This is a genomic window from Pseudomonas sp. AE27, assembly GCF_037113495.1.
In the GTDB taxonomy this organism is placed as follows: domain Bacteria; phylum Pseudomonadota; class Gammaproteobacteria; order Pseudomonadales; family Pseudomonadaceae; genus Aquipseudomonas; species Aquipseudomonas palmensis.
This window is the reverse complement of record NZ_CP146966.1, coordinates 2,545,001-2,764,415: the sequence shown is the minus strand read 5'-3', so window position 1 is coordinate 2,764,415 and position 219,415 is coordinate 2,545,001. Positions and strand designations below refer to the sequence as shown.

The following is a 219,415-nucleotide window of genomic DNA, read 5'->3' as shown; positions in this document are numbered from 1 at the left end:
CGGTCGTGGCTTGGCATAGTCAGTCCAGGCGTTAGGAAGCTGGGCTGCACTGTGCTGGCAGTCCTGCACTCCTGGCCTACCTTGCAGGATTGGTATGGTCACCAGTCTTTCCCAGGTCTTGGTCCTGGCAGCAGGCATGGTCCATGCCCGCCATCATTTCCATGCCCATGGTCTGCATTGGGCAAGGTTCAGTCGCCGAATCGATGCCCGCCATCCCGTTAAGCGGAAGCGCCACGATAAGAATCAGGATGGGCGAGTATAGGTTACCGGGATGAACTCACCATTAAGGGGTTGGGGCTGCACCAACCAACCGCATGGAGGCTGGGAGACTGATGAAGAAGGTTGTGACACCCTCCGCTGAAGTACACCAAATTCGTCCGCTGTGAGCCTCGATGATGGAGCGTGTTATCGACAGGCCTAGGCCTGCATTGCTTGGCCCGCCTTCGCGTCTGGCTGGATCGGCCCGATAGAACCGGTGGAAGATCTTGCCAATGTGCTGAGGATCGATGGTTACTCCGCTGTTACGTACGGATAGCGTCACGGTTTCACGTGTTTGCTCGATCTGCACTGATATCTCGTTGCCTTCCGGGGTGTAGCGCAACGCGTTCGATAAAATGTTGGAAAGCGCTCGGTCAATCATCAGGCGATCGCCACGAACCTTGCCACGACCTTGGAGGGTCAGCTGAATGCCCCGGTCCTCAGCCAGGAACTGGTAGTACTCGAACAGCTTGTATACGAGTTCGGAGAGGTCCACATCGATCTGCTCGGGCACGATCAGACCGTTGTCCGCCTTGGCGAGGAAAAGCATGTCGTCAATCATGCGCGACATGCGCTTGAGGTCTTCCAGGTTCGAATAGAGGTTTTCCTCATATGCATCCAGGTCACGCTTCTTGGTGAGCACCACTTCAGTATGGGTCAGTAGGTTGCTGACCGGCGTTCTCAACTCGTGAGCGATATCGGCAGAAAAGTTGGACAACCGAACGAATGCATCCTCCAATCGTCCCAGCATCCCGTTGAAAGACAGGATGAGCTCCTGAAGCTCAATCGGTACGGGCTTCAGGGGAATGCGCTCGCGGAGCGATCTTGCTGACATCGCGGTCGCCACTTTGGTGATTTGCCCGACAGGCCGAAGCCCGCTTTTGGCCACGACCCAGCCCAAGCCTGCACTCACCACTGCACTGATCACCAAGCCGATCCCGAACCACCACTGCAAGGTGTGGAAGAAATGGGCATGAGTGGTGACATCGAGCATCAGCACCGCCGTCACAGGTTCCGGCTCGCCCGCGATGGCCAACTGGGCGGTGATACCGCGGAAGTTCTGCGATTCATCCTGCCACTCCCAGACCGCACCCTGGCGCGCCTGCTCGAACCGCTGAGGAATTTGGGAGGCTTTGGAGTCTGAAAAAAGGGTCGTTCCGTCAGCCTTGGTGATTTTCGCCGAAAGATCCTGATGTGCGCCGAGCAATGCCCGCAGCTGCTGCTCCTGATCGCCGAGCTCGCCTCGCGCTGCTGAAATGGACAGAATATGACGCGTTGACTCCAGCTTTTCGGAGAGCGCCTGCTCATCCAGCATCCGGAAATGGTGCTGGCTGAGCCCGTAGAAAGCCACGCCGGCAACGACCAAGACAGCAGTCACCGCGAACATGAACATCAGGGTCAGTCGCTTGACGAGCGATGATTGCGGGCGCATCACTCTGCCACATCCATCATGTAGCCCATGCCTCGGGCGGTATGGATGAGCTTTGGCGCGAAGTCGTCATCAATCTTGGCCCGCAGTCGGCGAATCGCGACCTCGATCACGTTGGTGTCACTGTCGAAGTTCATGTCCCAGACCTGAGAAGCGATCAGCGACTTGGGGAGCACCTCCCCGCGTCGGCGCATGAGCAGCTCCAAAAGGGCAAACTCCTTGGCAGTAAGGTCGATCCGCTTGCCGTTTCGCGTAGCCCGGCGCTTGAGCAGGTCAACCTCAAGGTCCGCCATCTTCATGGTGGTTTGAGCAGAACCACCGTTGCCTCTGCGCAGCAGTGTGCGGACCCGAGCCAACAGCTCAGAGAACGCAAAGGGCTTCACAAGGTAGTCATCAGCACCCAGCTCCAAGCCTTTAACGCGATCATCTACGCCATCACGGGCCGTGAGAAAGAGGACCGGCACGTCTTTCCCCGCTGCCCGGATCTTGCGCAGGACCTCCCAGCCATCGAGCCCCGGCATCATTACGTCCAAGATCAGCAAGTCATACGCTTCGCTCTGCGCCTGTTGCAGGGCGTCAGTGCCTGTCATCACCCGGTCTACAGTGAAGCCAGCCTCTGTTAGGCCTTGCTGGAGGTAGACACCGGTTTTCGGCTCATCTTCGGCTACGAGTAATTTCATCTGCTCTCATCCACGCGGAGTGCATCTCCAGTTTGCAGGAAAAAAGACGCCCAACCAGAAGCTGACGGAAAAGTAATGTCGCGATCAGTTTTCTGACAGCACCGCGAGGCTAATTTGACCCTGTACCTGACGCCATGAGGCGCAGAACCCACTGAGGATCTCCAGATGAACATGGTCAAAGCAATTGTGGTGGTCGTTACCTTCGGCATGGCAGGCATCGCCCTGGCAGAGGGCGGCGCGGACCGGACCTTTGCGCGGATGGAAGCGGCTCGCCAAAACTCCATGCAGGCCTATCAGGTTGCGCAGCAGGAGAAAGAGCAGCCGCCGGTCGCCGCACAGTCCAGCAAGCATGTCGGCCACGAGAGCTGCTGATCCGAGCTTACAGAAATGTAATCACTCCGGAATCTGAACTATGGCAGTTTCAGACTACGGCCTCTCATCAGCCTCGCGCAGTAGCGAAAGTCTACGAGACTGGTGAGAGCTCCAACGAACCCAAGGGCTGCGCCATCGAGCAGCCTGGATATCAGCGATCTACCTGACTGGACGCAACGGCATGCAAAGCAAAACCACGAGACGATCATTCGTCAAAGGCCTGGCCGCTACCGGACTTCTGGGTGGGCTCGGCATGTGGCGCGCGCCGGTCTGGGCTGTGACCAGCCCTGGCCAACCGAACGTGCTCAGCGGCAATGAATTCGACCTGTATATCGGTGAACTGCCCGTCAACATTACGGGGGCAGCTCGTACGGCCATGGCCATCAACGGCTCCGTGCCTGGGCCGATCCTGCGATGGCGCGAAGGCGACACCGTGACGCTGCGTGTACGCAACCGGTTGAAACAGGACACCTCCATTCACTGGCACGGCATAATCCTGCCCGCCAATATGGACGGTGTGCCGGGCTTGAGCTTTCACGGCATCGCTCCCGATGGCATGTACGAATACAAGTTCAAGGTCCACCAGAACGGCACTTACTGGTATCACAGCCACTCAGGCCTCCAAGAGCAGTCTGGGGTCTATGGCGCACTGGTGATCGATGCTAAGGATCCCGAGCCGTTTGTATATGACCGCGATTACGTCGTCATGCTCAGCGATTGGACGGATGAGGACCCGGCGCGGGTGCTCTCCAAACTCAAGAAGCAGTCCGACTATTACAACTTCCACAAGCGCACGGTCAGCGACTTCGTTGACGACGTGAGCGAGAAAGGCTGGTCGGCCGCTGTAGCGGATCGGAAGATGTGGGCTGAAATGAAGATGAGCCCCACCGACCTCGCAGATGTGAGCGGGTATACCTACACCTACCTCATGAACGGCCAAGCTCCGAACGGCAACTGGACGGGTATCTTCAAGCCCGGCGAGAAGATCCGCCTGCGATTCATCAACGGCTCGGCCATGACCTATTTCGATGTCCGGATTCCTGGGCTCAAGATGACGGTTGTGGCTGCCGACGGCCAGTACGTCAAACCCGTATCGGTCGATGAGTTCCGGATCGCCGTTGCTGAAACCTACGATGTCATCGTCGAGCCTGAAAACGAACAGGCCTATACGATTTTCGCGCAATCCATGGACCGTACCGGGTATTCCCGAGGCACCCTGGCAGTTCGCGAAGGCTTGCAAGCGCCCGTACCGGCGGTAGATCCACGCCCGATCATCGCCATGAGCGATATGGGCATGGACCACGGCAGCATGGGCGGAATGGATCATGGCAGCATGGCTGGCATGGACCAGGGCAGCATGGCCGGCATGGATCACAGCAAGATGGCTGGAATGGACCACGGCAGCATGGCCGGTATGGACCACAGCAAGATGACTGGGATGGGCAATGAAGGCATGGCCGGCATGAGCGGCGCAATGCAAAGCCATCCGGCTTCCGAGACCAACAACCCACTGGTCGATATGCAGACTATGTCGCCAACGCCAAAGCTGAACGATCCGGGAATTGGCCTACGCAACAACGGGCGTCGAGTGCTGACGTACGCCGATCTGCGGAGCACCTTCATCGATCCCGATGGTCGAGAGCCTGGACGGACAATCGAACTGCACCTTACCGGCCACATGGAGAAGTTCGCGTGGTCGTTCGACGGTATCAAATTCTCCGACGCTGAACCGCTGCGGTTGAAATATGGCGAGCGTCTTCGCATCACCTTGGTCAACGACACCATGATGACTCACCCCATCCACCTCCACGGTATGTGGAGTGATCTGGAGGACGAGAACGGCAACTTCATGGTTCGCAAGCACACCATCGACATGCCACCTGGCTCAAAACGAAGCTATCGCGTCACCGCAGATGCCTTGGGACGTTGGGCCTATCACTGTCACCTACTGTTCCACATGGAAATGGGCATGTTCCGAGAAGTACGTGTGGACGAATGAACTGGAGATTTGAGATGAGCAAACCAATGAAACGAAGCGCCTTTTTCCTTTCTGCTGCGATGGTAGGCATTCTGGCTGTTTATGCCCCGTCGTCGTGGTCCAGCGACAATCATGATCAGCATTCCCAGAAAACCACAGAGGCCGGCAAAGCCAAAGGCTCGCAGGACAAGCAGGGCCAGGGGATGAACCATGAAGGCATGGACCATGGTTCCATGGAAGGTATGGACCACGGCTCGATGAAGGGAATGGACCATGGCTCGATGGAAGGCATGGACCACGACAAAATGATGAAATCGCATGGCAGCGACAAAGCTAAGGCAGGGAAAGATGGCCAATAGCCTCGGGCGGCCTTCGCTGCTGGCTCTGACCGTTTCGATCAGCATGCTGGGCGTAACGCCCAGCTTCGCTGCTGAAGAAATGGATCACTCGGGCATGGATCATTCGAAAATGGGGCACGGCTCCATGCAAATGGATGCTGCTCCATCCGAATCGATGCCGGCGATGGATCACAGCAAGATGGGGATGGGCAAACAGCAGAAAAAGCCTGCCCCTGTTGATCACAGCCAGATGGGGCATGCTCAAAGCAAGAGTAAATCCAGCCCGGTGGACCACAACAAGATGGACCACAGCAAAATGAACCATGGAAACATGCAGGGCATGGATCACGGCTCTATGAAGGGCATGGACCATTCCCAGATGAACCATAGCTCAGCGACTTCTCCGACCACGACGAGCCGCACGCCGATTCCAGTGCTCACTGATGCGGATCGCGAGTCGGCCTTTCCGCCCCTGGGTGGCCACCAAGTGCACGACAGCGGAATCAACAGCTTCTTCCTGTTGGACCAGCTCGAATACCAGGACGCCGATGAGGGCAGCACCCTGGCCTGGGACGCATCAGGCTGGATAGGCGGCGACATTAATCGCCTCTGGGTTCGTTCGGAAGGCGAGCGCACCAATGGGGTAACCGAAGATGCTGAGCTGCAACTCCTGTACGGGCGCTCGGTCAGCCCTTGGTGGGATGTGGTCGCCGGGGTCCGCCAGGATTTCAAACCGGAATCCCCACAGACCTGGGCAGCCTTTGGTATTCAGGGCATGGCTCTGTATGACTTCGAGGCCGAAGCCACGGCGTTTATAGGCGAGAACGGTCAGACTGCTGCGCGTCTTGAGGGCGAATACGACATCCTGCTGACCAATCGCTTGATTTTGCAGCCCACGGCCGAGGTCAATTTCTATGGCAAGAACGATCCTGAGCGCGGCGTTGGCTCGGGCCTTGCCAATACCGAAGTCGGGCTGCGCCTACGGTATGAAATTGTCCGCCAGTTTGCTCCATACATAGGCGTTACCTGGAGCCGCTCCTACGGCAACACCGCTGACTTCATCCGAGACGAGGGTGGAGATGTTGATGAGGCACGCTTCGTTGCCGGTATCCGGATGTGGTTCTGAGAATTCCAACATGAAAAAAACAATTACAACGCTGCTTGGGGCCGGTGCTGTCGGAAGTGCTGCGGTATTGGGCACAGCCTATTTCGGTCTGGTGAATGTCGGCGCTGATGATCCTCACTTCCCGGCAGTCCATTCCTTTCTCGCCATGGCTCGTGATCGGTCTATTGAGGTTCGAGCGCGAGACATCGAAGTCCCTGATCTGAAGGAAGCCGCGTTGATCAAAGCGGGGGCGGGCAACTACAACGCCATGTGTATAGGCTGTCACCTTGCCCCTGGCGTTGGGAAGACTGAGCTAAGCCAAGCGCTATACCCGTCGCCACCCGACCTCACCAAGGTGGGTGTCGGAGGCGATCCAGCCGCCGCATTCTGGACAATCAAGCACGGTATCAAAGCCACGGGCATGCCCGCCTGGGGCAAGAGCATGGGCGATGAGTACATCTGGGGAATCGTCGCGTTCCTGGATCAACTGCCCCAGATGAATGCCGAGCAGTACAAGGCCTTGGTGGCCACGAGCGGCGGCCACCAGCACGGCGGCGGTGAAAGCGATATGCACAACCATGAGGGCCAGCACGGCGGGAGCGGTCGTGCCGAGCATGGTGATCACGATGAAGCGGCAGACGACGATCATGCCCAGGCAGCTCACGACCATGGAGCTGCACCCGCAGGCTCCGCTCAAGCGGCAGATCATCACGGTGACCACAATGCGGCCGAGGCCCATTCGGATGCCCACCCGACATCGTCGCCAAAGACGCATGTTCACAAAGACGGTAAGGAGCACACTCATGCCAACTAACCGGATATTCGTTCGGCTAGCCGCTATCGCTGGGCTTCTGGTGACCTCGGCGGCCTATGCTGCCGAGCCATTGTCCATCGACGTTCACCGAGACGCGAACTGCGGTTGCTGCAAGAAGTGGATCGCGCACCTGGAAGCCAATGGTTTCAAAGTGACCGACCATGTTGAGACGGACATGAGCGCAGTGAAACAGAAGCTGGGCGTATCGCCACGGTTAGCGTCCTGCCACACAGCTGTGATCGACGGAAAGTTTGTTGAAGGTCACGTGCCAGCTGAGCAGATTCGAGAACTCAGGGGGCGGAACGATCTAGTCGGGATCGCCGTACCAGGAATGCCAGCTGGGTCCCCAGGCATGGAGGTTGATGGCGTAAGCCATGCCTACCAAGTCATTGGTTTAATCAAAAGCGGCGAGGACCAAGTAGTCGCCAACTATCCAGCCAAATAACGCACCTACCAGGAGGACGGCGGTAGGCTGACTGCCGTCCCTTATTCCCCCGCTAGAAAGCTTCATCAGCTCAACAGGACGACAGAGAGGGGCTACAAAGGGTAGCTAGTCAGATTCACGGCGCTCGCGGACTGGCTTGAGTACGATATCGCCGTTGATGAGCTCGATGGAGAGTCTGTCGCCCGTCGTGACCCCGAGCTCGCGCAAAATGTCATCGGGTAATTCCACAATCACATCGCCGGAGCCGTCGCCGGGATCTAGGCACTTTACCGTGGTGCGCGCTGATTGAGTCATTGGACTCTCCTGCCTGAGCTACCAGTCCTCATCGTACTCCACCAGTCATGAAAGCCGGTAACCAGGCGATCTATTGCCGGAATTGACGCTTCAACCCGGCGTTTTATCAGAGTAAGTCCTGTCCACTCGCTCAGTGCTCAGTTCTGGCCCCGGCAACCGACTCCAGCGGTCCGGTATTCAAGGATTTTCACGTCTCCGTTGGAATCCTCGTAATTCATCTGTGCCGGCATCACGTCACAGCTCGCCTTGGTCGACGTCATGCTGATCACCTTCGCCACGTCGAGCCGCATCCCGTAGCGATAGTGGATCACCTCCGGTGGGTTCTTTCCCTTGGCAGCGGCATAAGCTCGCATAGCTTGCTCATTGGCCTGAATCATCTTTCCATGCAGACGGTCGGATCCTCCTTCGGCGAGTACGGCTGACGAAGCCACTAGGGCCAGGATAGCGGTGATACTTTTGATGACTTTCATTTCAATCACTCCAATAAACGTGACTGAAGATTAGGGGTTGATCGCTGTCAATTGAGTGATACGGGAATTACAAGGTTGTAAGTCCCGCATGTAAAAAGAGGTAGCGTTGCCTCCTCGCCGCATACCAACCTCGCCCTCAGGCAAGCTACTGGTAGACACCCAAGCGTATACGCTCAAGATAGTCCGCTACGACGCTGAACCCGAGCGACGTGTCGAGCATCTCGAAGGGTACAAACCCCAACAAACGGCCGCACGGCCGACAAAGCCACTGCTCCGCGAGCATCTGAGAGCCAAATACCTTCGATGCAAGCTCCAGTCCTTTCGCATACTGGAACGCCACCGCGCTCTGCTGGGCATCCAGACGATGGGCCTGAGCGGGATGGCTCAGACGGTGAATGCTTCTGGTCGATCTTCCTGTGATTCGCCCGACGAGGTTACGAGCCTTGAACAGGCTCGATGACTCGACCATGCACTTCACGTCGCTGAAAAAGAATCCTGTTTGGACTAGACTCAGGAGCTCCAGCTGGCTCAACCCGTCGGGGTGGTTCCGCCCTGCTCAGATTCTCGCGCGAGATCTGCGTATCCTTCTTCACCACTGAGATGGTCGTAGAGTTCTTCCAGGGTTAAAGCCAAACCAACTTTATAACCCGACAGGTCAGCAAGGTATTCGTTAAGGTCGCCAGCTCCGAAGCTCATATGCATAAAAGGGTCCTAGGCGTGAAAGTAATGCGACGATAGTATCGGTTTGCTAAACACTCCACAAAAGGGCCCTGTGGACAGCGAAATACAGGCAGATCCTGTCAGTTGCCCGGACCCACTCACGGCCTGGTTTTGGCTTTTTGGCCGAAAAGGCTGTTGCTTAAATTGCAGAGCGATTATTAGCCTTTTAGACGCCAATGGTCCAACCAAAGCACTCTCGGTTGATCGGAAAACCAAGCGTAGAAAACTAGTGCCGCATGCTGCTAGCTGCCTCTCGCCAGCGTCTTCTACCGGCCCAGGCTGTGTAAAACCTTGACCAGTGCTAATGTTATTCTGCCGTCGGCAGTCATAGCGGAGTAGTCCATGAGGCCATTCCTCCAAGGCAAGCATCGAGATTAATGCACGTTGCGGCCTGAGAGCCTGGATGATTATGTCGCAGATACTAACTAGGTTCGAGTAATCGATGTGCTCGACGATGAGCTTGATCTCACCCGTTGGGCTTCAGTGGTGTGGTTCTCACCGAAACTGGACGCCCTGCGTACCCTGCTGCACTGCTGAAGATCAACATCTATGGCTATCTCAACCATCTTTCCGTCAGCATTGGGATGAGCTTGGTTCCGACCAGCTCCGGAAAATAGCTTTGGGGACTCCTTGGAAAATGAGGTCATAAATGGCCTGGGCTAGCGAACGGGAGCTTTGCTTCTCGCAGGTTTGGGGGCATGCTGTGAGCGAAACGTGGCAGGAGGAATGCGCCATGAACCAGGGGACACTCCAGACAGCGGTACTGTCGGCCGCCGAACTGATCGACTACCTGTGTCCTACGAGCGGGGCGCCTTATTCGGTCGAGCGCTATGCCGAGATCTTTGGCCTCAGCCCTACCGAGTTTGCCGGTCAGATCGCTGCCTATCGTCACAGCAAACCAGATGCTACCAGCGCATCCGACGCCGAAGCGACGCAACGCTTTATCGCGGATGTCTTGCGGGTGATCTTGGCCCTAGACGAGAGCGGAGTCGCCGTCGAACGGGCGATCACTTGGTTTCGACTCGAGCCGTTACCGACCTTCGAACAGCAGACCGCGGAGCAACTGGTCAGTCAGGTTCAAGTTGAACGAGTGCTGCAGTTCCTAGCCTCCTGGCAGGCGGGGAGCCAGGGATGAATCGGGATACCCAATGGCAGGTCGATCATCAATCGGCATACCAGTCCTGTTATTGCACTGTCCTGCACACCGTAGATGCGCGTTACGACGTTCGCGGTTCTGTGCTGGCAGAAATGGTGAAGGCCTGTCTGATTCACCGCGCCACACTGCCCGCAGCGCAGCGGGCCTATTTCGTACAGCACGCATCAGAGGAAGCGGTGACCTACTTGGAAAAGTTCACAGCCAGGCTGTTTTTTGGCCCCCAGGGACGCTTTTCGCCGCAAGAGTATCGCTACCGGCCTGCTATAGATTTGCTGGAACCGGCTCCTCATGGTCAGCCTCAATGAGGCTCACTGGTCAATTGAAGGCAATTTGCCATCTGGAAAAATGCTAGAGGTCCCAAGCATTCTCGGCGAGTAAAAAATCTTTGACGTAGTCGCGCTGCTTTGAAAGAGTGGAGCGGTTTAGAGCCCAGCCGAGATGAGCGCTGACAAACTCGCCCTGAGTCTCGTCGAAGTAATAAGCCGTGCGCGCCTTCGCCAAGGAATACAGATTGATCAGCCGAGCACGTACGTGCGGCTTGAGATGATCATAGACGACAACGTTGGGGTTATTGGAGAATACTAAAGCTTTACCTGGCGAGATGGCGATGATGAACAACAGGTCCCTCAAATAGTCTCCCCAGCGAGATGCGGGGTAATCAGATGCGAGCAAGCCCGGTTGTTCCCAATTGTACTCCCGCATGGTTGCCTTCAAGAGTCCATCTGAAAATGCCTCGTCAATAAACGGCGAAATCTCGTTCTGGGCGAATAGGACTAACGACATCGCACCGAGGGACTTGCTTGATTTAAAATAGTCAACCACTTCATTGATCGAAGTATGTGATGAGATCTGCTCATCCTTCATATTTTGCCTAATAAGATCGAGTTCCGAGCGGATATCCATGGCTTTTAGAATGTCGGGATGGCGAGCCTCCAGAAACGTCAGGGTGTTCGCCAGTTGTCGGCGGTCCAGATGGTTCCAACCCTGAACTCTACTGCTACGTGCCTTTTCGATGATCTTATGGCCCGCTTCATCAATCATCGGGGTAATATGGCTGGATTCGACCTCAAATCCCCCATCGGGAAAGTCGATACGGTACAAGTCCTCAATCGAAGCAGTATGTTTTATAGCAACCGGCTTGATTTCCAGCGCACCATTCGAAGGCAGTCGGCGGTAGCGGAAGACTCTCCCAGGAGCGTATTGCCAAGCCTTGAGAAAGTGTTGTGGAACGAAATGGTGATTGCGAGGGGGATTCGGCATGCAGTGGTTCTCTCCAAAAATGAGGATGCTATAGCAATGAAGATTTTCACACCATTACCTGGAGAATATGTGGCGTCGGCACTGCAGCGGGGAAACGAGATGCTCGGTATCCGAACCCTGCCACATGAGGATTTCCGGATAAGACCGATACCAAGAACAGGTTACGGACGCAAAGGAATTGGGGGAAAAGCGGAAATTAGGGGGTACGCAATTTTTAAATTTCCCTCCTTATTTACTGAACGAAAAATCACGGAAGAGGTTTTGCACAACCACACCCTGTACCCTCTCACCGCAGCGCTAGGCCGACCTACAAACCAAACAATAGTAACCCCCGCTTATTGGAAAAAAATTTGCCCCGAATGCGCATTCGAGGACTTTGAGAATCACGGCACAGCGTACGTACATCGAAGCCATGTACAGTCTTATGTTAAGGTTTGTAGCATCCATGGTTCTGACCTCATAACTATCTGCCCCGCATGTTCAACCCCCATTAATAAGCATAAAATAACCCAACTAGGAATATGCAGTCAAAAATACAAAAACCCGACACGTCAATGGAAATCACCGAACCATCTGTATTCAATATTTATCGCAGAACTTCTGAACTACAAAGGCCCTCCAGCTAAAACGCACAACGCTGAATGGATAGTGACCAAAAGCTTATACAAAAATTATTTCGATGAAATATACGGCAATTATGGATACGTGTCTGAAATTATAGTGCGTGAGCTCGGCACAAAAACTATAAATCCCTATTCAAAGGGGGCGACTGATTACAACTTCGTAATTCAAGCCTTCCTAGGCTGTCGCACCGCTGCCAGATACCTAGACTTGCTAACAAACAGTGCCGCGTGCACTCAGTTGCAAAACGAAGTTAATGAACTTATTCGGTCTGACTTCATCAAACGCAAATATCATACAGTAGATAGAATACCTAGTACCTCCTCATCAGTTACATGAGACAGCCGAATCCCAGCAAGCCGGTACACAACACTTATAGCACTTCGCTCAGATAGAAGATAATGTCTCACCGCCCATCTGATTTTACGAACTTGATGGTCATGATCAGATTCGAGAATATCTTTCATCAACAAAGTACTTATTGGGAACTTATCAGGTACCCTCAAAAAATCATGGCTACGAGCGACCTTCCTGCTTAACGCGGCGCGGGTCACCTTTTTCGGTTTGCCCTGCGTAGACAGAATCTGGTCCCTGGCGATTAGCAGATCTTGAGCAAGCGCTGCGTCTCTCGCATGCCAATCGACCAACCCCCTCCTTACCCTTATGAAAGGATGGGCAGACACATACTGCGCTAACCACTCCTTATCATGGCGGTAAAGCCACTGATAGCCCGGCTTATCATGGCATTTCGCGTTCTTGCTGCTCGAGAAAGCTTCGCGGCGTGCCTCAATTTCGCCGTCCTCTATGAGGGGCCTAGTATCGTTGCCCCTAGCCGCTTCACCGCTGCGAGCATCAGCTCGCGGGTGAAAGGATTTGAGGTGCTCAAGGTCTGCCTCAAGGAGCCAGCAAAGAAAGTAGAATTTTAATGGCTGTACGACCGCCCCGCGTGGACGCACGACGCCCAACACCCAGTCCCAAGAGCAACTGAGCTCCTGGAACTCATTAGCGCGAGGGCTACAGAGAAGACGCGGCGTCAGGAAGCTCCTTAATACCTGTTCCCTCACCCGACCAGCCTTAAGAAACCCCATCTCATCCAGACGATGCTGAAGGAAGTTTCCGGTCAGCAGATTTTGTACATCCGCTGGGTGCTCAAGTCCCCAAAACTGCATTTCACCTATCACAGCAGCTGAAGAGTCAGGAGCCCGCATCACTGGCGACCCCGCTGCCTCCGCCGGAAACAGCATGCAACGCCAGTCAGTTCCATCCGGAAACATCGTCCCGCAGAGCACCTCTCCATGGAGCGGGCAGATGCAAGTACCCATTGCTTGGTGAATACGACGCCAGTAGGCCGAGCCGCAGTTTTGAATATCTTCTTCAACACACCTCTCGCAGTACCTGAACGACGCGTGCTTGAGGAAGCCTGAGGCTGTGAGACCCAGGCTCATTTTCAGGCCCGTGCCGTCGGTACCAGTCATGGCGATACGCGCGGCTTTGCTCTTCGTGTCATTCAAAAAAGGTTCGTACAGAGGCAAAAGGGTAAAGCGATCGATCAAATGCTCTACCGAATAAGCTGATGCTAACCGTTGCGACAGAGCACCCAAGCAGCACGGCAGGATAGAGCCACAGGTTCTGGAATACGCGCCGAACAACTCCTGGCTTGTCCGGCGATAGCTGTCGTTCGACGACAGCCTATGATAACGGACCGCCAGGCTGTAGAGAGACTCATCAGGGAACGGCTGAGGAAACCAATGCAAGCGATCCATTGACCTGATCTCCCGCGGTTCATGTCACCAAGCAGAGTCCTTATCTACCCAGCCTCTCTGCTCGAGCTGGGTCTGCACATCATCGCCTTCGGAGAAATGGGCAGTTGGTGCTGACTCGTTGGCAACCGGAACCACCGGTTTACTAATAGGCTTTGCGGCTGCCCTTTCACTGTGCTCGACAGGTGTCACTATCGCGGCCTGGGTAATTAAAGAGAGATTCGCCCTGTCTGCACGCCGCGCCAAATCGTAATTCATCATCTTGGCGACCTGGTCCTTCGTGGGCATCATGTCTTCGAAGTCAGCAATTTGCAGCGGATCCCCGCTTCGTAGAGCCTCGATGGCCTTATGAAGGAGCCTCATCTGACTGTCGTACACCTGCTGCAGAACCGCCGGTGTAATCGAGTCGATGCCCTCCCAGATTGCGTGCCGCTGAGCCAGCATTAGAAGTTTGGCCAGGAAATCCGTGTTTCCTTGAGTGAGGTCATATATTTTGGAAAGGATCTCACCCGTCAACGGAGTGGGGGTTTTGGTCCAGTCGTATGCCCAGAGCAGTGAAACCAGATGCGCCCAAAACGGATCATCTTCGGTAAACCTGTCAAAAGTGATAGGCCCCATTCCTGCCGCACGCCGAGCATTTCGCAAAACACCAGAAAACAGCGGAAGCATGGCATTTGTGCCAACGTAGATCAGCGGGATGCCGGCGTCATTCGACAGCTGCACAAAAAAGTTGAGAAGCTTTTCGCGGTCTTGCCCGCCTCGGGATGAGCAGAGGTGCTGCATCTCATCAATTATGAGAGCTCCGATGAAATAGGTTTTGCACAACTGACTGATATTTTGAAGCATCACGCTGATGCTGCGGCCAGTAGCAGCTCTGCCTGAGTACTTTTTTATGCCTAATGCTTCATCCAATGAAGAGAAGAATGCGGTACAAAAACCTCGCAACGAGCCATCGTGCGGACAATCGATCTTGAGCCAGACCACCTGCGTCTCAATGAAGATCTGCTCTTTATACTTACTGTGACTGATCACCTGTGGATAAAGCTTGGCAATGGAGTTCAGCGCAGTCGTTTTACCCATGCCGCTCAACCCGATCAGTGTCAACGTTTCAGCGGTGGACATAAACCCGTGCCCCTTGATCTCCGCAGAAGAGGGCAAGCGATGCCTAACGGATGACGCATGCAATGGATTGCGCCCGGTGTATCCGTACCGAATCAATTGACTGAACAGGTCCTCAAGCCTGAGGTGGATTTCAAAAGGTACAACGACATCCTTCAGCCTGTTGATGCCATGACCACGTAATTTCGGGTCCAAGGCCCGCTCCACGTTGTCAGGCCGGGGCGGGGCGCTCCCAATGCGCCTGACTACATCAACATCCGAAAGAATCTTCGGGAGACACTCAATCAGTGGGTTACCGTCGTATTGAGGCATGCCAGTCGGGTTGTAATCTGCTGGCGCAAAACTGGAATCACTCATGACTAGCCTCGTTACCCGCGTTGATCACCAATTTCAGGAAGGCGGCGCTCCGACCCGAGACAGGTTTCACGGTTACAGGTGTATAAGTCTCCTCCGCGGCTGGCGAGTTATCCACAAGGCGAAGCTGATTTAGGTCAGCGGTATGCAAGTCGCGCTCAGTCTGGGTTTCAACGGCACGTTTCGAACGCTTGTCCCGCTTGAACTCAGCGTCAGATTTCGGATCTCCCTGCCCCTGGCGTTTGGCTTGCGCTCGATGAAGAATCTCCTCCTGGCGGCCTTGAAGAAGCGCTCCAGTATTGGCATCCTCGTACCGGGCATCTGGGGCGACCTGATTCAAAATCTTGATAATATCGAGGACCTCCTCCATACGAAGCCCACCGTACTTAACCCGCTGCTGCGGTACAATGGTCAACGGCTCGAAACCCGCCTCAGATTTCATCCAGCAGTTCTCAATAGAGTTTGGATCGTAGAAAACCCTAACGTACCTCGTTTTAAAGTTGTGAGAGCGCTCCAACCATTCCGAACGAATGGCGGTTTCACAGGTGTACTGCACACCTTGGAAATTTATACCTCCTCGACCAATTCGACACACCTGCGAGGGTAACAATGCAATCTTCAGCTCCGCTGGTGATACGAATTTCGAATTCAGGAGATTGTTTGCCATAGACCACTTCCACATGGCCATAGGCGTGGGCTCCACTTCTGCCGCGATCATCTCACGGTTCAGAAGATGAGGAACTCGAAGGCTCTTGTTGTGAGCCAAAACACCGAGGATTACCATCTCAGTAAACTCATCGATATCGAAAATTGCGTCGAGCTGGTAGTCACGATCACCACGCTCCATTTTCCGAGCATCTACGCCGCCAGGGACAAATTTCAAATCCAGCTTTTCGTTGAGCAGTCGGAAACGGCTTTCAATGATACTTTTCCAGTCAGGCCGAAACGGTGGCAAAATCTTCAAGGCTGTACCAAGAGTCTTTGTCATCGTCTCCCCAGCTTCACTGAGAAGTTCAGCGCGATCTGCGACGATTTCAACCGGTAGATGAGAACATGGCCAGTCAACCTCATCGATCTCAATATTATAACGCTTGCAAAACTCCTTCTTCGGCGTGCAAGCATTATAAATGGCATGTCGAGCACCATTCCAACTGGGCCCTTCAAGCCCGACATGAATACCTACGATCATTCTGGTGAACGTATCAACCAACACATACAGCACTGGCCTGCCGATCAACCATAACCGATTGACTCGATGTACCAAATAAACATCAGCAATCGTCGAATCGATTTCGTACCGATGACTTGCACCGACTAACCCTTGAGAGGCAGATCCAACTAGCGCACGATGGTCTTTATTATAGCGGATTGCGCCGCCGCTCTTCTTCAACCTATAGAGTTCATCAAAGAAAAGTTTTCCATGGTACTCCAGTTGATTGATGGACGGGTAGCTACCTCGAACCAGGTTACCTTTTGAACCGTCGGACTTGATCGACCGATAAAACTTATTGAGCATCCAATCATAGGCTTTCTTTAGCTTGCCACACCTGCCACTGGCAAAGCGCCCATAGGCCAAGCGAATATGCGAGATGTGCCGTGACTCGAGCAGAATTGCGCCACCGTCATCCACAACTACGCCACGATATTTAAGCGGTCGGCCAGGAACAATGCCTGAGGCCCGACTTTTTTTCTTTCCACGGCCTCCACACGTGCTGGTATTCCACAAAAATGCGTTTCGTGTCTGCCCCATGCTCCAATACCGATAGAGAAGTCGATAAATTTGCTTCCGGTCAACTCCCACTACCATTGCGTGATTAGCAACAAGGGAACCAAAGTTAGACGTCAAGATATCGAGGGGGCCATGATTCTCCACCAAACCACGTACCAGCTCCCAGTTCCTATCTCGGCTGTCTTTTTCATTCTCACTGATCTCGTCGTCACTTCGAAGCAAGTGCATAGGTACCATTTCAGGGTTGATCACCGCCGCTCCGTTATTGATCTCTTCGATCAATAGTGAGCTTCCAACCCGCCATGGCTTCGTCGGACTTGTACCGAGTTCAATGACTAAGACAAACTCATCCTTTATAGCTAAAACTCTGACCGGTTTCTTCAGCAGCTCAGATCCCTCACCCGGAGAAACGATGCAGTTAACTCCCAGACTAAGCATGACGAGGCACCTCGATTTCTGATGTGCTGGAAAAGGATGGCTCAGCAATCCAAACATGCAAAGGTTCAGATAAGCTTATTACCTTAGCGCTTAGACTCGCCCCCAGTCTGCCCGTCCAAAGAAGATGGTGGAAGAGGCGTTTAACACCAATATATTCTATAAAAATTACCCTCGAGGCTTTTTGCAGCAGTGCCTTTAGTGGCAATTCACTAGTCTTACATCCCGCTATAAATTCGAGCAGATTATTTATATTATTCTCCGTCGGCAACGAAGGATGGATGACCGCGTAAGTTCTAAGTATGACAAGATTTGCTATTTTAACTTGCGAGAGATTTTCATGGAGAACCAGTTTCCATTCTACCTTTCTCATAGCCCAATATTTAGCTTCGATCTCAAGCTTTTCCGCCATCCGATTCTGCTCCTTGAGGCTGGCATCCTCGAACTCCTTACGGTATTTCACAGAGCGCGCGGCCAAGGTTGCTTCGCCCTTCGAATCTATGAAAGTTATGAGGAAGTCAGTGGTCATAACCACTGGGACTTGAGTACCTGGATACACAGGATGACGGTAATTCAGGCTTGACGCGATCGCTTGAGTCTCAGCTTGCGTTAGGAGCGGGAACTGCTCACGAATGTCGATGATGGAAGGATCATGCTCAAGGATCAGGTGATAGTCGCGCTCAGCGTTGGATAGCAAATGATGACTGCGATGAAATTTCACACCCGGTACAAGATGCGACACCCCGCTCGACTGGATATCCCAAATCTTGATCCAAGGCTCATAGGACTCTCTAACGCCAGATCCGCGACCCGATTGTATTCTTCTATCAATTTTCCGCTGAGTCATTAGCTTCGAGCTAGCTGGATTCACCGGTTCAGTGGGTACAGATGTCATTTCACGAGTCGCTCATCGTTGAGTGACCCGCTCGATCGGATCGGAACGACACAGGTCGTGGCGCGGAGAAATTCAAGAGCGGGCTCAGCCAGGACAGCAGTCACTGTGGTGCAGAAGGGATTGTGATCCTATATCCATGGACAAGGCTCTGCCCCGACAAACGGGCCGTGACAGAGCCTTGTGACAACCTTTCTTAACTTGTGACAACCTTTATTTTTTTGTGACAACCTTTATTCTTTAAAAACAGGTGGCGGCGCACCAGAACAGTTTCGAAGCATTCATGTTGTTCGCCGTAGGTGTATTGATGGCGCACACCACCCAGACCCAGGGTTTTCTGATCGATACCCTGGCGATCATCTTCGTGATCGCGCGGATCATCTACCTGCCGCTGTATTGGTATGACTTTGCGTGGCAGCGCAGCCTGGTCTGGTCGATCGGGCTGATCTGTTCATTGTTGCTGATGCTCAGCCCGACCTTTCGCCAACTTCTGGCCTGACATGAAAAAACCCGACCTGAGTCGGGTTTTTTCATTAAAGCGCAGTTGCTTACTTGGCAGGTTCTGCCGGGGCGGCTTCTGGTGCTGGCGTCACAGGAGCGGCCTGGTTGTTTTCTTCTGCACGCTTTTGTTCGGCTTCAGCACTGTCTTTGGCGGCTTCGGCGTTTTCTTTGGCGGCGTCGTTCATCTTATCCTGAGCGTCGTCCATTTTCTTCTGGGCTTGCTCGGCATGTTCTTGAGCGTCCTGGGCTTTGTTTTCGCTGGCTTTATCGCAAGCAGCGAGGCCCAGGGCGGCGGCCAGCATAACGGCAAAGGCAATGGGTTTACGCATGGGGTGTTTCTCCTTGTGGAATAGAGTTGCTTGAATTATCTGAGTTCAAGTAAGCGACATAAGTTCCGCGTCGTTTGCACATATATAAGTGCCGGATCCATATAGACTTTCCCTCAGGCTTATGCAGCACCTGAGTTATTGCACAAGGAGCTGACCGTGAATGAACCGTCACCGTTGATGGCCCAGGCCGAACGTTTTCTTTCGGCGCTGCGCCATTGCCAGTTGTTGAAGATGCGCGTAGAGCGCGCCGATGCCGACGGCATCACGCTGTGCCTGCCGTACTCGCCGCAAATCGTGGGCAACCCGCAGAGCGGCGCGATCCATGGCGGTGCAATCACCACGCTGATGGACACTGCGCTGGGCATGGCCACCCTGTGCGCCCTGGCCGAGTTCGAGGTGTGCCCGACCCTGGACCTGCGCATCGACTACATGCACCCGGGGCAGGCCGACAAGGCGGTGTATGGCCAGGCGCAGTGCTACCGGGTCACCCGGGATGTGATCTTCATCCGCGGCTGCGCCTACCAGGACGACCCCGGCGAGCCGATTGCCCAGGTGGTGGGCACCTACATGCGCCTGGGCAAGGACATCAAGGGCGGCCTGGGTTTCGGCCGGCAGCTCAAGGCGGTGGCGCAATGATTCCCGCGGACGTGCATGCACAGCTGCGCCTGGCGCATGCCCAGGGCAACTACGCGCCATTGCTGCAACTGATCCCCTACGCCAGCCTGATCGGTATCCAGTGCAGCCGTGACGGCGACGACCTGCTGTTCTGCCTGCCGGCCAGTGCCGACAATATCGGCAACCCGTTGCTGCCGGCGATCCATGGGGGGGTGATCGCCGGGTTCATGGAACTGTCGGCGGCGCTGTACCTGCTGATTTTCAGCGAAAGCGCGAGCATTCCCAGGATCATCGACTTTTCCATCGATTACCTGCGCGCCGGCCTGTACCGCGATACCTATGCGCGGTGCCAGCTGTGGCGCCAGGGGCGGCGGGTGACCAACGTCGCGATCACCGCCTGGCAGGGCGACCCGGACCAGCCCATCGCCACGGCCCGTGCGCATTTCAAGATCAAAGAACTGCCCGTGCCCTTGAAATAGATATGCCAGCCCCCATCTGCTGTTCATCCCGCCACGAAAGGCCGGACGCTGCCCCGCGGGGGCCGTCGGCCCGAGTGACTACTGCCATCAGATCGGAGTGTTGAAGACCATGAGTGTGGAAACTCAAAAAGAAACCCTGGGCTTCCAGACCGAGGTGAAGCAGCTGCTGCACCTCATGATCCATTCGCTGTACTCGAACAAGGAAATCTTCCTTCGCGAATTGATTTCCAACGCCTCCGACGCCGTCGACAAACTGCGCTTCGAAGCCCTGGCCAAGCCCGAGCTGCTCGAGGGCGGCAGCGACCTGAAGATTCGCGTGAGCTTCGACAAGGCGGCCAACACCGTCACCCTGGAAGACAACGGCATCGGCATGAACCGCGATGACGTGATCACCCACCTGGGCACCATCGCCAAGTCCGGCACTGCCGACTTCATGAAGAACCTCACCGGTGACCAGAAGAAAGACTCGCACCTGATCGGCCAGTTCGGTGTGGGCTTCTACTCGGCGTTCATCGTCGCCGACCAGGTCGATGTTTACAGCCGCCGCGCCGGTACTCCGGCGAGCGAGGGCGTGCACTGGTCGTCCAAGGGCGAGGGCGAGTTCGAAGTCGCCACCGTGGACAAGGCCGAGCGCGGTACGCGCATCGTGCTGCACCTGAAAAAAGGTGAAGACGAATTCGCCGATGGCTGGCGCCTGCGCAACATCATCAAGAAGTACTCCGACCATATCGCCCTGCCGATCGAACTGCCCAAGGAAGCGGCTGCCGCCGAAGGCGAAGAGCAGCCGGCCGTGGAGTGGGAAACCGTCAACCGTGCCAGCGCGCTGTGGACCCGTCCGCGTACCGAGATCAAGGACGAGGAATACCAGGAGTTCTACAAGCACATCGGCCACGATTTCGAAAACCCGCTGGCCTGGAGCCACAACAAGGTCGAAGGCAAGCTGGAGTACACCTCGCTGCTGTACGTGCCGGCCCGTGCGCCGTTCGACCTGTACCAGCGTGAAGCGCCACGCGGCCTGAAGCTGTACGTGCAGCGCGTGTTCGTGATGGACCAGGCCGAATCGTTCCTGCCTTTGTACCTGCGCTTCATCAAGGGTGTGGTCGACTCCAACGACCTGTCGCTGAACGTGTCGCGCGAGATTCTGCAGAAAGACCCGATCATCGATTCGATGAAGTCGGCGCTGACCAAGCGCGTGCTGGACATGCTCGAGAAGCTGGCCAAGAACGAGCCCGAGCAGTACAAGGGCTTCTGGAAGAACTTTGGCCAGGTGCTCAAGGAAGGCCCGGCGGAAGACTTCGCCAACAAGGAGAAGATCGCCGGCCTGCTGCGCTTTGCCTCCACCCATGACGACAGCGGCGAGCAGAGCGTGTCCCTGGCCGACTACCTGGCACGTGCCAAGGAAGGTCAGGACAAGATCTATTTCCTCACCGGCGAGTCCTACGCGCAGGTACGCAACAGCCCGCACCTGGAAGTCTTCCGCAAGAAAGGCATCGAAGTGCTGCTGCTGACCGACCGCATCGACGAGTGGCTGATGAGCTACCTGAGCGAGTTCGACGGCAAGGGCTTCGTCGACGTGGCCCGTGGCGACCTGGACCTGGGCAAGCTGGACTCCGAGGAGGACAAGAAGGCTCAGGAAGAAGTGGCCAAGGACAAGGAAGGCCTGGTCGAGCGTCTGAAAGCTGCGCTGGGCGATACCGTCAGCGAAGTGCGCGTGTCGCACCGCCTGACCGATTCGCCGGCGATCCTGGCCATCGGTGAGCAGGACATGGGCCTGCAGATGCGCCAGATCCTCGAAGCCAGCGGGCAGAAGGTGCCGGACTCCAAGCCGATCTTCGAATTCAACCCGGGTCACCCGCTGATCGAGAAGCTGGACAACGAGCAGAGCGAAGACCGTTTCGCCGACTTCTCGCATATCCTCTTCGATCAGGCCGCCCTGGCGGCGGGCGACAGCCTCAAGGATCCGGCGGCGTATGTGCGTCGACTGAACAAGCTGCTGGTCGAACTGTCGGCGTAAGCAGTTGCAGGAAAGCCCGCTTCGGCGGGCTTTTTTCATTGTGCAAGGAGGGGTTCATGAGCAACGTGACGATCGAGTCGCTGGTGTACAAGCTTGACGGCAAGGTGTACGAAAGCCGCCTGGTGTACACCCACGGCGCCAAGGAACAGCCGGGCCTGGTGATGGCGCCGAACTGGATGGGCATCGGCGAGGGCGCCGAGCGCATTGCCAGGGAGGTGGCGGCCCAGGGCTATGTGGTGCTGCTGGCTGACCTGTATGGGCAGACGCTGCGCCCATCCAACATGGATGAAGCGGGGGCGGCGATGATGCCGCTGAAAAATGATCGGGTCGAGCTGCGCAAACGCATGAAGGCGGCGCTGGATCAGTTGCTGGGGCAATCGAAGGCAGTGCTTGCGCCGGGCAAGCTGGCCACCTTCGGCTTCTGCTTCGGCGGTTGCTGCGCACTGGAGCTGGCCCGTGAAGACCAGCGTCTGCGCGCTGCGGTGTCGTTCCACGGTACGCTGGACACGCCGCTGCCGGCCCAGGAGGGCAAGGTGTCGGCAGCGTTGCTGGTGTTGCACGGTGCAGCCGACCCGCTCGTGCCGCGCGAGCAACTGCCTGCCTTCGAGGCCGAGATGGATGCGGCCAAGGCTGACTGGCAGCTGGTGAGCTACGGAGGCGCGGTGCATTCGTTCACCGACCCCGCAGCGAACGTGCCAGGCAAGATGAAGTACGACGCCAGGACGTCCAAGCGCGCGTTCCAGGCGATGCACACCCTGCTGCGGGAAGTGTTCCAGGCCTGATGGCCTCTTCGCTGGCAAGCCCGCTCCTGCCTCTGTAGGAGCCGGCCTTGCCGGCGAATCTCAAGGCAACTCGATTCGCCCGATCTCGCCCGGTACCACCGGCCAATCCCCGGCCGCCCAGCGTGCCCGTGCCTGCTCGATCAGCGCCGGGTCACTGGCGACGAAGTTCCAGTTCATCCGCCGCGGCCCGTCCAGTTCGTCGCCGCCAATGATCACCAGGTGGCATTCGCTGTCGGCGTACAGGCTCATCGCTTCGCCTTCGGGCAGCACCACCAGGCTGCACGGCTCCAGTGGCTGATCGTCAAGGCTCGCCTCACCGTCGAGTACATAAACCGCCCGTTCAGCGTGTTCGGCGGGAATCAGCAGCGTGCTCGCCGCCTGCATGCGCACCTCGGCATACAGGGTCGCTGACAACACCGGCACTGGCGAGGTCAGGCAAAACCCCGTGCCCGCGATCATGCGGATACTCACCCCCAGCGCATCGCTGCTCGGCAAGCTGGCCGCCGGGTGATGGCTGTAGTGTCCCGGCCCCTGTTCGTGATCCTTCGGCGAGGCCAGCCACACCTGCAGCCCGTGCAGGCGCTTGGGCTGACCCAGCAGCTCCGGCGGGGTGCGCTCGATATGCGCCACGGCGCTGCCGGCGGTCATCCAGCTCACCTCGCCGGCACTCACGCGCTGATCCGAGCCCAGGCTGTCCTTGTGCTGCAACTGGCCTTCGAACAGGTAGGTGAGGGTGGACAGGCCGATGTGCGGGTGCTGGCGAATGTCCATGCCACGCCCGGGCGGGTAGTCGGTCGCCAGCATGTGATCGAAGAACACGAACGGCCCGACGCTGCGCCGCCGTGCCGAAGGCAGCGGGCGCAGGATGGGTTGGCCTTCGACGGATTCGGCGCGCGGGCGGATTACCAGGGGAGGGTTCATCAGGGGCACCAGGGCGATGGAAATAATTGGAAGCATAACCTGCCCGGTGCCCGGGCTGAACCGTTGCGCCCGGCGGCAGGTCTACCCTGGGTCAATTGCACAAGGGGATTGCGATGTGGGCCAGGACGCTGGGGTGCCTGTTGCTGTCGGTGACGCTGTCGGGCATAGCCCAGGCGCGGGAGTACCGCTACAGCGACGCGCACCTGCATTATGTCGATTTCTTTCAGGAAAGCGCCGGCATGGACGAGTTGCTCAAGGCCATGGATGCGGCGCGTATCGATCAGTCGATGATCTCGGGTGTGGCGGTGGCCAAGAAATGGCATGAAGACGAGCCCAAGCGCCCGCGCTACTACGCCGGCGATGATGCCGCAGCCTACTGGTACAGCGCCACCGACATCTATGTGGCAGCGGCGCTGCAACAGTTGCCCGAGCAGCAGCGCCAGCGCTTTCACCCGTTTCTGACCGGCTTCAACCCGGTGGACAAGAACGCGGCCACCCATATCGAGCGCATGCTCGAGCTGTTTCCCGGCCTGTGGCAGGGCATCGGCGAAGTCTTCACCCGCCACGACGACCTGACGGCGTTGACCAGCGGCGACACGCCACGGGCCAACAACGAAGCGCTGGGCCTCATCTACCAGCTAGCGGCCAGGCACGACATGCCGGTGCTGATCCACTCCAACATCACCTCCAAGCGCGAACGCAACCCACTGTACCTGGAAGAGATCGAGCAGCCCCTGCGCGAGCACCCCGATACCCGTTTCATCTGGGCCCACGCCGGCACCAGCATGGAGATTCACCGCCACCAGACCCAGCTGGACTTTCTGCTGCCGACCCTGACGCGCATGCTCGAGCGTTATTCGAACCTGTACATCGACCTGTCGTGGAGCGTGCTCGAACCCTACCTGCTGGACGACAAGGGCGTGCCACGGCCCGAATGGGTTGCGCTGGTGGAGCGCTTCCCCGAACGTTTCATGCTCGGTTCCGATGTGGTCGGCCGCTTCGCCAGCCTGGGCGAGCAACTGCACGGGTTCGACCGGTTCCTGGATGCCTTGCCCGAGGCCGTGGCGCACAAGGTGGCCAAGGACAACTTTCTCGCGGTACTGCCCAGGTCACGCTGATGTCATCAGCCTGTCATGCAAGCCCCATAGCCTGCCGCCATCAACCTGATGGAGAGCAGTATGTCGAAGAGTCGTTTGGGCGCCATGGCCGCGCTGATGCTGGTGAGTGCGGTGGCCGGTGCAGAGGTGCGGGTGCAGGGGCCGGTGGAGTACGGCGTGTTCCAGACCCGCCACCAGGACTTCCAGCCCGGTGAACGGGTATTGACCCAGACCAGCCAGACCCTGGAGCACACCGACCGGGTGCCGGCCCGTCTTGGCAGCAAGTTCGGCCTGCGCTATCGCCTTGAAGGCAAGGTGGCCGAAGACACGCCCCTGACGCTGCTGTACCTGACCCCCGGGGTGATCACCCCCGACGGCCAACGCCATGACAAGTTCGAGGTGGTGCAGAAGCTGGTACCGGGGGCCGCGCAGGATGTCATGGCCTATGAATTTACCGAGCACCACGAAGTGGTACCGGGCCAGTGGCACTTCATGGTGTTCCAGGGGGACCACCTGCTGGCCGAGCAGCGCTTCATCGTGCAATGAGGCATGCGCCGCCTGCGCTCGCAATGACAAGGCGTTTTGATATCACTTTTTCGTCTTACGCAAAAATCTCAAGGGCCGATACCTTCTAATAAGCACGTCAGCTGCATGACCGATGCAGCGCTTTTGGAGGGAACCGGAAGATGAGCTTGAGACGTTTGAACATTGCGCCGCGGGCAGGTCTGGGGTTTGGTCTGGTAGCGTTGCTGGTGTTTGCATTGGGGGCCTTCTCGCTCCTGCAGATGAGCAGCATGCGCCAGCAGTCCGAACAGGTCGACAGCAACTGGCTACCCAGTGTGATCTCGGTGGGGCAGATCAGCCAGGACATGTTCCGGATACGGGCACTGACCCTGCGCCTGCTGCTCAACAGCGACAACGCCGCGCAGCAGCAGACCCATTCACGCATCGAGCAGATCAAGGGCGAGCTGGGCAAGGAACAGCAACGCTACCAGGCCCTGATTGCATTGCCCGAGGAGCAGGCGCTGTTCGACCGCTACCTCAATCTCGAGCAGCAGTACCTGAGCTATCAGGCACGGGTAGTGCAGATGGCCCTGCAGGGCCAGACAACGGAGGCGGTGGCGCTGGTCAACGGTGAGATGAACCAGCTGGCCGATCAGCTCACCACCACCCTCAACGAGCTGATCGCCCTCAACAACCATCACGCCAACATGGCCACCGAGCTTGCCGGCACGGTGTATGAGCGTGCCCGCGTGTGGGTGGTCGGCCTGCTGGTGGCCGCACTGGTGCTCACCGTTGTGCTGGCGCTGACCTTGACCCGCAGTATCGTGCGCCCGCTGGCGCAATCGCTGCAGGTGGCCGAGGTGGTCGCCACCGGCGACCTGACCCCGCAGATCAACGTGGAGGGCAGTGACGAGCCGGCGCGCTTGCAGGCGGCCCTCAAGCAGATGCAGCAGAGCCTGCGCGACACCATCGGGCGTATTTCCGATTCGTCCAACCAGCTGGCCTCGGCGTCCGAAGAGCTCAGCGCAGTGACCGAGGACGCCACCCGCGGCCTGCACCAGCAGACCCAGGAAATCGAGCAGGCCGCCACCGCCGTGAACCAGATGACCGCCGCGGTGGAAGAGGTGGCGAGCAATGCGGTGGCCACCTCCCAGGCCTCGACCGAGTCCGATCGCATTGCCCGTCAGGGGCGCGAGCAGGTGCGCCTGACGGTGGCGTCGATCGAGGCGCTGGCCGATGGCGTTACCGCCAATGCCGCGGAAGTCGGGCAGTTGGCCGAGCAGGTGCACGGCATCACCAAGGTGCTGGATGTGATCGGTTCGATCGCCGAGCAGACCAACCTGCTGGCCCTGAACGCGGCCATCGAGGCGGCGCGGGCGGGGGATGCCGGGCGCGGTTTTGCAGTGGTGGCCGACGAGGTACGGGCACTGGCCCATCGTACCCAGCAGTCGACACGGGAAATCGAACAGATGATCGGTGGCATCCAGGAGGGTACCGACCGGGCGGTGGAGGGCATGCAGCAGACCAACCAGCGTGCCCAGGGCACCCTGGATGGCGCGCATGCGGCGGGTACGGCGCTGGAAGAAATTGCCACGGCCATCAGCCTGATCAACGAGCGCAACCTGGTGATCGCCAGTGCGTCCGAGCAGCAGGCACAGGTGGCGCGGGAGGTGGACCGCAACCTGACCAACATCCGCGACCTGGCGCTGCAGAGCTCGGCAGGGGCCAACCAGACCAGCGCGGCGAGCCAGGCGTTGTCGCAGCTGGCCATCGAGCTTAATACGCTGGTGGGCAGGTTTTCGGTGTAACGCCTTTGGCCGGCAAGGCCGGCCCCTACAGGCATTGCGTGCCCTGCAGGAGCCGGCCTTGCCGGCCAATTGTCCAGAAAGCGGCAAACAAAAACGCCCCGAACCAGTCGGGGCGTTTCTACAGCAGGGGCGAGCCCTTGCTTACTTGCCAGCCCAGCGCTTGAGCACCAGGGTGGCATTGGTGCCGCCGAAACCGAAGCTGTTGCTCATCACGGTGTCGATCTTGGCATTTTCGCGGGTTTCGCGCAGAACTGGCAGGTCGGCCACTTCCGGGTCCAGCTCGTCGATGTTGGCGGAGCCGGCAATGAAGTTGCCTTCCATCATCAGCATGCAGTAGATCGCCTCGTGAACGCCGGCAGCGCCCAGCGAGTGGCCCGACAGGCTCTTGGTGGAGCTGATGGCCGGGGCCTTGTCGCCGAACACTTCACGCACACCCTTCATTTCGGCAACGTCACCGACCGGGGTCGAGGTGCCGTGGGTGTTCAGGTAGTCGATCGGGGTGTCGACGGTGGACAGCGCCTGCTGCATGCAGCGGATCGCGCCTTCGCCACTTGGAGCAACCATGTCGTAACCGTCGGACGTCGCGCCGTAGCCGACGATTTCGGCGTAGATCTTCGCGCCACGGGCCAGAGCGTGCTCCAGCTCCTCGACCACTACCATGCCGCCACCGCCGGCGATGACGAAACCGTCACGGTCGGCATCGTAGGCGCGCGAGGCTTTTTCCGGGGTGTCGTTGCGCTTGCTAGACAGTGCGCCCATGGCGTCGAACAGGAACGACTGGCTCCAGTGCTCTTCTTCACCGCCACCGGCGAACACCACGTCCTGCTTGCCCATCTGGATCTGTTCCATCGCGGTACCAATGCAGTGCGCGCTGGTGGCACACGCCGAGGCGATGGAGTAGTTCAGGCCCTTGATCTTGAACGGGGTGGCCAGGCACGCCGACACGGTGCTGCTCATGGTGCGGGTAACGCGGTATGGGCCGACGCGCTTGACGCCTTTTTCGCGCAGGATGTCCAGCGCTTCCATCTGGTTCAGGGTCGAGGCGCCGCCGGAACCGGCGATCAGACCGGTGCGCGGGTTGGACACCTGCTCTTCGCTCAGGCCCGAGTCCTTGATCGCGTCCTGCATCGCCAGGTAGGCGTAGGCGGCTGCGTGACCGACGAAGCGATAGACCTTGCGGTCGATCAGCTCTTCGAGGTTGAGGTCGATGGAACCGGAAACCTGGCTGCGCAGCCCCATTTCCTTGTATTCCGGGTTGAAACGGATGCCCGGACGGCTTTTACGCAGGTTTTCGGAGACGGTCTCTTTGTCATTGCCCAGGCACGATACGATGCCCAGACCTGTGATTACGACGCGGCGCATGCGAATAACCCTTAGAAATTTTCAGTGGAGGTAAATACACCGACCCGAAGGCCTTCGGCGGTGTAGATCTCGCGGCCGTCGACGCTGACCGAGCCATCGGCGATGGCCATGTTCAGCTTGCCTTTCAGGACGCGCTTGATGTGGATGTTATAGGTGACTTTCTTGGCGGTCGGCAGTACCTGACCGAAGAACTTCACTTCGCCCGAACCCAGGGCCCGGCCACGGCCTGGCAGGCCTTGCCAGCCCAGGAAGAATCCGACCAGCTGCCACATGGCATCCAGGCCCAGGCAGCCTGGCATCACCGGGTCGCCTTCGAAATGGCAGGCGAAGAACCACAGGTCTGGACTGATATCCAGCTCGGCGACCAACTCACCTTTGCCGTACTTGCCACCCTCTTGGCTGATGTGCGTGATGCGATCCACCATCAGCATGTTAGGGGCGGGCAGTTGCGCGTTACCTGGGCCGAACAGCTCACCGCGACTGCAGCGCAGCAGGTCTTCCCGGGTAAAGGCGTTTTGTTTGGTCATGCGAGCTCCTCAATAGTCACCGTGCGGCACGGGGTAGATCTTCCCGACCGACCCAAAAGCCTCAGGCTTGGGGCGGCAGCCTACACATAGACTATTGCGTTGTAGTGAAAGTCACAGCACAGGGGACGAAGATGTACACTTGTGCACTGAAATTTTTATGACAAGCCCGGCAAGGGCCCGGTTCAGTCTGTAAGACTGCCGCACTTTAGCATTTATCGCCAGTCACAGATGCCTGTGCGGGCAGCCAGCGTTGCAGAATCTGCTGCAGATCAATGCGTTTGAACGGCTTGGTCAGGTAGTCGTTCATGCCGGCGGCCAGGCAGCGTTCGCGATCGCCCTGCAGCGCGTTGGCAGTCAGGGCGATGATCGGCATGGCTGCGGCATGGGGGATCTGGCGGATGCGCCGGGTGGCCTCGTAGCCGTCGATGACCGGCAGGCGGCAATCCATCAGCGTGGCGGCAAAGCGCTGGCGGCTGGCCAGCGCCACCGCCTGGGCGCCATCGGCGGCCACGCACACCTCGAACCCCAGGCTGCGCAGCATGGCCTGGGTCACGGCCTGGTTCACCGGGTTGTCCTCCACCAGCAGGATGCGCCGGCCCTGGCCAGGGTCACTGTTGTCGGCCCTGGGCGCAGGCAGCGTGGGGTTCTGCTGCATGCATAGCGCCAGCGGCATTTCCAGGGTAAAGGTCGAGCCCCTGCCTTCACGGCTTTCGGCACGCAGCGTGCCGCCCATGCGCTCGGTCAGGGTGCGGGCGATAGACAGCCCCAGGCCGGTACCGCCGTAACGTCGTGAAATAGAACTGTCGGCCTGCTGGAAGGCCACGAACATGGTTTCCAGGCGCTCGCTGTCGATACCGATGCCGGTATCGCGCACCGCACAGGTGAACCAGATCAGTTGTCGGTCCAGTACCTGCCAGCGCGGTTCGATCTGCACGCTGCCGTGTTCGGTGAACTTCAGCGCATTGCCGATCAGGTTCACCAGCACCTGGCGGATGCGGGTCGGGTCGCCGGCCACGCGCAACTGTTCCATGCCTGGCGGCAGTGGCGCCAGCAGCAGCAATCCGCGCTGCTGGGCGACATGCTGGAACGACTGCGTGCAACTGCCCAGCAGCTCGGCCAGGTTGAACTCGATGTGCTCCAACTCCAGTGTCGTGCGCTCGATCCGCGAGAAGTCGAGGATGTCGTTGATCACCTTGAGCAGATGGCCGGTGGACTCGCTGGCCACGGCCGCGTACTCGCTCTGTTCTTCGCTCAGCGCGGTGGTCTGCAGCAGTTGCAGCATGCCCAGCACCCCGTTCATGGGGGTGCGCAGCTCGTGGCTCATCATCGCCAGGAAGTCCGACTTGGCCTTGTTCGCCTGTTCCGCTTCCTCGCGGGCCTGGATCAGCTGGGCGATAGCCTGTTGCTGCTCGTGGCTGGCCTGTGCCAGGCCGCTGGCCAGGTTGTTGATGTGGCGGGCCAGGTGGCCCAGCTCGCTGTCGTCGACCACCGGCAGCGGCGCATTGAAGTCGCCTTTCTGGATGGCCTTGACCGCGTGCCCCATGTCGCTGATCGGACGCGACAGGCTGCGCGCCAGGCGCCGTGCGAGGATGAAGGTGAACAGCAGGGCGAACAGGGCCAGGATCGCGGCCTTGATCACGATTTCCTGCTGGCGCTGGTTGAAGGCGTCATCGGACATGCCCACGATCACCCGGCCCAGGTAATCGTCCTTGCGGGTCGAGGCCGAGCCGCCGTTGTGCAGGAAATCGCTGTCCAGGAAGATTCGCTGCAGGCGGATAGGCGCCTGGAACACCTCGACCTGCTGGGGGCGGTTCTCGTGCTCGCCGGCCTGCTCGACATACACCAGGATGTGGTTTTCGCTGTCCTGCACTTCGAGAAAGCGCACATGCGGGATGGTCAGGGTGGCGCGCATCAGGCTCTCGAGCACTTCGTCATTGCCCGAAATGACCCCGTATTCCGAGGCCGGTGCCAGCTGGTTGGCGATCAGTTGGCCGGTATGGTTGAGCTCCTGGCGCAAGTCCTGGATGCGTACGAAGGTGAAGAAGCTGATCAGCAGCAACGTCAGCAGCAGGGCCGGCCCCAGGCTGATGATCTGGGTGCGGGTACTGATATCCCAGGTCAGTTTTTTCATCGGTGCTTCTCTCCTGCGGCCACGGCCTGCTGTGCGGCCACCGGGTCTATCGCCTCGATGCCCAGGGCTCGGGCCACCTGCTGGTTGCCGGCCACGCGAAATCGCTCGGGGTACAACGTCCGCGGCCAGGCCGCCGGCGGCTGGTCGAGCAGGCGGTCGAGCACCGCCAGCCAGTCATGCTGGTCGCTCAGGGTACTGGCCAGCCCGCCGGCGCGCACGAACCCGGCATTCGGACCGATCAGCGGGACCTGGCGTGCATAGCTGCTCAGCAGCAGGTGCTTGGCCGTGGTGGCGTTGTACAGCAGTGGGTCGTCCAGGCCCAGTAGCACATCGCTGTTTTTGAGCACGGCCTGCAGCGGCCGATTGTCACGCGGGTCGGGCCAGGCCTGGGCGATGATCTCAAGGCGCAGCGCCTTGGCCGCCTGGCGCAGCTCGTCGAGCAGGAACCGGCTGTTCTCGGTATATAGCACACCAATACGCCTGGCCTGGGGCAGCAGGTAGTGGGCCAGGCGCAACTGGCGCGCGGGCGGCGGGTCGCTCCACAGCAGGCTCAGGTAGGACGGGCGTCGGTCGCCCAGGTGCCGGCTGGCCTGTACCCGGCTGACCCGCAAGGCCAGCGTCGGCGGGCCTTCGGCCTGTTTCAGGCGCCAGTCCAGTGCGGCCAGGTCGAGCAGAATCAGGCGCGTGCCCGGCTTGAGCCTGTGCCCGGCAGGCAGTTCTGACACGGCGGTGAAGCGCACGTGATCGGTGGGGCGCTGCGCGCGTAGGGCGGTGACGAAGTCGCGCACGCCTGCATTGCCCTGGGCGGCGGTAACCAGAATGTCTGCGGCCGCCAGTGCGCTCAGCGGCCACGCCAGCATCAGCACCAGGCAAGCGTGCAGCAGGCGCATCAGAATTCCAGCTCCGCGCTCAGGTACAGCACCTGCCGGCTGTCGTAGCGGTTCTGCCAGTTGCTGGTGGGCTCGTCATCCAGGCGTTGCTGAAGCATCCCGGCCAGCTCCAGGCTGGCGTTGCGGATGGGGATGCGCCTGGCCACGCGCAGGTCGATACGCTCGAAGCGGTACTGGTTGAGGGCGTCGTCGCCGTAGTAGAACACTGCGCTCGACCAGCCTCGGCCCCAGTCGCGCAGCCAGCCGGCCGATCCGCTGTTGCGTGCGCTGAGGTGGCGGTCATCGGGGTTGCTGGCCCAGGCATCGACATAGGCGTAGGTCAGGCGCAGGCGGTCGGCACTGCGCAGTTGCCAGTCCAGTTGCGCCTCGCTGCCGCTGAAACGCGCCTTGTTGGCGTTGCTGGCGATGGGCCGGTTGTTGCGCAGCGGTTCGCTGACCATGCCGGTGAGCTGGTCATGGAACAGCTTGATGTCCAGGCTCAGGCCGATTTCGCTGAAAAAGCCGTTGTAGCCCAGCTCCTGCGAGCGCATGCGTTCCTGGTCGAGGTCGCCCGGGCCGCGGGTGGTGACGAAGTACTCGGCGTGGCGCTGGCCGAAGGCGGCCGGGCGCAGGTTGTCGACGCGGTAGCTCCAGTTGACGTTGTTCTCGAACATGTCCGGCGAGCGTACCGCCTCCGAGTACACCGCACGCAGGCCGTGGCGCGGGGTGATCAGGTAGTTCACGGCCAGGCGTGGGGCAAGCGAGCTGCCCGCCAGCCGGGTATCCTCGAACATCGCGCCGCCCTGCACGATCCAGTGCTCGTCGGCGCGCCACTCGAGCTGGCCGAACAGGCGCCAGGTGGTGTCGTCGAGGCTGCCATCGTAGTAGGTCTGCGAGTCGGCCCGGTCGTAGCGGTAGGCGACGCCGCTGACCAGGCGCAGGCTGTCGCTCAGGCTCAGGGTGTCCTGCAGCTCCAGGTCCAGGCGGCTTTCGCGGGTACTCTGGTCGATGTCGCCGCACACCGGGTTGGCACCGCCGTTGTGCCACTGCTGGCGGACCTCGCGGGCCAGCGCCTGCTCCTGGTCGCTGCCGGGAGGAATCGGTGCGTCGATGTTGCGGGCCAGGCGTTCGGTATAGCCCGGGTTGAGCCGCCACAGCTGCGCCAGTTGCGGGCTGAAGGCGATGGCCGCATCGCACGCGCGCCACACCTGCTGGCGATCCCAGTGCAGCGCCGAACCCTGCAGGTACAGGCTGTGCCGCGGGTCCAGGTCGATGTTCCAGCGTACCGAGGCGGCGTAGTCCTTGGCATTCACGTCGGCGTTCGCCCCTGCGCCGCTAACGCCGGGGAACACCGGGGTATAGGCATAGGGGCGCTGCTCGCTGCCTTCCTTGGCGGAAAACTGCCAGTCCAGGCTCTGCTCGGCGTTCAGCGCATGGCTGGCGCTCAGGCTCAGGCGGGTCAGGCGGCGGCCATCGCGGTAGTGCTGGCCCTGCGCGTTGTGGTCAAAGCCGTCGTCCTGCTGGCCCGACAGCGACAGGCGCAGGTCGCCGCCGTCCCAGCCCAGGCCCTGGCTGGCGTACCAGTCGTCGATGCCGCGCTGGCCGCGGATCACCTTGAGCCGCGTGCCATGGCTGTCGGCCGGGCTGCGGGTGAGGATGTTGACCACCGCCATCAGTGCATTGGCGCCATAGCTGACGGTGTTGGGCCCGCGGAACACCTCGATGCGCTCGATATCCTCCAGTGCCAGCGGGATATCGCCCCAGTCCACCGTCGCCAGCCCCGCGCGGTACACCGAACGGCCATCGACCAGCACCTGCATGCGCCGCGCATCGTTGACGCTGCTGCCGTGGTAGTTGGCCGCCGGCTGGTTGCCCGCGCCGTAGCCGACCATCATGCCGGGCACCAGGCGCAGCAGTTCGGGTACGTTGCGCGCGCCGCTGGCGCGGATCAGCTCACTGTCGAGCACGCTCATGCTGCCGGGCACCGCCGCCGGCGACTGCCTGAGGCGGGTGGCGGTCAGGATCTGCGGCAGCGCCTGGCTGTCGACGAACAGGTCGTCCGCCACCGCCGGACCGCCCAGCAGGGCAGTCAGCAGAACCAGCGGGCGCGAGGGGGGTGGGCCAAGATGCACGGCGCGGCCTTGATGGCGGGTATCGAGCGGGCATGTTAACCGAGTAGCCGGCTTTTTCCAGCGATCAAACCCGCATTGCTGCGGTCCAATCGCACATCTGGCGCTGGCCGTGGCCTTAACGCTCCGTATAATGCGGGGGTCGCCACTTTATTGGTTTTAACGGATTGGATATGACTGAACAGCAGCCTGTTGCAGTTCTTGGAGGCGGGAGCTTTGGTACCGCCGTGGCGAACCTGCTGGCCGAGAATGGTGTCGAGGTACGGCAGTGGATGCGCGACCCCGAGCAAGCCGAGGCCATGCGCAACAACCGCGAAAACCCGCGCTACCTCAAGGGCGTGAAGATCCACCCGGGCGTCGAGCCGGTCAACGACCTGCTGGCCACCCTGCAGGCCTGCGAGCTGATCTTCGTCGCCTTGCCGTCCAGCGCCCTGCGCAGCGTACTGGCGCCCCATGCCGAGCTGCTGAGCAACAAGCTGCTGGTGAGCCTGACCAAGGGCATCGAGGCGCATACCTTCAAGCTGATGAGCCAGATTCTCGAAGAGATCGCCCCACAGGCGCGCATCGGCGTGCTCTCCGGGCCCAACCTGGCCCGCGAGGTGGCCGAGCACGCGCTGACCGCCACCGTGGTCGCCAGCGAGGACGAGCAGCTGTGCCAGCGGGTCCAGGCCGTGCTGCACGGGCGTACTTTCCGTGTCTATGCCAGCAACGACCGCTTTGGCGTCGAGCTGGGCGGCGCCCTGAAGAACGTCTATGCCATCATCGCCGGCATGGCGGTGGCGCTGGGCATGGGCGAGAACACCAAGAGCATGCTGATCACCCGCGCGCTGGCCGAGATGACCCGCTTCGCCGTCAGCCAGGGCGCCAACCCGATGACGTTCCTGGGCCTGGCCGGTGTCGGCGACCTGATCGTCACCTGCTCCTCGCCCAAGAGCCGCAACTACCAGGTCGGCCATGCCCTGGGCCAGGGGCTGAGCCTGGACGAGGCGGTCAACCGCCTGGGCGAGGTGGCCGAAGGGGTCAACACCCTCAAGGTGCTCAAGGCCAAGGCCGAGCAAGTGCAGGTGTACATGCCGCTGGTAGCCGGCCTGCATGCCATCCTGTTCGAAGGCCGGACCCTGAGCCAGGTGATCGAGCTGCTGATGCGCGGCGAGCCGAAAACCGACGTCGACTTCATTTCCACCAGCGGTTTCAACTGAATTACAGGAGCAGGGCATGAACGAGTCCCCAAAACAGGCGCAGCGCGAATCGATCATCTTGCGTGTGCTGTGGATGCTGGTGTTCCTACTGGTATGGCAACTGGCCGAGCTGCTGCTGGGTGGCCTGGTGGTGGTGCAACTGGTGTACCGGCTGATCTACGGCGCACCCAGTGCCAGCCTGATGAACTTCGGCGACAGCCTGAGCCAGTTTCTGGCCCAGATCGGTCGCTTCGGCAGTTTCCACACCGACCAGAAGCCCTGGCCGTTCGCCGACTGGCCCACCCCGCGCGCGCCGGAAGGCGAAGCCGCCCACAGCGTGCCGCCTGCACCACACCCGGCGCGTGACGAAGAGCCCAAGCTGTGAAGCTGTGGGTACTGCGCCACGGTGAAGCCGAGCCCCGCGCCAACAGCGACGCCGAACGCCGGCTGACCGCCCACGGTCGCGAGCAGGTGCTGCGCAGTGCCGCCCAGTTGCTCGGCTGCGCGCCGCAGGTGATCCTGGCCAGCCCCTATGTACGCGCGCAGCAGACCGCTGCGCTGGTCCACGAGGCGCTGGGTTTGGACAAGCCGGTGCAGACCGTGCCCTGGCTCACCCCCGAAAGCGACCCGCAGCAGGTCATCGCCGAGCTGGACAGGCTGGGGGTGGAGCAGGTGCTGCTGGTCAGCCATCAACCGCTGGTGGGCACGCTGGTGTGCCTGCTCGAGCATGGCCACCGCAAGGACCCCGCACCCATGGGCACCGCCAGCCTGGCCGAACTCGACGGCGACCACCCCCTGGCCGGGCTGATGACACTGCGCAGTCTCACTCCCACCTGATCGCCAACCACGACAAGGAATGCTGCATGAGCCTCTGGAAAACCCAACCCGATATCGACCAGCTCAACGCCCGCCAGAAAGGCACCATCGGCGAAGTGCTGGATATTCGCTTCGAAGGCTTCACCGACGACTCCCTGAGCGCCAGCATGGTCGTCGACCAGCGCACCCACCAGCCATTCGGCCTGTTGCACGGCGGCGCCTCGGTGGTGCTGGCCGAGAGCGTCGGCTCCATGGCCAGCTACCTGTGCATCGACACCACGCGCTTCTATTGCGTGGGCCTGGAGATCAACGCCAACCACCTGCGCGGTGTGCGCAGCGGGCGCGTCACGGCCACTGCCCGGCCCGTGCACATTGGCCGTAGCACCCATGTGTGGGACATCCGCCTGAGCACCGAAGACGGCAAGCTCAACTGCATCTCGCGCCTGACCATCGCCGTCATCGCGCTGGGCGACAACCCACCGGCGACCTGATATTTCTACCAGTTGTTGCCCATGCCCTGCCTTGCTAGCGTGCCCCCAGGACCCATCGGGGGCGCGAACAGGAGTTTGGCGATGAACACACCGGATCCGGAAATGGCAGGCTCGGCCTACTTCTACGACATCGTGCGCCAGGTCGAGCGTGCCCAGGCGCTGGATTTTGCCGAGTACAACGTGCTCAAAGACAGCGCCGAGGCCAAGCTCGACGAGTTGATGCGACGCCTGGAGGGGCTGCGCGAGCTCAGGCAATTGCGCGAGACGGGCCGCCTGATGGGGCATCAGTTGCAGGCCACCTGCCTGGCACTGCGCCGGGCCGAACTGAGCCGCGAGCACAAGCGCAAGGCACGTGATGCGCTCGAGTACCAGTTGCTGTACTTGCAGGCCTGCCTGCGCCGTTCGATCGCCAGCTTCGACGCGAATTGACCTGATCGTCGTGCTCCCTGGCCTGTACGGATGTTGCCGGGTGTTGCCGCGGCGGGGAAAATGGCCCGATTCCCCTTCGCGGACAGGCGACCATGACGCAGCAGATCTTCTTCGCCCATGCCAATGGCTTCCCCTCGGCCACCTACGGCAAGCTGTTCGCTGCGCTGGCCCCCGATTATCACGTCACCCACCTGCCGCAGCACGCGCACGACCCGCGCTTTCCGGTCAACGACAACTGGCAGAACCTGGTCGATGAACTGATCCATCACCTGGAGCAGCAGCCCGAGCCGGTGTGGGGGGTAGGGCACTCGCTGGGCGGGGTGCTGCACCTGCACGCGGCGATGCGCTGCCCGCAGTACTACCGTGGGGTGGTGATGCTCGATTCGCCGGTGCTGACCCGGGCTGACGAGTGGCTGATCCAGCTGGCCAAGCGCTTTGGCTTCATTGACCGCATCACCCCGGCCGGTCGCACCCTGGGACGCCGCGAGGCGTTCGCCGACCGCGAGAGCGCCCGGGCCTACTTCACCGGCAAGGCACTGTTTCGACAGTTCGACCCCGACTGCTTCGAGGCTTATCTGGAACATGGCCTGCAGGACGAGGGCGAGCAGTTGCGCCTGCGCTTCGACCCGGCCACCGAGATCAGCATCTATCGCAGCCTGCCCCACGTAAGCCCCGGCCCGGCCCGCCAGCTGACGCTGCCGCTGGCGATGGTGCGTGGCAGCCAGAGCCGCGTGGTACGCCGCCACCACGCGTATGCCGTGCGCAGCATGCCCAGGGGCGAGTTCCACAGCCTGCCGGGTGGGCACATGTTTCCGCTGGAGCGCCCGCATGACACCGCGAGCCTGATCAAGGGCCTGTTCGATCGCTGGCAGGAAGCGGTGCAATGAGTGGCGTGGAGGAAGTGCGCCTGAACCTGGGGCACATCGAACTGGCGGCTCACCTGTTCGGCCCGCAGCAGGGCATCCCGGTGATCGCCCTGCATGGCTGGCTCGACAACGCCAACACCTTCGCGCGCCTGGCGCCCCGGCTGCATGGGCTGCGCATCGTGGCGCTGGACCTGGCCGGGCATGGCTATTCAGACCATCGGCCGGTGGGCGCCGGCTACGCGCTGTGGGACTACGCCCACGACGTGCTGCGGGTAGCCGAGCAACTGGGCTGGCAACGGTTTGCCCTGCTCGGGCACTCGCTGGGGGCGATCATCTCGGTGATCCTGGCCGGTGCCTTGCCCGAGCGGGTCACCCGCCTGGCGCTGATCGACGGGGTGATCCCGCCCGGCGCCGGCCCCCAGGACACGGCCGAGCGCATGGGCATGGCCTTGCAGGCGCAGTTGCGCCAGGGCGGCAAGGGCAAGACCGTCTACCCGACCCTGGAGCTGGCGGTGCAGGCGCGCATGCAGGGCATGGTCGCGGTCACCCGCGAGGCCGCCGAGCTGCTGGCCCAGCGCGGCCTGATGCCGGTGCCGGGCGGCTACACCTGGCGCAGCGACAGCCGCCTGACCCTGCCGTCGCCGCTGCGCATGAGCGAAGAACAGGCGCTGACCTTCGTGCGCCGCATCGCCTGTCCGACCCAACTGGTGGTGGCCGCCGACGGCATGCTGGCGCGCAACACCACCCTGCTCGAGCAGCTACCCTTCAAGCTGGAACAGCTGCCGGGCGGGCATCACCTGCACCTGAACGACGAGTCGGGCGCCAGCCTTGTTGCAGACTGTTTCAATCGCTTCTTTGCCATTTCTTGACTTGCGGCGGGCAACTGTCGAGGCTTGGCGGGTTGAACAGGGAGACAACCATGACCAAGCGCGACACCGTTGCACCTTTTTTCGCCATCGAGGCCCTTAGCGCCATGGCCCGCCAATGAGTATTTCGCGTCTGATTCGAACAGGCCTTGCCGGCCTGGCCGTGCTTGCCAGCACGCCACTGATGGCCGATCAACTGCCGATTCCGGTGGATGCCAAGGTAGTGGGCCAGACCAGTGCGCAGGAACTGGAGCAGGAACAGGAGCGGGTGTACCCCCTCGGTTCGCTGCGCAAGATCAGCAATGTGGTACGCATGGAGGGCAAGGTCGAGGGCCGCGGCAAGGTCAGCTATGCCACCTACCAGCTGCCGGCCGAGCGCAGTGCCAACGAAGCCTTTACCGCCGCTCGCGAAGCCTTGCAGACCGCAGGTGGCTATCCGCTGTTCTGGTGCCAGGGGCAGGACTGCGGTGAAAGCAGCCTGTGGTCGGCGCAGCTGGCCGGGCGATTCAACCTGACCGGTGCCGACAATCAGCAGGCGTTCATTCTGTTGCGCCGCTCCGGCGCCTCCAGCGACACCCTGGTTGCGCTGTACAGCATCACCAAGGGCAATCGGCGCGCGTACCTGCATGTCGAGGAGTTCGTGGCCAACGCACCGCTGGGCGAGGTGTTGCCCACGCCGGCCACCGTGCAGCGCGAACTGCTGAGCACCGGCAAGCTCGACTATGCCGACCTCAAGGGCGAACCGCAGCCGGCCTGGGTCAACCTGCTGTCGCGCAGCCTCAACCTGAACAGTACCTTGCGCGTGACCCTGACCGGCGCCCAGGCCGAGGCCTGGCGCGAGCAACTGGTCAAGGCCGGGGTGCGCGCAGCACGGCTTGAAGTGGGTACGCAGCCGGCTGCCGGGCTGCATGTCGAACTGATCCGCTGACCGGGGCCGCTATGCTCAACAACGATCGCCTGCTGGTGCAGATCATCCTTATCGGCCTGCTGGGGGCCGGTCTGTGGGTCATGGCCCCGTTCATTTCCGCGCTGCTTTGGGGGGCGATCCTGGCCTATGCCAGCTGGCCGCTGATGCGCCTGCTCACGCGCGTGCTCGGCGGGCGCGAAACCCTCGCGGCGAGTGTACTGACGGGCGTGTGGATGCTGCTGGTGGCATTGCCGCTGGTGTGGCTGGGCTTCAACCTGGCCGACCATATTCGTGATGCCACCGCATTCGTGCGCGACGTGCAGGTCGACGGCCTGCCCGATGCGCCTGCCTGGCTGGGCGGCATACCCTTCGTGGGGGAGCGCCTGGTCGGCTTCTGGGACACCCTCGACCAGCAGGGCGCGGCCATGCTGGCGGCGATCAAGCCACACCTGGGGCAGGTGGGCAACTGGTTGCTGGCCCGCAGTGCGCAGATCGGCGGCGGGATTCTCGAACTGACCCTGAGCCTGGTGTTCGTGTTCTTCTTCTACCGTGACGGGCCGCGGCTGTCGGCCTTCGTGCTGCGCCTGCTGAACCGCCTGATCGGCGAGCGCGCCGAATACTACCTGGACCTGGTGGCTGGCACCGTGCAACGGGTGGTCAACGGCGTGATCGGCACCGCAGCGGCGCAAGCCCTGCTGGCGCTGATCGGCTTCCTGATCGCCGGGGTGCCGGGCGCGCTGGTGCTGGGCCTGGTGACCTTCCTGCTCAGCCTGATCCCAATGGGGCCGCCGCTGGCCTGGGTGCCGGCCACCGCATGGCTGGCGTGGCAGGGCCAGTACGGCATGGCGGTGTTCCTGGGGATCTGGGGCACGTTCATCATCAGTGGCGTGGACAACGTGCTCAAGCCCTACCTGATCAGCCGGGGCGGCAACCTGCCGCTGGTGATCGTGCTGCTGGGGGTGTTTGGCGGGTTGCTGGCGTTCGGCTTCATCGGCCTGTTCATCGGCCCCACGCTGCTGGCAGTGGCCTACAGCCTGCTGCTGGACTGGACCCGCAGCGAGCCGCAGCACCCGCCGCGGGCCTGATCGCACCGGCCTGGCTGGCCGGGCCGCCCTTGCCAGGCGCCGGCCCTGCCGGCCAACGGGGCGTCCCAGCCATGCCGACTCGCTCTCTTTACGCATTCTTTATACCCAACCCTCGCTAGCCCTCTCGCCCCTTTACGCCCCCCCTCCCGACAATCACCGTCAGCGGCACCGTGCCGCGGGACGGAGATTCTTCATGAGCATTCTGGACGGGGTGTCACTGCTGCTGGCAGTGGCGTTGTTTGTGTACCTGATGGCCGCGCTGCTGCGCGCCGATCGCGGTTAGGAGCAGCCATGCACAGTTACGATTACGCATTGCTGCTGGCCTTTTTCGCCCTGGTGCTGCTGCCGGCGCCCTGGCTGGGCCGCTTCTACTACAAGGTGATGGAAGGCCAGCGCACCTGGCTGAGCCCGCTGCTGGGGCCGGTGGAGCGGGGCTGCTACCGGCTGGCCGGGGTCGACCCCGCCACCGAGCAGAGCTGGAAGACGTACGCCCTGGCGCTGCTTGCCTTCAACCTTGCAGGCTTCGGGCTGCTGTTTGCCGTATTGCTGCTGCAAGGGCACCTGCCGCTGAACCCGCAGCACCTGCCCGGCCAGGAGTGGTCGCTGGCGTTCAACACCGCCGTCAGCTTCATGACCAACACCAACTGGCAGTCCTACAGCGGCGAAGCCTCGCTCAGCTACCTGAGCCAGATGCTCGGCCTCACCGTGCAGAACTTCGTCAGCGCCGCCACCGGCCTTGCCGTGCTGGTCGCGCTGTGTCGTGGCATTGCCCGACGCTCGGCCAGCACCCTGGGCAACTTCTGGGTCGACATGACCCGCGCCACCCTCTACGGGCTGCTGCCGCTGTGCCTGCTGCTGGCGCTGCTGCTGGTATGGCAGGGCGTGCCGCAGACCTTCACCGATTATGTGCATGCACTGACCCTGCAGGGCGCCGACCAGGTGATCCCGCTGGGCCCGGCTGCCAGCCAGATCGCGATCAAGCAGCTGGGCACCAACGGCGGCGGCTTTTTCGGGGTGAACTCGGCGCACCCGTTCGAGAACCCCAGCGCCTGGAGCAACCTGTTCGAGGTGGCCTCGATCATCCTGATTCCGGTGGCCCTGGTGTTCACCTTCGGCCACTACGTCAAGGACCTGCGCCAGAGCCGGGCGATCATCGCCTGCATGCTTGCGCTGTTCGTGATCGGCGGCGCCACCGCGCTGTGGTCGGAGTACCAGCCCAACCCCACCCTGAACAGCCCGCTGGTGGAGCAGACCGCGCCGCTGGAAGGCAAGGAGAGCCGCTTCGGCACCACCGCCAGCGTGCTCTGGAGCGTGACCACCACCGCGGCCTCCAACGGCTCGGTGAACAACATGCACGACAGCCTCAACCCGCTCAGCGGCATGGTCGCGCTGGTCAACATGATGGTCGGCGAGGTGATTTTCGGCGGCGTCGGCGCCGGGCTCTACGGCATGCTGCTCAACGTGCTGATCGCGGTGTTCCTGGCCGGGTTGATGATTGGTCGTACCCCTGAATACCTGGGCAAGAAGCTGCAGGCCCGCGAGGTGCAACTACTGGTCGCCACATTGCTGGTGATGCCGGTGGGCGTGTTGGTGCTCGGCGCGCTGGCCACCAGCCTGCCGGGGCCTGCCGCCGCGGTCAGCAACCCGGGCCCGCACGGCTTCAGCCAGTTGCTGTACGCCTACACCTCGGCCAGTGCCAATAACGGCTCGGCGTTTGCCGGGCTGGGCGCCAACACCACTTTCCACAACCTGATGATCGGCCTGGGCATGTTGATCGGGCGCTTCGGCTACATCCTGCCGGTGCTGGCCCTGGCCGGCAGCCTGGCGCTGAAGAAGAGCGCGCCGGTGGGCCAGAACAGCTTCCCGACCCATGGCCCGCTGTTCGTCACGCTGCTGCTGGTGACCATCCTGCTGATCGGTGGCCTGACCTTCCTGCCGGCCCTGGCCCTGGGCCCGGTTGCTGAATACCTGAGCCTGGGCTTGTGAGGAGCCGACCATGAACCTGCCTGTTTCCGAAGTGAAGGCGGTCCCGTCCGCCACTGCCCGCACCACCTTCGCCGCGCTCTGGCGCCCGGCCCTGGTGCAGGCATTCGTCAAGCTCGACCCGCGCCAGCTCAAGCGCGCCCCGGTGATGCTGGTGGTGGAACTGACCGCTATCTTCACCACCCTGTTGTGCCTGCTGCCCAGCGACGTACCCACCGGCGTATCGGTGCAGATCGCCGTGTGGCTGTGGTTCACCGTGCTGTTCGCCAACTTCGCCGAGGCCCTGGCCGAAGGCCGTGGCAAGGCCCGCGCCGACAGCCTCAAGGCCGGCAGCCAGGGCCTGAACGCGCGGCGGCGCATGGCCTCGGGCGAGTTCGAGGTGGTGCCGGCCAGTGACCTGCGCAAAGGCGATGTGGTGCGTGTGGATGCCGGGGAGATGATCCCCGGTGACGGCGAGGTGATCGAAGGGATCGCCGCGGTCAACGAGGCGGCGATCACCGGCGAGTCCGCACCGGTGATCCGCGAGTCTGGCGGCGACCGCTCTGCGGTCACCGGCAACACCCGGCTGGTGTCCGACTGGCTGCTGGTGCAGATCACCAGCAACCCGGGCGAGTCGACCCTGGACCGCATGATCGCCCTGGTCGAGGGCGCCAAACGCCAGAAGACGCCCAACGAGGTGGCCCTGGACATCCTGCTGATCGGCCTGACGCTGATCTTCCTGGTGGTAGTGGTCACGCTGCAGCCCTTCGCGCACTTTGCCGGCGGCAGCATCCCGATGGTGTTTCTGGTGGCCTTGCTGGTGACCCTGATCCCCACCACCATCGGCGGTCTGCTGTCGGCTATCGGCATCGCCGGCATGGACCGCCTGGTGCGGCTCAACGTGATTGCCCGTTCGGGGCGTGCAGTGGAAGCGGCCGGCGACGTGCACGTGCTGCTGCTGGACAAGACCGGCACCATCACCTTCGGCAATCGCCGTTGCAGTGCGGTGCACGCCGCCCCCGGCATCACTGCCCGCGAGCTGGGCGAGGGCGCCTTGCTGGCCTCGCTGGCCGACGACACCGCCGAAGGCAAGTCGATCGTCGACTACCTGCGCCAGTTGCATGACTTCACCCCACCCGACGCTGCACACCTGGTGCCGGTGGCCTTCAGCGCCGAAACCCGCCTGTCGGGCGTCGACTTCGGCGCCCAGCGCTACCGCAAGGGCGCGGTGGATTCGGTACTGGCGTTCGTCGGCATGCAGCGCCTGGACCTGCCGGCCGCCCTGGCCCGTGAAGTCGACCGCATTGCCCAGAGTGGCGGTACACCGTTGCTGGTGTGCGTGGACAAGCGCCTGCTGGGCGTTATCCATCTCAAGGACGTGGTCAAGCCCGGCATTCGCGAGCGCTTCGCCGAGCTGCGCAAACTGGGCATTCGCACCGTGATGGTGACCGGAGACAACCCGCTGACCGCCGCGGCGATTGCCGCCGAGGCCGGGGTCGACGACGTGCTGGCCGAGGCCACGCCGGAAAAGAAGCTGGCACGCATTCGCCAGGAACAGAACGACGGGCGCCTGGTAGCCATGTGCGGCGACGGCGCCAACGACGCCCCGGCGCTGGCCCAGGCGGATGTCGGCATGGCCATGAATGACGGCACCCAGGCGGCCCGCGAGGCGGCCAACATGGTCGACCTGGACAGCGACCCGACCAAGTTGCTGGATGTGGTACAGGTGGGCAAGGAACTGCTGGTGACCCGTGGCGCGCTCACCACCTTTTCCATTGCCAACGACGTGGCCAAGTACTTCGCCATCCTGCCGGCGCTGTTCGCTGCGATCTACCCGCAACTGGGCGTGCTCAACCTGATGCAACTGGCCAGCCCGCAGAGCGCCATCGTCTCGGCGATCGTGTTCAACGCGCTGATCATCGTGGTGCTGATCCCGCTGGCGCTGCGCGGGGTACGGGTGCAGGCCGCCAGCGCTGCCCACCTGCTGCGGCGCAACCTGCTGATCTACGGTCTGGGCGGGCTGCTGGTGCCGTTCGTGGGGATCAAGCTGATCGATCTGGCGCTCAATGCGCTGCACCTTGTGTGAACTGGGAGATGAACATGACGACGCTAGTACGCCCGGCCCTGAGCCTGATTGTGTTGATGACCCTGATCACCGGCGCGGTGTACCCGCTGGTGGTCACCGGGGTCGCCCAGGTGGCGTTCCCCGAGCAGGCCAACGGCAGCCTGCTGCGCGACGACAGTGGCCAGGTGCGCGGCTCGCGCCTGCTGGCCCAGCCGTTCAGTGGCGCGGGCTGGTTTCAGCCGCGGCCCTCGGCGGCCGACTATGCCACGGTGTCCAGCGGTGCCAGCAACCTGGCGCCGAGCAACCCGGCGTTGGCCAAACGCGTGGGCGAGCAGGCCCAGGCGCTGTATGTGCCGGCACAAGGCCCGGTGCCGCTGGCGCTGCTGACCACCTCCGGCAGCGGCCTGGACCCGCACCTGCCGCCAGCAGCCGTGGCCTATCAGCTGGCGCGGGTGGCCGCGGCGCGGCAATTGCCGCTGCCCACCTTGCAAGCCCTGGTGGAGCAGTCCACCCTGCACCCACTGGTGGGGCCGCCGGTGGTCAATATCCTGGCCCTGAATGCGGCCCTCGACCAGCTCGCACCTGCTTCGAAATAAGGACGTGTGTCGACCATGAGTGATTCTGAACGCGCCGATGCGTTGTTGGCCGAGTTGCCGCGCGAGGGGCGCGGCCGGCTCAAGGTGTTCCTGGGCGCAGCGCCCGGCGTAGGCAAGACCTACGCCATGCTGCAGGCCGCCCATGCGCAGTTGCGCCAGGGGGTGAGGGTGCTGGCGGGCATCGTCGAAACCCATGGGCGCAGCGAAACCGAGGCGCTGCTGGGCGGCTTGCCGCAACAGCCGCTGGTGCGCTCCGAGTACCGTGGCGTGCAGTTGGAGGAAATGGACCTGGACGGCCTGCTCAAGGCCGCCCCGCAACTGGCGCTGGTGGACGAGCTGGCCCACAGCAACGCCCCCGGCAGCCGCCACGCCAAGCGTTGGCAGGACGTGCAGGAGCTGCTGTCGGCCGGTATCGACGTGTACACCACGGTCAACGTGCAGCACCTGGAAAGCCTCAATGACCATGTGCGCGGCATCACCGGCGTGCAGGTGCGCGAAACGCTACCCGACTGGGTGCTGCAGGAAGCCTTCGAACTGGTGCTGATCGACCTGCCGCCGCGCGAGCTGCTAGAACGCCTGCGCGACGGCAAGGTGTACGTGCCGGAGCAGGCGCGGGCGGCGATCGATGCGTTCTTCACCCAGACCAACCTGACGGCCCTGCGCGAGCTGGCGATGCAGACCGCCGCCGCCCAGGTCGATGCCGACCTCGCCCACGGCTACCGCAGCCTGGGCCAGGATGCGCCGGCGCTGCGTGGGCGCCTGCTGGTGGGGGTGGATGGCGATGCCCAGGCCGAGCGCCTGGTACGTCATGCCAGCCGCGTGGCACAGCGCCGCCACCTGCCCTGGAGCCTGGTGCACGTGGACAACGGCCGCCTGCGCGACGAAACCGCACGCCAGCGCCTGCAGGCCGCCCAGCAGCTGGCCGAGCGGCTGGGCGGCGAAGTGGTGGTGCTGCGCGCCGGCGAGGTGGCCAACACCTTGATCCAGCATGCGCTGGAGCGGCGTGCGAGCCTGGTGCTGGTGGGCCAGTCGCGTGATCGGCTGCGTCGGCGCTGGTTCGGTGCCGGTGTGGCGGCGCGCCTGTTGCGCGAGGCCCACGGGCTGGAAATCAACGTGCTCGACCGCGACGCACAGCCAGAACCGGTCAGCGCTCCGGTGGCGCGAGCCTGGGCCTGGCGCCACTACCTGCTGGCGCTGCTTGCCACCGTGCTGGCCAGTGCACTGGCCTGGGGCGTGGCCGGGGTGCTGGCGCTGCCCAACATCTCGCTGGTGTTTCTGGCAGCAGTGCTGCTGGTGGCGGTGCGCAGCAGCTTGGGCCCGGCGCTGGTGTGCGCCGCGCTGTCGTTTCTGGCCTACGACTTTCTGTTCATACCGCCGAATTTCTCGCTGAGCATCCAGCGCGAGGAGGACGTGCTGACCCTGGTGTTCTTTCTGCTGATGGCCGCCCTGACCGGCAACCTGGCGGCGCGCCAGCGGCGTCAGTTGCAGGCGCTGCGCGAAACCCAGGAGCAGACCGGCCAATTGCTGGACCTGACCCGCCGGCTGACCGCAGCCACCGACCGCCAGGCGGTGTTCAATGCCGCCAGCCACCACCTGGAGGGCTGGACGGACGTGCAGATGTGCCTGCTCGAACGCGATGCCGAAGGTCGCCTGCAGGTGGCCAGCGGCGGTGCCCTGCAGTTCAATGACACCGAGCGGGCGGCCGCCGACTGGGCCTGGCAGCATGACCAGGCCGCCGGCCTTGGCAGCGACACCTTGCCCAACGGGCGCTGGTGGTGGTGGCCGCTGTCGGTGGAGGAAGGCCCGCTGGCCCTGCTGGGGGTACGCCCGCGCGAGGGCCAGGTGCTGACGGCCCAGCGCCGGCGCCTGCTCAAAGCCCTCAGCCAGCCATTGGCCCAGGCCCTGGCCCGGGCGCGGTTGGCCGATCAGCTGGAGGCGGCGCGCCTGCACGGCGAAACCGAACAGTTGCGCAGTGCCTTGCTGGCCTCGGTGTCCCACGACCTGCGCACCCCGTTGACTGCCATGCGCGGCAGCATCGACAGCCTGCTGGCACTGGGTGAGGCAATCAGTCAGCACGACCGTCGCGAGCTGCTCGAAGGTACCCGCGACGAGGCCGAGCGCCTGGACCGTTACATCCAGAACCTGCTCGACATGACCCGCCTGGGGCATGGCGGGCTCAAGCTCGCGCGCGACTGGGTGGCGCCGACCGACATCGTCGGCAGCGCCCTTAGCCGCCTGCGCGTGGTGCTGGCCCCGTTGCAGTTGCGCACCGAGGTGCCGGCAGAGCTGCCGCTGCTGTTCGTGCATGCCGCACTGATCGAGCAGGCCCTGATCAATGTGCTGGAGAACGCGGCGCGCTTCTCGCCGGCCCACGGGCGCCTCGAACTGCGGGTGAGTGTGGAAGGCGAGCAGCTGTGCCTGGCCGTCGCCGACGAGGGCCCGGGGATTGCGCCGCAGGACCGGGCGCGCATCTTCGACATGTTCTACACCGCTGCGCGCGGGGACCGGGGCGGGCAGGGCACGGGGCTGGGGCTGGCGATCTGCCAGGGCATGATCGGCGCCCATGGCGGGCAGATCCGTGTAGAGGACGGCATCGATGGCCGTGGCACCTGCATCACACTATGCTTGCCGCTTCCGGCCCAACCTGAACTGGACAGCGAGACCCCATGAGCCAGACCGCGACCGTGCTGGTCATCGACGACGAACCGCAGATCCGCAAGTTCCTGCGCATCAGCCTTGGCTCGCAGGGCTACAAGGTGCTGGAGGCGGGCACCGGTGCCGAGGGCCTGAGCCAGGCGGCGCTGGGTCGGCCGGAGCTGGTGGTGCTCGACCTGGGGTTGCCCGACATGGACGGGCAGCAGGTGCTGCGCGAACTGCGCGAATGGAGCCAGGTGCCGGTGCTGGTGTTGTCGGTGCGGGCCAGCGAAGTGCAGAAGGTCGAGGCGCTGGACGGCGGGGCCAATGACTACGTGACCAAGCCGTTCGGCATCCAGGAGTTTCTGGCGCGGGTGCGCGCATTGCTGCGCCAGGTGCCCCAGGCGGTGGCCGAAGAGTCGGCGCCGCGCTTCGGCCCGTTGACCGTGGACCTTGCCTACCGGCGCGTGACCCTGGCGGGCGAGGAGGTGGCGCTGACCCGCAAGGAGTATGCGTTGCTGGCGCAACTGGCGCGTCACCCGGGGCGGGTGATCACCCAGCAGCAGTTGCTCAAGGATATCTGGGGCCCCACCCATGTGGAGGACAGCCACTACCTGCGCATCGTGGTGGCGCATGTGCGGCAGAAACTGGGGGACGACCCGACGGCGCCGCGGTTCATCGTGACCGAGCCGGGGGTGGGGTATCGGTTGATCGGGCCGGAGCAGGCTTGAGGGCCTCTTCGCCGGCCTAGCGCCTCTCGGCCTCATAGTTGTCCAGCGTATCGCGTGCAATCTCGCGTCCCAGCGCGATCAGCTCCGGCGCCTTGTAGAACTCGAAGAACCGGCACACCCGCTTGGGCACGTTGATCAGTACATCCGGCGGGTAGCCGGCGATCTTGTACTGCGCCAGCGACGTCTGCATCACCTCGAAGCTCTGGTTGATCAGGTCCAGCAGCGAAGCCGGGCCCACGTTGTCGACAATGAACGAGCCGGCCGCCGATTTCGGCGCGCCGTCAGTCTCGGGCGCCGCCGAGGGCTGCTGCGCCTCGGGCTCGGCCGCATCGCTGAGCCACGGGTTGGGCGCCGCCTGCTCGATGCGGATCAGCCCTTCGGCGGCCTTGCGCCGGAACGGCAGGTGCGAGCCCAGCGAGTTGATCAGGTTGTCGAAGCGCAACTTGAACGCCGCCGGCCGCTCGATCACCGGCAACTGGTAATGCTTCTGGTTGGTGGAGTTGAGGTTCACCGCCACGATCAGGTCGCAGTGGCTGGACACCACCGGGATGATCGGCAACGGGTTGAGGATGCCGCCATCGACCAGCATGCGGTTGCCCTGCACCACGGGGGTGAACAGGCTGGGGATCGCCGCCGAGGCGCGCATGGCCTGGTGCAGGCAGCCTTCCTGGAACCAGATCTCCTGCTGGTTGGTGAGGTCGGCCGCCACTGCGGTGTAGGGGATGCGCAGGTTCTCGATGTTGACCTCGCCGACGATCTTGCGGATCTGCCCGAACACCTTCTCGCCGCGAATCGCGCCCAGCCTGAAACTCACGTCCACCAGGCGCAGCACATCCAGGTAATCCAGGCTCTCGATCCAGCGTCGGTAGTCGTCGAGCTTGCCGGCGGCGTAGATGCCGCCGATCACCGCGCCCATCGAACACCCGGCAATGCAGGCGATGTCGTAGCCGCGCCGCTCCAGCTCCTCGATCACGCCGATGTGTGCATACCCTCGGGCGCCCCCCGACCCCAGCACCAGTGCTACGCGTTTGCTCATGGTCGTTCCTTGCGGCTGTTCTGCTCGTGGGCCTAACAATGCACCCATTCAGGGCTGTGCTTCAATCGTGACAAGCGCTGGGCTACGCTGAGCAGGGCACTTTTCAGCGTGCGTGCCGTCGAAGTGCCACCCCGAACATTTTCCTTTTGAGGTAACACCGATGAAAGCCTGGATCTGCCTGCCCCTGATTGCCCTGGTACTGAGCGGCTGCGCCGGCAAGACGGCGTACCGGGACAGCTGCGCCAATCAGCTGGATTCGGCCTGGAAGGAGCTGGACCTGGCCAAGGCCGAGGGCTTCGCCGGCACGGTCAGCTATTCCAAGGCCCTGTCGCTGCTGACCGGCGCCAAGACCCAGCAGCAGTTCGAAGCTTTCGAAGGCTGCAGCAACAAGGCCGAGAAGGCACGCTTCTACATCCGTGAATCGCGCGCCGGGCGCTGAGGGAGGACCAGGCCATGTCGGCAATGCTCGACCATGTGATCGCCCAGGTGCTGACCCTGCACGTGCGCCTGCTGGCCTGCCAGGCGCGCCTGGCGGCCAATACCGACAGTGAGGCGCTGCATGACCTGCGTACCAGCGTGCGTCGCCTGCGCAGCCTGCTGCGGCCCCTGCGCGGGCTGCCGGGGGTGGACAAGCTGGAGGATGCTGCCGCCGAGCTGGGGCGCCTGACCACGCCGCTGCGCGATCGCGAGGTGCTGGCCGCGCAGTTGCTCGAACGCGGGCTGCCCGAGGTGGCCCGCCAGCAGCTTGGCGACCCGGCCCGCACCTTTGCCCGGGTGGCGGCCAGCGCCGAGCTTGCGCGGCTGCTGGCGATCATCGATGCCTTCCCGATGTTCCTGCGCGCGGCCCAGCGCCAGGGCCTGGTACGCCGCCTGGAGGCGCGGGTGGGCAAGCGCCTGCACAAGCAGTGGCGCAACCTGCAGGCGGCCATGAACGACCCGGCGCACGACCGCCACCGCCTGCGCCTGCTGATCAAGCGGGTGCGTTATGGCGCCGAGGCCTATCCACAGCTCGAACGCCTGCGCCCGGCCCTGCGCCGCGGGCTCAAGCGCGCCCAGGGCGATCTGGGCGACTGGCACGACCTGTTGCAGTGGCTGTTGCAGGCCGAGCAGCAGCCTGGCCTGGCGCCCTGCGTGGCGCACTGGCAGGCGCAACAGGCGGCGGCCGAGCAACGTGCCGACCGCACGCTGGAGACACTGCTGAGCGAAATCCAACGTCGATAAGTCGCGTGTTTGGCGCAAATGCGGCCTGTGCGCGGCGCGGCGGCTGGTTAACATCGCCACATTTGCCCACTGGTCGAGGTCCCGATGAATTTTTCCCAACTGCTCACCGCCGTGCGCCTGCAGCCCCAGGCGGTGACCATCCCGGCCGAATGGGCCCAGGGGCGTGCCTGTTTCGGCGGGCTGATGGCGGCGCTGGTGTACGAGGCCATGCACGCCAAGGTCGCCCCGGACCGTCCGGTGCGCTCGCTGGCCATCACCTTCGTAGGGCCGGCCGAGCCTGGGGTGCCGATCAGTTTCGAGGTGGAGCTGTTGCGTGACGGCAAGGCGGTCAGCTCGCTGCTGGGGCGCGCGGTACAGAATGGCCAGGTGGTGACCCTGGTGCAGGGCAGTTTCGGTGCCGGGCGCGATTCGGTGGTGCAGGTGTCAGGGCTGGCGCCGGTGCCGATGAGAAGCCTTGCCGAGTCCAGCCCCGAGTTGCCCTTCATCAAGGGCGTGACCCCCGAGTTCATTCGCCACCTGGCCATGCGCTGGGGCATTGGCGGCTTGCCGTTCAGCGGTAGCCGGTCACGCGAGATGGGCGGCTGGGTGCGCCTGCGCGGTGAGGATGTGGTCGAGGAGCCGGTGACCGAAGCCCACCTGCTGGCGCTGGTCGATGCCTGGCCACCGGCGTTGATGCCGCACCTGAGCAAGCCCGCTGCCGGCAGCACCCTGACCTGGACCATCGAGTTCGTGCAGCCGGTGGCCAGCCTGACCACCCTGGACTGGTGCCAGTACTGCGCCCAGATCGACTACGCGCGTGACGGCTACGGCCATGTGGCGGCCGCCTTGTGGAACGGAGCCGGTGATTTGCTTGCCATCAGCCGCCAGACGGTGACCGTGTTCGCCTGAATCACTGGCGCTGGCGCTCCACCGCCACACCGGCCAGCAGGCCGATGACGCCGACGGCCAGGGTGCCCAGGTCGGCGTCGAGCGCGCCGCTCAAGACCAGCAGCGCGCCGATGGCCAGCAGCGGCAGCGCAATCAGCTGCAGCGCGATGTTGGTGGGGGTACGAGGGGCGTGATGCCAGTGGGGCAGGTGAAACAGGTGCTTGTTCATCACGGTTCTCCTCAAGGTGCAAAACGAATAACCCAAGCGTAGTTTGGCCCCCGCCAGGGGGCCAATTGCGCGCGGCTATCGCGTTTATAGCTTGAGTTGACCGATGGCCTTGTTCAGCTCGCCGGCCAGGGTGGCCAGTTCGCTGCTGGTGGTGGCCGAGTCGACGGTCTGCTGCACGGTCTCTTCGGTCACGTCGCGGATGCTCACCACTGCGCGGTTCATCTCTTCGGCCACCTGGCTCTGCTGTTCGGCCGCCACGGCGATCTGGGTATTGCTCTCGCGCATCTGCGCCACCGCGCCGGTGATCTCCGCCAGGGCCTCGCCGGCTTCCTGGGCCTGCTTGACGCAGTCGTCGGCCTTGAACGAGCTCTCGGTCATGAACTCCACCGCATCGCGGGTGCCGGCCTGCAGGGCAGAGACCATGGTGGTGATTTCATCGGTGGAGCTCTGCACGCGCTTGGCCAGGTTGCGCACCTCGTCCGCCACCACCGCGAAACCGCGGCCCAGGTCGCCGGCACGGGCCGCCTCGATCGCCGCGTTGAGGGCCAGCAGGTTGGTCTGTTCGGCGATGCTGTGAATCACCCCGACCACGCTGTTGATCTTCTGGCTGTCCTCGGCCAGTTGACGGATCATCTCGGCCGTCTGCTGCACGCCGGTGGAGAGCCCCGAGATCGACGACTGCACGCGGCTGACCACGTCCTTGCCGCTGCCGGCCAGGGTGTCGGCGCTTTGCGACAGGTCGCGTGTGGCGCCGGCATGCTGGGCGATGTGGTAGACGGTGGCGGTCATTTCGTTGATGGCGGTGGCGGCCTGGTCGGTTTCGCTCTGCTGGCCGAGCATGCCGTGGCGCACCTCGTTCATGCTGGCGGCCAGGCGCGCGGCGCCGGCATCCAGCTGCGCGGCGGTTCGCGCCACGGTGTTGACCACGCGGTGGTAGGTGGTCTGCATGGCGTTGAAGGCGCTGGCCATCTGGCCGATCTCGTCGCCGCAGGACAGCGGCACCCGTGCCGACAGGTCACCGGTCTTCTCGACGTGCAGCATCACGTCCTTGAGGATGTTGAGCTGGCTGAGCAGGAAGCGGATCAGCAACTGCGAGGCGCACAGCATGGCCAGCATCAGGATCAGTACGCACACCGCATAGTTGACGAAGCGGTCGGTGAACACCTGCGCCATGCTCGGGGCCTGGGCCAGTACCGCGATCTGCTGGCCATCGCGCTGGATGACCTGCGCGCCGATCAGCGGGTCGCTGCCCAGCAGCGGCATGCCGTTCAGCTCGACCCAGCCCTGGGCAGTGGCCAGGGCCGGCAACGCCTGGCCATCGAAGGTGGGCGCCTGCCCGGGTGTGAAGCTGACCCAGGTGGCGTTCTGCGGCAAGGCCTGGCCGGCGGGCCAGGCGGCCAGCAGGCGGGCTTCGGATTGCACCCGGGCCTGGGCCGTCTCGGCCCTGGCGCGGGTTTCCAGGTGCACCGCATACAGCACCACGAACAGGGTTGTGACGAAGGCGACTGCGTTCACCGCCCAGAACTTGTACTTCAGTGAGATATTGCTGAGCCAGGCACCCATGGATAGGTCTTCTCTGATTGAGCGGAAACAATTTGGCAAGGTGCCATCAGTGTGCCAGCCAATTCAAAGACAAATCTTGATATGCGTCAAACTATGTCGGGGAGCCCGAAGAAGCGCCGGGCGCAGTCGCTGGTGTGCGCAGCCACTTGCTCGGGTGTCTCGCCCCGGTGCAGGGCCACTTCGCGCAGCACTTCGGGCAGGTAGGCCGGTTCGTTGCGACCGCTTTTGGGTTTGGGGCGCAGGGTCCGGGGCAGCAGGTAGGGGGCGTCGCTCTCCAGCATCAGGCGGCCAGTGGGGATGCTGGCAACCAGCGGGTGCAGGTGGGTACCGCGACGTTCGTCGCAGATCCAGCCGGTGATGCCGATGTGCAGGTCCAGGTCCAGGTAGCTGAACAGGGCGCTGCGCTCGCCGGTAAAGCAGTGCACCACGGCGGCGGGCAGGCGGTCGCGGTAGTCCTTGAGAATCTGCAACAGGCGTTCGTTGGCATCACGCTCGTGCAGAAACACCGGCATCTGCAGCTGCACCGCCAGTGCCAGTTGTTCTTCCAGGGCCTTTTCCTGTTGCGGGCGCGGCGAGAAGTCGCGGTTGAAGTCCAGCCCGCATTCACCCACCGCGTGCACCCGTGGCTGTTCGAGCAGCGCGCGCAGATGGCGCGCGGTGTCGCTGTTCCAGCTGCTGGCATCGTGGGGGTGTACACCGGCCGTGCTGAACAGGCGCCGGGCCTGCGGGTCGAGTTGCTCGCACAGGTGTAGCGCGGCTTCGCTGCCGGCCAGGCTGGTACCGGTCACCAGCATCTGATGCACCCCGGCGGCCTCGGCACGCTGCAAGATGGCCTCGTGCTTGCCGTCGAAACTTGGGTTGGTCAGATTGACGCCGATGTCGATGAGTTGCATGGTGCTACCTCAGGTTGTGCGGCAAAAGCGCTTGGCAGCGCCGAAAAATACCAATAACGCCAAGAACTTCAAGAAGTTGTCGCGGTCTTTTGCGGTCAATTGTCACGGACCGACCGCTCATTATGGCGTCAAATACTCAATCGCGGCCCTTTGCCGGAGACCGGATGACGCGATCACTTTGGCTTTTTTTGCTGTGTGTGGGCCTGCTGTGCGCCGGCCCGGCCCACGCACGCCTGCCTGGCCCGCAGCAGGCGGTGCCTGCGGCCAAGGTGCGCGACCTGGCGCAGATCCGTGAAAGCCGGGTGTTGCGCGTGCTGGTCAACCAGAGCCGCAACAGCTCCGGCGAGGTCAAGGGCCAGCCGGTGGGCATCGAATACCATCGGCTGATCGCCTTCGAGCATTATCTCAACGGGCGTGCCCGTGACGGTCAGCAGATCCGCCTGAAGATCATCCCCAAGGCCAAGGACCAGTTGATCGGCGCATTGCAGCGTGGCGAGGGCGATCTGGTGGCGCCCGGCGAGCTGATCGATTTGAGTTCCACCCGCGGGGTGATGGCCAGCGACCCGGTGCTGGAGAATGTGCCGCTGGTGCTGGTGGGGCGCAAGGGCGAACGGACCTACCAGCGCGTCGAGCAGCTTGCCGGCCGCACCGTGACCCTGACCAGTTCGAGTGCGGCAGGCGATACCCTCCACGAAATCAACCAGCGCCTGGCCCTGCGCAAGCTGGCGCCGCTCAAGGTGGAATGGGCGGACCCCAGCCTTGCGGTGGAGGATGTGCTGGAAATGGTGCAGGCCGGCATCTTCCACCTGACCGTGGTCGAACAGCCGATTGCCCGGCGCTGGGCGCAGGTGATGCCCAAGCTGCTGGTGCAGCGCAAGGTGCAGCTGGCCCAGCCCGAGGCGATGCATTGGTACGTGCGCCGCGACGCGGCGATGCTGCACGCCAATGTCGATCGCTTCCTCAAGGGGTATCACGCCCCGGCCGATCAGGATGTGGCGTTCGAGCGTATCTACCGGCGCCTGTACAAGGTGCATTACCCGCTGGCCCAGGCCAACCGCCAGCGCCTGGAAAAACTGCGGCCGGTGCTGCAGCGTCACGCCCAGGCCCAGAACCTGGATTGGCTGAACCTGGCGGCACTGGCGTTCAAGGAGTCGGCCCTCGACCCGGCGGCCAGGGGCGCAGGTGGCGCCCATGGGCTGATGCAGATCACCCCCGGTGCGGCGCAGCGGGTGGGAATCAGCGATATCGCCAATGTCGATGGCAATGTACAGGCCAGCGCGCGCTACCTGGCACTGATCCGGCGCAAGTTCTTTTCCAGCAACCAGCTCAACGAACGCGAGCGCATGGCGTTCGTGCTGGCCGGCTACAACCTGGGGCCGGAGCGGGTTCAGGCCATGCGGGCCGAGGCGCGGCGACGCGGCCTGAACCCCAACCAGTGGTTCTTTCAGGTAGAGCGTGTGGCGCTCGAGCAGGTGGGAATGGGGCCGGTCAGCTATGTTAATAGCGTCAACAAGTACTTTCTGGCATTCGACCGCGAACGCGACGCGCTGGAAGCCCGGGGACGAAAAGTGGCCTCACGCAAGTAATCGAAAATTACGATTTGTATGTGCAGATAATCGCGATTTTAACATTTGAAAATATGATTAAGATGGCGACCTCTACCACACACCTGCATCGCTTAAGGAAGACAGCATGAACGCCATCAACTCCGTATTGTTCACCCGCGCCGGCTGGGGCATTACCGTACTGCGCATCTTCATCGGCATCATCTTCATGGCCCATGGCTCGCAGAAGCTGTTCGGCCTGTTTGGTGGCGGCGGGCTGGCAGGCACCGCGCAGTACATGGAAAGCCTGGGGCTGACCCCGCCGACACTGATGGCGGCGCTGTCCGGTGGTGCCGAGTTCTTCGGCGGGCTGGCACTGGTCATCGGCCTGCTGGCACGCCCGGCGGCCCTGGCGCTGGTGGGGTTGCTGCTGGTGGCGATTTTCTCGGTGCACATCGGCAACGGTCTGTTCATGGCCAACAACGGCTATGAGTTCGCCCTGGCGCTGCTGGGTGGCGCGATTGCGGTACTGGTGGAAGGGGCGGGCAGGGCGTCGGTGGACCGCATGATCGCCAAGTGAGCCTTGGCGTTGTGGCACAAAAAGGGCCTGCATTGCAGGCCCTTTTTTGTGCCCGACCCGGCTGCTTGCTTCTGCGGCAACGCAGGCGCCTTCAGGGGCGCCGGCAAGTGCAGGAACCGGCGTCGCCGTCGAATGCGAGAAACTCGCTTGTTTTTCCGGCGTCCGGGTCGTTTATCAGACGATGGCATTGTTGACAGCCGGGCCGGCGCTTCTCTAGGATGCTGGCTTGCGCCGATTTAAACAGCTACTTGCGGGGCGCAGGAAGACCACCAGCAGGTCGTCCGAATACCGCTAAAGCGCTGGTTCGGTGACGCCTCGCACCGCAGCCCAGCGGGATCTGCGAGGCACAGAGAAGTACACCATGAGTTGCCCACGTACCAGCGTTTGCCTCACCCCTCTCCCTACCAGCCAGGCGGCTCGCACGCCGCGCATTCTGCTGAGCGGCAAACACCAGCCGACCCTGCTGCGCTACCTCGATGGCTGGCCCCGCCCCAAAGGCCGTGCCACGGCGTTCCTGATCCAGTTCGCCGACTCCTGCGAAACCCTCGCCCGGTTCGGCAACGACCGTTTCGACCTGGCCGTGGTGCAGGCGCCCTCGAGGGCCGATGCCGCCGAAGTGATCCACCACCTGACCCGCGTCGCCCGCCAGGGCTTGATCACCCGCGCCTGATCGCTCAGGGGTACTCGATCTCGACGATGTACACCGTCTGTTCGCCAGTCGGTGTCTGCACCCGCACTTCAGCGTCCAGCGCCTTGCCGATCAGGGCGCGGGCCAGGGGCGAATCGATGCTGATCAGGCCCAGTTTCAAGTCCAGCTCGTCGGGCCCGACGATGCGGTAGCGCGATTGTTCGCCGTCTTCGTTCTCGACCGTGACCCAGGCCCCGAAGTACACCTTGTTCGGGTCGCTGGGCCGTTCGCTCACCACTTTCAGGTTTTCCAGGCGCTTGGTCAGGAAGCGCACGCGGCTGTCGATTTCGCGCAGCATCTTCTTGCCGTAGGTGTACTCGGCGTTTTCCGAACGGTCACCTTGCGCTGCTGCCTCACTGACCGACTGGGTCACCTGGGGCCTGCGCACATGCCACAGTTCATGCAGCTCGGCGCGCATGCGCGCCTCGCCCTGTGGGGTGATCAGTGCGGTGCCGGCAGTGCGGGGCGGGCGGTATCGGCTCATGGGCTTCCAGGCTCGGGTAGGTAGCCGCCGAGTCTATCAGCCCTCGCGAAGCACTGTCAGCGGGCTGGCATTGAGCGCCCGGCGCGTGCCGAATACCCCCGCCCCCCCCACCAGCAACGCACCGATCACCGGCAACAGCAGCAGCCACGGGTGCGGGCTCCAGTGCAGGTCGAATGCGTAGCGGTACAGCAGCAGGCTGATCAGTTCGGTGCCCAGCGCCGCGAGCAGGCCGCTGGCGGCGCCCAGCAGGCCGAACTCGATGCGCCGGGCCTTGACCAGCAGGCTGCGGCTGGCACCCAGTGCCCGCAGCAGCGCACCCTGGTGGATGCGCTCGTCCAGGGTGGCTTGCAGCCCGGCGAACAACACGGCCAGGCCCGCCGCCAGCACGAACAGCAGCACGTACTGTACCGCCAGGGTCACCTGGGCCAGGATGCTGCGCAACTGCTCCAGCAGCGCATCGACCTGCAGGATGGTGGCTGCCGGGAACGCCCGCGACAGGGCCACCACCTGCTGGTCGTGGCCTGGGGCCAGGTAGAAGCTGGTGAGATAGGTGGTCGGCAGGTCCTGCAGGGTGCCGGGCTGGAAGATCATGTAGAAGTTGGGCTGGAAGCTGTCCCAGTTGACCGTGCGCAGGCTGCTGACCTGTACCTGGCGCTCCAGGCCACCGATGCTGAAGGTCAGGGTATCGCCCAGCTTGAGTTTGAGGCTCTCGGCCAGCTGCGCCTCCACCGACACGCCGGGCAAGGCATCGGCCGTTGGCTGTGCCTGCCACCACTGGCCGGCGCTCAAGGTGTTGCCCTGGGGCAGGTCGGCGGCCCAGGTCAGGCTCAGGTCGCGCTGGACGGCGCGGTCACCGGTGGATTCCTTGCTGACGATCTCGCGCACCGGTTCGCCATTGATGAGCGTCAGGCGCCCGGGAATCACCGGGAACAACGGCGCGGCATGGACCGAGAATTCGTTCAGGCGCTGGGCGAAGGTATCCTTGTCGTCCGGCAGGATGTTGAGCACGAAATAGTTGGGAGCATCCTTGGGCAGCTGGTTCTGCCAGGTGTCGAGCAGCTCGGTGCGCAGCAGGGCGATCAGGGCCATGGCCAGCAGGATCATGCCGAAGGCCAGCGACTGGCCTGCCGCCGCCAGCGGATGCTTGAGAAGTTGCCCCAGGCCCAGGCGCCAGGCCAGCGGGGCGCCGGCCAGCAGCCGGCGCAGGCTGCGCAGGCCGAGCAGCAGCATACCGCCCAGCACCAGCGCGGCCACCAGACCGCCGCCGAGCAGGGCGAAGGTCAGCAGCAGGTCCAGGCTCAGGCGCCACATGATGAGGCCCAGGGCCAACAGCGCTGCGCCATACACCAGCCAGCTGCTTGCCGGCACCGGCAGCAGGTCGCGGCGCAGTACACGCAGCGGCGGCACCCGGCCCAGCGCTGCCAATGGCGGCAGGGCGAAGCCGGCCAGCGCCACCAGCCCGGTGGCGATCCCGGCCAGGGCCGGGGCGATGCCGCCTGGCGGCACCTGCGAAGGCAGCAGGCCCTGCAGCAGGGCGAACAGACCCAGTTGCGCCAGCCAGCCGAGCAATGCGCCCCCCAGGGCTGCCACGCTGCCCAAAATCGCCAGTTGCAGGCAGAACAGGCTCAGCGCCTGGCGCCGGGACAGGCCCAGGCAGCGCAGCAGGGCGCTGGCATCGAAGCGGCGCATGGCAAAACGGCTGGCCGACAGCGCCACGGCCACGCCGGCCAGCAGCACCGCCACCAGGCTGGCCATGTTCAGGTAGCGTTCGGCCTTGCCCAGTGCACCGCCGATCTGCTGGTTGCCGTCACGCGAGTCGCGCAGTTGCTGGTGGGCGGCAAGCCCCGCCTTGGTAGCCTGGGTGTAGCTTGCCAGGGCCTGGGGCTCGCCGCGCCACAGGTCGCGGTAGGTGACCCGGCTGCCGGGCTGCACCACGCCGGTGGCATCCAGGTCGGCCAGGTTCATCAGCACCCGCGGAGTGAGGCTGTAGAAGTTGCCGGCGCGGTCCGGCTCATAGGTCAGCACGCGGCTCAGGCGCAGGGTCTTCATGCCCACGTCGACGCTGTCACCGATCTTGAGGTTCAGCGCCGCCAGCAGGCGCGACTCGACCCAGGCTTCGCCCGGCGCCGGACCACCGCCGGCCACCTCCGGCCCGTAGGCCTCGGCGGCACTGCGCAGCTCCCCGCGCAGCGGGTAACCCGTGCCGGCAGCCTTGACACTGGAGAGCTGGATGCCGTTGTCGGTGGCGATCACGCTGGAGAACTCGACCACTTTCGCATGGGCCAGGCCCAGCTGTTCGCCGTTGCGGATCTGTTCCGGGGTGGCCGGGGCGCTGCCCTGCAGCACCAGGTCGGCGCCAAGGAACTCGGTGGCACGCAGCAGCATGGCGCCGTTCAGGCGGGCGCCGAAGTAGCCGATGGCGGTGCTGGCGGCCACGGCCACCAGCAGGGCGAAGAACAGCACGCGCAGTTCGCCGGCGCGTGCATCGCGCATCAGTTGACGCAACGCCAGGCTCGGCAGGCGCAGAAACGACAGGTGTGCCATCTAGGGCTCCAGCGGGGTGACCAGGTGGCCGGCTTCCAGGCGAATCAGCCGGCCGCAGCGGTGCGCCAGGCGTTCATCGTGGGTGACCAGGACGAGGGTGGTGCCGCGTTCCTTGTTCAGTTCGAACAGCAGGTCGCTGATGCGTTCACCGGTGTGGCTGTCGAGGTTGCCGGTGGGCTCGTCCGCGAACAGCACCGCAGGCTCGGCGGCAAAGGCGCGGGCAATTGCCACCCGCTGCTGCTCGCCGCCGGACAACTGGCGTGGCGAATGGCTCAGGCGCTGGCCCAGGCCGACCCGTTCGAGCAGGCTGCGGGCGTGTTCGCGGGCATCGCGGCGTCCGTCCAGCTCCAGCGGCAGCATCACGTTCTCAAGGGCATTGAGGCTGTCGAGCAGCTGGAACGACTGGAACACGAAGCCGACATGCTCGGCGCGGACCTGGGCGCGCTGGTCTTCGTCGAGCGGGCCCAGGTCGTGCCCGGCCAGTGTCACCGAGCCTGCACTGGGCAGGTCGAGGCCGGCCAGCAGGCCGAGCAGGGTGGACTTGCCCGAGCCGGAGGCGCCGACAATGGCCAGGCTGTCGCCCTGTTTCAATTCCAGGCTCAGTTCGTGCAGGATGGTCAGGTCGCCTTCCGCGCTGGGGACCACTTTGCTAAGGTTGCGCGCAGTCAAGATGCTGGGGCCCATGGAGAATCCAATGCGAGTGTGGTTATTGAGTGCAGGCCTGGCCTTGCTGTGCATGGCCCAGGGCGCATCGGCAGGAACGGTGTTGATCGTTGGGGATAGTATCAGTGCCGCTTTTGGCCTGGATACCCGTCAGGGGTGGGTTGCCCTGCTCGAACAGCGGCTCAAGGCCGAGGGTTTCGATGACAAGGTGGTCAATGCCTCGATCAGTGGCGACACCAGTGCCGGGGGCCAGGCGCGGCTGCCTGCGCTGCTTGCAGAGCACAAGCCCAGCCTGGTGGTGGTGGAGCTGGGCGGCAATGACGGGCTGCGCGGGCAGGCACCGGCGCAATTGCAACAAAATCTTGCCTCGATGATCGATCGCTCCCGTGATGCCGGTGCCAGGGTGCTGCTGCTGGGCATGCGCCTGCCACCCAACTATGGCAAGCGCTACACCGATGCGTTCGCACAGGTGTATGCCGATCTTGGCAAGGAAAAGGACGTGCCGCTGGTGCCGTTCTTTCTCGAAGGGGTAGGTGGCGTGCCCGAGCTGATGCAGGCCGATGGCATCCATCCGGGGCAGGGCGCCCAGGCGCAGTTGCTGGAAAATGCCTGGCCATCAATAAAACCGCTGCTTTGACGCTTTTATACTGATCGGCTTTCGGCTAATGTTGCGCCCCCGATTTGGAGCCCCCGATGCCGCGTCCCGCCTGGTCCCTGTATGCCTATCAATTGATCGAGCCTGACGAACAGCTTGACCTGTTCGCCTGCCAGGAGAGTCGCGTCCACCTGATCGCCCGCCAACTCGAACTGGGCGGCTCCGTCGACCGTACCCTGTGTGGCACCCTGTTGCCGGCGCAACCGCGCTGGTCGGGTGTGGAACGCAGCATCTACCGTGACCAGCGCCTGTGCCGCCTGTGCCGGGCGATCCTCGAGGCGCAGCGGCGCGGTACGCGTCCGGTATGGCCCGAGCTGCAGGCCTGACGTCGGATCTTTTACGTTTGGCAAGGGTTCTGTGCCCGGATGCCTCCCGATCCCGCAGGGGGCGGTGTACAATTGCCCGCTTGACCCACCTGAATTAGCGAAGGATTCCCCGGATGTTGCCGCGCTTTCCCGCCGTCACCCGTTGCCTGTCCCTGGCCGCCCTGCTGGCGGCGGGCCCTGTTGCCGCTCTGGAGTTCCCCCTGCCGCCGCCGGGCGAGGATGTCATCGGCCAGGTCCAGGTGATCAAGGCCAAGTATGAGGACACCTTCGCCGACATCGGTACCGCCAACGACCTGGGCTACCTGGAAATGGTCGCGGCCAACCCGGGCGTGGACCCCTGGCTGCCAGGCGCCGGCACCGAGATCGTGCTGCCGACCCGTTTCATCCTGCCGCCGGGCCCGCGCGAAGGCATCGTGATCAACCTTGCCGAGTACCGCCTGTACTACTACCCCAAAGGCGAGAACGTGGTGCACACCTTCCCGCTGGGCATCGGCCGCGAAGGCTGGGGTTCGCCTATTGCCAACACCAAGGTCACGGCCAAGACGCCGAACCCGACCTGGACCCCGCCGGCCTCGATCAAGGCCGAGCACGCCGCCGACGGTGATCCGTTGCCCAACGTGGTGCCGGCCGGTCCGGACAACCCGCTGGGCCCGTTCAAGTTCACCCTGGGCGTACCGGGCTACCTGATCCACGGTTCCAACAAGAAGTTCGGCATCGGCATGCGTACCAGCCATGGCTGTTTCCGCATGCTCAACAACAACGTGCTGCAACTGGCGAGCATGGCCCCGGTGGGGACTTCGGTGCGCATCATCAACGAGCCGTACAAGTTCGGCCTCAGTGGTGGCAAGGTCTACCTCGAGGCGCATACTCCGCTGGATGACAAGGGCGACCCGTCGGTGGTCGACAAGCACACGGCAGTGATCAATGCCCTGCTCAAGCGCGAAGACCTGGCCAACAACCTGCGCATGAACTGGGACATGGTGCGTGACGTGGTGGCGGCCGAAGACGGTATCCCGGTTGAGATCGCGGTGCCGGGTGACGCCAGTGCGCCGATGGTATCGAGCGTTCCGCTCGAAATGCAGTAACCCGCTGCTGTTTGAACGAGGCCCGCTTCATGCGGGCCTCGTCGTTTGCGCAGGACGGTTCTGCAGGCAATAAAAAAGCCGACCCACAGGTGGGTCGGCTTTTTAACAATCCCGAGGGATTATTACTTGCGGCTGGCTTTTTCCAGCATACGCAGAGCGCGCTCGTTAGCTTCGTCAGCAGTTTGCTGAGCTTTCTGAGCGGCGGCCAGAGCGTCATCAGCCTTGCGGTAGGCTTCATCGGCACGAGCTTGTGCACGGGCTGCTGCGTCTTCGGTTGCAGTCAGACGGGCTTCGGTTTCTTTGGAGACGCTGCTGCAACCGGTGGCCAGTACTGCGGCCAGAGCCAGAGCAGAGAATTTCAGAACGTTGTTCATCGTGTTCCCCTTCAAGGACTTTCTATTAAAGAGCCATCTCTCAACAAAGAGAAACTGGCCGGCGTACATAGTACCCATTACTTGTAGTAAGTAAACTGACCGAGCGCAAGAACCGGAAAAAAATTGCGCGGTTGCGCAGGCCGTCCCGGCGGGGGTGTGAAAAGAATGCAGGCGCTTTTGTAGCGGCGCTGAAACACCGCTGTAAATGCGTCTTTGTAGTGAACTAAAAGTGACTCCAAGTGTCATTGTTCGTCTTACCACTACATCATCCGGCTACTGTTGGCAGTGTGGCTCGCTGCCGTGTTCGCATGCTGCAAGTGCAGGTTTTTTACGATCAAGTACCTTGAGCATCTGTGCACTGGGCGCCTACTATTTGTAGGTGCTCAGTTGCCAGAGAACAACCAGGCTGTTCTCGCTGTCCAAACGGGCACGGGGTGGCGTAGAGGTTCCTTCGCCGGACAAACATCGGTAAGGTAAGGGTCTGACGAGAAGACCCGCGAGGAGTAGTGATGAGCGAGGCGTTGTCCATCCACCATGACCAGGCTGGTCATCAGTTCGAGACCAATGTGGACGGTCATCGTGCCTACCTGACCTACATGGACCTGGGTAAGCAGACATTGGATATCTACCGCACGTTCGTGCCCAATGCGCTGCGTGGGCGAGGCATCGCTGCGGCGCTGACCGAAAAGGCCCTCGCCTATGCCGAGGACATGGGCTACACCGTGATCCCCTCGTGCTCCTATGTCGAGCGCTACATGGAACGTCATCAAAAGCATTCCAACAAGGCCTGAGCCTGCTGACACCCTGTTGAAAACGAAAACGCCGGGCATTGCCCGGCGTTTTCGTTGATGGCTTTCAGCCGCGGTTGCGCTTGGGCAACACGTCCTTGAGCTTGGCGCGCATGCTGCGCACGGACTTCTCGGTGGCTTCCCAGTCGATGCAGGCATCGGTGATCGACACGCCGTACTGCAGTTCGGCAAGGTCCTTGGGGATGGCCTGGCAGCCCCAGTTGAGGTGGCTTTCGACCATCAGGCCGATGATCGACTCGTTGCCTTCGAGGATCTGGTTGGCCACGTTGTCCATCACCAGCGGTTGCAGGGCCGGGTCCTTGTTGGAATTGGCGTGGCTGCAGTCGACCATGATGTTCGGCTTGATCCTGGCCTTGGCCAGGGCCTGCTCGCACAGGGCGACGCTGACCGAATCATAGTTGGGCTTGCCGTTGCCGCCGCGCAGCACCACGTGACCGTACGCGTTGCCCTTGGTGGTGACGATGGATACGCCACCTTCCTGGTTGATGCCCAGGAAGCGGTGCGGGCTGGAAACCGATTGCAGTGCGTTGATCGCCACGGTCAGGCCGCCGTCCGTACCGTTCTTGAAGCCGACGGCCGACGACAGGCCCGAGGCCATCTCGCGGTGGGTCTGGGATTCGGTGGTGCGCGCGCCGATCGCCGACCAGCTGATCAGGTCCTGCAGGTACTGCGGGGAGATCGGGTCGAGGGCTTCGGTGGCGGTGGGCAGGCCCATTTCCGCCAGATCCAGCAGCAGCTGGCGACCGATGTGCAGGCCGTCCTGGATCTTGAACGAGTCATCCAGGTACGGGTCGTTGATCAGGCCCTTCCAGCCCACCGTGGTGCGCGGCTTCTCGAAATACACGCGCATCACCAGGTACAGGGTGTCGGCGACTTCGGCCGCCAGCACCTTCAGGCGCTCGGCGTATTCATGTGCGGCCTTGAGGTCATGGATCGAGCAGGGGCCGATCACCACGAACAGGCGGTGGTCCTTGCCGTCGAGGATATTGCGTACCACTTCGCGGCCCGCGGTCACGGTCTGCAGGGCGGTGGCGCTGAGTGGAATGTCCTTCTTGAGCTGATCGGGGGTGATCAAGGTCTCGTTGGAGGCAACGTTAAGGTCGTCGATCGGTAAATCAGCCATCGTGTTACTCGTCAGGTCACGGGTGCCGGCCGCCAGCTACCCGCGCGGCGGAGCAGCATGATTGAACGCGGCGGGGTGCCGAACCTTAGCGCGTTACACCGTGATTCGACAATGGGCAGGGCCCGCTTTCCTGCCGCTTTGGCCCATTGGTATGGGGTTTTCTGATCAAAAGTGCCGTCACCCGACACGCTCGCAGGTTGCGGGCGGCAGCGCCCGGCCTGATAGTGTGTCGATTGTTTGACTTTATGGCGCCCGATGCAGGGCAGTGCGGAGCAGAGCGGCGATGAGCAAAGGCCTTGGCGACAAACTGGTGGTAGCCATTTCATCACGGGCACTGTTCGACCTCAGCGAGAGCCATCGACTGTTCCTGGCCGAGGGTGTCGAAGCCTACCGCCAGTACCAGATCGAGCACGAAGACGAATACCTGCAACCGGGTGATGCGTTCCCGTTGGTGGAAAAGCTGCTGGGCCTCAACGCCAGCCTCGGCCAGGCCCGGGTCGAGGTGGTGCTGGTGTCACGCAACAGCGCCGACACCGGGCTGCGGGTGTTCAATTCCATCGAGCATTATGGCCTGGGTATCTCGCGGGCAGCCTTCGTTGGCGGGCGCAGTCCGTATCCGTACCTGGCCGCCTTTGGTTGCCACCTGTTTCTGTCCACCGATGCAGAAGATGTGCGTCGCGCACTGGACGCCGGCTTTGCCGCTGCCACCATCCTTTCCGGCGGGGCGCGACGTGCGGCCAGCGCGGAGCTGCGTATCGCCTTCGATGGCGATGCAGTGGTGTTTTCCGACGAGTCCGAACGCGTCTATCAGCTCGGCGGCCTGGAGGCGTTCCAGGCCAGCGAGCGCGAGTCGGCCCGCGAGCCGCTGCGCGGCGGGCCGTTCAAGGCCTTCCTGGCGGCGCTCAACGTGCTGCAGAAAGAGTTCCCCAGTGGCGCCTGTCCGATTCGCACCGCACTGGTGACGGCGCGCTCGGCGCCGGCCCACGAGCGGGTCATCCGCACCTTGCGCGAATGGGACATTCGCCTGGACGAGTCGCTGTTTCTCGGTGGCCTGGACAAGTCGGCGTTTCTCGAGGCGTTCGCGGCCGATGTGTTCTTCGACGACCAGGCAGGGCACTGCGAACGCGCCAGCGCAGTGGTCGCGACCGGCCATGTGCCCCACGGCATCAGCAACGAACGTACCCCCGGCTAGGCCGCCTGGCAGGGCGCCGGACGGCTCTGCGCGTCGTTTTGGCGCTGCTAAGCTGAACCTTGCCCTGCCGTATCGGCAGCTAGGAGGTCAAATGATCCGTTCGATGCTGTGTGCCACCGACCTCGGTTGTTACTCTCCTTATGTCATGCAACACGCGCTGGCGCTGGCACGCAGCTTCAGCGCCGAACTGTACGTGGTCCATGCCGTGGAACCGATGGGCCAGTTCGCCGAATCGCTGCTGGAAAGCTACCTTGATGAACATACCCTGTCCCATATGCGCGGCCGGGCGCTCAATACCGTGATGGCGAACATCGAACAACGGGTGCTGGAGAACTTTCAGGATGAACTGGGCGAGAAGGAAGACCTGGCGCTGATCCGCGCGGTGCGGGTACGCCAGGGCGACCCGGCCGACGTGATCCTGGAGCAGGCCCAGCGCCTGAGCGTCGACCTGCTGATCGTCGGCAGCCACAGTCAGGGCGCCGGTAGCGAGATCCCCTTGGGGCGCACGGCGGTACGCGTCCTGCAGCTGTCGCCGGTGCCTGTGTACATGGTGCCCCTGGCGCAGTACCTGGGGCGGCGCAAGTCATAGGGGAGGCGGTGTAGGACGTTGTAAGAAAGCTGAAGAAATAGTTCTAGATTTATTCTTCAAACCACTAATATAGTTATAACTCGTCGCTGCTGCCGGTGACGCCCAGTTGATTTGAGGGATACCTATGAAGCTTCAACAATTGCGCTACATCTGGGAAGTGGCGCACCACGACCTCAACGTCTCCGCGACAGCGCAGAGCCTGTATACCTCCCAGCCGGGGATCAGCAAGCAGATTCGCCTGTTGGAAGACGAGCTGGGTGTGGAAGTGTTCGCCCGCAGCGGCAAGCACCTGACCCGCGTGACCCCGGCAGGTGAGCGCATCATCACCACCGCCGGCGAGATTCTGCGCAAGGTCGAGAGCATCAAGCAGATCGCCCAGGAATTCTCCAACGAGAAAAAGGGCACCCTGTCGATCGCCACCACCCACACCCAGGCACGCTACGCCCTGCCGCCGGTGATCAGTTCGTTCATCAAGCAATACCCTGAAGTGGCGCTGCACATGCACCAGGGCTCGCCGATGCAGATCGCCGAGATGGCGGCTGACGGTACCGTCGACTTCGCCATCGCCACCGAGGCCCTGGAGCTGTTCGGTGATCTGGTGATGATGCCGTGCTACCGCTGGAATCGTTGCGTGGTGGTGCCGCAGGGTCACCCCCTGACCAAGCTGCCCAAGCTCACCCTGGAGGCGTTGGCCGAATACCCGATCGTGACCTATGTGTTCGGCTTCACTGGCCGCTCCAAGCTCGACGAAGCCTTCAGCCATCGCGGCCTGACCCCCAAGGTGGTGTTCACCGCGGCCGATGCCGACGTGATCAAGACTTACGTGCGCCTGGGCCTGGGCGTGGGCATCGTGGCCAAGATGGCGGTGGACACCAAGCTCGACAACGACCTGGTGGTGCTCGATGCCAGTGAGCTGTTCGAGTCCAGCATCACCAAGATCGGTTTCCGTCGTGGCACCTTCCTGCGTGGTTTCATGTGCGACTTCATCGAGAAGTTCGCGCCCCACCTGACCCGTGAAGTGATGGCCAAGGCCATCCAGTGCCACAACAAGCAGGAACTCGAAGAGCTGTTCGCTGGCGTCGAACTGCCAGTGCACTAAGCCCTTGCAGTGCCTTCAGGCCGCCAGCACGGTGGCCTGAAGGCGCTCCTGCAGATAGCCCCGCGAGCAGGTAGCCCAGCCACTGGCCACGATGCCCTTACTGCTGACGCAATGTCTGGCAGGTGGGGCCAGGTGCTGCGCTCAGGGTGTGCATGTTCAGCCCTTGGTAATCAGGTTGCCGGCGTGCAGCCCGCATTCCTTCTGAGTCGACTCTTCCCACCACCAGCGGCCTTCGCGTTCGTGCTGGTTGGGCAGTACCGGGCGCGTGCAGGGTTCGCAGCCGATGCTGATGAAGCCGCGTTCATGCAGGCTGTTGTAGGGCAGCTCGAGCATGCGGATGTAGCCCCAGACTTCCTCACTGCTCATCTGCGCCAACGGGTTGAACTTGTACAGGGTGCGCTCGGGGGTGGAGAAGGCGCTGTCGATTTCCAGCGCGGCCACCTGGCTGCGGGTGCCGGGGCTCTGGTCGCGGCGCTGGCCGGTGGCCCAGGCGCTGACGGTGCTCAGTTTGCGGCGCAGCGGCTCGATCTTGCGGATGCCGCAGCATTCGCCGTGGCCGTCCTTGTAGAAGCTGAACAGGCCCTTTTCCTTCACGAAGGGGTCGAGTGCACTGCGATCGGGGGAAAGGATCTCGATCGGCAGCTTGTACTGCTCGCGCACCTGGTCGATGAACCGGTAGGTTTCCGGATGCAGGCGGCCGGTGTCGAGGCTGAACACCTTGACGTTCTTGTTCAGCTTCCAAGCCATGTCCACCAGCACCACGTCTTCGGCGCCACTGAAGGAGATCCACAGATCGTCGCCGAAGTGTTCGAAGGCGAGCTTGAGGATGTCCTGCGGGGACTTGTTGGCATAGGTCGCGGCGAGGGCGGCGACGTCGAAGGGTTGGCTCATCAGGCGGCTTCCGGTCATTGAATGGCGCTTGGCGCTCGTAATGGGCGAATGTTAACAAAAATTGCCGGGTTAGACGGCGCGCCTGTAGAGTGCGCCTTCCATTTTTAGCGTTGTTCGAGGAGTGAGCTGTGGAAATTGCCTGTCTCGACCTGGAAGGTGTACTGGTCCCGGAGATCTGGATCGCCTTTGCGGAAAAAACCGGAATCGAATCGTTGCGGGCCACCACCCGCGACATTCCCGATTACGACGTGCTGATGAGGCAGCGCCTGCGCATCCTGGATGAGCATGGCCTGAAGCTTTCCGACATCCAGGCGGTGATTGCCACGCTCAAGCCGCTGGACGGCGCCATCGAGTTCGTGGACTGGTTGCGCGAGCGTTTCCAGGTGGTGATCCTGTCCGACACCTTCTACGAATTCTCGCAGCCGCTGATGCGCCAGCTGGGTTTCCCGACCTTGCTGTGCCACCGCCTGATCACCGACCAGAGCGATCGTGTGACCGGCTACCAACTGCGCCAGAAAGACCCCAAGCGCCAGTCGGTGCTGGCATTCAAGAGCCTGTACTACCGGGTGATCGCGGCGGGTGACTCGTACAACGACACCACCATGCTGGGCGAGGCGGATGCAGGCATTCTGTTCCATGCGCCGGAAAACGTGATTCGCGAGTTCCCGCAGTTCCCGGCGGTGCATGATTTCGAGGCGCTGAAGAAAGAGTTCATCAAGGCCTCGAACAGGTCGTTGAGCCTGTAATACCGCCTTCGCCGGCAAGGCCGGCTCCTGCACGCTGTAGGAGCCGGCCTTGCCGGCGAAGCGTTCTAGAGGCCCTGCAGGGTCTGGAGCAACACCCTGACCTTGGTGATCGACTCCTCGTACTCCGCCTCCCACTGCGAGTCCGCCACCACCGCACCGCCCCCCCAGCAGCACACCTGGCCGTCCTTCACCAGCAGGCTGCGGATGGCGATCGAGCTGTCCATCTCCCCGCGCACGTCCACATACAGCAGCGAGCCGCAATACAGCGCGCGCCGGCTCGGCTCCAGTTCGTCGATGATCTGCATCGCCCGAATCTTCGGCGCCCCGGTGATCGAGCCGCCGGGGAAGCTGCCGGCTATCAGGTCCAGCGCATCCTTGCCCGGTGCCAGGCGTCCGGTCACGCTGCTGACCATGTGGTGCACGTTGGGGTAGCTCTCCAGGCTGAACAGCTCCGGCACCTGCACCGAGCCGGTAGCGCAGCTGCGCCCCAGGTCGTTGCGCAGCAGGTCCACGATCATCAGGTTCTCGGCGCGGTCCTTGGTGCTGGCCAGCAGCTCGGCAGCATTGGCGGCATCCTGCACGGGGTCGCTGCTGCGCGCACGGGTGCCCTTGATCGGGCGGGTTTCGACCTCGCCCTGGCTGACCCTGATGAAGCGCTCGGGCGAGAAGCTCAGCAGCGCGCTGCCATCGGCCAGTACCTGATAGCCGGAGAAGGGCGTAGGGCAGGCAGCCCGCAGCGCCTGGTAGGCCGCCCACGGGTCGCCCTGGCAGGGTGCGCGAAAGCGTTGGGTAAGGTTGATCTGGTAGCAGTCGCCGGCATGGATGTACTGCTGCACCCGCTCGAACGCCTGACGGTAATCCTCGGCTGCGAGGTCGCCGCGCATTGGCGCCGCAAGCCTGAATGCGCCGGCTACCGTCGGGGCGTCGTGCTCGAACAGTGCCACCAGGCGCTCGCGTTCGGTGGCGGGCAGCGCCGGATGAAACACCAGCTGGCTGCGTTGCCGCTGATGGTCGCTGATCAGTGCCCAGGCATACAGCCCCAGGCTTGCGTCACCCAGCCCCAGGTCGTCGCAGGCAATGGCGGGCAGGCGCTCCAGGCGCCGGCCGAAGTCGTAGCTCAGGTAGCCGATCAGGCCGCCGGCGAACGGCAGCTCGACACCTGCCGGCAAGTGCGCGCGCCCAAGCCCGGCCAGTTGCTCGCGCAGGCGCTGCAGGTAGTGCTGGCCGTCTTCTTCGGCGTCCGGGGTCAGCGTGCACAGTGGCCAGGCGCTGAGCAGGTCGAAGCGCCCACGCACGGCGCCAGGCCGCGCGCTGTCGAGCAGCACGGCGCCAGGTGCCTGGCGGATACGGGCAAAGTAGACGGCCGGGTCGGCCTGGTAGGGCAGGGGGTGAAGTGTGCAGGTCGGCATTCGGGTGAACAGCTGTCGAGGCGGGGCGAGCATTGTAGCCCTGTGCAGGCAATGCTCCTAGCGGATCGGCGACCGCCCTGTGCGCTGCTGCGCCAGGGCGGTGGCAGATTACTGCGCCGGGATGTGGCCGAACAGTTCCTGGGCGAAGCGCACGCGCTCTTCGACGCTTTCCTTGATGCCATTGCTGGCCAGTTCCTCAAGGTGCGCCTCGACGGCGTGGGTGCGCAGGGTCAGGCCGCAATCGTTGGCGATCTGGATGTTCAGGCCGGGGCGGGCGTTGAGTTCCAGGATCAGCGGGCCCTTGTCCTGGTCCAGCACCATGTCCACGCCGATGTAGCCCAGGCCGCACAGTTCATAGCAGCCGGCGGCCAGCTTCATGAAGCCGTCCCAGTTGGGCAGTTGCACGCCGTCCACCGCATTGGTGGTGTCGGGGTGCTTGCTGATGATGTTGTTCAGCCAGGTACCGCGCAGGGTCAGGCCGGTCGCCAGGTCCACACCCACGCCGATGGCGCCCTGGTGCAGGTTGGCCTTGCCGCCGGACTGGCGCGTGGGCAGGCGCAGCATGGCCATGACCGGGTAGCCCATGAGCACGATGATGCGGATGTCCGGCACGCCTTCGTAGCTGATGCTCTTGAAGATCTGGTCCGGGGTTACCCGGTACTCGATCAGCGCGCGGTCGCGATGGCCACCCAGCGAATACAGCCCGGTGAGGATGCTCGACACCTGGTGCTCGATTTCCTCGTGAGTGATGATCTTGCCGGACACCGTGCGGTAGCGGTTCTCGAAGCGGTCGGCGATCACCAGGATACCGTCACCACCGGCGCCCTGCGCCGGCTTGATGACGAAATCGCTGCGCCCGCCGATGATCTCGTCGAGCTTGTCGATGTCCTTTTCGGTGGAGATCACCCCGTACATTTCCGGCACGTGGATGCCGGCCTTGATCGCCCGCTCCTTGGTGATGATCTTGTCGTCGACGATCGGGTACAGGTTGCGCTTGTTGTACTTGAGCACGTAGTCCGCGTTGCGCCGGTTGATACCCATGATGCCCCGGGCTTCCAGGGCCTTCCAGGTTTTCCATAGGCCGAACATCAGGCGTCAGCCTTCACGAAGGCCTTGAAGCGCACCAGCTCCGTCAGGCGGTAGCCGCGGTAGCGACCCATCGCCAGCATGAAGCCCACCAGAATCAGCAGCACCGCCGGGAAGGTGAACACGAAGTACACCAGTTCGGGCACGCTCATCAGCAGGTGCGCGACCGAGGCGGCGAACAGGGTGCCGATGGCGACTTTCATGGCATGGCCGCCGCCGCGCTCCTCCCAGGTGATCGACAGGCGCTCGATGGTCATGGTCAGAATCACCATCGGGAACAGTGCCACCGACAGCCCGCGCTCCAGGCCCAGCTTGTGGCTGAACAGGCTGATGGCCGCGATCAGCACCACCACGAAGGTCAGTACCACCGACAGGCGCGGCAGCATCTGCAGCTTCAGGTGTTCGAGGTAGGAGCGCAGGGTCAGGCCCAGCGCGGTGATCACCGTGAACAGGGCGATACCGAAGCCCAGCTGGGTCTCACGGAAGGCCAGGGCGATCAGCACCGGGGTGAAGGTACCCAGGGTCTGCAGGCCGATCAGGTTGCGCAGCACCAGGATCACCAGCACGCCGATCGGGATCATCACCATGATCATGAAGGTCTGCTGGGTCTGCAGCGGCAGGCCGTACAGCGAGTATTCGAGGAAGTCGGCGTCGGTGTTCTCGTCGGTCAGCTTGGCCAGGCGGATGGCGTTCATCTCGCTGTTGTTCAGGCTGAAGCTGACGTTGACCTTCTTGCCGCCATCGACGGTGATCAGCGGATCATCGCCGGTCCACCACAGCAGGCGGTCGGCCGGCAGGCCCTGCTCGCCGGTGTCCGGGTTGAAGTACAGCCAGTCGTTGCCGTTGAAGCTGCGCAGCCACAGTTCCGGGCTCTGCGGCTGGTCGGCCAGCAGGCGGATGGTGTGCACCTTCTCCACCGGTACGTGGGCGATCGACAGCAGCAGGTCGATGACCTTGGCCTTGTTCAGCGAAGAGGCATCGCCGGCCAGCAGCAGCTTGACGTTGTCGTCGTTGGGGTTGTTGACCCGCTTGATGGTCTCGCTGACGAAGGTCTCGACGTCGGCCGAGTGCTGGCGGATAGGTGCCATCAACGCTTCGGCGGCGATCTTCTCCGGCCCTTCGACCGGCTGGCTGTCACGGAAGGTCGGGCCCTTGATCTTGACCTTTTCGCTGCTGTAGCGCTTGGTCAGTACCAGGCGGTAGTAGAGGGTCTGGTTGCCCTTGGCGCGCCGCGCCGACCAGGTCACCTTGCGGTTGCCATCGACACGGTTGACGCTTACGCCGTAGTTGTTGGAGATGAAGCTCTCATTGAGGCTGACGTAGTCGTTGCTCAATGGCGGCACGAACATCTGGATCTTGATCGGGTCCTTGGGGCTGGCGACGAACTCGACCTTGGCATCGATGTTCCACAGGTCGTCGGTTTCGTCTTCGGTCACCGGGATGCCGAGCATGAAGATCTGGTACGCCGTGATCGACACACCCAGCAACACCAGGAGGGTGATCAGGACTTTCAGATGAAGGGTAAGAGAGCGCATCGAAATTACTCTGCGGTATGAGCGTCAGTGGCGCAGGCAGGTTTGCCGGCAGCGTATTTAAGGCTTGGGTCGACCAGCGCGTCGAAGTGCTTGAGCGCCTCGGAGCCGATCAGTAGCGGGTACTGGAAGGCACTGCGGTCGGTCAGGTTCACTTCGATGCTGCGCAGGGCCGTACCCATGCAGATATTCAGCGCGATCACCGGGCGGGAGGTATAGGCCTTGCCTTCGTCCGGGTTGTAGTCACCGGCGCGTCGCTTGATCTTGCTGACACGAGCCAGTGGTCGTTCTATCGGATGCGAATGGGCTGCGTCAATTGCCAGATAGAAGCGCACCCACGATTCGCCGTTGCGCTTGAAGCGCTTGATATCGCGCGCGCTCAGCGAGGCGGTCTTGGCCCCGGTGTCGAGCTTGGCCGCAACCTCGAGGTCGATATCGACAAGGCGGGCATATTCATTGAGGCCATAGACAGTCTTGTCTGCCGCCTGGCTCAGGGCAGGCAGCCCACAGAGGCTGAGTAACAGTAGAAAGGGTGTGAGTCTCATAAATCCTGACGCGATGCTGTGGGGTTTGCCCCCTCAGAGGCGGCGGCATTCTACCACGCTGGTGTGTCGATGCCAGCGGCTGGAGTCAGACAACACCGACAGACACGAAGTTCGTTCTTAGACGATTGTCGACAATATTGAATTTGTCTTTGACTGGTGTGGCTTAATTAGCTAGTTTTGGCCCTACAGATTCTCAAGGTGTCGACAATATGCTGGATGCAGCCCAAGCCTCCGCCCCCCTTCAGGAAGATTCGGAGACGCTTTCCGAAAACGTCTTCCGGCGCATCCAGGCCGCGATCGTCAAGGGCGAGATCGCCCCCGGCAGCAAGATCTCCGAGCCGGAGCTGGCGCGTACCTACGGCATCAGCCGCGGCCCGCTGCGCGAGGCCATCCACCGCCTGGAAGGCCAGCGCCTGCTGGTACGGGTGCCGCACGTAGGGGCGCGGGTGGTGTCGCTGAGCCATGCCGAGCTGATCGAGCTGTACGAGATTCGCGAGTCCCTCGAGGGCATGGCCTGCCGCCTGGCTGCTCAACGCATGAGCGTAGCCGAGATCGACGAGTTGCGCCGGGTGCTCGACACCCATGAGCGTGATGCCGCGTTCCAGGCCGGGGTGGGCTACTACCAGCAGGAGGGCGACTTCGACTTCCACTACCGCATCATCCAGGGCAGCGGCAACCGCACCCTGGTGCAGATGCTGTGCGGCGAGCTGTACCAGCTGGTGCGCATGTACCGCATCCAGTTCTCCGCCACGCCCAACCGCCCGCACCAGGCGTTCGCCGAACACCACCGGATTCTCGATGCCATCGCCGACCGTGACGGCGAGCTGGCCGAATTACTGATGCGCCGCCACATCGGCGCATCCAAGCGCAATATCGAGCGTCATTACAAAGACGCCACCGCCCCTAGCCCACGAGGTGAGTCATGAGTCAGAAAAGCAGTCCCGGCCAGCGTTTTCGCGATGCAGTCGCCGCCGAGCACCCGCTGCAGGTTGTCGGCGCCATCAATGCCAACCATGCGCTGCTGGCCAAGCGCGCCGGGTTCAAGGCCATCTACCTCTCCGGTGGCGGTGTGGCGGCAGGCTCGCTGGGCCTGCCCGACCTGGGCATCACCGGCCTGGATGACGTGCTGACCGACGTGCGCCGCATCACCGACGTGTGCGACCTGCCGCTGCTGGTGGACGTGGACACCGGGTTCGGTTCGTCGGCGTTCAACGTGGCGCGCACGGTCCGCTCGATGATCAAGTTCGGCGCCGCCGCCATTCATATCGAGGACCAGGTGGGCGCCAAGCGCTGCGGCCATCGTCCGAACAAGGAAATCGTCTCGCAACAGGAGATGGTCGACCGCATCAAGGCGGCCGTGGACGCGCGTACCGACGACAGCTTCGTGATCATGGCGCGTACCGACGCCCTGGCGGTCGAAGGCCTGGAGGCCGCGCTGGATCGCGCTGCGGCGTGCATCGAGGCCGGTGCCGACATGATCTTCCCCGAGGCCATCACCGAGCTGTCGATGTACAAGACCTTCGCCAACCGCGTGAAGGCGCCGATCCTGGCCAACATCACCGAATTCGGCGCCACGCCGCTGTACACCACCGAAGAGCTGGCCTCGGCCGACGTGTCGCTGGCGCTGTATCCGCTGTCGGCGTTCCGCGCCATGAACAAGGCGGCCGAGAATGTCTACACCGCGCTGCGCCGCGACGGCACGCAGAAAAACGTCATCGACACCATGCAGACTCGTATGGAGCTTTACGATGCCATCGACTACCACGTGTTCGAGCAGAAGCTCGACGCACTGTTCGCTCAGAAGAAGAGCTGAACCGCAGCACACCGCAATTAGCCGATTCCCATAACAAATTCAAAAGTGGAGAAAACCAATGGCCGAAGCAAAAGTACTCAGTGGTGCCGGCCTGCGTGGTCAGGTGGCCGGGCAAACCGCACTGTCGACCGTGGGCCAGGCCGGCGCCGGCCTGACCTACCGTGGCTATGACGTTCGCGACCTGGCCGAGCACGCGCTGTTCGAAGAGGTCGCCTACCTGCTGCTGTACGGCGAGCTGCCGACCCAGGCCGAGCTGAGCGAGTACCAGCACCAGCTCAAGGCGCTGCGCGACCTGCCCCAGGCGCTCAAGGAAGTGCTCGAGCGCATTCCGGTCACCGCCCACCCGATGGACGTGATGCGTACCGCCTCCTCGGTGCTCGGCACCCTGGAGCCGGAGCTCAACTTCGGCCTGCAGCACGAGAAGACCGACCGCCTGCTGGCGCTGTTCCCGGCGGCCATGTGCTACTGGTACCGCTTCAGCCACCATGGCGTGCGCATCGACTGCACCAGCGACGAAGACACTCTGGGCGGGCACTTCCTGCACCTGCTGCACGGCAAGAAGCCGAGCGAGCTGCACGTCAAGGTGATGAACGTTTCGCTGATCCTGTACGCCGAGCACGAATTCAACGCCTCGACCTTCACTGCCCGGGTGTGTGCCTCGACCCTGTCGGACCTGTACTCGTGCGTGACGGCGGCCATCGGCTCGCTGCGCGGGCCGCTGCACGGTGGTGCCAACGAGGCCGCGATGGAAATGATCGAGCGCTTCAAGACCCCGCAGGAAGCCGTTGCCGGCACCCTCGGCATGCTCGAGCGCAAGGACAAGATCATGGGCTTCGGGCATGCCATCTACAAGGAGTCCGACCCGCGCAACGAAGTGATCAAGGGCTGGGCGAAGAAGCTCGCCGACGAGGTGGGCGACACCGTGCTGTACCCGGTGTCCGAAGCCATCGACAAGACCATGTGGGAACAGAAGAAACTGTTCCCCAATGCCGACTTCTACCATGCCTCGGCCTACCACTTCATGGGTATCCCGACCAAGCTGTTCACCCCGATCTTCGTCTGCTCGCGCCTGACCGGCTGGGCGGCGCATGTGTTCGAACAGCGTGCCAACAACCGCATCATCCGCCCGAGCGCCGAATACACCGGCGTCGAACAGCGCAAGTTCGTGCCAATCGAACAACGCTGAGACTGGCGTGCAGTACCGATGAAGGCGCTGGCCTTGCCTTTGGAGAGGCCGGCGTTGCTGTTGTAGGAGCCGGCCTTGCCGGCGAAGGAAGCACCGCGGTGTCAGTTCTACCGTTTCGCCGGCAAGGCCGGCTCCTACAGGTTTCCCATCGTTGCTGCGCACCACCGACTTATCCGTGATTGAGTCCCGCGTCCATGAATACTGAATTTCGCAAGCACCTGCCGGGCACCACGCTCGACTACTTCGACGCCCGCGCCGCCATCGACGCCATCAGCCCCGGCGCCTACGACAAGCTGCCCTATACCTCCCGCGTACTGGCCGAAAACCTGGTGCGCCGCTGCGACCCGGCAACCCTCGATGCCTCGCTCAGCCAGTTGATCGAACGCAAGCGCGACCTCGACTTCCCCTGGTACCCGGCCCGCGTGGTGTGCCATGACATCCTTGGCCAGACCGCACTGGTTGACCTTGCCGGCCTGCGTGACGCCATCGCCGACAAGGGCGGCGACCCGGCCCAGGTCAACCCGGTGGTGCCGGTGCAACTGATCGTCGACCACTCGCTGGCCGTGGAGTGCGGCGGCTTCGACCCGCAGGCGTTCGAGAAGAACCGCGCCATCGAAGACCGTCGCAACGAAGACCGCTTTCACTTCATCAACTGGACCAAGAAGGCGTTCAAGAACGTCGATGTGATCCAGCCCGGCAACGGCATCATGCACCAGATCAACCTGGAGAAGATGTCGCCGGTGATCCACGCCGAGCAGGGCGTGGCCTATCCCGATACCTGCGTCGGTACCGACAGCCACACCCCCCACGTGGATGCCCTGGGCGTGATCGCCATCGGCGTCGGCGGCCTGGAGGCCGAGAACGTGATGCTGGGTCGTGCGTCCTGGATGCGCCTGCCGGAAATCGTCGGCGTGCAGCTCACCGGCAAGCCGCAACCAGGCATCACCGCCACCGACGTGGTGCTGGCGCTCACCGAGTTCCTGCGCAAGGCCAAGGTGGTCGGCGCCTACCTCGAGTTCTACGGCGAGGGCGCCCGTGCGCTGACCCTGGGCGATCGCGCGACCATCTCCAACATGGCCCCCGAATACGGCGCGACGGCGGCGATGTTCTCCATCGACCAGCAGACCATCGATTACCTCAAGCTCACCGGTCGTGAAGACGCCCAGGTCAAGCTGGTGGAAACCTACGCCAAGGTCGCCGGCCTGTGGTCCGACAGCCTGGTCAATGCCGAATACGAGCGTGGCCTGCAGTTCGACCTGTCGAGCGTGGTACGCAACATGGCCGGCCCGTCCAACCCGCATGCGCGGGTGGCCACCAGCGAGCTGGCTGCCAGGGGCATTGCCGGGCAATGGGAAGAGGTGCCGGGGCAGATGCCTGACGGCGCGGTGATCATCGCTGCCATCACCAGCTGCACCAACACCAGCAACCCGCGCAACGTGATCGCTGCCGGGCTGCTGGCGCGCAATGCCAACAGGCTGGGGCTGACGCGCAAGCCGTGGGTCAAGTCGTCGCTGGCGCCAGGCTCCAAGACCGTGGCCCTGTACCTCAAAGAGGCGGGCCTGGAGGATGAACTGGAGCAGCTGGGCTTCGGCATCGTGGCGTTTGCCTGCACCACCTGCAACGGCATGTCCGGCGCTCTGGACCCGGTGATCCAGCAGGAAATCATCGATCGCGACCTGTACGCCACCGCCGTGCTTTCGGGCAACCGCAACTTCGACGGGCGTATCCATCCGTATGCCAAGCAGGCCTTCCTGGCCTCGCCGCCGCTGGTGGTGGCCTACGCCATTGCCGGTACCATCCGTTTCGATATCGAGAAGGACGTGCTGGCCGTGGTGGGCGGCAAGGAAATCCGCCTCAAGGACATCTGGCCCAGCGACGAAGAGATCGATGCAGTGGTCAAGGCTGCGGTCAAGCCGGAGCAGTTCCGCCAGGTGTACATCCCGATGTTCGCCGTGCACGAAGACACCGGACCCAAGGTCGACCCGCTGTACGACTGGCGCGCCACGAGCACCTACATCCGTCGCCCGCCGTACTGGGAAGGCGCGCTGGCAGGCGAGCGCTCGCTCAAGGGCATGCGCCCGCTGGCGGTGCTGCCGGACAACATCACCACCGACCACCTGTCGCCGTCCAACGCGATCATGCTCGACAGCGCCGCAGGCGAGTACCTGGCGAAGATGGGCCTGCCCGAAGAGGACTTCAACTCCTACGCCACCCACCGTGGCGACCACCTGACCGCGCAGCGCGCAACCTTCGCCAACCCCAAGCTGTTCAACGAGATGGTGCAGGAGAACGGCAAGGTCAAGCAGGGTTCGCTGGCGCGTATCGAGCCGGAGGGCAAGGTGACGCGCATGTGGGAGGCCATCGAGACCTACATGCAGCGCAAGCAGCCGCTGATCATCGTGGCCGGTGCCGACTATGGCCAGGGCTCGTCACGCGACTGGGCGGCCAAGGGCGTGCGCCTGGCCGGTGTCGAGGCCATCGTGGCCGAGGGCTTCGAGCGTATCCACCGTACCAACCTGGTGGGCATGGGCGTGTTGCCTCTGGAGTTCAAGCCGGGCACCGACCGCAAGACCCTGGGTATCGATGGCAGCGAGACCTATGACGTGGTGGGGCAGCGGACACCGCGGGCCACCTTGACCCTGGTGATCACGCGGCGTGACGGCGAGCGCCTGGAGGTGCCGGTGACCTGCCGTCTGGACACGGCGGAAGAGGTGTCGATCTACGAGGCGGGCGGTGTACTGCAGCGCTTCGCCCAGGACTTCCTCGAGTCGTCGGTGGCTTGACGTACACCTGACCTGTAGGAGCCGGCCTTGCCGGCGAAGGGAGCGACGCAGGGTGCATTGATGTACCAGCCCCTTCGCCGGCAAGGCCGGCTCCTACACAGGATTGTGTTGTATTCCAGAGGACACATGTTTCCATGCCACACGTACCCCAGATCAGAATCCCCGCCACCTACATCCGTGGCGGCACCAGCAAAGGCGTGTTCTTCAACCTCGAAGACCTGCCCGAAGCCGCACAGCTCCCCGGCGCCGCGCGCGATGCGCTGCTGCTGCGGGTTATCGGCAGCCCCGACCCCTACGGCAAGCAGATCGACGGCATGGGCGGGGCCACCTCCAGCACCAGCAAGACGGTCATCCTGTCGCGCAGCATCAAGCCCGGGCACGACGTCGACTACCTGTTCGGCCAGGTCGCCATCGACAAGGCCTTCGTCGACTGGAGCGGCAACTGCGGCAACCTCTCGGCGGCAGTCGGCTCGTTCGCCATCAGCGCCGGCCTGGTCGACGCCAGTCGCATCCCGCGCAATGGTGTGGCTGTGGTGCGCATCTGGCAGGCCAACATCGGCAAAACCATCATCGCCCACGTACCGATCACCGAAAGCGAAGTGCAGGAAACCGGCGACTTCGAACTCGACGGCGTGACCTTTCCGGCCGCCGAGGTGCAGCTCGAATTCCTCGACCCGGCCGCCGACGAAGACGGCGCGGGCGGCTCGATGTTCCCCACCGGCAACCTGGTCGACGACCTGGTGGTGCCCGGTGTCGGCACCTTCAAGGCAACCCTGATCAACGCCGGCATCCCGACCATCTTCATCGACGCCCAGGCCCTGGGCTACACCGGCACCGAGCTGCAGGACGCAATCAACGGCGACCCCGAGGCCCTGGCGCGTTTCGAAACCATCCGTGCCCACGGCGCCGTGCACATGGGCCTGATCGAGCACGTCGAGCAGGCCGCGCAGCGCCAGCACACGCCCAAGGTGGCGTTCGTGGCACCGCCGGCCGACTACCAGTCCTCCAGCGGCAAGACCGTGGCAGCGAGCGATATCGACCTGCTGGTGCGTGCGTTGTCGATGGGCAAGCTGCACCACGCCATGATGGGTACGGCAGCGGTGGCCATCGGCACCGCGGCGGCCATCCCCGGCACCCTGGTCAACCTTGCTGCCGGTGGCGGCGAGCGCAGCGCCGTGCGCTTCGGTCACCCCTCGGGCACCTTGCGCGTGGGCGCCGAGGCGCGCCAGGTGAATGGCGACTGGACCGTTACCAAAGCAATCATGAGCCGCAGCGCTCGCGTGCTGATGGAGGGTTGGGTACGCGTACCTGGCGATACCTTCTAGAGGCAGCGGTGCTCGGCTCTCCTTTCACCCCATGTGAACAGAGAGACGACAATGAGTGCCAATGTTGACCTGAACGACCGCCCCGACTACGACCGGGTCCTGCAGGACATTGCCGACTATGTCCTGCACTTCAGGGCCGAGCCGGGGGAGGCGCTGGACACGGCGCGCAACTGCCTGATGGACACCCTGGGTTGCGGCCTGCTGGCGCTGCGCTTTCCCGAGTGCACCAAGCACCTGGGGCCGCTGGTGGAGGGTACCGTGGTGCCCCATGGCGCGCGGGTGCCCGGCACCGCGTACCGCCTCGACCCGGTCAAGGCGGCCTGGGACATCGGCTGCATCGTGCGCTGGCTGGACTACAACGATACCTGGCTGGCCGCAGAATGGGGTCATCCCTCCGACAACCTCGGCGGCATCCTCGCGGTGGCCGACCACCTCTCGCAAAAGCGCGTGGCCAACGGCGACGCGCCGCTGACCCTGCACACGGTGCTCGAGGCCATGATCATGGCCCACGAGATCCAGGGCGTGCTCGCGCTGGAAAACGCTTTCAACCGGGTGGGCCTGGACCACGTGCTGCTGGTCAAGGTCGCATCCACGGCGGTGTGCGCCCGGCTCATGGGCGCCAATCGCGAGCAGTTGCTGGCGGCCCTGTCCCAGGCCTTTGTCGATGGCCAGGCGCTGCGCACCTACCGCCATGCCCCCAATGCCGGCTCGCGCAAGTCGTGGGCGGCCGGTGATGCGTCGAGTCGCGGGGTGCGCCTGGCGGACATCGCCCTGCGCGGCGAGATGGGCATCCCCGGCGTGCTCACCGCGCCGCAGTGGGGCTTCTATGACGTGCTGTTCAGCCATACCAACAAGGACCTGGCGCTCAAGCCCGAGGGCAGGCGCGAGTTCAGCCTGTCGCAGCCGTTCGGCAGCTACGTGATGGAGAACATACTGTTCAAGATCAGCTTCCCGGCCGAGTTCCATGCGCAGACCGCCTGCGAGGCGGCGGTGACCCTGCATCCACAGGTGCGCAATCGCCTGCATGAAATCGAGCGCATCGTGATCACCACCCATGAGTCGGCGATTCGCATCATTTCCAAGGTCGGCACGCTGGCCAACGCGGCGGACCGGGACCACTGCCTGCAGTACATGACGGCGGTGCCGCTGATCTTCGGCAACCTGGTGGCCGAGCATTACGAAGATGATTTTCATGCGGCGCACCCGACCATCGACCGCTTGCGCGAGAAGATGGTGATCGTCGAAGACCCGCGTTTCAGTCGCGAGTACCTGGAGGCCGACAAGCGCTCGATCGCCAACGCGGTGCAGGTGTTCTTCACCGACGGCTCGAGCACCGAACAGGTGGTGGTGGAGTACCCCATCGGGCACCGGCGCCGGCGCGCCCAGGGCATCCCGCTGCTGGAGGACAAGTTCAAGGCCAACCTGGCGACGCGGTTTACTGCGCAGCGTTCGGCCGAGATCCTTGCGTTGTGCAAGGATCAGGCGAAGCTTGAGGCGACGGCGGTGCATCGGTTCATGGATCTGTTCGTGATCTGAGGGGCGAAGCTTTTCAGAAGACAACAAAAAGCCCCGCCAATTGGCGGGGCTTCTTTTCACGCTAAGTCAGCTTACGCTTGAACGACCGGGATATTGGCGTTCGCAGCGGCTTCACGGAACTCGGCGATCTGGTCGAAGCTCAGGTAGCGGTAGATGTCGGCAGCCATGCTGTCGATATTCGCCGCGTACTCCATGTACTCCTCGACGGTTGGCAGCTTGCCCAGGATCGAGGCAACGGCAGCCAGTTCGGCGGAGGCCAGGAACACGTTGGCACCATCGCCCAGACGGTTAGGGAAGTTACGGGTCGACGTCGATACAACGGTCGAGTTCGGCTCTACACGTGCCTGGTTACCCATGCACAGCGAGCAGCCCGGCATTTCCATGCGCGCGCCAGCCTTGCCGTAGATGCCGTAGTAGCCTTCCTCGGTCAGCTGGTGAGCGTCCATCTTGGTCGGCGGCGACAGCCACAGACGGGTTGGCAGCTGACCCTTGACCTTGTCCAGCAGCTTGCCGGCAGCGCGGAAGTGACCGATGTTGGTCATGCACGAACCGATGAACACTTCGTCGATCTTCTGGCCCTGGACGCTGGACAGCAGGCGAGCGTCGTCCGGGTCGTTAGGAGCGCAGAGAACCGGCTCCTTGATATCGGCCAGGTCGATCTCGATGACTTCGGCGTACTCGGCATCGGCGTCGGCCGACAGCAGCTCGGGCTTGGCCAGCCAGGCTTCCATCGCCTGTGCACGGCGCTCCATGGTGCGCGCATCGCCGTAGCCTTCGCTGATCATCCAGCGCAGCAGGGTGATGTTCGACTTCAGGTACTCGGCAATGGCTTTTTCAGGCAGCTTGATGGTGCAACCGGCAGCCGAACGTTCGGCCGAGGCGTCGGACAGTTCGAATGCCTGTTCCACGGTCAGGTCGTCCAGGCCTTCGATTTCCAGGATGCGGCCGGAGAAGGCGTTGATCTTGCCTTTCTTCTCGACGGTCAGCAGGCCTTTCTGGATGCCGTAGTAAGGGATGGCGTGAACCAGGTCACGCAGGGTGATGCCTGGGTTCAGCTTGCCCTTGAAGCGCACCAGTACCGACTCCGGCATGTCCAGTGGCATCACGCCAGTGGCAGCGGCGAAGGCGACCAGGCCGGAACCGGCCGGGAACGAGATGCCGATCGGGAAGCGGGTGTGCGAGTCACCACCGGTACCGACGGTGTCCGGCAGCAGCATGCGGTTCAGCCAGCTGTGGATGATGCCGTCGCCTGGACGCAGGGACACGCCGCCACGGGTGCGGATGAAATCCGGCAGGGTGTGGTGGGTGGTCACGTCGATCGGCTTCGGATAGGCCGCGGTGTGGCAGAACGACTGCATGACCAGGTCGGCCGAGAAGCCCAGGCACGCCAGGTCTTTCAGTTCGTCACGGGTCATCGGACCGGTGGTGTCCTGGGAGCCGACGGTGGTCATCTTCGGTTCGCAGTAGGTGCCAGGACGAACGCCCTTGCCCACTGGCAGGCCGCAGGCCTTGCCGACCATCTTCTGGGCCAGGGTGTAGCCCTTGCCGGTGTCGACAGGTGCTTCAGGCAGCTTGAACAGGTCGGTCGGGCCCAGGCCCAGCTCGGCGCGCGCCTTCTCGGTCAGGCCACGGCCGACGATCAGCGGGATACGACCACCGGCGCGGACTTCGTCCAGCAGCACGGGGGTTTTCATCTCGAAGGTGGTGATGACTTCGTCGGTACCGTGCTTGCACACCTTGCCGGCGTGCGGGTACAGGTCGATCACGTCGCCCATGTGGATGTTCGACACGTCGAATTCGATCGGCAGGGCGCCGGCGTCTTCCATGGTGTTGTAGAAGATCGGGGCGATCTTGGAGCCGAAGCAGAAACCGCCAGCGCGCTTGTTCGGCACGTAAGGGATGTCGTCGCCGAAGAACCACAGCACCGAGTTGGTCGCCGATTTACGCGAGGAACCGGTACCGACCACGTCACCGACGTAGGCGATCGGGAAGCCTTCGTTGCGCATCTGCTCGATCTGCTTCATCGGGCCGATGGCGCCTTGCACGTCCGGCACGATGCCGTCGCGGGCCATTTTCAGCATGGCCAGGGCGTGCAGCGGGATGTCAGGGCGCGACCAGGCGTCCGGGGCAGGGGACAGGTCGTCGGTGTTGGTTTCGCCGGTGACCTTGAAGACGCGCAGGCTGATCTTGTCGGCCAGGGTCGGACGCTTCTTGAACCACTCGCCGTCAGCCCAGGACTGCAGTACCGCCTTGGCGTGAACGTTGCCGTTCTTGGCTTTTTCGGCCACGTCGTGGAAGGCGTCGAACATCAGCAGGGTGTGCTTGAGCTGTTCGGCGGCAACGGCGGCCAGTTCGGCGTCGTCCAGCAGCTCGACCAGGGTGGCGATGTTGTAGCCGCCCTGCATGGTGCCCAGCAGTTCAACGGCGCGCTGCTTGCTGATCAGCGGGGAGGTGGCTTCGCCCTTGGCGACCGCCGACAGGAAACCGGCCTTGACGTAGGCGGCTTCGTCCACTCCTGGTGGTACGCGGTTGGTGATCAGGTCGACGAGGACGGCTTCTTCGCCAGCGGGGGGATTCTTCAGCAGCTCGACCAGGCCTGCGGTTTGTTCGGCGTTAAGCGGCTGGGGCACGATACCCTGGGCGGCACGCTCTTCGATGTGTTTGCGGTAGGCTTCAAGCACAGTTATTACCCTCATCAGTGGTCCCAAATGGGTGTCCGGGACGCTCATCCAGAATGGCCGGCACCCATGCGCAATACGGCTTTTTGAGCCGCGTAGCCAGGGTTGCAGGACATCCTTACAGAAGCTGCTTTCAAAGTTTTACGCCTGTAGAACGGAGGCTGATGAGGGCTGGCGCGGTGCATTCGATGTTCGAATACCCCGAGCCAACGCCGTTCTACCGGATCAACTGTGCTCGTGACGCTTTGAAAACAGCTTCTAACGGACATTGCTGCCTTAAAAAGGCCGGGTGATTCTACGGTAAAAACGCGCCAAAGGTAAGGCGATTGCAACGACTTTACGGCGTGACCCCCGTTAGACAAAGGGCTAACATGGCCGTCTGTTCCATCGCCATGCCGTTGAATCTTTCATGTCCAATCAGTCAATAAAAACGCCTTGTGTCGGCCTGTGTTCCACGGTTTACGGGGACCTGGTGTGTCGCGGGTGCAAGCGTTTTCACCATGAGGTGATCCACTGGAACGGCTACAACGACGATGAAAAGCGTGCGGTGTGGCTGCGCCTGGAACACCTGCTGGTGCAGGTGATGGCGGCCAAGCTGGAGGTGTTCGACGCCGACAAGCTGCGCGGCCAGCTGGAGCTGCGCAAGATTCGATTCGTGCCGCATCAGTCCGAGTATTGCTGGGCTTATCAGCTGATTGCGCGGGGCGCGCGGGTGATCCGCGAGCTGGAAGCGTACGGGATGGTGCTGCTGCCGGAGTTTCGCGACTGGGAGCTGCCCGAGCTGCGCGATGCCATCGATCGGGAATTCTTTCTGTTGTCCGAGGCGCACTATCAGCGCTACATCGCGCCGGGCTTTCTCAAGGATGCGCTGGGTTAAGCGGTGTTCCCATCGCGGGTCAAGCCCGCTCCCACTGGATCACCGCTTACGCTGTGGGAGCGGGCGTGACCCGCGATGGGGTCTTCAGCCTCTGGCCAGCTCGTCCAGGTGCTTCACCTGGTCCTCGGTCTTGAGCACCAGCACATCGCATTCCAGCGAATCGAGCACCACCTCGGCGGTGTTGCCGATCAGTGCACCGGTAATCCCGCTACGCCCCACCGTACCCATCACCGTCACCACGGCTTCGTACTTTTTAGCCGTGTGCGGAATCAGCACGTCCGCCGGGCCTTCGGCCACATGCAGGCGATCGTCGGCGATATCGAATTCGGCCTGGAACGCAGCGCATTCGTCGCGGTACTTCTTCTCGATGGTGTCCTTGAGCTGGTACACCGGGTCCGCCGCCGAGAGCATGGGCGAGGGGTGGGCGCTGATCACGTGCAGGTTGCCCTTGGCCACGCTGGCAATGGCATAGCCGTGGTCGATGATGCTGGCGTGCAGCTTGCGATGCTCCTGATCGTTGTTGCCCACGTCCACCGCCGCCAGAATCACGCCACCGGTCCAGGGGCGCTCGGTCTTGACCATCAGCACCGCGCACGGGCACTGGCGCAGCAGTTTCCAGTCCGAAGGCGTCAGCAGGAACTTCTTCAGCGCGTTTTCCGGTCGGTGTTCCTTGATCACCAGCTCACAGCCTTCGGCTTTCTGCACGTCGATGATCGACTCGTGCAGGGTGTCGTGCCAGGCCTGCTCATAGGTGACATTGTCGTAGCCATCGTCGTGCAACTGGCTGGCGAGCAGGCTGAGCAGGGCACTGTGGTCCTGCTTCTTGTCGCACATCAGCAGGTGCAGGCGTGCCTTGGTGACGCCGGCGATCAGCTTGGCGCGGGTCAGGGCCTTGCTGTGGGCGTGGTCGGGGTCGAGCACCACCAGGATGCTGCGAACTTCTAAAAGCATGAGGGAGAACTCCTTCGACAATGGCATGCGATGCCTGACTATAGTCGGCGCCCCGGATGCGGTGGATGTTGATATGCATCAAGCATAGTCACTGGTGATCGCCACTGCCGCCGGTATAATCGCCGGTCTTGTCGACACCCCATGCCCGTTTGTGAGCCTATGTCCCTTATTCCCGAAATCGAAGCCTTCCTCGCCTGCCGCACCCCGGATGCCTGGGTCGATGCCGCCCTGGCCGACCAGGAGACGATGCTGATCGACCACAAGAACTGCGAGTTCAAGGCCGCCAGCACGGCGCTGAGCCTGATTGCCAAGTACAACACGCATGTCGACCTGATCAACATGATGTCGCGCCTGGCCCGCGAGGAGCTGGTGCATCACGAGCAGGTGCTGCGCCTGATGAAGAAGCGCAAGGTGGCCTTGCGCCCATTGTCGGCAGGGCGCTATGCCTCGGGGCTGCGCAAGGTGGTGCGCGCGCACGAGCCGGTGAAGCTGGTGGACACGCTGGTGGTCGGCGCGTTCATCGAGGCGCGCAGCTGCGAGCGCTTTGCTGCGGTGGTGCCGCACCTGGACGAGGAACTGGGCAAGTTCTACCACGGGCTGCTCAAGAGCGAGGCGCGCCATTACCAGGGGTACCTGAAGCTGGCGTACCAGTATGGCGAAGCGGCGGATGTGGAGCGCACCGTGGAGCGGGTGCGCGAGGTGGAAGCCGAACTGATCACCACGCCGGACGTGGAGTTTCGCTTCCATAGCGGCGTGCCGGCCTGAAGCATCGCGGGCCAAGCCCGCTCCCACAGGCTGATGGACCCATCCTGTGGGAGCGGGCTCGACCCGCGATACGGGCGCCGCAATACCTCCTTTTGTCGACCAAATAGAAAGCAAGCTAATTAATGCTTGGCCATTCGCTGCCTGAGCAGTAATATCTGCGGCATCCACTGCCTAAGCAGGTATCTCCCTTCATGCAGCACTTCACCCCCGAAAACTTCCAGTCCTGCACCATCGGCATGCTCCTGGGGCGCGCCGCACTGGTGAAGGACCGCATTCTGGACAGCCACCTGCAGGACTTCGGCGTCACCGCCGCGCAGTTCAAGGTGCTGATCATCGTGTCCCAGTACGGGGTCGATACCCCCGCCGAACTGTGCCGTTTCCTCAGCCTGGACAGCGGGTCGATGACGCGCATGCTCGATCGCCTGGAGCAGAAGGGCCTGATCGCCCGCAGCCGCTGCCCGCAGGACCGCCGCCAGGTACGCCTGGAGCTCACCGCCGATGGCGATGTGCTGGCCGGCCAGTTGCCCCAGATCGGTGCCTCGGCGATGAACGAGCTGGTTGGCGTGCTGGCCCCGGACGAGCTCAAGACCCTGGAAAAGATCCTGACCAAGGTGCTGCTGGCGGCCGGCGATGCCGTCACCGCTCTGCGCGTGGAGGCCCAATGAAACCACGAGCCCTGCGTGCCGGTGCAAGCCTGCTGGTGCTTGCCCTGAGCCTGGCCGGTTGCGCCAACTACAGTGGCCTCGATACCCAGGGCCGGCGCCTCGGCGCCGCCGACCTGCAGGCTGGCAAGACCCTCGGCGGCGTTGCCCTGTCGCCTGCGGCCTGGCCCAAGGGCGACTGGTGGACCCGCCTTGGCGACCCGCAACTGGACAGCCTGATCGGCGAGGCCTTGCGCGACAGCCCCGACATGCAGGTTGCCAGCGCCCGTGCCCATCAGGCCAGCGCCGCAGCCTACGCTGCCGACGCCGAGCGCATGCCCACGCTGGATGCCAGCGCCGGGGTCAGCCGCTCGCGCCTGGCCCGTGACCAGGACCCGACGGGGCAGGGCGGCAGCTACTCCACCCTGCGCAGCCTGAGCGCGACCTTCAACTACACCTTCGATCTCTGGGGTGGGCAACGCGATGCCTGGGAAGCCGCCCTGGGCCAGGCCCGTGCCGCCGAGGTGGACCGCCAGGCCGCACAACTGACCCTGGCCGCCGACGTTGCCCGTGCCTACAGCCAGCTGGGCCAGGCGCACATCGTCAACGACCTGACCCAGGAAGACCTCAAGCGTACCCGCCAGATGCTCGAACTCAGCCAGCGCCGGCTGGCCTCGGGTATCGACAGCCAGTACCAGCTGCAGCAGACCGAAAGCCTGGAAGCCAGCTCCCAGGAGCAGGCCATCAATGCCCAGAAGCAGCTGCGCAGCGCGCAGATCGCGCTGGCGGTGCTGCTGGGCAAGGGCCCCGACCGTGGCCAGCAGATCGCCCGCCCCAATGTGCTCAAGCCTGCTGCGGTGGCGCTGCCCTCGGTGCTGCCGGCCGAGTTGCTGGGCCGGCGTCCGGACCTGGTGGCCGCGCGCTGGCGGGTCGAGGCGGCGAGCAAGTCGATCGATGCGAGCAAGACACGCTTCTACCCCAACCTCAACCTGAGCGCCGCCGCCGGCACCCAGGCACTGCTGGGTGATGCGATCTTCGGCGCGCCGAGCCGCTTCTTCAACATCGCCCCGACCGTGTCGCTGCCGATTTTCGACGGCGGGCGCCTGCGCGCTGACCTCGATGCCCGTGATGCCGACTACGACCTGGCCGTGGCGCAATACAACAAGAGCCTGGTGCGTGCACTGGGCGAGGTCAGCGACAGCATCGACCAGCTGCATGCACTGGGCCAGCAGATTGCAGCCAAGCAACGTGCCACCGACATCGCCCAGCAGTCCTACGACACCGTGATGCAGCGCTATGGCTCCGGCATCGGCAACTACCTGGATGTGCTGAGCATCGAACAGCAGCTGCTGCAGTCGCAGCGTCAGCTGGCCGAACTGAACGCCGAACAGATCGACCTGTCGATCCAGTTGATGCAGGCGCTGGGGGGCGGCTACCAGGCCGACACCCAGGCCGCCGCATTGCCCTCGACTTCCCGCAATCAATAAAACGCCAAGGTATTTCTCATGGCCACTGCATCCTCCCCGGACACTGCCCCTACCGAGCAGGACCTCAACAATCAGCGCAAGCGCAAGACGCTGCTGCTCGGGCTGCTGGTGCTCGTACTCGTGCTTGGCGCCGGTGTGTGGGCCTGGCACGAGCTCTACGGGCGCTGGAGCGAAAACACCGACGACGCCTATGTGAACGGCAACGTGGTGGAAATCACCCCGCTGGTCACCGGCACCGTCACCAGCATCGGCGCCGACGATGGCGACCTGGTGCACGCCGGCCAGGTGCTGATCCAGTTCGACCCGAGCGACACCGAGGTCGGCCTGCAGAGCGCCGAGGCCAAGCTAGCGCGCGCCGTGCGCCAGGTGCGTGGGCTTTACAGCAACGTCGACGGGCAGAAGGCCCAGGTGGCGGCGCGCAAGGCCGAGCTGCAGAAGGCCCAGGAAAACTACAACCGACGCAAGACCCTGGCCGCCGGCGGGGCGATCTCGCAGGAGGAGCTGTCCCACGCCCGTGACGACCTGGCATCGGCACAAAGCGCGCTGAGCAATGCCCAGCAGCAGCTCAACACCACCACCGCGCTGGTCGACGACACCGTGGTCTCCTCGCACCCCGAAGTGCAGGCTGCCGCCGCCGACCTGCGCCAGGCCTACCTGGACAATGCCCGCACCACCCTGGTGGCGCCGGTCACCGGCTATGTGGCCAAGCGCACGGTGCAACTGGGCCAGCGCCTGCAGCCGGGCACCGCGACCATGGCGGTGATTCCGCTGGATCAGCTGTGGATCGACGCCAACTTCAAGGAAACCCAGCTGCGCAACATGCGTATCGGTCAGCCGGTGGACATCGTTGCCGACCTGTACGGCAGCGACGTGAAGTACAGCGGCACCATCGACAGCCTGGGCGCCGGTACCGGCAGCGCCTTCGCCCTGCTGCCGGCGCAGAACGCCACCGGCAACTGGATCAAGATCGTCCAGCGCGTGCCAGTGCGGATCCACATCAACCCCGAGCAACTGGCCGAACACCCGCTGCGGATCGGCCTGTCGACCCAGGTCGACGTCGACCTGCACGACCAGAGCGGCCCGGTGCTGGCGCAACAGCCGCCGCAGAAAGCCTCGTTCGCCACCCAGGTGTACGACCGCCAGCTGGTGGAGGCCGATACCCTGATCGCGCGCCTGATCCATGACAACAGCGCCGCCAGCGGCAAGACTGCGCAGCGATGAGCGGGCAGGCTTCGTTCACCCCGCCAAGCCTGCTGCTGACCACCATCGGCCTGTCGCTGGCGACGTTCATGCAGGTGCTCGACACCACCATCGCCAACGTCGCCCTGCCTACCATCTCCGGCAACCTGGGGGTGAGTTCGGAGCAGGGCACCTGGGTCATCACCTCGTTCGCGGTGAGCAACGCGATAGCCTTGCCGCTGACCGGCTGGCTGAGCCGGCGCTTCGGCGAGGTGAAGCTGTTCATCTGGGCCACGCTGCTGTTCGTGCTGGCGTCGTTTCTGTGCGGTATCTCGCAATCGATGCCCGAGCTGGTCGGCTTTCGCGTGTTGCAGGGCGTGGTGGCCGGGCCGTTGTACCCCATGACCCAGACCCTGCTGATTGCGGTGTACCCCCCGGCCAAGCGGGGTATGGCCCTGGCGCTGCTGGCGATGGTCACGGTGGTGGCGCCGATTGCCGGGCCGATACTCGGTGGCTGGATCACCGACAGCTACAGCTGGCCGTGGATCTTCTTCATCAACGTGCCGATCGGCCTGTTCGCTGCCGCCGTGGTGCGTCAGCAGATGCGTACCCGGCCGGTGAGCACCAGCCGCCAGCCGATGGACTACATCGGGCTGTTGAGCCTGATCGTCGGGGTGGGGGCATTGCAGATCGTGCTCGACAAGGGCAATGACCTGGACTGGTTCGAGTCCAGTTTCATCGTCATCGGCAGCCTGATTTCGGTGGTGTTCCTGGCGGTGTTCATCATCTGGGAACTGACCGACAAGCACCCGGTGGTGAACCTGCGTCTGTTTGCCCACCGCAACTTTCGCATCGGCACCATCGTGCTGGTGGGCGGGTATGCGGGGTTCTTCGGCATCAACCTGATCCTGCCGCAATGGCTGCAGACCCAGATGGGCTACACCGCCACCTGGGCGGGGCTGGCGGTGGCGCCGATCGGCCTGCTGCCGGTGCTGATGTCGCCGTTCGTGGGCAAGTACGCGCACAAGTTCGACCTGCGCGTGCTGGCGGGGCTGGCGTTCGTGGCAATCGGTGCCAGCTGCTTCATGCGGGCCGGCTTCACCAACGAGGTGGACTTCCAGCACATCGCCCTGGTGCAGCTGTTCATGGGTATCGGCGTGGCGTTGTTCTTCATGCCCACCTTGAGCATCCTGCTTTCGGACCTGCCGCCGCAGCAGATCGCCGACGGCTCGGGGCTGGCGACCTTCCTGCGGACCCTGGGCGGCAGCTTTGCCGCGTCGCTGACCACCTGGATCTGGATTCGCCGGGCCGACCAGCACCATGCGTACCTGAGCGAAAGCATCAGTACCTATGAGCCGGCCACCCGTGACATGCTCGGCCACCTGGGCGGGGCGAACGGGCAGTCGTATGCGCAGCTGGAGCAGATGCTCAACAGCCAGGCGTACATGATGTCGACGGTGGATTACTTCACGTTGATGGGCTGGGTGTTCGTCGGGCTGGTGCTGCTGGTGTGGCTGGCCAAGCCGCCGTTCGCGGCCAAGGCCGGGCCGGCATCGGCGGGGCACTGAAAAAGGCTTCGCCGGCAAGGCCGGCTCCTACAGGGTTACGCAAAACCTGTAGGAGCCGGCCTTGCCGGCGAAGGGGTCAGGCAAAGTCGAAGGGTGCCAGCTGGAACCCTTGTTCATCCACCTGCAGCGCCCACCCCTGGCGATCCCAGTCGCCCAGCACGATACGCCGCGCCGGCGCATCGCCCACCACCAGCTTGTGGATCGCCGGGCGATGGGTGTGCCCATGCACCAGGGTGCGCACGCCATGCTGCTGCATCACCCGCGGTACCTCCTCGGGCGTCACATCGACAATGTCATTGGCCTTCATGCGCGTCTGCGCGCGGCTTTCGCTGCGCAGCTTGCGCGCAAGCTTGTGCCGCGTGCGCAACGGCAGGTGGCGCAGCACCCACAGGCTCACGGGGTTGCGCAGGTAACGGCGCAGCTTCATGTAGCCTTCGTCACGGGTGCACAGGCTGTCGCCATGCATCAGCAGCACCGGCTCGCCGCCCAGTTCGACCACGCTGGGGTCGGGTAGCAGGGTGGCGCCTGCGGCCTTGCAGAACGCCTGGCCGATGAGGAAGTCGCGGTTGCCGTGCATCAGGAACACCTGGGTGCCCGTGTCGCTCAGCGCACGCAAGGCCTGGCAGATCGACGCCTGGTAGGGCGTCATGGCATCGTCGCCTATCCAGGCCTCGAAAAAGTCCCCGAGAATGTACAGCGCTTGCGCGCTGCGGGCACGGGTGGCCAGCAGATCAAGAAACGCCCGGGTAATGTCCGGGCGTTCTTCTTGCAGGTGCAGATCGGAGATCAGCAGTATCACCCAATGATCTCGGCTTTCTCGATGATCACGTCTTCGGCTGGCACGTCCTGGTGGCCGGCTTTGGAACCGGTGGCAACGGCCTTGATCTTGTCGACCACGTCGGTGCCTTCGGTGACTTTGCCGAACACTGCATAACCCCAGCCCTGCACGTTCTTGCCGCTGTGGTTGAGGAAGCTGTTGTCGGCGACGTTGATGAAGAACTGCGCCGAGGCCGAATGCGGCTCCATGGTACGGGCCATGGCGATGGTGTACTTGTCGTTGCTCAGGCCGTTGTCGGCTTCGTTCTGGATGCTCGGGCGCTTGTCTTTCTTCTCTTTCATGCCCGGCTCGAAACCGCCGCCCTGGATCATGAAGTTGCCGATGACGCGGTGGAACACGGTGTTCTCGTAGTGACCGGCTTTGACGTACTCGATGAAGTTGGCCACGGTGATCGGGGCTTTCTCGGCGTTCAGCTCGATGACGATGTCACCGTGATTGGTGGTCAGTTTGACTTGGGTCATGCTCAAATTCTCGCTTTTCAGGCATTCAAGAAATGGGTGCGCAGGATCGCGTAGTAACCCTGACGCACAGTTTACAGGCCACGATACGCACGTCACGGCAGTTTTTTTGCCCGGCCAGCCGAATATAGCGCCAGTTTGTCGGCGCTGCCCTGTCGGCAGCTCGGGCGCTTGGGCTATGATAAGCGCTTTGATTCAGTCGGCCTACCCGGGCCGTGTACCGGTATTTCAAGGATCCTATGAGCAAGCCCACCGCTGACAACGCTCCCAACGCCGCTGCCAAAGGCGCGCCCGCCGTCCCTGTGAACTTCCTGCGTCCGATCGTGCAGGCCGACCTGGATTCGGGCAAGCACACCAGCATCGTCACCCGTTTCCCGCCGGAGCCCAACGGCTACCTGCACATTGGTCACGCCAAGTCGATCTGCGTGAACTTCGGCCTGGCCCAGGAATTCGGCGGTGCCTGTCACCTGCGCTTCGATGACACCAACCCGGCCAAAGAGGACCAGGAGTACATCGACGCCATCCAGCGTGACGTCAAGTGGCTGGGCTTCGAGTGGACCGGCCGGGTGCGCTATGCCTCGCAGTACTTCGAGCAGTTGCATGCGTGGGCGGTCGACCTGATCAAGTCGGGCAATGCCTATGTGTGCGACCTGACCCCGGAGCAGGCCCGCGAGTACCGCGGCAACCTGACCGAGCCGGGCAAGAACAGCCCGTTCCGCGAGCGCAGCGTCGAGGAAAACCTCGACCTGTTCGCGCGCATGAAGGCCGGCGAGTTCCAGGATGGCGAGCGCGTGCTGCGCGCCAAGATCGACATGGCCTCGCCGAACATGAACCTGCGCGACCCGATCCTGTACCGCATCCGCCATGCCCATCATCACCAGACCGGTGACACCTGGTGCATCTACCCGATCTACGACTTCACCCATGGCCAGTCGGACGCCATCGAGGGCATCACCCACTCGATCTGCACCCTGGAGTTCGAAAGCCATCGTCCGTTGTACGAGTGGTTCCTCGACCACCTGCCGGTGCCGTGCAAGCCGCGCCAGTACGAGTTCAGCCGCCTGAACCTGAACTACACCATCACCAGCAAGCGCAAGCTCAAGCAACTGGTGGACGAGCGGCACGTACAGGGCTGGGACGACCCGCGCATGTCCACGCTGTCGGGCTTTCGCCGTCGTGGCTACACCCCGGCGTCTATCCGCAATTTCTGCGAGATGGTCGGCACCAACCGTTCCGACGGCGTGGTCGACATGTCGATGCTCGAATTCAGCATCCGTGACGACCTGGACCGCACCGCGCCACGGGCCATGTGCGTACTGCGCCCGCTGAAGGTAGTCATCACCAACTACCCCGAAGGCCAGGTCGAGCAGCTCGAACTGCCGCGTCACCCCAAGGAAGACATGGGCGTGCGTGCACTGCCGTTCGCCCGCGAGATCTACATCGACCGCGACGACTTCATGGAAGAGCCGCCCAAGGGCTACAAGCGCCTGGAGCCGGCCGGTGAAGTGCGCCTGCGTGGCAGCTACGTGATCCGCGCCGACGAGGCGATCAAGGATGCCGAGGGCAACATCGTCGAGCTGCGCTGCTCGTACGACCCCGACACCCTGGGCAAGAACCCCGAAGGCCGCAAGGTCAAGGGTGTGATCCACTGGGTGCCGGCCGCGGCCAGCGTCGAGTGCGAAGTACGTCTGTATGACCGCCTGTTCCGTTCGGCCAACCCCGAGAAGACCGACGACGGCGGCAGCTTCCTTGACAACATCAATCCCGATTCGCTGCAGGTGCTGAGCGGTTGTCGTGCGGAACCTTCGCTGGGCCAGGCCCAGCCCGAAGACCGCTTCCAGTTCGAGCGCGAAGGCTACTTCTGCGTCGACCTGAAAGACTCCACGCCGGGTAAGCCGGTGTTCAACCGCACCGTGACCCTGCGCGATTCGTGGGGCAGCTAAGGAACTCTACGTGCTAAGCATCTACAACACCCTGAGCAAGACCAAGGAAGTTTTCGTTCCGCTCGATGGCAACAAGGTTCGCATGTACGTGTGCGGCATGACCGTGTACGACTTCTGCCACCTGGGCCATGGGCGCAGCATGGTCGCGTTCGACCTGGTCACGCGCTGGCTGCGCTACAGCGGCTACGACCTGACCTATGTGCGCAACATCACCGACATCGACGACAAGATCATCAACCGCGCCAACCAGAACGGCGAATCGTTCGAAGCGCTGACCGCGCGCATGATCGACGCGATGCACGAGGACGAGCGCCGTCTGAACATCCTGCCGCCGGACCAGGAGCCGCGTGCCACCGACCACATCGCCGGCATGCACGCGATGATCCAGACCCTGATCGACAAGGGTTATGCCTACGCGCCGGGCAACGGCGACGTGTACTACCGCGTCGGCAAGTTCGTCGGCTACGGCAAGCTGTCGCGCAAGAAGATCGAAGACCTGCGCATCGGTGCCCGCATCGAGGTCGACGAGGCCAAGCAGGACCCGCTCGACTTCGTGCTGTGGAAGGGCGTCAAGCCCGGCGAGCCGAGCTGGGAATCGCCGTGGGGCCCGGGCCGTCCGGGCTGGCACATCGAGTGCTCGGTGATGTCGACCTGCTGCCTGGGCGAGAGCTTCGACATTCATGGTGGCGGCAACGACCTGGAGTTCCCGCACCACGAGAACGAGATTGCCCAGAGCGAGGCGGCCACCGGCAAGCAGTACGCCAAGGCGTGGATGCATTGCGGCATGATCCGTATCAATGGCGAGAAGATGTCCAAGTCGTTGAACAACTTCTTCACCATTCGCGACGTGCTCGACAAGTATCACCCGGAGGTGGTGCGCTACCTGCTGGTGTCGAGCCACTACCGCAGCTCGATCAACTACTCCGAGGACAGCCTGCGCGAAGCCAAGGGCGCGCTGGAACGCTTCTACCATGCGCTGCGCGGCTTGCCGCGCGTGGCCGCGCAAGGTGGCGAGGCGTATGTCGAGCGTTTTGCCGCGGCCATGAACGACGACTTCGGCACGCCTGAAGCCTGTGCGGTGCTGTTCGACCTGGTGCGCGAGATCAACCGCGTGCGCGAGGCCGAGCCTGAGGTGGCCGCTGGCCTGGCGGGCCGTTTGCGCGAGCTGGCCGAGCTGCTGGGCGTGTTGCAGCTGGAGGCCGACGACTTCCTGCAGGCGGGCGCCGAAGGCAAGGTCGATGCGGCTGAAGTGGAGGCGTTGATCCAGGCGCGTCTGCAGGCACGTACCGACAAGAACTGGGCCGAATCGGATCGCATCCGCGACCAGCTGACTGCCATGGGCGTGGTGCTGGAAGACGGCAAGGGCACGACGACCTGGCGCCTGGCTGACTGATCGGCGCTGAACTTTTCGCCGGCGAGGCCGGCTCCTGCACAGGTTGCTGTAGGAGCCGGCCTTGCCGGCGAAAGGGCCCTAACTGGCCGCCTGCGGCCTGCACTGCAACACCAGCCGCGCCCCACCCAGCTCACTTGCGCCCACCTCCAGTCCGAACCCATGCAGGTCGACGATCGCTGCAACGATCGAAAGCCCCAGCCCGAACCCGTTGTGCCGATGACCTTCCTCGCTGCGGTAGAACCGCTTGAGCACGGCCTCGCGCTCGTCCGCCGGAATCCCCGGCCCGCTGTCCTCCACCTCGATCAGCACGCCCTGGGCGTCTTCACGGGCTCGCATCCGCACCTGACCACCGACCGGGGTGAACTTGATGGCATTGCCCAGCAGGTTGGCCAGGGCCTCGAACAGCAGCTCGCGGTCGCCCTTGAGCGCCGGCAACTGGTCGGGCAGCACCAGGACCAGGCGAATTTCGCCGTCCTCGGCCAGCGGCAGGTAGAAGTCATGCAGCTCTACCAGCAGGGCACGCGGGTCCAGCTCGACGAAGCCGGCACGGCGCTGGCGGTCTTCCAGTTCGCTGATGCGCAGCAACCCGCGAAAACGCGCCATCAGGGTGTCGGTTTCGCTGATGGCCTGGTCCATCTGGTCGGCCTGGATCGAGTCGTCGCCGACCTGCTGGCGGATCCGGTACAGCTGGGCCCGCAGGCGCGTCAGCGGGGTGCGCAGGTCGTGGGCAATGTTGTCGCACACGCCTTTGACCTCGTGCATCAGCCGCTCGATGCGGTCGAGCATGGCGTTGACGATGGCTGCCAGCATGTCCAGTTCGTCACGGCGCGACGACAGCGGCAGACGGTGGGTGAGGTCGCCGGCCACGATCAGCTCGGCACTGGCCTGGATCGCCCTTATGCGCTTGAGCGGGCGGCGCCGCAGCAGGTACCAGCCGGCGATGCCGGGAATGATGGTCAGCGACAGCCCCCACAGCAAGGCATGCAGAATGATCCGCGTGACCACGAACAGCGAACCGTTGTCGCGTACCAGCACCAGCCAGCGGCCATCGCGCACCTTGAGCGCCACGGCATCACAGCTGTCTTTTGGCATGCGCGGGTCATCGGCATCCAGGCAGCGGCTGAGCTCGTGGATCCTGCCATCCAGGCCCAGCTCGGGCGGGATCTGGCGGATCTGCCCGCCCAGTGGGTTGAACTGCGCGTCGAACAGCCCGTAGGCATCGAAGCTGCGTTCGTCGAAGGCCTGGCTGGCGATCAGGGCGTCGTCGAGCTGCTTGCCGCTCATGTGTGCGAACAGATGCTGGCGCTGCAACAGGGAATGGCGGGTGAGCTTGTTCAGGTAGCCGGACACCTCGAAGTACAGCACCCCCATGAGGATGCTGCTCCAGGCCACGAACAGAAAGCTGTACAGCGCCAGCAGGCGGCTGGTGGACGAACTCCAGCCCTTAGACGGGTTCGGCAATGGCATAGCCGGAGCCCCGCACGGTGCGAATCAGCGGGGTTTGCCCGGCGGCGTCGATCTTCTTGCGCAGACGCCCGATGTGCACGTCGATCAGGTTGGTGCCGGGGTCGAAGTGATACCCCCAGACTTCCTCGAAGATCATCATGCGGGTGATGACCTGGCCGGCGTGGCGCATCAGGAATTCCAGCAGCTTGTACTCGGTGGGCAGCAGGTTGAGTGTCTGCTCACCGCGCCGGGCCTCGTGGCTTATCAGGTCCAGCTCCAGGTCGGCGACCTGCAGGCGGGTCTGGGCCATCGGCACGCTGTTGCGGCGCAGCAGCACTTCCACGCGCGCCGCCATCTCGTCGGAGGCAAACGGCTTGGTCAGGTAGTCGTCACCACCGGCGCGCAGGCCGCGCACGCGTTCATCGACATCGGAGAGGGCGCTGATCATCAGGATCGGCGTGGCGATCTTGAGGTTGCGCAGGGTGGTGACGATTGTCAGGCCGTCGACTTCGGGCAGCATGCGGTCGAGGGTGATCAGGTCGTAGCCGCCGGCGATTGCCTTGGCCAGGCCTTCACGACCGTTGTCGGCCCAGTCGACCTCAAGGCCGTGGCTGGAGAGTTCGGCGACGATTTCCTGGCCGGTGACGGCATCGTCTTCGATAGTCAGTACGCGGGGCATGCTCTTACCTGGGCGGCGTGTGGAGACTCGATTGTGCCAAAGAATAGGCGGTGCCCGGGTTAAAGAAAAATTCATCTTGAAAAAGGGCTGCTGTGCAGCCAGTCACGGGTCGAGCCCGCTCCCACAAGGTTGCGATGAACCTGTGGGAGCGGGCTTGACCCGCGATGCATTCAGGCGACCTTGACGATCCAGCCCGCCGGCGCTTCGACGTCACCGCTCTGGATACCGGTCAGCTCGGCGTAGAGCTTCTGGGTCACCGGACCGACTTCGGTTTCGCTGTGGAACACGTGCAGCTTGCCGTTGTACTGGATGCCGCCGATCGGGGTGATCACCGCAGCGGTGCCGCAGGCACCGGCTTCGATGAAGCGGTCCAGTTGGTTGATCAGCACGTCGCCCTCGATCACCTTCAGGCCCAGGCGCGATTCGGCCAGTTGCATCAGCGACAGGCGGGTGATGCCCGGCAGCACCGAGGCGGATTTCGGGGTCACGAACTCGTTGTTGGCGGTGATGCCGAAGAAGTTGGCCGAACCCACTTCCTCGATCTTGCTGTGGGTCAGCGGGTCGAGGTAGATGCAGTCGGCAAAGCCGGCCTTCTTGGCCTCATAGCCTGGTTGCAGGCTGGCTGCGTAGTTGCCACCGACCTTGGCGGCGCCGGTGCCCTGGGGCGCGGCACGGTCGAAATCGGAGATCAGGAACTTGTGCGGGGTCATGCCGCCCTTGAAGTACGAGCCAACCGGGATGGCGAAGATCGAGAAGATGAACTCCGGCGCGGTGCGTACGCCGATGTTGTCACCCACGCCGATCACGAACGGACGCAGGTACAGGGCGCCCTTGCCGTGCGGCGGTACGAAGCGTTCGTTGGCCTGGACCACCTGCTTGCAGGCCTCGATGAACTGTTCGGTCGGCACCCGCGGCATCAGCAGGCGATCGCAGCTGCGCTGCATGCGCAGGGCGTTCTGGTCGGGGCGGAACAGGTTGATCGAGCCATCCTTGCAGCGGTAGGCCTTCATGCCTTCGAAGCATTGCTGGCCATAGTGCAGCGCGGTGGAGCCTTCGCTGATGTGCAGTACGTTGTCTTCGGTCAGGGTGCCCTTGTCCCACTCGCCATCACGGAAGTAGGAAAGGTAGCGCTTGTCGGTCTTGATGTAGTCAAAGCCCAGCTTGTCCCAGTTAATGCTCTCGTTACTCATGGCACCCTCGATCGGTTGGCAAATGCCTGTATGGTCAGGCCACGCATATTGCGCAAGCAGCCACGATAATACATCCCGTGCAGATCGGAAACGGGCAGATGCCGATTGCGCCGGTGCCCGGCCGCCAGCGCTTCAGGTCCGGCGTGACCGAGCGTGAGTGGTCGCGCCGCCATGGGCTTGACCGACGCAGGGCTCGTGGAGCATTGTGCGTGACATGAATATCGACCTGTTGACCTCGACCCGCACCACCACGACCGCCATCGGCGGGCGATGGGTGGCTGTGTAAAGCGAACGCAGCAGGTCACCCAAGGCCCCGCCAGCAATGGACGGGGCCTTTTGGTTGGCGCGTCCGGCTGGCATCTTAAGGAGAGACACCATGCCCGTACGGCGCGCGTTACTGATTCTGGATATGCAGGTCGGCCTGTTCCATGGCCCCGAACAGCCCTGGCAGGGCGAGCGGATACTGGCCAACATCAACCGCCTGATCAGCACCGCACGGGCGGCCCGGGCGCCGATATTCGTCGCGCGCCACACCGGCCCGCAGGGTTCGCCGATCGAGGCCGGCAGCACACCCTGGCAACTGCTCCCGGCGCTGGAGGTAGACGAGCAATACGACCGCGTGTTCGACAAGTTCCGGCCCAGTGCCTTCTGGAACACGCCGCTGCGTGAGTGGCTGCAGCAGGCGGGCGTTGAAGAGCTGGTGGTGGTCGGCATGAAAACCCAGTACTGCGTCGATACCAATTGCCGCGTTGCTGCCGAGCTGGGCGTGCGCCCGGTACTGGTCAGCGACGCGCACACCTGCATGGATACCCCCAGCCTAGGCGCCGAGGCCATCGTCGCCCATCATAACCTCACCCTGGGCAGTGGCTTTGCCACCTTGTGCGTCACCGAAGCCGTGCAGTTCTGATTGCGGCATGCACAGCTGCCCCTGCAACTGCAGGTGTTGCAGGAACACCAGGTCATGGGACGCCACCAGCAGGGTCCCCTGATACTGGCAGAGCATCTGTTCCAGGGCCTGCAACGATGGCAGGTCGAGGTGGTTGCTGGGTTCGTCGAGCAACAGCAATTGCGCTGGCTGGTCGCTGTAGAGTACCGCGGCCAGCGCTGCCTTGAGCCGTTCGCCGCCACTGAGCAGGCCGCTGGGCAGGGTGATGCGGTCTGCATCCAGGCCCAGTTGCGCCAATCGGGTGCGCACGCTGCTCTGGTCGAGTTCACGGCACGCCTCGCGCACATGCTCCAGCACGCATACGCTCGGGTCGAGCAGGCTGCACTGCTGGTCCAGGTACGCCACGCTGGCGCGGGTCTCGCATTCACCCTTGCGGGGCGGCAGTTGCCCGGCCAGCACCTTGAGCAACGTGGATTTGCCGCTGCCGTTGGCGCCGGTGAGGGCAAGGCGCTGGCCGACGCACAGCACCAGGTCGAGCGCGTGCGGATGCTGGATGTGGGGTAGCTCAAGGTCACGCAGCCAGGCGATCTGGCTGCCTGGCGGCAACTGACGTGCCGGCGCGTGCAGTACCACCGGCTGCTGCGGGTCCAGGCGTTGAGCGGCTTCACGCACCTGGGCGTCCATGGCCTGGCGCGTGGCCAGGTGGTTGCGCTGCTGCCTGCCTGCGGTGGCCTCGCTGCGTTGCTGTTGACGGTCGAGCAGGATCTTCGCCTGGTTGCTGTGCCTGGCCTCGTGGCCGGCCCTGGCCTGGTGGCGTTCGAGGCGCTCGTGTTGACGCTGCAGGTCGCGGGCCTGGCGCTGGCGTTCGAGCTTCAGACGTTCGAGATTGCGCTCGGCCAGTTCGGTGTCGCGGGCCTTGCAAGCGGTGAATGCGCTGTAGTCGCCCCCGTAGCTGTGCAGGCCCGAGGGCGACAGCTCGACGATGCGCTGCATGCTGGCGAGCAGCGTGCGGTCGTGGCTGATGACCAGCAGCCCCTTGTTCCAGCGTTCGAGCATGATCATCAGCGCGGCGCGGCTGGGGGCGTCCAGGTGGTTGGTGGGCTCGTCGAGAATCAGGTAGTCGGCGTCGCCGAGAAACGCACCCAGCAGTGCCACGCGCATGGCCTGGCCGCCGCTCAGCGTTTCGGCGGGGCGATCCCAGCGCAGCATGCCGAGCTGCTCGCGGGCCAGGTGGCTGTGCAGTTGCTCGCGTATGTTCCAGCGTTCGCCGACAGTCTCGAAGTCGCTCGCGGCGGTACTGCCAGCCTCGATGCGTTGGAGCGCTTCGATCACCTGGCGTACCTGGGCCAGGTCGGCGACCGTGGTGCGGGAGGTGATCGGCTGTTGAGCGAGGTAATGCACGCGCCCCTGGCGCAGGCAGCGGCCATCGCTGGGCTCGAGCTGACCGGCCATCAGGCGTGCGAGTATGGATTTGCCCACGCCGTTGCGCCCCACCAGGCCGGTGCGGCGCTGGTCGAAACGTTCGGTGAGGTTGGAAAACAGCAGCCTGCCGTCGGGCAGTGCATAGGTGACGCTGTCCAGCGTCAGGGATGACGTGTTCGTCATGCGAACCTCCAAGGATGCCTGGTGCTTCCCCCGGTGACGGGGCTGAAGACGGGCCGTCTGAAACGACGGTGGCATCAATGGCGCATTGGACGAATACCTCGGGATGCGGGAAAAGGCCTGTAGTCTAAGGGGGGATCTGGCGCAGGTAAAGAGGGCCATCTTTTCAGCACCGCTCGTGGCTGCGCAATCAGCGATGAACATGGACACTGCCGATGGTCCGTTTGTCTGGCTGCTGCAGGTTTAACGCGGCTTGCCATACGCCTGGGTGATGCGGTCGATCACGATCGCCAGCGCAACGATGGCCAGCCCGGCCTCGACCCCCTTGCCCACGTTCAGTGTCTGGATGCCGGCCAGCACGTCCTCACCCAGGCCGCGCGCGCCGATCATCGAGGCCACCACCACCATCGACAGCGCCATCATCACCGACTGGTTCAGGCCGGCCAGGATGCTCGGCAGCGCCAACGGCAACGCCACCCGGCGCAAGCGCTGCCAGCGGTTGGCGCCCAGCCCCTGGGCGGCCTGGGTCAGCGACGGGTCCACCTGCGACAGGCCCAGTTCGGTGAGGCGTACCAGCGGCGGCAGGGCATACACCAGGGTGGCGAAGATCGCCGGCACCTTGCCCAGCCCGAACAGCATCAGCACCGGGATCAGGTACACGAAACTGGGCAGGGTCTGCATCACGTCCAGCACCGGCATCAGCAACCGGCGCGCCAGTGGCCGGCTGGCCAGCAAGATGCCGAACGGAATGCCGATCAGGAGGCACAGGCCGGTACTCACCAGCACCAGCGCGCAGGTCTGCAGCAGCTTGTCCCACAGGCCGACCACCCCGATCAGAAACAGCAGGCCGCTCAGCAGCAGCGCCCGCCGCACACTGCGCGTGGCGTGCCAGGTCAGCAGTGCCACCAGCGCCAGCAGCAACCACCACGGCGTGGCGCGCAGCAGGTTTTCCAACCCTACCAGCAGTTGCAGCAGCCCGTCCGAGACCGCCCGAAGCTGGTCGCCGTAGGCCAGCACCAGCCAGTCGACGAAGCGGTTGACGCTGTCTGCGAACGAAACGTGCAGCGCCTCGGGAAAGCCCGTACTCACAGGGCCGACTCGACCCTGGTCGCCACCTCGGCGGGCAGCCAGGCCTTCCAGATGCTCGGGTTCGCCTTGAGAAAGGCCTGCGCTGCAGCGTCCGGCGCCTGGCGCTGCTCGCTCATCGTTGCCAGGGCGCTGTTGAGGGTGGCGATCGGCAGATCGACCTTGGCGAAGAATGCCACCAGCTCCGGGTACTGCTGGCGAAACGGCGCCGATACGCCGATCGACAGCCTGGCCGGCAGCGAGCGGGTGCCTTTGGGCTCGGGGTTGCCCGGGTCGGTGAGGGTGGCCCAGGCCTGGGCGTCGAATGGCGGCTCTTCGAGGCGCACCAGCTCGTAGCGGCCCATCAGCGGGGTGGGCGACCAGTAGTAGAACAGCACCGGCTTGCCACGGCGGATGGCGGAGGTGATTTCGGCGTCCAGCGCCGCGCCCGAGCCGCTGCGAAAGTTCACGTACTGCCCGTCCAGCCCGTAGGCCTTGAGCTTCTGGCTGTTGACGGTCTCGGAGGTCCAGCCGCTGGGGCTGTTGAGAAAGCGGCCCTTGTCGGGTGACTCGGGGTCCTTGAACAGTGGGGCATGGCGCTTGAGGTCCTGGACGGAACGCAAGTCCGGGGCCAGTGCCTTGAGGCCGCGCTGTTCATCGCCCTTGATCACGTAGGCGGGCACGTACCAGCCTTCGTCGGCGCCCTTGACCGTGTCCCCGATGCTGAACACCTGGCCGGCCTGCTCGGCCCTGGTCCAGGCCGGGCTGCGGCCAGCCCACTCCTCGGCGATCACCTGGATGTCGTTGCGCGCCAGCGCCACCTCCATGCTCACGGTGCTGCCGGGCAGGGTGTCGGTGGGGTAGCCGTAGCCTTTCTCGACGATAAAGCGCAGCAGTTGCGTGGTCAGGCTGCCGCTTTCCCAGGTGATGTCGCCAAAGTGGATGGGGGCCGCAGCGGGCGCCGCCAGGCTCTGGGAGGCTACGCCCAGTGCCAGCAGGGCGCCGCCGATCAATTGTGTCAGTCGCTTCATGTCGTCTCACTTGCCGCGCCGCTTCAAGGTCAGGCAAGTGTAGTAGACCCGCGCCAGGGGTTTAGCGCAGTACCGCCAACTTGATGCTGAAGCCCACCAGGCACATGCCGGCCAGGCGTTCGAGCAGGTTCGAGACCTTGGGGTTGGCGCGCAGGCGGGCGGCCAGGTTGTGGGTCAGCAGCACGGCCACCAGGCCATACAGGAAGGTCAGCACGGCAATGGTCACCGCCATGAAGCCGAACGTCACGAAGCCCTGATGCCGGACCGGGTCGACGAACAGCGGAAAGAACGCCATGTAGAACATGATCGCCTTGGGGTTGAGCAGGGTGATCATCATGGTCTGGCGCAGGTAGTGCTTGGACTTCATCGGCCGTACCGGCGTGCTGCCGGGTTTGGCCAGGGCCATGCGCAGGCCCAGGTAGGCCAGGTACGCTGCACCCAGCCATTGCACGGTATGGAACGCTGCCGGGTAGGTGGTGAGCAGCGCTGCCACACCAGCCACAGCCAGCCACAACAGCACCTGGTCACCCAGGATGACGCCGAAGGTGGCGCCCAGGCCGCCTTTGATGCCGCCCTTGCCGGTGGCGGTGATCAGCGCGAAATTGCCCGGCCCCGGGATCGCCAGCAGCACCAGGAAGGCAATCACGAAGGCACCGTAGTCCGTTACGCCAAGCATGGGGAAACTCCGTGTTACCTATCAGGATTCGAGTGCATACGATACGCCTGCGCTGCGCCGGTGCGAACCCCGTGTTGTGCATCTGGCCCGAACAATCGCACAGCGATGTGCGCCTGCTGCCAGCCCGGCAGGTCACGCCCGGGCCCGTGCAACTTCCGGTTTCTCACGTACACGCTGGGCTTTGCCCGGCTGATCCGGCCGGGCTGCGCTGTTCTACTGGGGGCTCTTTGTACCTCTGGAGCAGGCGATGCAGCTTTGTTACGCAGCCAACATGCACGGCATCTTCAACCGTGCTTTCCCTACCGAGGCGCAGCCTGTGGCTGGCGGTTGCCGGGTAGTCGTACACCGGGGCGTGCTCTATTGCGCCTACAACGCCGGCGGCAACGTGGCCGAATTCGTCGCGAAGGTGAGCGGCATCGACGTATGGACGACGCCGACGGTGCTGCCACTGATGGTGACCCCGAGCAGGTCACTGGCGCTTTTTGTGTTCAAGGACAAGGTCCATGCGTTTCGTAGCGATAATCAGGGTGTATTTACCCTGGCCGCCTACAACGACACGCTCATGGGGTTCGAGCCCTTGACGTTGAGTCAGCCCATGCACGGCTCGCCGTCGCTGGTGGAGTTTCAAGGGCAGCTTTACGCCTTCTATCGGCACGGTTACACGAAGCAGATCGAGTGCCTGAACAGCGAAGACCTGGAGAACTGGGGCAACGGCCCGGTGTTCAGGGCCAGGGGGGTAGCGGTGACCACCCCCGACGACCCGATCGCCATTGTCTACCAAGGCCTGATCCACCTGTTCTACAAGGATGGCGATGGTCGGACCCTGTTGTTGAAGTACGACGGCCAGCAGGCCTGGACCGAGCCACGGGTGTTCATCGAGCAGGCCTACCCGTTCATGCCGGGGGTGACGGTTCACGCGGGGCTGCTCAAACTCGCCTTCACCCGCAGCATTGCCAATGCCGACGGTCGTGCGCTCTATCAATACGCCTATGACGGCAACACCCTCAGCCCGGCAACGGTCACCAGCAACCTGACCGCTACCGAGCGGGTGGGGCTGGGCGTACTCAATGGCGAGCTGTTTGCGCTGTTCCAGAAGGCCTGACCCGGTGGAGGTGTTCCCATGCCCGTTGATCGTGTGATTGGCCTGTATATCGATAACAATCTGGTGCCCGACATGCCTGCCGTTGCGTTCGAAGAGCAGGTCGACGTGGTGTTCATGGACGCGGTGGCACTGCTCGCCACCGCCAGGCCCCAGGACTGCGTGCATACCCTGGTCTACCTGAACTACATCGTTTCGGCACGCCTGATACGCACCAGCAACCATGAGGCACAGGCGGGCTATGGGGCATGCATGACCACGTTGCTGCGCCGCTGGTACAGCGACACCACGGTGCTGCAGCATCTTCAGGCCTCGCTGGGGCTTTACCGTTATGGCGTGATGATCGGGCTCTACCGTGTGCACCATGCCCTGATCATGAATGGCCTCAGGAGCGTACAGGGGCCATATCTGCTGGATTCTGGCGACCCCTTGCGCATGCTCCAGCATGGGGTCATGGCCATCTTCGGCCCGTGGCATGCGCACATTCGCCTGCATGGGCGCATTCGTGATTACTACCACAGCCGAGTGAACACTGCAGGGCCCTCGGTACAGATCGAACTAGGTCGCAGCGCGCGCACTGAGGTGCCGATACGGGTGGCCACCTGGAACCTGCAGGGCGCATCGGTCAGCACCGAGAGCAAATGGTTGACCGGGGTCTTGCCGCTGCTGCGCAGCAACGATGTGGTGGTTCTGCAGGAGGTCGGCGTTGCCCCGCATTCTGCGGTGTTCAGCCTCACCGAACGGGTGGCCGACCAGTTCGGCAGTCACCACGACATCCATGTCTACAGCTGGCAGGCCGGCACCCGCAGCCGGCCCGAGCGCTACCTGATCTACTTCCTCGATGTGCAGCGGTTGCGGGTGAACCTGGCGATCGTGATGCCTGACCCCGGCGAATTCATGGTCAGCCAACTGGCCATCATCTCGGACGGGCAATTGCCGGTGGCAGGCCCGCCCCTTTACCGCCCGGCCATGGGGGTGCGTGTGAGGCGACGTGCTCTGGCGGGCAACACGCCGGAGCTGGCGATCTTCAACCTGCATGCCATTTCCGGCGGGGGCGTCAACGCCGCGCGCATGTTGAGGGAGATCAGCTGGCACACCGATACACCATTCGCGCTGCTGGGGGATTTCAACCGCGATCCGCGACCGACCACTCCCCCGGTACCGACGCGTGGCAACTGGGTGTCGCCCGAAGACATCGCCCGTATCGAGCTGGCGGGCGGCAGCACCCACCCCAGCGTGGCGCCGAGCAACATGCTGGACTATGCGGTGACCAATGGCACCTCGCAGGTGCCGGCGCCGGGGAATGTCTCTGCGCCGGGGGCATCGGACCACCGCTCGGTGCATTACAACCTGACCTTCAACTGCTAGCGCCGGCACGTGCCGCGGGATTTTCCCAGCGTCGCTAATTTATCCGCACGCCGCTTCGTCTCCTCCAGTAGCGCCCGTACGCCTCCCGCGCCACGAGCCTCATTCAACCAAGGAGACAGGCAATGACTTCCGTATTCGATCGCGACGATATCGTGTTCCAGGTTGTGGTCAACCACGAGGAACAGTACTCCATCTGGCCGGACTACAAGGCTATCCCCAACGGCTGGCGCACCGTCGGCAAGAGCGGTTTGAAGGCTGAGTGCCTGGCGTACATCGATGAGGTATGGACTGACATGCGCCCGCTGAGCCTGCGCCAGAAGATGGCCGAAACCGCTGCGGCGCAGTGAGGGGCGGCACGTGTCGTCACTGACCCTGTTGTGCCTGCCGTACTCGGGTGCCAGCGCCATGGTCTTCAGCCGCTGGCGGCGCAAGGTGCCCGCCTGGTTGAACGTGCGCCCGGTGGAGCTGCCAGGGCGGGGTGCACGCCTTGGCGAGCCGTTGTACACCGACATGCAGGCCCTGGCCCGGCAACTGGCCGCCGAACAGAGCCTTGTCGCCCACCAGCCCTACGCGGTGCTGGGGCACAGCCTGGGGGCGCTGCTGGCGTTCGAGCTGGTGCACGAGCTGCAGGCGCTGGGCTGCCCGCCACCGGTGGCGTTGTTTGCCAGCGGCACGGCGGCGCCGACCCGTCGTGAAGGCTACGACGATGAAAGCTGGCGCGAACCCAAGAGCGACCCGCAACTGATCGAAGAGTTGCGCACCCTGGGCGGTACTTCGGAGGAAGTGCTGGGCAACGAGGAACTGATGAGCCTGACCCTGCCGGTGTTGCGCGCAGACTTTCTGTTGTGCGGACGCTACGCCTATCGGCAGCGCCCGGCACTGCGTTGTCCGCTGCATGTGCTGGGGGGCGAGGAGGATCGCGCAACCCAGGAACAGTTGCTGGCCTGGCGTCAGGAGAGCCAGGGTGATTTCTCGCTGGCGCTCTTCCCTGGCGGGCACTTCTTCATCCATGAGCATGAAGAGCAGGTGCTGGGCGTGCTCAGCCAGGCCCTGGAGCCACACCGCCTGACCGCATGAGCCTCGCGTGGTAGCATCCGACCGGGCCCGGGCAGCCATCGCGCTGCCCGGGTTTCTGTCCGCAAGCCGCCTGGCGGTGACACCCATCGCCCCGGCGCCCGCCATGGAGCGCACGCAATGCTGATCGACCCTACCCAGGCCACGCTGCTGGTCATCGACGTTCAGGAAAAACTCATCGGCGCGGTCAGCGACCCGGCCGGCACGCTGGCCCGCACCCGCTGGTTGCTGGCGGCGACGGCCGAACTGGGGTTGCCCACGGTGATTTCCGAACAGTATCCCAAGGGCCTCGGGCACACCGTCGGTGCGCTGCTCGAGGCGGCGCCCGCTGCCGAGGTGGTGGAAAAGGTGCACTTTTCCTGCGTGGCTGCCGACTGCCTGCCCGCCAGCCTGCTGGCCCGCCACCAGGTGATTGTGTGCGGCATGGAAACCCACGTGTGCGTGCTGCAGACAGTGCTCGGCCTGCTGGCGCTGGGCAGGCAGGTGTTCGTGGTGGAGGACGCCTGCGACAGCCGCAGCCTGCTCAGCAAGAGCGCCGGCCTGCAGCGCATGCGTGATGCCGGCGCGCAGATCGTGACCCGCGAGATGGTGGTGTTCGAGCTGCTGGGCAGCGCCGGCCACGAGAAATTTCGCCACATCAGCAAGACCTTCCTGGTCGGCGAGCAACCTTGAGGGTGGGCGGATCATGTTGTTCGTGGTGATGCTGGGGGGCAAACACCCCCGGGCCCGCATCGAAGTGCACGATGTGGTGTTCGTGGTGGCCCCGACCCTCGAAGCGGCCTACCCGCAATTGCGCGAGCAATGGTTCGGCAGCGCCAGGGGCGTGCATATCGATTCCTGGCTGGAGGTCGACGGGGTCGACGGCTACAAGCTGCACTGGTCGGACATGCAGCCGGCTGCCGGCGAGCCACGCCTGTATTTCATCAACCTGGGCGGCTATGAGCCCGGTGCGTTCGGCGAGGCGCACCAGTACCTGTTGGTGGTGGCCACCAGCAAGGCCCAGGCCAAGGCCATCGGCAAGCAACGCATGGCACGTCACTGGAGCCAGGCGCACACCGATGCAGTGATGGACGTGGATGACTGTATCGCCATCGACCAGCTCGGTGGCCGATACGTGCGCTTGATTGCAGGCGAGCATGCCCCGCTGGTGCAGCGCAGCGACTACATCGTGCTGGGCTGATGGGCGAGCTTGATGGCTATTTGCCGTTAGCCTGGATTACAGTACGCGCTTCATTTTCTGCCCTTACAGGATGTTCCGATGCGTTCACGTGCACTGTCTGGCTTCTGCTGCGCACTCACCCTCAGCGCTCTGCCGAATCTGGCCCTGGCCCAGGCCACGGTGGCCCAGGTGTTCAATGGCGAGATGCTGGGCACCAACCTGCGTTTCTTCGAGTCGGTAGCCGGTGTTGCGCGTACCTCGTTCGGCGACACCCATACTTACAAGGTGCAAGGCTGCGAAATCACCGCCACGGCCGGCGGCGGCACGGTCAGCGAGCTGCGCATGGAGCTCTCGCCCACCTGCAAGGCAGACCTGAGCACGTTCATCGGCGACTTTGCGCCGCCGGCCGCGCAGCCCCTGACGTTCGGTGCAATGGCCAGGTCTTCGGGAGGCGGGCTGGAGTTCTACGCCAGTTGCCTGAGCATGTGCGGCAATGCCGCCGACCCGTCGGTGTACGCGCTCTGGCAAGGACCGCGGGCAGTGGGGTTTACCGAAGTGCTGCTGGAGGTGGTGCTGGTGGACGATGAGGCCAGCGCGGCGGCCGGTCACTGGCGCGAGGCCATGCAGAAGGCCAAGGGTGAGGACTTTGTGGTGGACACCCGCTTCAACTGCGAGCGCACCTTCGATGAAGTGGCGCAGGCCAGCTTCGACAAGGTCAAGGTCAATGCGGTGACCATCGGCACCGAGTTGACCAAGCCGGGCTGCTGACGGTTTGCACGGGCCGGCCCCGGCTGTGTACTGTGGGGCCCTCGACCGATAGCCGGGGGCTGTATGCCTTTACGCGGATGGATGGTGCTGGCCACGCTGGCGCTGCTGTTGCAGGGGTGCGCCGGCCAGCGTGGGGCGCAACAGGCCACGCCGGCCCAGGTGCGCGCCACGGTGGTTGCACTGATGCCAGCCGCCACTGGTGACCGTGAAGGGTGGGCGGCGGACATTCAAACGGCGTTTGCCGCACAGAAGCTCGACCCCAGCCGCAGCAACCTGTGCGCGGTGCTGGCGGTGACCGAGCAGGAGTCGACCTACCAGGCCGACCCGCAAGTGCCCGGCCTGGGGCGCATTGCCCGCGCCGAGATCGACCGGCGTGCGGCGCGTCTGCATGTACCGCAGCGGCTGGTGGAGGCCGCGCTGCAAACCCACTCGCCCGATGGCAGAACCTACAGCCAGCGACTGGCGGCGGTGCGCAGCGAGAAGCAACTGAGTGCACTGTTCGACGACCTGATCGGTTCGCTGCCGCTTGGGCGTACCTTGCTCGGCGACCTGAACCCGGTGCGCACCGGGGGGGCGATGCAGGTCAGCATCGCGTTCGCCGAACGCCACGCCCAGGACTACCCCTATGCCTACAGCGGCACCCTGCGCCAGGAAGTGTTCACCCGGCGCGGCGGGCTGTATTTCGGCATCGCCCATCTGCTGGGTTACCCAGCCAGCTACGAGCAGCCGCTGTATCGGTTTGCCGACTTCAATGCAGGCTGGTACGCAAGCCGCAACGCGGCGTTCCAGCATGCGGTCAGCCAGGCGTCGGGCGTGGAACTGGCGCTGGACGGCGACCTGATCGCGCCAGGGGCGATTTTTCCGGGGGCCACCGAACAGGCGGTACGGCGCCTGGGTGACAGGCTCGGCCTGCGCAACCCGACCATTCGCAGTCAGCTGGAGGAGGGGGGCAGCCTGGCATTCGAGCGCACGCGGCTGTATCAGCGGGTGTATGCACTGGCCGAGGCGGCTGCGGGCAAGCCGTTGCCGCGGGCGCAGTTGCCAGGCATCGAACTCAAGAGCCCCAAGATCACCCGAAAGCTGACCACGGCATGGTTTGCCAAACGGGTGGATGAGCGCTATCGGCGCTGCATGCAGCGCTGATAGCACGGGGCAGGTTCAGGCGCTGGCCAGGGTCGCGCTGGCGCGGGCGTTGCTGGCGCGCTGGCCCAGGCTCTGGTATAGCGACTGGCCGATCTCGGCTGCGCGCACCGGCAGTACCGACAGCAGGGTATCGCTCAGGCCGTGTGACGCTTCGCAGAAGCCCTGCAGGTAGACCGCCGCGTTGAGCTCCGGGCTGGCCAGCACGCGATAGTCGCGGTCCACTTCGAAGTCCTTGAGGTGCTGTTGCAGCGGCGCCAGCAGCTCGCGATGGGAGCGGCGCTCATAGCCGGTGGCAAGAATCACCGCGTCGTACACGTGGGTCTGCTGGATGCCGGTGGCCAGGTCGCGCAGGGTCAGCTCGATACCCTTGTCGGTGCTGACGGCGGCCTCGATGTTGCGTCGGCACAGAACGGCGTGACGGTACTGATGGGCGACTTTCTGACGGTAGAGCATGCCGTAGATGCGTTCGATCAGGTCGATGTCCACTACCGAGTAGTTGGTGTTGTGGTACTCGGAGATCAGCTTGGCACGTTCGGCCTGGGGCTGGTTGAACACCAGGTCGGTGTAGTCGGGGGTGAAGACCTCGTTGACGAACGGGCTGTCATCGGCCGGCTTGAGTGCCGAGCCGCGCAGGATCATGTCGGCCTTGACCGACGGGTAGCTGTCGTTCAGGTCGATCAGGGCCTCGGCGGCGCTTTGCCCCGAGCCGATGATCGCGATGCGCATGGGCTTGCCCTGGGTGCACGGCAGTTGTTCCAGGCTGTTCAGGTACTGGGAGTGGTGGAACACGCGCGGATCGTCCTTGAAGGGCGCGAATACCGGCGGGATCTTCGGCGTGCCGCCGCTGCCCACCACCACAGAGCGTGCCCGGCGCAGGCGTTCATGGCCCTGGGCGCTGCGGGAGATCACGCGCAGGTGGTCGATACGCCCGTCCAGCAGTTCAGGTTCCACGCGCAGGATCTCCTCGCCATACACCGCCTGGGTGGCGAAGTGCTCGGCGGCCCAGCGCAGGTAGTCGTTGTACTCCAGGCGGCAGGGGTAGAAGGTGCCCAGGTTGATGAAGTCGGCCAGGCGCTTCTTCTGGTGCAGGTAGTTGACGAAGCTGTAGGGGCTGGTGGGGTTGCGCAGGGACACCAGGTCCTTGAGGAAGGAAATCTGCAGTTCACTCTGGGTGGCCAGGGTGTTGCCGTGCCAGCGGTAGTCGCTCTGCTTGTCGATGAACAGCGCATCGAGGGCATGGCCGTTGGTCTGGGCGAGTTCTTCCAGGGCGATGGCCAGGGCCAGGTTGGAGGGGCCGAAGCCGACGCCGATCAGGTCGTGGATTGTTTCGGATGATGCAGTCTGGCTCATGGGTGCGATTCCTTGGAGGGTCGAGTGGGGGGCGTGTGTGGCGCGCGCCCCGAATCCTGCGCAAATACACCGATAGAACGAGCTGTCAGAGCCAGAATTTACTCGACCTCTTCGGCATGCACAGGCGGTCGGCCAGTTGAAGTTCTCGCACATTGAAGCGCAGCAGGGGAGTGGGGCTTAGCAGTAAAGCCCGAAGGCTGCCGCGCAAGGCGCGGCAGCCTCGGCGGGTCAGTCGACCGCAGGGCGGTTCTGGCTGCGTTCGGCCTTGTAGCGGATCGCGACGGCCGGGGCGGGTTTGGCGTCGCCGGTTTCCAGCCATTGGCGCATGCGGCTGGCATCGGCGAAATGGGTGTACTTGCCGAAGGCATCGAGTATCACCATGGCCACCGGGCGATTGTCCATCCGCGTCAGCAGCACCAGGCAATGACCGGCCTCGTTGGTGAAGCCGGTCTTGGTCAGCTTGATGTCCCAGTTGCTCTTGTTGACCAGGTGGTCGGTGTTGCGAAAGCCCAGGGTGTAGTTGGGTTTCTTGAAGGCCACGGTCTTTTCGCGGGTGGTGCTCAGCTCGCTCAGCAGCGGGTAGCTGCGCGCGGCCAGCAGCAGCTTGCTCAGGTCGCGGGCGGTGGACACGTTGCTGGTCGACAGGCCGGTGGGTTCCACATAGCGGGTATGGCTCATGCCCAGGGCCTTGGCCTTGGCGTTCATGGCCTTGATGAAGGCGGCGTAGCCACCGGGGTAGTGGTGCGCAAGGGTCGCGGCGGCCCGGTTTTCCGAGGACATCAGGGTAATCAGCAGGGTGTCGCGACGGTTCAGCTCGCTACCCAGGCGAACCCGCGAGTACACGCCCTTCATTTCCTTGGTCTGGGCGATGGTGATGGTCAGGGGTTCGTCCATGGCCTGCTTGGCATCGAGCACCACCATCGCGGTCATCAGTTTGGTGACCGAGGCGATCGGCACCACACGGTCCGGGTTGCTCGCATACAGCACCTTGTTGGTCTGCAGGTCGATCAGCAGTGCACTGCCCGAGGCCAGGTGCAGCTTGGCAGGGTCGCGCTGGACCTGGGGGGCCGGTTGGGCAACAGCGTTCGACGTGACGCTGGCAGTGCCAGTGAGCATCAGCAGCAGGCTGAGAATAGACAGGGAGGTTTTCACGTTGGTGCTCACTAAATGTAGGTATGTCGTTGGCTGTGCACGGGTTTTTTATTACAAGCCGTTACATTCTAGGAGTATGGTCGAGTCTGTGTCGATTGCCCCGTAAACATTGGGCGAACTATGAAATTTATTTAACCTTGTACCAATTTTGTACCATTCATCTGCATTTCAAGTTTGCCCAGCTCGCCCCAATCATTGGGTGAGTTCAGCCAGCGCGCATAGGTTGAGAGTAGCACCTGCACGCTATGCCCGAGCTGCCCAGCGATGAATGCGGGGTTGACGCCCGCCATCAGGCACATCGTGGCATAGGTGTGCCGGCAGTTGTACTGGGGCCTGGGTTTGATCCCCAGGGCATTCAGCGCATGCGCGAAGTGAGCCCCGGGGGTGCTGGACCCTAGCATGTGCTCCGACCTCCCGGATGGGTGGAACACATATGGCGACGCCACCACCTTTCTGCGCCGCTGCACGGCTCGCGCATCCGCGATCATTCTCGCATCAGTCAGAGCACTGAGCGCCCGACTATTCAGCATGACGACTCTTGCGTACTTGGTCTTTGTGCGCTCCTCAACTTTCCCCCCTACAACGATTCGACACACGTGCGCTGTGCGCTCAGCCATGTCGACTTCGTCCCATCGCAACGCCATCATTTCCCCGGTCCGCATGCCGCTATAGAAAGCAAATTCGAAGTAGGCCGCGTAAATCTGCAAGCTGTCTCGGAAGTTCGATCTCATCCACGCAACGATCGCCTCGGCCTCGGATGAGCTGAACGGCTCTACAGTCTTCTTCACTCTCAGCGGCAACTGGATGGACGCGGCTGGATTTCGCTCGATTACTTCGTCATAGATCGCCGACTTGAAAAGTGCGTTGATTCGCGAGATGGAGGTGCGTTTGATCGTCTGGCTGCCCCACTCCGTACTGTTGATGATCTGGCGCAGGACCATTGGCGTGATTGCCGCCATTGGCTTGGTTGCTAGGTGCGGCATCCAGTACTTGTTCATCGTGCCGAGGTAGTTCAGCCGCGTGCCTGGCACGATTTCCAAGCTGTTGAGCCACGTTTGGGCGTAGGTGCCGAATGTAACCTCTGTGGTGAAGCCTATATAGCTGGAATTCGGGAATAGCTCGGCGTATCGCTTATCGTCCAGAGCGCCATGTTTCGCCAGGCTTACTACTTGAGCGCGTAAATCTGATGCTGCCTTGATCCCCTTGGCGGTCTGGGGGTATGCGAGAGTTTCGGATCGACGCTCACCGTTCCAAGTGAAACGGATGCGGATCGATTTGCCGATGAATTCGACCCCAGTGGGTAGCCCCATTCTCCGTCCAGCCACGCTTCGTACCTCCTGATGCTGTAGAAAATCCTGCCGTCTATTTTTTTCCAAACACCTTCCGGGATTACCCCGCGATCGCGCTTGCTCTCCAGTGCGCGCTTGGTTGTGCCGAGTAGTTCGGCCATTCTTGCTTCGGGCACTTTGTCGAATTGAATAGCCTCTGATGGGCTAGCTTCTGTGCTCATGGATATGCTCCACGCCGCCGGTGGCGGCAGGTTGGTGGTCAGGGCTTGGCGATCGGCGTCCAGCCGCCCGGCCGGTGAGTTTCGTGGTAGGTATCGATTCCGCGATGCCGCCCGTGGCTGATACGGCAGACCCTGCACATGCGCGAATCGCCGAAGTCCCCGTACTTCACGTGCGAGAACCGTGACCATCGGTGACCAAATGGCTTGCAGATCAGCCAGCGTCCGGCCAGCACGATTACGTTCCAGGCCCGAGGGTAGTTGCTGTGCAGATCGAGGTGGACGTGGTTCAGGCGCATGCCCATCCGCCATTTCAGCGGACGATGCTTGTCGCCCTTGCGAAGCGGCTCGGTGACGAGCTTCCATATTTGTTTGAGCACGGGTCATCCTCGCCCGCGCATGTCGGCGGGCTTGAGTTGTGGGGAAGGGTTAGGCGAGTTCGGTTGCGAAGGCGTCGACCAGCGATTGGCTGGTGAAGTTGATCGGTAGTGCGTCAGTGCTCTTTCCGTCGCTGATAAGTACCCAGCCGTTCTTGTACAAGGTGCAGGTGTTGCGGCCGTGTTGGATCTTGGCGATCGGCAGGCCGCCGAATGGAAGCCAGCGATTGATGCGGTAGAGCAGCTTCATCGCGGCCCCCTGTAGATCAGGTAGGCCATGTAAGCCAGGGCGATCATGGCATCAGCTCCTTCGGCACCTTGACCACGTTGGGGAATTTTGAGGCAACTACGGCTCGGCAAGCTGCGACCAAGTGTGTTCTCCCGCCCCCGCTGGGGCGGTACTCGACCCCATTGTCATTACAGACATAGGCACAGAAACCGCCGCTGCGGTGCCCATTGAAGCTGAGCTGCACGTTGTGCTTCTCGATTAGCGGCCCGCCCTGGCTCCAGTCTGTGGACGGGGTGTATCGCTCGCCGATGTAGTACTTCTTCGGCAGGAACACTCGATGTGGGTTTCCGTACTCAGGCGGCTGAACAAATGGCTGGAGATTTTCAGCTATAGCCACTGCCCAGTGCAGCGCCTCGCCGGCCAGGTCGGCTGTCTTCACTTCGATCAGGTCGGTCATGGTCGCTTCTCCAGAGAGTCCTTCCAGTCGCCACCAGGAGCGCTCTTGCCGGCCAAGGTGTGCTCGGTGTCATAGTCCGCGAGCCACAGAACTCGTCGGCAGTCAGGAAGCGCCTGGAACCAATACCACTCGCCGAAGCTGTCCCTGGCCAACCATTCCGCCCATTGCGGGGCGTCCTTCCAATCTGGCTTGCTCACAGCTGATACCTCTCATCAATCCAGCGCCTAGGCGCCAGTGCGGGTGTAGGTTCGGGTTGTGTTTCGTGCGGGGAGAGCTGGCGCTGGTTGCCGGCCTGCAGCTGGCTGTCGGGGATGCAGCTGATGCCTTTCCCGTACCAGCTACTTGCAACCCAGCACGTAACCTCGCGACGATCGTCGTGAATGACGGTCACGCCATCGCCAAAGCTCATGTCTTCACGCTCAATCCGGCGAATTTCTGCATCGGGTGTTGCTGCGCTGGCGCCGGTGGCCAGCAGCAGGAGGCAGAGGGCGAGGCGGGTCATGGCTCGATCCTCTTGAACTCGACGACCCAGACCCAGGGGTTTCCGTTCCATGATTCATCGCCGTTGATGCTGCTCCAGAGACATTCGAACAACTGGGCGGCAGTCAGCGTCTCGTCGGCGTCTGGCGCGTGGCGGAGAAAGCCAACACCTTCCGCCTCGGCCTGCTCTTCGCTGATGTCCCGCAGGAGCTCTACCCGTACGTCGGTGACCTCCAGCAGGATGCGGCTATCGCGCCGACGCATGTGAATGCTCGGTTTCCAAGGACCGCCGTAGTCGGTTCGGTTGTCGCACTCGCGGTAGACCACCCAGCTTTCGCTAGGCGCCTGCGCCACATTGATCTGCGCCCATGCTTCGCGTACCCACAGACGGTCACCTGGCTGGCCATACGGGCAGACAATTGGATGCTCGGTGCCTTTGGCATCCATGCAGCTCTCGTCAAAAGTGTGCATGGGGCGCCAAGACTCGTCTTCCTGCTGGTGAAGCTCGAAGCTGGTATCAGCGCTCCGCATGCTGGGCTTGATCTCGCGCCGCGTGACAGTCTTCTGGCCGTTTAGGATGGCGCGGACCATATGCCCGCTGAACAGAATCGGGCGTTCCTTTGCTTGAGACATAGCTTCGCCTTGGCCGCCATATCGCGGCAGTGAATAGAGGGGAGAGGGGTAGGGGTGTTGCTACGGAACGCGGACCCACCAGCTTTGCGCGTAGGCCACGCCGTCGATGAACTCGATGCCAGTGAACGTGGCGCCCATGGTCGACATACCAGTCATCACCGCCTCATACAGCGGCGGCAGAAGCGGCTCGCCCGGGTGAATCTTCAGGATCGACGCAGAGCTGGAAGGCCGGCCCATGGGTGAGAACGCATCGACGCACAGGTGCACGTCGCCGCGGATCGGCACAGCGGTGTTGATCTCTTTCTTGCTGCGGGGCACGCCGCGCACGCGCATTGGAACGATGAGGAAGTGCATAGAGAGTACTGTTCAAATAAACAGTATTTTGTTCGCGCAATCCTCTGCCGTCGATGGCGCTTCGTCGGGTGGAGTACAAATGTTCTCCTGCTATGGCTTGCGCTCCAGGGCGGCGCGGATCAGCCGCTCACACTCGCTGCGCTTCAATGGCGGGTGAATCCCGGCCATCTCGACCATCGCGGCGTCCACCATGCTGGTCAGATCATCGCGCTCAACCGGCGCGCTCGGCTCAACCTTGCTGCAATCAGCGCAGCGGCGTTTATCCTGGTCCCCGAAGTGCATGTAGCGGTGCTGACACTCGCTCGGCGGACTATCTTTCTCGAGCTGGCAGCCACTGATACAGCCATTGGCGCAGGCGCCGCACGACTTCGGAGCTCTCGCCTCAGCCTTTCCACCGAACAGAACGGCAATGGCGTCAAGGATATTTGGATTATCCGGCGCGCTCGGCTCTGCGCTGGTTGCACAAACGGCTGCTACCCTTGCAGCGAGGTCGGCGGGTAGATCGAAGTCAACGCCGGACGAATGCCGTTTGTTGATATCGCGCAGCAGCGCATCCCGCTCGGCCATCTGGGCGCGCAGGGTGTCGAGTTCCGCGCGCTGGTCGCAGATCACCCGCCATTGCCTGGCGATGCCTTCGCGCAACTGCACAAGTTTGCCCGCGTCGGGGTGGGTGTAGAGCGCGGAAACCTCAAGACCCTGCTCACGCCAACCATCTGCAAGATCTTTGTCAGTCGTGTGGTCGTCAATAAATCCATTGTCAAAGATGACCCACGCCACCGGCTCGCCCTGGTGCTGGGCGGCTGCATGCTCATCCATCCAGCGCAAAACGTCGTCGCCGGTTACTTCGGCTGGCTGGTTTGCTGGCTGGGCGAGAAGGGCGCGCAGCTCCTTCCGCGCTCGGTCTTGGGTAATTCGAAGTCCGTTGCACGCTTCCTCAAGGAGGCTGCGCGGCACGCTGACCATCTGTTCGGTGTTGCTGGATCGGTTTTCTGTGGGCATGGGGATACCTCGCCGGTATATTCCGGTCATCTATCAGGGAGGTGATGTATGGGGGAGTGGAGCGAATTGGCTTCTGGCGTTGCTGGTGGAGGCCTAGTGATTGCGGTTCAGATGGGTAAACAAAAGTGGGATGACGCCAGGGACTCCAAGAGGATTTATAACTGGCTAGTCAGTGAGTTCGCGAAGTCCGATAAGTACAAGCATCGATCCACGCGCGCAATCGCAAAGGAAATGAACCTAACTCCAGAAAGAGTTGCGACGTTGTGCCATAACCACCGGCACATCAAGCATGCTTTGGGTACTGAGGAAGGCCTGTGGAGCCTGGATGGGTCTGACCAAACGAGCCAGAAAGGCTTCTTCGGCTAAGCCGCTCGAAGCAAGGCTTCAATCACCCTCTGGCCAGCAAGCGGCGGTACAGCGTTGCCGGCCATATGCATGGTCAGCCGGTGGCTGTCTGGCCGCCTGGTGTCAGCCGGGAACGACATGGCGGCCAAGGCCTCGCTGGCGCTGAGCATCCGCATGCGGTCGCCATCGACCAGGGCCCAACGGTCCAGAGTAGTGATGGTGCCGATGGGTCGGTTAATGTCGCGCCCGGTGGTGCCGGAGCCTTTGCCGTAGTAAGGCATGATGAACCTGTCGCCGAACCGGGCTCGGCCATTGCGCACCCGGTCGAGGGTGGCCTGGGCTCGGCCAGGCTTATCGATCTGCGACCAACGCCCGCCATTGAAGTCGAGGAAGCTAGCTGCCGGCACGTGTCGTTCCTGCGGCAGCTGCAGCATGAGCGGCGCCTTGCTGCGGGTCAGAACCATGAACAGGCGTACCCTGTGCTGCGGCACACCCAGGTCGGCGCAGTCCACGATGTGCGGCGCCGCCTGATACCCCAAGGCCTGCACTGCTTGCAGCCAGGCCGGGTAGAGCACCCAGTCGGTGAACTCCGGCACGTTCTCAATCACTGCCGCCTGCGGCCGGTGGAATTCCAGAGCCGATACTGGCGCCCAGGCTGTCGAGCGCGATGCGTCGTGCTCAGGGTTGCCCGACTTCTTGCCGCGGGCCTTGGCGTGGCCCTGGCAGCATGGCGAGGCCAATAGGATGTCGTGCGCCGGCACTTGCTCCCACCGGGCCTGGTGCAGGTCTTGGCAGACATGGTGCGTTTCAGGGTGGTTGGCACTGTGCCATTCAACTGCCACGGGCCAGTGGTTTGCTGCCCAGAGAACCTGGACGCCTGCGGCGCGCGCGCCGGTACTCCATCCGCCGAGGCCGGCGAACAGGTCGATTGCTGTGGTCATGGGGTCTTGTCCTGAGTTAAGCGGCGCTGGAGGTTGCGTGGTGGTATTCGGTCCAGCCGATTCGCGGCAGCTTGGTCTTAGGGTTGATCGCCGGATTGCCTTTGGAGTCGGTGAGTTCGCATTTCGCTCTGATGCGCAGATCTCGGCACTGGCCTGACTTCCTGGCCAGCTCGATGAACTGCTGGGCGTACTGCGGCGCATCGAACAGATGGCTCAGCTGCTTAACCTTCTCGCTGGCCATGATCTTGGCTGCCTGCTGTTCAACTGCCTCATTCCACTCAGCAAGGGTCAGCTCCAAGGGGGGGGGCGCCGGCTTTCCCGCTCGGCCTGGTCGTCTTGGTGATCTTCCTGGCCTCAGCCAGCGCTACGTCGGCGGTCATGCCGAAGACTGCGAATGTGCTCATGGTGGTCTCCTTGTCAGGCGATGCCGATCTGTGGTGCCTCTTGCCCGCCAGTGGCCAGCCCTGGATTGAGATCCACTCGCCGACCGGCGAGCAGCCCAGCAATCTGGGCATCTAGGTCGAGCTCGATCTCGCGGGCTTTCCTGGCCTTTCCAATCTCCCTGCCTGACAGGTACTGCTCGATCAGAGCTTTGTCTTTCGCTTCGACCGCCACGAGTTCGCGACCATTGGAGCGCTGGCCAATGGCGAGATCTTCTTCGCCCCGGGGCACGAGTTCGTGAATTTTGCCGTGTACTGCCGACACCCAGGCCAGCGCGAAATGATCTCCAGCAGTTTCAGGTGAATAGGAACTGCGCTGTTTGCCAGCTCGCACTTGCGACACATACTCACGTCGGGCCTGAGTTAGCTTGGTCAGCAGTGCTTCATAGGCGTACATAGCGATCTGTGGGGCCGGACTCACTCCCACGAACAATTCGCGGTCCATAATGCGGCTGGTCGATTTGCACCAACGACGCCTGGAGAACGACCGAACCCCGAATGCCTCTCCAACGATTGAGCCCAGATACTGGTCCCAAGTTGGCCTGCGCTTGGCTCTGGCCTTCTCCGACTCAACTTCGCCCACATCACTCAGGTGCACATCCATTTCAGTGAGGCGGTACTCGCGCATCAGAGCCTGCGCCTGACGCATCGCGGTTGCAGCCTCATTCTCGTTCGAGCTTTTCGAGAGGGCGAGACAGCGTTTGATCTTACGGATGACCCGTTCGAGTTTGCTTTCGTCGTGCTGTTGCTCGGTCATTTTGTTGTCCTTGCGTGCAGGCACCGCCCTCGCCGGGGAGGCGTTATCGTTGAATATGGGAAGGCGCTGGCGGGCAGCGCTATCGTTTCGGGTAGGTTTGCGTCAGCGCGCCGTTGACCACATGGCCCCGGCGCAGGATCAGGTTGGCCAGCGCAGCCCGGTCTTTCTGGCTATGGCTGGCCTGGCTCAGCAGGCCGAAGTAGCTGTTGGCCGTCTCGCGCAGGTCTTCCGGCGGCACTGCAGCGGTACGCTTCATGGCCTGGGCCACCGAGCGCTTGCGTGTGGTCCGCCGCCAGGGCTTGATCACGTGCCCGACGAAGTCCACGCCGCGGTCGATTGGTTGCAAGATGGTCTTCGAAGGGTTGAGCCTGGCACCAAGGCTGGGCAGGAACTGCTCGATCCTGCGTAGCCACTCGCTCAGCTGCTGCGGCGAGTCATGCAGCAGCACGAAGTCGTCGACGTAGCGTATGTAGTGCTTGGCGCCCAGTTCGTGCTTGCAGAACTGGTCCAGCGCGTCGAGGTAGACGTTGGCAAAGAACTGCGACGACAGGTTGCCGATCGGCAATCCCAGATGAGCAGACTGCGCGGTCAGTCGCTTGTGCTGTGGTACCCGGTTGAACAAGTGCGCCGGGCTGCGCACGTCGTAGTTCTCGCGCGGGTCGTGCATGAGCACCTGCAGGGCGAGTTGCTGCCACCATGTATCGGTGACCCTGGCTACCAGCTGGCGGCCCAGCACGCGCTTGTCGATGGCCACGAAGAAGTTCGCCAGGTCGCACTTGAGGTAGAAGCCGGGGCGGGACCAGTTCTGCGTCTGGCTCCGGATCTTCGCCTCAAGTCGCTTGCCGGCGTACAGGGTGCCTCTACCTGGGATACAGGCGCAGCTGTCCGCTATGAAGCTGCGCTCGATGCCGGGGCCGATGCGGTTGTACAGCAGGTGGTGCACTATGCGGTCCCGGAAGTCGGCGGCCCATACCTCGCGGGCCTTTGGTCGGGTGACCACAAAGCAGATTGAGCGACCTGGCCGGTAGGTGCCAGCCTGGAGCTCGTCGAATAGGTCGAGGAGATTGGACTCCATGTCGACTTCGAAGCGCCGTGCGCTTGCGGTGTTCCGCTTGCGCCGCCGGCAGTCGTAGTAGGCAAGGACCAATTCCTCGAAGGTAAAGCTCGCAGCGGGTGAATCTGCGGACAGGGCGCACGAGACGCTCGTTGTTCTTGTCGTTGTTGTTGAGCCAGCCATCCTCGAAGTCCATGTTGTAGGCGTTGTTGGCTGAGTACTGCGACCTGCCGTGCTATCTACGTCGCCGGGACGATTGCTCAGCCCGGGAACTGCGCCAGACCTGCCAGCATGCGATGGCGGTTTCTGTGGTGCGCATGGCGGTGGCCAACAGGCCAGCGGCACGACCAGATTCAGCGCGCAGGCAGAAGGGCCGTAACCCTCAAGCAGCGGGCGCAGTTGCGGATTTCTTCCAAGCGTTCGCCTGGCGGCCTACGGAGGCCGTAAGCTTCATCGCCGTAGCGTGCTGCCCCTTGCTGATAAACCCCCGACTGGTGAGGGCGCGCAGCAGGTAGTTCAGCATCCACACGCTTTCGAGTAGCTGGTTGAGGTGGGTCAGGCGATCCCTACTCATGTTTGCCCGACCGATCAACACAAGCACCTGCAGGCACTCGTCGCGGATCTTCGAACCCATGACCTGTTTCAGGTCGCGCGGGATGTTTCGCACCAGGTCGAGCGCAAGCCCGAGCAGTTCTTCAGCAACCTTGTGGATTTCCAAATCCGTGTGTAGCGCCATCCTGGCATCCTCGAAAAGCGAGGGCGCCGAGGCGCCCATGAATGAAGAAGTGAAGTATCAGAAGTATTTTCTGCGGACAGGGCGCACGAGACGCTCGTTGACCTTGTCGTAGTAGCTGAGCCAGCCATCCTCGAAGTCCAAGCCGTAGGCGCAGTTGGCTGAGGACTGCGTACTCGTCCAGTGGGTGCCCCCGGAGAATACCTGTGGGACCGTGCCTTCCAGGAATGACGCCTCGCGGCGCGACATAAGGTAGTAGTCCTTGTACCCATCCCGCTCGAACTTCGCGCAGAACTGGGCAGCCGGATAGGTGTTGTCGGTCTCGACCAGATCGGCGGTGTTCGTCATGCCGTCGTGCGGGCTCATTGCACCGTCGAGCTCTTTGCCAAAGCTACCGAACTCCATCTTGACTTCGGCATCGGCGCCGGTTGGGATGATCAGGTAGTACGGCCTTTCGCCGCCCTGGAACAGGCCGCCATTCACGCCACCCTCACCAGGCCATGGCTCGCCAACAGGTGGAATGCTGTTTGCTGCGACGACTGGCGCGGCGGCGATAGCCAGGGTTGCCAGCCTCAGCACTACGGCCTCATCTGGACTGCTGATCGTCAGATCACCACTGGTGTAGGTAGTCAGTTGATTCGCTTGCATTGAGAGCTCCTGTGAGCGAGATAAGGGTGCAGGCGGCCGGCGCTTCCCGGCGTGCTTCTGGACTGGCTCGTCTTGAGTCCCGGAATCGCCTGCGAGAGAAAGGAATGAAGGGGTGAATTACTGGATAATGCGGCTGCGGACAGGGCGCACGAGACGCTCGAGGTCCTTGACGTAGTTGGTGAGCCAGCCATCCTCGAAGTCCATGCCGTAGGCGTGGTAGGCTGAGGACTGCGTGCTCAGCCAGTGGAAGCGCTCCTCGCGCATAGCCACCACGCCTTCGGCCTTGGCCGCCATCAGCAACTGCCCTTCGAGGCAAGAAGGGATGTGGGCATCCAGCTCCAGGGCTTTCTTGGCAATCTCGCAGCCCGCCTCGGCCATGGCGACGGTGTTCGCGTAGCCGTCGCTGTAGCTGCTGGCGCCGGCGATCTCGACGCCATACTCACCCCAGACACCCTCGAATTCGTCGGATGGCAGGATCAGGGCTCGCTCCTGGCCATTGAGCCAGTAGCGGGCAGCGAAGACGCCGCCGAGCAGTGGTTGGCCCAGGGCGGGAAGGTCGGATGCGGCGATGACTTGCTGATTTGCTTGGGTCATGTGGTTCTCCAGGGTGATCGCCGCCCTCCATGGCTGGATGCGGTCGTGTGGTTGGTTCAGTTCAGAATGTCGAGTTGTGCTGCGTTACACTGCTGCTCACCATGCGGGAGGGGCTTTGGCGCTTCGATTTCGTCGCCAGGGTTTCGCCTGATCTCTGCCCGAGTGGCTGCAGCGAACCGTCGCGCTAGTTTTGGTGACACCTTGAAAGCTGGCGCGTCAGGCCGTTTCAAGCGTCGCTTCTGTTCTGGGCGGTCAGCAGCAATGAAAGACCGGTGCAGGTCCTGCAGCAGCTCCTGCAGCTGGGTGTAGCCGTGAGCCTTCATCGCCTTGGCCAGCTCCGCGCGCGTCCCGGCTGCCGACTCCACCGGTAGGATCTCGATGCCCAGGCGCTTGGCCTCGGCCTTCTTCCTGCCGCGGTAATCCGCCGAGTGCTTCGCCGCACCCGTCTTCTTCTCGGCCATGACCGACACCTCCCAAGCCGCTGGGCGGCAAAGTGATCTGCTGCTGGCGCCGGCCATGCCGCGCGCGGTTGAGTACTCGCCGGATCATGCCGACCCGCCGAGGGTGATGCCGTTTTCTTGGGCTATCAGCCTGATGCGCGTATGGCTGGTCTTCATCGCCTCGCCGATCTCCTGGGCGTTCAGGCCCTGGGCTGCCAGCTCTCGCACCATGGGCGCCGCTGCGTCACGCGCGGCGCGCTGCTTGCGCTGGTGCGGGCTCTTCATGACGCAGCCTTCGCCACTCACGCCGGAAGGGATCGCAGCGGGGCGCCGGCCTGCCGCGAAGAACTGGTCGATCTGCGCGCCGAGGTCGGCCATCACCTGCAGCCGTGGGTCGGGGATAGGGCTGCCGATGTTCATTGGCGGCCCGCCTTGCGATCAGCTGCGGCTTCCAGCGCCTGGGCGGTGTTGACCGCAACCTTGTAGTTGAAGCAGAACACCCGGGTCTTGCCCGTGGCGCGCTCGATGATGTGGTAGGCCTTGCCCTTGGCGACGACCTGGTAGCGTACCGACTGGACAGGCGCGGCCAGGCCCAGGATGACGTGCAGGTTTGCCGGCGGCAGGGTGGTTCGTGCACGCATCGCGGCCAGGCCGTCGACGCGCTGCTGCATGGATGGGTGCATGGGGATCTCCAAGGGACGGGCAAGAAAAAGCCCGGCGTACCGGGCTGGCTCAGTAAGTACCACCTCACGTGAGCTACCGAGGCCGCATTTGGCGGTCCGGCAAGGGCTGGCGGTTACATGGCGGCATCCTCCGTTGTTCGCCACTGGGAAGGCAGTGGCCACCTATGAGTGCAGTTCCACGCTCTCAGCGCGTCGCAGCACGCGAACCTGGGCGATGCGTCGTTCAGATGCCCGGCGGTCGCGCCGCATTGGGTCGCCACCACCGGCGGCAAGTGAGTGCATCGCGATCAGCGCGACGAGAACAAAGCACATCGGGCTGATGATCTGGCGCTTCATGGCCTCGGCGACCAGGGCGGCGCGGCGGTGTACGCCAAGCTTGAACATGGCGTTTTCGATGCGGTTGGCGACGGTGCCGGGCGAGATCTTCATTACGCGGGCAATCTCTTTGGCGGTCATGCCCTGGGCAACAGCCAGTAGCGCTTCCAGCTCTCGCGGAGCAAGGCCCTGTCCGAGCCGGCCAGTCCATGAGCCGCAGGTGATCGTGTCCATGATTTATCTCGGTAGGGCGCCGTCCAGGGCTTTGCGTAGCTCAAGAACAAGCGCGGTAGGTAGGGTGAGGGATCTACTGTCTTCGTCGACTGCACCGAGCGATGCAATCAAGTTGCGCGAGGCCGCGTGTACTGCTTCAAGGCGGGGCTTCGGAATCGTCGGGCCCTTCATCGTGCCCGCCGTGACCTTCTTCTTGCCGCTGGCCTGGGCCTTTTCCAGCTCGGCGCCGAGCACCTTGCCGGCACCGTCGCCGTGCTCTCGAACCACCTGGGCGGCTGTCGTGGCCGACACATGGCCAGCAGCAACTAGGTTCTGCACGTCTGTGTTCGCGTTGCCTACGGTGAGCACCTGCTCAACGTGCTGTCGCGTCTTGCCGACTTTCTTGGCGATCTGCTCGGGCAACCACCCGAAGGCGCGCAACCGCTTATAGCCCTCGGCCAGCTCAAGAGGCGAGAGCTTCTCGTTCTCCTGGCTGGAAATGATCCGAGCAACGCGGTCGGCATCACTGCCTTCGAACGCGATCACAGGCACCCAGGCCTCGAGGATTTCGGGGTTGTCCTTGCTGGGCGTTCGAGGCAGCCGTCCAGCTTGGTCTAGCTTGAGCATGGCCCGTCGGCGGCGGTGACCATCTACGATCCAGACCCCGCCATCAGTCCGCGGTCGCACTTCAAGGGGCGGGATCTGGCCGCCGTTGGCGATGAACTCGGCCAGCAGCTCAATGCTTGCTTCGAGGGCTTCACCCTCAATGCGCAGGTTGAAGCCGGGTTCCTCGTTGAGGTCTTCCAGCTTCACCCGCATGGCGTCTGCGCGGCGCACATCGCCATCCTTGATCATTTGCTTGAATGACTTGGTCATGCAATTAACTTCCGTAAGGGTGGGCTGCATTGGTCGTAACGCTCGCCGCCATGAACCTCCCGGACTAGGGGAGGGCGAGCGTCACGACCAATGCAGCCTGGTGCTGGGGAGTAGAGCATCGGGCCGCCTTTGCGGCTGTCAGGGAATCAGTTAGAAAGGCCGGCTGGAATCTTCGTCAATACCTCATCAACCAAGATTCGAGCCTTTTCGCGGTCAACCATGGCAAACGCTTTTTCAGCCTTTAGCCATTCACCCTCCTGCTCATCAGGCTTGAAGGTCATTGCGATGGAGCAGACGCCCAGCCCGTCAGGTACAAAGTAGGTCCGCACCTCGGGTCCATCATCGCCATCGTCAAGCTTGACCAGCACCTGGCCTATGTCGGTGAACTCGAAGAGCTTTGCAAACTGGCTCATCTATTTGCCCTCCAGGGCGGTTAATTTCCCGTCTGGCCCTGTCGCCAAGGCCAGCCAGTGAAATCTGTTGTCCGCACCATGCGCGTCACCGCGGCTATCCCCACCTGGCCGGGTCACACATTTCGTGTTCGGTGTTCTTCCCGGCTGGCTTGCATGGTTTGGCGTCCTCCCATGAGGGGGGTCCGGCAGCTATCCAGAGGCTGCGTGGTCGACGGTTTAGCTTGGTTGCCACCGGCGGCTGCCGGTACGTCGAGGGGTCACGTCGGATTGTGTAAAGAGCGGTGAGGCTTGATGGCCTCCCGAGGGGCTGTGTAGCGCCTCGATGAACATAAATTAGCAACAGCTAAATTTATCGTCAATAGCAAATGCTAAATGAATTTTTCGCACGTACTCCGCCCGGCCCAAGCCAGGGGCTAAACATCTCGCGCATCAGGGGTTTTACATTCTGCTAATTCTGGGTATTCTTTTCGCCAATACTGTACATGCATACAGCAATCAAGGAGTGAACGATGGCTCGCCCACAAAAACAGAAGCAGCAAGAACGCACGCCAATGTCGGGAGTTGAAAGGCTCAACCTAAGGGTGTCGAGCATGATCAATCACCCAGTTGCTCAAGATCAGCGCTGGGTAACGATTCACCGGCTGGATACAGACGGCGATCGAGAGTGGGACGAGGTAATGACCGTGCTTTCGGAAACTGACGGGATCGAAATGACGATCAACGACGAGGACGAGTCGGTGACATTGAGGTGGGAGGCGCCATCTGACGAAGACCTCAGAGTAGAGGTGATCGACGAATTTTTGGCCGTTGAAGAGCCAGCGCCGTTCTAATGGCCCACAAAAAAAGCCCGCTCAACGGCGGGCCTAGGGTGGTGATGGCGCTCTGTTACAATCGGCGCACTCAAAAAATGGAGCTGGGAATGAAGCGGATCATCGCAATAGCTGCAGTAGCCTTTGCCCTTGGCGGCTGCGCGTCTGGATCGGTATGGAAAGCCACAGGGTCCACGGACGAGTTCACCGACAAGACGACCATGATGGTGACCACCGGAAACTTCACTGCTGGGAGCTCGATCGTCACAAGCTCGCTGAAGTTTTACCCGGTGGTGCGAAAGGAAGGGGGAGAAATTTACGTCGGCCTGATGTCGGGCGGACGCTTCAAGATCCCGGTTGGAACTGTACAGCTCAGGGTCGACCAGAATGAGGCGTGGACGATCACCCCGCAGGAGACGCCAGTAAGCATGGTTCCCGAAATTCCGCAGGTTGCCTTGAACCTCCCGCCAGAGCAGGCTGCGCTTGTCAAAAGCGCTCAGGCACAGGCGATGACGAATATGGCTCAAGTGATGAGCCCATATACCGTTACGGGCGGCGACAAGGCCCGAAAGATCCTCAAGCAGATGCTTTTAGGGCAAACCCTCAAGTATCGGACTGTCGGGATCAACCAGGCCGCATCCACAACAGGCGAGACGCTGATTGATCAATCCCTGGCTGATTCGCTCAGGCTGATCGGTATCGACCCGACCTCTTTGTAAGTCAGGCAGCAAAAAGCCCGCACAAGGCGGGCTCCTGTTCCTGGCTTTACCTACTGAGAGAACTTGATCTCGGTGGCCAATGCCTCCTTGGCTGCGGCGTATTCCGCCTTGGCACGGAGGTCTGTTCGACTATAGGGGCTCATAGTCGAAAGGTACGCCGACCACTTGGCATACAGGTCCTTCGCCAGATCGGCCTGTTTTGCGCTGACCTTTGCGGCCCTCAGTCTGGCAATTGCTGCGTCCCCCTCAGATCTCGCGTGCTTGTTGCAGTCGAGCAGTGACTGACTGTACTCGGCGATCCCTTGTGGATTCCTGTAGCGCACGGCGTAGCTTCCAGTCTCCGCATCCAGGGCGCATTGGAAGATAGGAATGTCGAGCTGACGAGCAAAGTTGGTAGCCTCGGGGAGCTTGTCGTCGTGCTTGAACTCAATAGGCTTAAAAACGTGCGGCGCCTTCTTCGCTGGAGCGGCGGCGTACTGCGATGATGAGGGCTGAATTGGGGCGCAACCTGCGAGCAAAGACGCAGACAGCATGAAGGCGGTGATCGTATAGCGCATGGCTCTCTCCTTGAGGACAGTCGCCATCCTACCACTCTGGCCATGCGCCATCACGCAGGCGTAAAAAAGCCCGCAAGGGGAGTGCGGGCGAACGTAGGGATTCGGATGAGACTTCACTGTGCCGGGTAGGGCGTGAAAAAAGCGTGAAGACATGAAAAAGCCCACCGAGGCGGGCCTAATCACATCGCTGTGGACTACTTTTCTTTTGACTGCAGAGCAGCCAGCTTTTTTCCAAGCTGCTTGTTGCGTTGGGCCCGCTCAGAAACCTTGTTCTTGAAATCGGCAAGCTCTCTGCTCTCATTCAAAATGAGGAATAGGCTTGCCATGCTCACGCCCAAGCTAGCGCCCGTAAAAATCGTTATGGAATGATAAATCTTCCAGTTGCCGGTCGAAAACAGCAAGCCAAAACCAATAATCAGCGCGGAGAGCGCGTAGAAGAGTATGGCGAACTGAATTTGCCGAAGCTTTGCACCCACCGTCTCGGTCACCCTGCGGCGCTCGCTCGCCGTGATTCCCTTTATTTCCCGGAGGCCGTTGAAGTTGACCCACAATTGAGTAGCAAATGTCAGAGGGATTAGAAACACTGAAATCAGCCCCCACTGAACGGATGGGGGGGATGTCTGGTCGAGCGACGAGATAATGTAATGAGCAAGAATTCCACCCATAGCGGCACAAAGCAGCACCGCCAATGTGCCGCCTCCTGTCCATCCGCCTTGGTTTCTCATTTCATAGATCGTCCGCAGTTATTGCCGTGTCAGCGTCTCCTTGTCGGAGCTTGCCGACCAACCAGCCATGCATTTTATGATACAGAATGCCCTCGTCCAACAGCCCATTTACCAATTTTGTAACTGAGATTGGGCCAGAAAGACGGAGGTCTCCCCCTTTGAGCTCCCCGCCGCCGGCCAGTTCAACCCTTACGTCAGCATCTTCAGCGTGCCGAAGAGAGGTGGCGATGTTATCTATCACCACCTGGCCTACTCTGGTCGTCTGCCTCAGGTAGGTGATTTCGAGGCTGACCTTGAGATTAGCATCGTCTAGGTCCTCTTCCAGCTCGAGCCTGTTAAACCAATCTGCGCCCATCGCAGCTTTGATTACATCACCTGCGAAGCCTGTTGGGAAAAACCTTACCCTCCGGGCATTGACTTCCGTCTCTTCTTGCGGCTGCCGTGGCGTCGCTGGGCGGTGGCCTTCCGGGACATCCTGAGCCGTGACAATAGGGGCGCCAATCTGGATTTTCTTTACAGGGGCCCTGGCAATGCGCTCATACGTTTCCTGTGACGGCTGATCTTGCAGGATGATCGCTGTTCCAATCTCCACGCCGCCAAAGCTGCCTATAAGCCAGCCAAGGTGCGCCTCGAGCTCGCGGGCACGCAACTGGCTAGACTGAAGGACGACAATGTGGTTTTCAAAAACGCCGAAATAGAGAAATGAGTCGACGAATTCGCGGCGATGCCGCTCTCTGTCGACAGGGCCTTCGATATTGTTCAAGGCCTCATTTGTTAGCGCATCCAGCGCATACGAGTCCGCGTCATCGTTCAGAGTAATATAAGCTTGGCTTCGACCAGGCTCGAAGTAGATCATCTGGCAAAAAAGCATGCCGCTGTAGTCGCGCTTATGATTGACCACTCGAAAACTAGCAGTATCTGCGTTAACGATTTCCTTTCGATGCCCCACTCTGTGGGCCGGGCTTTCGTCTGCGAAGACCCGCGTAAGAATCTCTTGGAGATTACCGCCCCCAGTGATCACCGCGCGCTTGTAATGGATGGTTTTTGTTACGGTCTCCGCCATTCCCCTCTCCCCGGTAAAGCAGAAATTACAGCTTCTATGGTTGTGCTGCCTGGTGAAATCTAGCTTTTTATGTAATTGCCGTTCCGCTCAATCCTTCCAGCCTTCACCTCGTCCCCATAAGTCGACAGCCGATCCTCCCCAGCCTGCATCACCTGGCAGATCCTGATCACTGCCTGGGCGTCATGCTCGTTTCCGGCCTGGCTCAGTCGCTCGGCAATGCGCATCAGCTCGACCGCCGACCATTTCAAGTCAGATGCCAGGCCCTGGAGATCGCGGCGTAGCTCTTGGTTGGGCCTGGTTAGGGGCATGACTAGGCTTTCCTGGCGTTCCAGATGAGTAGCACTTTCGCGTGAATGGTCACGTCATCGATCCGCGCCGTCTGGTTCTCGTAGTGCTGGTTGTCGGAGATCAGACGATAGTGCTCTTCGTCTAGGCGCATCATCCGCTTTATGTACAGATCCTGATGCCAGGTCATTACGTAAATACCCTCGCCAATGAAGTCCTTCACACCCTTGTCGACGATGACCAAGTCCTTGTCGTTGATCGTTCCTTCCATGCTCTGACCCCATCCGGTGATCATCGCCAGAGATGCTGCAGAGGTGTAGGTAACACCTTTCTCGCGCAAGAGCTCCTCTCGCACAACCAGGTTGCGCACGGCCTCGTTGTATTCAGGCGGGAGCTGGCCGTCACCCATTGCAGCGCGAATGTCGTACTGAGGGATCAGGATCTCTTCATTCGTTGGACGAAGGCTGGCCAGATTCGCAGGAAGGTAGTCGGTCGGCTGACACTCTGGCTCTTCGGCCGCTGCGACTATCCGATCTCGCGCCTCGCTGGAAAACCCCTTCACCTTGGCGAGAGAGAGCTTCAACTGTTCGATAGCTGACAGCCCAGCGTTGGGTGAAGTGCTTTTTTCAAGCGCAGCAGGGTTGACCAGACTGCCGGAAGGCAGACCAATCTTCTCTTCCAAATTCGCCGCAGCTTTTTCACCGAGGTTTCTGTGCCCATTGAGGATCTGCGACAGATACGAGGCATCAAGCCCGTGCTGATTGGCGAAGTCTTTCTGAGATGCCCCGGCCATCACGGCTTTCAGGGCATTCACTCTCTGTTGGTTTATATCCATTTGCCAATAATCGCGCCCTGTTAGCAATCAGTAAATTACAGTCTGCTATTGCTTGCGGTATTAGCAGTTGCTAATCTGGCAGCAATAGGAGGCGCATTATGACCCTGCACGACTACATCAAGCCGTTCGACAAGCAAGAGCTGGACAGTTTCGCTGCCAGGTGCGGAACCACAGCGGGCCAGTTGAAGCAGGTTGCATATGGCTATCGACGCCCAGGTGCAGCACTGGCCATCAGCATCGAGCGCGAATCCTCGCGCGCGGTTACCTGCGAAGAAATGCGCCCGGATATCGACTGGGCATATCTGCGTAGCACCGACCCCACTAAATCCGCCGCTTAACCCATTTCAATCGCAAGGAGCAGTACCCGTATGGCGCGCGACGAGCGCGGCCGTTGCACAGCCATGACAGGGTCAACTGAGTCAATTATCCACCCACTGGCACACCGCCAGTAGATGACCAAAACACCTGTGAATTTAACCAGTAGAGGGAATGCCGAATGAAGCCTTGCACGATGCTGGCGCTTGCTGGCCGCAAGTCAGCGCTGTCGACCGAGCTTTTCCTCCAGGCCGAGGATGGCCTGGAAGAAGCATTCATCGAGCTGTGGGGGCAGGGGACGTTGATTGGTTACGCAAGGCTTGCTCGCGTTCGTAGCGCCGATGAGTTCAGGGCTGGCCACCCAGTAGCAACGTTTGAATTAGCGGAACTGCTTTCGGCACGTTCTCCATGCCCAGGTCCACTAGTTTCGTTATCAGCTGTTTTGTGGTGTCGCCGGGAGCTTCTCGAAGGGCCTTCAGGATCCCGCTTTTCTTATCCGGAGGAAGGTCAGACGCCTGGACCTTCGCCTCAATCAGCTGGCGGAGCGTCTCCTCGTGAAGCTTGATGGTCACCGTCCCGAGTATTGCCCCAAGGCCCCCGTCGTCCGCCAAGAAGTCCATCCCCTTGGCCGTGCACCGAAGCTTGTCGGTGTTGATCAGGACTGGACCATTGATGGGCAGAGAGACCCCCTGGTCGATGAGCCCGTGCTCCATCAAGTAGTAAAGGTTGGAGTCCAGAGCTTCCTCGCCACAGGTCTCGACGAGGTCATCGTAGTCCTCTTCCGAAAGGCTGTGAGGATATTTGCTCGCCATGAGCGTCAACACGCGGCGCTGCAACTCTCTATCAAGCTTCATGCATGAGGTCTCCATGACCATGGGGGCTGCGATCAACTCAGGAATGTCGCGAGTTTCTGAAAGTTTCAACCCGTCCAAATAGCGGGCATAAAAAAACCGCCTGGCAGGGCGGTCTCTTCAACATCATAACGGGGTCGATTATGCACATAGCAATCGATGTAAGCAATACCAGTCCTATCGCGTCAGGTTTCGATTTATCCGTGAATCTGTCGCGTCAGTGTGCGGGCTATCAAGTCCGGGCAGTGGTATAGCCATGCAGTTCACCATTCACATTAATCAGTCGCTTGCCGTGGAGTGGGGCTTGAATGCTCAGCAAGCACTGCTCTTTGCGTTCGTCTACGAGTGCCCAAGCTGGGCCAAGCCGGTCAAGACGGATGCCGGGATTTACTTTGCGCTGAGCAAGGCCAAAATCGTCGAAGAGCTGCCTCTGCTGACCGATAAACCTGATACCGCATACCGCCTTCTCAGGGCCCTCAATGCAGCGGGCCTGATCGAGTTGTCCAGTACTTCCAGCATCACGCTGGTGCGACTGACAGAGAAGGGTAAAGCGTGGAACCGCAAGCTCGATGGGTCGGAAAAATATCCGAACTCTCAGCCCTTTAATGGTCGGAAAAAAATCCGATCAACCTCGGAAAAATCTCCGAGCAAGGTCGGAAAAAAATCCGATTCAGGGTCGGAAAAATCTCCGACAAATCAAGGTACCAGTAATCAGGATACCAATCAGCAGCAGCCGCGCGATTTGGCCGAGGTGATCGAGCAGCAGGATCGCAAGGCCATTGAGCCGCAGGAAGACCGCCAGCGCTTCGCCATGTTCGCCGAGTGGAATCCACCCACCAACCTGGTTACCGCCCAGCTGAAATTGGCCGGCCTGACCTTTGAGGCTCTGACGGAGGAAGCGCTCCAGAGCTTCCTGGGCTACTACATCGCCAAGCCGCAGGTGTTCGACAGCAACGGCGGCTGGTGCTTCCGCCTGGCCAAGTGGGTCAAGACCGAAAAAGCCAAGGGCGCAGCTGCGCACGAAGAGGCCGGTACCGACTGGACCAAGAAGGGGGTTCGAGTATGACAGCCACCAACGTCCGCCAGCTGTTGGCCGAACGCCGAACCGATCCGACCTATCAGCCTCCGGTAGAGCCGGGAGCGATGCCGATCGATCCGGCAACCCGACAGGTGATCGAAGACCTGTTTCTTCGGCTACGTGGAGCCTGCGGCGCCTGGCGCCAATCCTGGCCAACTCCTGCGGTGATGGACGCGGCCAAGCTGGAATGGCTCGGCGAGTTTATGCGCTCGGGCATCACCCGTCTGGAGCAGATCGATCACGGCATGCGCGTGCTGAGTGCCAACAAGTCGGCATTCATCCCGGCGCCTGGCGTGTTTGTGAGCTGGTGTTTCGCTCCCGAAGGCCTTGGCTTGCCCGGCGTCGAGAAGGCCTATGCCCAGGGTCTGCGCAACTGCCACCCGGCAATGCGCGCATCAGCGAAGTGGATGCATCCAGCTGTCTACCACGCGACTGCTGCGACTGGCTTCCACAGCCTGCCACTGATGTCGCGTGAGCTCGGGCTGGCCTGCTTCGAGAAGCACTATCTTGTGCAGTGCCGGAAGATCTGGCAAGGCGAGAGCCTTGGCCCGGTACCGGTTGCCGAGCTCGCTGCACCGGCCGCTCCGCGCTCGCTGGATGTTGGCCGCGCCGCGCTTGACGCGCTGCGCTCCGCCCGGGGAGGTCGGTCATGACTCATTCAATGTTGGCCGCGCCTGACCTCGCAGAGTACCGCTGGGCGCTCTATGCCTGCGGGCATCTGCTCGACCTCACCAATGAGCCACACCCGCCCGTGGGCCTGTATCGCGACGAGCAGTCGGCGAGGCTGCACGGCCTGCGCATGTGGCCCAGCACTTTTACCGTCATCGATCTGCACAAGGACGACCTCTCATGAGGACTGCTCGCCTGTTTCCCGCCAAGACCGCGCCCAGCAAGCCGCGCGCCAAACCCGTGGACCGTGAAGGCCAAGAACAGGCCGCACTGATGCGCGAACTGCAGCTGCGCTTTCCGGCCGCATTCAAGCTGATCTACCACGTACCGAACGGCGGGCACCGAGTGAAAGCGGTCGCCGCCAAGCTGAAGGCCCAGGGCGTGAAGGCTGGCATTCCTGACCTGGTGCTGCCGATGGCGCGGGGTGGGCACTTCGGGCTGTACATCGAGTTCAAGGCCATGCCGCCGTTCGATGCGCCGGTCTCGGCCAGCCAGGACGCTTGCATTCAGGCGCTGACCGATCAGGGTTACCTGGCCATCGTGTGTCGTGGCCGGATCGATGCCGTTGAGGCGATCAGGGCCTACCTGTTGCAGCCGCAGACCCGGGTGGCTGCATGAGCGCGACCCGGGAAGTGAAGTTCAGCGAGGCCGAGGTGCGCCGTCAGGCCGCCGACATGTCGGTACGCGACCTGCGCGACGCGCGCCACCCCGGCCTGCGCCTGCGCTTCTGGAGCAGTCGTGACCGTGGTACTTGGCACCTGGTGCGCGGCAAGCACTGGGCGCCTATTGCTCGCTGGCCCGACCTCAGCGTTGCAGCGGTGCTGGCCGAGCTGCCTACGCTGCGTCAGCGCCTGATGCGCGACCCGGCGACCGCGCCTATTGCCTCGGGCATTGCCACTGTAGGGCAACTGCTCGACTGGTACGGCGATCGCATGGCTCGTGATCGGTCACTATCAGCCAAGCGCAAGGCCAGTGCCCGCTCGGCCATCGCCCAGCACCTGAAGCCGCGGCTGGATGACCTGGCCGTAGTCGATGTGACTGCCGACAGCCTGGACAAGCAGCTGATGTGGCCGAGCCAGGCCGTGGTGTCGCTGTCATACCTGCGCCAGATGTTCGCGCTACTGCTGACCGCGTTCCGCCAGGCTCTGCAACTGGGCCTGATTGAACGAAACCCCATGGCCGGGATGCGCTTCAGCGACTTCACCAAGGCCAAGATCCTGCCCAAGGCAGCGCGCTTGCGTGGCGTGCAGTTGCCGGAGCTGATTCGGCAGTTGGACCCGGCCTTCGAGCAGGCTCCCGGCGACGCCATGCTGGCCCTGATGATGCTGGCCCACGGAAGCAGGATCGGTGAGACCCGGCTGGCGCGCTGGAGCGATGTGTCCCTGGCCGCTGCCGAGTGGTTCATCCCCGCAGCCAACGCGAAGACCCGCACCGAGCACCGCTTGCCACTGACGGCCCAGCTGAAGGCGCTGCTGAGCCGGTACCGGGCCATCCAGCAGGCCGAGGGGTATGAGGGCGCCTACCTGTTCCCGAATCGTCGCGGTCAGCCGCTGAGCGAGACCCAGGCCAGCGCCGTGTTCACCCGGTTGGGGCAGGGGCAGTGGACCAGTCACGACCTACGCAAGGTCTCCCGCACCACCTGGACCGACCTCGGTATCGACGGGCACATCGGCGAGATGCTGCTGAACCACTCGCTGGGCAAGATCGCAAGCACCTACATCCACACCCAGGCCATGCAACAGCGCCGGGCGGCCCTGGAGAAGTGGCACGGCTGGTTAGACAGCATCGGTTTTTCGGCCATTCACGGCCTTACCGAGGCCTTATTTGAAGTTTCACAGGGTCGCGCGCAGCCCACGGTTGGCGGGGCTCCAAGCGGTATTGACGAATTTGTTATTAGCGAGGATTCGAAATGATCAATCAGGACATGTTCAAGCCGAGCATCAGCCTCTGGCAGCACTACGTGACGATCCTGGCCGTTGGCGGGATGGGGTTCGCGATGTCGCTTGATTCAGGGTGGATAGCCTTGATCGTCGTGGTGACGTTCTTCGGTGGCGCTGCCGTTGAGGGGTACGTGGATGCCCGTGGAGCTGGACGCGGATGAGAAAGAGCCACGGCCCAGCCTTCAAGAAGGTCGTGATCGAGCTGGACAAGTGCCCTTTGTGTCGTGGGAGAGCGGTCACTCAGGGCATGTTTCACGATCTGCCATGCGACCGCTGCAACGCCTCGGGCTGGGTAGCGGCTGCAACTGGCCAGGCCCTGGCCCTGGATGAGCTGGTGACCCAGCTCGGCATGAGGCTGCAGGCAGCGACACGGCAGATCGAACAGTTGAAGAAGTCTCGGGCCACTGGGCCGGAGGCTCTGTATCAGGATGGCAACCGGCTGGGCGCCGGCGGCACAAACTACACGGGCGATTGAGGGGAAGGGCATGATCTATAGCAGCGTATCGGGGGCGGTAGTCGCGGCATTGGCGGCTGGCGAGAAGGGATCAGCAAAGGGGCAGGCGTGGCAGAAGCTGTACAAAGCGGCGGAGGAAGAGGGCGGATGCTTGGCGTCGCTTGCTGGCCAGTCGGGAGGCGTCGACCAGGCCCAGATCGACTTCTGGGTGTCTGCGCGACTGCACCACATGCTCAAGCCGCAGCACTGGGATGCATTGATGGCGAAGTACAGCACGAACAAGGCGAAGAAGGTCCAGGCCATCACCCTGGTGCGGCCGCGCATTGCCAGCCCGGCCTCGCAGCTTTTCATCTACAAGGCGGTCACGGCCTGGGCAATCCCGAAGCTCAAGGGCGCTCGTCGTAAGCCGCCGCGTTCCGTGTCGGTTGAGATTCCTTTGGATGCCTCGGCCTGGCGTCGTGACGCTACCGTGAATGCTGCCGTTGCTGCTGGCCAAGCGGAAAAGAAACGCATCGAGGCGTTACAAGAGGGCGTGATCATCCTGCCGGACAGCTTCTACGACATGAACACCTGGGACCTCGATGCTACTCCGGAGTCGACGCGCCGCCGCTGGAGGGCTGAAATCAACGAGAAACTCGACGGCCTGGTGGATGACGCACTGGCTGATGTGAAAGTGATTCTGGAGGCTGAAGGGTTGCTGATGAAAGAGGCCGCGTGATTGCCTGTTGACATCAGTGAGCGACTGAGCGAAATTATCCCCATCCTGTCATTCCTGCGCGTTGCTGAGGAGTGGCACAAAAGCCCGGCCATTGTGCTGGGCTTTTTCGTTTCTGCAGATGACACGCCCAGGCAGCTGGGCTAAGTCGGTAGTGGCATCGATCAAAGCCGTGCGCTCCCTGATCGGTTACGCGATGAGAGGCTGGGGTACGCGACCCAGCGATCCAGCCCGTCAAGCCGGGTAAGCACCGGCCCTCTGCACCCTTGAAATCAAGCCCCGAGTTGCCCACACATTTCACTGAGCGCAGAATGCAGCTTTGAGTGAAGGAGCGTTCAGCATGGTGTTGCGTGGCATGGCGCAGATGCATTTCGATGACTTGGCTGAGAGGTTCCAAGATCTGGTTCGCACTTTCGGTGGCTCTGAACCGGTAGAGTTCGTATGGGTTGTGTTCTACCAAGGTCGGGTGTTTGGCGCTTATCCGCTCGCAGAGCAGGCCCTTGTGAAGATCACCGAAATTGAGCACTGCATCAGCGTTGATGAAGTTCCCGCCCCGCAGGCGTGAAACCCTATCTGCACTGAGCTTTTACGGTTTACCAGTGACGCGCGCCCCCAGCTGACGTGGCGGTTGAAGCGATTGCGTGGCAGTATTGACACCCGAACTGCACATGCCCGTGGCAACACGGGTCGGCAAGGTAGTTCGGGATACCCGGTCGAAAGGCCGGGTTTTTTTTATTGAAGCCTCGGCATTTGCCGGGGCTTTTTCGTATCTGGAGGCTGTATGGAAAAGCTACAACTCGCCGTAGAGGTTGAGGGCGCCGCTGACTTCCTGCGCCCTCTGGCTGAAGCGCTCAAGTCACTTGAAAAGTTTCCCGAGCTGCCGTTGCAAGTCTTTCGTGACCTTGTCGCCCACAGCCTTCATGAGCTTTCCGTAAGTCTCGACAGCGCCGCACTTGCCGCAGGTGACCTTCGAGTTGTTGTTCGGCCTAGCCGGAACCTCGAACTTGTCACTGCCGCACTTGGCGCACTTGAGGGTTACCTTCATCGTTTTTCGCTCCGTGAAACGTCTTGTGTGGAAACTCGACGATAGCACGGGGCCATCTTTTCACGTATCCAAGGGCTCGCCAGTTCGACGGGTCATTTTGTTTCTGGAGCACCACCTATGGCCGAGCCAAGTACCGGCGCCCTCGCAGTGACCGGCGTACTTGCCAGCGTCGGCCTGGGTGCCCCGGCATAGCTAATCATCCCCCTCAATGCGTACATCCGAGATACCCAAATCTGCGACCGCAATGCGGAGATCATCATGTGATAAGCGGCACGGCGCGCGCGCCTCAGACAAGGGGTCAGCGGGGGCATGCAGACGGAGGAGAGCGGTCAGCACATTGTCTTCGTTCGGCGTGCTAGACCAATCGCATATCCAGAATCTGGTATGGCCTTTGAGGTTGTAGTCGATGCGGTATTTCATAGGTTGCCGGACCTCCGCCATTGGACGTCAGTTATGCCGAAGCGCTCAGCAGCAGGCCGAGAGACTTTTCTGATATCCGAAGCAGTGAACTTAGGGATGACTCCAACGCCGGCTTCGCAGGCAGCCCAGTGCCAGGCCTCAGCGTTATCCATCCTCTCGGCGCGGACGATGAATTCGCGAGCTTCTCCATGGAGGTGATAAGCGACCACATAGATGTTACTGACGGGCATTTACTAGTTCCTTCTAGCGAAGCCAGATCGGCCAACATTCCTTTTAACCCCTAGGGATTCCGGGGGCAAGCATCCGGCCGGTTTAACGCCGGAGCACAATTCTCACGTACGGAGCAAGCAAATGGACCCAACCGACCTCGGCCCAGGCACAGCTACCTGGCTGGGCGGAACGGGCACCGTATTGCTGGGTGGTTTCCTCTGGCTGCGCAAGTTCCTCTCCAAGGACGCTGCTGACCGCGCAATGGATAACGCCGACATCGGCACCGTGCGCCGGCTGAATGAACTCCTCGACTCCGAGCGCGAGGCCCGCAAGCTTGCCGAGGCCCGCGCCGACCAGTTCGCCAAAGAGCGCAATGACCTGGCCGCAACCGTCGGCCGCATGGAAGGGAAGATCGAAGCCCTGACCAGTCAGGTCGCCAGCCTCACAGAGCGGGTGACGCTGCAAAGCGACGAGATCGCCCGCCTGCGCATCAAGCTCGGAGGGACTACCTGATGGACAAGTGCGCAATCCAATTCATGGCTCGCCATTGGTGGCGCAGGGTCAAGGTGTGGTTCATCGCGATGCTGCTGGTCACCGGCGGGGTGTTCTTCGGCTTCCAGCTCGGGCAGTGGGCGCTGGCAGATTCCTACCGCCAGCAGGTCGCCGAGATCCGTGCCGCCTACGACGAGGCCACACTGCAGCGTGACCATCGCCTGGATGAGCTGACCCGGAAGACCAGTACGGCAGCCGAGAAGGCAACCAAGGCGGCGACTACCGCGACCAAGGCAGCCGACAAGGCTGATGAGGCCCTCAATCGGGTATCGCCGTAACCTCGCCGTTCTGACCATTCCTGCGAGCGCGGCACTCGGTCACGGCGAGCATGATCGCTGCAGTCAATCCCGGCATGAGGAAGGTGAATAGGATCGTGAGATCCCAGCTCATTGCCGCGCTGCATGGTAAAGCCCAGACAGTCGCCACAACGACAGAGGTGATAACCCGCCAGTCACGGGGATGTTTGGGTTTGCTCGACATAGCTGCCGCGTAGGCTCTCCAGCATCCCCATAGGCCTATTACGGATATGACGATTACCGCAATGGGCCAGGCGGGGTTGTCCATTACGAAAATCGCGACACTGAGGAAAAAGATTAGTCCCCAGATGAAAGTCAAAGTCACGGGGGCAATCCCTATGAGTGCAAGTAGCGTGATGGCGACGCGACGTTTTGTAAGCTTGGTCATCCTGATCCCTGCGGAGTAATTCCTTCGCGGATAGCATAAGTGCACCGCGCCACGAAATCGACATGCGCCATTTCGTGGCGCGAGCACGCTGATCATGCGTTCCGCCAGATTAGTGAAGCACTCGACCGAAGACCGGTTGAAGCTGATCCCTTTCGTGGATGACTCCGCGCGCTGCCTTGGTAATTACATCTTGCTGAAGCTGATTAACCTGCATGGTGAGGACACGAACGGCAGTTTGATAAACAACTGATCCGGACGCCACGGGATGCTCCTCCAGTAGGCCTTCAAGCTGCTCGGTTAACAAAACGCACCTGTCTATAAGCTCTTCGATTTCTTTCATCACGGTTTCTCCAGATCTTTCCGCTACGACCATCCGGGCGGAATGTCGTTCCGACGACCCCGCGGATGCGCCGATTTCATTGCGCGAGAGAGCTTATCGAACATGGCCAAGCAACCCTATACACCATGCAGGCTGTATGTCGACGGTGCCGACGGCATTGCAGTCAGTGATTTCTTAACCACTGCTGCCGGATCTGCCTATTTGGTGCAGACGCTGCGTGTGAGCCGCACCCGGCCAGAGCGAAAGTACATGGGCTGCTTGCGCTGGCCCATCGCCGAGATACCCGCCGATGCGCGATGCTACCAGCTGACCTGGTACAGGAGGTGAGCAATGGCCTGTAGCGGATGCGCCGCCCGGCGCGAACGAATCAACAAATGGACAAAGGTGGCATATGAACGAGCAAGAAGCCTTTTCGCGCCAAATCGAGAGTCTGAGCCCGAAGAAGGGCGACCTGCTGGTGATCAGCGTGCCGTTTCCTCTGACGGCGGAAGCGCGGGAGAAGTTGGCAGCGATCCTGAAGGGCACGTCCGATCGCCTGGACTGTGAGCTGCTTGTGCTTGAGGCGGGCGTTACTGCTCAACTGCAGCCCAGCGTTAGCGAGCTGCTGGCTGAGCAGAAGAAGCAGACCTCGCTGCTCGAGCAGATCGCCACCCAGAACCTGGCGCTGATCGAAGCGTTGGCCGATGACCAGGCGGCAGACGCTGACGCGACTCCGAGGACCTACCTGAGTGGCGCCCCATGCCGCTGAGGCCGCAGCGCCCCTGTCGCGCCCAGGGTTGCCGAGCACTGCACCGCAATGCCAATGGCTACTGTGAGGGCCATGCCGAGATTGCGGCCGAGCAGGCAAAGGCATGGGCAACACGCAAGGGCTCAGGCCGTGGCGGGCGTCCATGGCGGCGCCTTCGTGACCAGGTGATGAAGCGTGATCAGTACCTGTGCCGGTGCGACGAGTGCATCAGGCTTGCGAGGGTTCGAGAGGCTCATGAGGTTGACCATATTGTGGCCTTGGCCCACGGCGGAACGGACGACCCTGCCAACCTTCGGGCAATCAACTGCGACTGCCATAAGGCCAAGAGTCAGCGCGAGTCGAAATCGATCAAAAAATGATCGAGAAACGGGGCAGATGAGATGAAATCTCGTTCAGGGGAGGGGGTGGGTCCAAACTTCCAGCCTTTTCGCTCGGACACCGCACCCTCAGTCGTTTTTTTACACCCGCGAAATTAAAAATTCAGGAGTTGCGCGATGGGAGGCACCGCCACGGTCGCCGGCCGTGGTCGCAAACCCAAGCCGACGGCCAAGAAACAGCTTGCCGGTAACCCTGGCAAACGGGCGCTGAACCACGCCGAGCCCGAGTTCACCCGCATCACTAACGTCGATCCGCCGGAGTGGCTGACCGAACGCGCATCCATCGTCTGGCGGATGCTCGTGCCGGAACTGCTGCGCGAGAACGTGCTTGCGCTGACCGACCTGCACAATGTCGAAGCCTTCTGCACGGCCTACAGCAACTGGCGACTGGCTCAGGATTCTGTCGATCAGTTTGGCATCGTTGTCGAGTCGGCCCAGGGCAGCCCCATAAAAAACCCGGCTTTAACCGCCGCCAACGAAGCGATGCGGCAGATGGTCACCTTCGGTTCGATGCTGGGCCTGGACCCGGCAAGCCGCACGAGGATCATTGGCGGCAACAAGCAAAAATCCACCAACGAGTTTGCAGCCCTACTGAGTTCCTAATGGCCCGGACCAAGTACACCAGCGTCGACAAGTCGATGGCGTGGGCAAGGTCCGTCCTGAAAGGGAAGTTTCCCGCTTGCCGCTACATCCACCAGGCGATCGAGCGGCATTTCGAGGAGGTGGCAGCCAGTCGCACCAAGAGCTTTCCTTTCAAGTTCGACCCGGCCAAAGCCGAGAAGAAGTTGCGGCTGATGCAACTGCTGCCGCACACGAAGGGCGAATGGGCATTCAAGCGGCAACTGATTACGCTCGAACCCTGGCAACTGTTCGGCCTGGCCTGCACCTTCGGCTGGGTCCGGAAGAAGGGCGGATATCGCCGTTTCCGCGAGAGCTACTGGGAGGTGCCACGCAAGAACGGCAAGTCGGTGATTGCCGCGGGCGTTGGCATCAGCATGTTCACCGCCGACAACGAGTTTGGCGCCGAGGTCTACTCTGGCGCGACCACCGAGAAGCAGGCGTGGGAGGTGTTCCGCCCAGCCCGATTGATGGTCAGCCGCACGCCCATGCTAGTCGAGGCGGCAGGCATCGAGGTCAACGCTTCGAACCTGAATATCCCATCTAACGGCAGCCGCTTCGAGCCTTTGATCGGCAACCCGGGTGACGGCGCATCACCGTCCTGCGCGATCATTGACGAGTACCATGAACACGACAGTGCAGCGCAGTACGACACCATGCTTACCGGCATGGGCGCTCGCCGGCAGCCGCTGATGTTCATCATCACCACTGCCGGGGCCAATATCGAAGGACCGTGCTACGACAAGCGCCGCCAGGTCATCGAGATGCTCAACGGCACCGTCCCAGACGACGAGCTGTTCGGCTACATCTGGACGCTCGATGAGGGCGACGACTGGACCGACCCGAAGAACCTGGCCAAGGCCAACCCCTGCATGGGGATTTCGGTGTTTCAGGAGTACCTAGAGAGCCAGCTGGCGAGGGCGATCCGGTCGGCCCGCTTCACTAATACGTTCAAGACCAAGCACCTCAACCTGTGGGTTAGCGCCAAGTCCGGCTTCTTCAACATGGAGAGCTGGAAGGCCTGCGAGGATAAGACGCTCACCCTCGAGCAGTTCGAAGGGCAGGAGTGGATTGCCGGGTTCGATCTAGCGCGCAAGCTGGACATGAACTCAAGGGCCAGACTGTTCTGGCGAGAGATCGACGGGAAAATCCATTACTACAGCGTAGGGCCGGCGTTCTGGGTGCCGGAGGATACGGCCAACGATGTAGACAACAAGCGCATGACTGAGCGTTTTCAGGCTTGGGTAAATGCCGGCTACCTATTCACGACGCCGGGCGCCGAGGTGGACTATCGAGAGATTCTCGAGGACACCAAAGAGGCGAATCATCTGGCGCCGATCAGGGAGAGCCCGATTGACCCGCATGGCGCCACCGGCCTGAGCCACGACCTGGACGACGAAGGTTTTAGCCCGGTCACCATCACTCAGAACTACACCTGGATGTCCGACCCCATGAAAGAGCTGGAGGCGGCTATCGAGGCCGGCCGCTTCCATCACGACGGAAACCCCATCATGACCTGGTGCATCGGCAACGTGATTGGCAAGTACTTGCCCGGCAACGATGACGTGGTGCGCCCAATCAAGCAGGGCGATGACAACAAAATCGACGGCGCCGTAGCGCTAATCATGGCGATCAGCAGGGCCATGGCGCAGCCTCAATTGGGCAGCAGCGTCGACAACTTCATGGACGCCATTCGGAACCCAATCTACTGATGAACGCTGCGACGATTCTTTACCTGGTCACCGCGCTACTGGGCTTCTGCCTGCTGGTCGCAGGTGTGTTCATCCTGGCCGGTACTGGCTGGGCTTTTATTACTTCAGCGGCCAGCATGTTTTGTGTCGCCGCCTTTGTTCGCCGAGGGCTAGTCAGTGACTAACTCAATCGTTAGAGCGCTCGGTGCTGCCGTGAGACGGCCGTTGGCCAGTGCAGATTGGGCCGGCAAGAAAATCCGACTTTCCGATAGTGGTTTCTGGAGCAGCTTTCTTGGTGGGCAGTCCAGCAGCGGGAAAGCAGTAACAGTCGACAAGGCGATGCGCCTCTCTGCTGTATGGGCTTGCGTGCGCATCATCTCGACCTCTGTTGCCGGCTTGCCACTAAACGTTTACCGCCGGCTGCCGGACGGTGGACGGGAGAGCGCCAGGGACTTCCGGCTTTACGATGTCGTGCACACCAGTCCGAATGAAGACATGGCGGCCTTCCAGTTCTGGCAGTCGGTGGTGGCCTCGATGCTGCTGTGGGGCAACGCCTACTGTGAAGTTCACCGGGCCGCAGGCAAGGTGGTCGCGTTGGATTTTCTTCTTCCTTCGCGTGTTGATCTGGATACGGATGATGATGGGCGCCTGATCTATTACTTCAGGCCGCGTAAAGGGCCTCGTAGAGAAATCCCGAAGGAGAACATGCTGCATATACCAGCCTTCACACTCGATGGTCGAGTTGGTATGTCCGCCATTCGCTATGGCGCCGATGTGTTCGGCTCTGCCATGTCGGCGGATGACGCGGCTAACAGCACGTTCAAGAACGGCATGATGCCAACAGTTGGTTTCTCAGTGGACCGGACCCTGACGCCGGCCCAGCGCGAAGACTTTCGAGACTACGTTAAAACCATCACCGGGGCCCTGAACGCGGGGAAAAGCCCGGTTTTTGAGCAGGGCGTCAAGCCAGAGCAACTCGGTATCAACCCGGCTGACGCGCAGTTGCTGGAGTCTCGCGGACACAGCGTCGAGGAGATCTGTCGTTGGTTTGGTGTGCCGCCTTGGATGGTGATGAAGACCGATAAAGGCAGCAACTGGGGGACTGGGCTCGAACAACAGCAAATCGCTTTCCTCACCTACTGCATCATGTCTTACACGTCGCCCATTGAGCAGTGCGTGAACAAACACTGCCTGACGGCAGTTGATCGCATCTCCTACTACGCCGAGTTCTCGCTCGAGGCATTTCTACGCGCCGACAGCTCGGGTCGCGCCGCTTACCTCAGCACCATGGGCCAAAACGGCTACATGACCCGTAACGAGGGCAGGCGTAAGGAGAATTTGCCAAGCATGCCGGGAGGGGATGTCCTAACCGTGCAATCTAACCTGGTGCCGCTGGACCAGCTCGGCAAGCAGAACGATGGACAGGCTGCCCGAGCAGCTTTGATGAACTGGCTCAAAGAGTCTGAAAGTAACCCCGGGGAATAAGCCATGAAACACAAGATTCAATCTCGCGGCCTGCGCAGCGAGATGAGCCCGCGCGCGCTCGACAAGTGGAACCCTGCAATTCAGGCGGCAGTTGAAAACACCTCGGCGACCATCACTGTGTACGGTGTGATCGGCGAGGACTGGTATGGCGAGGGGGTCACGCTCCAGCGCATCGATGCCGCGCTTCGCGCTATCGGCGAGCGAGACGTCACCGTCTACATCAACTCGCCAGGCGGCGACATGTTCGAGGGTATCGCCATCTACAACCGCCTGCGAGAACACACCCACAAGGTCACCACAAAGGTGCTCGGTATGGCGGCCAGCGCGGCATCTGTGATCTATCTCGCGGGCAGTGAGCGGGAGGTGGCAAGCAGCGCATTCCTCATGATCCACAACTGCTGGACCTACCTTGCTGGTAACCGGCACTACCTGCGCGACGTGGCCGACGACATGCAAGAGTTCGATGCCGCGATGGCCGACCTCTACGCCGAGACCAGCGGCCAATCTGCGGAGGACATGGCCGAGCTTATGGATGATGAGACCTATATCCGTGGCAAGCGCGCTGTAGAGCTGGGCCTGGCTACCGGCCTGCTGTCCGCAGCCGAGATTGCCGAGCGCGATACCGAAGAGGCTAGCCAGGCCAATGCACTCAAGGCCATGGATGTCGCGCTGGCAAAAGCTGGAATGACTCGGTCTGAACGCCGTGAATTGTTCGCCAATTTCAAGTCCGGCACGCCTCGCGCTGCCGGCGGGAGTGCGCAGAACGCTGCTCCGACCGACAAGCAAAACGCTGTCGCGCCAGACCTCACCGCCTCACTGAGCGCGGCAAACAATCTACTCAATTCCCTGAAAGGATAATGACCATGGATTTTGAATCCCAAGTCAAGGAACTCAACGCCAGCCTGAAAGGCATCGGCGATCAGATCAAAAGCCAGGCCGAGACGGTCGACAAGCAGATCAAGGCCTCGGGCGAGATGAATGCCGAAACTCGCACCAAGGTCGATGAGCTGCTGACCAAACAGGGTGAGATCAGTGCGCGCCTGGGCGAAGCCGAGCAGAAGCTCGTCAACGCAAGCCGGGATCGTGGCCACCAGGAAGAGCCTCAGAAGTCTGTTGGGGCTCTGGTGATCGAAAGCGAAGAAATGAAGGACATGAACTCCTCCTTCCGTGGCTCTCGGCGCGTCTCGGTGCCGCGGGCAGCTATTACTACCGCCACCGGCGGCGACCTGGTAGCCCCTCAGCGCCTGGCAGGGGTTGTTGCTCCTCCTGCACGCCGACTGACTATCCGTGATCTTGTGGCGCCAGGCACCACGGAGTCGAACTCGATCGAGTACATCCGCGAGACCGGCTTCACCAACAACGCGCGTACGGTTGCGGAGAACACCGCCAAGCCTTACTCCGATCTCACCTTTGCTCTTGCGACGGCGAACGTCCGCACCATCGCCCACCTGTTCAAGGCGAGCCGCCAGATGCTCGATGACGCCAAGGCGTTGCAGAGCTATATCGACGGTCGCGCACGCTATGGCCTGACCATGGCGGAAGAAGCTCAGTTGCTCTATGGCAACGGTACCGGTGCGAACTTGCAGGGCCTCATGACGGTTGCTCAACTGTACGCCCCGCCCGCTGGTGTAGCGGTGGTGGGCGAACAACGTATTGACCGTCTCCGCCTGGCGCTGCTGCAGGCCGAGCTGGCCGAGTTCCCGTCCGACGGTATCGTCCTGAACCCCATCGACTGGGCAGCCATTGAGCTGACGAAGGACGGTGAGGGACGCTACATCATTGGCCAGCCGCAGGAAGGTACCAACGCAAAACTCTGGAACCGCCCAGTGGTGTCCACCCAAGCCATGACCCAGAACGACTTCCTCGTCGGCGCGTTCAAGCTCGGCGCGCAGATTTTCGACCGCATGGAAATCGAGGTGCTGATCTCGACCGAGAACGACAAGGACTTCGAGAACAACATGGCGACCATCCGAGCCGAGGAGCGCTTGGCTTTCGCCATCTATCGCGAAGAAGCCTTTGTTACCGGTCCGCTGGTCACGCCTTAACTCTTACGCAATGTGGCGTCAGCAATGGCGCCAAACTGGAGAACGCTCATGGCACGCAAAAAGACCACACCGGCTCCTGCCGAACCCACGAATGCGCCTGAGGTAGCCGCCGAGCCAAAGACTCAGGGGCAAACGGCCGTCACAGCTACCGAGGCCGACTCACACAAGCACACGAGCGAGGGGGTGCAGCCGGAAAGCCTTGTCACTGGCAACAACTCGCTCAGTGCCACCGCATCGATTGCTACGGAGCCAGGCGACGAAAATTCTGCCGGTGACGCTGGGCTACTGGATGCCCAGCCTGGTACCGGTTCTGTTGTCGCTGATATGCAGCCTTCGGTAAGCCCTAACTCCCTGGAGGTTCAGATCTACCCGGTTCGATCGTACATGGACGAGGGCGAACTGCGCCGCCGTGGCGGCACTCCCTATATGGCTCCTCGTCTCCACGCCGAGGATCTTGTGCGGCGGAAGCTGGCGTCACTTGAGCCGCTGAAGGAGTAACCCATGTCCGTGATCGCTATCGACCTGGCCATGCATCACCTGCTGGCCGAGCCGGAAGACCAGGTGCTGGTACAGGCCTATCTCGATGCGGCGGAGGAGGCGGCGATGCAGTTTCTGAATCGCCGCTTCTACCTGGACCAGGTGGCGCTCGACGCGGCCAAAGCAGCATTGCCGGCACACATGCAGGCAGCGCGCGAGGCCAACACTGAGGGGGTTGCTGCAGCCGAGGCCGAGCAGGACCACGTCGCCCGTTGTCGTCTGCTCGAGTACGCCCGCAAAGCCCTGGCCGACGCCTACGACCAGGCCGACGCCATCGCCTACGGCATGGTGATCAATGCCGCCATCCAGTCTGCTTGCCTGCTGAAGCTCGGGCACCTGTTCGCCAACCGCGAGGAGGTGGTCACCGGCACTATCGCCACTGAACTGCCGCTATCCTCCCAGCACCTGCTGATGCCTTACCGTATCCGGATGGGTGTGTAATGCGCGCCGGCCGGTTGCGGCACCGCATCGATATCCAGGAGCTGGTGCCGGTACGCAAGCCCAACGGTGAGTTCGGCGAGCCTGACTGGGTGACGCGCTGGCCCAAATGCCCGGCGAGTGTAGAGGACCTGTCTGCGCGGGACTTCATTGCTGCCAAAGCCGGCCAGGCAGAGGCAACCAGCCGGATGGTCATCCGGTACCGGCCCGGTGTACTGCCGACCATGCGCGTCATCTACCGCGAAGAGATCTACAGCATCGTCGGGCCGCCGCTCGCTGATCCTGACTCTGGCCTGGACTACCTGACCATTCTGACTTCGAAGGGGGTGAAGGATGGCTGAGACTGTCGAATTCAGCCTGATCGGGCTGGATAGCCTGCTGGGCAAGCTGGGGGCCGTCAGCTACGACGTGAAGCGCAAGGGCGGCAGGGCCGCACTGCGCAAGGCTGCCCAGGTCATCATGGCCAAGGCCAAGGAAGGCGCTGAGCGGATCGACGACAAGGAAACTGGCCGGGCAATCTCGGACAACATCGCGCTGCGCTGGAATGGCCGCTTGTTCCGATCTACCGGCGACCTCGGCTTTCGCATCGGCGTGCTGCACGGCGCCGTGCTCAAGAACGGCGGCGACCTGAGCCAGAACGCACCGACGCCGCACTGGCGCCTACTTGAGTTCGGCGCCGAGAACATGGCGGCAGTGCCGTTCATGCGCCCGGCGCTGGCCGACAGCATCAGCGAGGCGACCAACACTTTCATCACTGAATACGAGAAGTCCGTTGATCGTGCGATCAGGCGGGCACTCAGGAATGGGGTTTCTGCCTGATGCGTGCACCGATCTTCGATCTCTGCTCTACAGACACGGCTGTCGGCGCGCTGCTGGGCTCCGGCCTGGACACGCGGCTCTACTCGTTTGGCGAGGCGCCCGAGGGGGTCGTCAAGCCCTACGCGGTCTGGCAGGTGGTCACTGGTTCGCCAGAGAACTACTTGGCCGGTCGCCCAGACGTTGACGGCCTCACCCTGCAAGTCGACGTGTACGCGAAAACAGGGGATGTCGCCCGCCAGGTGCGTGATGCGATCCGCGACGCCATCGAGCTCCACGCCTATATCACCCGGTGGGGCGCCGAGTCGCGCGACCCTACGACCGAGAGCTGTCGGGCAGGCTTTGATGCTGCCTGGATTCTCAAGCGCTGACCTGCACCCGTAAAACCCCGCCCGCCTTGTGCGGGCTTTTTTATGCCCGACATTTGGAGAACGATATGTCGATCCTCACGCAAGGAACCCAGATCTACGCCCTGGTGCCGCCGGTGTCCGGTACCGGGCCCCGCACCGTCATGGAGGTGGAGTGCGCCACCAGCTTCGAACCCGGCGGCGCGCCGGCGGAGCAGATCGAGGACACCTGCCTGGTGGCCAAGGAGCGCAGCTACAAGAAAGGCCTGCGCACCCCTGGCCAGGCCTCGTTGGGCCTGAACGCCGACCCGAACAACCCGAGCCATATCCGCCTGCACCAGATGTCCGAAGCCGATGGCGACACCACGGTGCACTGGGCCGTGGGCTGGGCGGACGGTACTGCAGCCCCAACCGCCGTTTCGGCCGGTAGCCTGGCAGTGATCGCTGTGACCAATGCCGGCAGCGGCTACACCAGCGCGCCGACCGTCAGTATCAGCGGTGGTGGTGGTACCGGTGCGACCGCAACCGCCGTAGTTGATGACGGCGAGGTGGTGAGCATCAACATCACCAACCCAGGCAGCGGCTACACCAGCGCGCCGAACGTCACCTTCGCCGGCGGCACCGGGACCGGGGCAGCTGCAGCAGCAGAGATCAGCGAGGAATCCGACTTTGTTCTGCCGCCGTCGCGCACCTGGTTCACTTTCTCCGGCTACGTTGCCGACTTCCCGTTCAACTTCGCGCTGAACGCCGTGGTGGCGTCCACCGTCGCGATCCAGCGTTCGGGCGGCTCCGCCTGGATTCGTAAGGTGACCGCATGACCGAGCTGAGCATTGCAAACCTGAAGAAGGCCAAGGCCTTCACGGCCCGCCCGGTGGCCAAGGAGATCGAGTGGGCCGGCAGCAGGTTCACTTGCTACGTGCGCCCGCTGTCCTACCAGACGGCCGTGGGCGACATTGCCGCGCACCGCGGCGCCGACCCGCTGGCCTGCCGCATCGCTTCCAGCATCTGCGATGCCGAGGGCAAACCGGTGTTCACCGTGAACGACATCACCGGCGAGGACGATCCGGAGAAGGGCGCTCTTGACCCCGACCTGACCAACCTGCTGCTGATCGCCATCGGTGAAGTGCAGAACGGCGCCGCCATGGGAAAGAAGAAGCGCTAGAGCCGATCGACGAACTATGGTGCGAGCTGGTGATGAACGGGATAGGCGGCCGCACCATTGCCGAGGCGCAGGAGAACATGACCTATCCCGAGTTCTTGGTCTGGGTGAGGTTCCGCCTGAAGCGCGGGTCGCTCCACCCCGGCATGCGCCTCGAGGCCACGCTGGCCCAGTTCCAGGCGATGTACTTCAACGCCAAGACCGGCAAGGACGCCCCTCGGCTGTATGCCCAGGACTTTGCTCCGCACATGGACCCACGGGTCGAGACGCTGGAGGAGGCGATGGACAACTGGGCCTGATTTGGGGCTTGTGTAGAGTAGTGGTAGATTCGCCCCTTTCAATAGGAGGGCGTATGAACAGGGTTGGTTTGGATTTGTGCGTGGCAGTCGCCAAGATAATGGCTGTACTGGTAACCATCGGAGCTTTCATATCCATCTATAACTTCGGCATGGTCGGCATTTCAGGTGTCAATGATTACCTGTCCGCGGGCAAGCAAGTTATCAACTGGCCTGTGATATTTGGATCGGTAGCTTCCGCTATTTATGCGGTCTTGTTCGCTGCAATGATGAGCGCGGCGAGACATGCCTGCTTCTTCGCTCACGATGCAAGCGTGGCTGCAAAAGAAAAGCCTTAAGCAGTTTACGCAACTCGATGGCCCGCCTCGTGCGGGCTTTTTTTTGCCTGGAGAAATGTATGGCAGGGTCCCTTGGCACGCTGACCTTAGACCTGATCGCAAGGATTGGTGGATTTACCGGGCCCATGGATAAGGCATCGAGGGCCGCCAAAACTTCTTCCAAAGAGATGACCGACGCTGCAAACCAAGCGAAGCTCGCCTGGAGCGCGCTGGGCGAGGTTGCGGCAGGCGTTGTCGCCGGGCTGTCGGTTGCAAGCATCTTCGGGCGCTTCGTCTCGGAAACAAGAAACGCTGAGCGGGAGCAGGCGCAGCTCGGCGCTGTACTTCGTTCGACTGGCGAGTCGGCGGGGTTCAACCGCGACCAGCTCAATGGCATGGCCGCCGCTATGGAGCGGGCGACCACGTTTTCTGGCGGCGACATCAATGAGGCCCAAACAACCCTGCTGGCCTTCACCGGCGTGGTAGGAAACCAGTTCAACCGCGCACTGCAATCCGCCGCGGATATGGCGACCCGAACTGGGGTAACAGTTAAAGACGCCGCCGAGACAATCGGCCGCGCGCTGGACGTTCCATCCAAGGGCCTCACCTCTCTCAGCAAACAGGGATTTCGCTTCACCGACGAGCAGAAAAAAATGGCTCTGGCGATGGAGTCGACAGGGAATGTGGCCGGTGCCCAAGGAATCATCCTGGATGCGCTGGAGGAGTCGTACTCAGGGGCTGCTGCAGCAGCGAGGAACACTTTCGGCGGGGCCCTCGACGCCTTGCAGCACACGATCTTTGGGCTTCTCACCGGTGAAGGCAGCCTGGATGCAGCCAAGGATGCCGTCAACGCCCTCAACAAGGTATTGGGCTCACCCGAGGCCAAGGCGGTTGTGGAGGCCACAGCAAAGGCCGCAGTAGTGCTGGCCGGCGTGCTATCTGTTCGATTGGCTGCGGCAGCCGCTACTGCGGCCGCCTCTTTTGTGAGGGTTCAATACGACACGGCCCGTTATCAGGCAACCCTTGCCACAATGGCTGGAGTGAGCAGGACGGCTGCAGCCGGGATTACTGCAATGAGCGTCACCGCCAGGGCAGCCTCCGCCTCAATGGCGCTTCTGGGCGGTCCTGCAGGGATACTGATTGCAGCCGGCACAGCACTGACCTATTTCGCAATGAAAACGGACGATGCTCGGCAATCGCTCATTGATGTCAGCAGACCTCTTGATGAGCTCTCCGAAAAGTTCAGGGCGCTGGGTCGCGATCAAAAGGCTGCGCAGCTCGCCGAGTACACTGCAGATTTCGAGCAGGCAACCAAAGACCAGGCGGATGCATACAGTACGCTGATGAAGCGGGTGAACCGCGACCTCGGCAGTTCCCTGTTTCCGCGCATCAAGAAGGAGTTCGATGAGGCGTATGCCGCTGGACAGCCGCTGTCGCTCGTTATCGATGACCTTTCTCGACGCTTCCGACTGAAGCCAGAAGCTCTGCAGGCCTGGGTCGCGCAGTCGGGCGTCGTGGCAGACGCGGGTGAGAAGGCATCATATGCGGCTACCTTGGTAAAGCGTCTCACCGATGAGTTCAATGCCAACAGCGCGGCAGCAGCAACCAACGCCGGTACAGTGCCTGAGCGGTCTGCGGTCTACACCGAGATGGCCAAGAAGATCGAGGAGCAGATCTTGCTGGCCGGCAAGCGCACGGAAGCCGACAAGCTCGAAGCTCGCGTCAAGGCGGGCCTGGTCGAGGGTCTGAAAGCCGGCGAGGGCGACCTGCTGGTGGCGGGCCAGCGGCGCGCCGACGTCGCAATCAAGGCCGCAGCAGCGACCCAGAAGGCCGAGGAGGACGCCAAGTCCAAATCCAAGGCCGCAGCCGACGCCCTGAGGAAGCGCGGCATCGACGCCGAGGAAGGCTACCGCCGGCAGATCGCCTTGATCGACGAGACCACCGGCAAGCAGGGCAAGGCTACCGAAGTGGCCAAGCTCGCGTTCGAGCTGGAGGCCGGTAAGCTGAAGGGCGTCAGCACCGAGCGCAAGAAGGTGCTGCAGGACTTGGCCGCCGAGCTCGACGCCAAGGTCAAGCTCCAGAAGCAGAACCAGGAAGACCTCAAGCTCGCGACCTACGCGGCGAACCTGAAGGACAGCAACACCATCGTTCGGCAGGGCTTTGAACTGGAAATTGCTGGCGCTGGCCAAGGGGAGAAGTTCCGCGGGCGCCTGCGTGAAAACCTCGCCATCGAGCAGGACTTCGCGAAGCAGCGCAGCGAGCTGTACAAGCAGTTCAAGGAGGCCGACCTGCTCGGCGACCCGGACGCTAAATCTCGCTACGACAAGGAGACCGCGCTGCTCGAGGAGGCACTGACCGAGCGCCTGGCCATCCAGCAGGACTACTACAGCCAGCTCGACGCCGCCGAATCCAACTGGGCGGATGGCGCCCGCGCAGCCTGGCAGGACTATTCCGACAATGCCAAGGACATGTCGTCGCAGATGTACAGCGTCACCAGCAATGCCCTGGGCAGCCTGGAAGACGAACTGGTCAACTTCGTGAAGACCGGCAAGTTCAACTTCAGCGCCTTTGCCGAGGGCATCGCGAACGACCTGCTGCACATGCTGGTGAAGATCGGCCTGCAGATGGCGGTCAACGCCGCTATCGGTGACACGGCCGCCGCCTCCTCGGCTGCGGTGGCAGCTGTCACCGGCACGTCGATGGCCGCGGCCTACGCGCCGGCGGCGGCCATGGCCTCGCTGGCATCGTTCGGCGCGAACGCCGCACCTGCATCCGCAGCGCTCACCAGCACCACCGCGCTGGCCAGCAGCCTGTCGCTGGTGGGCATGGCGCACGACGGCATCGATAGCGTCCCGCGCGAAGGCACCTGGCTGCTGCAGAAGGGCGAGCGAGTCACCACGGCCGGCACCAGTGCAAAGCTCGACCGAACCCTGAGCGATATCCAGGCCAACGGCGGCCAGGGCCAGTGGAGCGCTATGCCGCCGATCCAGCAGCACATATCGGTTCAGGGGTCTGCTGATGAGGCCACGCTTGCCCGGATCCAGGAGGCCGCCAAGCAGGGGGCCCAGGCCGGGTACCAGATGGTCCTGAAGGATTTCCGCAGCAACGGACCGGCGCGGCAGCAACTGCGCAAAGGCTGACCGACCACCAGGAGAAAAGTACATGGCAATCGCATGGCCGGATGGCCTGTGCCCGAATGAAATGACGTGGGGGGTCGTCTACAACAACCGTGCCTTCACGTCGTCGCTCTCCAACGCTCAGCAGATCGTTGGATACCCGGGGGCCTACTGGCAGTGCCAGTTGACGTTCTCGGCGCTCTCTCGCGATGAGGAGCGCCTTCTGACGGCCTTTATCGGGCGACTGCAAGGCATGTTCGGCACCTTCAACCTCCCGGCGTTCACCCGTACCCGCACCGACTTCATCGGCACGCCGGTCGTCGTCACCGCCACCGCCCAGGCCTCGTTCATGCGTCTGGGCGGCGTCACGGCGAACAAGCAGGTGTTCTCCATGGGGGACTACATCACGATCGCCGGCGAGATGTTCGAGGTCATCGATGACGCCGTTTCCGGCGCCAATGGTCAGGTGCTGGTGAACCTCAACAAGCGGATTCGCAAGACGATCGCGGCCGGCGCCGCGGTTGAATACAGGGCGCCCTACGCCGAAATGCGCAGGACCTCTGACACCCATGCACTGAGCGTGCGGCCGCTGGTGGCCAACGGCACGCTCGATTTCCGGGAGGCTTTCTGATGGCGGGCGCATTCCCTTTCAGCCAGCGGGTGGTGGACATCATCGCCCAAGGCAACTTCATGGCGGTGTACGCCTGCCAGCTGGACTTCCCTGATGGCATCGTCTTCGCCCACACCGGCACCGGCGACCTGGTGCTCGACGGCATCACCTATCAGGGTGTCGGCTCGTTTGGCGAAGTCGGCGAGGCGCAGGAGAGCAGCAGCTCGGGTTCGCCGATGAGCGTCGACCTCACCCTCAACGGCCTGGACACCACGATCATCACGGAGACCAGCCTGAAAGGCTGCCGTGGGCGCAACGCCAAGCTCATGTTCGTCGTGATCGACCAGGCCGGTGGGTATGCAGCGGACATTCTCTTCAGCGGCCGGATGGATGCGGCCCAGTTCTCATACGCCGGCAACGGCAGTGACGGCAACGCAATCAAGGTGCCGGTCGTCGACCGGATGGCCGAGTGGAGTCGCACCGGCACCGAGCGCTGGACCGACGAAAACCACCGGGCCCGGTACCAGGACGACCGCTTCTTCTTCGCCGTCGCGCAGATGGCGGACTGGCCCATCTATTGGGGCGCAAGCAAAGACGCACCCTCATTCAAGTACGAGTAGCCCATGCGCAATCGAGACTGGACAACACAACTTGCCAACACCATCAAGGCCGCCTCCGAGCGGCCTTTTTCATGGGGCGAATTTGACTGCTGCCTGTTTGCTGCCGACGTCGCGATTGCTGTTTGCGGGGTCGACCCGGCCGCCCAGTACCGCGGCAGATACCGCACCGAGACTGGCGCCAAGCGCTTGCTCAAGAAGCTCCACGGTTCGCTCGATGCTGCCTGGGATGCGTGCTTTCAGCGCATCGATCCCGCGTTCATCCAGCGCGGTGATGTGGCGATGTACGACGGCGAGAACGGCCGGGGCGTGGCGGTGTTTTGGGCAGGCGAGTTCTGGTCGGTGGCCGAGGATGGGGTGGGGCGCATTGCTTGCGACCCCCTTGCTGTCTGGAGGGTTGAATGAGCAAGGCAGTCAAGAAAGTCGCCCTCGTCGCGGCCGGTGCCGCGCTGGGCTTCGTTACCGGCGGCATTGGCTTTGCGCTGATCGGCGGCGCGGTGGGTCTGTTTGTTGGCTCTCAGCAGGGCGCTGCACTTAAGGCGGGCGGCACGAGCAGTGAGCCGTCCGCACAGACCGTTCGTTCGTCCAAGGCGCCCGCACGGTTCATTCTGGGCCGGGTCAGCACTGGTGGTGTGCTGGTATGGGCTCAGGAGCAGGCGGGAAGTCAGAGTAGCGGCGAATGGATTCACCTCGTCTACGTGTTGAGCGAAGGCGCCATTGATGCGCTGGAGGCTGTCTACTTGGGCGAGGAGGATATCTCCACCTACGGCGCGAACGCCTCTTACGAGCTGATAGTCAATCCGACCCAGGTCAATGCCTTTCTCAAGGATAACTGCCCGGACTGGAGAGACTCGCAGATCGGCCGAGGCCTGTCCTTTGTCCGCGTATCGCTGAAGCACGATCCCGAAAAATTCCCGTCCGGCATTCCTGATGCGCGCTTTGTCGTACGCGGGCGGAACGACCTGTACGACCCGCGCACCGGCATTGCGCGATACAGCGACAACACCGCGCTGCACCTGCTCTGGTACCTGCGTGAGCGCTGCAAGGTGCCGGATGACGAGATCATCTTCGAGACCTTCGCCAGCGCTGCAAACGTCTGCGACGAAGCGGTGGTCAACGCTGATGGCAGGCTGGGCACCCGCTACCGCACAGGCTGCGTGATCGGCGCGGACGAGCAGCGCACCCAGGTGATCCAGAAGCTGGAGGAGTCGTGTGCCGGCCAGCTGATCCGTGTGGGCGGCAAGTGGATGCTGCAGGCCGGGGCCTACTACGGCCCTGCAGACTTCGAGATTACCGAGGACATGGTCATCGGCACGGTCTCGGGTTCGACCGAGGTGACCAATGACGCTGCAATCAACATCGTCACGGGCACCTTCATCGATCCTTCGCAAGCTTGGGCCGAGACGGACTTCCCGGAGGTGCGTGTACAGCAGTGGGTGGTTGAGGATGGCGGAGAGGCGCCCGAATCGATCTCGCTGGGCTATGTGAGTGATGCCTACCAGGCCCAGCGCCTGGCGAACATCAAGCTTCGGCGCGCCCGCGCAGGCGGATCACTGCAGCTCCCGATGAACTTCACCGGCTATAACTGCCGGCCTGGACGGGTGGTTAGGGTGAACCTGCCTTCGCTGAACATCGTCGGCGAGTTCATCGTGACCGACTGGAACATGGCGCCGGACGATGGCTGCAATGTCACTGTCTCGCAGTATGAACCGGCGATTTTTGATGATGCCGTGGGCAAGCCCTACGATCCGATCGGCTTCATCAATCTGCCAACCGGGGGGCTTGGCTCACCTACCGGCCTGGCCTGGAGCACCCACGAAACCGCCGAGGTCTCACAGGGCGTGCTGAGCTGGCTGCCACCGTTTGGCATCGTCAATGGCTATGCCGTGACTGTCCGGCAGGGCGCTCGCGCCGTACAGGCGCACCAGGTGCCGGCGCCGGCGACCCAGCTGGCACTGGCCGGCCTACCGTCGGGCAGCTACACGATGAGTGTTGCGGCCCTGGGGCCGCTGACGCGCTCGGGTGAAGCCAGCATTACGGTCAACATCAACGGCCCAGCAGTGCCCGAGGCGTGCGCGGTTCAGGCGACGATCGACACGATCACGCTGTTCCCGAGCAACGTACAGCACGGCCTGAACGGTGGAGCCTACGAGTACTTCTTCAGCATGGACCCGCTGGCGACCGCTGAGCAGGCTGCGTACCTGGGGCAGGGGTTCAGCATGACCCACACGGCACTTGCTTTCTCAACCAACTACTTCTATTTCATCCGCGCTCGAAACGCGTATGGAGTGAGCGGGTTCCTCAAGGTCATCGCCTCAACCTCGACCGACATAACCACCATGCTGCAGGCTCTTACCGGCAAGGTCGGCGAGAGCCAGCTAGGCAAAGAAGTCGTCGACAAGATCGACGGCCTGCAGGACCAGATCGATGCGCTTGACGGGCTCAAGGCCTATGAACCCGAACTGGCCTACACCCAGGGCGAGATGGTTGTGGTCGATGGTCGGATCTACCAGGCTGCGCACGACGTACCAGCAGATCCAGAGGGCGGCAACGCGCCGCCCAACGTTGCCCTCTGGCTGGACGTGGGGCAGTCGATCGAGACGGCCAATGCCCTGGCGCAGCAGGTGCAGACGAACACGACGAAGATCACAGAAGTGGATGGCAAGGTCACGGCGACAGCAGAAAGCGTGCAGGCCCTGCGCGCCTCTGCTCGCGACGACGATGCCGAAGGCGATCTGGCCGGCGCACTGCACCAGTGGGACGCGACAGCAGCTTTCGGAGTGGAGGTGCGAGCAAGCGCGTCTCGCGACGAAGCGATCGTGCGCAAAACCGAAACGCTTGAGGCAACTCTGGCCGATACGGCGACGGCTGTGCAGACAGTCGCCCAGGCACAGGTCGACGCAGATGGCAGGGCGTCGACGATGTGGGCAGTGAAGATGCAGCTCAACTCGCAAGGAAAGTATGTCGTCGCCGGGATCGGGCTTGGCATCGAGAACGGACCAGCTGGACTGCAAAGCCAGTTCATCGTCAATGCCGACAGGTTCGCGGTCGTGAACGACATCAATGGGGCGCCCGTGTCTTTCTTCGCAATCCAGGGTGGACAGACGTTCATCGAAGCGGCGTTCATTCAGGATGGCACGATCACAAACGCAAAGATCGGGAGCTTCATTGCGTCGACAAACTATGTTGCTGGCGTGCAGGGGTGGCGCCTGAACAAAGACGGGACGTTTGAGATCAACGGCACTGTAGCTGGCCAGGGCAGAACGATGATTACGCACCGCTCGTACCGGGTATGGGATGCAAACGGTGTGAAGCGCGTGCAGCTCGGAGACTTAAGAGAATGACTTACGGTGTAAGAACGTGGGGCGCCGGCGGTGCCTTGGAAATGGATACGGATAGCTTCACTTACCAAGTCATTCACAATCAAACATATAAGCTCTCAGGCCGAAATGCTGTTGTGACAGTGAATATCGCATCGTTCGATCCACTAAAGTGTGTGGCCGTAATATTGCCAACATCAATAGCGACAGCGGATGTTGCTAGGGAGGCGATGCCATATCAGTTTGTTGCGCCGGGCGTTATACAGATATATTCAAAGCATCCGCGTGAGCCTGATACGAGTATCAACTCACAAATTGAATTTAGGCTTCTTGTCATGAGGTACGCGAATTGACCTTCGGCTTAATTGTATCCAATGATAAAGGCTATGTTCAAATTGACTCAGAAACCCCACGCCTGTGCGCCATTTATTCTGGTGCTTACTCGGCATCAGGAACTAACAATGTAACTATTGTTTTCCCGCAGCCGGTCGGTACAGTTGAGCCACCATGTGTGTTTATCCGGAACTCTCCAGACCAACCGAGTATTATATATTCAGGGCTCGGGATCACAGGCGCCCCGGGAAACTGGACAGGCTTCAACGTCTCGACGATGTACAACTATGACCGACCTCAGGGCAAGTGGTTTGTGGCTGTTTTCGCATCACAATCAACCGCTGACTGGGGGCTTAGAATGTGGGGCGAAAATAGCAACATCATTTACGATAGCGGCGCTGCAGCTGTGATATTTACGAAAGCCACTAATCAGTGGGCTTTCCAAGCCAACGTCCCATTTCCGTCATATGGTAGTGCGAACTACTACCGTGCTCAGCTAAGCGGCACATTGGCAGTGGATGAGTACTATATGATCAACCCTTTCTCCAGGGGGGTGCTTGCACCGCAGCAAACTCTATGGAGTCCATCTGGTGTGACATTTGATTACTCCAACAATACATTGCTGATGTATTCGTTTGGTTTCACTGCGGGCTGGATTGATCCTGGCGCGCCTGCTGCAGTTTTTGCTCGGCTGCCAGGAACTTGAAATGTTGCTCTTAAATTAACTACGACCCGACACGGCGGGTTTTATTGAATGGAGAATCGCATGGCCTGGTCCAGAGCAGGGACAGTTTCAGTAACAAAGGGCTCAACAACTGTCACCGGGGTGAATGCAGACTTCGCGGCAAACTCGCGCGTCGGTGACGCATTTATCGGGCCAGACGGGATTTTGCGGGAAGTAACGAACGTTGCCAGCGCGACAGTGCTTTCGATCTTCCCCGCGTACTCTGGTGCTACGGCCACAGGGGCGGCGTACGCGCTTGTTCCGGTACAGGGGTACGTGAAACAGCTCGCAGATCAAGCGCGCCAGATAATCCAGCAATGGGGCGGCACGCTAGCCGGGCTGGGCGCCGTATCAACAGAGGATGTTGTGCCGGTGGCAAAAGGTGGCACTGGCGCAAAGACCCCAGCTGAAGCCCGCACAGCGCTCGGGCTGAAATCAGCCGCGTCGTCGGACGTGGTCGGCACAGTGAGTGCCGTGGGCGGCGCGATCATAGAGCGAGGCAGCAATGCGAACGGCGACTACACGAAGTTTGCAGACGGAACGCTCGAAGGCTGGATCACGAGCTCAAACTCGCAGTCCATACCCAACAACTCGGGCATCGAAATCTCTGTGACATACCCGGCTACGTTTGTTGGCACACCGACGATCACTGGATCGGCGGGGCTGGCAACGAGCGGTACAACTGGGCTCGCGGCACGTGTCGCAGTTGGCTTCCCGTTCGCCGCCCCGGGGTTGAGCAGCGCCAGGGTACACATTTTCAACACTACGGGGATCACCATCGGCGGCTTTTCATACTTCATCAAAATCAAAGGCAGGTGGCGGTAATGATCATCAAGCTTTCCCCTGTACGCTCTGATCTGGGCTTAGTTGTGGCCAGGTCCGCCGACATACTGGAAGTGAATGGTGTGGAATTTGACTTCACGCGATTACCGGATGGCGCGACGCTCCCTGCCGAGGCTGTCGACTGCGAGTTCGTGATTGCGCCAGTCGAGCGGATCAGTGGCGGCTTGGTGCTGACACTCATGCTGCCGCACGGCGCGGATGCGAGTGAGCAATCGCGCTTCCCTGTCGACATCGTCAGCCCAGCAGATGGCCGGGTGCCACTGCCCACCGACCGCGACCCGCAGCCGGATGCGCCGGCGAGCTGGCCCGCAGGTGTCGGCGCAATCGACTGGAGTGAGATGGTCACGGCAGAGATGAAGCAAGAAGCCGCTGCTGCACAGCTTCTCGGTGCCGTGCAGGCTGATGCGGCGAGCCGCCGTGCCGCTGCCGATTCAGCGATTGCCCCGTTGCAGGATGCCGTCGACATCGACGATGCAACTGATGCAGAGGTCGCCTCGCTCAAGGCCTGGAAGAAGTACCGGGTCGCACTGAGCCGCTTGCCGGAGCAGCCTGGGTACCCCGCGGAAATCGACTGGCCCGCGCCCCCGGCCTGATTCCGGCCGAACACCAATACCCGCCTTGAGCGGGTTTTTTATTGCCTGGAGAAAACCCATGACCCAATCGCTCCCGCGCGGCGTGCGTAACAACAACCCCGGAAACATCGACTACAACCCACGAAACGCCTGGCAAGGCCAGCTCGGCCTGGAGCTGGGTGTTCCGAAGCCACGGTTTGCACGGTTCGACACCGCAGAGAACGGCATCCGCGCCCTGGGCAAGCTGCTGCTCAACTACCGAGGCAAGGACGGCACCCCTGGCGTCGGCAAGCCCGGCATCGATACGCCACTGGAGTTCATCAGCCGTTGGGCGCCCAGCAACGAGAACAATACCCAGGCCTACGCTGCAGCGATCGCCAAGCGCCTGGGTGTCGGAGTGCGCGATTCGATCAACATGGCCGACCCCAGGACCCTGCGCGAGACCGTGCTGGGCATCATCGTGCACGAGAACGGCGGCAACCCGTACTCGGCGTCGGTGATCGACGAGGGTGTGCGCAGGGCGCTGGCGTGAACGGCTGGGCCTGGCGCGCGACAGCCTTGCTGCTGTTGCTGGCGTCGTACTGGGGGGCCTATGAACATGGGCGCACGACGATGGACGCCGAGTGGCAGAGCAGGTGGGCTGCGCGCGATGCCGGGGACAAACAGGCTTGGGCCCTGGCCGAGGCCGCAGAGCGGACCAAGGAGCAGGCCCACCAACAACAAATGAACAAGGTGATTCTGGATGGACAGAAAATCATTGACCGTGCGGTGGCTGATGCTGCCACTGCTCGCGCTGATCTCAGCCTGCGGGACGCGGCCGATCGAACAGCCAGCCGTGCCGCAAGTCCGGCCGGCGGCCATTCCTGCACTGCCGCCGCAAGCGCGGCAGCTTCCCGTGTCGCCCTGGTGCTTGCCGACGTGCTCAAGCGCGCTGATGAAAGAGCGGGATATCTGGCGGCAGATGCTGATCAAAGCCGGGGAAGGGGGGTGACCTGCGAGCAGGCCTATGATGGTGTTTCAGGAGATTAGATTTTAGTCGGCAGAACGCCGGAGAAGGGTGAGCGCCGCGTACCAATTTTTGTACCAATCGATGCGGAGCGCTGCGTATTTCAGGGTGCCTCAAGTGGCTGACTGCCCCGTTTTCATTGGGGTTAAGCCACTTGAAGAACACGGGATAACTCAAATTAACTACTAGGAGTATGGTCGAGTCTGTGTCGATTGCCCCGTAAACATTGGGCGAACTATGAAATTTATTTAACCCTGGGCTTCGTTTGCAGCGGCTGGATCGGCGTGCCGAACCAGCCGAGCGGGACCTTAGCGGGACTTGAGGTAGCCGGCGGTGACGGCCTTGAGCAGCTCGTGGCCTGCCTCGGCCGCCTTGGCGGGCGTCTGTGGCAGCTTGTACTGGCCGCTGAGGATGATCGCCAGGGTCATCTGTTGCGCGGCGGCAAGGGGGTGTTGGGCTGGGTCGAGCGGGGCTGGAAATCCTTTTTCAGCGGTCATGCGAACTCCTGGGGTCAGGCTGTGAGGGTTTGCCAGCCTAGGCCTGAACGGCGATCAAGCCAATGCGGGCGGTTTCCCCGACAGCCTGCGCCCTGCCCGCAGGCAGGGCGCAGGGCCGGTGCTACCAGCGGGGCGGTCCGTAGTACACCGGTGGCGGGCCGTAGTAGCGCTCGCGGTAATACGGCGGCGGCACCGGTACGTAGCGCTCCACAACCGGATACGGCGGGTACGGCTGGTAGTACACCGGCGGCGGCGGGGCCTGGACATACACCGGCGGGGGACCGTAGTAGGCCGGCTGGCGCTCGACGTAGACGGTACGGTCGTGGTTGCCGGACACCACCGCACCCACCACGGCACCGACGACGGCCGCGCCAAGCACCGGGCCGGCACCGCCGTGCCAGCCGCCGCCACCACCGTGGGCGGCCGCTTGCCCGCAGACGGCCAGGGCGCCAACCAGCAGGGCGATTCTCGGGATGTGACGGTTCATGAAGACTCCTCGGTTTGCAGCCCCGGCGCTGGTGCTGTCGAGACACCCAAGACGTGGCGCGGGGATACCCATAAGACCGCAGCCCCCGGAAAAATGGCACGGGCGTTGAGTAAAGGTTGTGTAAGCCCCGATCAACGGTTCGGTGGGCAGTGAGTGCATACTGGTGCCCCAGCCGTTTTCAGGAGCCAATCGATGACCCCCAGCAAAGACACCGTTTTGTGCATGTCCCTGGCCGGGCGCCCGGGTACATTCGGCGTGCGCTTTCATAACCATCTGTACCAGCAGCTGGGGCTGGATTACTACTACAAGGCCATGACCACCACCGACCTGCCGGCCGCCGTGGCCGGCATTCGCGCGCTGGGTGTGCGTGGGTGCGGTGTGTCGATGCCGTTCAAGGAGGCCTGCATCGCGTTGCTCGATGAACTGGACCCCTCGGCGGCGGCCATCGATTCGGTGAACACGCTGGTCAACACCCAGGGGCATCTCAAGGGCTTCAACACCGACTACCTGGCGGTGCGTCAACTGATCCACCAGCATCGCCTGGACCCTGCATGGAGCGTGGCGCTGCGCGGCAGCGGCGGCATGGCCAAGGCGGTGGCGTGCGCGCTGCGCGATGCCGGTTTCAGCGACGGCACGATCGTTGCGCGCAATCGCGAGGCCGGCGAGCGGCTGGCCCGCACCTGTGGCTATCGCTGGCAGGCCGAGCCACACGGTGTGCGGGCCCGGTTGCTGGTGAACGTGACGCCGATCGGCATGGCGGGCGGGGCCGAGGCGCAGCAACTGGCCTTCGAGCACGAGCAGATCGAGGCGGCGCAGGCGGTGTTCGACGTGGTGGCGATGCCGGCGCAGACGCCCTTGATCGTGGCCGCCCAGGCTGCTGGCAAACCAGTGGTTAGCGGGCTGGAGGTGATTGCGCTGCAGGCGCTGGAGCAGTTCGTGCTGTATACCGGGGTGCGCCCCGATTCACGGCAGATCGCCGAAGCGGTGGCGTTTGCGCGGGGCGATTGAGCCCTGCAGGCAGGTTCGCGCCAGGCAGTGAGCGGGAGCGGCTGAACGTGCTCCCGCAAAGCATTGCTCGACCCTGTGCCGAGCTGGCTACTCCAGCTGCGCCAGGCGTTCTTCCAGCGCCGCGATACGCGCCTCCAGTGCCTCGATGCGCTCGGCCGACACGCCGCCGACAGGGCGTTCCGCGCCTTGCTGGCGTGCCGCCAGAATCGCTTCGATGTCGGCCGGGTCGCCGAAGGCATGGGTGTAGCGGTCTTCGCGCTGGCCGGGCTGGCGCGGCAGGTGCAGGGCAAAGCCCCGGGCTACCAGGCGCTCCAGCTGATGCAGCACCTGTTCGGCATCCTCGAATTCATGCATGCGGTTGCTGCGCGTCAGCAGCTCGCTGACCGTCTGCGGCCCGCGCAGGAACATCAGCCCCAGCAGTACCTGTTGCGCCGGCACCAGCTCCAGCGCCTTGTCGACGCGGTGCTCCCAGCGGTCGGCCCGGCTGCCCATCTGCAGGCGCGCCAGGCCCTGGCTTTCGAGGGCACGCAGGCTCTGGCCGACCTGGCCCTGGGTCAGGTTCATCACCGGCTCGCGGCTGGTCTTCTGGTTGCAGGCCAGCACCACGGCGTTGAGGGTGAGGGGGTAGGTTTCGGGGCTGGTGGCCTGCTTTTCGATCAAGGCGCCGAGGATACGGATTTGCGTGCTGTCGAGGCGTTGCTCGTCAACGGGGGTGTCCAACTCAGTGCTCATCGCGCGTTCCCTATGCTGTGGAAGGCAACTAGCCTAATCCTTGCAGAATAAAAGACAAGCCGCCGGGCGCCGCCAAGCGTGTCTATAATCGGCCACGCTCAATCCATCACCCAGCGAGACTGTCATGACCATTTCTCTGTACGCCGCCTCTGTTCCCGTTTTCAAGCAGATGCTCAATGCCCTGAGCGATGTGCTGGGCAAGGCCCAGGCGCACGCCGAGGCGAAGAATATCGACGCCAATGTCTTCCTGCAGGCGCGCCTGTACCCCGACATGTTCCCGCTGGTTCGCCAGGTGCAGATTGCGGTGGACTTCGCCAAGGGGGTTTCGGCCCGCCTGGCCGAGGTCGAACTGCCCAAGTACGACGACACTGAAACCACCTTTGCCGAGCTGCAGGCGCTGATCGCCAAGGTGTTGGCCTTTGTCGAGCAGATCGAGGCGAAGCAGATCGACGGCAAGGAAGGCATCGAGATCATCACCCGCCCGGGTACGCCGAAAGAAAAACGCTTCACCGGCCAGAGCTACCTGCTGACCTACGGCCTGCCGCAGTTCTTCTTCCACGTGACCACGGCCTACGCCATCCTGCGCCACAATGGCGTGGAAATCGGCAAGCGCGACTACATGGGCGCGTTCTGATTACCCAGGCATGAAAAAGCCCGGCAAGGTCGACGCCTTGTCGGGCTTTTTCATGCCTGCCAGGATCAGCTCGCCTGGCGTTCCTCGGCCTCGCACGCGGCGGCCGTGAACAGCACGTCGGTGGACGAATTGAGCGCCGTTTCGGCGGAGTCCTGCAGGATACCGATGATGAAGCCTACCGCCACCACCTGCATGGCCACCTCGCTGGGAATGCCGAACAGGCCGCACGCCAGCGGAATCAGCAGCAGCGAGCCGCCCGCCACACCCGAGGCGCCGCATGCGCACACGGCGGCGACCACGCTGAGCAGGATGGCCGTGGGCAGGTCGACGCTGATGCCCAGGGTATGCACCGCCGCCAGGGTCAGCACGGTGATGGTGATGGCCGCGCCGGCCATGTTGATGGTCGCACCCAGCGGGATCGACACCGAGTAGGTGTCTTCATGCAGCCCGAGCTTTTCGCTCAGGGCCAGGTTGACCGGAATGTTGGCGGCCGAGCTGCGGGTGAAGAACGCGGTGATGCCGCTTTCGCGCAGGCACAGCAGCGTCAGCGGGAATGGGTTGCGACGGATTTTCCAGTACACGATCAGCGGGTTCATCACCAGCGCCACGAACAGCATGCAGCCGATCAGCACCACCAGCAGGTGCAGGTAGCCCAGCAGGGCCCCCAGGCCGGATTCGGCCAGGGTCGCAGCCACCAGGCCGAAGATCCCCAGAGGCGCGAAACGGATGACCATGCGCACGATCAGCGTTACGCCCTTGGACAGGTCGTCGACCACGGTGCGGGTGGTTTCACCGGCATGTCGGATAGCCACGCCCAGGGCGATCGCCCAGGCCAGGATACCGATGAAGTTGGCCTCCATCAGCGCGGTCACCGGGTTGGCCACCACGCTCAGCAGCAGGCCTTGCAGCACTTCGCTGATGCCACCAGGCGGGCTCATCGCCACATCATGAGTGGCCAGCACCAGCTGGGAGGGGAACAGCATGCTGGCGACCACCGCCACTACCGCTGCGGAAAAGGTGCCGAAAAGATAGAGCACCAGAATAGGGCGGATATGGGTTTCCTGGCCGTGCCTGTGGTTGGCGATGGAAGCCATCACCAGGATGAACACCAGAATGGGTGCCACCGCCTTGAGTGCACTGACAAATACCTTGCCGATAAATGCCAGGTTCAGCGCGGCGGCTGGCCAGAGCAGCGCCACGGCAATGCCGGCCACCAGGCCGATCACGATCTGCAGTACCAGACTGGTACGGTTCAACAGGTTCAGAAGTGGGGTCATGACAGGTGTTTCTCGTTCTTGTGCAAGGTCCGGGAGGCCCGGATAGCGTAGCAAAGGCATGCCGCGGGCAAGCCCTGCGGCGAAAGGGGCGGGACTTTAGCACAGCACGCGGGCCCTGACCGCAGCACACTGCCTGGCGGTAGGTGGGGCGTGTTGTCGCGATGCGTCGGCGCGTCCTTCTATCGACGGTTCGGGCCGTGGAATGTTTAGGCCCGGGATGTGATGTCGGTGCCGTGTGTCTCTCAGGGCGCAGGCCAGTTGAACAGCTCGCGGCGGGCACCTTCGGTGATCGCGACGATGCCCGGGTGCTTGACCTTGCGCTCTACCGAAATGGCATAGAACGACTCGGTGACGGCATCGGTCTGGCCGATCAACTCCACCCCGTACTGGCGGCAGACCTCGTCGGCGATCACGCTGGGGGCGATGAAGATGCCGCTGCCCGACTGCCCGAATGCCTGCATCAGCGCACTGTCATCGAATTCGCCGACGATGCGCGGCTGCAACTGTTGCTCGGCGAACCAGCGCAGCAGCCGGCTGCGCACCACCGTCTCCTGGCCGGGAATGAGCATCGGTGCATGCTGCAGGCCGACAGGAAAGGGCGCCGGATGCAGGGCAGCCAGTGCCGGGGTGGCGAAGAAACTGATGCCGCACTCCCCGAGCTTCTGGCTGTAGCCCTTGATGTCCAGATGGCTGGGCATCGGGCTGTCGGAGATCACCATGTCCAGGCGCTGTACTGCCAAATCTGCCAGCAGGCGTTCGAGCTTGTCCTCGCGGCAGGTCAGGCGCAGCGGGTCGGGCAGCTCCATGGTCGGCGCCAGCAGCCGGTACACGATCGACTTGGGCACCACGTCGGCCACCCCCACGCGAAACAGAATCTGCTGCTCATCGGGCTGGGCGCGCAGCACTGCTTCCAGTTCGCCGCCAATCTGGAAAATCTGCTCGGCGTAGGACAGGGCCTGGCGCCCGGTCTCGGTCAGTTCGAGCTGGCGTCCCACACGGCGAAACAATTCGATACCGTAGCTATGCTCAAGCAGGCTGATCTGCCCGCTGATGGTCTGCGGGGTGAGATTGAGCTGCTCGCCGGCACGCACGATGCTGCCGGTCTTGGCCACGACCCAGAAGTAATGCAGTTGTCGGTAGTTGAGCATGTGCATCTCCGATTCGTAAAAACCGAAGTATAACTGCTGAAAATACGAATTTTCCGGATGTTTCAGTCTCTTTAGAATGCGTCGCTATCAAGGCAAGACCTTCAGAGAGGAACCCATGCTGTATTTCAAATCGATTGGCACACCCCTGGTGATGGCGCTGGCGCTGCTGGCCATGAGCGGTTGCGAGCAGGCGGAAAAATCTGCCCAGCAGATGCTCAACCAGGCTGCCCAGTCGGCCAAGGAAGCGATCGACAAGACCAACGATGCCGCCCAGCAGGCGCTCAGCGACGCGACCGGTTCGCCCCTGGCGAAAAAGCCCGATGAGGCCCAGGACAAACCCGAGCGCGACGACAGCGCCCGGGAAATCTGATTTTTTACCCACACTGATTCAGGATTGATTCATGGAATACCTGTTGGAACTTGCTGCAAGCCCGACCGCCTGGGTGGCCCTGGCTACCCTGGTGGCCATGGAGATCGTGCTGGGCATCGACAACCTGATCTTCATCTCGATTCTCACCAACAAGCTGCCTGAGCAGTTCCGCTCCAAGGCACGGCGCATCGGTATCAGCATGGCGCTGGTGATGCGCCTGGGCCTGCTCAGCACCGTGGCGTGGATCGTGCAGCTTACCGAGCCGGTGGTGGACGTGTTCGGCCATGCCTTCTCGTGGAAGGACATGATCCTGATCGCCGGTGGCCTGTTCCTGCTGTGGAAGGCGACGTCCGAGATTCACCACAGCGTCGACCCGCGTGCCAAGGAAGAGACCAAGGCGTCGTCTACCGTGACCCTGGGCTTTGCCGCGGCGATCGGGCAGATCCTGGTACTGGACATCGTGTTCTCGATCGACAGCATCATCACGGCCGTGGGCATGACCGAGCACTTGCCGATCATGATCATCGCGGTGATCAGTGCGGTGATCGTGATGCTGGTGGCCGCCGACCCGCTGGCCCGGTTCATCAACGACAACCCTACCGTGGTGATGCTGGCCCTGGGCTTCCTGATCATGATCGGCATGACCCTGATCGCCGAAGGCTTCGGTGCCCATGTGCCCAAGGGTTATGTGTATGCGGCGATGGCGTTCTCCACCGCGATCGAGGTGCTCAACATCATGTCGCGCCGGGCTCGCGAGCGGCGCGAGGCGCTGCAAGCGAAACCTGACTGACCGCTTCGCCAGCGACGTCGGCTCTGCAGGACGCACCTGCAGACGCCGGCGTTGTCGGCGAAGGTTGTTATGCAGTGTCGCGTCAGTGCGCGTTAGCGTGGCGGCGAGCGTGCCGCTGTGCCTCGGATGCAGCCCTGGTCGGCTGCGGATGGTGCAGATGGTGGCGGCGCGCGATGCGCAACACCCCCCAGAGCATGGCTGCGGCTACCACCAGCCACGTGCCTATCAACAGAAAGATTCCCATCGTCAGACTCATTGCGTGCCTCCTTCGACTGGGCAAGCTGCACTCGCCATTCGGACACAAGCTCAGTCTAGCCCATCGTCTGTGACAGACGGTTGACCAGTGGTCCAGCGCCTTGGTTCAGTTCGCTCTAAGCGTGCCGCGGGCTATACCGCAGGCCTGCGCCAGCCTATGATCGCAAGCCAGGGCCGGGCGTCGTCTGCCCGGCATCAGCACAAGCGAGTGTCCATGTTGCCCACCGCCCCCAAACGTCGCGTGTCCCACCGTCTGCTGCTGGCTTGCCTGCTGGCCGCCAGCCTGGCCGGTTGCGCCAGCCAGCCTTCATCCCAGCTCAACAGCCTGCCCCAGCGCGTGGAACTGGGCGCGGTGCCGTTCTACCGTGGTAACGCCAACCAGAGCGCGCCGATGGCGCTGGCCGCGATCCTCTCGCAGCAGGGGGTGCGCATCACCCCCGGCCTGCTCGAAGGGCCCTTGCAACTGCCACAAGGTGTCGACAGGCTGCAGGTCTCGGTAGCGACCGTGGCACGCCAGTACGGCATGGTGGTGTACACGCTCGACGGCACCCTGCCGGCGTTGCTGACCCAGGTGGCTGCGGGCAATCCGGTGCTGTTGCGCTATCAGGAAGGTTCGGCGTTCTGGAGCGAGCCGCGCTATGCCCTGCTGGTGGGCTATGACCGCTACAAGTCGCGGGTGCTGCTGCGTGCGGGCAACAATCGGCGGTTGCTGATGGACTTCGACGATTTCGCCGCAGCCTGGAAGAAGGAGGGGAGCTGGGCGGTGCTGGTGCAGCCGCCCGGCCAACTGCCGGCCCAGGTGGACCGCCAGCGCTGGCTCAAGGCCGCCAATGAACTGGCCCAGGCAGGCCAGGAGCAGGCGGCCCGCCAGGCCGTCAATGCCGTGGGGCAGTGACGGCCCGGGGTTGCCGGCTTACACGCCCAGGCGGTCGCGCAGGCTGTAGTACCACGCGCCCAGGGCACTGAACGGTACGCGCAGCATCTGGCCACCCGGGAACGGGTAGTGCGGCAGTTCGGCGAAGGCGTCGAAACGCTCGGCCTGGCCGCGCAGGGCCTCGGCCAGCACCTTGCCGGCCAGGTGGGTGTAGGTGACGCCGTGGCCGCTGCAGCCCTGGGAGTAGTAGATGTTGTCGCCCAGGCGACCTACCTGCGGCAGGCGCGACAGGGTCAGCAGGAAGTTGCCGGTCCAGGCGTAGTCGATCTTCACGTCCTTGAGCTGCGGGAAGGCCTTGAGCATTTTCGGGCGGATGATCGCCTCGATGTTGGCCGGGTCACGCGCGCCGTATACCACGCCACCGCCGAAGATCAGGCGGTTGTCGCCGGTCAGGCGGTAGTAGTCGAGCAGGTAGTTGCAGTCTTCCACGCAGTAGTCCTGCGGCAGCAGGGTACGTGCCAGCTCTTCGCTCAGCGGCTCGGTGGTGATCACCTGAGTACCGCATGGCATCGACTTGGCGGCCAGCTCCGGTACCAGGTTGCCCAGGTAGGCGTTGCCCGCCACGATGATGAACTTGGCGCGCACCTTGCCCTGCGGGGTATGCACGACCGGGTTGGCACCGCGCTCGATGCGGATGGCCGGGGACTGTTCGTAAATCTTGCCACCCAGCGATTCCACTGCGGCGGCTTCGCCCAGGGCCAGGTTGAGCGGGTGGATATGGCCGCCGCTCATGTCTAGCATGCCGCCGATGTAGCTGTCGCAGGCGACCACTTCACGGATGCGGCGCTGGTCCATCAGTTCCAGCTGGGTGTGGCCGTAGCGTTCCCACAGGCGTTGCTGGGATTCCAGGTGGCCCATCTGCTTTTTGGTCAGGGCGGCGAACACGCCACCGTCCTTCAGGTCGCACTGGATGTTGTACTTGGCCACGCGCTCGCGGATGATGCGCCCGCCCTCGAAGGCCATCTGGCCGAGCAGCTGTGCCTGTTTGGGGCCGACGGTACGTTCGATCACGTCGATGTCGCGGCTGTAGCTGTTGACGATCTGACCGCCGTTGCGGCCAGAGGCACCGAAGCCGACCTTGGCGGCTTCAAGCACGGTGACGCTGAAACCGTTCTCGAGCAGGAACAGGGCACTGGACAGGCCGGTGTAACCCGCACCGATCACGCAGACGTCGGTCTGTACTTCTTCCTGCAGGCTCGGGCGCTGCGGGACGGGGTTGGCCGATGCGGCGTAATACGACTGGGGGTAGGGGGTGTTGGCCATGTGCGGGCACCTCAGGGTTTGTAGTTGTATGTTCTATATTTTTTACGATTGTGCAGATCGTATCAACAATAATAAACACCCGCCAGCCAGACGGTAAAAATCGCGCAAACCCGGGCTGGGGTAAAAAATATTAGTATTCAGTGGCTTAGCGTGAAAAAAAGTATTGACACGCTGCGTCGATTGCGTAGAATGCCGCCTCACAGCAGGCACATAGCTCAGTTGGTTAGAGCACCACCTTGACATGGTGGGGGTCGTTGGTTCGAATCCAATTGTGCCTACCAAACATCACCGCCCCTGCTGGCGGTACACGAAAAAGGCGATCCGAGAGGGTCGCCTTTTTCGTTTGGGCCGTTTTCATGGGCGCGGCAAAGCTGCTGATTTTTTTGTACATTTCGCTTTACGAGGGGGCTTGAACCTGAGTAGAATGCGCTCCGCAGCAGGCACATAGCTCAGTTGGTTAGAGCACCACCTTGACATGGTGGGGGTCGTTGGTTCGAATCCAATTGTGCCTACCAAACATCACCGCCCCTGCTGGCGGTAACACAAAAAGGGCGACCCGCAAGGGTCGCCCTTTTTGTTTGCCTGAAGCAAAGGGCGCGGCCGGATTGCTCGGGCCGCGCGGTGCGTCAGGGGATACGGGTGATCTCCACGCCGCTCTGTACCAGCTCGAAGCGATCCTCGCCCAGGTGGTTGACCCGATCGCCGATGGCCAGGCGATAGCTGGTGATCGGCAAGGAGTCGGCACTTCCATCGGCCTGCAGGGTGGCTTCCTGAAATTCATGAACGGGGTAGATGCGTCCTTCAGCATCCCGAGCATGAAATTGTCCGACCAGTACTGCTGTCATTTGGCGTGTGCCCTCTGAAATGTTCTCTATGGGCCATAGACCACTGTTTTGCCTGGGAAGTTTAGTCCCCCTGGAAAAAAACCTGTGGGCCGCGCCGTAGCGTCTATAACTACCACTTCTCTATGTCGATCAGGTTGGAGCGTGGTCATGAGCCAGGTCTATTCGGTTGCGGTGTTGGTAGGCAGCTTGCGCAAGGAGTCGATCAACCGCAAGGTCGCCAGGGCGCTTGCAGAGCTGGCACCGGCCAGCCTCAAGCTGGGTATCGTCGAAATTGGCGAGCTGGCGTTGTACAACGAGGATATCGACACCGACCCACCGGCAGCCTACAAGGCCTTTCGCGACAAGGTGCGTGCCAGCGACGCGGTGCTGTTCGTGACCCCCGAGTACAACCGCTCGGTGCCCGGGGTGCTCAAGAATGCCATCGACGTCGGCTCGCGCCCGTATGGGCAGAGCGTGTTCAGCAAGAAGCCGGGGGCGGTGATCAGTGTGTCGCCGGGGGCGGTGGGGGGCTTTGGTGCCAACCACCACCTGCGCCAGTCCCTGGTGTTTCTCGATGTGCCCTGCATGCAGCAGCCAGAGGCCTATGTGGGTGGGGCGGCGACGCTGTTCGACGAGCATGGCAAGCTTTCGGAGAAGACCCGGCCGTTTCTGCAGAGCTTCATCGACAGTTATGCGGCGTGGGTGGCGCGGCACCTGGCATAGGGCCCAGGCGCGCCCTTGGCTGGCGAGGGCGGCTCCTGGCCTGCAGGAGCCGCCTTGCCGGACGTAGGAGCCGGCCTTGCCGGCGAAAGCCCCAACGCGGTCTACACCCCCTGCGGCATCTCACCCTGCGCCAAACGCCGATTGATATCCTCCACCACCTGCGGCAGGTCATTGATGGTGTCGATCAGGTAGTGCGGGCGTGACCCTTCGAACAGCGCATGAATGCGCGCACGCTCGCTGGCCAGTTGCTCGGCATCCAGCGCCAGGTAACCTTCATGGGTCAGCCCCAGCGCGTTGCCCGAGCACACCAGCGCCACGGTCCACATGCCGGCACGACGCCCTTCCAGAATGCCAGGTACGGTGTCGTCCACCTTCACGCACGCCGCCACATCGTCGATACCCAGCGCAATCACGTTGGCCAGCGCCTGGGCCGGCCACGGGCGACCGTTGGGGGTCTGGTCGGTGGCCACCACATGGTCGGCGACATAGCCATTGCGCCCGGCCAGTTCCACCACCTTGTCCATCACCACCTTCGGATAGCCGGAGCACGAACCGATCTTCAGGCCCTGCCGGCGCAGGGCGCTGATGGTCTGCAGTGCGCCGGGGATCAGCGCCGAATGGGTGGCGATCTTTTCGATCTGCAGCGGCATGAAGCGGTTGTAGAGCGCCGTCACGTCATCATCGCTCGGCACGCGGCCGAACACCGCGCGATAGCGCTCGGCAATCTGCGGCTGGTCGCACAGCGTGCGGATATGGTCCCACTTGCCCATGCCCATGGGGCCGCGGGCCTCCTCGATGGACACCTGTACATCGAATTCGGCAAAGGCCTCGACGAAGATCTGCGTGGGGGCGAACGAGCCAAAGTCGACCACGGTTCCGGCCCAGTCGAGAATGGCCGCTTGCAGCTGTGTGGGGTTGCTGTAGTTCATCATTGCGTTCCTTGTTCGGTATACCGCAGAAAAGGGGGATAAAACGGAATCAGATGTGCAGCACTTCCATTTCCCGCAGCGCATCGGCCACGGCCTGGATCGCGGCGCGCATCTCGTGGGGGCCGACGCAGCCGATGCAGCCCACGCGGAATGTCTCGACCTGGGTCAGCTTGCCGGGATAGAGGATGAACCCCTTGGCCTTGACCCGTTCGTAGAAGTCCGCGAACTGGTAGCGCGGGTCACGCGGGGCGTGGAAGGTGACGATGATCGGGGCCTGGATGGCGGCGGGCAGAAAGCTGCGCAAGCCGATGGCCGCCATGCCGTCGAGCAGGGTCTTGCAGTTGCTTGCATAGCGCTGGTGGCGCGCCGCCAGGCCGCCCTGCTCGTGGTACTGCAGCAGGGCCTCGTGCAGCGCCGCCACCACGTGGGTGGGCGGGGTGAAGCGCCACTGGCCGGTGCGGGCCATGTAGGTATGCTGGTCATGCAGGTCCAAGGCCAGCGACGGCGAGTTGCCCTCGGCGCCAGCCAGTGCGGCCTTGTCGGTGAACACGAAGCCCATGCCCGGTACGCCTTCGAGGCACTTGCCGGACGCCGCGATCAGGGCGTCGAAAGGCACCTGGGCCGCGTCGATCGGCAGGGCGCCGAACGAGCTCATGGCGTCGATGATCAGGCGCTTGCCGTGATCGGCGACGACCTGGGCGATCTGCGCCAGCGGGTTGAGGATGCCGGTACTGGTTTCGCAGTGAATCAGCGCCACGTGGGTAATGCTGGCATCGGCGCGGATCAGGCGTTGGACATCGGCGGCGGTGGTGGGCTGGTCTTCGGCGGTCTCGAAGGTGGTGAATGCGCGGCCCAGCACCTGGCAGATCCTGGCCAGGCGCTGGCCATAGGCGCCGTTGACCAGTACCAGCACCTTGCCGTCACGGGGCACCAGCGTGCCGATGGCCGCCTCCACGGCGAAGGTTCCGCTGCCTTGCAGGGGCACGCAGTGGTGGCTGGCGTGGCCATTGACGATGCTCAGCAACTGCTGGCACAGGTTGGCGGTCAAGGTGTTGAATTCGCGGTCCCATGAGCCCCAGTCGAGCATCATCGCCTGCCGCGTGCGTGCCGAGGTGGTCAGGGGGCCCGGCGTCAGCAGGACGGGGGTGTGGGTCATGGCGATGCTCCTCGCAAGCGGTGGGCTGAAACTACGGTGCCTACGTTGCAATTGCGCGCTTCATCAATCAAATTGTTTGTCTTTATGCCAACCATAAGTCAGGCCGATAGATATGAACCTGTTCCAGCTTCGCGCTTTCGATGCGGTGGCCCGCGAGGGCAGCTTTACTCGCGCTGCTGCGCGCCTGTTCATCAGCCAGCCAGCGGTCACCGGGCACATCAAGGCACTCGAGGAGCATTACCAGATCACCCTGCTGCGGCGCACTGCGCGGCGTGTGGAGCTGACCGAGGAGGGCACCCGCCTGGCCGCCATCACCCGCGCGATGTTCGGCCTGGCCGAGGAGGCGCAGGTGATGCTCGAAGCCAACCGCCAGTTGCTTACCGGGCGCCTGGAAGTTGCCGCCGACGGGCCACACCAGGTCATGCCGATGCTGGCCCAGCTGCGCGTGCGCTACCCCGGCATCACGGTCAACCTGCGCCTGGGCAATGCCCAGGAAACCCTGGCGGCGCTGCTGTCCGAGCACGCCGACGTGGCCGTGCTGACCGAGGTCGAACCGCGCAAGGGCCTGCACCTGCAGGCCCTGGGGTCGTCGCGTATCTGTGCCTTGCTGCCGGCCGGCCATCGCTGGGCCAGCCGCCCCGAGTTGCCCCTTGCCGAACTGGACCAGCAGATCATGGTGCTGCGCGAACCCGGCTCGATCACCCGGCGCACCTTCGACCAGGCCTGTGCCCGGGCCGGGGTGCAGCCACGGGTGCTGCTGGAGCTCGACAGCCGCGAAGCGGTGACCGAGGCGGTGGCCGCGCAGCTGGGGCTGGGTATCGTCTCGTCGATGGAGACCAGCCACGATCCGCGGGTGGTGGCCCGGCCCATAGAGGGGCCAGGGCTGGTCAACCAGCACATGCTCGGTTGCCTGGAGCGGCGCCGCGAGTTGCGCCTGATCCAGGCCTTTCTCGGCCTGGCGTCATCGGCATGACACGGCGTTGGCGTTTTGCCGTCGGCCCCCTAAGATGGCCGGCACACACCACCTGCAACACGAGTGAGGGTCGATGAAGGAGAAAGACACCATCTCCATGCAACTGGTGCGCGAGGCCCTGTTGCAAAGCAGCGCACCCGGCGCGGCGGCTGCGGCGTTGCTGCAGCGGGTGGGGATCGACCCGCAGCAACTGGAGCAGCCCCAGGCCCGCGTGCCGGCCAGTGCCTATGCCCGGCTGTGGCGGCTGCTGGCGCGGCGCTGCAACGACGAGTTCTTCTGCATGGACCCGCGTGGGCTGCGCAGCGGCAGCCTGGCGTTCATCTGCCGCTCGTCCATGGCCCAGCCGACCCTGGGGGCGGGCCTGGAGTGCGCGCTGGGGTTTCTGTCGCTGATGCTCGAGCACCTGCACCCGGTGCTGGTGCGCCAGCAGAGCCTGGCTGAAATCGTGATCGGCGAACCCGCCGAGGCGCCGCGCCGACCCTTCACCTATTTCACCTTCTGGATGATCGTGCATGGTGTGGCCTGCTGGCTGGCGGGTCGGCGCATTCCGATTCTGGCCATCGAATTGCGCTGCGCCGAGCCGGACTACTGCGATGACTACCGCGTGATGTTTTCACAGAACCTGCAGTTCGAGCGCCCACGCACGCGGCTGATTTTCGCTGCCGATTGCCTGGACCTGCCGCTCAGGCGCACACCCGAAGAGCTGCAGCGTTTTCTGGCCGAGGCGCCGGCCAACATTCTGGTGAAGTACCGCGACCCCACCAGCCTGGCGCGGCGGATCCGCGACGACCTGCGCCAGTTGCCCGCCAGCCAGTGGCCGGATGCCGAGACACTGGCCCAGCAGCTGTGCCTGTCGGCCTCCACCCTGCGCCGACGCCTGGCCGAGCAGGGCCAGACCTACCAGGCCCTCAAGGACAGCGTGCGCCGCGAGCTGGCCATCGGCTGGCTGGCCGATGCGCAGGTCAGCTACGTGGAGATCGCCGAACGCCTGGGGTTTGCCGACACCAGTTCGTTCTACAAGGCCTTTCGCAAGTGGTCGGGGTGCAACCCCGGGCATTACCGCAGCCTCGTGCTGGGTTCGGGCTGAGGCCGCGAGGCAAGCCTTCCCGCTCCCTTGCTGGCGGGGCTGTTCCTAGTCTGGGTGCCCACCCCTTGATGGAGCAGGCGCCATGAGCCCGACCTCGAGCACCCGCAAAACCACCGGCACCACAGACGATCCCACCATTCTCGATCAATTCATCGCCGAACGCCTGCCGGGTTGGCTGCGCACGGCATCCAGGGAACAGGCGCGCGCAGTGAGCGCTGCACTGATCCGGCATCAGGCGTCGCTTGAAGCGTTGACCGAGTTGTTCCAGCTCCTGCAGTCGCCCGACGTGTTCGCTGCGCCCCTGCTGGACAAGGCCTTGCGCGACACCCTGGGGCTGCAACTGGACACGCGTGCGGCGCACTGGAAGGAAGTGCGCCTGCGTCAGTACCGCCCGGGGCTTTCGGCCACGCCCATGCCTTATCTGGAGGCGATCGAGATCCAGAGCCCGCTGTTGCAGCGTGCTCTGCAGAACTTCAGCGAGACTGCCGGCGGCTACTGGGGATTCTTTCGCGGCACGGCGATCGTGTCTGCGGGTCAGGCACTGGGCGTCGCGCCCGAGCGGTTTGCCGGCCTGTGCCGCACGCTGGACCTGGGCCAGAAGTATCAGGCTCATCTGGACAGTGTGCTCGACCCGCCGGATGACGCACTCAAGCGCCAGCGCCATGCGCTGCTGGCCCGCGAACAGCGCGATCAGCTGGATGTGGCCGCCCAGGTCGGCTACCTGAAAAAGGACATCGACGAGGTGGCCTACCGCATGCTGCTCCAGGTGGTCGACGGGGCGAGCCAGGTGACTTACGCCGAACACCCGGTAAGGGTGCGCAGCATCGAGGTGCTGGGGCAGCAGGTACAGGGCGCGGTCGCCTTTCTGGCCCGTGGCGAACCCCTGGAGGGGGCGATACGCTGGACCGAGGCCGGCCTGGTGCGCCAGGTGGTGGTGTTTCTGCCTGGCGATCCGCAGCGCCCGCTGCGTCAGTATCCGACCTGGTATGCCTGTGCAACCGATCTGGGCCTGGCCTTGAAATCGGCTGATTACCTGAGCTACTTCCAGAGCCTGATCAGCCTGCAGGAGCGTGCAGCTTTCGGCGCGGCCTGGCAGGCGCAGCGAGACGCGGCGCGCCCGGACCTGGAACTGCTCGATTACCCGCTGGCCGGGGAGTTGTTCGCCAGTCTTGCGCAATGGCGTATCGCCTGGCTCAAGGCCGACGCAGCGGTGCTTGCCGTGCCTACGGCCAGGGTCGACGATGCGCTGGCCGAAGCACGTCGCGAGGCCTACCTGGCCGCAGGTGAAACCCTGCTCGGCATAGCGGCCTCGTTCGTCCCCGGGGTTGGCCAGATCATGCTGCTCAGTAGCGTCGGGCAGTTGCTGGGCGAGGTCTATGAGGGCGCCGTCGACTGGAGCAAGGGCCAGCGCAAGGAGGCCCTGGCGCATCTGACCGGCGTGGCCGAAAACGTGCTGGCCAGCGTTGCAACAGGTGCGGGTGTGGCGGGCCTGGTGGCGGTGGCCAAACGGTCGGCCTTCGTCGACGGCCTCATGCCGATAGTGCGCAGCACGGGCCAATACAGGCTGTGGAACGAAGACCTGGCAAGCTACCGTCATGCCCACCCTTTGCCTGAAACCCTGGTGCCGCGCAGCGATGGCTTGTATGAGGATGCAGGCGCGCTGTGGCTCAGGCATGAAGGGCAGACCTATCAGGTTCAGCAGCGCGATGGGCGCTGGGTTATGGTGCACCCGCAGCGTGCCGAAGCCTACTCGCCCGGCCTGGAAACCAATGGCGAAGGCGCCTGGCGCCTGCCTGGCGAGCATGCGCTGCAGTGGGCGGGCAATGCCCTGCTGATGCGGCGCCTGGGCCCGCTGGCCGAAGGGCTGAGCGATGCGCAGATCGACCAGGTCATGGTCATTGCCGGTATGGACGAGGCGCGCCTGCGCGGCCTGCACGTGGAGAACCGGGGCGTGCCGGTTCGCCTGCGCGATACCCTGGTCCGCTTCGGTATCGATACGCGCATCTCGACATTCTTCGAGCGTCTGCACCGGCAAACCGATGCCCAGGGCCTGGACCCTGTGCTCCATGCCTTCTGCAGGGAGCATCTGCAGGGTGTCGAAGACGCGGGGCAGGACTCGGAGCTCGATCACATCTGGGAGCAGATGCCGCGCTTGCGCTTCGAACTGTTCGAGCACCTTGAGGCGGCCACGCTGACCGCTGCCGATAGCCGTGTGAGCCTGTTGCAACGTGACTTTCCCGGGCTGGCGCGACGCTATGCCCAGGCGCTGGCAGAGCAGGCCGATGCCACGCAGCGCCAGATGATGGATCAGACTCGCCGCATTCCCCTGGCGGTCGCCGAGCAGGCACGCCACACCTTGCGTGAGGCGCGATTGAGCAGGGCGCTGGAGGGGTTGTGCCTGCAGAACGTGCACAGTGACGACAGCGTGGGCCTGGCCTTCGGCTTGCTGCGACGCATGCCGGCCTGGCCCGACGGGCTGAACCTGGAGCTGCGCGAAGGTTCGTCCAGCGGGCGGGTGATCGAGCGCCAGTTGTCACTCAGCGATACCCGCCAGACCCGCGTGCTGGTGCGTCGCGACGGGCAGTTTTCGGTGTACGACACTGAAGGCTACGAGCTCGACGACGAGATCCCGGCGCCCCAGGGGATGTTCGAGGCGATTGCCTGCTGCCTGACGCGCGAGCAGCGTCGCGCCCTGGGCTGGACGCGTCATGACAGCGCGGCACAAATGCGCGAGGCCCTGGCTGCGCGGGCCCTGGCCAATCCCTCCGAGGCCGCGCAACTGATCGGACAGGCGCGCTCGGCCGGGCGCTTCAGCCCGCCCCAGCGCTTGCCCGACGGTCGCATCGGGTATCCGCTCAGTGGCCGGGGCAGTGCGACACGACGGTCCCTGGTCAGTGTGGTGCGTGTGCTGTTCCCGGGCTATGACCAACTCCAGATCGATGTGCTTCTGACCGAACTGCAGGGGGGCTCGGTTGAACCGATGACGGCACTGATGCGCCTGCTGGACCAGTACCAGCGCCTTGATGCGAGCCTGCAGCTGTGGTGTCGGGAGGTCTTTGGCCAGTCCCGCGAGTGGCGACGCCTGGTGGCCGATGAGCTGCGCCGGTGCTGGCGACGACAGACCGATCGCGTGACCAATGGGGGTGGCACGCTGATCGGCTATCGCCTGAACCTGGTGGCGATGCCGGTGGGGCATCTGCCGCCGCTGGGGGCCGGTATCGATTTCTCCCACGTGATAGACCTGAGCCTGGTGGGCATGGGGCTGACCGAGCTGTCGAACAGCTTCCTGCAACGCTTTGTCGGCGTGCGCTGGCTCAACCTGGCCAACAACCGCTTCGGGCGCATACCGCCTGCCTTGAACGGCATGAACTGGTTGCGTGAGGTGAACCTGAACCTCAACCAGATCAACCTGCGCAACACCGGGGTCAATACCCTTGCGTCCCTGCATCGGCTTGAAGTGCTGAACCTGGACAACAATCCCATCGAGATCCTGCCGAACATGGCCGGCATGTACAACTTGCGCCACGTGTGGTTGCGCAGCACGCGCCTGCAGCTGTTCCCGAACGGGTTGCTCGAATGTCCGTTTCTGGATGTGGTCGACTTGCGCGACAACCTCATCACCCAGTTGCCGGAGACGTTCTTCGTGCCCGAGTCGCTGAACATCTACCTGCTCCAGCGTAACCCCCTGCCGCAGGCCACCTGGGACCGCATCAACGATCTGCAGCAGTTGCTGCCCGTGGTGGAGGCTGCGGCCGGTGTCATGGTACGTGCTGAAACGACTGCGCAAGCCCGCGCACTGTGGCTGGAGCTGGCGAACGAGGCGCAACTGGATGTGCGCAGCCGTTACTGGGACAGCCTGATTGCAGAGCCTGGCGCCGCAGACTTCTTCCAGTTGCTGACTGAACTGACCGGGTCGGCGGATTTCCAGCATACCCGGGCCGAACTGGACCAGCGCGTGTGGCGCATGCTCGAGGCGATGGCGCAGCACACGGCGCTGCGCGAGGAACTGTTCGAGCTGGCGGCCAGCCCGACCACGTGCGTGGACAGCGTGTCGTCCACCTACAGTGCGCTCGAAGTGCGGTTTTTGCTGTTTCAGACCGTGCGCGCAGACAGCCCGAACGAGCAGCAGGGCGAAGCGTTGCTCGCCTTCGCGCGGCGTCTGTTTCGTCTTGAACAGGTCGAACAGTTCGCGCGTGCCGACATCCAGGCCAGGACGCAGGAGGCGCGTGGGGTGGACGAGGTCGAGGTGAGCCTGGCCTATCGCACCCGTCTGGCCGCTGCACTGGACCTGCCCGGGCAACCGCGCAACATGCAGTTCGCCGAAGTGGCCGCCGTGGCCCCGGCACAGATACACGAGGCCCAGCGGGTGGTGCTGGCTGCCGAGCAGACCGACCAGCTGGCAACGTTCATCAGCGGCCGGGATTTCTGGCTGGCCTACCTGCGCCAGGCTCACGAAGGCGAGTTCGAGCAGGTCGAACAACCGTTCTGGGATCGACTCGAGGTGCTGGCCGCGCAACAGGGCACGCTGCAGGAAGGGGTGTACCTGACGCGAATGAACGCATTGCGCAGCGAACGCGAGGCGGCAGTGCAGGCGCTGGCATTGCGCCTGACCCAGGCGGCGCTGGAGGCTGCCGCGCCGCCTGCGGGCTAGCGCCGGGGGCTGTGCAGGCAGTGGCCAAACCAGTCATCCAGATTGACAGCTTTGGCCATTGTCGCTGCGCGCTGGTGGCGCGACTATCGTCAGATCATTCGTTCTATTCCAACAATAAGAAACGAGGAGTCTGGCAATGCGTGATTACCACGACGCGCAGCGTGCTTTCGATTACCTGCACACTGCCGATGCCGTGCTGGCGGGCAACCTGGGTGCGCTCAACGCCTGCGTCGAGTGTTGCGACCGGCACGCCGCCGAGGGCGGCGTGGCCTTGTACTGGGAGCGCCACGACGGGGCCTGCGCGCAGTACACCTTTGCCGACCTGCAGCAGCGCGCCGCACGCCTGGCCAATGTGCTCAAGGCGCAGGGCGTGGGGCCGGGCGACCGGGTGGCGGGGCTGCTGCCGCGCACCGTCGAGCTGCTGGTCACGGTGCTCGCCACCTGGCGCCTGGGGGCGGTCTACCAGCCGCTGTTCACTGCCTTCGGGCCCAAGGCCATCGAGCACCGCCTGCACAGTTCCGGCGCCCGCGTGGTGGTCACCGACCGCACCAACCGCCCGAAGCTCGACGAGATCGAGGGCTGTGCGCGGATCATTACCGTCGATGCCCAGGCCGGCAGCGGCGACCTGGATTTTCACACTGCCCTGGACGCTGCCAGCGCCGACTGCGCGCCTGTGCTGTTGTCCGGGGAGGCCCCCTTCCTGCTGATGTTCACCTCCGGCACCACCGGCCCGGCCAAGCCGCTGGAGGTGCCGTTGCGGGCCATCGTGGCGTTTCAGGGCTACATGCGCGACGCCATCGACCTGCGCCCCGAAGACAATTTCTGGAACCTGGCCGACCCCGGCTGGGCCTACGGCCTGTACTACGCCGTCACCGGGCCGCTGGCGCTGGGCCAGGCCACCACCTTCTTCGACGGCCCGTTCAGTGTCGAAAGTACCTGCCGGGTGATCGACAAGTACGCCATCACCAACCTGGCCGGGTCGCCCACGGCCTATCGCATGCTGATCGCCGCCGGCCAGGCCTTCGCCGAGCCGATCAAGGGCCGCCTGCGGGTGGTCAGCAGCGCCGGCGAACCGCTCAACCCGGAAGTGATCCGCTGGTTCGCCGAACACCTGCAGGTGACCATCCACGATCACTATGGCCAGACCGAACTGGGCATGGTGCTGTGCAACCACCACGGCCTGCGTCACCCGGTGCACCTGGGCTCGGCCGGCTTTGCCATCCCGGGTCATCGCATCGTTGTGCTTGATGAGCAGCAGCACGAACTGCCGCCCGGCCAGCCCGGCATCCTCGCGGTGGACCGCGAGCAGTCACCGCTGTGCTGGTTCGGTGGCTACCACGGGGTGCAGACCAAGGCCTTCGTCGGCAAGTACTACCTCAGCGGCGACACGGTGGAGCTGAACCAGGACGGCAGCATCAGCTTTGTCGGGCGCAGCGACGACGTGATCACCACCTCCGGGTACCGGGTCGGGCCGTTCGATGTGGAAAGCGCGCTGATCGAGCACCCGGCGGTGATCGAGGCCGCCGTGGTCGGCAAGCCGGACCCGGAGCGCACCGAACTGATCAAGGCGTTCGTGGTGCTGGCCAGCGGCGTGGAGGGCACGCCGGAGCTGGCCGAAAACCTGCGCCAGCATGTGCGCCAGCGCCTTTATGCACATGCCTACCCGCGCGAAATCGAATTTGTCGGCGAGCTGCCCAAGACCCCGAGCGGCAAGCTGCAGCGTTTCATCCTGCGCAATCAGGAAATAGCCAAACAACACACCGCGCCGGCGCCCGTCGCCAGCGTCTGAGGACCCCTTATGCAGATTGCCAACAAGAACTTCATCGTCAGCGGCGCCGCCTCCGGGCTGGGCGCCGCCACCGCCGAGATGCTGATCGGCGCCGGTGCCCAGGTGATGCTGGTGGACCTTAACGGCGAGGCCGTTGCAGCCAAGGCGCAAGCCCTGGGTGACAAGGCCCGTTTCGCCGTGGCCGACATCAGTCAGGAGGCCCCGGCCAAGGCCGCCGTGGACGCGGCCGTCAGCGCCTTTGGCAGCCTCCACGGGCTGGTCAACTGTGCCGGCATCGTCGGCGCCGAGAAGGTCCTGGGCAGGCAGGGGCCGCACGGCCTGGGCAGCTTCAGCCGGGTGATCAACGTCAACCTGATCGGCAGCTTCAACCTGCTGCGCCTGGTGGCAGCGGCCATGGCCGAAGGCGGTGCCGACGCCGACGGCGAGCGCGGGGTGATCATCAATACCGCCTCCATCGCCGCCTATGACGGGCAGATCGGCCAGGCGGCCTACGCTGCCTCCAAGGGCGCGATTGCCAGCCTGACCCTGCCGGCCGCCCGCGAACTGGCGCGCTTCGGTATCCGCGTGATGACCATCGCGCCGGGCATCTTCGAAACCCCGATGATGGCCGGCATGACCCAGGAAGTACGCGACTCGCTGGCGGCCGGCGTGCCGTTCCCGCCGCGTCTGGGGCGCCCGCAGGAGTACGCGGCGCTGGCGCGTCACATCATTGAAAACAGCATGCTCAACGGCGAGGTGATCCGCCTCGACGGTGCCTTGCGCATGGCTGCCAAGTAATTCAGGAGAACCGCATGAGCATGTCCCATGATCCCATCGTAATCGTCAGCGCCGTGCGCACGCCCATGGGCGGCCTGCAGGGCGATCTCAAAAGCCTGACTGCACCGCAACTGGGCGCTGCCGCCATTCGCGCAGCCGTCGAGCGTGCGGGCGTGGCTGCCGACAGCGTCGACCAGGTGCTGTTCGGCTGCGTGCTGCCAGCCGGTCTCGGCCAGGCCCCGGCACGCCAGGCGGCCCTGGGGGCCGGCCTGGACAAGGGCACCACCTGCACCACCCTGAACAAGATGTGCGGCTCGGGCATGCAAGCCGCGATCATGGCCCATGACCTGCTGCTGGCCGGTACTGCCGAGGTGGTGGTGGCCGGCGGCATGGAGAGCATGTCCAACGCCCCGTACCTGCTGGACAAGGCGCGCAGCGGCTACCGCATGGGCCACGGCAAGGTCATCGACCACATGTTTTTCGACGGCCTGGAAGATGCCTACGACAAGGGTCGCCTGATGGGCACCTTTGCCGAGGACTGCGCCCAGGCCCAGGGCTTCAGCCGCCAGGCTCAGGACGACTTTGCGATTGCCTCGCTGACCCGTGCGCAACAGGCGATCGAGAACGGCAGCTTTGCCGCCGAGATCGTGCCGGTGGAGGTGACCGAGGGCAGGCAGACCCGCCTTGTCAGCCACGACGAACAGCCGCCCAAGGCCCGCCTGGACAAGATCGCGCAGCTCAGGCCGGCGTTTCGCGAAGGCGGTACGGTCACGGCAGCCAACTCCAGCTCGATTTCCGACGGTGCGGCGGCGCTGGTGCTGATGCGCAGGTCCCAGGCCGAGCAGCGCGGCCTCAAGCCACTGGCGGTGATCCACGGGCATGCGGCGTTCGCCGACGAGCCTGCACTGTTCCCCACCGCGCCGATCGGCGCCATCGATGCGCTGCTCAAGCGCACCGGCTGGAGCCTGGCCGAGGTCGACCTGTTCGAAATCAACGAGGCGTTCGCGGTGGTCACCCTGGCGGCGATGAAGCAGCTGGACCTGCTTCACGACAAGGTCAACATCCACGGCGGCGCCTGCGCCCTGGGCCACCCCATCGGCGCATCGGGCGCGCGTATTCTGGTGACCCTGGTTGCCGCGCTGCGCCAGAAGGGCCTGCGCCGTGGCATCGCGGCCATCTGCATCGGCGGTGGCGAAGCCACGGCCATGGCTGTCGAGTGTCTGGACTGAGGTGCACCATGCTAGTCAACGATGAACAACAGCAGATCAGCGACGCCGTTCGCCAGTTTGCCCAGGAGCGCCTGCGGCCGTTTGCCGAGCAGTGGGACCGCGAGCACCGTTTCCCACGGGAGGCTATCGAGCAGATGGCCGAGCTGGGCCTGTTCGGCATGCTGGTGCCGGAGCAGTGGGGCGGCAGCGACACCGGCTATGTCGCCTACGCCATGGCCCTGGAGGAAATCGCCGCCGGCGATGGTGCCTGCTCGACCATCATGAGCGTGCACAACTCGGTGGGCTGCGTGCCGATCCTCAAGTTCGGCAGCGAGCAGCAGAAGCAGCAGTTTCTGACGCCGCTGGCCACGGGCGCGATGCTCGGTGCCTTTGCCCTGACCGAGCCCCAGGCGGGCTCCGATGCCAGCAGCCTGAAAACCCGTGCGCGCCTCGAGGGCGATCACTATGTGCTCAACGGCTGCAAGCAGTTCATCACCTCGGGGCAGAATGCCGGCGTGGTGATCGTGTTCGCGGTGACTGACCCGGCAGCCGGCAAGCGCGGCATCAGTGCCTTTATCGTGCCCACCGACTCGCCTGGCTACCAGGTGGCGCGGGTGGAGGACAAGCTCGGCCAGCATGCCTCCGATACCTGCCAGATCGTCTTCGAGAACGTGCGTGTGCCGCTGGCCAATCGCCTGGGCGAGGAGGGCGAGGGGTACCGGATCGCCCTGGCCAACCTGGAAGGCGGGCGCATCGGTATTGCCGCGCAATCGGTGGGCATGGCGCGGGCCGCGTTCGAGGTGGCACGTGACTATGCGCGCGAACGCGAGAGCTTCGGCAAGCCCCTGATCGAACACCAGGCGGTGGCGTTTCGCCTGGCCGACATGGCCACGCGCATCGCCGTGGCCCGGCAGATGGTGCATCATGCCGCCGCCTTGCGTGATGCCGGGCGCCCGGCGCTGGTGGAGGCCTCGATGGCCAAGCTGTTTGCTTCGGAAATGGCCGAAAAGGTCTGTTCCGATGCCTTGCAGACCCTGGGCGGTTATGGCTATCTGAGCGACTTCCCGCTGGAGCGGATCTACCGTGACGTGCGGGTTTGCCAGATCTACGAAGGCACCAGCGACATTCAGCGCATGGTCATTGCGCGCAATCTTTGAAGGGAGCAGCTTGCATGAGTTTCGAAACCATTCTGTTGGACATCCGTGGCAAGGTCGGCCTGATCACCCTCAACCGCCCCCAGGCGCTCAACGCCCTCAACGCGCAGATCGTGCGCGAGCTGAACCAGGCGCTGGACCAGCTCGAAGCCGACCCGAACATCGGCTGCGTGGTGCTGACCGGTTCGGAGAAAGCCTTCGCCGCCGGTGCCGATATCAAGGAAATGGCCGAGCTGAGCTACCCGCAGATCTACATCGACGACCTGTTCAGCGACAGCGACCGCATCGCCAACCGCCGCAAGCCGATCATCGCCGCGGTGTCCGGCTTCGCCCTGGGCGGTGGCTGCGAGCTGGCACTGATGTGCGACTTCATCCTGGCCGCCGACAATGCCAAGTTCGGCCAGCCTGAAATCAACCTGGGCGTATTGCCGGGCATGGGCGGCACCCAGCGCCTGACCCGCGCGGTGGGCAAGGCCAAGGCCATGGAGCTGTGCCTGAGCGGGCGCATGATGGGGGCCGAGGAGGCCGAGCGTGCCGGCGTGGTGGCGCGTATCGTGCCCAAGGAGCAGCTGCTCGAGGAGGCCCTCAAGGTGGCGGCACAGATCGCCAGCAAGTCGGTGCCGGTGGCGATGATGGTCAAGGAGAGCATCAACCGTGCTTTCGAGGTGAGCCTGTCCGAAGGCGTGCGCTTCGAGCGCCGGGTGTTCCATGCCGCGTTTGCCACCGAAGACCAGAAGGAAGGCATGGCGGCGTTCATCGCCAAGCGCGAGGCCCAGTTCAAGGACCGCTGAGCAACATCTACTACCTGCCCGGCAGGGCGTGACGCTGTACTGCGGCTTCTTTACTCACAAGGAAGTCGCATCATGGATGCAGCAGATACGCTTTTCGGGCAGTTGGCCACACACGCTTCGCTGTGCGGCCCCATCGGCCGCCAGATGGTTACCCGGCCCTCGTTGCACGCCGTGGCTGCGCAGGTGTGCGCGCAGCAATGGCAGGTGCGCGGGATCAAGGGCCCGGCGCCATCGGCCTTGACCCTGGTCAGGGGGCGGCCGGGGCAGGGCGCGCGGCTCGATTCGCTGGCCGATGCCCTGATACGGCGCTATTGCGAACGCACCTGCCTCAACCTGGCCAGCGGGCTGGACTACCTCACCCTGCAGCGCGGCGCCGAGTATCCGCAGGCCGCCGATGTCGACCTGCACGCGGTCGAAACCCTGCTCAATGAATGCGGGCCGTTGCTGCTCGATGAATACAAGCGTGTGCTCAGCTGTTACTGGGGCCAGGCCGAGCCGGGCCAGACCGCGCGCTGGGACTGGCTGGCCGATTACCTCAAAAGCCGTTTTTCCAGCGCCTGCGAACTGGCCCGAGGGGCTGGCGTGCTGGACGGGCTGGAGCTGGCCACGGCGACGATGGTCGGCATCTATCCACGGGCGACGCAGCGCGCGCAGTTCGGCAACGGCGCGGATGTACGCGTGTCGCTGCTGTGCCTGGATGCCGAACCCGGTGGCGGGCTGGACCCTGAACTGGCCAGCGCGGTGCTGATCGAGCGCCAGGTGCTCGGCCAGTTGCGCACTGTCGTGGTGCTCTACACCCTGGCGGGTGGGCTGTATCGCTTCGATTCGCGCCAGGCACTGCTGGAGGCATTGGCCAGGGGCTGGGGCGCGCAGGCTTCGGGCACCTTCAAGCTCAACCTGTACCAGACCGAACTGTCGATTTTCCAGGCCCAGGCGCGGTTGTTGTTCGAACAGCAATTGCGCCTGATCGATGCCATCGCCGCAGCACCTCTCGATTCGCAGGTCGACCCGGTGCAGACGCTGGTCGCGCGCCTGGACGAAGCCACCTCGCTGGTGCAGGTGTGCGATGTGAGCGAGCGCCAGACCCTGGCCAGCCTGCGCGGGCTGTTGCCGACGTGGCTGCGCGACGCTGACGAGGCGCCGCGCCTGCAGTACACCGAGATGCTGGTGCGCCTGGCGCGGGCGCAGCAGCGCAGTGGCGGGCAGTCGTTCCTGCATGACCTGCCCGGCATGCCGGAGTACGCCTGGGCCCAGTGGCAGGCGGCGGTGCGTGCCGGGCACCCGGGCTTCACCCGTGCCGAGCTGGAGGATGTCGAGCTGGTCAACCGCCAGGTGATTGCCGGCGCCGGCGGCAGTGGGGGGGATTTTGCCCCGGCGGGCAGCATTCGCGAGGTGACGCTGAACCTGGCCCAACTGGCGGTGGGCAACCTGGGGCTGCTCAGGGCAGGCAGCGTCACCTTGCGCAGCCGCAGCGGCGCAGTGCTGCCGACATGGCTGGATCTTGCATTCATCAAGGCCCAGGTCACCCGCCTGGACGTGGGCCAGACCTACCCGGACCTGTTGCAGCACAGCCTGCTGGATGACCCTGTGCAGTCGGCCAGTCGCCAGCAGCTGTTCGTCGATCAGTTGCGCGAACAACTGCCGATGCTGGTGCTGGAGTACTGCCTGCGTCAACGCGAAGGGGTCAGTGCACTGAGTGCCCGGCGGGTCACGGCACTGTGCCGTGGCGAGGAAACCGACGCGGTGCTGCGTCCGTTGGGCCTGTTGCGCGAGGCGGGTGCACACCCCGATGTCGCGCTCAATGCGTACCTGGTCGAGGGCCGCGACCCGCGCCAGGGGCCGTGCCTGCTGTATCGCCCACTGCACCGCGAGCCGCTGCAGGAGTTCAGCTCGCGCCAGGCCCTGTTCGAGCGGTTGTGCGAGCCCGGCGCGCTGCACGACGATCTGCTGGCGCGGCTGCCTGTCAAGGCACAGCCGGTGTACGCGCGTGGCGGGCTGGAGCAGCCGCATACGGTGCGCTTTCTGCCCGGCTCGGACTTCGCTCCCCTTCAGGTGCCGGCCCCGGCGTCGTTCAGCGACGCGCTGATCGATGGCGACCCGCTGGTGCATCTGTACCGTAGCTGCGCCCAGGAACTGGTGGCCCGCGCCCGGGCCGGCTCGCAGTCATCCAGCGAACAGCGCTGGGCGGCCTATGCCGAACTGGGCTGGCTGATGTTCAACACGCTGTTGCCACTGTGCAATGGCCCGGTTGCGGTGGCCGGCTGGCTGGTGCAACTGACGGCGGGCCTGCGCGATACCTTGCAGCAACACCAGAGCGAGGGTGACGGGCAGCTGGCGGGATGGTTGTTCAACCTGGCGCTGACGTTGCTGGCGAGCAGGACCGACACCACCCGGCTCAAGCTCTCAACCCCTGCGCAGAGGGGCGAGTCGCCGCTGGCCCAGGTGCTGGAGCCCGAGTTCGGCCATGCCCTCGCTTCGCCCTCGGGCCAGGCGTTGGACAGCCTGGATTTCAGCTGGGCAGCGGCGGCGGACCGACTGAGCGGCGAACAGCGCGCGCGGCTGGTGCCCCTGCAGCGCGTGCAGGGCCGCGAGGGGCTGGGGGCACCGATCAGCCACGGGCCCTGGCAGGGGTTGTACCTGCATGAGGACCGTCTGTGGGTGGGTGTCAGCGGGCAGGTCTACCCCGTGGTGGAGGAGGATGCCGGCCTGCGAATCCGCGACGCGCAACAGCCTCCCGGGCCCTGGCTGCGGCACGCCGCCGATGGCAGCTGGCAATTCGACCTGGGCTTGCGCTTGCGTGGCGGCATGCCGCTGAATCGGCGCATCCAGCAGTTGCGCCTGGCCAACCAGGCTCGCGTGGAGGTTCTGCAGAAGGAACTGGACGACTACCAGCCGGTGCGCCAGGCCAGCGCCTTGCAGCTCAAGCGCGATCTGGACGAGGTGGTGAAACAGGAGCCGCAGCCCTCGGCCGAGCGATTGCGCCGCTATGTGGATGATCTGCGACGGCACGGGCAGGGGCTGGCCAAGGCGCGGGAAAGCCATGTGCAACTGAACCAGCTTAAAACCCTGGCAAACTTTCGCGCCCAGCAGGGCAACTACCTGTTCGAGGAGTCCAGCATTACCGTGCAGTTGCTGTACGCCTTGCGAAGCCTGTTCATGCATAACAAGGACGGCATAAACAACCTTCGCGGCGGCCAGGGTCAGGACCGTCTGCGCGAACTGGTGCTGGAAGGCACTTCGCCCACCTATCGGCAACTGGTGGTGCTGCTCGAAGGGGCCAAGACCCTGACCGAGCAGATCATCGACTGCTATCAGGCCCTCGATCGCCTGACCGGGCAGCTGCGCCAGATCCTGCCCGGCGGCCCGGCCCAGGCAAGCAGGATCGAGGCGATGCGCGGTGAAGAGCTGTCAGTCCAGGCCTGGCGTTCGTCCCAGATCAACATGCTGGGGGTGTTGGTGCTGCAGGCAGACCGCGGGCACGCCGGAGGCGAGGGTATCTACGAGACGGTGTTGTCTGCCCGATTGGGCTTGCAACTGGAGCTCGAGATGGGCGGGGCGTTCACCGATCAGGAACGGGTGCAGATGCTCGACAGCAGTGTGCGCCACTATGCCAGTGCACTGCAGGGCACCCAGCTGTACAAGGCCTCCAGCGCGGTTTTGCAGGGGGCGGCACAGGTGGAGGAGTACCAGCAGGTGCTGCAGGCCCTGCATGATGCTGCCCAGAAGCGACTGGCCGGGCTGATTCGCGACCTGCCACGCCAACCTTCGGCGCCACCGGCCTCAGGCAGCCGCTCGCGCACGTTGATACGCACCCGCAACCGCGGCGTGGTGGTGGGCCAGCAGCGTCGGCTGGCAGGGGCCGACAGCGACGTGGTGGTGGTGATCGACCCGGTGGAACAGCGCGAGCTGGCCCGCTACGAGGAAACCGCCGAGGCCGGTATCTGGCAGCCGGTGGAGCGCCCCCGCCCAGCACCTGCGCGCGCCACCCAGGCGCAGTTGCCGGGCTTGCTGGAGCGCTCCACGCGGTTGCTGAACGACTCGGCGCAGCAGCTCAGGCGCGCCGTCGCCCAGGCCAGGACCGCCATGCTTCCGGTGGAGATGGAAGAAATCCTGACGCAGCAGGCGCGCCCGCTTGACGAGCTGGCCCGGCAGATCGAACAGGCATTGACTGCCGGCAACGACACCGACCGGTCTGCTGCCGGCCAGGATGCGGCGCTGCAAGCCAAGGCCCTGCTCGAGCAGGCCAAGCATCTGCGTGATGAAGGGCGCCGTCTGCGTGTGCAGATGACCCTGGCACAGTTGCCGACGGTCAGTCGGGTGGCCTACCTCAAGGCCCAGGGCGAGGTCAGCCTGCACAGGCTCCAGCCGCGCAAGCCCACGCGAAAACGCAAGGGCCATGCCCAGGATTTCCTTCAGGAGTACGAAATCCACGACAAGGCGGGGCAGTTGCTGTGGGTGGCGCACTTTCATTACGCGACCCTGGACGCAGAGCCTGGGCTGTACACCGCGGCGCATCTGAAAACCGCCGCACAGCGGTTCGAGGGGGGGCAGTACCAGTTGCCGGCAGACGCCGACAATGAGCGCGTGATCCAGATCTACCGCAGCCAGATCGACAGCCGCTCGGCCCGGACGCTGTTCCTGGACCTGTAGCGGCGCCCGCGCCTACTACCAAATGACGAGTTGTCCTCTGCCAAAGGGCGATTCGTCAGCCGCCCCGGGCTGCCTAAGATCCGTACACCGCCTGTCGTCATGACAGGCCCGGATCAACAGAGGCCCGAACATGATCTATGCAGCTCCCGGCACCGAAGGCGCCCTTGTCAACTTCAAACCGCGTTACGGCAACTACATCGGCGGCGAATTCGTTGCCCCGCTGAACGGCCAGTACTTCACCAATAGCTCGCCGGTGAACGCCCAGGTCATCGCCGAATTTCCACGTTCCAGCGCCGAAGACGTCGAGCGCGCCCTGGACGCCGCCCACGCCGCTGCCGATGCCTGGGGCCGTACCAGCGTGCAGGACCGCTCGCGCATCCTGCTCAAGATTGCCGACCGCATCGAGCAGAACCTCGAAGTGCTGGCCATTGCCGAAACCTGGGACAACGGCAAGGCCATTCGCGAAACCCTGAATGCCGACGTGCCGCTGGCCGCCGACCATTTCCGTTACTTCGCCGGTTGCATCCGTGCCCAGGAAGGCAGCGCCGCCGAGATCAACGAAAACACCGCCGCCTACCATTTCCATGAACCGCTGGGCGTGGTCGGGCAGATCATTCCATGGAACTTCCCGCTGCTGATGGCCGCCTGGAAGCTCGCCCCGGCCCTGGCCGCCGGCAACTGCGTGGTGCTCAAGCCGGCTGAACAGACCCCACTGTCGATCACCGTGTTCGCCGAGCTGGTGGGCGATCTGCTGCCGCCGGGTGTGCTCAACATCGTGCAGGGCTTCGGGCGCGAGGCCGGTGAAGCGCTGGCCACCAGCAAGCGCATCGCCAAGATCGCCTTCACCGGTTCCACCCCGGTGGGCTCGCACATCATGAAGTGCGCTGCCGAGAACATCATCCCCAGCACCGTGGAGCTGGGCGGCAAGTCGCCGAACATCTTCTTCGAAGACATCATGCAGGCCGAGCCGAGTTTCATCGAGAAAGCCGCCGAAGGTCTGGTGCTGGCGTTCTTCAACCAGGGCGAAGTGTGCACCTGCCCATCGCGTGCGGTGATACAGGAATCGATCTACGAGCCGTTCATGGCCGTGGTGATGAAGAAGATCGCCCAGATCAAGCGTGGCAATCCGTTGGACACCGAAACCATGGTTGGCGCCCAGGCGTCCGAGCAGCAGTACGACAAGATCCTCTCGTACCTGGACATCGCCCGCGAAGAGGGCGCGCAGGTACTGACCGGTGGCGCCAGCGAGCGCCTGGCCGGCGACCTGTCGACCGGCTACTACATCCAGCCGACCCTGCTCAAGGGCCACAACAAGATGCGCGTGTTCCAGGAAGAGATCTTCGGCCCGGTGGTGGGCGTGACCACCTTCAAGGACGAGGCCGAGGCCCTGGCAATCGCCAACGACACCGAGTTCGGCCTGGGCGCCGGGCTGTGGACCCGCGACATCAACCGTGCCTACCGCATGGGCCGTGGCATCAAGGCCGGGCGCGTGTGGACCAACTGCTACCACCTGTACCCGGCGCACGCCGCGTTCGGCGGGTACAAGAAGTCCGGCGTGGGTCGTGAAACCCACAAGATGATGCTCGACCACTACCAGCAGACCAAGAACCTGCTGGTGAGCTACGACATCAATCCGCTGGGCTTCTTCTGACGCCCGATGGCTGTGGGAAAATCTGTTCCAAAGTAGCATTCGACCTGCGCCGGCAACGGTGTATTAATAGATGCACCGCAATCCTGTGGTGCCAGAAGAGGATGGACCTATGTGGAAAAAACCCGCGTTCACTGATCTGCGTATCGGCTTTGAAGTGACCATGTACTTCGCCAGCCGTTGATCCCTCTTGCGCCGGTGCCCCAAGGCACCGGCGCTGCCTTGTGCATCCCCCCTATCGTCTGATTGCAAAACCCTCCTGATGCTTTAGGCTGGCGCTACCTTAAAAGAACAAGAAGGCGTCGCATGAGCCCGAACCTGAGCCAGTTGCGTAAATTCGTCTCTCCGGAAATCATCTTCGGTGCCGGCTGTCGGCACCATGTGGCCAATTACGCCAGGACCTTCGGCGCGCGCAAGGTACTGCTGGTCAGTGACCCTGGCGTGATCGCCGCCGGCTGGGTCGGCGACATCGAGGCCAGCCTGCAGGCGCAGGGCATCGATTACTGCCTGTACAGCGACGTGTCGCCCAACCCGCGGGTCGAAGAGGTCATGGCCGGCGCCGAGCGCTATCGCAGCGAACAGTGCGACGTGATCGTGGCCGTTGGCGGCGGCAGCCCGATGGACTGCGCCAAGGGCATCGGCATCGTGGCGGCCCACGGCCGGCACATCCTGGAGTTCGAAGGGGTCGACACCATCCGAGTGCCGAGCCCGCCGCTGATCCTGATCCCGACCACCGCCGGCACCTCGGCCGACGTGTCGCAGTTCGTGATCATCTCCAACCAGCAGGAACGCATGAAGTTCTCCATCGTCAGCAAGGCGGTGGTACCCGATGTGTCGCTGATCGACCCTGAAACCACCCTGAGCATGGACCCGTTCCTGTCGGCCTGTACCGGCATCGACGCGCTGGTGCATGCCATCGAGGCGTTCGTGTCCACCGGCCATGGGCCGCTGACCGACCCCCATGCCCTGGAGGCAATGCGCCTGATCAACGGCAACCTGGTGCAGATGATCGCCAACCCGCAGGACATCGCCCTGCGCGAGAAGATCATGCTCGGCAGCATGCAGGCCGGGCTGGCCTTCTCCAATGCCATCCTCGGGGCGGTGCACGCCATGTCCCACAGCCTGGGCGGGTTTCTCGACCTGCCCCACGGTCTGTGCAATGCGGTGCTGGTCGAGCATGTGGTGGCCTTCAACTACAGCGCCGCCCCCGATCGCTTCAAGTTGATCGCGCAGACCCTGGGTATCGATTGCCGCGGGCTGAACCACAATCAGGTCCGCCAGCGCCTGGTCGAGCACCTGATCGCGCTCAAGCACGCCGTGGGCTTTCACGAAACCCTGGCCTTGCACGGAGTGGGCAGCAGCGACATTCCGTTCCTGTCGCAGCATGCGATGGACGACCCGTGCATCCTCACCAACCCGCGGACTTCGAGCCAGCGTGATGTCGAGGTGGTGTATGGCGAGGCCCTCTGAGCCTGGCGCGAATGCGCTGGCCGGGCTGCTGGGGCTGAGCAACCACACTGTTCGCAAAAGCCACTACCCGGAACTGGCGGCGCGCCTGGACGAGCTGGAAACCGAGCGCAAGCGTTATTCGTGGCTGTTCGAGCATGCGGTGCACGGCATCTTCCAGGCCAGCCTCGACGATGGCCTGCGCGCCGCCAACCCGGCGCTGGCGCGCATGCTGGGGTATGCCGACCCCCAGGCGGTGCTGTTTTCCCGGCGTGACCTGGCCAGCCACCTGTTCGTGGGCGGCCAGGCCGAGTTGCAGGACATTGCCCAGGTGCTGCAGCGCGAGCAGGCCCTGCTGGGTTACGAAACCCAGCTGCGACGCAAGGACGGCAGCAGCATCGATGTGCTGATGAACCTGTTGCTGCGCCCGGACGAGGAGGGTGTGGTCGAGGGATTCGTCGCCGACATCACCGAGCGCAAGCTGGCGCAGGAGCGTCTGCAGCAACTCAACGACGAGCTGGAGCAGCGCGTGGCCGAGCGTACCCGCCAGCTGATGGAGGCACGCGATGCGGCCCAGGCGGCCAACCGCAGCAAGGACAAGTACCTGGCCGCCGCCAGCCACGACCTGCTGCAACCGCTCAACGCTGCACGCCTGTTGATTTCGACCCTGCGCGAGCGCCAGTTGCCGCAGGCCGAGCAATTGCTGGTGGAGCGCGCGCACCAGGCGCTGGAAGGTGCCGAAGACCTGTTGAGCGATCTGCTGGATATTTCCCGGCTCGACCAGGCGGCAATCAAGCCTGACCTTGACCTGTACCTGCTGGACGATGTGCTGGCGCCGCTGGCCTCGGAGTTCCAGCCGGTGGCGGCTGCCGAGGGCCTGGGCCTGCGTTTGCGCAGCGGGCGCCAGGTGATCCGCACCGATGTGCGGCTGCTGACGCGGATCCTGCGCAACTTCCTCAGCAACGCCTGCCGCTACACCGAACAGGGGCGCATCCTGCTGGGGGCGCGGCGGCGTGGCGACTGCCTGCGCCTGGAGGTCTGGGATACCGGGCGCGGCATTGCTGCGCAGCGCCTGCAATCGATCTTTCTCGAATTCAACCAGCTCGATGTGGGCCGCGCCGCCGATCGCAAGGGGGTGGGCCTGGGCCTGGCGATCGTCGAGCGCATTGCGCGGATCCTCGATTACCCGGTACGGGTGCGCTCCTGGCCGGGGCGCGGTTCGGTGTTCAGCATCGATGTGCCGCTCTCCACCGAACGTCGTTGCCCGCCGGTGCTGGCGCCAGCACCGCTGCCGAGCGTCGGCGACCCGCTGCCGGGGCGCCGCCTGCTGGTGCTGGACAACGAACTGAGCATCCTGCAGAGCATGGCCGCCCTGCTGGCCCAGTGGGGGTGCGAGGTGCTGACCGCGACCGACCGCGAGACGGCATTTCAGGTGTTGCAGGGGCGCGCGCCGGAACTGGTGCTGGCGGACTTTCACCTGGACCACGGGGTGACCGGCTGCGAAGTGGTGCGCGACCTGCGTGAGCATTTCGCGGTGACCATACCCGCCGTGATGATCACCGCCGATCGCAGCGACCAGAGCCGCCGTGCGATGCAGCGCCTGGGCGCGCCATTGCTCAACAAGCCGGTCAAGCCGGGCAAGCTGCGTGCGGTGCTGAGCCAGCTGCTGGGCGAGGCGGGCGTGCGATAAACAGCGAGACTACCCCCGCGGACGAGTTTTTTTGCTATAAAGGCCGCCCTCAGGGGAGCGTTGACGCTCGTTCGAGGGGCATTTCGGACAAAACCACCTTCATTTGTATTGCCCCTTGCGAAACTCGGCCTTAGACTGCCGCCCCCTGTAAATTGAGTGCCGGATGGTGCTTGAAGAATTGCGCCGCCGGCGAGCTGTTCGCCGGTAGCACCCGATCGCCTAAATGCACGTATTTTTTATAGAGAAATCAATGACAAAGGAAAAGTTGCTGGCCATGCCGGCCGATGACTACATGAACGCTGAGCAGCATGCCTTTTTCACCGAGCTGTTACAGTCGATGAAAGTGGAGATCCATGAGCGCATCGAGAAAAGTCGTGTAGCCATCGAAAGCCTGGACACCCCTGCTGATCCTGCCGACGCCGCCTCGGTCGAAGAAGAGCGTCACTGGCTGGTCAACACCATCGACCGCGACCAGCGTCTGCTGCCCCAGCTGGAAATTGCCCTGGGCCGCATCAAGGACGACAGCTTCGGCTGGTGTGAAGACAGCGGCGAGCCGATCGGCCTCAAGCGCCTGCTGATCAGCCCCACCACCAAGTACTGCATCGAGGCGCAAGAGCGCCACGAGCAGCTCGACAAGCACCAGCGTCAGGCCTGACGCGCGCTGTCGTACCAGCAAGCCCCGGGTTCACAGCCCGGGGCTTTTGCGTTTCTTTGCCTTGCATCAAGCAGGAGGGTCTTACATCCAACGAAGCATGGATAATGGCCTTGTAGTGGCGTTTAATGGGGGCACAATAACGACACTGCGGGAACCATTGTTATGATGCGAGAAGGATCTCTGCCTGGCACGCTGGTGCCGCTGCAAGGTACGTCCACTGGCGCCCGGCGCTGGTCGGGCACGGCGCTGCAAAGCCTGGTGCTGGTGGTGTTGCTCAGTGCCATGGCGTTTGCCGATGTGTCCTTCTACCTGTGTCTGCCACTGGCCTTGCTGGCCCTGTGGCTGCCGTTGATGCGCAAGCGGCCGGCCGAGGTGGTGAGCGAGCAGGACCCGCTGGGCGACCTGACCCGTGACCTGGCCCAGGCCACCAGCCACAACGCGCTGTCTGCCGCTGGCGTTGCCCATGCGGTGCAGCAACTGGCCGACAAGCTGCAATCGCAACTGGTGTCGGCGGCGCAGATCGTCAGCAGTGCCGAAGTCATGATCGGTACCGAGAAAGCCACTTCGCAGCTCAGCCAGCAGGCCCTGGGCGCGGCCCGCGAGGCCCACCACAGCAGTGCTGCCGGCAGAACGGTGCTGGCCGAGTCGATCCAGCGCATGCACCAGCTCAGCGCCCGTGCCAACGACAGCCGCGAACTGATCGAGGCGCTGCACCAGCGCAGCGAAGACATTGCCCGGGTTACCCTGGTGATCCAGACCATCGCCAGCCAGACCAACCTGCTTGCATTGAACGCGGCCATCGAGGCCGCGCGCGCCGGCGAACATGGTCGTGGCTTTGCCGTGGTGGCCGATGAGGTGCGTGGCCTGGCCGGACGTACCGCCAGTGCCACCGAGGAGGTCGGCCTGATGGTGGCCGATATCCAGCAGCGTACCGCCCAGGTGGTGGAGCAGATCCGTGAGTTGTCCGATGACCTGCACCAGGGGGTGGACCAGGTCGAGCACACCGGCGAGCAACTGGACGCCATCGCCGGGCTCGCCGCTGGCGTCGAGCAGCAGATCGATGCGATCGCTGCCGGTACCGAGACCAACCGTACTCAGCTCGACAGCCTGTTCCAGGCCGTGGCGCAGATGCGCAGCGACCTGGTGGTGAGCGACCAGCAGACCCAGCGCCTGGCCCAGGCAGCCGTGCAGATGGAAGGTCAGGCCGAGCGTATCAGCGAGCGTCTGGCCGAGGTGGGGCTGGATGACTACCACCAGCGCGTATACGACCTTGCCCGCCAGGGGGCCCAGAAAATTGCCGAACGCTTCGAGGCCGACATCGCCCAGGGGCGCATCAGCGTCGATGCTCTGTTCGATCGCCAGTATCAGCTGCTGCCCGGTACCCGCCCGGCCCGTTACCGCACGCGTTTCGACGACTACACCGACCAGGTACTGCCCGCGATCCAGGAGCCGCTGCTGGCCCAGCATGAAGGCCTGGTGTTCGCCATTGCCTGTACCCAGCAGGGCTATGTGCCGACCCACAACAACGCCTTCAGCCAGCCACTGACCGGTGACGAGGCGACCGATACCGCGCACAACCGCAGCAAGCGCAAGTTCGACGACCGCACCGGTATCCGTTGCGGCAGCCATCAGCAACCGGTGCTGCTGCAGACCTATACCCGTGACACGGGCGAGCTGATGCATGACCTGTCGGTGCCGATCCAGGTACAGGGGCGCCACTGGGGTGGCTTGCGCCTGGGCTATCGACCCCAGCACAGCGTGATTTCCTGAGCCGGATTTGTTGCACTTGATGCAAAACAGCTATGCCGGGGATAGCTTTTTCCCGCAAGGGGCAGGGGTTTATCATCGCCTCATCGTTAGGCTGCTAATTAAATTCCGGAGGGAATCATGCAGTGCAAGGTCGATGTGGCGGTGATGATCGGCAGTGGCGTTCCCATTTCGCTGCGTTCGGTGGGCATGCGCGTGTGCTGGGTGGTGCTGGTCAACGGTGAGCGCAGAGGCACCGCGTTCGCCAGCCGTGACGAGGCGTACGCCTGTCGCGCCGCCTGGCTGGCACAGTTCGATGGGCAGGGGCTGGACGCCTGTCAGGCCGGGTAGGCGCGGGGCCTGGCCTCGAGGGTCCTTGCCAGGTCGCAGGCCTCCCCGTGATGTCGGCGAAAGCCTTTCACCCGGCCCGTGGCAGACTCCGTGATATGGAAAAAACCTACGCCAGCCGGCACTACAATGTAGCGCGGCCGGGTTTTGCCGGATGCGCTCCCGATATTTTTTGATACTTCTAGTGTATTGCCCACTCGACGTGTTTCGGTGTTTTCGTGCATATTCGCTTCCCTGTGCAGTGAACATGTTCGTCCAGAGGTCCTTCGTTCTGGGATCTTTCTTTCAGCTATCGCATTTTTTCAGCGAGCACGCTGTCAGAGAAATCGGTTGCACTTTGGGAAATGGCTGTTTGTAGCCGCCGGTTATCAACTGGCAGGGCACGACGTGTTTTCCTTCGCAGCCTGGTGTCTGTGCGTACGAACAACCCTGGCACTGATCCACTAGTCTTTCAGACTTCAAATTGAAAACCGGGACCTTCGCGGCGCAGTGCCGCCTGCGAGGTGGCGGGGTGATGCTGGTTTTGAGGAATTAATCATTGGCAGTCAGTAATCTGGATATGCACGCCCTCTTCGTGTTGGGCGACCTGCGGGCCAAGTTGGTCAAACAGTTTCAATCGCGCTTCGTCTACGTGACCGAACAAAGTGCCGAAGGTATCTACCTTGCCGAGATCGATACCGAAGAGGCCCTGGTGGTCGATGACAAACAGCGGCTTGAACTGAAAGTGGGCGATCACTTTCGGGCGGCGGTATTGCCCAGCCGCGAAGGTGGCAAGTTGGAGATCCGCTTTCGCGACATCAAGCTGACCGTCTACGAACTGGGCGATTATGCGTTCGTGACTGTGCCCGAGGGGCATGGCATCGTGTTCCGCGAGGGGCAGACCGTGGTGATGGTGTTTGCTGCCCACGAGCAGATCAAGGAAGGCCTGACCAAGACCCTGAAGGCTGCCACGGCCAAGGCCGCCAAATGGCGCAAGGGCGAACTGACCTTCAAGGCCAGCGAGTGAGCAGTACCGCTGCGGCGTCGGGGCGTGCGCGCTTCCACGCCGAGCATCAGGCCCGCGCCCAGGCCCAGGCCCTGGAGTGGCTGGCACAACGCGCGGTGCTGCAGGGCGCCTGGTTGAACTGGGTGGCAGGGCAGCTGTATCAGCTGAGCCCGCCAGAGTATGCGGCGATGGTGCGCCGCGAGCTGCAGGTGTTGGCAGCTCGATAGGGCCAGGTGTCAGTGCCCGGTATCGCGCCCGCGGCCACTGCTGACCTCTTCGGGCACGTCATCCCCGGCCATGCGCTTGCGAAACAACCCGGCCCGCGCCAGCAGCAGGGTGGTCACCGGCACGGTGATCGACAGCAGGATCGGGATCAGCCAGGCGTGCAGTACGGGCGAGTGCTTGAGGCCGGAAAAGTACAGGATCGAAGCCATGGCCACGCACCAGGTGCCGAAGGTCGACGCCAGGGCGGGCGGGTGCATGCGCTGGAAGAAGGTCTTCAGGCGCAGCAGGCCTACCGCGCCGCTCAGGGCGAACAGGCTGCTGACGACCAGCAGCACAGCCGTGACCACTTCAAGCCAGAAAGGCAATTCGACGGTCGAGTTCATTCGATCACCTCGCCACGCAGCAGGAATTTGGCCAGGGCAAACGAGCCGACAAAGCCGAACAGGGCTATCAGCAGCGCACCTTCGAAGTAGGTGTCGCTGGCGTAGCGGATACCCAGCACCAGCATCATCAGCATGGCCAGAATGTACAGGTAGTCCAGCGCCAGTACCCGGTCCTGCGCCGAAGGGCCCTTGAACAGGCGCACCAGGGTCAGGGCCATGGCCAGGGCAAAGATGAACAGGCTGGCGAGAATGGCGTTGGCGAGCAGGCCAGTCATTCGAAAATCTCCATCAGCGGACGTTCGTAGGTGTGCTTGAAGTGGTCGATGAACTGCGTTTCATCGTCCAGATCGAAGACATGCAGCAGCAGGATGCTGCGGTCCAGCGCCAGCTCCGACCAGATGGTGCCGGGAATGACCGTGGTGATCATCGACAGCGCCGCCAGGCCATGGGCATCGCGCAGGTCCAGCGGAATACGGATGAAGCGCGAGCGTGGCGGCCGGCCACCGGCCTGCCATACGCTACGGGCAACCTGCAGGTTGGACATCACCACATCGCCCCCCACTCGCAGAATCAGCCGCACGATGGTGCCCGGCTTGCGTATGCGCACCGGTAGCGGACGCAGCGGCGCCATCAGGATGGGTGCCAGGATTGCCAGCAATGCGCCAAGCAGCAGGTTGCCGGCACTCAGCGAGAGGTTGAGCAGCAACCACAACCCCCAGAGCGAAAGCGACAGCAGTGGCGCGGGAAACAGGCGCTTCATGGCTGCACCTGCCCGGCAATCGCCTCGCTGGTGGGGCCGGGCACCGGTCGCGTGCCGAGTACCGCATTGACGTAGCTGGCAGGGTCCTTGAGCCCGGCCGCCGTGTCCTGGGTGTAGCGCAGCAGTGGTTCGGCGCGCACGCTCAGCAGCACGCACAGCCCCAGCAGCAGCACGATGGGAATGCACTCATTGCGCCGTAGCAACGGCGAGGGGCGCTCCTGCGGGGTCCAGAAGCGCTGGATGCCGACACGGGTCAAGGCGATCAGCGATGCCAGGCCCGAGAGCACCAGCAAGGCCACCAGGCCCCAGCCGGCTGCAGACAGCGGTTGGTCGACCGGCACGCCCAGGCCGTTGGGGTTGAACAGGGCGCTGATCAGGCTCAGCTTGCCGATGAAGCCGGACAGCGGCGGCATGCCGATGATCAGCAGCGCGCAGGCGATGAAGCTCAGGCCCAGGAATGCCATGGTCCAGGGAATCACCTGGCCGATCACCGCCTTCTGTTCATCGTCCAGGTTGATGCCCTTGGGCGGCTGCAGCGATTCCAGGGGCGAGGGCAGCGCATCGGTGTCGTCTTCCAGCGGGATCTCGTTGGCCGAGCGCGAGCGCTCGATCATCTCGGCCAGCAGGAACAGCGCGCACAAGGCCAGGGTGGAGCTCACCAGGTAGAACAGGGCGGCGGCGGTCAGCGCCGCCTGGCCGAAGCCGATGGCGGCCAGCAAGGTGCCGGCCGAGACCAGGATGCTCAGGCTGGCCATGCGCTCCAGGCGTTGCGCCGCCAGGATCGACAGCGCCGCGCAGCCCAGGGTGGCCAGGCCACCGATGACCAACCACTCGCCGCCGAAGAACGCCGAAGCGCCGGCCTGACCGGAGAACAGCAAGGTCCACAGGCGCAGCACGGTATAGGTGCCCACCTTGGTCATGATCGCGAACAGTGCGGCAACCGGGGCGCTGGCCGACGAGTAGGCCGGGACCAGCCAGAAGTTGAGCGGCCAGATACCCGCCTTGGCCAGAAAGGCCGTGGCCAGAATCGCCGCGCCGGCATGCAGCAGGCCGCGGTCGGCCTCGGGCACCAGCGGAATCTTCAGGGCCAGGTCAGCCATGTTCAGGGTACCGGTGACCCCGTAGAGCATCGCCGCCCCCACCAGGAACAGTGAGGAAGCGAGCAGGTTGATGGCAATGTAGTGCAGGCCGGCCTTGACCCGCGCACGACCCGAGCCATGCAGGATCAGGCCGTAGGAGGCGGCCAGCAGCACTTCGAAGAACACGAACAGGTTGAACAGGTCGGCCGTCAGGAAGGCGCCGTACAGGCCCATGAGCTGGATCTGGAACAGGGCGTGGAAGCTGGCGCCTGCGCGGTCCCAGCGCGCGGTGGCGAACACCAGCGCGCTGACCCCGACGATGCCGGTGAGTACCAGCATCAGTGCCGAAAGGCGGTCGAGTACCAGCACGATGCCGAAGGGTGCCTGCCAGTTGCCCGGCAGGTACACGCCGATCGAGCTGGCCTGGCCCTGCTCCTGCACCCACAGCAGCAGGCAGATCGAAATACCCAGCCCGGCCAGGCTGGAGATCAGGTTGATGCGGGCCTTGAGCGGCCGGCGCTTTTCGCCCAGCAGCAGCATCAGTGCGGCGGTCAGCAGCGGCAGCAGAATGGGCGCGACGATCAGTTGGTTCATCACACTCATTCTTTAGGCTCCCGGCCATCCACGTGGTCGGTGCCGGTCAGCCCGCGCGAAGCCAGCAGCACCACCAGGAACAAGGCGGTCATGGCGAAGCTGATGACGATGGCCGTCAGTACCAGTGCCTGGGGCAACGGGTCGGTGTAATGGAGCAGGTCCTGGGGTACGCCGTCCTTGATGATCGGCTCCTTGCCGATGAACAGGCTGCCCATGCTGAAGATGAACAGGTTGACGCCGTACGACAGCAGACACAGGCCCATCACCACCTGGAAGGTCCGTGGGCGCAGGATCAGCCACACGCCTGACGCGGCGAGCACACCGATGGCAATTGCAATCACTTCTTCCATCAGGCGGCTCCCGGGTTGACGGTGGGTTTGGGCTGGCTGCTCGGCCGGTGGCTGCGCACCGACTGGTGGGCCAGTGCGGTGAGGATCAGCAGGGTGGACCCGACCACCACGGTAAAGATGCCCGTGTCGAAGAACAGGGCGCTGGCGACATGGATGTCGCCCAGTATCGGCAGGTGAAGGTGCGCGGTATGCGTGGTCAGGAACGGGTAGCCGAGCAGCATCGCCCCGGCCCCGGTGAGGGTTGCCAGCAGCAGGCCGGTGCCCATCCAGCGCAGCGGACGCAGGCTCATCTGGGCTTCCACCCACTGGGTGCCGGCGACCATGTACTGCAGGATGAACGCAACCGACATCACCAGGCCGGCGACAAAGCCGCCACCGGGCTGGTTGTGGCCGCGCATGAACAGGTACATCGAGATCACCAGCGCGATCGGCAGCAGCAGTCGCACCAGGGCGGCGGGCACCATCATGAAGCCCAGCGCGGTATCGGCGGCCTGACGCGGGTTGACCAGGTCGGTGACCACGTCCGGCGCCAGCAGGCGCTGCTGGGCAGGCAGCTGGATGCTCTCCTTGGGCGGGCGGAAGCGGCGCAGCAGGGCAAACACGCTCAGTGCCACGGCCACCAGTACGGTGATTTCACCCAGGGTATCGAAGCCGCGGAAGTCAACCAGCATCACGTTGACCACGTTGGTGCCGCCACCCTCGGGCAGCGCCCGGCTCAGGTAGAAGGAAGAAATCACGTTGGGTGTCGGGCGGGTCAGCATTGCGTACGACAGCAAGGCCATGCCACCGCCGACCAGCACCGCCAGCAGCAGGTCGCGCAGGCGGCGTGCCACAGCGCGCTCCTTGCTGCCGGGCAGGGGCGAGATGTCTTCGATACGCCGTGGCAGCCAGCGCAGGCCCAGCAGGATCAGCACCGTGGTGACCACTTCGACCACCAGTTGGGTGAGCGCCAGGTCCGGCGCCGAGAACCAGACGAAGGTGATGCAGGTCATCAGGCCGCAGACGCTGACCATGGTCAGGGCCGCCAGCCGGTGGTACTTGGCCTGCCACGCAGCGCCGATGGCGCAGATGATCGCGATCAGCCAGAGCATCACGAATACACCTGAGCCCGGGATTTTTGGCCGGTCGCCCCAGCTCAACCCGGTTTGCAGCATGGGCAGCACGCCGGCGAGCAGGGCGATGAGCACCAGCATGAACAGCTGCTTCTGCAGGCGGCGGGTGGTGAACAGGCGCTCGAAGCGGCGCGCCACCCGCATCAGCAGCACCTGGCCGTGTTCGAAGAGGCGCTTGCCATTGAACAGCTCGATCAGCGGCGGGTAGAGGAAGCGCCCGCGCTTGAGCTGATTGCGCAGCACCAGGTAGAGCACCACGCCGCCGCACATGGCGATCAGGCTCATGATCAGTGGTGCATTCCAGCCGTGCCAGATGGCCAGGCTGTACTCGGGCAGCGTGCCACCCACCACCGGCAGTGCGGCAGCGGCCAGCAGCGGGCCCACCGACTGCGCAGGGAAGATACCCACCACCAGGCAGGTCAGCACCAGCAATTCGACCGGCGCGCGCATCCAGCGCGGCGGCTCGTGGGGGGTATGGGGCAGGTCGGTGGCCGGCGGGCCGAAAAACACGTCTACGGTGAAGCGCAGCGCATAGGCGACGCTGAAGGTGCCCGCCAGGGTCGCGATGATCGGCAAGGTGGTTTCGACCCAGGCCGTCGAGCTGATGAACACGGTTTCGGCGAAGAACATTTCCTTGGACAGAAAGCCGTTCATCAAGGGTACGCCGGCCATCGAGGCACTGGCGACCATGGCCAGGGTGGCGGTGAACGGGATCAGCCGGAACAGCCCGCTGAGCTTGCGGATATCGCGGGTGCCGCTTTCATGGTCGATGATGCCGGCGGCCATGAACAGCGAGGCCTTGAAGGTGGCATGGTTGAGAATGTGGAACACCGCCGCTACCGCTGCCAGCGGGCTGTTCAGGCCCAGCAGCAGGGTGATCAGGCCCAGGTGGCTGATGGTCGAGTAGGCCAGCAGGCCCTTGAGGTCGTTCTGGAACATGGCCGCATAGGCGCCCAGCAGCAGGGTGCAGGCCCCTGCGCCGCTGACGATCCAGAACCATTCTTCGCTGCCGGCCAGCGACGGCCAAAGCCGGGCCAGCAGGAACACCCCGGCCTTGACCATGGTGGCCGAGTGCAGATAGGCCGAGACCGGCGTGGGCGCGGCCATGGCGTGGGGAAGCCAGAAGTGGAAGGGGAATTGAGCGCTCTTGGTCAGGGCGCCGAGCAGGATAAGGGGAAGCAGAATGGGGTAGAGGGCATGACTGCGAATCAGGTCACCGGCGGCCAGGACCTTGTCCAGGTCATAGCTGCCCACCACATGGCCGAGCAGCAGTACCCCCGCCAGCAGGCACAAGCCACCGGCCCCGGTGACCATCAGCGCCATATAGGCGCCGCGCCGTGCATCGGCACGGTGGTGCCAGTAACCGATCAGCAGGAACGAGAACAGGCTGGTCAGTTCCCAGAAGAACACCATCTGGATCAGGTTGCCAGAGATCACCAGGCCCAGCATGGCACCCATGAACGCCAGGAAAAACGCGAAGAAACGCGGAACCGGGTCCTGGGGTGACATGTAGTAGCGCGCATACAGCGACACCAGGGTGCCGATGCCCAGCACCAGCAGCGAGAACAGCCAGGCGAACCCGTCCATGCGCAGCACGAGATTGAAGCCCAGGCTCGGCAGCCACAGAAATTCTTCACGGATGACGCCGCCATCGGCAATTTGCGGGTACAGGAGTGCGACCTGCACGGTACCGACCAGCGCGACAAGGCCGGCCAGAAGTGATTCGCTGTTACGCGCGTTGTGCGGCAGTACAGCCGCCAGACAGCTGCCAACAAACGGCAGAAGCAGTAGAACTATCAAGGACATAGATTTCTAATCTGCAGAGGTTTGTAAGGGATCATACGTGGCGCCCCGTCGATCACCAACACGCAAGCTGTCGCAGAATCCTACTTTTGCGCCTCATCAACGCGTTTTTTTATAACAGTTTTTTACAAGAATTGTGCCGCTATTGCAGATTACCGGTCCGTTTGTTGCACCTGTTGATCGTCATCGCTGGCGCCGAGGGGCTCGCCACGGCGTTTGATCTTCAGTTCGCTGACCACCACCGCGATCACGATCAGTAGCCCGCCGAGCAGTGCGATGCCCGGCAGGCGCTCGCCCGCCAGGCGGCCGACGATACCGGCCCATACCGGCTCTGCAGCGTAGATCAGCGTAGCCCGGGTGGGCGAGACTGATTGCTGGGCCCAGTTCATTGCCACCTGGATCACCGCACTCATGGCGCCCAGGCCGACGGCACTGCCCAGCAGCAGCCAGGAAAAGTCCGGCAGGGCTTCCCGGGTGGGCACCACCATCATGAACGACAGCGCCGACGCGGTAGCCAGTTGCACCACGGTCACGCGGCGCACGTCGACCTTGCCGGCATAGTTGCTGATCAGAATGATCTCGGCTGCGATCGCCACGGCGCCGATCAGCGTGGAGATTTCGCCGGGGCTGAACTGCAGCGAGCTGCCACTGGGGCCGGCCACCAGCATCAGTCCGGCGAACGCCAGGCCAATGCCCAGGCTCGGCATCAGCCCCGGGCGCCGGCCCAGCACCAGCCACTGCAGCAGCGGTACAAAAGGTACGTACAAGGCGGTGATGAATGCCGACTGGCTACTGGTGATGGTTTGCAGGCCCACGGTCTGCAGGCCGTAGCCCAGCATGATCGAGGCGCCGATCAGCACGCCGGCCTTGACTTCGAACCAGGTCAGGCCGGACAGCGCACGCGCACTGAACGCTCCGACAAACAGCGCCGCCGCTGCAAAGCGCAGGCCGACGAAGAACATCGGGCCGCTGACGGTCATCACGTTATGCACCAGCAGAAAGGTGGCGCCCCAGAGCATGGTGATGAACACCAGCACCAGTTCGGCCTTGCTCAGGCGCAATGAAAGGAAGAGGGATCGGGCAGTGGTCGGCGAGGTCATGGGCTTGCACACGTGGGGCGAGCGACGCACAATGCGTCGGAAGGTGGGCAGTATACTGCGCAAGCCATGTGAGTGAGCAATATAGTGCACAAAGATTCCAGTCAGCGGGCCTCCGTGCTTCAGCACGTGAGCCAGAATATCCGGCGCCTGCGCCATGCGGCAGAGCTGAGCCAGAGCGCCCTTGCAGAAAAATCCGGTGTCAGCCGACGCATGCTGGTGGCAATAGAAGCGGGTGAAAAGAATGTCAGCCTGACCACCCTCGACCTGATCGCCGAGGCCTTGTCGGTGGCGTTCAGCGACCTGATCCAGGCACCTGACAGCCGTGACCCTGATCGCATCAACGAACTGGCCTGGGCCGGTGTGCACCCCGGCAGCAAGGCCGTGTTGCTGGCCAGTTCCAGGGCCAGCCGCGAGGTGGAGTTGTGGGAGTGGCGCCTGGAGCCGGGCGAGGTGTACCCGGCCGAGGCCGATTTCGACGGCTGGAGCGAACAGATCTACGTGTTCGAGGGGCGCCTTACCCTGGTGATAGAAACGCAGGAACATGTGCTGGCGGCTGGCGATTTCTACAGCTTCGCCAGCAACCGCATGCATGCCTACCGCAACGATGGCGACGTGGCGACGCGCTTCGTGCGCAACGTGGTGATCTGAAGGCCTGTCAGCGCCGATTGGCGTCAAGCCACTCCTGGGTGGAGACCACCTGCGCGTAGGCGAAGGCCAGCGATGCCATGTACGCCGCGTGGGCCTGGGCCGCCGGTACGACCACGCCGTTGAATTCCAGGTCGCGGGTGGCGCAGGCATCGTGCACCACCGTGGTGCCATAGCCCATGTCCGAGGCGGCCCGGGCGGCGGCATCGATGCACATGTGGCTCATGCTGCCGACCAGGGTCAGGCCGGTAATCTTGTGCTGGTCGAGCAGGGCCTTGAGGTCGGTGCCCAGAAAGCTGTTGACGTTGTGCTTGAGCACCACCGGCTCGCCCTCGCGAGCGGCTGCTTTCGGATGAATCTGCGCGCCTTCGGAGCCCGGAGTGAAGAAAGGTGCATCGGCGGACTCGAACTCATGACGTACATGGACCACCAGGTCGCCGTTTTCGCGGGCAGCCTGGATGATCCGTGCGGCGTTGTCGGCGGCCGCATCGGCGCCGTGCAGCGTCCATTTGCCGCCGGGGAAGTAGTCGTTCTGGATGTCGACGATGATCAGTGCCTGTTTGCTCATGGTGCAGTCCTTCAGGAGAATGGTTGTGACGTGCTGATAGTTATAGGCTTGTGCGACAGGCTTGCGCATTGGCGCGACCGACAAATTGGCGGGAAAAACTGACAATGGATGCAATCGGCGATCAGGTCGAGATCGGTATTCTGGTTTACCCAGGTGCCCAGATGGCGGCAGTGCATGGCCTGACCGACCTGTTCGCGGTGGCCAACCGCATGGCCGCCGACCTGGGGGCGCGACGCAGCCCGCTGCTGCGGGTGTGCCACTGGGCCGAGATGCCGGGACAGCCGCTGGCGGTGAGCTTCGACAGTCACCCGCAGGCGCATCACCGCCCGCGAGTGATGATCATCCCGCCCAGCCTGACCGAGGAGCCGGGCCCCGACCTGATCGATCGCTTCTGCAACGACCTGCGCCAGTGGCACCGCGAAGGCGCGCTGCTGGTGTCGGTGTGTGTCGGGGTGTTCTTCATTGCCGCCAGCGGCCTGCTCGACGGTCGCTCCGCCACTACTCACTGGAATTTTGCCCAATCGCTGGCCGAGCGCTTTCCCCTGGTCAAGGTCGAGGCCAACCTGCCGTTGCTGGAAGATGGCGACATCATTACCTCGGCCGGATTGATGGCCTGGACCGAGTTGGGGCTCAAGCTGGTCGAGCGCTTCCAGGGGCAGACCCTGGCGGCTGAGACGGCGCGATTTCTCGCGGTGGCGCCAGTGCATGCCATGCCTGGGCCGGGCAGCGTGTTCAGCCCGCGCCTGGACCATGGCGACGAAGCGGTGCTCAAGGTGCAGCACTGGCTGCAGAGCACGGGGGCGCGGGAGGTCAACCTGGCCTTGATGGCCGACTGCGCAGGGCTCGAGCAGCGCACCTTCCTGCGGCGTTTTCGCAGCGCCACCGGCCTCAAACCCACCGAGTACTGTCAGCAGGTGAGGGTAGGGCGCGCTTGCCGGATGCTCGAGTTCACCAACCGCAGCATCGACCAGATCGCCTGGGGTGTTGGCTACCAGGACCCTGGTGCGTTTCGCAAGGTCTTCCACAAGGTCACAGGGCTTGCGCCAGGCGAGTACCGCAAGCACGTGGTCGGGCCTGCGGGCTGATCCTCCTTTGGTACCGCACCGCTGCCCTTGCGGTGGATTGCTGCTTATTATCCGGTCTCCCGGGAAAGGAGATACCGATGCACGAACAACAACCGGCACCTGCCTGCGACGACATGGCGGATGTACTGATCATCGGGGGTGGCCTGAGCGGCGCCTTGTTGGCGGCGCAATTGCTGCGTCGCCCCGGACGCCGGCGCCTGCTGGTGGTCGAGCCGCGTGGGGAGCTGGGGCGTGGCGAAGCCTACAGCGCTACCGAAAACGGTCATACCCTCAATGGCAATGCGGCGCGCATGAGCGTCGATCCGGACAATCCCGATGACCTGACCCACTGGCTGCAACAGCAGATCGATGCCGGGCAGTGGCCCGAATCCGCCGAGCAGGGCGTGCCGGTGGCCGAATTGTTCCCGCCGCGAGGTCTGTTCGGTCGCTATGCCCGCCAGCGTCTGGCAGAGGCCGAGCGTGTCGGCGCCAAGGCCGGCTCCACGCTGGAGCATGTGTGTACCGAGGTGGTTGACCTGCAGGTGCACGATGACAGGGTTCAGGCGCAATTGCAGGATGGGCGCCGGGTGCAGGCGCGCCAGGCGGTGCTGGCTACCGGCATGTTTGCCGCGGCGCGCACGGCGCAGGTGGGTGAGAACAGCCTCAACGCCGCAGCCATCGACCCCTGGGACGTGGCCGCCATGCGCACGATCGACCCGCAAGGCACAGTGTTGATCATCGGTTCCGGGCTGACCATGGTCGACACCCTGGTGTCGTTGCAACTGGCCGGGCATCGTGGGCCTGTCGAGGTATTCTCGCGCCACGGGTTGTGGCCCCACGAGCGCCGTCAGCCACCGCCCTGGGAGGATTTTCTCGAGGCGGACCCTTCGCTGCGCAGCCCGCGCCAGTTGCTGCGTGCGCTGCGCCGGCAATGCAGGCTGGCGTTGGCCCAGGGCATCGACTGGCAGGCCCCGCTGGACACTGTGCGGGTGCATATCCCCAGGCTGTGGAGCCAGGCCAGTGACCGCGAACGCCGCCAGTTCGTGCGCCATGTGCGGCCCTGGTGGGAAAGCCATCATCACCGTTCGCCGCCCCAGGGTGCAGCGCTGCTGGAGCGGTTGCGCCAGGAGGGGCGCCTGCATATTCATGCGGCCTCCCTGCAGAGGGTCGAACCGGCTACCGGAGCCGGGGTGGGGGTGCGCCTGCGGTTTCGCGGCGAGGCCCGGGCGACGCGGGTCGAGGGTGCCGCACTGGTCAACTCCACCGGTATCGAATATGACTGGCGGCGCGTGGCACGCCCGCTACCGCAAGCGTTGTTGCAGCGCAGGCTGATCCGGCCAGGGCCGCTGGCCCTTGGAATTGATGCCGACCCGCAGGGCGCAGTGATCGATGCCGATGGCGCGGTCAGTACGCGCCTGTTTGCGATGGGCCCGCCGCTGCGTGGCCTGTGGTGGGAAAGTACTGCCGTCACCGACGTGGCGTTGCAGGCCAAGGGATTGGCTGCTCGTCTGACGCGGGAGCCTGAGTCATCACCGTAATGATATTTTTGTTATATAAATATGAAAATTAATAATTAATGGTTCTATGCGTGTTCGTGCACTATAGATGCACGACTACTCCACGCATTCAGGAAGCGCCTGGCCATGACCACACTCCCGCTGTATTTCGACTACGCCGCCACGACACCCGTCGACGAGCGAGTCATTCAGGTAATGGTGGAGTGTCTGGGTATGTCCGGGCGTTTTGGCAATCCGGCTTCCAGCTCCCATCGGTATGGTCAGCAGGCACGCCTGGCGGTCGAGCAGGCACGGGCCCAGGTCGCCGGCCTGGTAGGGGCGCGGGCCGACGAGATCATCTGGACGTCGGGTGCCACCGAATCCAACAACCTGGCCCTCAAAGGGCTGGCTCAGGGCCGCACAGGTGGGCATGTCATCACCAGCCGCATCGAGCACAAGGCCGTGCTCGATACTGCCCGACAGCTCGAGCTGGCAGGCATCGAGGTGACGTGGCTGAGCCCCGATGCCCAGGGGTTGATCACTGAACAGGCGGTATCGGCGGCGCTGCGTGACGACACCTTTCTGGTATCGCTGATGCTGGTCAACAATGAACTGGGCACCCTGAACGATGTGCAGGCCATCGGCGAGCGGGTGCGCCGCCACGGCGCATTGCTGCATGTGGATGCCGCCCAGGGGGCAGGCAAGGTGCCTATCGACCTGTCACGCTGGCCGGTGGACCTGATGTCGTTTTCGGCGCACAAGGTGTATGGGCCCAAAGGGATCGGTGCGCTCTACGTCGGCAAGCGCGCCGCGCCGCTGCTGCAGGCACAGATTCACGGTGGCGGGCACGAGAACGGATTGCGCTCGGGCACCCTGGCCACTCACCAGATTGCCGCCATGGGCGCTGCCTTCGCACTGGCCGGGCAGGTGCAGCAGCAGGAAGTTGCACGTATGCACCGGTTGCGTGAGCGGCTGCTGGAGCAACTGGCCGATACTCCCGGCCTGGGGCTCAACGGCAGCCCTGTCCAGCGCATCCCTCATACGTTGAGCCTGACCTTTGGCGGTGACGGTATCGATCTGCAGGCGCTGGCCCGTACGCTGGCGTTTTCCTCGACGTCGGCCTGCAATTCGGCCAGCAGTGCGCCTTCGCATGTGCTGCTGGCGCTTGGGCATGACGAGCGTGCGGCACGGCAGACGTTGCGTCTGAGCCTGGGGCGCTATACCCGCGAAGAGGATATCGACGCCGCTGCCGGTGCCATCCACGCAGCGTTACACAATGTGCCTTTCTGGGCGGTTGCCCACGGTTGAGTGCTGCTTCATTATCGTCCACCAGAACATTGGTCGCGGTGGTGGCACAACATAATGAACAGTCAGCCTGGAATGCAGGAAGCAGTAACCGCGCGCCTGGCGCGCATGCGTGCAGTGATGAACCGCGAAGGGGTCGATGCACTGCTGGTGCCCTCGGCAGACCCGCACCTGTCCGAATACCTTCCAGGCTACTGGCAGGGGCGCCAATGGCTGTCCGGGTTTCATGGCTCGGTGGGTACGCTGGTGCTGACGGCCGATTTTGCCGGGCTTTGGGCCGACAGTCGTTACTGGGGGCAGGCCGAAAAGGAGCTGGCGGGTAGCGGTATCGCGTTGATGAAGCTGATGCCGGGTCAGCCGGGGGCCCTTGACTGGCTGGCAGAGCAGGCGCCCGCAGGCGGCACGGTGGCAGTAGACGGTGCGGTGATGCAACTGGCGTCGGCGCGGCAGCTGCAGGATCGCCTCAGGGTGCGCAATGTGCGCCTGCTCAGTGACAGGGACCTGCTGGCACAGGTGTGGCTGGAGCGGCCTGCGTTGCCAGGCAGCCCGGTTTACCAGCACCTGCCGCCGCACGCGAGCGTCAGCCGTGCCGACAAGCTGGCGCAACTGCGCACAACGCTCAAGGAGCGCGGCGCAGATTGGCATTTCATTGCGACGCTGGATGACATCGCTTGGCTGTTCAACCTGCGTGGCAGCGACGTTTCATACAACCCGGTATTCGTTTCCTTCGCATTGATCGGTCAGCATCAGGCCATTCTGTTCGTGGCATCGAGCAAGGTCGACAGCGCTGTGCGCGAGGCGCTTGAGTCTGACGGGGTGCAACTGCGCGAGTATGAAGCAGTGGGCAGCGCGCTGGCAGGCATCGAGGCGGGCAGTGTCCTGCTGGTAGATCCGGCACGGGTGACCAGCGGGTTGCTGGCCAACCTCGGTGCCCAGGTGCAGCTGCTCGAAGGCATCAATCCAAGCGTTCTGTCCAAGTCGAGAAAGAGCGAGGCGGACCTCGTTCATATCAGGCAGGTGATGGAACAGGACGGTGCGGCGTTGTGCGAGTTCTTCGCGGACTTCGAGGCCGCACTGGGGCATTCGACCCTTACCGAGGTCAGTGTTGACACCTTGCTCGGCGCAGCCCGGGCTCGACGTCCCGGTCATGTGTCCCCAAGCTTTGCTACCATTGCCGCCTTCAACAGCAATGGGGCCATGCCGCATTACCGCGCCACCGACGCCTCGCATGCGCTCATCGAAGGTGATGGGCTGTTGTTGATCGATTCAGGTGGGCAATACCTGGGAGGGACCACCGACATTACCCGTATGGTGCCCATCGGCACGCCAAGCCTGGAACAGACGCTGGATTGCACGCGGGTGCTCAAGGGCATGATTGCACTATCCAGGGCGCGTTTTCCGCGGGGCATTGCCTCGCCTTTGCTCGATGCGATTGCCCGAGCACCGTTATGGGCCGAGCATGTGGATTACGGGCATGGCACCGGCCACGGCGTCGGCTACTTCATGAACGTGCACGAAGGGCCACAGGTGATCGCCTATCAGGCCTCGCCTGCGCCGCACACAGCCATGCAGGCCGGCATGATCACCTCCATCGAGCCGGGCACCTATCGGCCTGGGCAGTGGGGCGTGCGCATCGAGAACCTGGTGTTCACCCGGGATTCGGGCAAGAGTGGGTTTGGTGACTTTCTTGAATTCGAAACGCTGACCTTGTGCCCTATCGACACACGATGCCTGTTGCCTGAGCAACTGGGCAGCGAAGAACGCGAATGGCTCAATGATTACCACCGCACGGTGCGTGAACGGCTTTCGCCACTGCTGGCAGGTGCTGCTCTGCACTGGCTGGAACAAAGAACCGAAGCGGTCTGATCGGGCACATGAAAAAGGGCAACCTGCGGGTTGCCCTTTTTCGTTACTTGCAGATGACGATCATGCTTCGGCTGGTGTAGCCGGCGGGGTTGAGACCGAAGGGGTAGTCCCCTGGCTCGTCTTCGCCATCGCCAGACTTGGCGACGACTTTGTAGCCTTTGGTGCCGCAGGAACTGGCGGCCTTGGCGTAGCACTTGTTCCATGAAGACGACAGGCCCGAGCAGTTGATGTGCATGCCCTTCTTGCCGTGTTTGACCTCAGTTTTGGCGTTCGCCGCACAGCCAGCAATGGCCAGAATGGCTAGGATGAGCAAAATTCGTTTCATTCCTGTCCTTACAAAGAGTGTCGGGTCTGCAAGCCCGAGACGGTTACCTGCGCCTCTTCCTGATGCCTCTCGCGTCCTTGTCTTAAGTTAAAACTTCAAGCAGTGCATTGAATTACAGCTTAAACAGGGTGCCATGGCGACACAATGACAAAAACAGGTTCAAATGGAAATATTTCTCAAATCAGTCGGCTGGCACCAGTGCTGGGCTTTCCCTGCGCATGGACAGTGTGGCACCCACCGAGGCAGTAATGATCGCGGCGATGGCCAGCCATTGCGCCATGCTCAACACTTCGTTGAGAAACAGTAGTCCCGACAATGCGCCGAATGCCGGTTCGATGCTCATCAGTGTGCCGAAGGTTCGAGCGGGCAGGCGTGTCAGGGCCACCATTTCCAGGCTGTACGGCAATGCTGTCGACAGAATGGCCACGCCAATCGCCACGGGTAGCAGGGCAGGGTTGAGCAGGGCACTGCCGGCATGAACGATGCCGATCGGCGCAACGAACAGCGCGGCAACCATGACGCCAAGTGCGGCGGTCTGAATGCCGTGCTCGGCCCCGGCTTT

The 219,415-nt window shown here is 63.1% G+C and carries 232 protein-coding genes, 2 tRNA genes and 4 pseudogenes (1 of these 238 only partly in view); 144 read left to right on the top strand and 94 right to left on the bottom strand.

Annotated elements, in window-relative coordinates; translation table 11 throughout:
- Positions 1-283: 283 nt before the first annotated feature.
- Positions 284-1,690, bottom strand: coding sequence for a heavy metal sensor histidine kinase (locus tag V9K84_RS12755; protein ID WP_012316924.1), 1,407 nt, complete (start codon positions 1,688-1,690; stop codon positions 284-286).
- The gene (locus V9K84_RS12750; RefSeq protein WP_012316925.1) at positions 1,690-2,367 is read right to left on the bottom strand and encodes a heavy metal response regulator transcription factor; all 678 of its coding nucleotides are present in this window, start codon (positions 2,365-2,367) and stop codon (positions 1,690-1,692) included. The genes V9K84_RS12755 and V9K84_RS12750 overlap by 1 nt, the downstream gene beginning before the upstream one ends.
- A 165-nt stretch (positions 2,368-2,532) precedes the next feature.
- Here V9K84_RS12750 and V9K84_RS12745 point away from each other — a divergent pair, with 165 nt between their 5' ends.
- From V9K84_RS12745 to V9K84_RS12720, 6 genes are all read left to right on the top strand, one after another.
- Positions 2,533-2,739, top strand: coding sequence for a co-regulatory protein PtrA N-terminal domain-containing protein (locus V9K84_RS12745; RefSeq protein ID WP_012316926.1), 207 nt, complete (start codon positions 2,533-2,535; stop codon positions 2,737-2,739).
- A 181-nt stretch (positions 2,740-2,920) separates the two neighbouring features.
- Positions 2,921-4,738 (top strand): copper resistance system multicopper oxidase, encoded by a 1,818-nt coding sequence (locus V9K84_RS12740; RefSeq protein WP_012316927.1) that lies wholly within the window; start codon positions 2,921-2,923, stop codon positions 4,736-4,738.
- A 14-nt stretch (positions 4,739-4,752) separates the two neighbouring features.
- Entirely contained in the window at positions 4,753-5,076 is a 324-nt protein-coding gene (locus V9K84_RS12735; RefSeq protein WP_012316928.1) for a hypothetical protein, read from the top strand.
- A complete protein-coding gene (locus V9K84_RS12730) occupies positions 5,066-6,181 on the top strand; it encodes a copper resistance protein B (RefSeq protein ID WP_012316929.1) in 1,116 nt (371 codons plus the stop codon). Before V9K84_RS12735 ends, V9K84_RS12730 begins: the two co-directional genes overlap by 11 nt.
- 10 nt (positions 6,182-6,191) lie before the next feature.
- The gene (locus V9K84_RS12725) at positions 6,192-6,974 is read left to right on the top strand and encodes a cytochrome c (protein ID WP_012316930.1); all 783 of its coding nucleotides are present in this window, start codon (positions 6,192-6,194) and stop codon (positions 6,972-6,974) included.
- Entirely contained in the window at positions 6,964-7,419 is a 456-nt protein-coding gene (locus V9K84_RS12720; RefSeq protein ID WP_012316931.1) for a DUF411 domain-containing protein, read from the top strand. The genes V9K84_RS12725 and V9K84_RS12720 overlap by 11 nt, the downstream gene beginning before the upstream one ends.
- A 105-nt stretch (positions 7,420-7,524) precedes the next feature.
- Here the strand turns inward: V9K84_RS12720 and V9K84_RS12715 are convergent, their stop codons facing one another.
- The 4 genes from V9K84_RS12715 to V9K84_RS12700 all read right to left on the bottom strand — a co-directional run bounded on the left by V9K84_RS12715 (position 7,525) and on the right by V9K84_RS12700 (position 8,885).
- Positions 7,525-7,713 carry an AbrB/MazE/SpoVT family DNA-binding domain-containing protein gene (locus tag V9K84_RS12715; protein ID WP_016489899.1) on the bottom strand — a complete coding sequence of 63 codons (189 nt, stop codon included), beginning with the start codon at positions 7,711-7,713 and terminating at the stop codon, positions 7,525-7,527.
- 137 nt (positions 7,714-7,850) lie between these two features.
- Positions 7,851-8,183 carry a DUF2790 domain-containing protein gene (locus V9K84_RS12710; RefSeq protein WP_012316932.1) on the bottom strand — a complete coding sequence of 111 codons (333 nt, stop codon included), beginning with the start codon at positions 8,181-8,183 and terminating at the stop codon, positions 7,851-7,853.
- Between the two features lie 145 nt (positions 8,184-8,328).
- The gene (locus tag V9K84_RS12705) at positions 8,329-8,652 is read right to left on the bottom strand and encodes an antitoxin Xre/MbcA/ParS toxin-binding domain-containing protein (protein WP_012316933.1); all 324 of its coding nucleotides are present in this window, start codon (positions 8,650-8,652) and stop codon (positions 8,329-8,331) included.
- A gap of 59 nt (positions 8,653-8,711) precedes the next feature.
- Positions 8,712-8,885 carry a hypothetical protein gene (locus V9K84_RS12700; protein ID WP_016489901.1) on the bottom strand — a complete coding sequence of 58 codons (174 nt, stop codon included), beginning with the start codon at positions 8,883-8,885 and terminating at the stop codon, positions 8,712-8,714.
- A gap of 402 nt (positions 8,886-9,287) precedes the next feature.
- Between V9K84_RS12700 and V9K84_RS12695 the strand changes: the two are divergent.
- From V9K84_RS12695 to V9K84_RS12685, 3 genes and pseudogenes are all read left to right on the top strand, one after another.
- Positions 9,288-9,472, top strand: a pseudogene (locus V9K84_RS12695) (IS5/IS1182 family transposase); the annotation flags it as partial.
- A gap of 164 nt (positions 9,473-9,636) precedes the next feature.
- Positions 9,637-10,038, top strand: a complete 402-nt coding sequence (locus tag V9K84_RS12690) for a hypothetical protein (RefSeq protein WP_024717850.1) — start codon at positions 9,637-9,639, stop codon at positions 10,036-10,038.
- Positions 10,035-10,364, top strand: coding sequence for a hypothetical protein (locus tag V9K84_RS12685; RefSeq protein ID WP_016489902.1), 330 nt, complete (start codon positions 10,035-10,037; stop codon positions 10,362-10,364). The genes V9K84_RS12690 and V9K84_RS12685 overlap by 4 nt, the downstream gene beginning before the upstream one ends.
- Positions 10,365-10,407: 43 nt before the next feature.
- Here the strand turns inward: V9K84_RS12685 and V9K84_RS12680 are convergent, their stop codons facing one another.
- The 5 genes from V9K84_RS12680 to V9K84_RS12660 form a co-directional block, all read right to left on the bottom strand.
- Complete coding sequence (locus V9K84_RS12680) at positions 10,408-11,319, bottom strand: DUF4238 domain-containing protein (RefSeq protein WP_016489903.1); 912 nt, start codon at positions 11,317-11,319, stop codon at positions 10,408-10,410.
- A 914-nt stretch (positions 11,320-12,233) separates the two neighbouring features.
- Entirely contained in the window at positions 12,234-13,703 is a 1,470-nt protein-coding gene (locus tag V9K84_RS12675; RefSeq protein WP_338794402.1) for a TnsD family Tn7-like transposition protein, read from the bottom strand.
- 24 nt (positions 13,704-13,727) lie between these two features.
- Positions 13,728-15,176, bottom strand: coding sequence for an ATP-binding protein (locus V9K84_RS12670; RefSeq protein ID WP_016489904.1), 1,449 nt, complete (start codon positions 15,174-15,176; stop codon positions 13,728-13,730).
- Positions 15,169-17,340, bottom strand: coding sequence for a Mu transposase C-terminal domain-containing protein (locus V9K84_RS12665; RefSeq protein ID WP_012316940.1), 2,172 nt, complete (start codon positions 17,338-17,340; stop codon positions 15,169-15,171). Before V9K84_RS12665 ends, V9K84_RS12670 begins: the two co-directional genes overlap by 8 nt.
- Positions 17,333-18,184 carry a TnsA endonuclease N-terminal domain-containing protein gene (locus V9K84_RS12660; protein WP_016489905.1) on the bottom strand — a complete coding sequence of 284 codons (852 nt, stop codon included), beginning with the start codon at positions 18,182-18,184 and terminating at the stop codon, positions 17,333-17,335. The genes V9K84_RS12665 and V9K84_RS12660 overlap by 8 nt, the downstream gene beginning before the upstream one ends.
- 295 nt (positions 18,185-18,479) lie before the next feature.
- Between V9K84_RS12660 and V9K84_RS12655 the strand changes: the two are divergent.
- Positions 18,480-18,728: pseudogene (locus tag V9K84_RS12655) on the top strand (MAPEG family protein); the annotation flags it as partial.
- Between the two features lie 49 nt (positions 18,729-18,777).
- On the opposite strand, the gene V9K84_RS12650 reads toward V9K84_RS12655, so the two are convergent.
- The gene (locus V9K84_RS12650) at positions 18,778-19,059 is read right to left on the bottom strand and encodes a hypothetical protein (protein WP_043863130.1); all 282 of its coding nucleotides are present in this window, start codon (positions 19,057-19,059) and stop codon (positions 18,778-18,780) included.
- A 177-nt stretch (positions 19,060-19,236) separates the two neighbouring features.
- On the opposite strand from V9K84_RS12650, the gene V9K84_RS12645 reads away from it, so the two are divergent.
- From V9K84_RS12645 to V9K84_RS12630, 4 genes are all read left to right on the top strand, one after another.
- The gene (locus tag V9K84_RS12645) at positions 19,237-19,695 is read left to right on the top strand and encodes a PaaI family thioesterase (RefSeq protein WP_078480455.1); all 459 of its coding nucleotides are present in this window, start codon (positions 19,237-19,239) and stop codon (positions 19,693-19,695) included.
- On the top strand, positions 19,692-20,153 hold the full coding sequence (locus V9K84_RS12640; protein ID WP_088515663.1) for a PaaI family thioesterase: 462 nt from the start codon (positions 19,692-19,694) through the stop codon (positions 20,151-20,153). Before V9K84_RS12645 ends, V9K84_RS12640 begins: the two co-directional genes overlap by 4 nt.
- A gap of 109 nt (positions 20,154-20,262) precedes the next feature.
- A complete protein-coding gene (gene htpG, locus V9K84_RS12635) occupies positions 20,263-22,167 on the top strand; it encodes a molecular chaperone HtpG (RefSeq protein WP_043863127.1) in 1,905 nt (634 codons plus the stop codon).
- A gap of 56 nt (positions 22,168-22,223) precedes the next feature.
- Positions 22,224-22,949 carry a dienelactone hydrolase family protein gene (locus tag V9K84_RS12630; protein ID WP_043863126.1) on the top strand — a complete coding sequence of 242 codons (726 nt, stop codon included), beginning with the start codon at positions 22,224-22,226 and terminating at the stop codon, positions 22,947-22,949.
- Between the two features lie 60 nt (positions 22,950-23,009).
- Here V9K84_RS12630 and V9K84_RS12625 read toward each other — a convergent pair whose 3' ends face one another.
- Positions 23,010-23,870: a pirin family protein gene (locus V9K84_RS12625; RefSeq protein WP_088515664.1), complete on the bottom strand. Its 861-nt coding sequence runs from the start codon at positions 23,868-23,870 to the stop codon at positions 23,010-23,012.
- A gap of 113 nt (positions 23,871-23,983) precedes the next feature.
- On the opposite strand from V9K84_RS12625, the gene V9K84_RS12620 reads away from it, so the two are divergent.
- The 3 genes from V9K84_RS12620 to V9K84_RS12610 all read left to right on the top strand — a co-directional run bounded on the left by V9K84_RS12620 (position 23,984) and on the right by V9K84_RS12610 (position 27,279).
- Positions 23,984-24,988 carry an amidohydrolase family protein gene (locus tag V9K84_RS12620; protein ID WP_088515665.1) on the top strand — a complete coding sequence of 335 codons (1,005 nt, stop codon included), beginning with the start codon at positions 23,984-23,986 and terminating at the stop codon, positions 24,986-24,988.
- Between the two features lie 60 nt (positions 24,989-25,048).
- Positions 25,049-25,513: a DUF3859 domain-containing protein gene (locus V9K84_RS12615; RefSeq protein WP_088515666.1), complete on the top strand. Its 465-nt coding sequence runs from the start codon at positions 25,049-25,051 to the stop codon at positions 25,511-25,513.
- A gap of 140 nt (positions 25,514-25,653) precedes the next feature.
- Positions 25,654-27,279, top strand: a complete 1,626-nt coding sequence (locus V9K84_RS12610; protein ID WP_088515667.1) for a methyl-accepting chemotaxis protein — start codon at positions 25,654-25,656, stop codon at positions 27,277-27,279.
- 141 nt (positions 27,280-27,420) lie between these two features.
- Here V9K84_RS12610 and fabB read toward each other — a convergent pair whose 3' ends face one another.
- The 5 genes from fabB to V9K84_RS12585 form a co-directional block, all read right to left on the bottom strand.
- Entirely contained in the window at positions 27,421-28,641 is a 1,221-nt protein-coding gene (fabB, locus tag V9K84_RS12605) for a beta-ketoacyl-ACP synthase I (RefSeq protein ID WP_054915677.1), read from the bottom strand.
- Between the two features lie 11 nt (positions 28,642-28,652).
- Positions 28,653-29,168 (bottom strand): 3-hydroxyacyl-[acyl-carrier-protein] dehydratase FabA, encoded by a 516-nt coding sequence (gene fabA, locus V9K84_RS12600; protein ID WP_043863120.1) that lies wholly within the window; start codon positions 29,166-29,168, stop codon positions 28,653-28,655.
- A 205-nt stretch (positions 29,169-29,373) separates the two neighbouring features.
- Positions 29,374-31,299, bottom strand: a complete 1,926-nt coding sequence (locus tag V9K84_RS12595; RefSeq protein ID WP_088515668.1) for an ATP-binding protein — start codon at positions 31,297-31,299, stop codon at positions 29,374-29,376.
- Entirely contained in the window at positions 31,296-32,189 is an 894-nt protein-coding gene (locus tag V9K84_RS12590; RefSeq protein WP_043863118.1) for an ABC transporter substrate binding protein, read from the bottom strand. Before V9K84_RS12590 ends, V9K84_RS12595 begins: the two co-directional genes overlap by 4 nt.
- Entirely contained in the window at positions 32,189-34,300 is a 2,112-nt protein-coding gene (locus V9K84_RS12585; protein ID WP_088515669.1) for a TonB-dependent receptor, read from the bottom strand. The genes V9K84_RS12590 and V9K84_RS12585 overlap by 1 nt, the downstream gene beginning before the upstream one ends.
- Before the next feature lie 170 nt (positions 34,301-34,470).
- Between V9K84_RS12585 and V9K84_RS12580 the strand changes: the two genes are divergently transcribed.
- From V9K84_RS12580 to V9K84_RS12510, 15 genes are all read left to right on the top strand, one after another.
- The gene (locus tag V9K84_RS12580; protein WP_043863116.1) at positions 34,471-35,496 is read left to right on the top strand and encodes an NAD(P)H-dependent glycerol-3-phosphate dehydrogenase; all 1,026 of its coding nucleotides are present in this window, start codon (positions 34,471-34,473) and stop codon (positions 35,494-35,496) included.
- Positions 35,497-35,512: 16 nt separating this feature from the next.
- Positions 35,513-35,860 carry a DUF4389 domain-containing protein gene (locus V9K84_RS12575; RefSeq protein ID WP_043863115.1) on the top strand — a complete coding sequence of 116 codons (348 nt, stop codon included), beginning with the start codon at positions 35,513-35,515 and terminating at the stop codon, positions 35,858-35,860.
- A complete protein-coding gene (gene sixA, locus V9K84_RS12570; protein ID WP_043863114.1) occupies positions 35,857-36,312 on the top strand; it encodes a phosphohistidine phosphatase SixA in 456 nt (151 codons plus the stop codon). The genes V9K84_RS12575 and sixA overlap by 4 nt, the downstream gene beginning before the upstream one ends.
- 26 nt (positions 36,313-36,338) lie before the next feature.
- The gene (locus tag V9K84_RS12565) at positions 36,339-36,782 is read left to right on the top strand and encodes a hotdog fold thioesterase (RefSeq protein WP_043863113.1); all 444 of its coding nucleotides are present in this window, start codon (positions 36,339-36,341) and stop codon (positions 36,780-36,782) included.
- Positions 36,783-36,863: 81 nt separating this feature from the next.
- Entirely contained in the window at positions 36,864-37,211 is a 348-nt protein-coding gene (locus tag V9K84_RS12560) for a hypothetical protein (protein WP_043863112.1), read from the top strand.
- A gap of 92 nt (positions 37,212-37,303) precedes the next feature.
- Positions 37,304-38,098 (top strand): alpha/beta hydrolase, encoded by a 795-nt coding sequence (locus V9K84_RS12555; protein WP_054915681.1) that lies wholly within the window; start codon positions 37,304-37,306, stop codon positions 38,096-38,098.
- Positions 38,095-38,946, top strand: a complete 852-nt coding sequence (locus tag V9K84_RS12550) for an alpha/beta hydrolase (RefSeq protein ID WP_058541868.1) — start codon at positions 38,095-38,097, stop codon at positions 38,944-38,946. The genes V9K84_RS12555 and V9K84_RS12550 overlap by 4 nt, the downstream gene beginning before the upstream one ends.
- Before the next feature lie 115 nt (positions 38,947-39,061).
- On the top strand, positions 39,062-39,871 hold the full coding sequence (locus tag V9K84_RS12545; protein WP_043863109.1) for a DUF4892 domain-containing protein: 810 nt from the start codon (positions 39,062-39,064) through the stop codon (positions 39,869-39,871).
- Between the two features lie 11 nt (positions 39,872-39,882).
- Entirely contained in the window at positions 39,883-40,935 is a 1,053-nt protein-coding gene (locus V9K84_RS12540) for an AI-2E family transporter (RefSeq protein WP_043863108.1), read from the top strand.
- A 193-nt stretch (positions 40,936-41,128) separates the two neighbouring features.
- Complete coding sequence (gene kdpF / locus V9K84_RS12535; RefSeq protein ID WP_043863107.1) at positions 41,129-41,218, top strand: K(+)-transporting ATPase subunit F; 90 nt, start codon at positions 41,129-41,131, stop codon at positions 41,216-41,218.
- Positions 41,219-41,226: 8 nt separating this feature from the next.
- Positions 41,227-42,921, top strand: a complete 1,695-nt coding sequence (kdpA, locus tag V9K84_RS12530) for a potassium-transporting ATPase subunit KdpA (protein WP_054915683.1) — start codon at positions 41,227-41,229, stop codon at positions 42,919-42,921.
- A gap of 10 nt (positions 42,922-42,931) precedes the next feature.
- Positions 42,932-44,983: a potassium-transporting ATPase subunit KdpB gene (kdpB, locus tag V9K84_RS12525; protein WP_088515670.1), complete on the top strand. Its 2,052-nt coding sequence runs from the start codon at positions 42,932-42,934 to the stop codon at positions 44,981-44,983.
- Between the two features lie 14 nt (positions 44,984-44,997).
- Positions 44,998-45,558: a potassium-transporting ATPase subunit KdpC gene (gene kdpC, locus V9K84_RS12520; protein ID WP_054915735.1), complete on the top strand. Its 561-nt coding sequence runs from the start codon at positions 44,998-45,000 to the stop codon at positions 45,556-45,558.
- Between the two features lie 15 nt (positions 45,559-45,573).
- The gene (locus V9K84_RS12515) at positions 45,574-48,228 is read left to right on the top strand and encodes a sensor histidine kinase KdpD (protein ID WP_043863104.1); all 2,655 of its coding nucleotides are present in this window, start codon (positions 45,574-45,576) and stop codon (positions 48,226-48,228) included.
- Positions 48,225-48,923, top strand: coding sequence for a response regulator (locus V9K84_RS12510; RefSeq protein WP_043863103.1), 699 nt, complete (start codon positions 48,225-48,227; stop codon positions 48,921-48,923). The genes V9K84_RS12515 and V9K84_RS12510 overlap by 4 nt, the downstream gene beginning before the upstream one ends.
- 16 nt (positions 48,924-48,939) lie before the next feature.
- Here V9K84_RS12510 and V9K84_RS12505 read toward each other — a convergent pair whose 3' ends face one another.
- Positions 48,940-49,959, bottom strand: a complete 1,020-nt coding sequence (locus V9K84_RS12505; RefSeq protein WP_078480475.1) for a patatin-like phospholipase family protein — start codon at positions 49,957-49,959, stop codon at positions 48,940-48,942.
- Between the two features lie 160 nt (positions 49,960-50,119).
- On the opposite strand from V9K84_RS12505, the gene V9K84_RS12500 reads away from it, so the two are divergent.
- From V9K84_RS12500 to V9K84_RS12490, 3 genes are all read left to right on the top strand, one after another.
- Entirely contained in the window at positions 50,120-50,398 is a 279-nt protein-coding gene (locus tag V9K84_RS12500) for a hypothetical protein (RefSeq protein WP_043863101.1), read from the top strand.
- Positions 50,399-50,412: 14 nt separating this feature from the next.
- Positions 50,413-51,180: a CHAD domain-containing protein gene (locus V9K84_RS12495; RefSeq protein ID WP_043863100.1), complete on the top strand. Its 768-nt coding sequence runs from the start codon at positions 50,413-50,415 to the stop codon at positions 51,178-51,180.
- 84 nt (positions 51,181-51,264) lie between these two features.
- Positions 51,265-52,068 carry a thioesterase family protein gene (locus tag V9K84_RS12490; protein WP_088515671.1) on the top strand — a complete coding sequence of 268 codons (804 nt, stop codon included), beginning with the start codon at positions 51,265-51,267 and terminating at the stop codon, positions 52,066-52,068.
- Between the two features lies 1 nt (position 52,069).
- On the opposite strand, the gene V9K84_RS12485 is transcribed toward V9K84_RS12490, so the two are convergent.
- The 3 genes from V9K84_RS12485 to V9K84_RS12475 all read right to left on the bottom strand — a co-directional run bounded on the left by V9K84_RS12485 (position 52,070) and on the right by V9K84_RS12475 (position 54,732).
- Positions 52,070-52,276 carry a hypothetical protein gene (locus V9K84_RS12485; protein WP_052504289.1) on the bottom strand — a complete coding sequence of 69 codons (207 nt, stop codon included), beginning with the start codon at positions 52,274-52,276 and terminating at the stop codon, positions 52,070-52,072.
- Between the two features lie 84 nt (positions 52,277-52,360).
- Positions 52,361-53,839, bottom strand: a complete 1,479-nt coding sequence (locus tag V9K84_RS12480) for a methyl-accepting chemotaxis protein (RefSeq protein WP_054915686.1) — start codon at positions 53,837-53,839, stop codon at positions 52,361-52,363.
- Positions 53,840-53,925: 86 nt separating this feature from the next.
- Complete coding sequence (locus V9K84_RS12475; protein ID WP_043863097.1) at positions 53,926-54,732, bottom strand: TatD family hydrolase; 807 nt, start codon at positions 54,730-54,732, stop codon at positions 53,926-53,928.
- A 164-nt stretch (positions 54,733-54,896) separates the two neighbouring features.
- Between V9K84_RS12475 and V9K84_RS12470 the strand changes: the two genes are divergently transcribed.
- From V9K84_RS12470 to V9K84_RS12460, 3 genes are all read left to right on the top strand, one after another.
- Positions 54,897-56,318 carry a transglycosylase SLT domain-containing protein gene (locus tag V9K84_RS12470; RefSeq protein ID WP_088515672.1) on the top strand — a complete coding sequence of 474 codons (1,422 nt, stop codon included), beginning with the start codon at positions 54,897-54,899 and terminating at the stop codon, positions 56,316-56,318.
- Between the two features lie 106 nt (positions 56,319-56,424).
- Positions 56,425-56,856 (top strand): DoxX family protein, encoded by a 432-nt coding sequence (locus V9K84_RS12465; protein ID WP_043863095.1) that lies wholly within the window; start codon positions 56,425-56,427, stop codon positions 56,854-56,856.
- A gap of 361 nt (positions 56,857-57,217) precedes the next feature.
- Positions 57,218-57,526: a hypothetical protein gene (locus tag V9K84_RS12460; RefSeq protein ID WP_054915688.1), complete on the top strand. Its 309-nt coding sequence runs from the start codon at positions 57,218-57,220 to the stop codon at positions 57,524-57,526.
- A gap of 4 nt (positions 57,527-57,530) precedes the next feature.
- Here V9K84_RS12460 and greB read toward each other — a convergent pair whose 3' ends face one another.
- Genes greB through V9K84_RS12445 form a run of 3 tightly spaced genes read right to left on the bottom strand, consistent with a single transcriptional unit; the run spans position 57,531 to position 61,256 of the window.
- Complete coding sequence (gene greB, locus V9K84_RS12455; protein WP_043863093.1) at positions 57,531-58,028, bottom strand: transcription elongation factor GreB; 498 nt, start codon at positions 58,026-58,028, stop codon at positions 57,531-57,533.
- Positions 58,029-58,064: 36 nt separating this feature from the next.
- Positions 58,065-60,572: an ABC transporter permease gene (locus V9K84_RS12450; protein WP_088515673.1), complete on the bottom strand. Its 2,508-nt coding sequence runs from the start codon at positions 60,570-60,572 to the stop codon at positions 58,065-58,067.
- Positions 60,573-61,256, bottom strand: a complete 684-nt coding sequence (locus V9K84_RS12445; RefSeq protein WP_043863091.1) for an ABC transporter ATP-binding protein — start codon at positions 61,254-61,256, stop codon at positions 60,573-60,575.
- Between the two features lie 10 nt (positions 61,257-61,266).
- On the opposite strand from V9K84_RS12445, the gene V9K84_RS12440 reads away from it, so the two are divergent.
- The 3 genes from V9K84_RS12440 (at position 61,267) to V9K84_RS12430 (ending at position 63,301) form a co-directional block, all read left to right on the top strand.
- On the top strand, positions 61,267-61,872 hold the full coding sequence (locus V9K84_RS12440; protein ID WP_043863090.1) for an arylesterase: 606 nt from the start codon (positions 61,267-61,269) through the stop codon (positions 61,870-61,872).
- Between the two features lie 56 nt (positions 61,873-61,928).
- Complete coding sequence (locus tag V9K84_RS12435; protein WP_043863089.1) at positions 61,929-62,216, top strand: hypothetical protein; 288 nt, start codon at positions 61,929-61,931, stop codon at positions 62,214-62,216.
- A 113-nt stretch (positions 62,217-62,329) separates the two neighbouring features.
- Positions 62,330-63,301, top strand: coding sequence for a L,D-transpeptidase family protein (locus V9K84_RS12430; RefSeq protein WP_043863088.1), 972 nt, complete (start codon positions 62,330-62,332; stop codon positions 63,299-63,301).
- A 122-nt stretch (positions 63,302-63,423) separates the two neighbouring features.
- Here V9K84_RS12430 and oprI read toward each other — a convergent pair whose 3' ends face one another.
- Positions 63,424-63,675: an outer membrane lipoprotei OprI gene (oprI, locus tag V9K84_RS12425; protein WP_037058464.1), complete on the bottom strand. Its 252-nt coding sequence runs from the start codon at positions 63,673-63,675 to the stop codon at positions 63,424-63,426.
- A 509-nt stretch (positions 63,676-64,184) separates the two neighbouring features.
- On the opposite strand from oprI, the gene V9K84_RS12420 reads away from it, so the two are divergent.
- Positions 64,185-64,466, top strand: coding sequence for a GNAT family N-acetyltransferase (locus V9K84_RS12420; protein ID WP_043863087.1), 282 nt, complete (start codon positions 64,185-64,187; stop codon positions 64,464-64,466).
- Between the two features lie 64 nt (positions 64,467-64,530).
- Here V9K84_RS12420 and V9K84_RS12415 read toward each other — a convergent pair whose 3' ends face one another.
- Complete coding sequence (locus tag V9K84_RS12415; RefSeq protein WP_043863086.1) at positions 64,531-65,607, bottom strand: 3-deoxy-7-phosphoheptulonate synthase; 1,077 nt, start codon at positions 65,605-65,607, stop codon at positions 64,531-64,533.
- A gap of 283 nt (positions 65,608-65,890) precedes the next feature.
- On the opposite strand from V9K84_RS12415, the gene V9K84_RS12410 reads away from it, so the two are divergent.
- The 3 genes from V9K84_RS12410 to cysB all read left to right on the top strand — a co-directional run bounded on the left by V9K84_RS12410 (position 65,891) and on the right by cysB (position 68,487).
- Positions 65,891-66,799, top strand: a complete 909-nt coding sequence (locus V9K84_RS12410; protein ID WP_043863085.1) for a 5'-nucleotidase — start codon at positions 65,891-65,893, stop codon at positions 66,797-66,799.
- Between the two features lie 91 nt (positions 66,800-66,890).
- Positions 66,891-67,388, top strand: a complete 498-nt coding sequence (locus tag V9K84_RS12405) for a universal stress protein (protein ID WP_043863084.1) — start codon at positions 66,891-66,893, stop codon at positions 67,386-67,388.
- A gap of 124 nt (positions 67,389-67,512) precedes the next feature.
- Entirely contained in the window at positions 67,513-68,487 is a 975-nt protein-coding gene (cysB, locus tag V9K84_RS12400) for an HTH-type transcriptional regulator CysB (RefSeq protein ID WP_043863083.1), read from the top strand.
- A 156-nt stretch (positions 68,488-68,643) separates the two neighbouring features.
- On the opposite strand, the gene V9K84_RS12395 is transcribed toward cysB, so the two are convergent.
- Entirely contained in the window at positions 68,644-69,378 is a 735-nt protein-coding gene (locus V9K84_RS12395) for a phosphoadenylyl-sulfate reductase (RefSeq protein ID WP_054915690.1), read from the bottom strand.
- A 128-nt stretch (positions 69,379-69,506) separates the two neighbouring features.
- On the opposite strand from V9K84_RS12395, the gene thrH reads away from it, so the two are divergent.
- Positions 69,507-70,124 (top strand): bifunctional phosphoserine phosphatase/homoserine phosphotransferase ThrH, encoded by a 618-nt coding sequence (gene thrH / locus V9K84_RS12390; RefSeq protein ID WP_088515675.1) that lies wholly within the window; start codon positions 69,507-69,509, stop codon positions 70,122-70,124.
- Between the two features lie 65 nt (positions 70,125-70,189).
- On the opposite strand, the gene pabB is transcribed toward thrH, so the two are convergent.
- The 4 genes from pabB to V9K84_RS12370 all read right to left on the bottom strand — a co-directional run bounded on the left by pabB (position 70,190) and on the right by V9K84_RS12370 (position 74,696).
- A complete protein-coding gene (gene pabB, locus V9K84_RS12385; RefSeq protein ID WP_088515676.1) occupies positions 70,190-71,533 on the bottom strand; it encodes an aminodeoxychorismate synthase component I in 1,344 nt (447 codons plus the stop codon).
- 108 nt (positions 71,534-71,641) lie between these two features.
- Complete coding sequence (locus V9K84_RS12380; protein WP_043863079.1) at positions 71,642-72,622, bottom strand: alpha-L-glutamate ligase-like protein; 981 nt, start codon at positions 72,620-72,622, stop codon at positions 71,642-71,644.
- On the bottom strand, positions 72,622-74,154 hold the full coding sequence (locus tag V9K84_RS12375; protein WP_043863078.1) for an inactive transglutaminase family protein: 1,533 nt from the start codon (positions 74,152-74,154) through the stop codon (positions 72,622-72,624). The genes V9K84_RS12380 and V9K84_RS12375 overlap by 1 nt, the downstream gene beginning before the upstream one ends.
- A gap of 5 nt (positions 74,155-74,159) precedes the next feature.
- Positions 74,160-74,696, bottom strand: coding sequence for an ATP-dependent zinc protease (locus tag V9K84_RS12370; RefSeq protein ID WP_043863077.1), 537 nt, complete (start codon positions 74,694-74,696; stop codon positions 74,160-74,162).
- 209 nt (positions 74,697-74,905) lie between these two features.
- Here V9K84_RS12370 and V9K84_RS12365 point away from each other — a divergent pair, with 209 nt between their 5' ends.
- From V9K84_RS12365 to prpD, 6 genes are all read left to right on the top strand, one after another.
- On the top strand, positions 74,906-75,622 hold the full coding sequence (locus V9K84_RS12365) for a GntR family transcriptional regulator (RefSeq protein ID WP_043863076.1): 717 nt from the start codon (positions 74,906-74,908) through the stop codon (positions 75,620-75,622).
- Positions 75,619-76,509: a methylisocitrate lyase gene (gene prpB, locus V9K84_RS12360; protein ID WP_043863075.1), complete on the top strand. Its 891-nt coding sequence runs from the start codon at positions 75,619-75,621 to the stop codon at positions 76,507-76,509. The genes V9K84_RS12365 and prpB overlap by 4 nt, the downstream gene beginning before the upstream one ends.
- Before the next feature lie 58 nt (positions 76,510-76,567).
- A complete protein-coding gene (prpC, locus tag V9K84_RS12355) occupies positions 76,568-77,695 on the top strand; it encodes a 2-methylcitrate synthase (protein WP_043863074.1) in 1,128 nt (375 codons plus the stop codon).
- A 194-nt stretch (positions 77,696-77,889) separates the two neighbouring features.
- Complete coding sequence (gene acnD / locus V9K84_RS12350; protein ID WP_088515677.1) at positions 77,890-80,478, top strand: Fe/S-dependent 2-methylisocitrate dehydratase AcnD; 2,589 nt, start codon at positions 77,890-77,892, stop codon at positions 80,476-80,478.
- Between the two features lie 134 nt (positions 80,479-80,612).
- Positions 80,613-81,803, top strand: coding sequence for a 2-methylaconitate cis-trans isomerase PrpF (gene prpF, locus V9K84_RS12345; protein ID WP_088515678.1), 1,191 nt, complete (start codon positions 80,613-80,615; stop codon positions 81,801-81,803).
- Positions 81,804-81,854: 51 nt separating this feature from the next.
- On the top strand, positions 81,855-83,339 hold the full coding sequence (gene prpD, locus V9K84_RS12340; RefSeq protein WP_088515679.1) for a 2-methylcitrate dehydratase: 1,485 nt from the start codon (positions 81,855-81,857) through the stop codon (positions 83,337-83,339).
- Positions 83,340-83,410: 71 nt separating this feature from the next.
- Here the strand turns inward: prpD and acnB are convergent, their stop codons facing one another.
- On the bottom strand, positions 83,411-86,020 hold the full coding sequence (acnB, locus tag V9K84_RS12335; protein WP_054915695.1) for a bifunctional aconitate hydratase 2/2-methylisocitrate dehydratase: 2,610 nt from the start codon (positions 86,018-86,020) through the stop codon (positions 83,411-83,413).
- Between the two features lie 406 nt (positions 86,021-86,426).
- Here acnB and V9K84_RS12330 point away from each other — a divergent pair, with 406 nt between their 5' ends.
- Positions 86,427-86,894, top strand: coding sequence for a DUF1289 domain-containing protein (locus V9K84_RS12330; protein WP_043863069.1), 468 nt, complete (start codon positions 86,427-86,429; stop codon positions 86,892-86,894).
- Positions 86,895-86,978: 84 nt separating this feature from the next.
- Here the strand turns inward: V9K84_RS12330 and V9K84_RS12325 are convergent, their stop codons facing one another.
- A complete protein-coding gene (locus V9K84_RS12325) occupies positions 86,979-87,845 on the bottom strand; it encodes a universal stress protein (protein WP_088515680.1) in 867 nt (288 codons plus the stop codon).
- A gap of 159 nt (positions 87,846-88,004) precedes the next feature.
- Between V9K84_RS12325 and miaE the strand changes: the two genes are divergently transcribed.
- The 5 genes from miaE to V9K84_RS12300 all read left to right on the top strand — a co-directional run bounded on the left by miaE (position 88,005) and on the right by V9K84_RS12300 (position 93,485).
- Positions 88,005-88,610, top strand: coding sequence for a tRNA isopentenyl-2-thiomethyl-A-37 hydroxylase MiaE (miaE, locus tag V9K84_RS12320; protein ID WP_043863067.1), 606 nt, complete (start codon positions 88,005-88,007; stop codon positions 88,608-88,610).
- Between the two features lie 191 nt (positions 88,611-88,801).
- Complete coding sequence (locus V9K84_RS12315; protein ID WP_043863066.1) at positions 88,802-89,275, top strand: MarR family transcriptional regulator; 474 nt, start codon at positions 88,802-88,804, stop codon at positions 89,273-89,275.
- A complete protein-coding gene (locus V9K84_RS12310) occupies positions 89,272-90,738 on the top strand; it encodes an efflux transporter outer membrane subunit (protein ID WP_088515681.1) in 1,467 nt (488 codons plus the stop codon). Before V9K84_RS12315 ends, V9K84_RS12310 begins: the two co-directional genes overlap by 4 nt.
- Positions 90,739-90,756: 18 nt before the next feature.
- Positions 90,757-91,959 carry an HlyD family efflux transporter periplasmic adaptor subunit gene (locus V9K84_RS12305; protein ID WP_043863064.1) on the top strand — a complete coding sequence of 401 codons (1,203 nt, stop codon included), beginning with the start codon at positions 90,757-90,759 and terminating at the stop codon, positions 91,957-91,959.
- Positions 91,956-93,485, top strand: a complete 1,530-nt coding sequence (locus tag V9K84_RS12300; RefSeq protein ID WP_043863063.1) for a DHA2 family efflux MFS transporter permease subunit — start codon at positions 91,956-91,958, stop codon at positions 93,483-93,485. The genes V9K84_RS12305 and V9K84_RS12300 overlap by 4 nt, the downstream gene beginning before the upstream one ends.
- Before the next feature lie 76 nt (positions 93,486-93,561).
- On the opposite strand, the gene lpxH is transcribed toward V9K84_RS12300, so the two are convergent.
- The gene (gene lpxH, locus V9K84_RS12295) at positions 93,562-94,284 is read right to left on the bottom strand and encodes a UDP-2,3-diacylglucosamine diphosphatase (RefSeq protein WP_058541884.1); all 723 of its coding nucleotides are present in this window, start codon (positions 94,282-94,284) and stop codon (positions 93,562-93,564) included.
- A complete protein-coding gene (locus V9K84_RS12290) occupies positions 94,281-94,784 on the bottom strand; it encodes a peptidylprolyl isomerase (RefSeq protein WP_043863061.1) in 504 nt (167 codons plus the stop codon). The genes lpxH and V9K84_RS12290 overlap by 4 nt, the downstream gene beginning before the upstream one ends.
- A gap of 236 nt (positions 94,785-95,020) precedes the next feature.
- Between V9K84_RS12290 and V9K84_RS12285 the strand changes: the two genes are divergently transcribed.
- Positions 95,021-96,724 carry a glutamine--tRNA ligase/YqeY domain fusion protein gene (locus tag V9K84_RS12285; RefSeq protein WP_338794401.1) on the top strand — a complete coding sequence of 568 codons (1,704 nt, stop codon included), beginning with the start codon at positions 95,021-95,023 and terminating at the stop codon, positions 96,722-96,724.
- A gap of 10 nt (positions 96,725-96,734) precedes the next feature.
- The gene (gene cysS / locus V9K84_RS12280) at positions 96,735-98,117 is read left to right on the top strand and encodes a cysteine--tRNA ligase (protein WP_043863059.1); all 1,383 of its coding nucleotides are present in this window, start codon (positions 96,735-96,737) and stop codon (positions 98,115-98,117) included.
- Between the two features lie 78 nt (positions 98,118-98,195).
- Here the strand turns inward: cysS and V9K84_RS12275 are convergent, their stop codons facing one another.
- From V9K84_RS12275 to V9K84_RS12265, 3 genes are all read right to left on the bottom strand, one after another.
- Positions 98,196-99,584, bottom strand: coding sequence for a HAMP domain-containing sensor histidine kinase (locus V9K84_RS12275; RefSeq protein ID WP_088515683.1), 1,389 nt, complete (start codon positions 99,582-99,584; stop codon positions 98,196-98,198).
- Complete coding sequence (locus tag V9K84_RS12270) at positions 99,562-100,242, bottom strand: response regulator transcription factor (RefSeq protein ID WP_043863057.1); 681 nt, start codon at positions 100,240-100,242, stop codon at positions 99,562-99,564. Before V9K84_RS12270 ends, V9K84_RS12275 begins: the two co-directional genes overlap by 23 nt.
- A gap of 170 nt (positions 100,243-100,412) precedes the next feature.
- Positions 100,413-101,432, bottom strand: a complete 1,020-nt coding sequence (locus V9K84_RS12265; protein ID WP_043863056.1) for a branched-chain amino acid aminotransferase — start codon at positions 101,430-101,432, stop codon at positions 100,413-100,415.
- Positions 101,433-101,808: 376 nt separating this feature from the next.
- On the opposite strand from V9K84_RS12265, the gene V9K84_RS12260 reads away from it, so the two are divergent.
- The gene (locus V9K84_RS12260; protein ID WP_088515684.1) at positions 101,809-102,339 is read left to right on the top strand and encodes a cysteine hydrolase family protein; all 531 of its coding nucleotides are present in this window, start codon (positions 101,809-101,811) and stop codon (positions 102,337-102,339) included.
- On the opposite strand, the gene V9K84_RS12255 is transcribed toward V9K84_RS12260, so the two are convergent.
- The 4 genes from V9K84_RS12255 to V9K84_RS12240 form a co-directional block, all read right to left on the bottom strand.
- Positions 102,250-103,923 (bottom strand): ABC-F family ATP-binding cassette domain-containing protein, encoded by a 1,674-nt coding sequence (locus tag V9K84_RS12255; protein WP_088515685.1) that lies wholly within the window; start codon positions 103,921-103,923, stop codon positions 102,250-102,252. The two genes, V9K84_RS12260 and V9K84_RS12255, sit on opposite strands and share 90 nt — an antisense overlap.
- A 240-nt stretch (positions 103,924-104,163) precedes the next feature.
- Positions 104,164-105,009 (bottom strand): proline/glycine betaine ABC transporter permease, encoded by an 846-nt coding sequence (locus V9K84_RS12250; RefSeq protein ID WP_043863053.1) that lies wholly within the window; start codon positions 105,007-105,009, stop codon positions 104,164-104,166.
- Positions 105,006-106,016, bottom strand: a complete 1,011-nt coding sequence (locus V9K84_RS12245; RefSeq protein WP_088515686.1) for an ABC transporter substrate-binding protein — start codon at positions 106,014-106,016, stop codon at positions 105,006-105,008. The genes V9K84_RS12250 and V9K84_RS12245 overlap by 4 nt, the downstream gene beginning before the upstream one ends.
- A gap of 61 nt (positions 106,017-106,077) precedes the next feature.
- On the bottom strand, positions 106,078-106,692 hold the full coding sequence (locus V9K84_RS12240; RefSeq protein ID WP_043863051.1) for a LysE family transporter: 615 nt from the start codon (positions 106,690-106,692) through the stop codon (positions 106,078-106,080).
- Positions 106,693-106,939: 247 nt separating this feature from the next.
- Between V9K84_RS12240 and V9K84_RS12235 the strand changes: the two genes are divergently transcribed.
- The 8 genes from V9K84_RS12235 (at position 106,940) to V9K84_RS12200 (ending at position 113,303) form a co-directional block, all read left to right on the top strand.
- Positions 106,940-107,794, top strand: coding sequence for a hypothetical protein (locus tag V9K84_RS12235; protein ID WP_088515687.1), 855 nt, complete (start codon positions 106,940-106,942; stop codon positions 107,792-107,794).
- A gap of 18 nt (positions 107,795-107,812) precedes the next feature.
- Entirely contained in the window at positions 107,813-109,159 is a 1,347-nt protein-coding gene (locus V9K84_RS12230; protein ID WP_088515688.1) for an endonuclease/exonuclease/phosphatase family protein, read from the top strand.
- 122 nt (positions 109,160-109,281) lie between these two features.
- The gene (locus V9K84_RS12225) at positions 109,282-109,506 is read left to right on the top strand and encodes an MbtH family protein (RefSeq protein WP_043863048.1); all 225 of its coding nucleotides are present in this window, start codon (positions 109,282-109,284) and stop codon (positions 109,504-109,506) included.
- A gap of 10 nt (positions 109,507-109,516) precedes the next feature.
- A complete protein-coding gene (locus V9K84_RS12220) occupies positions 109,517-110,236 on the top strand; it encodes an alpha/beta fold hydrolase (protein WP_043863047.1) in 720 nt (239 codons plus the stop codon).
- A gap of 117 nt (positions 110,237-110,353) precedes the next feature.
- A complete protein-coding gene (locus V9K84_RS12215) occupies positions 110,354-110,905 on the top strand; it encodes a hydrolase (protein WP_088515689.1) in 552 nt (183 codons plus the stop codon).
- Positions 110,906-110,918: 13 nt separating this feature from the next.
- Positions 110,919-111,413 (top strand): DUF1543 domain-containing protein, encoded by a 495-nt coding sequence (locus V9K84_RS12210; protein ID WP_043863045.1) that lies wholly within the window; start codon positions 110,919-110,921, stop codon positions 111,411-111,413.
- Between the two features lie 78 nt (positions 111,414-111,491).
- Positions 111,492-112,160: a hypothetical protein gene (locus V9K84_RS12205; protein WP_088515690.1), complete on the top strand. Its 669-nt coding sequence runs from the start codon at positions 111,492-111,494 to the stop codon at positions 112,158-112,160.
- 63 nt (positions 112,161-112,223) lie between these two features.
- Positions 112,224-113,303 carry a DUF1615 domain-containing protein gene (locus V9K84_RS12200; RefSeq protein WP_088515691.1) on the top strand — a complete coding sequence of 360 codons (1,080 nt, stop codon included), beginning with the start codon at positions 112,224-112,226 and terminating at the stop codon, positions 113,301-113,303.
- A gap of 15 nt (positions 113,304-113,318) precedes the next feature.
- Here V9K84_RS12200 and V9K84_RS12195 read toward each other — a convergent pair whose 3' ends face one another.
- From V9K84_RS12195 to V9K84_RS12085, 23 genes are all read right to left on the bottom strand, one after another.
- The gene (locus V9K84_RS12195; RefSeq protein ID WP_043863042.1) at positions 113,319-114,653 is read right to left on the bottom strand and encodes a SidA/IucD/PvdA family monooxygenase; all 1,335 of its coding nucleotides are present in this window, start codon (positions 114,651-114,653) and stop codon (positions 113,319-113,321) included.
- 228 nt (positions 114,654-114,881) lie between these two features.
- Positions 114,882-115,805, bottom strand: coding sequence for a D-alanyl-D-alanine endopeptidase (gene pbpG / locus V9K84_RS12190; RefSeq protein WP_043863168.1), 924 nt, complete (start codon positions 115,803-115,805; stop codon positions 114,882-114,884).
- Positions 115,806-115,936: 131 nt separating this feature from the next.
- Positions 115,937-117,130, bottom strand: a complete 1,194-nt coding sequence (locus V9K84_RS12185; RefSeq protein WP_338794400.1) for a tyrosine-type recombinase/integrase — start codon at positions 117,128-117,130, stop codon at positions 115,937-115,939.
- A 223-nt stretch (positions 117,131-117,353) separates the two neighbouring features.
- On the bottom strand, positions 117,354-117,692 hold the full coding sequence (locus V9K84_RS12180; RefSeq protein WP_338794399.1) for a hypothetical protein: 339 nt from the start codon (positions 117,690-117,692) through the stop codon (positions 117,354-117,356).
- Between the two features lie 49 nt (positions 117,693-117,741).
- Positions 117,742-117,939, bottom strand: a complete 198-nt coding sequence (locus V9K84_RS12175) for a hypothetical protein (RefSeq protein WP_338794398.1) — start codon at positions 117,937-117,939, stop codon at positions 117,742-117,744.
- A 43-nt stretch (positions 117,940-117,982) separates the two neighbouring features.
- On the bottom strand, positions 117,983-118,375 hold the full coding sequence (locus V9K84_RS12170) for a phage protein NinX family protein (protein ID WP_338794397.1): 393 nt from the start codon (positions 118,373-118,375) through the stop codon (positions 117,983-117,985).
- 193 nt (positions 118,376-118,568) lie between these two features.
- Complete coding sequence (locus V9K84_RS12165) at positions 118,569-118,877, bottom strand: hypothetical protein (RefSeq protein WP_338794396.1); 309 nt, start codon at positions 118,875-118,877, stop codon at positions 118,569-118,571.
- The gene (locus V9K84_RS12160; RefSeq protein WP_338794395.1) at positions 118,874-119,488 is read right to left on the bottom strand and encodes a hypothetical protein; all 615 of its coding nucleotides are present in this window, start codon (positions 119,486-119,488) and stop codon (positions 118,874-118,876) included. The genes V9K84_RS12165 and V9K84_RS12160 overlap by 4 nt, the downstream gene beginning before the upstream one ends.
- 60 nt (positions 119,489-119,548) lie before the next feature.
- On the bottom strand, positions 119,549-119,842 hold the full coding sequence (locus V9K84_RS12155; protein ID WP_063611983.1) for a hypothetical protein: 294 nt from the start codon (positions 119,840-119,842) through the stop codon (positions 119,549-119,551).
- 90 nt (positions 119,843-119,932) lie between these two features.
- A complete protein-coding gene (locus V9K84_RS12150; protein WP_338794394.1) occupies positions 119,933-120,841 on the bottom strand; it encodes a hypothetical protein in 909 nt (302 codons plus the stop codon).
- Between the two features lie 362 nt (positions 120,842-121,203).
- On the bottom strand, positions 121,204-122,127 hold the full coding sequence (locus V9K84_RS12145) for a DNA cytosine methyltransferase (RefSeq protein WP_338794393.1): 924 nt from the start codon (positions 122,125-122,127) through the stop codon (positions 121,204-121,206).
- 16 nt (positions 122,128-122,143) lie between these two features.
- Complete coding sequence (locus V9K84_RS12140; RefSeq protein WP_338794392.1) at positions 122,144-122,425, bottom strand: hypothetical protein; 282 nt, start codon at positions 122,423-122,425, stop codon at positions 122,144-122,146.
- Between the two features lie 119 nt (positions 122,426-122,544).
- Complete coding sequence (locus V9K84_RS12135) at positions 122,545-123,324, bottom strand: DUF2786 domain-containing protein (protein ID WP_338794391.1); 780 nt, start codon at positions 123,322-123,324, stop codon at positions 122,545-122,547.
- A gap of 79 nt (positions 123,325-123,403) precedes the next feature.
- On the bottom strand, positions 123,404-124,399 hold the full coding sequence (locus tag V9K84_RS12130) for an RNA-directed DNA polymerase (protein WP_338794390.1): 996 nt from the start codon (positions 124,397-124,399) through the stop codon (positions 123,404-123,406).
- Between the two features lie 361 nt (positions 124,400-124,760).
- Positions 124,761-125,114, bottom strand: coding sequence for a four helix bundle protein (locus V9K84_RS12125; RefSeq protein WP_229589097.1), 354 nt, complete (start codon positions 125,112-125,114; stop codon positions 124,761-124,763).
- Between the two features lie 57 nt (positions 125,115-125,171).
- Positions 125,172-125,759 carry a DUF1566 domain-containing protein gene (locus tag V9K84_RS12120; RefSeq protein ID WP_338794389.1) on the bottom strand — a complete coding sequence of 196 codons (588 nt, stop codon included), beginning with the start codon at positions 125,757-125,759 and terminating at the stop codon, positions 125,172-125,174.
- Positions 125,760-125,876: 117 nt separating this feature from the next.
- Positions 125,877-126,353: a hypothetical protein gene (locus tag V9K84_RS12115; protein ID WP_338794388.1), complete on the bottom strand. Its 477-nt coding sequence runs from the start codon at positions 126,351-126,353 to the stop codon at positions 125,877-125,879.
- A gap of 56 nt (positions 126,354-126,409) precedes the next feature.
- A complete protein-coding gene (locus tag V9K84_RS12110) occupies positions 126,410-126,814 on the bottom strand; it encodes a hypothetical protein (RefSeq protein WP_338794387.1) in 405 nt (134 codons plus the stop codon).
- 84 nt (positions 126,815-126,898) lie between these two features.
- Positions 126,899-127,213: a hypothetical protein gene (locus V9K84_RS12105; RefSeq protein WP_338794386.1), complete on the bottom strand. Its 315-nt coding sequence runs from the start codon at positions 127,211-127,213 to the stop codon at positions 126,899-126,901.
- A complete protein-coding gene (locus V9K84_RS12100) occupies positions 127,210-127,476 on the bottom strand; it encodes a hypothetical protein (protein WP_338794385.1) in 267 nt (88 codons plus the stop codon). Before V9K84_RS12100 ends, V9K84_RS12105 begins: the two co-directional genes overlap by 4 nt.
- A gap of 162 nt (positions 127,477-127,638) precedes the next feature.
- Complete coding sequence (locus tag V9K84_RS12095; protein ID WP_338794384.1) at positions 127,639-128,025, bottom strand: helix-turn-helix transcriptional regulator; 387 nt, start codon at positions 128,023-128,025, stop codon at positions 127,639-127,641.
- Between the two features lie 3 nt (positions 128,026-128,028).
- Positions 128,029-128,880, bottom strand: a complete 852-nt coding sequence (locus V9K84_RS12090; protein WP_338794383.1) for a ParB N-terminal domain-containing protein — start codon at positions 128,878-128,880, stop codon at positions 128,029-128,031.
- 146 nt (positions 128,881-129,026) lie between these two features.
- On the bottom strand, positions 129,027-129,293 hold the full coding sequence (locus tag V9K84_RS12085; RefSeq protein ID WP_338794382.1) for a hypothetical protein: 267 nt from the start codon (positions 129,291-129,293) through the stop codon (positions 129,027-129,029).
- Between the two features lie 509 nt (positions 129,294-129,802).
- On the opposite strand from V9K84_RS12085, the gene V9K84_RS12080 reads away from it, so the two are divergent.
- Positions 129,803-130,123, top strand: coding sequence for a DUF1654 domain-containing protein (locus tag V9K84_RS12080; RefSeq protein ID WP_338794381.1), 321 nt, complete (start codon positions 129,803-129,805; stop codon positions 130,121-130,123).
- 89 nt (positions 130,124-130,212) lie between these two features.
- Positions 130,213-130,821, top strand: a complete 609-nt coding sequence (locus tag V9K84_RS12075; protein WP_338794380.1) for a hypothetical protein — start codon at positions 130,213-130,215, stop codon at positions 130,819-130,821.
- A 50-nt stretch (positions 130,822-130,871) separates the two neighbouring features.
- Here the strand turns inward: V9K84_RS12075 and V9K84_RS12070 are convergent, their stop codons facing one another.
- From V9K84_RS12070 to V9K84_RS12050, 5 genes are all read right to left on the bottom strand, one after another.
- Complete coding sequence (locus V9K84_RS12070) at positions 130,872-131,378, bottom strand: hypothetical protein (RefSeq protein ID WP_338794379.1); 507 nt, start codon at positions 131,376-131,378, stop codon at positions 130,872-130,874.
- Between the two features lie 194 nt (positions 131,379-131,572).
- Positions 131,573-132,103 carry a hypothetical protein gene (locus V9K84_RS12065; protein ID WP_338794378.1) on the bottom strand — a complete coding sequence of 177 codons (531 nt, stop codon included), beginning with the start codon at positions 132,101-132,103 and terminating at the stop codon, positions 131,573-131,575.
- Between the two features lies 1 nt (position 132,104).
- Positions 132,105-133,166, bottom strand: a complete 1,062-nt coding sequence (locus V9K84_RS12060; protein ID WP_338794377.1) for a hypothetical protein — start codon at positions 133,164-133,166, stop codon at positions 132,105-132,107.
- 59 nt (positions 133,167-133,225) lie between these two features.
- On the bottom strand, positions 133,226-133,474 hold the full coding sequence (locus V9K84_RS12055) for a hypothetical protein (RefSeq protein WP_338794376.1): 249 nt from the start codon (positions 133,472-133,474) through the stop codon (positions 133,226-133,228).
- A gap of 2 nt (positions 133,475-133,476) precedes the next feature.
- The gene (locus V9K84_RS12050) at positions 133,477-134,286 is read right to left on the bottom strand and encodes a S24 family peptidase (RefSeq protein ID WP_338794375.1); all 810 of its coding nucleotides are present in this window, start codon (positions 134,284-134,286) and stop codon (positions 133,477-133,479) included.
- Positions 134,287-134,384: 98 nt separating this feature from the next.
- Between V9K84_RS12050 and V9K84_RS12045 the strand changes: the two genes are divergently transcribed.
- A complete protein-coding gene (locus tag V9K84_RS12045) occupies positions 134,385-134,624 on the top strand; it encodes a YdaS family helix-turn-helix protein (RefSeq protein ID WP_338794374.1) in 240 nt (79 codons plus the stop codon).
- A gap of 324 nt (positions 134,625-134,948) precedes the next feature.
- On the opposite strand, the gene V9K84_RS12040 is transcribed toward V9K84_RS12045, so the two are convergent.
- Positions 134,949-135,455: a hypothetical protein gene (locus V9K84_RS12040; protein WP_338794373.1), complete on the bottom strand. Its 507-nt coding sequence runs from the start codon at positions 135,453-135,455 to the stop codon at positions 134,949-134,951.
- Positions 135,456-135,708: 253 nt separating this feature from the next.
- On the opposite strand from V9K84_RS12040, the gene V9K84_RS12035 reads away from it, so the two are divergent.
- The 10 genes from V9K84_RS12035 (at position 135,709) to V9K84_RS11990 (ending at position 141,398) form a co-directional block, all read left to right on the top strand.
- On the top strand, positions 135,709-136,518 hold the full coding sequence (locus V9K84_RS12035) for a DnaT-like ssDNA-binding domain-containing protein (protein ID WP_338794372.1): 810 nt from the start codon (positions 135,709-135,711) through the stop codon (positions 136,516-136,518).
- On the top strand, positions 136,515-137,183 hold the full coding sequence (locus V9K84_RS12030) for a replication protein P (protein ID WP_236176111.1): 669 nt from the start codon (positions 136,515-136,517) through the stop codon (positions 137,181-137,183). Before V9K84_RS12035 ends, V9K84_RS12030 begins: the two co-directional genes overlap by 4 nt.
- Positions 137,180-137,383, top strand: coding sequence for a hypothetical protein (locus V9K84_RS12025; protein WP_338794371.1), 204 nt, complete (start codon positions 137,180-137,182; stop codon positions 137,381-137,383). The genes V9K84_RS12030 and V9K84_RS12025 overlap by 4 nt, the downstream gene beginning before the upstream one ends.
- Positions 137,380-137,817 (top strand): VRR-NUC domain-containing protein, encoded by a 438-nt coding sequence (locus tag V9K84_RS12020; RefSeq protein ID WP_338794370.1) that lies wholly within the window; start codon positions 137,380-137,382, stop codon positions 137,815-137,817. The genes V9K84_RS12025 and V9K84_RS12020 overlap by 4 nt, the downstream gene beginning before the upstream one ends.
- Positions 137,814-139,112, top strand: coding sequence for a site-specific integrase (locus V9K84_RS12015; RefSeq protein ID WP_338794369.1), 1,299 nt, complete (start codon positions 137,814-137,816; stop codon positions 139,110-139,112). The genes V9K84_RS12020 and V9K84_RS12015 overlap by 4 nt, the downstream gene beginning before the upstream one ends.
- Positions 139,109-139,300: a hypothetical protein gene (locus V9K84_RS12010; protein ID WP_229589034.1), complete on the top strand. Its 192-nt coding sequence runs from the start codon at positions 139,109-139,111 to the stop codon at positions 139,298-139,300. The genes V9K84_RS12015 and V9K84_RS12010 overlap by 4 nt, the downstream gene beginning before the upstream one ends.
- Positions 139,297-139,614 carry a hypothetical protein gene (locus tag V9K84_RS12005; protein ID WP_229589033.1) on the top strand — a complete coding sequence of 106 codons (318 nt, stop codon included), beginning with the start codon at positions 139,297-139,299 and terminating at the stop codon, positions 139,612-139,614. Before V9K84_RS12010 ends, V9K84_RS12005 begins: the two co-directional genes overlap by 4 nt.
- Positions 139,615-139,624: 10 nt before the next feature.
- On the top strand, positions 139,625-140,311 hold the full coding sequence (locus V9K84_RS12000; protein WP_229589032.1) for a hypothetical protein: 687 nt from the start codon (positions 139,625-139,627) through the stop codon (positions 140,309-140,311).
- 337 nt (positions 140,312-140,648) lie between these two features.
- Positions 140,649-140,873 carry a hypothetical protein gene (locus V9K84_RS11995; RefSeq protein ID WP_054915224.1) on the top strand — a complete coding sequence of 75 codons (225 nt, stop codon included), beginning with the start codon at positions 140,649-140,651 and terminating at the stop codon, positions 140,871-140,873.
- A 216-nt stretch (positions 140,874-141,089) separates the two neighbouring features.
- Positions 141,090-141,398: a hypothetical protein gene (locus V9K84_RS11990; protein ID WP_213607056.1), complete on the top strand. Its 309-nt coding sequence runs from the start codon at positions 141,090-141,092 to the stop codon at positions 141,396-141,398.
- 371 nt (positions 141,399-141,769) lie between these two features.
- Here the strand turns inward: V9K84_RS11990 and V9K84_RS11985 are convergent, their stop codons facing one another.
- On the bottom strand, positions 141,770-142,003 hold the full coding sequence (locus V9K84_RS11985; RefSeq protein ID WP_009685285.1) for a DUF6555 family protein: 234 nt from the start codon (positions 142,001-142,003) through the stop codon (positions 141,770-141,772).
- 121 nt (positions 142,004-142,124) lie between these two features.
- Here V9K84_RS11985 and V9K84_RS11980 point away from each other — a divergent pair, with 121 nt between their 5' ends.
- Positions 142,125-142,496: a chemotaxis protein gene (locus V9K84_RS11980; protein WP_095064330.1), complete on the top strand. Its 372-nt coding sequence runs from the start codon at positions 142,125-142,127 to the stop codon at positions 142,494-142,496.
- Complete coding sequence (locus V9K84_RS11975) at positions 142,496-142,813, top strand: hypothetical protein (RefSeq protein ID WP_338794368.1); 318 nt, start codon at positions 142,496-142,498, stop codon at positions 142,811-142,813. Before V9K84_RS11980 ends, V9K84_RS11975 begins: the two co-directional genes overlap by 1 nt.
- A 515-nt stretch (positions 142,814-143,328) precedes the next feature.
- Here V9K84_RS11975 and V9K84_RS11970 read toward each other — a convergent pair.
- Positions 143,329-143,559: a hypothetical protein gene (locus tag V9K84_RS11970; protein WP_078480011.1), complete on the bottom strand. Its 231-nt coding sequence runs from the start codon at positions 143,557-143,559 to the stop codon at positions 143,329-143,331.
- 102 nt (positions 143,560-143,661) lie between these two features.
- Here V9K84_RS11970 and V9K84_RS11965 point away from each other — a divergent pair, with 102 nt between their 5' ends.
- The 29 genes and pseudogenes from V9K84_RS11965 to V9K84_RS11825 all read left to right on the top strand — a co-directional run bounded on the left by V9K84_RS11965 (position 143,662) and on the right by V9K84_RS11825 (position 165,597).
- Positions 143,662-143,886 (top strand): hypothetical protein, encoded by a 225-nt coding sequence (locus V9K84_RS11965; RefSeq protein WP_078480010.1) that lies wholly within the window; start codon positions 143,662-143,664, stop codon positions 143,884-143,886.
- A 64-nt stretch (positions 143,887-143,950) separates the two neighbouring features.
- On the top strand, positions 143,951-144,307 hold the full coding sequence (locus V9K84_RS11960; protein WP_338794367.1) for a hypothetical protein: 357 nt from the start codon (positions 143,951-143,953) through the stop codon (positions 144,305-144,307).
- Positions 144,298-144,666, top strand: a complete 369-nt coding sequence (locus V9K84_RS11955) for an HNH endonuclease (protein WP_338794366.1) — start codon at positions 144,298-144,300, stop codon at positions 144,664-144,666. Before V9K84_RS11960 ends, V9K84_RS11955 begins: the two co-directional genes overlap by 10 nt.
- A 135-nt stretch (positions 144,667-144,801) precedes the next feature.
- Positions 144,802-145,287, top strand: coding sequence for a phage terminase small subunit P27 family (locus tag V9K84_RS11950; RefSeq protein ID WP_338794365.1), 486 nt, complete (start codon positions 144,802-144,804; stop codon positions 145,285-145,287).
- Positions 145,287-147,014 carry a terminase large subunit gene (locus tag V9K84_RS11945; RefSeq protein ID WP_338794364.1) on the top strand — a complete coding sequence of 576 codons (1,728 nt, stop codon included), beginning with the start codon at positions 145,287-145,289 and terminating at the stop codon, positions 147,012-147,014. Before V9K84_RS11950 ends, V9K84_RS11945 begins: the two co-directional genes overlap by 1 nt.
- Positions 147,014-147,178 (top strand): hypothetical protein, encoded by a 165-nt coding sequence (locus V9K84_RS11940; protein WP_338794363.1) that lies wholly within the window; start codon positions 147,014-147,016, stop codon positions 147,176-147,178. The genes V9K84_RS11945 and V9K84_RS11940 overlap by 1 nt, the downstream gene beginning before the upstream one ends.
- Positions 147,171-148,478: a phage portal protein gene (locus V9K84_RS11935; protein WP_338794362.1), complete on the top strand. Its 1,308-nt coding sequence runs from the start codon at positions 147,171-147,173 to the stop codon at positions 148,476-148,478. Before V9K84_RS11940 ends, V9K84_RS11935 begins: the two co-directional genes overlap by 8 nt.
- A 3-nt stretch (positions 148,479-148,481) precedes the next feature.
- On the top strand, positions 148,482-149,336 hold the full coding sequence (locus V9K84_RS11930; RefSeq protein ID WP_338794361.1) for a head maturation protease, ClpP-related: 855 nt from the start codon (positions 148,482-148,484) through the stop codon (positions 149,334-149,336).
- A 5-nt stretch (positions 149,337-149,341) separates the two neighbouring features.
- Positions 149,342-150,523: a phage major capsid protein gene (locus tag V9K84_RS11925; protein WP_338794360.1), complete on the top strand. Its 1,182-nt coding sequence runs from the start codon at positions 149,342-149,344 to the stop codon at positions 150,521-150,523.
- Between the two features lie 48 nt (positions 150,524-150,571).
- Positions 150,572-151,021 (top strand): hypothetical protein, encoded by a 450-nt coding sequence (locus tag V9K84_RS11920; protein ID WP_338794359.1) that lies wholly within the window; start codon positions 150,572-150,574, stop codon positions 151,019-151,021.
- A gap of 3 nt (positions 151,022-151,024) precedes the next feature.
- A complete protein-coding gene (locus tag V9K84_RS11915) occupies positions 151,025-151,501 on the top strand; it encodes a head-tail connector protein (protein WP_338794358.1) in 477 nt (158 codons plus the stop codon).
- A complete protein-coding gene (locus V9K84_RS11910) occupies positions 151,501-151,839 on the top strand; it encodes a phage head closure protein (protein ID WP_338794357.1) in 339 nt (112 codons plus the stop codon). Before V9K84_RS11915 ends, V9K84_RS11910 begins: the two co-directional genes overlap by 1 nt.
- A complete protein-coding gene (locus V9K84_RS11905; protein ID WP_338794356.1) occupies positions 151,832-152,317 on the top strand; it encodes an HK97-gp10 family putative phage morphogenesis protein in 486 nt (161 codons plus the stop codon). Before V9K84_RS11910 ends, V9K84_RS11905 begins: the two co-directional genes overlap by 8 nt.
- Positions 152,317-152,685 carry a DUF3168 domain-containing protein gene (locus V9K84_RS11900; RefSeq protein ID WP_338794355.1) on the top strand — a complete coding sequence of 123 codons (369 nt, stop codon included), beginning with the start codon at positions 152,317-152,319 and terminating at the stop codon, positions 152,683-152,685. The genes V9K84_RS11905 and V9K84_RS11900 overlap by 1 nt, the downstream gene beginning before the upstream one ends.
- A 65-nt stretch (positions 152,686-152,750) precedes the next feature.
- Positions 152,751-153,074 (top strand): annotated as a pseudogene (locus V9K84_RS11895) (phage tail tube protein); the annotation flags it as partial.
- 240 nt (positions 153,075-153,314) lie between these two features.
- Positions 153,315-153,479: pseudogene (locus tag V9K84_RS11890) on the top strand (phage tail tube protein); the annotation flags it as partial.
- Positions 153,476-153,823 carry a phage tail assembly chaperone family protein, TAC gene (locus V9K84_RS11885; RefSeq protein ID WP_338794354.1) on the top strand — a complete coding sequence of 116 codons (348 nt, stop codon included), beginning with the start codon at positions 153,476-153,478 and terminating at the stop codon, positions 153,821-153,823. The pseudogene V9K84_RS11890 and the gene V9K84_RS11885, both read left to right, overlap by 4 nt.
- Positions 153,824-153,855: 32 nt before the next feature.
- Positions 153,856-154,119 (top strand): hypothetical protein, encoded by a 264-nt coding sequence (locus V9K84_RS11880; RefSeq protein WP_338794353.1) that lies wholly within the window; start codon positions 153,856-153,858, stop codon positions 154,117-154,119.
- Positions 154,120-154,172: 53 nt separating this feature from the next.
- Positions 154,173-154,454: a hypothetical protein gene (locus V9K84_RS11875; protein WP_338794352.1), complete on the top strand. Its 282-nt coding sequence runs from the start codon at positions 154,173-154,175 to the stop codon at positions 154,452-154,454.
- A 59-nt stretch (positions 154,455-154,513) separates the two neighbouring features.
- Complete coding sequence (locus V9K84_RS11870; RefSeq protein WP_338794351.1) at positions 154,514-157,573, top strand: phage tail tape measure protein; 3,060 nt, start codon at positions 154,514-154,516, stop codon at positions 157,571-157,573.
- A 22-nt stretch (positions 157,574-157,595) separates the two neighbouring features.
- Positions 157,596-158,180 (top strand): hypothetical protein, encoded by a 585-nt coding sequence (locus V9K84_RS11865; RefSeq protein WP_104572170.1) that lies wholly within the window; start codon positions 157,596-157,598, stop codon positions 158,178-158,180.
- Positions 158,180-158,779 (top strand): hypothetical protein, encoded by a 600-nt coding sequence (locus V9K84_RS11860; RefSeq protein WP_338794350.1) that lies wholly within the window; start codon positions 158,180-158,182, stop codon positions 158,777-158,779. The genes V9K84_RS11865 and V9K84_RS11860 overlap by 1 nt, the downstream gene beginning before the upstream one ends.
- A gap of 3 nt (positions 158,780-158,782) precedes the next feature.
- Entirely contained in the window at positions 158,783-159,181 is a 399-nt protein-coding gene (locus V9K84_RS11855; protein ID WP_338794349.1) for a hypothetical protein, read from the top strand.
- Positions 159,178-162,120: a DUF1983 domain-containing protein gene (locus V9K84_RS11850; RefSeq protein WP_338794348.1), complete on the top strand. Its 2,943-nt coding sequence runs from the start codon at positions 159,178-159,180 to the stop codon at positions 162,118-162,120. The genes V9K84_RS11855 and V9K84_RS11850 overlap by 4 nt, the downstream gene beginning before the upstream one ends.
- A 325-nt stretch (positions 162,121-162,445) precedes the next feature.
- Positions 162,446-163,135, top strand: coding sequence for a hypothetical protein (locus tag V9K84_RS11845; RefSeq protein ID WP_254506186.1), 690 nt, complete (start codon positions 162,446-162,448; stop codon positions 163,133-163,135).
- A 60-nt stretch (positions 163,136-163,195) separates the two neighbouring features.
- Positions 163,196-163,978 carry a phage tail protein gene (locus tag V9K84_RS11840; protein ID WP_338794347.1) on the top strand — a complete coding sequence of 261 codons (783 nt, stop codon included), beginning with the start codon at positions 163,196-163,198 and terminating at the stop codon, positions 163,976-163,978.
- On the top strand, positions 163,978-164,589 hold the full coding sequence (locus V9K84_RS11835; RefSeq protein ID WP_338794346.1) for a tail fiber assembly protein: 612 nt from the start codon (positions 163,978-163,980) through the stop codon (positions 164,587-164,589). Before V9K84_RS11840 ends, V9K84_RS11835 begins: the two co-directional genes overlap by 1 nt.
- 58 nt (positions 164,590-164,647) lie before the next feature.
- Positions 164,648-165,100 carry a structural protein P5 gene (locus V9K84_RS11830; protein ID WP_338794345.1) on the top strand — a complete coding sequence of 151 codons (453 nt, stop codon included), beginning with the start codon at positions 164,648-164,650 and terminating at the stop codon, positions 165,098-165,100.
- Positions 165,097-165,597 (top strand): DUF2514 family protein, encoded by a 501-nt coding sequence (locus V9K84_RS11825; protein WP_338794344.1) that lies wholly within the window; start codon positions 165,097-165,099, stop codon positions 165,595-165,597. Before V9K84_RS11830 ends, V9K84_RS11825 begins: the two co-directional genes overlap by 4 nt.
- 285 nt (positions 165,598-165,882) lie before the next feature.
- On the opposite strand, the gene V9K84_RS11820 is transcribed toward V9K84_RS11825, so the two are convergent.
- Positions 165,883-166,071, bottom strand: coding sequence for a hypothetical protein (locus tag V9K84_RS11820; RefSeq protein WP_043863041.1), 189 nt, complete (start codon positions 166,069-166,071; stop codon positions 165,883-165,885).
- A gap of 121 nt (positions 166,072-166,192) precedes the next feature.
- Positions 166,193-166,558, bottom strand: a complete 366-nt coding sequence (locus tag V9K84_RS11815) for a hypothetical protein (protein WP_054915708.1) — start codon at positions 166,556-166,558, stop codon at positions 166,193-166,195.
- Positions 166,559-166,750: 192 nt separating this feature from the next.
- Here V9K84_RS11815 and V9K84_RS11810 point away from each other — a divergent pair, with 192 nt between their 5' ends.
- Entirely contained in the window at positions 166,751-167,566 is an 816-nt protein-coding gene (locus tag V9K84_RS11810) for a shikimate 5-dehydrogenase (RefSeq protein WP_054915709.1), read from the top strand.
- Between the two features lie 87 nt (positions 167,567-167,653).
- On the opposite strand, the gene V9K84_RS11805 is transcribed toward V9K84_RS11810, so the two are convergent.
- On the bottom strand, positions 167,654-168,298 hold the full coding sequence (locus V9K84_RS11805; protein ID WP_043863038.1) for a DUF480 domain-containing protein: 645 nt from the start codon (positions 168,296-168,298) through the stop codon (positions 167,654-167,656).
- 124 nt (positions 168,299-168,422) lie between these two features.
- Between V9K84_RS11805 and V9K84_RS11800 the strand changes: the two genes are divergently transcribed.
- Positions 168,423-168,932: a DUF1993 domain-containing protein gene (locus V9K84_RS11800; RefSeq protein WP_043863037.1), complete on the top strand. Its 510-nt coding sequence runs from the start codon at positions 168,423-168,425 to the stop codon at positions 168,930-168,932.
- 65 nt (positions 168,933-168,997) lie between these two features.
- On the opposite strand, the gene sstT is transcribed toward V9K84_RS11800, so the two are convergent.
- A complete protein-coding gene (sstT, locus tag V9K84_RS11795) occupies positions 168,998-170,209 on the bottom strand; it encodes a serine/threonine transporter SstT (protein WP_088515692.1) in 1,212 nt (403 codons plus the stop codon).
- A gap of 242 nt (positions 170,210-170,451) precedes the next feature.
- Entirely contained in the window at positions 170,452-171,357 is a 906-nt protein-coding gene (gene nhaR, locus V9K84_RS11790) for a transcriptional activator NhaR (protein WP_088515710.1), read from the bottom strand.
- A 115-nt stretch (positions 171,358-171,472) separates the two neighbouring features.
- Here nhaR and V9K84_RS11785 point away from each other — a divergent pair, with 115 nt between their 5' ends.
- Both V9K84_RS11785 and V9K84_RS11780 read left to right on the top strand, forming a co-directional pair.
- Entirely contained in the window at positions 171,473-171,727 is a 255-nt protein-coding gene (locus V9K84_RS11785) for a hypothetical protein (protein WP_043863035.1), read from the top strand.
- A gap of 31 nt (positions 171,728-171,758) precedes the next feature.
- Positions 171,759-172,517 (top strand): TerC family protein, encoded by a 759-nt coding sequence (locus V9K84_RS11780; protein WP_043863034.1) that lies wholly within the window; start codon positions 171,759-171,761, stop codon positions 172,515-172,517.
- A gap of 82 nt (positions 172,518-172,599) precedes the next feature.
- On the opposite strand, the gene V9K84_RS11775 is transcribed toward V9K84_RS11780, so the two are convergent.
- Positions 172,600-172,773, bottom strand: coding sequence for a hypothetical protein (locus tag V9K84_RS11775; RefSeq protein ID WP_167400240.1), 174 nt, complete (start codon positions 172,771-172,773; stop codon positions 172,600-172,602).
- 156 nt (positions 172,774-172,929) lie between these two features.
- Between V9K84_RS11775 and V9K84_RS11770 the strand changes: the two genes are divergently transcribed.
- Positions 172,930-173,667 (top strand): peptidase C39 family protein, encoded by a 738-nt coding sequence (locus tag V9K84_RS11770; protein WP_088515693.1) that lies wholly within the window; start codon positions 172,930-172,932, stop codon positions 173,665-173,667.
- Positions 173,668-173,685: 18 nt separating this feature from the next.
- Here the strand turns inward: V9K84_RS11770 and V9K84_RS11765 are convergent, their stop codons facing one another.
- On the bottom strand, positions 173,686-174,969 hold the full coding sequence (locus V9K84_RS11765) for an FAD-binding oxidoreductase (protein WP_043863032.1): 1,284 nt from the start codon (positions 174,967-174,969) through the stop codon (positions 173,686-173,688).
- Positions 174,970-175,173: 204 nt separating this feature from the next.
- Between V9K84_RS11765 and V9K84_RS11760 the strand changes: the two genes are divergently transcribed.
- Positions 175,174-175,250, top strand: a tRNA-Val gene (locus tag V9K84_RS11760).
- A 157-nt stretch (positions 175,251-175,407) separates the two neighbouring features.
- A tRNA-Val gene (locus V9K84_RS11755) sits at positions 175,408-175,484 on the top strand.
- A 111-nt stretch (positions 175,485-175,595) separates the two neighbouring features.
- Here the strand turns inward: V9K84_RS11755 and V9K84_RS11750 are convergent.
- On the bottom strand, positions 175,596-175,814 hold the full coding sequence (locus V9K84_RS11750) for a hypothetical protein (RefSeq protein ID WP_043859680.1): 219 nt from the start codon (positions 175,812-175,814) through the stop codon (positions 175,596-175,598).
- A gap of 147 nt (positions 175,815-175,961) precedes the next feature.
- On the opposite strand from V9K84_RS11750, the gene V9K84_RS11745 reads away from it, so the two are divergent.
- Positions 175,962-176,516, top strand: a complete 555-nt coding sequence (locus V9K84_RS11745) for an NAD(P)H-dependent oxidoreductase (RefSeq protein WP_043859679.1) — start codon at positions 175,962-175,964, stop codon at positions 176,514-176,516.
- Between the two features lie 101 nt (positions 176,517-176,617).
- On the opposite strand, the gene phnX is transcribed toward V9K84_RS11745, so the two are convergent.
- Together phnX and V9K84_RS11735 are read right to left on the bottom strand one after the other, a co-directional pair.
- Positions 176,618-177,445: a phosphonoacetaldehyde hydrolase gene (phnX, locus tag V9K84_RS11740; RefSeq protein ID WP_043859678.1), complete on the bottom strand. Its 828-nt coding sequence runs from the start codon at positions 177,443-177,445 to the stop codon at positions 176,618-176,620.
- 49 nt (positions 177,446-177,494) lie between these two features.
- A complete protein-coding gene (locus V9K84_RS11735) occupies positions 177,495-178,601 on the bottom strand; it encodes a 2-aminoethylphosphonate--pyruvate transaminase (RefSeq protein WP_088515694.1) in 1,107 nt (368 codons plus the stop codon).
- A gap of 112 nt (positions 178,602-178,713) precedes the next feature.
- Between V9K84_RS11735 and V9K84_RS11730 the strand changes: the two genes are divergently transcribed.
- The 18 genes from V9K84_RS11730 (at position 178,714) to V9K84_RS11645 (ending at position 204,405) form a co-directional block, all read left to right on the top strand.
- On the top strand, positions 178,714-179,574 hold the full coding sequence (locus V9K84_RS11730; RefSeq protein WP_054915716.1) for a LysR substrate-binding domain-containing protein: 861 nt from the start codon (positions 178,714-178,716) through the stop codon (positions 179,572-179,574).
- A gap of 73 nt (positions 179,575-179,647) precedes the next feature.
- Entirely contained in the window at positions 179,648-180,661 is a 1,014-nt protein-coding gene (locus V9K84_RS11725; protein WP_088515695.1) for an AraC family transcriptional regulator, read from the top strand.
- 82 nt (positions 180,662-180,743) lie between these two features.
- Positions 180,744-185,312, top strand: coding sequence for an NEL-type E3 ubiquitin ligase domain-containing protein (locus V9K84_RS11720; RefSeq protein WP_088515696.1), 4,569 nt, complete (start codon positions 180,744-180,746; stop codon positions 185,310-185,312).
- Positions 185,313-185,448: 136 nt separating this feature from the next.
- Positions 185,449-187,101: an AMP-binding protein gene (locus V9K84_RS11715; protein WP_088515697.1), complete on the top strand. Its 1,653-nt coding sequence runs from the start codon at positions 185,449-185,451 to the stop codon at positions 187,099-187,101.
- Positions 187,102-187,110: 9 nt separating this feature from the next.
- Positions 187,111-187,878: an SDR family NAD(P)-dependent oxidoreductase gene (locus V9K84_RS11710; RefSeq protein WP_088515698.1), complete on the top strand. Its 768-nt coding sequence runs from the start codon at positions 187,111-187,113 to the stop codon at positions 187,876-187,878.
- Between the two features lie 14 nt (positions 187,879-187,892).
- Positions 187,893-189,086, top strand: coding sequence for an acetyl-CoA C-acyltransferase (locus V9K84_RS11705; protein WP_088515699.1), 1,194 nt, complete (start codon positions 187,893-187,895; stop codon positions 189,084-189,086).
- Between the two features lie 8 nt (positions 189,087-189,094).
- Positions 189,095-190,222, top strand: coding sequence for an acyl-CoA dehydrogenase (locus V9K84_RS11700; RefSeq protein WP_043860115.1), 1,128 nt, complete (start codon positions 189,095-189,097; stop codon positions 190,220-190,222).
- Positions 190,223-190,236: 14 nt separating this feature from the next.
- Complete coding sequence (locus tag V9K84_RS11695) at positions 190,237-191,010, top strand: enoyl-CoA hydratase (protein ID WP_043860114.1); 774 nt, start codon at positions 190,237-190,239, stop codon at positions 191,008-191,010.
- 72 nt (positions 191,011-191,082) lie between these two features.
- Positions 191,083-195,660 (top strand): hypothetical protein, encoded by a 4,578-nt coding sequence (locus tag V9K84_RS11690; protein WP_088515700.1) that lies wholly within the window; start codon positions 191,083-191,085, stop codon positions 195,658-195,660.
- A 130-nt stretch (positions 195,661-195,790) separates the two neighbouring features.
- A complete protein-coding gene (locus V9K84_RS11685; protein WP_043860112.1) occupies positions 195,791-197,311 on the top strand; it encodes an aldehyde dehydrogenase family protein in 1,521 nt (506 codons plus the stop codon).
- Between the two features lie 109 nt (positions 197,312-197,420).
- Positions 197,421-197,492, top strand: coding sequence for a pyrroloquinoline quinone precursor peptide PqqA (pqqA, locus tag V9K84_RS11680; protein WP_020289857.1), 72 nt, complete (start codon positions 197,421-197,423; stop codon positions 197,490-197,492).
- Between the two features lie 122 nt (positions 197,493-197,614).
- Positions 197,615-198,778 (top strand): alcohol dehydrogenase-like regulatory protein ErcA, encoded by a 1,164-nt coding sequence (ercA, locus tag V9K84_RS11675; protein ID WP_043860111.1) that lies wholly within the window; start codon positions 197,615-197,617, stop codon positions 198,776-198,778.
- On the top strand, positions 198,762-200,444 hold the full coding sequence (locus V9K84_RS11670; protein ID WP_054915724.1) for a NahK/ErcS family hybrid sensor histidine kinase/response regulator: 1,683 nt from the start codon (positions 198,762-198,764) through the stop codon (positions 200,442-200,444). The genes ercA and V9K84_RS11670 overlap by 17 nt, the downstream gene beginning before the upstream one ends.
- Positions 200,445-200,694: 250 nt before the next feature.
- Entirely contained in the window at positions 200,695-201,099 is a 405-nt protein-coding gene (locus tag V9K84_RS11665; RefSeq protein ID WP_043860109.1) for a TraR/DksA C4-type zinc finger protein, read from the top strand.
- 162 nt (positions 201,100-201,261) lie between these two features.
- Complete coding sequence (locus tag V9K84_RS11660) at positions 201,262-202,869, top strand: methyl-accepting chemotaxis protein (protein ID WP_043860108.1); 1,608 nt, start codon at positions 201,262-201,264, stop codon at positions 202,867-202,869.
- A 117-nt stretch (positions 202,870-202,986) separates the two neighbouring features.
- Positions 202,987-203,196 (top strand): hypothetical protein, encoded by a 210-nt coding sequence (locus tag V9K84_RS11655; RefSeq protein ID WP_088515701.1) that lies wholly within the window; start codon positions 202,987-202,989, stop codon positions 203,194-203,196.
- Between the two features lie 535 nt (positions 203,197-203,731).
- Positions 203,732-204,199 carry a hypothetical protein gene (locus V9K84_RS11650; protein WP_043860106.1) on the top strand — a complete coding sequence of 156 codons (468 nt, stop codon included), beginning with the start codon at positions 203,732-203,734 and terminating at the stop codon, positions 204,197-204,199.
- A complete protein-coding gene (locus V9K84_RS11645; protein WP_235384112.1) occupies positions 204,196-204,405 on the top strand; it encodes a hypothetical protein in 210 nt (69 codons plus the stop codon). The genes V9K84_RS11650 and V9K84_RS11645 overlap by 4 nt, the downstream gene beginning before the upstream one ends.
- 9 nt (positions 204,406-204,414) lie before the next feature.
- On the opposite strand, the gene V9K84_RS11640 is transcribed toward V9K84_RS11645, so the two are convergent.
- The 7 genes from V9K84_RS11640 to V9K84_RS11610 form a co-directional block, all read right to left on the bottom strand.
- A complete protein-coding gene (locus tag V9K84_RS11640) occupies positions 204,415-204,786 on the bottom strand; it encodes a Na+/H+ antiporter subunit G (RefSeq protein ID WP_043860104.1) in 372 nt (123 codons plus the stop codon).
- The gene (locus V9K84_RS11635; protein WP_043860103.1) at positions 204,783-205,061 is read right to left on the bottom strand and encodes a K+/H+ antiporter subunit F; all 279 of its coding nucleotides are present in this window, start codon (positions 205,059-205,061) and stop codon (positions 204,783-204,785) included. The genes V9K84_RS11640 and V9K84_RS11635 overlap by 4 nt, the downstream gene beginning before the upstream one ends.
- Positions 205,058-205,546, bottom strand: coding sequence for a Na+/H+ antiporter subunit E (locus V9K84_RS11630; protein ID WP_043860102.1), 489 nt, complete (start codon positions 205,544-205,546; stop codon positions 205,058-205,060). Before V9K84_RS11630 ends, V9K84_RS11635 begins: the two co-directional genes overlap by 4 nt.
- Entirely contained in the window at positions 205,543-207,228 is a 1,686-nt protein-coding gene (locus V9K84_RS11625; RefSeq protein ID WP_088515702.1) for a monovalent cation/H+ antiporter subunit D, read from the bottom strand. The genes V9K84_RS11630 and V9K84_RS11625 overlap by 4 nt, the downstream gene beginning before the upstream one ends.
- Complete coding sequence (locus V9K84_RS11620; protein WP_007986256.1) at positions 207,225-207,569, bottom strand: Na+/H+ antiporter subunit C; 345 nt, start codon at positions 207,567-207,569, stop codon at positions 207,225-207,227. The genes V9K84_RS11625 and V9K84_RS11620 overlap by 4 nt, the downstream gene beginning before the upstream one ends.
- Complete coding sequence (locus V9K84_RS11615) at positions 207,569-210,487, bottom strand: monovalent cation/H+ antiporter subunit A (protein ID WP_088515703.1); 2,919 nt, start codon at positions 210,485-210,487, stop codon at positions 207,569-207,571. Before V9K84_RS11615 ends, V9K84_RS11620 begins: the two co-directional genes overlap by 1 nt.
- 149 nt (positions 210,488-210,636) lie before the next feature.
- On the bottom strand, positions 210,637-211,584 hold the full coding sequence (locus V9K84_RS11610) for a DMT family transporter (RefSeq protein WP_088515704.1): 948 nt from the start codon (positions 211,582-211,584) through the stop codon (positions 210,637-210,639).
- Between the two features lie 84 nt (positions 211,585-211,668).
- Between V9K84_RS11610 and V9K84_RS11605 the strand changes: the two genes are divergently transcribed.
- Complete coding sequence (locus tag V9K84_RS11605) at positions 211,669-212,232, top strand: XRE family transcriptional regulator (protein ID WP_043859845.1); 564 nt, start codon at positions 211,669-211,671, stop codon at positions 212,230-212,232.
- A 7-nt stretch (positions 212,233-212,239) separates the two neighbouring features.
- On the opposite strand, the gene V9K84_RS11600 is transcribed toward V9K84_RS11605, so the two are convergent.
- Complete coding sequence (locus tag V9K84_RS11600) at positions 212,240-212,797, bottom strand: cysteine hydrolase family protein (protein ID WP_054915728.1); 558 nt, start codon at positions 212,795-212,797, stop codon at positions 212,240-212,242.
- 104 nt (positions 212,798-212,901) lie between these two features.
- Between V9K84_RS11600 and V9K84_RS11595 the strand changes: the two genes are divergently transcribed.
- The 4 genes from V9K84_RS11595 to V9K84_RS11580 all read left to right on the top strand — a co-directional run bounded on the left by V9K84_RS11595 (position 212,902) and on the right by V9K84_RS11580 (position 218,528).
- Positions 212,902-213,882, top strand: a complete 981-nt coding sequence (locus V9K84_RS11595) for a GlxA family transcriptional regulator (protein ID WP_054915729.1) — start codon at positions 212,902-212,904, stop codon at positions 213,880-213,882.
- A 77-nt stretch (positions 213,883-213,959) separates the two neighbouring features.
- Positions 213,960-215,399, top strand: a complete 1,440-nt coding sequence (locus V9K84_RS11590; RefSeq protein WP_088515705.1) for an FAD/NAD(P)-binding protein — start codon at positions 213,960-213,962, stop codon at positions 215,397-215,399.
- Between the two features lie 105 nt (positions 215,400-215,504).
- Positions 215,505-216,665, top strand: a complete 1,161-nt coding sequence (locus V9K84_RS11585; protein WP_088515706.1) for an aminotransferase class V-fold PLP-dependent enzyme — start codon at positions 215,505-215,507, stop codon at positions 216,663-216,665.
- Between the two features lie 54 nt (positions 216,666-216,719).
- A complete protein-coding gene (locus tag V9K84_RS11580; RefSeq protein ID WP_088515707.1) occupies positions 216,720-218,528 on the top strand; it encodes an aminopeptidase P family protein in 1,809 nt (602 codons plus the stop codon).
- A 43-nt stretch (positions 218,529-218,571) separates the two neighbouring features.
- Here the strand turns inward: V9K84_RS11580 and V9K84_RS11575 are convergent, their stop codons facing one another.
- Entirely contained in the window at positions 218,572-218,853 is a 282-nt protein-coding gene (locus V9K84_RS11575) for a hypothetical protein (protein WP_043859840.1), read from the bottom strand.
- A gap of 181 nt (positions 218,854-219,034) precedes the next feature.
- Positions 219,035-219,415, bottom strand: partial view of a threonine/homoserine exporter RhtA gene (gene rhtA, locus V9K84_RS11570; protein WP_054915733.1) — the end only. It continues 507 nt past the right edge of the window; only the last 381 of its 888 coding nucleotides appear in the window; its start codon lies off the right edge, out of view — the gene reads right to left on this strand; its stop codon occupies positions 219,035-219,037.

What these genes read in the sequence shown, in the direction of transcription:
- V9K84_RS11725 (WP_088515695.1), top strand. Translation starts at nt 179,648, where the DNA reads ATGAAGGAGAAAGACACCATCTCCATGCAACTGGTGCGCGAGGCCCTG.
- V9K84_RS11985 (WP_009685285.1), bottom strand. Translation starts at nt 142,003, where the DNA reads ATGCCCGTCAGTAACATCTATGTGGTCGCTTATCACCTCCATGGAGAA.
- prpC (WP_043863074.1), top strand. Translation starts at nt 76,568, where the DNA reads ATGGCCGAAGCAAAAGTACTCAGTGGTGCCGGCCTGCGTGGTCAGGTG.
- V9K84_RS11700 (WP_043860115.1), top strand. Translation starts at nt 189,095, where the DNA reads ATGCTAGTCAACGATGAACAACAGCAGATCAGCGACGCCGTTCGCCAG.
- V9K84_RS12620 (WP_088515665.1), top strand. Translation starts at nt 23,984, where the DNA reads ATGTGGGCCAGGACGCTGGGGTGCCTGTTGCTGTCGGTGACGCTGTCG.
- V9K84_RS12700 (WP_016489901.1), bottom strand. Translation starts at nt 8,885, where the DNA reads ATGCATATGAGCTTCGGAGCTGGCGACCTTAACGAATACCTTGCTGAC.
- V9K84_RS12395 (WP_054915690.1), bottom strand. Translation starts at nt 69,378, where the DNA reads ATGAGCCAACCCTTCGACGTCGCCGCCCTCGCCGCGACCTATGCCAAC.
- V9K84_RS12440 (WP_043863090.1), top strand. Translation starts at nt 61,267, where the DNA reads ATGCGAGTGTGGTTATTGAGTGCAGGCCTGGCCTTGCTGTGCATGGCC.
- V9K84_RS11750 (WP_043859680.1), bottom strand. Translation starts at nt 175,814, where the DNA reads ATGACAGCAGTACTGGTCGGACAATTTCATGCTCGGGATGCTGAAGGA.
- V9K84_RS12015 (WP_338794369.1), top strand. Translation starts at nt 137,814, where the DNA reads ATGAGCGCGACCCGGGAAGTGAAGTTCAGCGAGGCCGAGGTGCGCCGT.
- V9K84_RS11575 (WP_043859840.1), bottom strand. Translation starts at nt 218,853, where the DNA reads ATGAAACGAATTTTGCTCATCCTAGCCATTCTGGCCATTGCTGGCTGT.
- V9K84_RS12420 (WP_043863087.1), top strand. Translation starts at nt 64,185, where the DNA reads ATGAGCGAGGCGTTGTCCATCCACCATGACCAGGCTGGTCATCAGTTC.
- V9K84_RS12560 (WP_043863112.1), top strand. Translation starts at nt 36,864, where the DNA reads ATGAACACACCGGATCCGGAAATGGCAGGCTCGGCCTACTTCTACGAC.
- V9K84_RS11830 (WP_338794345.1), top strand. Translation starts at nt 164,648, where the DNA reads ATGACCCAATCGCTCCCGCGCGGCGTGCGTAACAACAACCCCGGAAAC.
- V9K84_RS12715 (WP_016489899.1), bottom strand. Translation starts at nt 7,713, where the DNA reads ATGACTCAATCAGCGCGCACCACGGTAAAGTGCCTAGATCCCGGCGAC.
- prpD (WP_088515679.1), top strand. Translation starts at nt 81,855, where the DNA reads ATGAGTGCCAATGTTGACCTGAACGACCGCCCCGACTACGACCGGGTC.
- V9K84_RS12485 (WP_052504289.1), bottom strand. Translation starts at nt 52,276, where the DNA reads ATGAACAAGCACCTGTTTCACCTGCCCCACTGGCATCACGCCCCTCGT.
- V9K84_RS11805 (WP_043863038.1), bottom strand. Translation starts at nt 168,298, where the DNA reads ATGAGCACTGAGTTGGACACCCCCGTTGACGAGCAACGCCTCGACAGC.
- V9K84_RS12160 (WP_338794395.1), bottom strand. Translation starts at nt 119,488, where the DNA reads ATGTCTCAAGCAAAGGAACGCCCGATTCTGTTCAGCGGGCATATGGTC.
- prpB (WP_043863075.1), top strand. Translation starts at nt 75,619, where the DNA reads ATGAGTCAGAAAAGCAGTCCCGGCCAGCGTTTTCGCGATGCAGTCGCC.
- V9K84_RS12100 (WP_338794385.1), bottom strand. Translation starts at nt 127,476, where the DNA reads ATGCACCCATCCATGCAGCAGCGCGTCGACGGCCTGGCCGCGATGCGT.
- V9K84_RS12575 (WP_043863115.1), top strand. Translation starts at nt 35,513, where the DNA reads ATGAACGAGTCCCCAAAACAGGCGCAGCGCGAATCGATCATCTTGCGT.
- V9K84_RS12045 (WP_338794374.1), top strand. Translation starts at nt 134,385, where the DNA reads ATGACCCTGCACGACTACATCAAGCCGTTCGACAAGCAAGAGCTGGAC.
- V9K84_RS12055 (WP_338794376.1), bottom strand. Translation starts at nt 133,474, where the DNA reads ATGCCCCTAACCAGGCCCAACCAAGAGCTACGCCGCGATCTCCAGGGC.
- V9K84_RS11610 (WP_088515704.1), bottom strand. Translation starts at nt 211,584, where the DNA reads ATGACCTCGCCGACCACTGCCCGATCCCTCTTCCTTTCATTGCGCCTG.
- V9K84_RS12025 (WP_338794371.1), top strand. Translation starts at nt 137,180, where the DNA reads ATGACTCATTCAATGTTGGCCGCGCCTGACCTCGCAGAGTACCGCTGG.
- V9K84_RS11810 (WP_054915709.1), top strand. Translation starts at nt 166,751, where the DNA reads ATGACCCCCAGCAAAGACACCGTTTTGTGCATGTCCCTGGCCGGGCGC.
- V9K84_RS12750 (WP_012316925.1), bottom strand. Translation starts at nt 2,367, where the DNA reads ATGAAATTACTCGTAGCCGAAGATGAGCCGAAAACCGGTGTCTACCTC.
- V9K84_RS12680 (WP_016489903.1), bottom strand. Translation starts at nt 11,319, where the DNA reads ATGCCGAATCCCCCTCGCAATCACCATTTCGTTCCACAACACTTTCTC.
- V9K84_RS11665 (WP_043860109.1), top strand. Translation starts at nt 200,695, where the DNA reads ATGACAAAGGAAAAGTTGCTGGCCATGCCGGCCGATGACTACATGAAC.
- V9K84_RS12155 (WP_063611983.1), bottom strand. Translation starts at nt 119,842, where the DNA reads ATGCACTTCCTCATCGTTCCAATGCGCGTGCGCGGCGTGCCCCGCAGC.
- V9K84_RS12040 (WP_338794373.1), bottom strand. Translation starts at nt 135,455, where the DNA reads ATGAAGCTTGATAGAGAGTTGCAGCGCCGCGTGTTGACGCTCATGGCG.
- V9K84_RS11900 (WP_338794355.1), top strand. Translation starts at nt 152,317, where the DNA reads ATGCGTGCACCGATCTTCGATCTCTGCTCTACAGACACGGCTGTCGGC.
- V9K84_RS11915 (WP_338794358.1), top strand. Translation starts at nt 151,025, where the DNA reads ATGTCCGTGATCGCTATCGACCTGGCCATGCATCACCTGCTGGCCGAG.
- V9K84_RS12730 (WP_012316929.1), top strand. Translation starts at nt 5,066, where the DNA reads ATGGCCAATAGCCTCGGGCGGCCTTCGCTGCTGGCTCTGACCGTTTCG.
- V9K84_RS12235 (WP_088515687.1), top strand. Translation starts at nt 106,940, where the DNA reads ATGCAGCTTTGTTACGCAGCCAACATGCACGGCATCTTCAACCGTGCT.
- V9K84_RS12010 (WP_229589034.1), top strand. Translation starts at nt 139,109, where the DNA reads ATGATCAATCAGGACATGTTCAAGCCGAGCATCAGCCTCTGGCAGCAC.
- V9K84_RS11910 (WP_338794357.1), top strand. Translation starts at nt 151,501, where the DNA reads ATGCGCGCCGGCCGGTTGCGGCACCGCATCGATATCCAGGAGCTGGTG.
- V9K84_RS12275 (WP_088515683.1), bottom strand. Translation starts at nt 99,584, where the DNA reads ATGCCATTGCCGAACCCGTCTAAGGGCTGGAGTTCGTCCACCAGCCGC.
- V9K84_RS12755 (WP_012316924.1), bottom strand. Translation starts at nt 1,690, where the DNA reads ATGCGCCCGCAATCATCGCTCGTCAAGCGACTGACCCTGATGTTCATG.
- V9K84_RS11980 (WP_095064330.1), top strand. Translation starts at nt 142,125, where the DNA reads ATGGACCCAACCGACCTCGGCCCAGGCACAGCTACCTGGCTGGGCGGA.
- V9K84_RS12615 (WP_088515666.1), top strand. Translation starts at nt 25,049, where the DNA reads ATGTCGAAGAGTCGTTTGGGCGCCATGGCCGCGCTGATGCTGGTGAGT.
- V9K84_RS12720 (WP_012316931.1), top strand. Translation starts at nt 6,964, where the DNA reads ATGCCAACTAACCGGATATTCGTTCGGCTAGCCGCTATCGCTGGGCTT.
- pabB (WP_088515676.1), bottom strand. Translation starts at nt 71,533, where the DNA reads ATGCCGACCTGCACACTTCACCCCCTGCCCTACCAGGCCGACCCGGCC.
- V9K84_RS12120 (WP_338794389.1), bottom strand. Translation starts at nt 125,759, where the DNA reads ATGCAAGCGAATCAACTGACTACCTACACCAGTGGTGATCTGACGATC.
- V9K84_RS12095 (WP_338794384.1), bottom strand. Translation starts at nt 128,025, where the DNA reads ATGGACACGATCACCTGCGGCTCATGGACTGGCCGGCTCGGACAGGGC.
- V9K84_RS11780 (WP_043863034.1), top strand. Translation starts at nt 171,759, where the DNA reads ATGGAATACCTGTTGGAACTTGCTGCAAGCCCGACCGCCTGGGTGGCC.
- V9K84_RS12595 (WP_088515668.1), bottom strand. Translation starts at nt 31,299, where the DNA reads ATGAAAAAACTGACCTGGGATATCAGTACCCGCACCCAGATCATCAGC.
- V9K84_RS11705 (WP_088515699.1), top strand. Translation starts at nt 187,893, where the DNA reads ATGAGCATGTCCCATGATCCCATCGTAATCGTCAGCGCCGTGCGCACG.
- V9K84_RS12150 (WP_338794394.1), bottom strand. Translation starts at nt 120,841, where the DNA reads ATGCCCACAGAAAACCGATCCAGCAACACCGAACAGATGGTCAGCGTG.
- phnX (WP_043859678.1), bottom strand. Translation starts at nt 177,445, where the DNA reads ATGAACTACAGCAACCCCACACAGCTGCAAGCGGCCATTCTCGACTGG.
- V9K84_RS12270 (WP_043863057.1), bottom strand. Translation starts at nt 100,242, where the DNA reads ATGCCCCGCGTACTGACTATCGAAGACGATGCCGTCACCGGCCAGGAA.
- oprI (WP_037058464.1), bottom strand. Translation starts at nt 63,675, where the DNA reads ATGAACAACGTTCTGAAATTCTCTGCTCTGGCTCTGGCCGCAGTACTG.
- V9K84_RS11905 (WP_338794356.1), top strand. Translation starts at nt 151,832, where the DNA reads ATGGCTGAGACTGTCGAATTCAGCCTGATCGGGCTGGATAGCCTGCTG.
- V9K84_RS12580 (WP_043863116.1), top strand. Translation starts at nt 34,471, where the DNA reads ATGACTGAACAGCAGCCTGTTGCAGTTCTTGGAGGCGGGAGCTTTGGT.
- V9K84_RS12650 (WP_043863130.1), bottom strand. Translation starts at nt 19,059, where the DNA reads ATGCGTAAACCCATTGCCTTTGCCGTTATGCTGGCCGCCGCCCTGGGC.
- V9K84_RS12740 (WP_012316927.1), top strand. Translation starts at nt 2,921, where the DNA reads ATGCAAAGCAAAACCACGAGACGATCATTCGTCAAAGGCCTGGCCGCT.
- V9K84_RS11800 (WP_043863037.1), top strand. Translation starts at nt 168,423, where the DNA reads ATGACCATTTCTCTGTACGCCGCCTCTGTTCCCGTTTTCAAGCAGATG.
- V9K84_RS12085 (WP_338794382.1), bottom strand. Translation starts at nt 129,293, where the DNA reads ATGAGCCAGTTTGCAAAGCTCTTCGAGTTCACCGACATAGGCCAGGTG.
- V9K84_RS12685 (WP_016489902.1), top strand. Translation starts at nt 10,035, where the DNA reads ATGAATCGGGATACCCAATGGCAGGTCGATCATCAATCGGCATACCAG.
- V9K84_RS12230 (WP_088515688.1), top strand. Translation starts at nt 107,813, where the DNA reads ATGCCCGTTGATCGTGTGATTGGCCTGTATATCGATAACAATCTGGTG.
- V9K84_RS12645 (WP_078480455.1), top strand. Translation starts at nt 19,237, where the DNA reads ATGGCCCAGGCCGAACGTTTTCTTTCGGCGCTGCGCCATTGCCAGTTG.
- V9K84_RS12265 (WP_043863056.1), bottom strand. Translation starts at nt 101,432, where the DNA reads ATGAGTAACGAGAGCATTAACTGGGACAAGCTGGGCTTTGACTACATC.
- V9K84_RS12260 (WP_088515684.1), top strand. Translation starts at nt 101,809, where the DNA reads ATGCCCGTACGGCGCGCGTTACTGATTCTGGATATGCAGGTCGGCCTG.
- acnD (WP_088515677.1), top strand. Translation starts at nt 77,890, where the DNA reads ATGAATACTGAATTTCGCAAGCACCTGCCGGGCACCACGCTCGACTAC.
- V9K84_RS11870 (WP_338794351.1), top strand. Translation starts at nt 154,514, where the DNA reads ATGGCAGGGTCCCTTGGCACGCTGACCTTAGACCTGATCGCAAGGATT.
- kdpF (WP_043863107.1), top strand. Translation starts at nt 41,129, where the DNA reads ATGAGCATTCTGGACGGGGTGTCACTGCTGCTGGCAGTGGCGTTGTTT.
- V9K84_RS11620 (WP_007986256.1), bottom strand. Translation starts at nt 207,569, where the DNA reads ATGGAAGAAGTGATTGCAATTGCCATCGGTGTGCTCGCCGCGTCAGGC.
- V9K84_RS11720 (WP_088515696.1), top strand. Translation starts at nt 180,744, where the DNA reads ATGAGCCCGACCTCGAGCACCCGCAAAACCACCGGCACCACAGACGAT.
- V9K84_RS11585 (WP_088515706.1), top strand. Translation starts at nt 215,505, where the DNA reads ATGACCACACTCCCGCTGTATTTCGACTACGCCGCCACGACACCCGTC.
- V9K84_RS12510 (WP_043863103.1), top strand. Translation starts at nt 48,225, where the DNA reads ATGAGCCAGACCGCGACCGTGCTGGTCATCGACGACGAACCGCAGATC.
- V9K84_RS12435 (WP_043863089.1), top strand. Translation starts at nt 61,929, where the DNA reads ATGCCGCGTCCCGCCTGGTCCCTGTATGCCTATCAATTGATCGAGCCT.
- V9K84_RS11710 (WP_088515698.1), top strand. Translation starts at nt 187,111, where the DNA reads ATGCAGATTGCCAACAAGAACTTCATCGTCAGCGGCGCCGCCTCCGGG.
- V9K84_RS11580 (WP_088515707.1), top strand. Translation starts at nt 216,720, where the DNA reads ATGAACAGTCAGCCTGGAATGCAGGAAGCAGTAACCGCGCGCCTGGCG.
- V9K84_RS11945 (WP_338794364.1), top strand. Translation starts at nt 145,287, where the DNA reads ATGGCCCGGACCAAGTACACCAGCGTCGACAAGTCGATGGCGTGGGCA.
- V9K84_RS12705 (WP_012316933.1), bottom strand. Translation starts at nt 8,652, where the DNA reads ATGGTCGAGTCATCGAGCCTGTTCAAGGCTCGTAACCTCGTCGGGCGA.
- V9K84_RS11695 (WP_043860114.1), top strand. Translation starts at nt 190,237, where the DNA reads ATGAGTTTCGAAACCATTCTGTTGGACATCCGTGGCAAGGTCGGCCTG.
- V9K84_RS11770 (WP_088515693.1), top strand. Translation starts at nt 172,930, where the DNA reads ATGATCGCAAGCCAGGGCCGGGCGTCGTCTGCCCGGCATCAGCACAAG.
- V9K84_RS12130 (WP_338794390.1), bottom strand. Translation starts at nt 124,399, where the DNA reads ATGGAGTCCAATCTCCTCGACCTATTCGACGAGCTCCAGGCTGGCACC.
- V9K84_RS12070 (WP_338794379.1), bottom strand. Translation starts at nt 131,378, where the DNA reads ATGCGCTATACGATCACCGCCTTCATGCTGTCTGCGTCTTTGCTCGCA.
- V9K84_RS12610 (WP_088515667.1), top strand. Translation starts at nt 25,654, where the DNA reads ATGAGCTTGAGACGTTTGAACATTGCGCCGCGGGCAGGTCTGGGGTTT.
- V9K84_RS11775 (WP_167400240.1), bottom strand. Translation starts at nt 172,773, where the DNA reads ATGAGTCTGACGATGGGAATCTTTCTGTTGATAGGCACGTGGCTGGTG.
- V9K84_RS11765 (WP_043863032.1), bottom strand. Translation starts at nt 174,969, where the DNA reads ATGGCCAACACCCCCTACCCCCAGTCGTATTACGCCGCATCGGCCAAC.
- V9K84_RS12080 (WP_338794381.1), top strand. Translation starts at nt 129,803, where the DNA reads ATGGCTCGCCCACAAAAACAGAAGCAGCAAGAACGCACGCCAATGTCG.
- prpF (WP_088515678.1), top strand. Translation starts at nt 80,613, where the DNA reads ATGCCACACGTACCCCAGATCAGAATCCCCGCCACCTACATCCGTGGC.
- V9K84_RS11885 (WP_338794354.1), top strand. Translation starts at nt 153,476, where the DNA reads ATGACCGAGCTGAGCATTGCAAACCTGAAGAAGGCCAAGGCCTTCACG.
- V9K84_RS12325 (WP_088515680.1), bottom strand. Translation starts at nt 87,845, where the DNA reads ATGCTTTTAGAAGTTCGCAGCATCCTGGTGGTGCTCGACCCCGACCAC.
- greB (WP_043863093.1), bottom strand. Translation starts at nt 58,028, where the DNA reads ATGAGCCGATACCGCCCGCCCCGCACTGCCGGCACCGCACTGATCACC.
- V9K84_RS12640 (WP_088515663.1), top strand. Translation starts at nt 19,692, where the DNA reads ATGATTCCCGCGGACGTGCATGCACAGCTGCGCCTGGCGCATGCCCAG.
- V9K84_RS12555 (WP_054915681.1), top strand. Translation starts at nt 37,304, where the DNA reads ATGACGCAGCAGATCTTCTTCGCCCATGCCAATGGCTTCCCCTCGGCC.
- V9K84_RS11880 (WP_338794353.1), top strand. Translation starts at nt 153,856, where the DNA reads ATGAACGGGATAGGCGGCCGCACCATTGCCGAGGCGCAGGAGAACATG.
- V9K84_RS11865 (WP_104572170.1), top strand. Translation starts at nt 157,596, where the DNA reads ATGGCAATCGCATGGCCGGATGGCCTGTGCCCGAATGAAATGACGTGG.
- V9K84_RS12175 (WP_338794398.1), bottom strand. Translation starts at nt 117,939, where the DNA reads ATGAAGCTGCTCTACCGCATCAATCGCTGGCTTCCATTCGGCGGCCTG.
- V9K84_RS12365 (WP_043863076.1), top strand. Translation starts at nt 74,906, where the DNA reads ATGCTGGATGCAGCCCAAGCCTCCGCCCCCCTTCAGGAAGATTCGGAG.
- V9K84_RS11635 (WP_043860103.1), bottom strand. Translation starts at nt 205,061, where the DNA reads ATGACTGGCCTGCTCGCCAACGCCATTCTCGCCAGCCTGTTCATCTTT.
- V9K84_RS12050 (WP_338794375.1), bottom strand. Translation starts at nt 134,286, where the DNA reads ATGGATATAAACCAACAGAGAGTGAATGCCCTGAAAGCCGTGATGGCC.
- V9K84_RS12305 (WP_043863064.1), top strand. Translation starts at nt 90,757, where the DNA reads ATGGCCACTGCATCCTCCCCGGACACTGCCCCTACCGAGCAGGACCTC.
- V9K84_RS12090 (WP_338794383.1), bottom strand. Translation starts at nt 128,880, where the DNA reads ATGACCAAGTCATTCAAGCAAATGATCAAGGATGGCGATGTGCGCCGC.
- V9K84_RS12210 (WP_043863045.1), top strand. Translation starts at nt 110,919, where the DNA reads ATGTTGTTCGTGGTGATGCTGGGGGGCAAACACCCCCGGGCCCGCATC.
- V9K84_RS12225 (WP_043863048.1), top strand. Translation starts at nt 109,282, where the DNA reads ATGACTTCCGTATTCGATCGCGACGATATCGTGTTCCAGGTTGTGGTC.
- V9K84_RS12665 (WP_012316940.1), bottom strand. Translation starts at nt 17,340, where the DNA reads ATGCTTAGTCTGGGAGTTAACTGCATCGTTTCTCCGGGTGAGGGATCT.
- V9K84_RS11640 (WP_043860104.1), bottom strand. Translation starts at nt 204,786, where the DNA reads ATGAACTCGACCGTCGAATTGCCTTTCTGGCTTGAAGTGGTCACGGCT.
- V9K84_RS12625 (WP_088515664.1), bottom strand. Translation starts at nt 23,870, where the DNA reads ATGAACCCTCCCCTGGTAATCCGCCCGCGCGCCGAATCCGTCGAAGGC.
- V9K84_RS12255 (WP_088515685.1), bottom strand. Translation starts at nt 103,923, where the DNA reads ATGACGAACACGTCATCCCTGACGCTGGACAGCGTCACCTATGCACTG.
- V9K84_RS11660 (WP_043860108.1), top strand. Translation starts at nt 201,262, where the DNA reads ATGATGCGAGAAGGATCTCTGCCTGGCACGCTGGTGCCGCTGCAAGGT.
- V9K84_RS11975 (WP_338794368.1), top strand. Translation starts at nt 142,496, where the DNA reads ATGGACAAGTGCGCAATCCAATTCATGGCTCGCCATTGGTGGCGCAGG.
- V9K84_RS12035 (WP_338794372.1), top strand. Translation starts at nt 135,709, where the DNA reads ATGCAGTTCACCATTCACATTAATCAGTCGCTTGCCGTGGAGTGGGGC.
- V9K84_RS12115 (WP_338794388.1), bottom strand. Translation starts at nt 126,353, where the DNA reads ATGACCCAAGCAAATCAGCAAGTCATCGCCGCATCCGACCTTCCCGCC.
- V9K84_RS12005 (WP_229589033.1), top strand. Translation starts at nt 139,297, where the DNA reads ATGAGAAAGAGCCACGGCCCAGCCTTCAAGAAGGTCGTGATCGAGCTG.
- ercA (WP_043860111.1), top strand. Translation starts at nt 197,615, where the DNA reads ATGAGCCCGAACCTGAGCCAGTTGCGTAAATTCGTCTCTCCGGAAATC.
- V9K84_RS12670 (WP_016489904.1), bottom strand. Translation starts at nt 15,176, where the DNA reads ATGAGTGATTCCAGTTTTGCGCCAGCAGATTACAACCCGACTGGCATG.
- V9K84_RS12330 (WP_043863069.1), top strand. Translation starts at nt 86,427, where the DNA reads ATGTCCAATCAGTCAATAAAAACGCCTTGTGTCGGCCTGTGTTCCACG.
- V9K84_RS12500 (WP_043863101.1), top strand. Translation starts at nt 50,120, where the DNA reads ATGAAAGCCTGGATCTGCCTGCCCCTGATTGCCCTGGTACTGAGCGGC.
- V9K84_RS12450 (WP_088515673.1), bottom strand. Translation starts at nt 60,572, where the DNA reads ATGGCACACCTGTCGTTTCTGCGCCTGCCGAGCCTGGCGTTGCGTCAA.
- V9K84_RS11615 (WP_088515703.1), bottom strand. Translation starts at nt 210,487, where the DNA reads ATGTCCTTGATAGTTCTACTGCTTCTGCCGTTTGTTGGCAGCTGTCTG.
- V9K84_RS12630 (WP_043863126.1), top strand. Translation starts at nt 22,224, where the DNA reads ATGAGCAACGTGACGATCGAGTCGCTGGTGTACAAGCTTGACGGCAAG.
- V9K84_RS12690 (WP_024717850.1), top strand. Translation starts at nt 9,637, where the DNA reads ATGAACCAGGGGACACTCCAGACAGCGGTACTGTCGGCCGCCGAACTG.
- V9K84_RS11745 (WP_043859679.1), top strand. Translation starts at nt 175,962, where the DNA reads ATGAGCCAGGTCTATTCGGTTGCGGTGTTGGTAGGCAGCTTGCGCAAG.
- V9K84_RS11850 (WP_338794348.1), top strand. Translation starts at nt 159,178, where the DNA reads ATGAGCAAGGCAGTCAAGAAAGTCGCCCTCGTCGCGGCCGGTGCCGCG.
- V9K84_RS11630 (WP_043860102.1), bottom strand. Translation starts at nt 205,546, where the DNA reads ATGAAGCGCCTGTTTCCCGCGCCACTGCTGTCGCTTTCGCTCTGGGGG.
- V9K84_RS12460 (WP_054915688.1), top strand. Translation starts at nt 57,218, where the DNA reads ATGAGTTGCCCACGTACCAGCGTTTGCCTCACCCCTCTCCCTACCAGC.
- V9K84_RS12125 (WP_229589097.1), bottom strand. Translation starts at nt 125,114, where the DNA reads ATGGCGCTACACACGGATTTGGAAATCCACAAGGTTGCTGAAGAACTG.
- V9K84_RS12145 (WP_338794393.1), bottom strand. Translation starts at nt 122,127, where the DNA reads ATGACCACAGCAATCGACCTGTTCGCCGGCCTCGGCGGATGGAGTACC.
- V9K84_RS12410 (WP_043863085.1), top strand. Translation starts at nt 65,891, where the DNA reads ATGAGCAAAGGCCTTGGCGACAAACTGGTGGTAGCCATTTCATCACGG.
- V9K84_RS11920 (WP_338794359.1), top strand. Translation starts at nt 150,572, where the DNA reads ATGGCACGCAAAAAGACCACACCGGCTCCTGCCGAACCCACGAATGCG.
- V9K84_RS12000 (WP_229589032.1), top strand. Translation starts at nt 139,625, where the DNA reads ATGATCTATAGCAGCGTATCGGGGGCGGTAGTCGCGGCATTGGCGGCT.
- V9K84_RS12300 (WP_043863063.1), top strand. Translation starts at nt 91,956, where the DNA reads ATGAGCGGGCAGGCTTCGTTCACCCCGCCAAGCCTGCTGCTGACCACC.
- V9K84_RS12310 (WP_088515681.1), top strand. Translation starts at nt 89,272, where the DNA reads ATGAAACCACGAGCCCTGCGTGCCGGTGCAAGCCTGCTGGTGCTTGCC.
- V9K84_RS11785 (WP_043863035.1), top strand. Translation starts at nt 171,473, where the DNA reads ATGCTGTATTTCAAATCGATTGGCACACCCCTGGTGATGGCGCTGGCG.
- kdpA (WP_054915683.1), top strand. Translation starts at nt 41,227, where the DNA reads ATGCACAGTTACGATTACGCATTGCTGCTGGCCTTTTTCGCCCTGGTG.
- V9K84_RS12240 (WP_043863051.1), bottom strand. Translation starts at nt 106,692, where the DNA reads ATGCTTGGCGTAACGGACTACGGTGCCTTCGTGATTGCCTTCCTGGTG.
- V9K84_RS11965 (WP_078480010.1), top strand. Translation starts at nt 143,662, where the DNA reads ATGGCCAAGCAACCCTATACACCATGCAGGCTGTATGTCGACGGTGCC.
- V9K84_RS12105 (WP_338794386.1), bottom strand. Translation starts at nt 127,213, where the DNA reads ATGAACATCGGCAGCCCTATCCCCGACCCACGGCTGCAGGTGATGGCC.
- fabB (WP_054915677.1), bottom strand. Translation starts at nt 28,641, where the DNA reads ATGCGCCGCGTCGTAATCACAGGTCTGGGCATCGTATCGTGCCTGGGC.
- V9K84_RS11960 (WP_338794367.1), top strand. Translation starts at nt 143,951, where the DNA reads ATGAACGAGCAAGAAGCCTTTTCGCGCCAAATCGAGAGTCTGAGCCCG.
- V9K84_RS11855 (WP_338794349.1), top strand. Translation starts at nt 158,783, where the DNA reads ATGCGCAATCGAGACTGGACAACACAACTTGCCAACACCATCAAGGCC.
- V9K84_RS12515 (WP_043863104.1), top strand. Translation starts at nt 45,574, where the DNA reads ATGAGTGATTCTGAACGCGCCGATGCGTTGTTGGCCGAGTTGCCGCGC.
- V9K84_RS12075 (WP_338794380.1), top strand. Translation starts at nt 130,213, where the DNA reads ATGAAGCGGATCATCGCAATAGCTGCAGTAGCCTTTGCCCTTGGCGGC.
- V9K84_RS12205 (WP_088515690.1), top strand. Translation starts at nt 111,492, where the DNA reads ATGCGTTCACGTGCACTGTCTGGCTTCTGCTGCGCACTCACCCTCAGC.
- V9K84_RS12030 (WP_236176111.1), top strand. Translation starts at nt 136,515, where the DNA reads ATGACAGCCACCAACGTCCGCCAGCTGTTGGCCGAACGCCGAACCGAT.
- V9K84_RS12430 (WP_043863088.1), top strand. Translation starts at nt 62,330, where the DNA reads ATGTTGCCGCGCTTTCCCGCCGTCACCCGTTGCCTGTCCCTGGCCGCC.
- V9K84_RS12465 (WP_043863095.1), top strand. Translation starts at nt 56,425, where the DNA reads ATGAACGCCATCAACTCCGTATTGTTCACCCGCGCCGGCTGGGGCATT.
- V9K84_RS12550 (WP_058541868.1), top strand. Translation starts at nt 38,095, where the DNA reads ATGAGTGGCGTGGAGGAAGTGCGCCTGAACCTGGGGCACATCGAACTG.
- V9K84_RS12165 (WP_338794396.1), bottom strand. Translation starts at nt 118,877, where the DNA reads ATGACCCGCCTCGCCCTCTGCCTCCTGCTGCTGGCCACCGGCGCCAGC.
- V9K84_RS12415 (WP_043863086.1), bottom strand. Translation starts at nt 65,607, where the DNA reads ATGGCTGATTTACCGATCGACGACCTTAACGTTGCCTCCAACGAGACC.
- V9K84_RS12020 (WP_338794370.1), top strand. Translation starts at nt 137,380, where the DNA reads ATGAGGACTGCTCGCCTGTTTCCCGCCAAGACCGCGCCCAGCAAGCCG.
- V9K84_RS11835 (WP_338794346.1), top strand. Translation starts at nt 163,978, where the DNA reads ATGATCATCAAGCTTTCCCCTGTACGCTCTGATCTGGGCTTAGTTGTG.
- V9K84_RS11595 (WP_054915729.1), top strand. Translation starts at nt 212,902, where the DNA reads ATGGATGCAATCGGCGATCAGGTCGAGATCGGTATTCTGGTTTACCCA.
- V9K84_RS12445 (WP_043863091.1), bottom strand. Translation starts at nt 61,256, where the DNA reads ATGGGCCCCAGCATCTTGACTGCGCGCAACCTTAGCAAAGTGGTCCCC.
- V9K84_RS11950 (WP_338794365.1), top strand. Translation starts at nt 144,802, where the DNA reads ATGGGAGGCACCGCCACGGTCGCCGGCCGTGGTCGCAAACCCAAGCCG.
- V9K84_RS11670 (WP_054915724.1), top strand. Translation starts at nt 198,762, where the DNA reads ATGGCGAGGCCCTCTGAGCCTGGCGCGAATGCGCTGGCCGGGCTGCTG.
- V9K84_RS11690 (WP_088515700.1), top strand. Translation starts at nt 191,083, where the DNA reads ATGGATGCAGCAGATACGCTTTTCGGGCAGTTGGCCACACACGCTTCG.
- cysB (WP_043863083.1), top strand. Translation starts at nt 67,513, where the DNA reads ATGAAGCTTCAACAATTGCGCTACATCTGGGAAGTGGCGCACCACGAC.
- V9K84_RS12200 (WP_088515691.1), top strand. Translation starts at nt 112,224, where the DNA reads ATGCCTTTACGCGGATGGATGGTGCTGGCCACGCTGGCGCTGCTGTTG.
- V9K84_RS12590 (WP_043863118.1), bottom strand. Translation starts at nt 32,189, where the DNA reads ATGCGCCTGCTGCACGCTTGCCTGGTGCTGATGCTGGCGTGGCCGCTG.
- V9K84_RS11815 (WP_054915708.1), bottom strand. Translation starts at nt 166,558, where the DNA reads ATGAACCGTCACATCCCGAGAATCGCCCTGCTGGTTGGCGCCCTGGCC.
- V9K84_RS11715 (WP_088515697.1), top strand. Translation starts at nt 185,449, where the DNA reads ATGCGTGATTACCACGACGCGCAGCGTGCTTTCGATTACCTGCACACT.
- V9K84_RS12660 (WP_016489905.1), bottom strand. Translation starts at nt 18,184, where the DNA reads ATGACTCAGCGGAAAATTGATAGAAGAATACAATCGGGTCGCGGATCT.
- V9K84_RS11875 (WP_338794352.1), top strand. Translation starts at nt 154,173, where the DNA reads ATGAACAGGGTTGGTTTGGATTTGTGCGTGGCAGTCGCCAAGATAATG.
- V9K84_RS12475 (WP_043863097.1), bottom strand. Translation starts at nt 54,732, where the DNA reads ATGCAACTCATCGACATCGGCGTCAATCTGACCAACCCAAGTTTCGAC.
- V9K84_RS12540 (WP_043863108.1), top strand. Translation starts at nt 39,883, where the DNA reads ATGCTCAACAACGATCGCCTGCTGGTGCAGATCATCCTTATCGGCCTG.
- V9K84_RS12470 (WP_088515672.1), top strand. Translation starts at nt 54,897, where the DNA reads ATGACGCGATCACTTTGGCTTTTTTTGCTGTGTGTGGGCCTGCTGTGC.
- V9K84_RS11840 (WP_338794347.1), top strand. Translation starts at nt 163,196, where the DNA reads ATGGCCTGGTCCAGAGCAGGGACAGTTTCAGTAACAAAGGGCTCAACA.
- V9K84_RS12065 (WP_338794378.1), bottom strand. Translation starts at nt 132,103, where the DNA reads ATGAGAAACCAAGGCGGATGGACAGGAGGCGGCACATTGGCGGTGCTG.
- V9K84_RS12490 (WP_088515671.1), top strand. Translation starts at nt 51,265, where the DNA reads ATGAATTTTTCCCAACTGCTCACCGCCGTGCGCCTGCAGCCCCAGGCG.
- V9K84_RS11930 (WP_338794361.1), top strand. Translation starts at nt 148,482, where the DNA reads ATGAAACACAAGATTCAATCTCGCGGCCTGCGCAGCGAGATGAGCCCG.
- V9K84_RS12195 (WP_043863042.1), bottom strand. Translation starts at nt 114,653, where the DNA reads ATGAGCCAGACTGCATCATCCGAAACAATCCACGACCTGATCGGCGTC.
- V9K84_RS12745 (WP_012316926.1), top strand. Translation starts at nt 2,533, where the DNA reads ATGAACATGGTCAAAGCAATTGTGGTGGTCGTTACCTTCGGCATGGCA.
- V9K84_RS12735 (WP_012316928.1), top strand. Translation starts at nt 4,753, where the DNA reads ATGAGCAAACCAATGAAACGAAGCGCCTTTTTCCTTTCTGCTGCGATG.
- V9K84_RS12380 (WP_043863079.1), bottom strand. Translation starts at nt 72,622, where the DNA reads ATGTTCGGCCTATGGAAAACCTGGAAGGCCCTGGAAGCCCGGGGCATC.
- V9K84_RS11685 (WP_043860112.1), top strand. Translation starts at nt 195,791, where the DNA reads ATGATCTATGCAGCTCCCGGCACCGAAGGCGCCCTTGTCAACTTCAAA.
- V9K84_RS11730 (WP_054915716.1), top strand. Translation starts at nt 178,714, where the DNA reads ATGAACCTGTTCCAGCTTCGCGCTTTCGATGCGGTGGCCCGCGAGGGC.
- V9K84_RS11995 (WP_054915224.1), top strand. Translation starts at nt 140,649, where the DNA reads ATGGTGTTGCGTGGCATGGCGCAGATGCATTTCGATGACTTGGCTGAG.
- V9K84_RS12290 (WP_043863061.1), bottom strand. Translation starts at nt 94,784, where the DNA reads ATGACCCAAGTCAAACTGACCACCAATCACGGTGACATCGTCATCGAG.
- V9K84_RS11655 (WP_088515701.1), top strand. Translation starts at nt 202,987, where the DNA reads ATGCAGTGCAAGGTCGATGTGGCGGTGATGATCGGCAGTGGCGTTCCC.
- V9K84_RS12545 (WP_043863109.1), top strand. Translation starts at nt 39,062, where the DNA reads ATGAGTATTTCGCGTCTGATTCGAACAGGCCTTGCCGGCCTGGCCGTG.
- V9K84_RS12285 (WP_338794401.1), top strand. Translation starts at nt 95,021, where the DNA reads ATGAGCAAGCCCACCGCTGACAACGCTCCCAACGCCGCTGCCAAAGGC.
- V9K84_RS12710 (WP_012316932.1), bottom strand. Translation starts at nt 8,183, where the DNA reads ATGAAAGTCATCAAAAGTATCACCGCTATCCTGGCCCTAGTGGCTTCG.
- sstT (WP_088515692.1), bottom strand. Translation starts at nt 170,209, where the DNA reads ATGACCCCACTTCTGAACCTGTTGAACCGTACCAGTCTGGTACTGCAG.
- htpG (WP_043863127.1), top strand. Translation starts at nt 20,263, where the DNA reads ATGAGTGTGGAAACTCAAAAAGAAACCCTGGGCTTCCAGACCGAGGTG.
- V9K84_RS11625 (WP_088515702.1), bottom strand. Translation starts at nt 207,228, where the DNA reads ATGAGTGTGATGAACCAACTGATCGTCGCGCCCATTCTGCTGCCGCTG.
- V9K84_RS11820 (WP_043863041.1), bottom strand. Translation starts at nt 166,071, where the DNA reads ATGACCGCTGAAAAAGGATTTCCAGCCCCGCTCGACCCAGCCCAACAC.
- V9K84_RS11860 (WP_338794350.1), top strand. Translation starts at nt 158,180, where the DNA reads ATGGCGGGCGCATTCCCTTTCAGCCAGCGGGTGGTGGACATCATCGCC.
- V9K84_RS12170 (WP_338794397.1), bottom strand. Translation starts at nt 118,375, where the DNA reads ATGACCGACCTGATCGAAGTGAAGACAGCCGACCTGGCCGGCGAGGCG.
- V9K84_RS12725 (WP_012316930.1), top strand. Translation starts at nt 6,192, where the DNA reads ATGAAAAAAACAATTACAACGCTGCTTGGGGCCGGTGCTGTCGGAAGT.
- V9K84_RS11990 (WP_213607056.1), top strand. Translation starts at nt 141,090, where the DNA reads ATGGAAAAGCTACAACTCGCCGTAGAGGTTGAGGGCGCCGCTGACTTC.
- V9K84_RS12060 (WP_338794377.1), bottom strand. Translation starts at nt 133,166, where the DNA reads ATGGCGGAGACCGTAACAAAAACCATCCATTACAAGCGCGCGGTGATC.
- V9K84_RS11925 (WP_338794360.1), top strand. Translation starts at nt 149,342, where the DNA reads ATGGATTTTGAATCCCAAGTCAAGGAACTCAACGCCAGCCTGAAAGGC.
- V9K84_RS12405 (WP_043863084.1), top strand. Translation starts at nt 66,891, where the DNA reads ATGATCCGTTCGATGCTGTGTGCCACCGACCTCGGTTGTTACTCTCCT.
- V9K84_RS12505 (WP_078480475.1), bottom strand. Translation starts at nt 49,959, where the DNA reads ATGAGCAAACGCGTAGCACTGGTGCTGGGGTCGGGGGGCGCCCGAGGG.
- V9K84_RS12565 (WP_043863113.1), top strand. Translation starts at nt 36,339, where the DNA reads ATGAGCCTCTGGAAAACCCAACCCGATATCGACCAGCTCAACGCCCGC.
- V9K84_RS12370 (WP_043863077.1), bottom strand. Translation starts at nt 74,696, where the DNA reads ATGAGACTCACACCCTTTCTACTGTTACTCAGCCTCTGTGGGCTGCCT.
- V9K84_RS11955 (WP_338794366.1), top strand. Translation starts at nt 144,298, where the DNA reads ATGCCGCTGAGGCCGCAGCGCCCCTGTCGCGCCCAGGGTTGCCGAGCA.
- V9K84_RS12315 (WP_043863066.1), top strand. Translation starts at nt 88,802, where the DNA reads ATGCAGCACTTCACCCCCGAAAACTTCCAGTCCTGCACCATCGGCATG.
- V9K84_RS11735 (WP_088515694.1), bottom strand. Translation starts at nt 178,601, where the DNA reads ATGACCCACACCCCCGTCCTGCTGACGCCGGGCCCCCTGACCACCTCG.
- kdpB (WP_088515670.1), top strand. Translation starts at nt 42,932, where the DNA reads ATGAACCTGCCTGTTTCCGAAGTGAAGGCGGTCCCGTCCGCCACTGCC.
- kdpC (WP_054915735.1), top strand. Translation starts at nt 44,998, where the DNA reads ATGACGACGCTAGTACGCCCGGCCCTGAGCCTGATTGTGTTGATGACC.
- V9K84_RS11940 (WP_338794363.1), top strand. Translation starts at nt 147,014, where the DNA reads ATGAACGCTGCGACGATTCTTTACCTGGTCACCGCGCTACTGGGCTTC.
- V9K84_RS12480 (WP_054915686.1), bottom strand. Translation starts at nt 53,839, where the DNA reads ATGGGTGCCTGGCTCAGCAATATCTCACTGAAGTACAAGTTCTGGGCG.
- V9K84_RS12110 (WP_338794387.1), bottom strand. Translation starts at nt 126,814, where the DNA reads ATGGCCGAGAAGAAGACGGGTGCGGCGAAGCACTCGGCGGATTACCGC.
- V9K84_RS11590 (WP_088515705.1), top strand. Translation starts at nt 213,960, where the DNA reads ATGCACGAACAACAACCGGCACCTGCCTGCGACGACATGGCGGATGTA.
- V9K84_RS11600 (WP_054915728.1), bottom strand. Translation starts at nt 212,797, where the DNA reads ATGAGCAAACAGGCACTGATCATCGTCGACATCCAGAACGACTACTTC.
- V9K84_RS12135 (WP_338794391.1), bottom strand. Translation starts at nt 123,324, where the DNA reads ATGACCGAGCAACAGCACGACGAAAGCAAACTCGAACGGGTCATCCGT.
- V9K84_RS12495 (WP_043863100.1), top strand. Translation starts at nt 50,413, where the DNA reads ATGTCGGCAATGCTCGACCATGTGATCGCCCAGGTGCTGACCCTGCAC.
- V9K84_RS12245 (WP_088515686.1), bottom strand. Translation starts at nt 106,016, where the DNA reads ATGAAGCGACTGACACAATTGATCGGCGGCGCCCTGCTGGCACTGGGC.
- fabA (WP_043863120.1), bottom strand. Translation starts at nt 29,168, where the DNA reads ATGACCAAACAAAACGCCTTTACCCGGGAAGACCTGCTGCGCTGCAGT.
- V9K84_RS12675 (WP_338794402.1), bottom strand. Translation starts at nt 13,703, where the DNA reads ATGGATCGCTTGCATTGGTTTCCTCAGCCGTTCCCTGATGAGTCTCTC.
- miaE (WP_043863067.1), top strand. Translation starts at nt 88,005, where the DNA reads ATGTCCCTTATTCCCGAAATCGAAGCCTTCCTCGCCTGCCGCACCCCG.
- V9K84_RS12215 (WP_088515689.1), top strand. Translation starts at nt 110,354, where the DNA reads ATGCTGATCGACCCTACCCAGGCCACGCTGCTGGTCATCGACGTTCAG.
- nhaR (WP_088515710.1), bottom strand. Translation starts at nt 171,357, where the DNA reads ATGCTCAACTACCGACAACTGCATTACTTCTGGGTCGTGGCCAAGACC.
- V9K84_RS12375 (WP_043863078.1), bottom strand. Translation starts at nt 74,154, where the DNA reads ATGCGCTCTCTTACCCTTCATCTGAAAGTCCTGATCACCCTCCTGGTG.
- V9K84_RS11970 (WP_078480011.1), bottom strand. Translation starts at nt 143,559, where the DNA reads ATGAAAGAAATCGAAGAGCTTATAGACAGGTGCGTTTTGTTAACCGAG.